Origin of the sequence: Shewanella sp. SM21 (assembly GCF_025654335.1) — a bacterium.
GTDB classification, from domain to species: Bacteria; Pseudomonadota; Gammaproteobacteria; order Enterobacterales; family Shewanellaceae; genus Shewanella; species Shewanella oncorhynchi.
The window spans coordinates 1-230,686 of record NZ_JAKKRL010000009.1; the positions used below are offsets into that span (position 1 = coordinate 1).

Below are 230,686 nucleotides of genomic sequence, written 5' to 3' on the forward strand. Positions count from 1 at the left end.
AAAAATCGAGTATTAAACTCACCCCAAAAACACGACTACAGATAATGAAGTAACAGGTAATACCGGCCTTTGCAGATGCTGAGAGAGTACAAGGAGCATATGACTCCGAAAGGACGATAAGCAGCAAAGGCGCGGTTCTCATTAAGGCCAGAGAACAAAGATTCTCACAAACAGGTCGGATATACGTACGCAGTATTACTTTCTGTTACTCAAAAAGTGGTTGATCTATTCGAGGTGTCCATATATGTATCTACGGCGTGTCACTGGTGTAACAGTGCGAAAGCCTGCGGCAGGCAATTGGGAAATACCTTTGCCAGAAGCAACCACAAAGCCCATTTCGCAACACTCAATTCTGCAGAGTTAAAACTCAGGCAATAAAAAAGCGAACCGCTAATAGTTCGCTTTTCATCAAACGTTAGACCTGAATAACGATTTAAAGTGGGGGCATGATTCCACACCACAATTGGGATTTATGATGGGTGGACAATTTAACTAAAGTAGAAAGTTGTGATTGGGGTGATAAAATACTGGATGATGCTCTTTCTATTCTAAGAGGTAAAAGATTGTGAAAATGAGATATCAAGAAGGTGATATTTTTATTATTCCTACAGAGGGTAAATTTGCCATCTGCCAAATTGTTTTTGCCCCAAAAGGGAAGTTTAAGCAAGTAATAGGTTTCTGCGTCCTATTTGTACAGGATAATAAAGTTTTTAAAAGTGATGACGTACTTCGCCCTCTTCCTATCATGGATATGGGGAAAGAGATGAAAGTTATATTTACTGGGAATCAAAATGTAAAAAATGGTTCTTGGGAGATAATTGGACATGCAGAGCTGACCGAAGATAAATACGAGTTAAGGATCTTTAATTACGCAGGAGGGCTATATAAGGGAGAGGAAGAAATTAAACGAATCCCTGTCTCTGAGTATAATAACTATATCTCAATGGAGGTGTATGGTTTCGAGCTTGTTAATAGCTTATTGGCAAACCTGTAACACCTCCGTTTTATCAGCCAGCGTCTCGTATTTGGGAAATGTCAGAACAAGCATAACTCTGTACTAAACCGTTACACCAGAACAGGCATTGTTGCACCAGTGACCTTCTAACACATGGGTCTTTTAGTAGAGCCTACAAGGACGCTAATATTTAAATCTTTGGCGGAGTGTCACTGATGTAGCGAATATAAGAGAATGCGGAAGCCTGCGGCAGGCAATAAAAAAGCGACCTTTCGGTCGCTTTTTGATGCTTCAAATTCGCTGAAGCCAACTACACCATAATTGCGTTGCTGGCGAAGCTAATGCAAGGCGGATTGAAAGCTTTCGCGCGGAGTTGACTCCTGTCAATGAGCACGAAAGCTGAGATTCAACGCCGCAGTAGCTAGCCTAAGCAGCAATTATTACTCGTAGTCTGATAATGGTGCACACGAACACATTAGGTTACGGTCGCCGTAAACGTCATCAATACGATTCACGGTTGGCCAGAACTTGTTAGTGCGCACTGATGCACTTGGAAACACGGCCACTTCGCGACTGTATGGACGCGTATCAAACTCTGGGTCCATGATATCGGCCATAGTGTGCGGTGCGTTGTGCAGCGGGTTGTTGTCCGCTGGCCATTCACCCGATTCCACTTTGGCGATTTCAGCGCGGATTGACACCATAGCGTCGATGAAACGATCGAGTTCCACCTTAGATTCAGATTCCGTCGGCTCAATCATCAGAGTTCCCGCAACAGGGAAGCTCATGGTTGGCGCGTGGAAACCGTAGTCATTCAAACGCTTAGCGATATCCATTTCGGTCACGCCTGAAGCTTCTTTCAGTGGACGTAGGTCAATAATACATTCATGCGCGACGCGATCGTTACGGCCACGGAACAATACTGGATAGTGTTCAGACAGCTTCTTCATCACGTAGTTAGCGTTTAGCAGCGCAGTTTGGGTCGACTTTTTCAGGCCCTTTGAACCAAGCAGCTTTATATACATCCAGCTGATCGGCAGAATGCCAGCGCTACCGTAAGGTGCAGCCGATACGGCGCCGTTGTTGTCGCTCACGCGGCCCGGTTTAACCACAACGTGACCCGCAACAAATGGGGCTAAGTGTGATTTCACGCCTATTGGGCCCATACCTGGACCACCACCGCCGTGTGGAATCGCGAAAGTTTTGTGCAGGTTTAGGTGTGATACGTCGGCACCGATAAAGCCAGGAGACGTTAAGCCGACCTGAGCGTTCATGTTGGCGCCATCTAAATACACTTGACCGCCGTGCTGATGCACTATGTTGCAGATTTCGCGGATAGATTCTTCATACACACCGTGGGTCGATGGGTAAGTGATCATGATGCAAGACAGGTTTTCAGCCACTTCGGCAGCTTTCGTCTTCAGATCTTCTAAATCGACGTTACCTTGCTTATCACACGCCGTCACCACCACTTGCATACCGGCTAATTGTGCCGATGCAGGGTTAGTACCGTGGGCAGATTGCGGGATCAAACAGATGTTTCTGTGCGCATCGCCGCGTGACTCATGGTATTTCTTGATGGCTAACAAGCCAGCGTATTCACCTTGAGCGCCAGAGTTAGGTTGGATACACACAGCGTCGTAGCCTGTAATGTTCACTAACCAAGTCGACAACTCTTCAATCAACTGAGTAAAGCCTTTGGCTTGATCCAGTGGGCTGAATGGGTGCATGTTGGCAAATTCAGGCCAGCTCACAGGGAGCATTTCAACCGCTGCGTTTAACTTCATGGTGCATGAGCCCAGTGAAATCATCGAGTAGTTAAGCGCTAAGTCTTTGCTTTCGAGACGTTTGATATAACGCATCATCTCGGTTTCGCTTTGATAGCGATTGAACGTTGGGTGGCTTAAAATCGCATCTTGGCGCACAAGTGCCGCCGGAATCGATTGGCTACCTTGGCTAACTATTTGCGCGTCTAACGCGGCAACATCTAAACCATGGCCAGCACCTAAGATCACATCGAACAGGGCTTCGATATCTGTGCGTAATGTGGTTTCGTCTAAGCTCACGCCCACAATACCATCGGCATCGAAACGTAGATTCATTTCAGCAGCCAGTGCGCGTGCATTGATGGCAGCAACATCTAAGCCTTTGATGCTAACAGTATCAAACCAAGTGCTGTTGACTAAGTTCACGCCCTTCGCTTTTAAGCCTGTAGCTAAAATATCGGCGAAACGGTGAATGCGTGATGCAATAGTTTTCAGGCCATCTGGGCCGTGGAATACGGCGTAGAAAGACGCCATATTCGCCAACAGAATTTGTGCAGTACAAATGTTTGAGTTGGCTTTTTCGCGGCGGATATGTTGCTCACGAGTTTGCATTGCCATACGCAGTGCGCGGTTACCACGGGCGTCTTTTGACACACCAATGATGCGGCCAGGCATAGAACGTTTGTGCTCATCACGGGCAACGAAGAAGGCCGCGTGTGGACCACCAAAGCCCATTGGCACGCCAAAACGCTGCGCACTACCAAATACCACATCGGCGCCCATAGCGCCCGGTGATTTCAGTAATACCAAGGACATAATGTCGGCGGCGACAGTCACAACCACATTCTTCGCACGCAGAGTTGCGAATAATTCGCTGAAGTCAGTGATTTGACCGAAACGGTTAGTATATTGGAACAAAGCACCAAACAGCTCATGGTTAACGGCCTCAGATGCTGGGCCAACCACCACTTCAAAACCAAAACACTCAGCGCGGGTTTTCACTACGTCTAAGGTTTGCGGGAACACATCATCGGCAACGAAGAAGATATTGGCTTTTTTCGCTTTAGAAACGCGCTTTGCCAGCGCCATCGCTTCGGCAGCAGCAGTTGCTTCATCTAACAAAGAAGCAGAAGCCAAATCTAAACCCGTTAAGTCCATCGACACTTGTTGGAAGTTTAGAATGGCTTCTAAACGGCCTTGGGCGATTTCTGGCTGATATGGCGTATAAGCCGTGTACCAACCTGGGTTTTCAAATACGTTACGCAGGATCACGTTTGGCACTTGAGTGCCGTAGTAACCCATGCCGATATAGCTCTTAAATACTTGGTTTTGTTTCGCTAAACCACGAATGTAAGCAATGCCTTCGGCTTCGCCGCAGGAATCACCAATGCTCAGATCTTGGCTTAAACGGATCGACTCAGGCACAATTTGCGCGGTCAGATCGTCCAGAGACTCAGCACCAACATAGTTCAGCATGGCTTGCTGTTGGCTGCTATCTGGGCCGATATGACGACGTAGGAATAAATCGTGCTGTTCTAACTGAGTGAGGGTTTGCTTGGTCATGATAAACCTTGTTCCAGATTTGCCGAAATTCAGAACTGTAGGGTACTGATTAACGGACTGTTGTTATGTCAATCTTGCGCTAAAACAAACGAAGCCCCTTAGGGCTTCGTTAGCGTCGACGATTATTCTTCGTCGATGACAGCTTGGTAGCCTTCAGCATCCAGCAGAGCGTCGACTTCTGATTCGTCAGAAGGCATTACGCGGAAGAACCAGCCTTCGCCGTAAGCACTGCTGTTAACGAGTTCTGGCGAATCTTCCAGCGCTTCATTCACGGCAATCACTTCGCCAGAAATTGGGGCATAAATGTCAGACGCCGCTTTTACTGATTCAGCTACAGCACAGTCTTCACCCGCAGTCACAGTGTCGCCAACTTCTGGGAGTTCAACGAAAACCATGTCACCTAACAGCTCTTGGGCGTGCTCAGTGATACCTACTGTGTAGCTACCGTCTTCTTCCTTGCGGATCCATTCGTGTGAAGAGGCGTATTTCAGTTCTGTCGGAATATTGCTCATTGTTCTTGTTCCTTGTTCCGTTTTTTTAAAATGCTTGTTTACCGTTGCGCACAAAGTTTGGCGCCACTACTCTAACAGCCACACGTTTTTTACGCATTTCGACTTCCGCAGTATCCCCAATCGAGCTAGGAACACGTGCCATCGCAATAGAATAGCCCAATGTTGGCGAGAAAGTCCCGCTGGTGATCACGCCTTGTTGCTCTACACCGGCTGCGTCAGTGAAAAATACTGGCATATCATGGCGTAACACGCCCTTTTCTTCCATCACTAGACCAACAAGTTTGCTGGTTCCGGCATCGCGAAGTGTTTCGAGGGCTTTACGGCCGATGAAGTCACGGTCGTTTGGCTCCCATGCAATAGTCCAGCCCATGTTGGCGGCCAATGGGTTGATGGTTTCGTCCATGTCTAAGCCGTAAAGATTCATACCAGCTTCGAGACGCAGCGTGTCACGGGCACCGAGACCACAAGGTTTAACCCCTTGATCTAACAATGCTTGCCACAAGGCTTGGGCTTCATCTTCTGGGACGATAATTTCGTAGCCCGCTTCGCCTGTGTAACCCGTAGTCGCAATAAACAGTGAGCCAGCTTGCTTACCGAAGAAAGGTTTCATGCCTTCGATGGCGGCGTTTTGCTCAGCACTGAACACGGCAGCGGCTTTCGCTTTTGCGTTAGGACCTTGAACGGCAATCATCGCCAGCTCAGGACGCTCAGTCACAGTGACATCAAAACCTTGGGATTGCTTGGCGATCCAAGCGAGATCTTTTTCGCGGGTCGCTGAGTTCACTACCACGCGGTAGTTAGTGTCAGTGAGGTAATAAGTGATGAGGTCGTCGATGATACCGGCATTGTCATCTAACATGCCGCTGTATAAGGCTTTACCTGGCACTTTAAGTCTAGCCACATCGTTCGCCAGCAACTTACGTAGAAATGCACCAGCGTCGCTACCTATCACATCAACCACAGTCATGTGGGATACGTCGAACATACCCGCGTCTTGACGCACAGCGTTGTGTTCTTCGATTTGTGAACCATAGTTGAGGGGCATATCCCAACCGTGGAAGTCGACCATCTTAGCGTTTGATTCTAAGTGCTTGTTAAACAGAATAGTTTTGTTAGCCATTGTTATCCCTTTTTGCGGCCTTTTTCAGGTCTCTGCCTAGTGTAGGGTGTAGATACTAGGGTCTAAAATGCGGCGAAATTATACCTTGCGTCACAAATTTGTATACAGGAGATTTTTCTAATCCGAAGCCATTGTCATTAGATTTTCTCATCTTCAACATGTAATTTTTTTACATGCGAAGGCCAGATTTGCGCACTATAGTACCAATGCGCTGATATTTTGAGCGATTAAGTTCACATTAGCGCAACCTAGGCTAACGGCACAACTTAGGCAGTGCCGACTTATTGCCCATGGCCTGTTGTATGAACACTGTTTTCAGCCCAGCGACATTATCAACCAGATTTAAGCCCAGATCGCGAATCGCCTTTTTGACTGGGTTTGAACCTTCGAATAGGCGTTTAAAGCCCTCCATCGCCGCGATCATCTCCATTGCATCGGCTTTGCGCCAACGTTCAAGTGCACGCAGCTGCGCATAATCGCCGATATCTTTACCCGCTTGCTGTAATTCGCTGATGACTTCGATGATGCTGGCCGCATCTAAAAAGCCGAGGTTCACCCCTTGGCCAGCCAGCGGATGAATAGTATGGGCAGCGTCGCCTGCCAACACTAAACGGTGGCGGGCAAAATGGCGGGCGTAGCGCATCCGTAATGGGAAAGCTTGGCGCTCGCTTTCAAGCTGACAGATCCCCAAACGACCGTCGAAAGCCGCGGTTAAGTTGCGCTCAAATTGCACTTTATCCATTGCCAATAACTCAGTGGCGCGCTCGGGCGGCACCGACCAGACGATAGAGCAGAGATTGTCTTCATACAGAGGTAAAAATGCTAGCGGGCCGTCCTGCAAAAACACTTGGCGGGCGGTGGCAAGGTGTGGCATTTCGGTACGAATAGTTGCGACGATTGCGTGGTGGCCGTAATCCCAGAATGTCAGCGGGATCTTGCATTGCTCGCGCACCCAAGAGTTGGCGCCATCAGCGGCTATCACAAGTGCGGCACTGACACTTTCTATTTCAGAATCGGCGCCATTGGCAAGGGTCAACCAAGCTTCGCGCTCACCAAAAGCAATGCGCTCTATGCGTTGGTTTTGAATATGGGTGATATTGTCAAACTCACTGGCGCGTTTCGCGAGGGCAAAGCTAATGGCATCGTTTTCGATAATCGCGCCGAGACTGGTTTCGCTGATGCTGTTGGCATCAAAGGCAATTTTACCGAAACCGTCTTTATCCCACACCGCCATTTTTTGATAAGGCGTAGCGCGGGAAGTATCTAAATAACTCCATGCCCCTAAGTTTTCTAACAAGCGCTGGCTCGCCTTATTGATGGCGCTCACCCGTAAACGCGGCTCGCCGCTCACGGCCTCAGTGTGGCCCGCATCGATAACGACGACATTCAGATCGGCCTGCGCCAATCCAATCGCGGTGGCGAGTCCCACCATGCCGCCACCCACAATGGCGATGTCATAGGCTTGTGAACTTAACATGGGTACATCCTTTTCGCGTTGCGATACCAGTAAATTGCGGAGTTATTTCCAGCCCATTGCCTTTTGAGCGACGGGGGTTTTCAGTGGCGGAAACCAAGACAAGAGCCGTAATCCTAAGTTACGCCCCAGCGCCATCGGCCAATATTGGTTTGAAAAGCCACGAACTAAAAATTCGATATTTCGGATAGTGCTGTTTCTGTCGTGCTCGCGGGCATTAAGGTACGCATGGGTCACAGCGGCGGAGCCAATATCTTCGCCCTGAGCTAGCGCAGTTTGGATCACCTCGAGCAAACTCACCACATCACGCAGTCCTAAGTTAAACCCTTGCCCCGCAATCGGATGCAGTGTCTGCGCCGCATTGCCGACAAACACACATCTGTGATGAATTGGCCTTAGCATATAGGACAAATTAAGCGGATACGCATGGCGCGCGCTGACATCGATAAACGTGCCCGCACGATAACCAAAGGCCTGTTGAAGCGCCGCTAAAAACTCGGCCTTAGGCGCGTCTTGCATCTGTTTAGCCCGCACATCATCGAGCGCCCACACGAGAGATAAGCGAGGTTGACCTTGGATATCGGCCATAGGCAACAACGCTAAGGGACCTGTTTGGGTAAAGCGCTCATAGGCCCAATGTTTGTGAGGCCTATTAGTTGGCAAATCGGCGGTTTGAATATTGGCAATAATGGCCGTTTGCTCAAAGGCCACTTGGGTCACGGGCAAATTAAAACTGCTGCGCACTTTGGATTGCAAACCATCAGCGGCAACCACAAGTTTGGCTTGAATTCGCTCGCCCGTATCGAGCACTAAGGTGTGACCTTCAACGGCGGGTTCTACTTGGGCAAGCTTGGCGGGGCAATAGAGTTTGACACTACTCTTATTCAACTCGTTAAACAGCACTTGGCCAACCCGTTCAAGCTCAACCACTTGGCCTAGGGCATCTAAATGAAACTGCGCCGCATTGAGTTCTGTCATGCCAAAGTGGCCGCGATCCGACACATGGATATTTTCAATCGCAGTGCCCAAATGGGCGAGCTTTTGCCATAAACCTAAACGGGATAATTCGAAAATAGAACCGTGGGCGATAGCAATAGAGCGGGCATCGAATCCGGGATGTTGCTTATCGGGAAGGTGCGCTTCGATTAAGGCAATAGAAAGTGGCCGAGCTGCGGATAAAGAAAGACGCGCGAGAGCTAACGCTAGGGTCGCCCCCGCCATCGCACCGCCTACAATTGCGATGTCGACGTGTTGAACTGAAGTATCCATGTGATTTGTGGCCGTCATGGGGATCTCATTCAAGCTTTGGCATAACACTAAGGCATGTAAACATAAAAGATGTAAACATCAATGCTATGCACTCAAAAACACCAGTGCTATGGACTCAAAGGCAGGTTTGCCCACCTTTGACATCTAATGAAGCCACTACTGTGTTAACTTATTGAACATTAAACAACTGCGGTAAATTAATGCACAACCGCAGTATCGTCAGCCTCGCCATGGGGAAGCTCAGGACCAAACTCCGAGTAACACATGATGGCTGCAATACGTACAAACTCGAGTAATTCAGTGTAAGCGGCTTCGGATTCTTCATCGTCGGCAACATCAAATTCCACTTGGGCAATTTCCGCCAAGTCTTTGATCACTTCACGTACTTCTGCCGAGGCTTGATTCAGTTTCGGCTGAATAATCGCCATGCCAGTCAAAAAACTCTGGGTCCACAGGGACAAGGCTTCAACACGTTGGCTGAGCGGCTCTTCTTCTTCGGGCAACAGCGGCATGAAACCAAATTCAAAATCCACTAAACGCGTCACTGAATCGTTAAACAAATCACACACTAATTGGTGCAACTGCGCTGGCAAAGGTTGACCATCGTTCATCAGGTCGAATAAAGGCTTGATCCAAGTGTCGCCAGTTTGCTCTACACCACCGCAGATTAAACCGACTAAAGCACCGTGAACTTCTACCGGATGCTGGCCGATTTCAGCCGCATCTAAGGCGAGTTTTAAGCTGTCGATACGTAACGAAGGAGGGGTTGCCATATCAGATCCCAATAAGATTTTTCCAGCAGCAATGCTAGCAGAGATAAAGACTTGAACCAATACTGAATCCCAATAATGGCGAAATCGGCCACGCCCTGATAAAAAACTATCCAACTGCTCACACAAACAGCAAACAAAACCGTCAAAGACCAATCCATTTGCGGCTTACCTTGCACTTTTAAGATCAGCCCTATATAGTCCGCCCTAAGAGGCTAACGAAAGGATCACCCGCGACATGAGTAACAGTGCTGTTGAAATTACCCTACTTGGGCGCACCTACTCTATCGCTTGCCCGAAAGGTCAAGAGGATGCCTTACGTACGGTAGCGTTAGGAGTTGAACAACAACTCAGTGCGTTAAAAACCCGAACCAATAGCCTAAGCCGTGAAGAAATTGCGATCATGGCGGCGCTGAATATTGGACACGAATTGTTCCAAGAAAAGCAAAAAAATAAGCACTACATGCAACAGATGGACGACAGGATCAGCTTGCTGCAGTCGACCCTCGAAAGTGCCTTAGTTGAGCGTTCAACTAAATAGATTTAAACTGTGCACCTTAGTGATTTAACACCAATTGAGTTAAACCAACTGACGCACAGTGAATGGCTAAACTGGCTTATTTAAATAAACCAATGCTTTAGCGATTCAATACCGTTTTGCTCCCTGGGATGCATGCCAACTGGTAATGTCCCTGTGCCGATAATTTTTATCTCAGGGTGAATGCTTTACTGACATTGTGCATGCTCGGCTTGTACCGAGAAGCCTTAGGAGGTAATCATTTACCCGCCTTGAACCTACGGTTCAAGGGCTACACCGGTAGCGGCATTCTGGGGAGCATCTTAATTCTATGTCTACATCTTCCAAACTTTCTCATTTGAATCCCCAAAGCGACACGGCGCAACTTGCCGTAGAAGTCGCTGATGCCGTAGATGTCACAAACTATGCGGCAAATATCGCACTCCATACAAAAGAAAGCCGCAATCTGTTACGCAAAGCCATTCGCACCGCCCGTAAATCCCTCTCCGAAATAGAACAAACCCAAGCAAGTTTAAACGCCTGCCAGCGAATGCTCGATGCATTGCAGGCCAACAAAGCGCAACATGTGGCATTATATCTCACCCACGATGGCGAACTCGCCACGCCGCCGCTGATCGCTGCGCTGTGGCAATTGGGCATTCACACCTATCTGCCAAGGTTGCATCCCTTCAATGCTGGGCAACTGTTATTCCTGCATTACACCGCAGACACGCCGATGCAGGCGAATCAATTCGGCATCTTAGAACCTAAGTTAGATGTGCGCGCCATTATCCCAGTAACTGAGCTAGATGTGGTTATCACGCCCTTAGTGGCTTTTGATTTAATGGGGAATCGCATGGGCATGGGCGGCGGCTATTACGATAGGACACTGGCGAACTGGCAGCTCAAAGGTAAACCTTTGCCTATGGGTTACGCCCACGACTGTCAGCAAGTGACGAGTTTACCTTGCGAACTTTGGGATGTGCCTTTACCGTTCATCATCACCCCAAGTCGGGTACTGACGTTTTAAAAGAAGGATCGAGAAACTAGAAACTAGAAGCTAGGGCGCTTCGCTGCTAGAAAAAGCAGAGCGTCGCTCCATAACTGCTCCTGCACTCTTTCTATTAAAGAATTCTACCTCCTACATCTGACCACTTTGGAGGGTGAAAATGTCATATTTGGTATGAAACAAAATAGATCATGCAGTCGTTCACTCCTTCTAGAATCTAGAGCCATGCAGTGGCGTTCTAGAGCCTTCTCTACCTTAAATGCCGGCCACCATCGACATTATGGCAACGACCAGTGACGTAGCGGCTATTCAGCAGATATTCCACTAAGTCGATAATTTCCTCATTCCCCGCCTCTTTCGGCAACAGCGCTTTGGCTAATGTTTTTTGCTGATAGGCAACATCATCTCCTGCATTAAATAGGATCATCGCAGGCGCAATCGAATTCACTTTGACCTCGGGCGCAAACTTGGCGGCAAAGGATAGCGTCATATTGTGCAGCGCAGCTTTACTGGCGGCATAGGCGATATGCTTCTGACTGCCCTTCTCTGCCACATAGTCAGTAATATGAATCACATCACTGCCGCCGATTTCATCGCCAGCACCCGCACGTAGCAGCGCCTCTAAGGCCAAGTTCAACTGATAGGGCACACTCACATGCACTTGCATCATCCGCTGCAGCACTTCGCTCGGCGCAAAAGTGGTACTCTTTAAAGACTCATTCTTTGTAAGCACAGGATCAGGCAGCCAGTCAGAGGCATTGTGAATAATGGCGCGAATTTGCGGCAATTTAGCTAACTCAGCAATTAAGGATCGCACTTGGGCATCGTCATAAAAATCGCAGGGATACAGAGTCGCACCTAAGGTGGTAAGCTCATCAATACTAGCGTAATGGCTGCGATAAGTACCAATCACGCGCTGACCTTGGGCGAGAAAATGTTTGGCTAAGGCGTAACCTATGCGTTTACCCACGCCTGTGATTATGATGGGAGATGTCATACCTATCCTTTTGAGTCGTTATTGGTCAGGTTTTACCTTGTTCGCTTAAAAATCAGCAATCAAGTTAAACTGATGAATAACCAAGATGTTACTGCACTCATTTGAATTTAACCTAACAAAAAGCCAAATGAGATGCTGATCCGTTCTACAATCGCTTCGATCTAAAACCCTTTCTTCTGCGTATAGGGTAGAAGAAAACCAAGCTTAAGTACTCAAGCCAAGAGCTTAGACCAAGTATTGTGATCAAGTCATCAGAGGTAATACCGATGGAACTGCGGATTTTTTACGATGGAAATTGTCCATTATGTAGCGCCGAGATGCGCCAACTGAAAGCGCGCGATCCGAAGAACTTGATTGCGCTTGAGGATTTAAATGCGCCAGACTTTAGTGAGCGTTTCAGCCATATCGATAGGGACTATGCCAATACCATTCTCCATGGCGAAACCGCAACGGGCGAAGTGTTACTCGGGTTAGATGTCACTTGTAAAGCGTGGGCACTGACAGGCACACGCGCTTGGATCCAACTGTTACGCCTGCCCGTGATTAAAACTGTGGCCGATTGGTGCTATCTCAGATTTGCAAAACACAGATATCGCATCTCCTATTTACTGACGGGCAAAGCCCGCTGCGACGATAATTGCCAACTGCCCACTAAGCGCCGCTGATCGACTGAATTAGCTTAGTAAAGTGTAAAACCTAGGCATAAAAAAACGGAGCTCAATGGCTCCGTTTTTAATTCGTCATAATCTAAAAAGATTATCCGAAAGATTATTTAACGAAATCAACGCCTAGTTTGATATCGCCTTTCAGCGTATCTAACATAGAATCACGAGCGTTAGCTTCGAATGCACTCACTTCACCGTAAGGCAGTACTTTTTCAATACCGTTTTTGCCTAACAGCACAGGTTGTGCGAAGAATTCAGCATGCTCGCTGCCGCCGTCAACATAGGCGCATTCAACGATGTTAGCTTCGCCTTGCAGACCACGAACCAGAGACAGACCGAAACGGCAAGCCGCTTGACCCATAGACAGAGTCGCGCTTCCGCCACCGGCTTTAGCTTCAACCACTTCGGTACCCGCGTTTTGGATGCGAGTCGTCAGACTTGCCACTTCTTCGTCAGTGAAAGTCGCGCCTTCAACTTGAGACAGTAATGGCAGAATGGTCACGCCGCTGTGGCCGCCGATCACATTCACTTTAACGTCAGCAACGTTCAGGCCTTTTAATTCGGCGATGAAAGTTTCAGAACGGATCACGTCTAGAGTCGTGATACCGAACAGACGGTTCTTATCATAAACACCCGCTTTTTTCATCACTTCTGCAGCGATAGCCACAGTCGTGTTGACTGGGTTAGTGATAATGCCAACCAAAGCCGTAGGGCAAGTTGCCGCTACTTTTTCGATCAGGTTGCGAACGATACCCGCATTGATATTGAACAGATCTGAACGATCCATACCAGGCTTACGTGCAACACCAGCAGAAATTAGAACAACGTCAGCACCCACGAGGGCAGGCGTTGGATCTTCACCAGCAAAACCTTTGATTTCAACAGCAGTTGGAATGTGGCTCAAGTCAACCGCAACACCCGGAGTTACCGGTGCGATATCATATAGAGACAATTGTGAACCCGCAGGCAATTGAGTTTTTAACAGTAGGGCAAGAGCCTGGCCGATACCACCAGCAGCACCAAGTACAGCAACTTTCATAGTTATCTCCGTTATTTCTCGGATATGTGTGACATGGATCTAATTTGCGTTGGCGTCACATTACTGGAATGTCACAACAATTTCAATTATCCCTTAGTCGTGGGACAAAAGAATTCCGGAATAACGTAAAAGCAATGTAGAACAATTACTCAAATTGGGATTTTTACGCCCCCTACAAACGCTTAACCACTGGGACTTAGTGAATTTTTATTCAACCAATCTGGTTATTTGTTGACAATTTTTCTAAAAATATTCAAAATGGGCCTGTTTTTTTGAATAACGAATAATAATATTATGCAAACGACCAAGAATCAGGATGACCTTGTTAGAATTTTTAAGTCGATTTTAAAAGAAGAGCGCTTTGGCTCTCAGAGTGAAATCGTCACCGCCTTGCAAGCTGAAGGCTTTGGTAATATTAACCAATCAAAAGTGTCACGCATGCTCAGCAAGTTCGGCGCAGTGCGGACTCGCAACGCTAAGCAAGAGATGGTGTATTGCTTACCAGCCGAATTAGGCGTACCCACCGCGGGTAGCCCACTGAAGAATTTGGTACTCGACGTCGATCACAACCAAGCTATGATCGTCGTGCGAACTAGCCCAGGTGCCGCGCAGCTGATTGCCCGTTTATTGGATTCTATCGGTAAACCAGAAGGCATTTTGGGTACGATTGCCGGTGACGACACTATCTTTATTTGCCCATCGAGCATCCAAGATATCGCCGATACCTTAGAAACCATCAAATCTTTATTCAATTACGCAGAATAAAAAAACAGGTCAGTGAGCTGACCTGTTCTATTTTATCTGTACATTTTGAAGTGCAATACCGCGCTGGTTATTTGGCCATTGTCCCGATTACGTTACACATTCCAGCACAATATCTAACTCACAATATCTAACTCAACTATAACGATATCAGTAAGCCACACTGATGCGCTGGTTTGGGTGAGCGCCCTTTTCGGCTTCATCTACCATGGCTTTTGCGTAATCAGTTACAGAGATACGGCTTTGACCATTAGCATCGGTAAAGAAGCTGTCGCCACCAAGACGGTACGGGCCTTCACTCTCACCGGGATAAATCTCAACGGCTGGGCTCACAAAGGTCCAATTGATTGCCGTTTGCGCCGCACGGAATACCTGCAAAGCTTCACCCTGAGCTAACGCCTCATCTTTATATGCTGCTGGGAAATCTGGACTAGAGACCAGCGTCACACCCGGCGCCACTTCTAAACTCCCAGCACCAACGACCCACAATAAACGTGGCACCTTAGCGTTAGGCAGCACATCCAGTAAATGCTGAACCGTACTCGCCACTAGACCATGATTTTGTTGGGCGCGGCCACCAACAGCGGCAATCACGACATCTACGCCAGCAAAGGTATCGGCGACCAATGGCTGCTCTAAATCCACGGCACGTACTACTACGTCAGCCACGGATAACTTGCTTGGGTCACGCACTAACGCTATCACTTTATGTCCACGACTCTGTGCTTCTTTTAAAATTGCACCACCAATCCAACCCGTTGCACCTAAAATTGCGATTTTCATTTCATTGTCCCACCCAGATGATTTACATTGGATCCAGTTTACTTGCAGTTTTTCACCTAATAAACATCAATAATTGAGCATGATTGTTTCAATATAGGATACTAATGTGGATAAAATTGCCGCAATACGCAGTTTCGTCGAAGTCGCAAACTGTGGCAGCTTTACCAAAGCTGCCGAACATTTAGACCTCAGCCGCCTGCAGGTTTCCCGTCATATTCAAGAAGTGGAGCAGTGGTTGAGTTTACGCTTATTACACCGCACCACGCGCAGCGCCAGCTTGACTTTGCAGGGTGAGGAAGCGCTACAATTTTGCCAGCGGATCTTAAGTGAAGTTGCTGCCATGGAGAGCCGTGCCCACAGCCATAACAGTGAACTGGTAGGCAGTATTCGTATCGCTACGCCTATTGGCTTAGGGCAGCACAGTCTGTTTGATGTCGTCGATCGCTTTATTAAAATTCATCCTAAGGTCAACATTCAACTGGTGATGTCGGACAGTTTTGCGCAATTGGTAGATGAGAGAGTCGACGTGGCGCTACGTTATACCGAGCAGCCCGATGAGAATCTCATAGCTCGGCGTTTGATGACCATAGATGCGGTACTTTGCGCGGCACCGAGCTATCTTGATAGCGCAACGCCACTCCTCGAACCCATTGATCTGCTGGCCCACAACTGCCTCATACACTCAGCGCAACAAAACTGGCCTTTTCTAAAAGAACTGCAAGCCGAGCACGTCAAAGTTACAGGGAATCTTAGGGCTAACGATATGGGAGTGTTGGTCAGTGCGGCGCTACGTGGACATGGCATAGTGCGGTTACCCTGTGACTTGGCTAACCAATACCTTGCCAGTGGTCAGCTCAAAGAAGTCTTACCCGAATTTACGACACCAGGCCAAACCCTGTGGGCGGTATATTTGTCCCGCAGTTATCAGCAAAATCTAGTGCGCGCCTTTATCGATTTCACCGCCCTGCAATGGCAGCTCGATATCAAAAAATGGGTTCCCGCGCATTAGCATAAAAAAACGCACTTAGGCGTTAGCTTAAGTGCGTCTCGATTGATACTAATTCGGCTTGATTATAGAAAGCTTATTCGTCGAACTGCAGCATAAAATCCAGTGCAGGGGCAAAGAAAGATGAACCTGTCATCGCCTTAGTAAAATGCATCAAGTGATCATGATTGCCTTCGCCATCACCAAACATCATGCTATGCAGCATCTTTTCAAAATGTTCTGGCGTGCGGCAGTTAGAGATAAACATTAATCCCTGCTCCTTCAGCGAACCATAGGGCATACTCTGACGCAGGATCTCCATTGACTTACCATCGGCATCTTTAAGATTAACGCGCTTGATATGGCTGGTCAGTGGCTTATCTTCAGATTCATACTCGATATTATCTTGCTTAGTACGGCCGATAATATCTTCTTGTTTTTTAACTGGTAACCTATGCCACTTACTTAAGTTATGGGCATATTTTTGCACATGAATATAGCTGCCACCCTTAAACTCAGGATCCTCATCACCCACAAGTGCCACTTCCTGGCGGTGGCGCCCCTTAGGGTTTTCGGTACCATCGACAAAGCCGGTTAAATCACGGCTATCCATAAATCTAAAGCCACGCTCTTCTTCAACTAACTCCACTAAGTCTTCAAACATTTGGCTGATTTCATTAGCCACTAAATGCAGAATGTCGTAACGATCACTGCGAATATGCACGAATAAATCATATTCAATTGCAGGCGCTTCACGACTGCCCACTTGCATCGCAGGGAAAGGTTTGAGCAGTTCTGGGCGAGCAGTAGGATAGAGGCTATCCCAATAATTAGCACCAATACCAACAAAACCATTGAATGCACTGTCGGAATATTGATCTGTCAGCTCATAAATATACTGCGCAACGTTGGCAAGACAGGGACGTAATTGCGACTCGACATTGTCATTGGCATTAAACATCAAATAGACACTGTGTAAGTTCCCCTCAGCACACACACCCAACTGTTCACGCGGCATATTTTGAATATCCATTTGGTTATCACCCTTTTTCTAAATTCATTTTCGGCAATATTATCCGCAACTTTACCTAAAAATGACATTAACTAACGCACAGTTTGCTCTGATCTGTTTATGATAATGCCAATAGCGGAGCATTATCCTACCCCAGACCCTTAAACATAAAAATTGACGAGACCATTAAAGTCTCGCCAATCTGTTAAATCGAATCAATGACGTCAGGTTCACTCAGTGTTGAGCTTACCTTAGCATTTATCTTAGTGTTAATAGCCTGCGGCGTGACCATCCTTGCGACTCTCAGAGGCCGCACGATATACGCCAGTTTCGGCATTAAATCCAATGGCTTGATAGCCACCAAACTCCCCAAGTCCATCACGCAGCACATGGCCTTTCTTAATCAACTCACGACGGGTTTCTACCGGAAAACCTGATTCCAGACTGACGTAGCCACCATCATTCATCACTTCGCCTGTGGGCTCGGTTGACCCCATATGCAAAATTCTGGGGGCATCGCCCGCTTCTTGCAAGTTCATTTTAAAATCAATCAGATTCATTACAATCTGCGCGTGCATTTGTGGTTGAGTCGCGCCGCCCATCACCCCAAAGCTCAGCCAAGGTTTACCGTCTTTGGTCACAAAAGCCGGAATGATGGTATGGAATGGACGCTTGCCCGGTGCGTAGGTATTAAAACGCCCTTCCGTTAAATCAAACATTTGCCCGCGGTCTTGCAGCACAAAGCCGAGATCCGGCGGTGTCATCCCTGACCCCATACCACGGTAATTACTCTGAATGAGTGACACCATGTTGCCATCTTTGTCAGCGGTAGTCAGGTACACAGTATCGCCATGTTGCAACGCTGGATTACCCGCATCGACACTCTTGGCGGCTTTTGTAGGGTCAATCAACTTAGCGCGATCATAGTTATATTTCTGTGAGATAAGCTCGGTAACGGGCACTTTATTAAAGGCCATGTCGGCATAAAACTTAGCTCTGTCGGCAAAGGCGAGTTTCTTTGCTTCGACAAATAAATGAACATATTCAGGACTATTAAAGCCCATGGCAGCCACATTAAAGGGCTCCATGGTTTTTAAGATTTGTAGCGCCGCAATGCCTTGACCATTAGGTGGCAGTTCCCACACATCGTAACCACGGTAGTTCACCGAAACGGGATCTATCCAGTCGCTAGTATGGCTCGCTAAGTCATCATAACTTAAATAACCACCTTGGGATTTCATGTACTTATCGATACTTTTGGCGATATCACCTTTATAGAAAGCATCGCGGCCGCCCTTGGCAATTTTCTCATAGGTGTTAGCAAGCGCGGGATTTTTAAAGATTTCCCCTACGGTAGGCATCTTACCATTAGGCATATAGGTTTCTTTAAAACCGGGGAATTTAGCCAGTTTTTTACCACTGCCATCAAGGTAATAGGCAATCAACTCTGACACAGGGAAACCATCACGGGCATAATGAATTGCAGGCGCGAGGTTATCAGCCATAGCTAATTTACCAAACTTATTATGCAGCTCGTACCAACCGTCAACAGTACCCGGTACAGAAACTGGCAAAGGTCCAAGCGGCGGTAAATAGTCTAATCCGAGGGATTTAAGCTTTTCTAAACTTAAGGATTTGGGACTGCGCCCCGATGCATTAAGACCATAGAGGCGTTTATCTTTTGCGCTCCAGACGATAGCAAATAAGTCCCCACCGACACCCGAGCCCGTTGGCTCGACTAACCCTAACATGGCGTTAGCGGCAATCGCTGCATCGACCGCACTGCCGCCCTGTTTGAGTATATCAATAGCGACTTGTGTAGCTAAAGGCTGACTGGTCGCCGCCATCCCTTGGGTTGCATACACTTCTGATCGCGTTGCGAAGGCTTTACCTGTGATCCTATCCATGGCCATCACTCCTGAAGACGATATTGCCGTTGCTACAATAACGAGGGTGCAAATTGAATTTATTGTTTTTATCATAATTCCTCCAAAACCGGAGGATAAAAGTAGCAAGGATGGTCTAAAATATCACCAACCAATACCACATAGACCCAAGTTAAACGTAAGCAAAAATGTCGTACTTTAGTTGGCTATGTCATATCTGCATTAAATAATTACTCATCGCTTAGATTGGGTCCCCACAGTTTGAATATGCTGAAGATTCAAACAACACAAGCGAATGCGGCTCAGTCGTTACCCCAACTTTTTGGCCGATAGTGAGCTGCATCATTTGGCTACGCACCTCCACATAATAAGCATGGGAAGCGGCTTCAATTTTGACCCAATAATGACAAAAGGCGCCTAAGAAACGTCGCTCAGTGATAGTACCAACGCCCTGTTCATCGGCACTGAGCGTCAATTGCTGTGGTCGCAAGAATACTGTTCCGCTGAACTCGCTCGGCAAATTTAATGGCGTGAGGCTGGTTAAATGACCGATGGGAGTGACAACACTGTGCCCATCAAACACTGCTGCAGGTAAGTAATTACCGCTACCTAAAAAGTCCGCCACATAGCGGCTGTTTGGGGCGGCATATAAGGCTTCGGCACTACCATGCTGCACTATGATGCCTTGATTAAAGATGGCTAAAGTATCTGCAAATACAAAGGCTTCATCCTTGCTATGAGTAACAAACACCGCGCTGACATTACGCTGTTTTAAGATGCTGCGAATTTCCGCCATCATCTCGTAGCGCACTTGGGCATCAATATTGGAAAAAGGCTCATCGAGCAGCAATAACTGTGGCTCATAGGCAAGTGCTCGCGCAATCGAAACTCGCTGCTGCTGACCGCCAGATAATTCATGGGGATAACGCTGTGCCAACCCTTCAAGTTTGACCAAGGCTAGCATTTCATCCAAACGTGCCTGACGTTCTGCGCCCGACAATCTAGCCACCCCAAAGAGGATATTTTCCGCCACAGTCAAATGAGGGAAAAGCGCATAGTCTTGAAAAATCATGCCGATGCCGCGCTGCTCGCTAGGTACAAACTGGCTATCGCCACTCACTATGCGACCATTAATCTGGATTTCACCTTGGCTTATGGCCTGTAATCCAGCAACCGCACGTAATAAGGTCGTCTTGCCACAACCGCTTGGGCCTAACAACGCCAAGATTTCCCCTTGGGCGAGCGTTAAACTCAAACCTTTAAGTACTTGCTGGCCCTGATAATCACTATGAATTTGCTTAAGCTTGAGCGTACTTGTCATCAGCTGTGATGCTCCAATGAACGGTTTAAATAAATAAGCGGCACTAAACCCACCAGTACAATCACAATAGCAGCTAATGCGCCGTGCTCGAGTTTTTCATCGGACGCAAACTGGAATACATAAGTTGCAAGATTCTCAAAACCGATAGGCCGCAGCAATAACGCAGCGGGCAGTTCCTTCATGCTTTCGATAAACACCAATAAAGCGCCCGCAAACAATCCCTTGGCAAGTAAAGGCAAATGCACCCGCCGCAAAAGTTGCCTAGGAGTTTGCCCCATGGTCAGGCTCACCATGTCTAGCGATGGCGAGATGCGTTTATAACTGCTTTCAACACTGCCAATCGCAATTGCCACGAAACGCACACAAAAAGCAAAAATCAATGCCATCACACTGCCTGTAAGGATAAGACCAGGACCTGCTATGCCGACAAGATCCGCCAGATCGTTAATCGCAAAATCTAGCATAGTTAAAGGCACTAATACCCCAATAGCCAGCACAGTGCCTGGTAAGGCATAGCCCGTCGAAGCTAACCGTGAGGGCAAAGCATCACTCTGTCTTGGGCTTATCCGGCGAACGAACATAAGCAGTAAGGCGATTAAGCAACAGAGTAAACTGGTGATCAGCGCAAGACTGAGGCTGTTAAGACTCAATTGCCAAAAACTCTTATCCCAGCTTTGTTCAAAGTAACCAATCGCATAGGATAATAAAATCCCGAAAGGTAACAGAAAGGCTAATAGCAATAGCATGCCGCAAAAGCTGAGTGCGACCAAGGTTTGAGTCATCGAGAGTCGATACAAGTCAGTGACTTGTATACGTGATTGTTTTTGGAATAACTGCTGTTTACGACGGGCAAAACGCTCAAATCCAATCAGACTAAATACCACCAGCAAGATAATCGCCGATAACTTAGCGGCGGCGGTCAAATTGCCATAACCCAACCAAGTGTCATACACGGCTGTCGTTAAGGTGGGCACGGCAAAATAGTTAACCGTTGCAAAATCAGCGGCCGTCTCCATCGCCACTAAAGCCACCCCAACGGCGAGCGCAGGCCTTGCCATAGGCAAAGATAAACGCCAAAAACTTTGCCACGGTGAACAGCCCATAATGCGCGAAGCATGCGCCAAACTTAAGGATTGCTCCATAAAAGCGGTACGCGCCAAGAGATAAATATAGGGAAACAATACCAGCGACAACATACACGCCGCGCCGCCTAAGGTACGAATATCGGGGAAGAAATAATCCTGCGGTGAGTCCCAGCCAAATATCGAACGAAGACCGCGCTGCACTGGCCCCGCATAATCGAGTAAATCGGTATAGACGTAGGCAACAATATACGCAGGCATAGCGAGGGGCAATAATAGCGCCCATTGCAAATATCGCCTGCCTACAAAGTCACAACGAGCCATCAACCAAGCGCAAGGTAACGCGAGTAATAACGCCCCCAGACTCACCCAGAAAATCAGCAATAAACTATTAATGATATATGTCGGCAGAACCGTTGCCATCAAGTGCCCAAACACGGCTTCGTCAGGCTGAAAAGCTTGAAATATCAACGCAAATAGTGGCAATACCAGCAAGGCGGCCACGGCATAACCAGCAAGCGACCAGCTTCTGGCTAATCCTAAAATCATGTCAATCCTTAAAACGTCACAGCGCCAATCACTGGCGCTGATAACCTAAATCTGCATTTTGTCGCTAGCACTGGAGCTAGAGATCAAACTGCACTTCATCTAATAGCTTAACCGCCGCTTGGTGATATTCTGCCAACTTAAAAATGGGCAATTGATCTGACTTAAACTTACCCCATGAAGCCACTAAAGATGAAGGTGCCACATCGGCTTTCACTGGATATTCCATATTCACATCGGCATAGGCCTTCTGAGCAACATCGGCGGATAAGAACTCCATCAATTTGATCGCATTGGCTTTATTAGGCGCATGGCGAGTTAATACCATGCCAGACACATTCACATGGGCACCGCGGTCAGCTTGGTTCGGGAAGTTGAGCGTCACAGCTTCGGCAATCGCCTTTTGCTCAGGATCCTGCAACATATTGCCGTAATAGTAGCTATTACCAATGGCGATCTCACACACACCTTCTTTTACTGCGGCAATTTGCCCCCTGTCGTTCCCCTGAGGTTTACGGGCTAAATTAGTTTTCACGCCTTGTAACCAAGTTTTTGCCTCAGCTTCACCGTGATGAGCAATCATAGATGCGACTAACGCTATGTTGTATGGATGTTTACCACTGCGAGTACAAATCTTTCCTTTGTATTTGGGATCGGCTAATTCTTCATAGGTCAATTGCTGCTGGCCTAAACGATCCTTGGCTGTATAGAGATTTCGCACCCGCATAGTCAGGGCATACCACTGGCCATCGGGATCGCGATACTGCGCAGGAATATTGCTCTCTAGCAGGGGATTTTTGACTGGAGAGGTTAGATCTTTATCCACTAATTCAACTAAACGTGAAAAATCAGACGTCAGCACAAGATCCGCTGGGGATAAACGGCCTTCACGGACGAGACGCTCGGCAATACCGTCTTTAGCAAATACCAAATTCACACCTATGCCAGTTTCTTCGGTGAAACGCGTCAGGATAGGCTCCACCAAGAAAGCTTGACGATAAGAATAAACGGTTAATTTATCATCTGCATTCGCTGAATGCCCAACCGACATTAACCCAACAATAGCCGCGCAAGTTACCCATTTCATTACCGAATTCTCCCCAAAGTGATGACGTGTTCAGTAAAATTTGAACACTAACGCATTAATGATAATGCTTATCAGTTTCGCAAGAGTAATAGATACAGAACTTGAGAGCAAGCAGCTAATTAACTTTATGTTTTTAATGGTATTAATCTGAAAATTTGAGATTATCTCAAATCAAACTAAACTGAACCTTAATTTGATAAAAATGCTTTCAGGAGGCGTTATGTTAACTGTTTTGCTGCTAGGCGTAGCCGCAATTGTGCTATTTGGCTTATTCAAACTCAATACTAGTCCCAAAAGACATAAACACTCTTCTCAAGCTGCAGATCCCAGTATTAATAAAACTCACAGTTTTCACAGTGTGAGCATAGTGAATAACGGCAGTTGCTGTGAGCAGATTGAAGCGCTTTCTGGAAAACGATTTTTATCGAAAGATGCGCCCGAAATTCCGATGGAAGAATGCACTATGGCAAACTGCCAATGCCGCTATCAACACCATGAAGACAGGCGCCAACTAGGCAATGATCGCAGAGTAGAATATGGGGTTACTCGTGAGTTATTCGGCGCTTTTGGTGAACAAAATCGCCGTGATAGGCCAAGAGGAAGACGCGCAACCGACGGTTGAGCATCCTCTGCGGATTATTGGGGACGAGTTTGAATAAATGCAGGTAAATCACGCATTTCACTGAACCAAAGTGCTGTCGCAGGTGCAACCTTACGCCAATCTAGCTCTGGATGTCTAAAATCCACATAATCGAGTAAGCAAATCAAGGCTAATTGCGGTGCTTGAATCGTGGTTTGGGTGATCACAGTTTGAAGCTCAATCTGCATAAGGCCGCGCAGCAGTGCTTGTTCAAAACGTGCAGTCCAAAATACTGATCTCACGCCTTCTTCTTCACGCATTTGCTCTTGGCGTAATTTCACCGCGCTATCGATTAAGCCTTTGACTAAAGAATACTGACACTCCAGCACCCAGTTATTATTTGAGATCCCAAACATCTTACGATCGCCAAGCTCTGCATCTAGGTAACGCATGATCACTTCACTATCGAATAGTGCTACACCATCGTTGGTAATAAGACATGGGATCTGTCCTAACGGGTTAGCATCGAGTAATTCTGCGCTGTTTTCAAAGGGATTAACTAACTGCTCTTCAATATTGTTAATCCCTAGATACTGGATTAAGGCTCTTACACAACGGGCATAGGGCGAAGCTTGAGAACTTAACAACTTCATCAAAAATTTCCTTTTGTTTGCATTAAACGCTATGGCTTTTTAGGGGCAAGAACGGCAACAAGTTTACTCTCGCCTTCTATGTAAAATTGAGATTACCAGTATTTTTCAACGGTAATTTGCCCAGGAGCACGGCGTAAATTCTTCACCAACCCTTTATCGAGTAAAGCGGCTTGCGCACCATTAATCATACCCGGATTGCCGCAGATCATAACTTGAGAGTCAGCTGCGTTTAAGGTTAGTCCTGCCTTTTTTTCGATTTCACCCGAGACTATTCCCTCGGGAATGCGGCACTGTAAAGCATCGGCAAAGGGTTTACGGGTCACACTCAAGACTAATGTAAATTGTTCAGGGTATTTGCGTTCTAAATTACGCAGCTTATCAAGATATGCCAAATCCTGTGCCTCGCGCACGCCATACACAAGCACGACTTTTTCAAAACGCTCCCAAGGTTCATCGGTGTCGAGCATAGACAAAAATGGCCCTACTGCTGTTCCTGTGGCTAAAAACCACAAATGCTTCCCTTGGAGTTCACCCTTAGGAATTTCAGCTAAGGTCATAAAACCAGTCGCGGTTGAGGTAATTTCAATTTCATCGCCTATTGCAAGGTTGTGTAATTGAGGCGATAACAGGCCATCCTCTACCGCAACGGCGAGCACCTCGGCATAGGGTTTATCGGGAGAATTAACTAAGGAGTAGGCTCTAGCCACACGCTTATCATCTTGCATTTGACTTAACTTGATAAACTGACCAGGAATAAATGGAGCTAACTCGGCAGCAATGCGCAATGAGAATAACTTATCACTCCAATCAATACGTTCTATCACTTGTCCCCTAATCCACATAACTTGCCCTCAAGCGAAACGTTAAATAGGCTTCCAGCATAGACTTTTTTCTGCACAACAAAAACCCCTTATATAAGGGGCTTATGACTATAACGCTGAATATAGAACTGAAAATACTGAGGTATTAACTCGGACTCTATGCTGTCTCATCAGTCTTCTTGTTAAAGCTATCTCTAAAGGCTTGCAGCCCCTCTTGCACTAAGCTGTAGGTTTTATCGACACCATCGGCAATATCACCCTGCAATACTTTAAGGCCGGACAGAATATCTTTAGCCTCTTTAAAGCCATTGTCGATGGCACCGCCAATAATCCCCATAAAGCTATCGAGTTGATCACTTAGACTCATACCCGAATTTTGTTGTTGGTGAATGCTAAAAAACTGCGTCGCAAAACTCACGATACGATCTGCAGTCGCTTCTGGAGAAGTATCTACGCCATTATCGTAAGCCGTCTGAATCGCGTTCTCGCCCATAGTGGGCGCTAATTCTTTATTAATCGACTCTATCGCTGCGCGATAAAGCAAGGCCATAGACTGATCGCCTGACTTGATATTCACATCTTGCTGTGCCGATAAAATCGCTTGATTCATCAGCTGCTTGCTCGTTTGCTGCGCAGTTTGCTTCGAGGTTACTTCTGTGGCTTTCGCGTCCTTCGAATCACTCACTTCGGTGCCCTTAGACGCCGTGTTTTCAGCATATTTTTTCTGTGGCAAAGGAGTACTTTGCACTTGAGGGGGTTTATTGATTTCCATGATGACTATCCATTCAATTCGGGTCGACTTAATTATCGACCAAAATTTAACCAGCTTTAGTAATTTTTAGAATTGAAGTACCATCTGACCACAAGGCCATGATAAGGCCCACATAAATTAAGTGGGTTCATTCTTTAATAAGGTGCATAAAGCGCCAACCCACCGCAATGCAGATCATTACTATCGCTGAGCTTAGACATAAGCCAATAGAAAAGGATGTTACACCATGGCAGCAGGCCGCAGTTTGAGTCATTTCCGCTTTCACGGGTTTACACTAATCCTTAAGCACTATTTTAAGCATAATCTGGGTATCAATATAAAACGCTTTAGCCTGCTAACAAGCCTCGTCATATTCACTTGCCTCGGCTTTACTCCCATTAGCCAAGCTCATGCGGAGAGCAGACTAATTATTTTAGTCAGACATGCGGAAAAAGCCGACACGCCAGCCAATAACCCGCAGTTATCACCCAAGGGAGAAATACGCGCAGCATCACTGATCACTGCCTTGAGCCGCACGCCGCTGTCGCAACTTATTGCGACTCAATACCTAAGAACCCAACAAACACTCGCGCCCATCGCCGAGGCTCGCCATTTACCTGTGACGATAGTAGAAGCAGCCAAACCTATCGAAGGACATATTCAACACATTGTCGAACAAGTGCATGCTGTAAAGGGCAATACACTCATCGTTGGGCATTCAAACACTGTCCCACTGATCATTAAAGCCCTTGGCGGACCAGAGATCCAAGCGACCAGCGAAGATGACTATAGCCAGCTGTTTTTACTCTCTCTTAATGATGACCAACCTGCGAGCTTGATCGCCACCCGTTACGGACAAGAATAAGGATAAATAACATGAGTGAACTCAATTGGTTTATGTGGGGACTCGATCTATTTTCAGGGCTGTTTTTGATTGTAATAGGACTCGCTGTACTCGCGGTTATTTACATGTATATCGCAGATAAAATGCAGACCAAACAAGCGGTAAGACATAACTACCCAGTAATTGGTCGCTTTCGGTATCTGTTCGAGAAACAAGGCGAGTTCTTTAGACAATACTTTTTCGCCCAAGACAGAGAAGAACTGCCCTTCAACCGTGCAGAACGCAGTTGGGTTTACCGCGCGGCTAAAAATGTCGATAGAACTATCGCCTTTGGTTCAACTCGCCCCTTAGATAATGCTGGTACCATTATGTTTATGAATACCGCCTTCCCAACCCAAGATGAAGAGATCACACCCATTCATCCACTGACAATTGGCACCAATTGCCGCCAACCCTATACGACTCAAGCTATTTGTCATATTTCAGCCATGAGCTTTGGAGCTCTATCGCGCCCAGCAATTACCGCCCTTTCCCACGGTGCAGCGCAGGCGGGTTGCTGGCTTAACACAGGTGAAGGCGGCTTGAGCCCTTATCATCTAAAAGGTGGCTGCGATATCGTCTTTCAAATTGGAACAGCCAAATACGGTGTACGTAATGAGCACGGACATTTAGACGATGAAAAGCTCAAGTCGATAGCCATTCATCCCGAAGTCAAAATGTTTGAAATTAAAATGAGTCAAGGGGCTAAACCGGGTAAAGGTGGCATTTTACCAGGGATCAAAGTCACAGCTGAAATTGCCCATATCCGCGGTATTCCTCAGGGTTATGACTCTATTAGCCCTAATGGTCATATTGAATTCAAATCCGTGAACGATATTTTGGATATGGTTGAACGAGTACGTGAAGTTACCGGTAAACCAACGGGCATTAAGGCCGTACTCGGTGACGTACAGTGGCTCGAAGATTTATGTGATGAAATCGAACGTCGTGGCGAAGACTCTGCCCCCGACTTCTTTACTTTAGACAGTGCCGATGGCGGCACAGGCGCTGCACCACAACCTTTAATGGATTATGTCGGATTACCACTGAAGGAAAGCTTACCAATCCTAGTTAATGTCTTGATCCAACGAGGCTTGCGTAAACGCATCAAAGTCATCGCTTCGGGTAAACTCATAGTGCCATCAAGAGTCGCTTGGGCTTTAGCATTAGGTGCAGACTTCATCGCATCGGCCCGCGGCAATATGTTCGCCCTAGGTTGTATTCAAGCCTTACAGTGCAATAGAGATACCTGCCCAACGGGCATCACAACGCACAATCCCAAGCTACAACAAGGACTCGATCCTAGGGATAAATCGGCTCGTGTTGCTAACTATAATCATAATTTACACCATGACTTAGCCTTAATTGCGCACTCTTGCGGAGTGACAGAACCAAGACAACTCAAACCCTCACATGTCCGAATTGTACTCGATAGCGGTTTATCCATTTCACTCGATAAATACTATGCACATATGGATAAGTAGCCGCGAACCCTCGCGGTTAATGGCGAATACAACTTTCGTTTATATAGGGTTTACATAAGGTATATTTGAATGCGTATCACAAAAGAGGTAAGATCCGTGACGTGAGACATTATTCAAATGTCTTACCCACAATTGAACTTAAGGAAACACTTTGAAATCTAGCTTCGTAAGCCAACTGCCCGCCAGTAAAACTGTAAGCACTAGCTGTAAGAGCTGTAATCGCCTGACCGAGATCGAAGGTGAACTGGTGTGTTTTCGCGAAGGGCAGATCATTCGACTCACTTTGATAGATGAGTCAGTACCTAAATTGAATCTTTTATGTGAAGGTTGGAAAGCGGGGAAGCTGAACGGCGTAGCTTAATTCAGTCATATTTTATCTCTGGAGTCTCTCTAGAGCATCAAGAATAGAGGCTCACCTCTATTCTCGTACGTTCTCACCTAAACTGTACTAAAGCACTAGCGAACACACCTAACGCATACCCATAAAGTCACTTGTCGGCGCGTTCATATCGCGGATCACACCTGCCAGCACCATTTCTGGATTGACTTTAGCCAAGGTAAGTCGCCGAGTTGTAACCAACAGGCCCGCATTCAATTCAGCATGAATACGTTGCAATGAATCATAATCAACACCACGTTTTTTCAATGTCGCCATGATGGCATACCAATCAGTGGCGACTTTTTCTTCTTTGCCTTCAATATTAGCTCTCAGTGTAATATTTTCCATGCCAGATCTCTTCCGATTGATGTGTTGGCATTGAGTATAGAGAGCCGAAGCTGAATAAAGACTGAACTGTATTACGCTATTAACTGCTCAGAGGAGTATGTTGTTGCTCATTTTGTATCCGCCATAATTTGGCATAGAGACCATTTGCCAACAGCAAAGTCTGATGATTACCTTGCTCAACTATTTCTCCTTGGCTTAATACGACTATTTGATCGGCATCGACTATGGTCGATAACCTATGAGCCACCACTAGGCTAGTGTGCCCCTTAGCGACTTCCCGCAGTGCCGACAAAATAGCTTGCTCGGAGCGACTATCGAGTGAAGATGTCGCCTCATCAAACACCAGCACTGGCGAGCCCTTCAAAATGGCCCTTGCTATCGCGACACGCTGTTTTTCTCCGCCAGAGAGTTTTAAGCCGCGCTCACCCACCTTTGTGTCCCAACCAAGGGCAAGTGATGCAATAAATTGCTCTAAGTGCGCTAATTTAATCGCGTTACGCACCTCTTCATCAGTCGCGTCTGGGCGACCATAACGTATGTTTTCGACTAATGAATCGTTAAACAGCACGGTATCCTGCGGCACTATGGCGATGGCACGCCGCAGCGCATCTTGGGTGAGATGGCGGATATCTTGTCCATCGATTTTAATCGCACCTTGGTCCACATCGTAAAATCGAAACAGCAGTTTAATCAGGGTCGATTTACCTGCACCACTATCACCTACAACAGCCACCTTTTTACCGGCTTCAACCTTAAAGCTCACGTCCCGCAGAATTTGCCGCTCATCGTAGCTAAAATTAACATTTTCAAATATCAACTCACCCTTAGTGGGTTGAAAATCGAGTGCTTGGGGTAAGTCGACTATCATAGGATGTTTATCGAGCAAGCTAAACATGCGCTCAATATTGGCTAACGCGCCGCGAATTTCGCGATACACAAAACCTAAGAAGTTAAGGGGTAAAAAGAGCTGCATCATAAACGCATTAATCAACACAAAATCACCTAAGGTCATATCGCCATAGGTGACTCTGTATGCCGCCAGCGCCATCATAGCCGTCATCGCCAAAGCGATAATCACAGCTTGTCCACCATTGAGCGCAAACAAAGATAAACGATTCTTACGCTTAGCGACTTCCCACTGTTCAAGCGCTTGGTCATAGCGCTGCGACTCATACTTTTCATTATTAAAATACTTCACCGTTTCATAGTTCAGCAAGCTGTCGATGGCGCGGGTATTCGATAACGAGTCAGCCTTGGCCGCATCACGTACATACTCAGTACGCCATTCGGTCGCGACCACAGAAAAAATAATATAAGCCAGCACAGCAACAAAAGTGATTGCCGCAAACGCAATGCCGTAGTTATAAAAGAAAATGCCGATCACCATGACAATTTCGAGCAAGGTTGGCACTATGTTGAACACCATAAAACGCATGAGGAAACTCACGCCGCTGGTGCCGCGTTCAATATCGCGGGATAGGCCGCCGGTTTTGCGCTCTAGATGAAAGTCGAGGTCCAGTCGGTGTAAATGGTCGAATACTGCTAAGCCTAAACGGCGGATCGCCCGCTCGGTTACGCGGCCAAACAAGGTATCGCGGATCTCCCCCGTAATCGCCGTTAGTAAACGTACCGCGCCATAGGCCAACACTAATCCTACGGGCACACTGAGGGCTTGCGCAGTTTTATCGGCATCTAAGGTGTCGACCAAATGCTTCAGAATAAAAGGCAGAGCCACGCTGGTCAGCTTAGCGATGATGAGGCATGACATCGCCAACGCAATACGGCCTTTGTATTCCAATAAGTAAGGCCAAAGCAGTTTCATGACGTGCCAGTTTAATTTATCGACTGGACCTTCAAAATATAACGTTGGGCGCATAGGACATAACCTTGAATGAGTTATGCCAATTGTAACAGTTCACACCGGACATAAGCTAAGCGAAACTAGCAAAGTCTGAATAAAATCAATCAGATTTTCCTGACAGACAAATAGACTTATTCACGACATACTCATCTGCTATTTTGATTGTATTTAAAGCCAAAACATCATACTTACGCATTACACTGGCGTATTCACAATAAATGAATTTATACTAATTTGTGTTCAGGCATGTACCGTTTTACTTAACCTCAGAGCCGTATGTAAGAGGATAAGAGTGCAATGGAAGAAGGCTTGGCACAAAGTTGCTGCTGTTGATTATTTTTGCCGTTTTGCCCAAAATGCCATGGAGGCGGTTATACAAATCAATAGAATTTGTTAACCTCTACGCGCTAGATTTTGCGATTCATACGCCCAAGTTCTAGCGAGAATATTAAGATAAACAAATTAAATTAAGATCAAAGGAAGCTTTATGTTGGATTCCGCTAAAGTTCAATACCCGCCATTACCACTGATCCAAACTTGGGTGTGGATGATGATCGAATCAGGCAATCCAGAGATACAAGATAAAGGTAGAAACAACCTTATTGCCGCCTTTGGTAGCTTAGCCAAAGCAAATGAATACATTGTTGAAATAAGCAATAAATAGATAAAACAAAGGCGCCAGGATAGCGCCTTTGTTTTTACTTAACCCGCAATCGTTAACGGCTAACTCAGGTATAGTTGCGGTTTATGTTCGCTCGAGCAGACAATTAAACCTGACGGCGTTCGATAATGCTTTGGTTCAAAATGGCTAATAGACGCTCGGTATCATCCCAACCAATACACGCATCGGTAATACTCTGCCCATAGCATAACTCTTGACCTTCAATAAGATCTTGACGACCTTCCACTAAATGGCTTTCTACCATAACACCAAAAATAGCAGTATTTCCCGCCGCCACTTGACCAGCTACATCTTCAGCAACCACTAACTGACGTTGATACTCTTTACTACTATTCGCATGGCTAAAGTCGATCATGATGTTGTCGGCAAGCTTTGCTTTTAACAATTGCTGGCTAATCTCAGTGACATGCGGCGTGCTATAATTGGGCTCGCGGCCACCCCGTAAAATAATGTGGCAATCAGGATTGCCCTTAGTCGAAACGATCGCCGAATGGCCCAACTTAGTCACAGATAAAAAATGGTGTGGTGCATTGGCAGCACCTATCGCATCAATAGCAACTTTGATCGTGCCATCAGTACCATTTTTAAAGCCGACCGGACAAGAAAGACCCGAGGCTAACTCTCTGTGTACTTGAGATTCTGTCGTACGGGCGCCAATGGCTCCCCAGCACATTAAATCAGCCATATATTGTGGGGTGATCATGTCAAGAAACTCACCCGCGGTTGGCATACCGCTGTCGTTCAAATCCACTAATAATTTACGGGCGGTGCGTAAACCATCATTGAGTTTAAAGCTGTTATCCATGTAAGGATCATTAATCAGCCCCTTCCAACCCACTGTGGTTCTTGGTTTTTCAAAATACACTCGCATCACAATTTCGAGTTGATCTTTATAACGTTCACGCAGTGAGACCAAACGCTGTCCATATTCCAACGCAGCTTTGGGATCGTGGATAGAACAAGGCCCAATCACCACTAATAGACGATCATCAGACTTAGCCAGAATATTATGGATACTATTACGCGCATTAAACACAGTCGCAGAGGCTTTTTCGGAAGCAGGAAATCGTTCAAGAATCGCGATAGGTGGAAGTAACTCTTTTACTTCTTTAATGCGAACGTCATCATTTTGGTAATACATAATTTTACTGCTCCAACGCTGGTGTTTTAGGCTATTTCTATCGCTGCGATAAGGGATCTCAACTGCAATACTGAGTTCAATTTATCGAGTCTCAAGCGCCAATGCAACCAAGTTGTCTCCATTTCAAAAAATCAAATATAACTTATTGTTTTAATATATTTTAAAAAAATAAAAATTCAAATATGCCAGCTAACTCACAGCCTTGATGAACAAAATCGAATATGGCGGATAAAAAGGAATAAACATATTTGCTGCAAGTGTATTTAGGTGCCCTATGTTAGCAAGCAAAGATGTTTACCCGTAATAAGCATAATTGATGGCCAGCTCTCTATAGAAAAGAGCGGGCAAATGCTAATGCTGTAACATGACTTGTAACTTGCTCTGATAGCGTTGACGCTCTGACTCATCTCGACTCAAAGCCAAGGCTTTATCCATATTCAGTTTGGCACGCTTTTCGTCCCCCAGCGCCCAGTAGGTTTTAGATAAACCGAAGAAGAACTCATGACGATAATCCGCTTTTGCCAACGCCCTTTGATACCAAGCCAAGGCCTCGTCGTATTGATGCTCATCATAGGCTTGCTGCCCCATGTCATAGTAATAATAGGGATTACGTATTCGCGCTAATTCAAGCACTTTATTAATTTCGGCCCATTCATCAAGCCGCCCCTGCTCCCCTAAAATCAAGGCTAAGTTATAAAGCGTTGTCAGATTCTTCGCATCAAACTTGAGTGCATAGCGATAAACCTGTTCGGCCCGCTTTTCATCACCTTTATGCCGGTAAATAATGGCGAGCGTGTTGAGTGAAGGAACAAACTGGCCGACTTTTAAACCCGCTTTGATCAAGGCATAGGCCCTGTCTAAATCACCGTTCACCAAAGACTCTGCCGCCATGTTGTTGTAAAACATACTGATTAAGGTCTGCCGATCCACTTGGGTTTTACCGTATCCCCGTAGAGCTCGCTCCGGCATAAAGTCCACTAAAACTGCGGCAGATGACACATAAACTGAATGTGCGTTTTCAGGTGGAAGTAAGCGTAAATTCACATGCCCATTGATTAAATAGAAATCACCTTGCTTATCCCATACGGGTTCTATCGCAATATCTTGATACTCAGCACTCACATTCAATATGTCCGCTAACGCAGAAGTCATGACCACTAAAGACATGCAATTACCCGCCTTTTGGGCGTAGGTTTCACGGGCAATTTGGGTCAGATTATCTTGATATCGAAAATCAATGTTAGCGCTATTGGTTTGACTCGCATTGATATAACTAGCTAACCATTCATTGGCTAACATGTTGTTATTGTGTGACAAAGTGTATATCCCATAGCGACGTTTTACGTCTGTCACAACCTCGGGTGGCAGATAAAAGATATCCGCAACAGAAGGTATATCGGCCACAGGGGTAAACAGTGAATCGGCAAGTAACGACTCAAGATCCGACGGATTAGGCTCAATGGTCGTCGAGCTACAAGCAAACAATTGACTGAATACAACGCTCAAGATCGTACTCAAGTATACGGCTCGGAATAGTTTCGACATACGCCCTCCCACACCATTAGCTCCTATTTGAGCTTATTACAAATGGTGAAAAAGACGACATAAAATGGTTACAAAAAATGATAATCGCGATCGATTGAAAATAATTGCAAATAATTTAACGAATTAACTATTGTGAAGGTCGGTCAACTTCTATGTATAACTCACGCTGCTGATAATCATACGGCCGATAGTTATGCTCTCCACAGGTAAAATGTCGATAGGGTTTCATGACCGTAACGCAACCTGAGGGTAAAGCCTGCAGAATTTGGATTTGCTGCTGGCGACGAAGCGACTCCTGCCATTCAAAATCCTTGAGCACTTGATCACGCACGGCAAAGGCATCGACAGGCTCACTTGAGCGATTAACGATCACTTCTCCTGCAAAGGCAGAAACCGATATCCAGCCAGAAATGACGATAAGACTTAGTCGCAAAAATTGACCTATTGTTTTTATATTCAAGCTCATAGAACACTCCTTAATTTATGCAAGAAAACAGAATTGCTCAGTAATTAAGCTTATGACCCTGTACTTAAACTTCAATCACAGTGATTACCCATAAAAAAGCAGAGCCTAAGCTCTGCTTCACTATCCCTCGATCCAAGCTAAGCATCAAGGTGAATCACGCGTTAATGTGCAAGTTTAATCAGCCCGCATTTTTGACCGTAACAAACTCAGGATAGGCATCAATACCGCAGTCAGAAGCATCCATACCGTTGTATTCTTCTTCCTCAGTAACACGGATCCCCATGGTTATCTTAATCACATACCAGACTGCAAATGATGAGCAGAATACCCAAGTGAAAATGATCGCTGCCCCCGTCAACTGTCCGGTAATACTTGCATTGGCATTGGATAATGGCACACACATTAAGCCAAGGAAACCAGCCACACCGTGTACTGAAATCGCACCGACGGGATCGTCGATCTTAATGCGATCTAAGCCCACAATCGAGAACACCACCACGCCGCCCGCCACTAAACCAATCACACCCGCCATTAACAATGAAGGCGAGAGAGGATCTGCCGTAATCGCCACTAATCCAGCCAAAATACCGTTAAGGATCATGGTCAAATCCGCTTTACCCCAAATCATCTTACACACGATAAGAGCAGAGATAGCACCAAAAGCCGCTGCAGTATTGGTATTCACAAACACTTTCGCCACTGAGCTTGCATTCGCCGCATCCGACACCATTAATTGCGATCCGCCGTTAAAGCCAAACCAGCCCATCCACAGAATAAACATACCTAAGGTTGCCATTGGCAAGTTAGAGCCTGGAATAGGATTCACTTGACCATTAGGCCCGTATTTCCCCTTACGCGCACCGAGCAATATTACGCCAGCAATCGCCGCGGTCGCCCCCGTCATATGCACAATACCGCTACCAGCAAAGTCTACAAAGCCCAGTTTAGCGATAAAACCTTGGCCCCAAGTCCAATAACCTTCTACTGGATAGATAACCGCTGTCATCACCACAGAGAAGAACAAGAAAGCCCACAACTTCATCCGTTCCGCCACAGCACCAGAGACAATTGACATCGCCGTTGCCACAAATACAACTTGGAAGAAGAAGTCAGATTCTAATGCATGGCTCGCATCTGCTGATTGCGAACCAATTAAGGTGCCAATTGACGGTAACCAGCCACCTTCAGTGTTATCCACATACATGATGTTATAGCCAACCAACAGATACATCACACAGGCAATCGCGTACAGCACAACGTTCTTAGTTAAAATTTCAGTGGTATTTTTAGAGCGAACTAAACCCGCTTCTAACATAGCGAATCCCGCCGCCATCCACATGACTAAAGCGCCAGAAATCAAAAAGTAAAAGGTATCGAGTGCAAAGCGTAGTTCAGTGACTGTACCGCCTAATTTCGTTAATTCTTCCATTGTCAGCCCCTTATAGCGCTTCAGTATCAAGTTCACCCGTACGGATACGGATAGCATGTTCTAAATCAACGACGAAGATCTTACCGTCACCAATTTTCCCCGTATGGGCCGCAGTGGTAATGGCCTCAATCAACATGTCGAGATTTTCAGCCTTAGTGGCAATTTCTAGTTTTACTTTTGGCAAAAAATCCACCTGATACTCGGCGCCGCGATACAACTCTGTATGCCCTTTCTGACGGCCAAAACCTTTCACTTCGGTCACCGTCATGCCCTCAATACCAATTCCGGCGATAGCTTCACGGACATCATCCAACTTAAACGGCTTGATGATAGCGCTGACTAGTTTCATCCTGACCTCCAAAAAAACGCGATTGTTATTAACTTGTATCAAAGGTAATTCAATCATTAGGCCAACAATTTAATCCATTGATTATTATTGATTTAAATTGTTTAACACTATTTTTTAAGGTTAAAAATGCACCATAATCGAGCACTAACTGGTGCGATGCACTCTTTTAGTGAGCAGTTTAAGTGCGACAGCTATTCGACCTTAGGCCTATTGGTAACAAGGTTAAATTAGGGTCTACTGGGGGAAGCGTAAATCGAGATGAAATCTGAGCATCACAACACAAGCTCTTAAACAAAAGCGAAGATCATCACTAAGACAATCATCAAGCGCAGAAGGAAGGCCCGATGTTAAAACCAGAAGAATGTGTTCTCGTTATCGTCGATGTGCAAGGAAAACTTGCACAAATCATGGATAACAGTGACAAGCTGCATCAACAACTACAGACCTTAATCCAAGGCGCACAATTATTTGAAATTCCAATACTGTGGTTAGAACAGCTACCCGATAAACTCGGAGCAACTAGCCCTGAGCTGCAAACTTTACTTGCGAAAACCAGCTCACCCATTGCCAAGCAGCATTTTAGCGGCTGGCACTGTGACGCGTTTGCAAAGGCATTAACTAAGACGAATCGCAAACACGTCATACTCGCGGGTATTGAAACCCATGTGTGTGTTTACCAAACCTGTTGTGACCTTATCGAACAGCAATATTCGGTGCATCTCGTCGCAGATGGCGTCTCGTCACGCAGTGCCGATAATAAAAAACTGGGTATTCAGATGATGACGGCCAGAGGCGCCTTATTAACTAACGTGGAATCGCTATTATTTGAATTACAACATCAAGCCCAAGGCGAGCGCTTTAGGGCATTATTAAAACTGATCAAATAGCGACTTAGCCCGTGGTATTTCTTCAGCCAGCATGACCAACGCCTGACATTACTCGATATTTTTTCCATAAAAAAGCCCCCACTGAGTCAGCGAGGGCTTTTGTTTGCATGAGGGGTTAGCTCATATCGAAAACTCAACCGCGATTGATTAAAACCTACTTATAAGTGGCTTCGCGTTTTTTCGCTTCTTCATCCCACTTAGGTAATATGTCTTTCTTAAATGCTTCTTTCTCAGCATTCATCTTTTTCATGTCCATACCTAAGGCTGCTTGTGCTTTAGCTTTAGTAGAGATATCAGGAATCGCAACAGGATCTGTGATGCCTTTTTTACCGAGTAATTGCGCTAACTTAACACGAGCATCAGCAGCTTTACTTACCGAAGTTCCCAGAATACGCAATGCTTCATCCGGTGCGTGAGCTGCAACACCATGGGAAGCAATCGCTAAATCCCAACGCCATTGTGAGTGGCGAATATCTGTCAGTATGGGTTTCATTTCTTCTTCAGTTGCGCCAGCTTTCCACGCAGCCTCTGCTTCAAAGTGTGCTTTGACTAATTGCTCTTCCGCTTTCAACTTCATTTCTTTGACTTTGGCTTTACGCTCATTAGTCACGCCAACCAAAAACTCTTTAGTCTGGCTATGGCAAGTTGCACAGGTTTCTTCAAAACGGTCGAATGGATTGCCCACTTTATGATCGGTAAACTTCTTACCTTCAGCACTGGTCACTTTTGGCATGTGACAGTCAACGCAACTCACATTATTCATGCCGTGAATACCCATTTTCCACGTTTCATACTCTGGATGCTGGGCTTTTAACATTGGTGTCTTAGAAAGGGCGTGTGTCCAATCAGAAAATTGGATTGAGTCATAGTAGACTTCCATTTTTTCAACTGTTGTACCCATATCCCAAGGGAATTTAACAAAATTCTTTTTGTCGTCAGTTTTCTCAAAATAATACTCAACGTGGCACTGAGCACATACCATTGATTCTTTATCTTGTTTAGACGCTTTGCTGAAAGGTGTACCTATAGCTTCAAAAGCACGGTCTGCATAAGGGCGTGAAATACGTAACTTTGGAGAGCTTTTTTCATGGCAATCACCACAACCAATGGTATTTGTCACTTCAGGGCCACCCTTTGACCACTTACCTTTGAAGTAACCATCTTCGCCTTGCTCTTCAATCAAGCGAGGTACGTCAGGGCTCTTACAGCTCCAACATGCCATCGGCATAGGACCATCTTCCGCATTAGCGGGTGCACCTGTACGTAGCGTGTTGCGTACGTCAGTTACCGCATACATGTGGCCGCGTGGTGCATTATAATCTTTAGCAAAACCATAACCCGCCCATAAGATCACCATATTAGGATCTTGTGCAAGTGCATCCACTAGTTCTTCACTCTTTGCGGTATCATGCCAGCTACTGTATTGATTCTTAAATTTATCTTTATAAACTTCGTTGCGAGGCTCTGTTTTATCACTCGCCATTGCGCCCGCTGCCATGAAGCTGGCGGCAACCAGTGCACTCAGTGCAAAGGACTTACCTGTCATCTTCTTCATCATCTCATCTCCGTGTTGCATTATTGTTGTAAATCACGACATCTCCATGGTCAAACTTAGTGATTTAACCCTGCTAAAAATATACCTCTTAGGGGGTATCTAGGTTGAAGTTTGCGCTAGATCAAAATGTAAAGGTGTTGTTGTTCACATTTCTATACTTTTGTTAATGTATTACATTATTTTCTAATGTAAAAACCACTGCAAAGTGCCATAACAGCGGCCATCAAAATGAACAGCGGATTAATGAAACGAGGTAGTCTCACCTCAAAAATCTTAGGATTAATGTTAGTACTTATTCTGCTCTCTAGTAGTTTATCGACTTTTGCTATCATCAATTTGTCCTACAGCTTAGGCGACGCCAAGGCGATTAATGCCTCAGGGTCGCTGAGGATGCAAAGCTATCGGTTAATGTTTTACGCCAACTCAGGCAGTGATGCTGCGCAGGATAAAATCACCGAATTCGAAAATACGCTCTATTCCGACACGTTAAAGCCCTCGGAAAGTTGGTTTAGTCCGCCAGAAATTGCCGCTCAATATCAGCTTGTCATCGATAAATGGCTGGTGATGAAACACTACATAGAACAAGAAAACTCCCGCGATTATGTCGCCTCACTGAAGGACTTTGTTGATACCATAGATTTACTGGTGCTTGAGATGGAGCACTACGCCGCCTTTAAACTCAGGCTCCTTGCCGCCAGCCAAATATTAGGCTTAGGCGTCATGCTCATTATCGCTTTTGTGGCCGTGCGTTTTACAAAGAAGAAAGTAGTGATCCCACTGCAAAAACTGATGGAATCGGCCAACACGATTTCTAAGGGTAATTTTGAAATTGAAATGCCCGAGACCGAATATATTGAACTTACAGCGCTGACCCATGCCCTACAAAAAACGGCTAAGGAACTCGCGACGCTTTATGGCAACTTAGAATCGCAGGTAGCAGAAAAAACCTTAGCGCTGACAAGGGCCAACAACGAACTGGCATTCTTATATGATAACCTACTGACATTAAACGCAAATAAACTCGATTACAAGGCTCTCAAGGCAGCGCTGAATCAGTTAAAAGGCTATGAATCACTCGACTACCTAAGACTCATCATTCAATACCCAGAGCAAGAGTTAGAAGTGATTGAGGCCGATGGCGGTTGGCCAGATATGACTCAAGAGAGCACCCGTTTCCCACTGCAATTTGAGCAGGCTAATTTAGGCTATTTAGAGTTAATTGCCGACCAAACACCCAATATCGCCTTGTTTAACAATTTCGCAATTATGTTGACGCGCTCAATCGTGATCCACAATGCCACAGAGCAAAGACAGCAACTGGCGCTAATGGAGGAACGTGGCGTGATTGCCCGGGAGCTGCACGACTCTTTGGGTCAAGTGCTATCTTTCCTAAAAATCCAAATTAGCTTATTACGCAAAAACTTAGATTGCAGTTGCCGCAGCCCGATCGTTGAGGCGCAGTTAACCGAAATCAACGAAGGTGTAAGCACTGCCTACGTGCAGCTCAGGGAGTTACTATCCACCTTTAGGCTCACAATTAAAGAGCCCGATCTAAAAAGTGCTTTAGAGGCTATGCTTGAGCAACTCAGGACAAAGACGAATATAAAGATAACCTTAGACTATAAACTTGCGCCACAATGGCTAGAGGCAAAGCAGCACATCCACATACTGCAGATCACGCGAGAAGCGACGTTAAATGCCATCAAACACGCCGAGGCCAGCCTCATTAACATCCATTGCTATAAGGATGACGAGGGTATGGTCAATATTGATGTTTGTGATAACGGCATAGGTATTGGACATTTAAAAGAACGAGATCAACATTTTGGCATAGGTATAATGCATGAACGAGCCAGTAAGCTTTCAGGTAAAGTCGTGTTCAGCGACAATGATTTAAAGAGATTTAAACCTGCTATGGCAACCACGACTGAGCAAGGATCCAATGCACAAGACGACGCACTCAAACCTAACAGTCCATTAAACCTTGTGCAGCACAGCAAGGAGTCAAGTGGCACTAGAGTGACGCTTATTTTCCCATCTCAACAGGAGCCTTCAAATGGGTAAACCTTATTCAGTACTGGTGGTCGATGACCATCCCCTCTTGCGCAAAGGCATCTGCCAGCTCATCGCTTCAGATCCTGACTTCAGCCTATTTGGCGAAGCCGGTAGTGGTTTAGACGCATTAACCGCAGTGGTCACCGATGAACCCGACATCATATTGCTCGATCTGAATATGAAAGGCATGACAGGCCTAGATACCCTCAACGCCATGCGCCAAGAAGGTGTTACCTCACGCATAGTAATTCTCACCGTTTCCGATGCAAAACAGGATGTTATCCGTTTACTTCGCGCTGGAGCCGACGGCTATTTGCTCAAAGATACTGAGCCAGATTTACTGCTCGAAAAACTCAAAAATGCCATGCTTGGCCACAGGGTGATCAGCGATGAAGTCGAGGAATATCTTTACGAACTTAAAGATGCGACCGATGAACAAGAATGGATTTCGAGCCTGACCCCGAGGGAGTTGCAAATTCTACAGCAACTGGCGGAAGGCTTAAGTAATCGCATGATTTCAGAGCATTTACACATTAGTGAAGGCACAGTTAAAGTGCACGTGAAAAACCTACTGCGTAAAGCCAATGCTAAATCGAGAACCGAAATGGCGGTGCGCTACCTAAATAATTAAAGATACGAAAATAATTAAAGATACAAAAATGAGCTTGGTATCGCGAAAACAATAAAGGCAATCCCATGATTGCCTTTATGTTTTTATCAAATAGAGATTAAATAAATGATTACAAACCTTTCTCAATAAATTGCTGCCAACTCAATAGCGCCTGTTCAAAATCCTCAAGGCCACAATAAGCTTCTGACTCAGCATCATAGAGTGACATAGCCTCTTCCAATTCATATTCTTGCTCAAAGCCTAAGGTATTGGCAAAGACTCGCGCCTGTTCACGCTCTAACTCTAAGGTAAAATCATTACCAACAAGACGCCATGAACCTCGTTTATCGGCTTGAATTTCTTTTATCACACCCAACACTTGCTGAATTTTAGCTAACTCAGTCCCTAATTCTTCCGTAAACCATTGCCCAAGCACTTCATGATCCATGCTAAAGCTAGCCAAAAAAGTGCCAGTTAAACTGTTACGCCGAAATTCGTATTCCATTTTATTGTCTCTTTGATCTAAGCCTACTAATGCTAATTTTAACCTATCCTTGGCTAAGTTGCTTGCATCACTCAGCACATCAAATTTATGTCAATTCACATTTGCCTCATGTCGTTAAGCATAAGTACTGACTTCATTTTCATGACAAAATCAGTTAGTTTGTTTGGATGATTTTGAAAGTTAAATGGAATGCGATATGCACGAAGGGTTTATCTACAGTTTAGTGCTCAGCGGCGCCCAAGCGGGTTCCACCTTGAGCCTAGAACAGATCGAAAAATGGGATCCTCAGGATGGCCTACTCTGGTTACACCTTCGCTATCGTAATAAAAAGGCACGCCACTGGATACTCAATAGCGGTCTGCCTAAGGTCGAAAGTGATGCCCTACTCGCCCAAGACACTCGTCCCCGTGCAGTGATAACAGGTGAAGGCATATTACTCGCATTACGCGGCGTTAACCTCAACCCCAATTCTGCTCCAGAAGACATGGTGGCAGTGCGTATCTATGCCGATAAACAGCGGATCATTTCCACCTGCGATCGCGAGTTACAGTCGGTCAAAGATGTCGCCGAGCTGATCCTTGAGGGAAATGGGCCTACAACTACGGGGGACTTTATCGTCGCAATCTGCGAGCGACTGACCAATCGTAAAGTCGAGTTTATTGATAAATTGGAAGAACAGCTCTCTGATTTAGAAGAGCTAGTCGTCTCAGGCAATGTGAAAGACTTACGTACCGATATCGCCGAACTGCGCCGTCAAACTGTGGCCATTCGCCGCTATTTAGCCCCACAGCGCGAAGCATTCTCGAAAATGATTTCCGAGCAATTCAGCCTATTTAAAGATACTGAGCGACTCAAGCTGAGGGAAACAAACGATAAACTTATCCGCACCATTGAAGATCTCGATGCCCTGCGCGATAGGGCTAATGTGACTCAAGAAGAATTACTCAGTCAGCAGTCGGAGCAACTCAACAAACGCTTATACTTCTTATCCTTAGTGTCAGCAATCTTCTTACCGTTGGGCTTTTTAACAGGCTTACTTGGGGTCAATATTGGCGGGATACCGGGCGCGGACAACACTTGGGCCTTCGCCACCTTCTGCGGCATATTAATCTCACTCGTCGCCCTGCAAATGGCGCTGTTTTATCGATTTAAGTGGTTATAGCCACCTTAAAACAACAAAGCCAATCGATTAGGATTGGCGTTGTTTTCTCTCAGTCCCATAAACTAATTGTTATGGGCTAATGCTTATGCTCTAAGCGGGCGATTATGTCGTTGGCAACTCAAACACATGAGTCATGACTTTATAAAGCTCTGTTCCTTGGTGCACTGACGCCGAAGCAAAGTGCAAAATCGGCACGCAGTCCTGCGGCAAACTAACCGTTTTTAGCTCATCCGCCGTACCGTATAAATCCATTCGCAGCAAATTCACTAAGGGCTGCCCCGCAGCTAATGGCTCACCCACAGGTGCGAGGTATTCCACTAACCCAGCACTTGGCGCGTGATATTTTTTATAGTCTTTTAGATAACAACCAAAACGCGTCATTTTAGCGGGTGCAACGGTTTCAGCGATCACGCCTCGGTGGCTTAAATATGCCAAAATCCCTTGTGCATCAACCCGTGCATCCTCAAGGCAGACGCGCTCTTGGCTCGCCAATTCCAAGGTTAACGCTGACACTGCAACTCCTAAATCACGCCCTTGAGATTTTGCAAAATCACTCAATTGCCACCAAGGACAAAACGCAGCCTCATCCATGGCGCCACCAAAGGCATTGGGGATAATGAGCGTATAAGGGATCGACAAAAACTGCGCAGCAGCTAAGTCATATTCAGGGCAATACAAGTGCTTACAAGACTTAGGACCGGTGTGCAGATCGAGCACTATATCCGCGCCATGGGCCATAATCTGCAGGTTAACCGCAAGTCTATGACCCGTTGTGATGCCCCATTCATGCCGCAATTTTTGCTGACAGGCTTCAACCAAAGTACTGCGATAGGCTTGGAGCAGCTCGCTATCACTCAGCTTGGTATGTTCCCCATACCAAGTCGGTAAATCGATAGCATGATTCAAATACTCACGATTCCAATTCGCGCCCGTAATAGGATCAAATCGGCCAAGGGTAAACTCACCACTTTTTTGGTTGATCCCGAGTGGATTGGCCAATGGCACTAAGGTGATTTCGCCGCGGATGTCACAGTGTTCAAGCTGCTTCATCAACTGATAAATCACCGCATTCCCTTGTACTTCAGCACCGTGGACATTGGCTTGAATATACACTTTGGGGCCAGTCGCCTTATCGTCACTCGGCTTGAAATGGTAGATAGGCAAAGTGAGTGCTTGCCCTGCGGCAAGCTCCCCGATTTGCAGAGACGATGTTGTCGGCAACATACTAAACGCCTTCGAACAGATTTTGATGCAGCGATTTAACCACTTGTGCCGCTTCCGCTTCGGCCACTAACACACACAGATTATGTGGGCTGGCACCTTGGCAAATCATCCGCACATTGTGTGGCTCTAACACTTCAAATACACGGCGACAGATACCCGGTGTCGTCGCAATACGATTACCGATAATCGCCACTAAGGCCAATCCATCTTCAACTCGCACACGACAATGCTGTGATAATTCTTGCAGCAATGCCTCACTCAACAGACCTTGTCCACTTGAATCTGAACCGGTTTTATCGAGGGTTAGAGACACATTCACTTCTGATGTGGTAATCAAATCCACACTGATCTTATGTCGCGCTAATGTCGCAAAGGTTTCCGCTAAAAAGCCCTGCGCATGCAACATTTGCAAGCTGTGAAGATTTAATAGGGTTTGATCGCGGCGCAAAGCCACAGCGCGGAATACGGGCGCATCTTCCACTTGATGACGGATCCAAGTTCCGCCCTTTTCAGGCTCTTTACTTGAACCCACAAACACTTGAATTTGCTGACGAACGGCAGGAAGAATAGTCGCTGGATGCAATACCTTGGCACCAAAGGTCGCCATCTCGGCAGCCTCATTGAAACTGATCTCGGCAATCGGAAAGGCATTGGGCGCCAAACGAGGATCCGTTGTATAAATCCCCGCGACATCGGTCCAAATCTCTACCGCTGAGGCGCGTAACGCTTCAGCTAACAGTGCAGCAGAATAATCACTACCGCCGCGACCTAACGTGGTCGTTTGACCCGATTCATCGGCACCGATAAAGCCTTGTGTCACAATCACTTGCTCCGCTAACAGTGGCTGTAGATAATCACGAGCTAAAGTCGCAATCTTTTCAACCTGAGGTTCAGCGCGGCCAAAGTGGCTGTCAGTACGTAATACTCGGCGCACATCGAAGGCACTTGAGTTGACACCTTTCTCGCGGATCACCGCCGAAAACAACGCCGAAGAACATTGCTCACCGAGGGACAACAACTCATCCATAGTCGCTTTGCTGCGTTGTGATGCGAGCGCTTCACTCAATACCGACATGCGACTCAATAATTTATCTAATGCGGCGGCCACATCGTTAGGACGACCGAGCTTATCTAAAATCGCATATTGAATTTGGGCAATTTGTTTTAATCGCTGTAATCGGCCATCGTCGTTGATCGATTCTTGGGTCAATTCCACTAACAGATTAGTCACGCCGCTCGAAGCGCTGACCACGACTAAACGACAATGAGGATTAGCTAACACTATGTCTGCACAGCGATTCATAGCGTTATAGTCGGCAACTGAGGTGCCACCAAATTTTGCGACAACGAGGGACATTAGCGCACCTCCGTGAAACACGTAGGGCAACAAATAAATGCAGATTGAATAAGATATTGATTAACTAACATGATCACACTCCGAACTGACTTCGTTCGAAGAGCCTGGTGCTCAATGATAACGCACCCCAAAAGAAGGGAAACAGCAATCGTCACCAGAAGCTCTCCACCAATTACAGGTGACAATCGTCAGGATTCAGCCTGAGCGACCGACATAAACATGCAGCAACCATATCTATGCCTCGGCGTTAATCTCCCTCATCAGTCATCGCTGGAGTTTGTGCTCCTCTGACCGACTACCTAGTTAACGCTCCTCTTCTGTTCCTTTCCTAGGAAAGGGACGAAAAAAGTAGCAATAAACCCCTAATGAAGTCAATGCTAATTTCATAACAAATGAACAATTTAAATAAAATCTTTTGAAAACAACTAAATGTTCAAATCGGGTAGCTCGTATACCAGCTGCACATAATCTCTAAATTTGCCTAAACACACTTCATCATGTCCATCCAAGGTGCAAGGCACTAAGCTCACATCCCCTTGTTCGACAACATAAATCGCATATTGATTAAATTTCTTACCCAATTGCAATGCCATCGTTCTATCGATAAACACGGCCCAACTTTTTTCCATGTGGGATAAATCCGGTGCAGCGCCCACTAAAGCACGATAAGGGCTACCGAGTAATTCAATTTCACGAAGAAGTTGGCGATCGAGTAAACGGTTTTGGCTAGGAGAGAGAAGCTTTGAAGCGGGATTATGAGCGGTAATAACAGCAAAGGAAAAATCACAGGATAATGCTTGAGTCAGCAAAAACAACGGCGCTTGGTAACATTGCCACAAATTTTGAGTCGTATTGTCCATTGGTAGTCTAGTCGAAAAATGAACCCAAGCTAGTGTAGCAGAGTGATTGTAAAATCCAAAGAGGCGTGAACTGGCTCACAGGAATAAGAAATACATTAGTTATACTAATCAATAGCTAAAGTAAATATCATGGTAAAAACCCCTGCTCACCTAAAATTTGTTAACATTTCATTTGTTAACAAATGACTAAAACGAGTACAATGTACGTACTGGTGAGTTGAAACAGATTGAGCAAGATGCTTATCGTTCAATACAGTTTGTTACATATATCGCTTAAAGTAACGTGAACTGACCGGGCATCTGTTTAAAATCTGTTCTACATTTGATTTGTCTTTTAAACATTTAAAAAAAACAATAGTTAAGGAACTTATTCTAACTATTGCTTATCGAAGTTGATACTGATTACGTTTTCTCGTATTACACTTAAACGTGCACTTAATCTACATCCAGATATAGATGTCACCGTAAAGATTTTCCTTTTGAGCACAAAGCAGTTCAAGGAAGTATCAACGCTTTTATGAATATAAGAGCCCGAAGTAAGTTGCTCTTATTGGTTAGTATAAACTGATTAAAATTTAGGTAAATAATATGCAAAATCCGCACATTCTGATCGTTGAAGATGAAGCCGTTACCCGTAACACGCTGAGAAGTATTTTCGAGGCAGAAGGGTATGTGGTAACTGAGGCCAATGATGGCGCAGAAATGCATAAGGCTATGCAGGAAAACAAAATTAACTTGGTCGTTATGGACATTAACTTGCCAGGTAAGAATGGTCTATTGTTGGCACGTGAACTACGTGAAATCAACAACATCGGTCTTATCTTCCTGACAGGTCGTGACAACGAAGTCGACAAAATTCTTGGACTTGAAATTGGCGCGGACGATTATATTACCAAGCCGTTCAACCCACGTGAATTAACGATTCGTGCTCGTAACCTTCTGACTCGTGTCAACAGCGCTGGCGCTGAAGTCGAAGAAAAGAGCTCAGTAGAATACTACCGCTTCAATGATTGGAGCTTAGAGATCAACAGCCGTTCATTAGTGAGCCCACAGGGTGAATCTTACAAACTGCCACGTAGCGAGTTCCGCGCTATGCTGCACTTTGTTGAAAACCCAGGCAAAATTTTGACTCGTGCCGATCTACTGATGAAAATGACTGGCCGTGAACTTAAGCCACACGATCGTACTGTAGACGTGACTATCCGTCGTATCCGTAAGCATTTCGAAAGCTTGCCAGATACGCCAGAAATCATCGCGACTATTCACGGTGAAGGCTATCGTTTTTGCGGTAACTTAGAAGGCTAATCGCCCGCTAAGCGACATCCGCATTAATTGGTTTGATAAGAATCTATTCACAAAAAACCAGATCCTAGGATCTGGTTTTTTTATGCCTACTATTTGGCGTTTTTCAACTGCCTATCTAGGAAATCTGCCAGTGAGCGATATAAGTGATTACGCACTTTCTCGCCACGCATCGAATGTTTAGATCCAGGATAATCGATCATCTGGAACAACTTGCCTTCATCCTGCAGTGCTTTATAAACCCGAGTGCTGTTTTCAAACAAAACGTTATCATCAGCCATACCGTGATACATCAACAGACCCGATTGATAGTTTTTCACATAGGGAAACACGCTGCTGGCTTCATAACCCTTTTCATTCCCCTCGGGATGAGCTAAATAACGCTCAGTATAATGGGTGTCATATAAGCGCCAGTCGGTGACAGGAGCCCCCGAAATCGCGGCTTTAAAGTAATCGGGTGCCTTAAATAGACTCATCAAGGCCATGTAACCGCCGTAGCTGTGGCCGTAAATCGCCACATTATCGGCATCGATAAATGGCAGACTGCGCAAATAGTCCACTCCCACTTTTTGATCCTTGACTTCAGCTTCGCCCAAATGACGGTAAATCACTTGCTCGAACTTTGTGCCCCTGTGGGCACTGCCGCGGTTATCCAACTGGAACACCACATAGCCTTGTTGCACCAGATACTGGGTAAAGTAGTCCTGCTCGCTCCAACTGTTGGTCACTAACTGTGCGTGCGGCCCACCGTAAACCCGCACTACGACAGGGTATTTCTTGCTCGCATCGAAGGGAACAGGTTTGAATAAACGGGTTTGTAACACTTGGCCATCTTCGGCTTTCAGTTCACCAAATTCAGGGATTTGCCACAGACCCGCATAGTCATATAAAGGATGGCCTTGCTTGACTTCATTTTGCTCAACCCAAGCCAGTTGCTGGCCCTTGTCACCGTGTAAACTGATCTGCGGTGGCTGAGATAAGCTATTGAAATAATCCAGATACACACTTTGATTGTCGGCAAACACAGGATCGTGCATGCCCGCTTGCTTGCTTACCCGCTCAACCTTGCCACCCGCTAAAGGCACGCGATAAAGTTGTTTCTCGATTGGCGTATCTTTGCGGCCAGTGAAATATACCCAACCAGCGGTTTCATCTATGTATTCCAACGCATCGACAGCCCACTCGCCCTGAGTCAATTGGGTTTTAAGTTTGCCTTTTAAGTCAAAAAGATACAGATGATTAAAGCCGTCACGCTCAGATGCCCAAATAAAAGCCGATTGCTGTTTTAAAAAGTGCAGATCGTTATTGAGGTTCACCCAAGCGTTACTGCGTTCTTTCACTAAGGTTTTTGGCTTAGTCAGCGAGTCTAACGCCACCAGTTTCAAATCTAACTGATGTTGATCGCGGCTCTGCCACTGGAATGATAAATGTTTGCTATCGGGCAACCAATCGACCCGCGGCAGGTAAATATCTTTGCTCTTGTCTTTGCTGTTCTCTTCGCGCAGCTTCACCCAATTGATGGCCTTATCTTTTAGCGTGACCACACCGAGGGCGATATCGACGTTGTTTTTGCCGGCATAGGGATAGCGCTGCTCAGTAAGTTTAATACCATCAGCATAGATTTCGTTACGGGTTACTTGCTCGACACCGGACTCATCAATACGGGTAAAGGCGATGGCCGATTCATCGGGCGCCCACCAATAACCTGTCATGCGATCCATTTCCTCCTGAGCGACAAACTCGGCCATGGCATTTTTAATCGCCCCGCCGCCATCGCTCGTCATAGCTTGGAGTTTTTTGGTCGCCAGCTCTAACACATACAGATTTTGATCCCGCACGAAAGACACAAAATGTCCCTTGGGCGATAGGCGCGCATCTGTGGCAAACCCTTCGCCAATGGGAAGTTGGCTGACACTGTTATCCACTAATGAAAAGTAATACAGATTACCAGCAGCCGGAATTAATAGCGCTTGGCTATCATCGGCCCAGAAGTACTCCATAATGCCTTCACCATAAATACGTTGGCGTTCGCGGCGGGCCTTTTCTTCATCGGATAATTCATTGCTTGCCAACTTATCGGCATTGAGCAATAGGCTAGATTTTCCCGTCTTTACATCCATCTGCCAGAGATCATAAAAGTTTTGATTGTCTTTACGGCCCGCAAGATAAGTGACACGCTGACCATCGGGTGACAATTTCAAACCTCGAGGACTGGTGCCTGCTAAGGCGGGCGAGGCGTTCATTCGCTCAATCGTCAGTGGCAGTTTGCCGCCTTCCATTGCATAAGCTGGGGTAATTGAAAACATAGCTGTCGAAATCATGGCCATTTGGCTCGCTATCAGTAGGGGAACGGCGCGCACCTTAAGTGAGCACGCAGGGAACCAAGTTAACCTATTTTTAATCATTATTATTCCTTGGAAACATAATCGCCTAAGATGTCAGCGATTAAAAACAAGCCGACATTGTGCCAGAGGCAAACCCTAAATAGAAATAGCATGCAATATGCCGATACAAATTAGGCCCTTGCGCCAAGCTCAATCCAAATAATCCCAAAAAGCCTTAATATTCGCTAAAAGCATCAGCAACATCGCTGAAATTGTCGACTAACTGAGTTATCATTCGCGGCAAATAACGAAATTGACCTCATTGTTGAACCTCTAAAGGACATAACATGCAGACTCTGGCCCAGCACCTGACCTCACAGGCAGTGAACGACTCCCTCTCCCACCTAATTTTAACCTTAGCCGACACCTCAAAAGCCATTAGCCATGCCGTTCGCCACGGTGCACTTGCGGGCGTGTTAGGCGCGACTGAGCAAGAAAACGTCCAAGGTGAAACCCAGAAAAAACTGGATATCATCACCAACGACATGCTCAAAGATGCTTTAAAAGCTGATGGTACAGTGCGCGGTTTAGCGTCGGAAGAAGAAGATCATGTGGTTGAAGTCAGCCAAAATGGCCAATATCTGGTGTGTTTCGATCCACTTGATGGCTCATCTAATATTGATATCAACTCGTTAGTCGGCACGATTTTCTCTATCCTGCCCGCCTCTGCTGGCGAGTTGACTGAAACCAGCTTTTTACAATCTGGCCGTGCGCAATTAGCCGCAGGTTATGTACTTTATGGTCCATCGACCATGCTGGCATTAACCACAGGCCAAGGCGTGCAACTGTTTACTTTGCACCCAGAAACCAATGAGTTTTTACTGACTAACGCCGCCATGAGCATTAGCGCAGACACCGCCGAATTTGCCATTAATATGTCGAACCAGCGTTTTTGGGAAGCGCCAATGCAAACCTATATTGCCGATTTACTGCTCGGTAAAATTGGCCCACGCGAAAAATCATTCAACATGCGCTGGATTGCGGCCATGGTCGGCGATGTACACCGCGTGCTATCACGTGGCGGTATTTTCACCTACCCAACCGACAATAAAGATCCTAAAAAACCGTACAAACTGCGCTTGATGTACGAAGCCAATCCAATGGCTTTCTTAGTCGAACAAGCTGGCGGTAAGGCTTCTACCGGTTATGAAACCATTTTGGATATTCAACCAACACAAATTCACCAACGTGTTGCCGTCATCCTAGGCAGCAGCAACGAAGTCGACGCTTGCCTGAGCTACCACGGTATTGATTACAGCGAAGAACCAAGTCTGGACTAAGCAGAATCGCTTAGATTCTGATTTTTAGGATAAAAGCCACTGACCACAGTGGCTTTTTTGTCGCAGAATGCGACATTTGGGTTTTATACGGCTTTACCGCCGGAGTAATTGCGGCCTTACGGCCGAGAAGTTTAACGTCATGGGGCTTCACCCTCAATCAATTGTGATGATTTGTTTGGTGTCTCGCGAACAAAGTTATCGCTGTGAATCGCGATTAATAATTACGGCCTAACGGCCGAGGTGAATCAAAGTCGTGGTTCTTCAACCCACACCCGACCAAGGAGGACTGCTCGTCCTATCCTCCTTGGATTCTCCAAGACGCCCCTAGCGAAGTTACATGCATTGAATACTGGCTTCGTGCTTATTCGAAAATCGCTAACGCTTCCGATGGGGCGTCCCTTCCCCCCGAAAGCTACGCAGACGTCCTGTCTGGGTCACGCGATTTTCTTCAACGCCCTTCAGCAACTTCGCAGGGGAAGGTGAACTTCTGTAACTTCTGTGTTGGCTGTAACTCCCCAAAGATTTGTACTTTCCCATCTTTGAGCTACGTTAACGTTTAGCGATTTTTGTCTTTATCTTTCAATGGCAAAGTGGGTATTATGAGGCTGATTATTATCAAGTTATGAATGGATGCTGTTGATAAATGATTCTAAAAACTAAAACACTTCAAAATTCCCAAACACCACAAACGATTGCGGGTCAAAAACAAGAACAGGATGTTGCCTTCTATTTACGCCGCGCCTTCAAAGATCATCCAGAAGTGTTGGTCATCAATGATTTTCGATTCACCTTTAATGACGAAACCGCGCAAGTTGATCATTTAATCATTTACCCCTATGGCTTTGTTTTAATTGAATCTAAAAGCATAAAAGGCCATGTGGATGTGAACCAACAGGGTGAATGGACGCGTAGTCACGGAAGTAAATGGTTTGGTATGCCATCTCCTATCAAGCAAGTTGAACTACAACAAGCACTGCTTAAAGAAATGCTAAAACAGCATAGAAGTGAAATTCTAGGAAAATTACTTGGTATAAGACAACAAAGTTTTGGTATGCGTTGCTGGAACCATGTGTGCGCGGTCTCAAGTGATGCGGTAATCAACAGAGATACTATGCCAACGACCATTTCTGAGTTGTTAGTTAAAACAGAGTTTTTAGTCGATAAACTTGAAAAAATCATGAATCTTAAAAGTAAGTTCATGCGCATTATAAATGTAAGCGACACCCGCCCCGACTTTAATCAACAAGAACTCAATTCCATTACCAATTTCTTAATCGATCGACATATAGAACCACATAAATCAACCAATGAAATAACGCTCCCGCAGACACAACAAGTCAGAGAGCCTATCGCACACTTTGAAGTTAACAAAGCAGTTGAAGCTCAAACCCAAGCAATAACGCAATCTACTACACACAGCATTCTTAGCTGTAAACATTGCGGAGAATCAACAAACTACACCCCAATGTACGGTAAGTTTGGTTACTACATCAAATGCAACCAATGCACTAAAAACACGCCAATGAAACAAGCCTGCCCACAGTGCCAAAGCAAAAATATCAAAATACAAAAACGCAGCCAGAGCTATACCCTCACCTGCCAAGATTGTAGTCATAGCTCACAAGTGATTTAAAACTTGGCGAAAATTTGTTCTAAGTTACATTTTAAAAATAAAGGTTAGAACCATGAAAAATAGAATAAACAAAAACTCATACCTGTCCCATCTTTCATGATGGTTGAACTATAAGGGATAATAATGAAAATTGTAGAATTACAAGAAAAAGAGTGGCTTTATTATTGCACAAAAGATGAGGACCATTTTTTTGATCGTAAAGCTTATGGTTTAAAAGGGGATAAAACTCAGAAAATAGCAGTTGCATTTGCTAATGCTGACGGAGGTGAAATATTAATCGGAATTGCAGATGATAAAGATGAATCTAATCCTGAAAAAAGATGGCAAGGTAGGGGGAAAACTGAAGAATATAACTCAGTGATACAAGCCTTAAGTGAGCTAATTCCATCAGTTGATTTTAGATTTGATTTTTTAACGCGAGCTAATGCATCTCGAGATTATGTACTTAGAGTGAAAATTAATAAAGGATTACAAGTACATGAAACAGCGGCTAAGAAAATTTTTATTAGACAAGGAGCACAGTCCCTCCCAGTTACAGCGCCTATTAAAATTTTGGAGTTAACTCATGCAAAGGGAATAGTTTCCGAAGAAGACTCGCTTGTTGATTCGGCATTAGTTGATGAGCTAGACTCTAGTGAAGAACTAAATAAATTTTTATCTGAGTTACCGATTAGCGCACCAGATCCAGTCAATTTCCTTTTAAAAGAACGGTTGATTAATTCAGATTGGACTCCAAGTGTTGCTTCTATTCTTTTATTTTCAGAAAATCCGTCTGCTACTTTACCGAAACAATGTGCAATCAGAATAGTTCGTTATGATACCGATGGAGAGGACATAGATCGAGATGCTTTAACCGAAGATAATATTGCGATAGAAGCACCACTATATCAACAAATAAAGATGGCATACTCAAAAATAGAAGAATATCTCTCTAAGAACAAAGTATGGAAAATAGAAGGATTAGTGGAAACAAAATACCCCAAAGAGACAATATGGGAAATTTTAGTAAATACAGTAATCCATAGAGATTATTCAATATCAGACAATGTATTGATTAGCATATTTAATAATAGAGTTGAGTTTAAAAGCCCAGGTCGTTTCGCCGGCTTCGTAACACCTGAAAATATACTTGACAATAGATTCTCTAGAAATTCCAAGATAGTCAGAATATTATCTAAATATAAAAACTCACCCAACAAAGATCTTGGCGAAGGAATTAACACTGCTTTTCAGCGTATGCGTTCTATGGGGCTTCGAGCCCCAGAAATAACCGAGGATGGTAATTATGTCAAAATAATTTTGAGACATAGCTCCAATGAAGAACCTGAAATATTAATTATGAAGTTTATAGAGAAAAATGGTGAAATCAACAATAGGCAGGCTCGTGATTTAATCGGACTAGAAAGCTCTGAAAAGGTTACATACCAATTTTCTAAGTTGCGCGATAAAGGTTTAATACAACGAAAAGAGGGGGCTACTGGTTCAAGAAGTTGCTGGATTACTGCATAAAACAGTACAAAGATGGGCCATGCATAACTCTTTTGGGATTAACGGCCAACACCGAGATCACAGAACTTCACCTCCCCTCGGAGTTGCCGCAGGGCATTTGCGTTCGTTGCGTGAGCGAGGCATGGTCGTGAAAGATGGGACAGGCACGAGTCTCTGGGGATTAACAGTTAACATCGAGGCTACAGAAGTTCACCCTCCCCTGCGAAGTTGCCGCGGGGCGTTGGAATAAATTGCGTGAGTCCGGTCAGGGATGACCGGCTAGCTTTCGTAGGTACAGGGACGTTGCCTTCGGAAGCGATAGCAATTTATCCATAAGACCAAGGCTAGTAACCAATGCATGTAACTTCGCTAGGGGCGGCAAGGGAGATCCAAGAGGGAATTGCTGTTGATCCCCTCTTGGTCGGGTGTGGGTTGAAGACCCACGACTTTGACTTACCTCGGCCGTAAGGCCGCAAAAATTAAACTAAACCACTAACTGGCAACACACAGATTTTGCTGAATCTTCCAACGACGTTCCATGAGTGGAATCGAAAACCCATAACATATCACCACAATCAAAGGTTGAAGCTGAAAACTCAACTCAGGCCACAACATAAAGGCAGCCGCGCAAGCCACAGTGCGCACAATCGCATGCACAATCGCCACCTTTTGCGCCGCTATCACGCCATAAACCAACCACATTAACCCTGTCTGCACCGCAAGGGCGAAAGGCAAAGCCAGATAATTTTCCATAAAAAAGGGAATACTGATGCTAAAGGTTAAAAAACTCATCCCCATCGCAGCGAGAAACACAGTCTCAAACCAATTACGCTCAGCGCTTTTCTTAAACGAGATATTCTCGCCTGTCAGCCGCGAAATACCCATGGCAAGGTAGATAATAGAACCAGTACCGATAAAGACCGCCATCACCAACTGCGAAGGAGATAATACAAAGCTCAATACAAACAATAAGCTCCACACAATCATGCCGGATAAGGGCATAGCTAAAGCACGTTGTTGACGGTATTCGATTAATTGTTGGTCCAGTGATTTATGTTGCATGATTAAGCCTCCTTGTTTAGATGACTTAAGTATCTGCGTAAAATGTCCATCACGGCAGTGTGAGTTGTCAGCAATCTAGGATGACAAATGTCACCTCCTTCATCAAAGCCCTAAATACCGAGAAAAATGATTATCCATGGCTGAATTTGCTTGGTATTAGGTTGAAAAAAGCGACGATCAGACATATCAAAGGCAGTGCAAATTAAACGATGTGGCGCCACTAACACCCAAATAGGGTTAAATAACTACAGAGGTTACAAAAAAAACACAATAACAGCATATAACTCACGCCCTTGTGATTGGGTAATAGCGCGCATAAAGTGCATTATGTTACTGTTTTAGTCATTAGTGACTCGATTTTTTACCGCATTTTAGATAAAGGGTTTAATGGATTATGGAACAAATATTTGAAAAATTAATGTATGCATCGCGCTGGATTATGGCGCCAATTTATTTGGGACTCAGCTTTGTTTTATTAGGCTTAGGCATTAAATTCTTCCAAGAGATCTTCCATATTCTGCCGATCATTTTTGAGATGACGGAAGTGGATTTAGTGCTGGTGACCCTGTCCTTGATTGATATCACCCTCGTGGGCGGCCTGATTGTGATGGTGATGTTTTCTGGCTACGAGAATTTTGTCTCGCAGCTGGATGTAGGCGAAGACAGTGAGAAGCTAAGTTGGCTGGGTAAATTAGATTCAGGCTCACTGAAAAACAAAGTGGCGGCGTCGATTGTGGCGATTTCGTCGATTCACCTACTGAAAATCTTTATGGATGTGAAAAATATCGATAACGACAAAATCATGTGGTATCTGTTAATACACATCACCTTTGTATTATCAGCGTTTGCCATGGGCTATCTGGATAAAATTACTCGCACTAAGTAATGGGCTAACATAGTTGATGCCAACCTATCAACGCATCAATACCAGCATAGTGAATATAAAAAAAGCCACTGTTTTCAGTGGCTTTTGTTTTTATAAAATACGACTTAATGGCACATTAACTCTTCGCTGACTCAAGCTGATGCACTTTCTCGGTTTGATCCACTATGGTCAACACCGCAGTATCACCAACCACGTTACAGGATGTCAGCACCATATCAATAATCCGATCTAAGGCCGCCACTATGGCAAAGGCTTCTATCGGTAAACCCATTTGATGGATTAACACACCTATCATCACCATGCCGCCACCGGGAACACCACCCGCACCGACAGATAATAGGAAAACACTAAATAACAGCGAAGGCAATTGCTCAGTGGTAATGGGCATGCCAAAGGCGTTGGCGACAAAGAAAATCGCAATAGTGATATAAATCGCCACACCGCCCATGTTCATGGTCGCACCCAGCGGTACGCCAAAACCAGCAACAGCACGGTTCACGCCTAACTTGTCCGTTAAAGTACGCATGGTCACGGGAATAGTCGCATTTGAACTTGCAGTCGAGAGTGAAAACAGCACTTGCTCTTGGGTCTTCTCGCGGAAGGTTTTGGCTGAGATTGGGGTAAATATCCCCACTGCCATAGGATAAACCACAAAAATCCACAGTAGCAGCAGCGCGAGGATCAGCACCATATACTCAACCACACTCATAAACACACCTGCATCTAAGGTCGCGCCGAGTTTAAACATCAAGGCAAATACACCATAGGGCGCAAGACTCATCACCACAGAAATCAGTTTCATCATGATTTTATTGGCGGTTTGAAAACCTTGGACAGCACCCGCAACATGCTCCCCAAGGGACTTAATCACACCGCCAAGCAACAAGGCCATAAAGATCACTTGTAGCATATTGCCCGACATAAAAGCCGTCACAGGATTACGTGGGACTATGTCGACAACTAATGCCATCAGGCTTGGCAATTCAGTAGCGGTAATGGCTACACCATCCGTGCTGCTCATATCTACACCTTTACCGGGTTCGAGTAGCAGTGCCACTAATAATGCGGTCGCAATTGCGACAAAGGTATTGATGATATAAAAACCGAAGGTCTTACCGCCCAAGCGGCCAAAACTTTTAAGATCTTGCAGCTCACAGACACCACAAACGATGCTCACAAACACGAGTGGCACAACCAACATCATGATCATATTGACGAACATAGTGCCAACGCCACCGGCAAGCTCCACTAAATTGCCCGAGAAAAAACCGATATCGTTTAAGAAGTATTGCACTATTGTGCCGAAAATAAGGCCGGCAAACAGACCAATAAAGATCCGCGTCGAAAGTGATTTCATCATGCTTGTGATTTCCCCAGAAAGGTCATTTATTTGTTATTCATCTTCCATGATGAGCACAATTGCCAATCCATTTTTGGCTCAGGCGGGGATAGTGAAACATGCTAGCCGTTAATTCAATGAATAAATTTCATTTTTTCATCTTGAATTAAGTTAACACCATCACAGAAAAATAGTAACAAACTGATTTTAAAGCATAAAAAATTTATAAGCACAATATTTGAGCACTAACAAAATATATTTAAACCAGTATAAATAAACAAAATAAACACCAAATAACATCAAATTAAACATATAAGAAACAATAGCCAGATAAAACTCAGACTTAATAACTGAATTTAAATTTATAACAGGATTTAAAACCAGTTGATTACAGTAAAGCAGAGAGATGAAAGGGATGACAGCTAAATATATGGCACTAACACTAGTTCAAGTCCGTGAGCCAGCAGGTGTTGCTGTTTGATACTAATCTGGTGTTGATTTAGCCAAACGGCTAATTTTTGCCAATGCTTTAACTCGGTATTTTGTAAATACTTAACCTGTTTCGCTTGCTTGTCGAAATCATCAGTAGAATTAATTTGTGCTATTGCCAATAACTCAGCAGGTGCTGTCAGCGCAAGTTGTGGCACAAGGCAATGGGTCACGCCCATTAAAGTATGGGCGATTTGTAACCCTGCGGGATCTAAGTCGGTAAAGGCAATGATCGGTAATTTATTTGCCATCGCTTGCAAAAAATGCCGCACGCCAATCGGGGAATGATGACCGCTACCTCGGTAGATAACCATCACATGAGTTAAATCCTGTGGTAAACGCGCTTGATAGATAACATCAAATACATCCAAATTTTCAACCACTAGGATGGCTGCGACATTGAGTTCATGGCAATGCTTTTGTGCTTCATCCAAAGGAATTCGCAGTGATGTGCGAGTTGAAATCCCAGTTGGTGAAGATTCGAAACCTAGATACTTCATCAAAACGTATTCGGCTTCGGGGCGGATCTTAGCGAGCTTTTCATCGTGACTTTTGGCGGACATCGCCATGCGATCGACATTAAAATCAAGCTGCCTTAAATCAAGCCCCATTAACGCCAACACGCTTTGCCTTAGCAGTTCAAAATCTTTGGGCGCAAAACACAGATACTTTTCGGATCCGTCTAACTCACCCACTTCTAACTCGCGGTAAATAGCGCGCCAGTTAGCCGTGAGCTTAACCTTGGGAGAACGCTTAATAAAAGCGTTCTCCAACAGTTGTAATTGTTGTTGGCCTAGGCGAGCCATAACTCAACATCGCGAATGATAAAGTTGCCGCTATAGATGGGATGCGGTTCGCCCAATGGCTCAAGCTCAAAATACGCTTTGTGCTCATCGGGCAGACCTTCGTAGCCACCAATCACTTGATAAATCCAGCTTTCAGCGTCCCAAGGCAGTGCTTTATCCGCCAGATATTCCAGCGCCGATTGGCGCAGGCCAGACTCAATCACATCGACGAAATACTCATCCACCGCTTGTTTGAGCGGATTATCCGGCACATCAAAGTCTTCACTTTGGGTGATAGAAACGGACACATCATGCTCACGAACCGCCGCAATCACGGGATGACGGCTGATAGCTTTAATGTGCGCGACTATGCCCATCAACTCCAGTTCTTGGCTGGCGTTATGCACATCTACCGCAGCAGGCGCGAGCAAGATTTCAGCGCGATTGAATAGACTCGGGATTTCCTTGTGGGACACATGGTCTGCAGGCCGATAATCCGGATGCAAATCAGTGTAGAGCAACCAGCCCTTGAGTAAACGGGTACGGCCACGGATTTGTCTGAAGCGGCCTAAGAGTTCGAGTAAACGCCCCTGCACTACGCTCAGTTCCTGGGCGCAGTCGCTCATAGTTTCCTGCAAAGTCGTCACTAAGAGCTTGCGCAGTTCACGGATATCGCCAGCAATTTCGCCTAGCTCACTAAACTGGAACATCTCTAAGCCATTAAGCAATTCAGACACTTGGCTTTGAGCTAATTCGTTTTCGCGGATCTTAGCGTTGATCGTACCAACGTAACCGAACTCGTTATTAATGCGGCCCCAGAGCACCCGGATTGAATAACGCAGACTGTCGGCGAAACTATAAACATGCTCGCTTAAATCTGATAAATAGGCCTCGGCCGCGCTGTAATCTGAGCTATGACGCGCCTCTTTGTAATGGTCGGCCAAGGTTTTAATGGTCGCTAAGGCGGAGCCGACATTAGAGTCGATTTGGCGATTGCGCTCGTCACTTAAGCCTTCTTCGAGCAAGGCTCGCACAGAACGCTTAAGCCGCAGCTCCTGATCTGGCTCTGGCCGCCATAAAATCCCCGCCTGTTTAAGCTTTTCGACCACGCTTGGATCGTGCGCATCCTCATTAAGAGAGCCCGCCAAATAGGTGTCCATAATGATGTCAGCATGGCGACCTAACTGCTTGAGCAGTTTCACACCCGCCTGATGTAAGTTACTGCTCATCATGGCCTCCTTGGTCACAGCTTTTACCTAGGTTTAACAGTGCCAACATTAGATTAAGTCCCGCTGGGTCGCTGTTTCCGCCTGCGCTTCTAGGCTTAAACCTTCAGTTTCGTCGATAAACCGAATGACTTCATACAAATAATCCAGCTTGCCCGTGGCGATATAGATTTGCTTCTCCGCATTGGGGCGCACTAAATAGCCGAGTTCGACTAAGCGTTTGAAGACTAATTTGATTTGCGCATCGCTGTTGGTACTAGTCGAGCCAAATAGACGATATTGGCTGAGTTTGGCTAACTGCTCACGGAACGCAGGCGTGTCTTCGATACGGCTTTGCAGCTCGGTTAAACGCACGGGCGCACCTTCGCTCAGCGGCGCATCTTGGCCACTGGCTTCTTGCACTAATACCAACCATTCCACCAGCGGGATCAATGCCTGACAGATATCTTTAAACTGCGATGAAATCACTTTACGTTCGCTATCGCCGAGCTGCAAATAACCGCAGAAGAACACATCACCTTCGGCGGCAGACGCCACAGTACGGTTGATTTGATTGAGATAAGCTTCGACCCGCTCGCGGGTGCTGCTATTTTTAAGGGCGCGCCAGCCTTCTTCATTAGTGGTGCGGCAAATAAACTCGCCCTTGAGTAACAGCTCAATCAAAGCGCCAGTGCCAACTAATACGGTTTGGGTTGCATCACTCATTAGATGGCCTCCTTCGACAAACGCTTATTCAACATGTCTGCAATTGGGTTGACCTTAGGTTTTACCACCTGCAACTTCTTAGTTTGTTTGTTGATAATGTAACGGTTGGCGAACAAGTTCAGCACCTCAGACTCAGGGTTCGGGAAGGCGCCCAGCACACAAATATTGTTATTTTCGCAGGCGTCAAAAATCTTCTTCACGTTGGTATGGTGCAAAGTGCCCAACTCATCAATTGGCCAGTGAATGGTCACATCGGCGCGTCCACGCAGCAAGCGCGTGAATGCCAACAGGAACTTACACAAAATCAGATACGCCATACCGTGGCTTGAGGATTCGTTAAGTTGTCTATCGGTGCGGATGATTAAGTCGCTGTTACCTTCTTTAAGGCGCAGCTCGATTTCCAGCAACTTAGAGATGCCCCCCGTTAACGCGGCGCGGCCGATAATGTCTAAGGCGCGGCGCATGCTGTTGGTGTAATCCTCATCGGGTAAACCATTAAAGCCATCGGCTTTCCAATGCTTAAAGGCTTTGACGAACTGCTCAAGCTCAGGCCAGAACTCTAACTCACTGATGCGCGAACGAATACGTACAGCCGATTCAGACACGCCATCGAGGAATAACTCTTCGCCCACTTCGCGGGTAATGCGCGCACTTTGGGAGGCAATGCGGCGGTCGATATCGGCTAACACATCGTAGAAGGCGGTTAAATCGACGCCGAAAATCCGTCCTTGCTCACGCAGCGCAGTAATCGATTGCGGCACGATCACGTTCAGCAATTGCTCAAGCTGTGGCACTAACTTACGGTAATCCAGCAGACGAATACCTTTATCGTTGATAAAGCTCGATTCTTCGCGGGCACGCTCCCAGGTTTCGGCAAGGCCCGAACCTGACTTGCTGGCGATCACTGAGTCAAAATGCTCCACATATTGCTTCACTGACCCCATCAGGTAATCGCGTTTTAGCAGCAAATCTTCACCTTGGCGCAGACGCTCGCCTAGGCTGCCTTGGGCTTCTTCGTTATTGGCAGGTAACTTAAGCTCGGCCAATTTGCGCATTACGGCGCGTAACTTCGTTAAGTTTTCAGAAGCTTCAACCTGCGCCGCATCGGACGCTTTACGCTCGGTTTCAAGTTGTTGACGACAGGCCTTAACATCCTGAGTTTTCGCCTTAAGCTGTTGATCGATTTCCGATACCGCGCGCTTCACATCGCTAAGCTGAGTTTGCAGTTTAGGTTTGCGCGCAAGCCAAGTGTGTTGATACCAATCGTCAAAGCGCAGTACGTCGCTACGACGCTGCTCGGCGCGGCTGATTTTGGTTTCTAACTCACGAATTTGTTGCTTGAGTTTGAGGATATTATCCTCATCCACACCGCGGGATTTAAGCTCGTTTTTGTACCAAGTCTCGCAGGCTTTCTGCTCGATTTTGGCGCTTTCGCGGCGTCCTTCAATAGTCGCTTTAATTTGGCCGAGTTGGTTGTCGAGCGCGCCGATGACTTCCTGCCAATAGGCATTCTTTTCCATGCGCGCTTCGAGCGCTTGCTCTTTTTGATCTTCGAGCCAGAGTTCGTGCTGATGTTTAAGTTGTTTTAGCTCACCATCGAGTTGAGTCAGTCTTTGTCCCGCATGGGCTTTGCGCTCGCTCAATGCTTTGTTGATTTTCTCTTGCTCGCTGCGCTTTTCATCAAATAGGCGACGCAGATCGTCACGGCTATTTTTGTACGCTGTGCGGGCAAAGGTCAGTTCACGGCTGAGATTATCTAACTCGCCATTAATGGCCACCAGCTGAGATTCGGCCTCGGCCTGCATTTCTTGGGCACTAGTGTGGGCTTCTTCGGCTTTACTTAACCGAATACGCAGCTCTTGTTCGGAGGCGGCATATTCAGGCACATCGATCGCTTTAAGATCTAAATGCACACCAAAGAAAGCTTCGCTCGATTCAGTCACTAAGCTTGGATGTAAATCAGTGCGATGCAGTAGTTCAGGCGCGATCACTTTACCTAAACTTTGCTCCCAGCCTTGGGATTCTTTACGCAGAAACTCCAATAGGGTGTGGGATTGCGGGAACAGCATATGGTGCAGTTCATCCAGCGCAGTTTGACGCTCGTTCACCCTTAAGGTGGCGATACGCAAGGCTTCGTTGGCTTGGTCACGTTTGGCTCTTAGCTTGCGTTCATCGCTACTTAAGCGTTCAACCTTGGCATTGCAGCTTTCTTGTTCTTCGTCGGCGCGGTGAATACGTTCGTCGAAAATCGCTAGACTTAGCTTTTCTTCTTCGGTGTAAGTCACACCATCGACACGCAATTTAAGCTCGGCGGCAGTGAGTTTGAATTGGTATTCCTGCTCGCTAAAGCTAGCCTTGCCCGCATCCATTTGGTTGCGCCATTGCAGCTCTAGGGCGTCAATATCGGTGCGCGCCACTTCACGTTGTTTATCGCGGGCTTCACGCTGCTTGTCTTGGTCGGCATGCAAACCTTCAAGCTCGCGGTTTAACTGCTCGCCAATCTTACTGCGACGAGCATTGTAGGCCGCCTCAATGTCTTGGTGCTTCTCGGTTTGCAGCTTATGGCGTTCACTTAGGTTTTCAACATCGGTGCGCCAGTTCGGCAGCATCTCAAGATCGGCCTTGGCTTGCTCTATGTTCGCATCTAAAAAGGCAGCATGCTGATCTTCAATGGCATCGAGCTCATACTCGCACTTTGCCACATCGCCCTTAGCTGCCGATAAATCGAGATTGAGCTCATCGCGCAGCTCTTTCCATTCATCATCGAGCAATCTTAGCTTTAAATTCAGTTCTTTAGATAAGGTTTGCTGAATATCTTGACGATCGGCTTCTAAGGTTTCATCGTTGCGATAACCACGGGATAAACTCGATAAACGCAGTTCGGCGCTAAGTAGTTGGTTAAATTCTTGTTCGAGTTTTTCAAACTCAGGACGAATAACTTCAAAGCCTTGGATAAGTTGGCTCTCACGGATCCACGCCTCAACGCGCTGCGGGTTTAAGCGTGAGCTGGGCGGATTAACCCCGTCCTCCTCTAAAATGGCGGCGATCATGGATTTGACCGTCTCCATCTTGCCTTCTTTGGAGTGCACCGCTTTGGCGAGTTTTTCTATGTGGCGCAGCGAATGCTCGCCCTCACACAGGGCAAATTGGCGTGCATAACCGCGTAGTTCACTGCGGTTGCTGCCCGTGCTTAATAGGGTGCGATCGTTTTGAATAATGGCGCGATATTCACGGGTATTAAGCAAATTAGTGGTGGCGATGCCGGCACGTTTTAAATCACGGCCTAATTCCGCCATGGTGTGGCACAGAATAGTGTCGCCATTTTGCGATTTAATATAATCGCTTAGCTCAAAACCTTTGGCAATAAAGCGATAGTTAACGCCCTTACCATCGCCCGCCGAGGCCAACACGGCTTGATACAGTAAGCCATCGGCCTTTTGATATTCGTAAATGATGTAGCTTGAATCGTGTGGCAAATACCAACGCTCGAAACTGTCGCGGGTCGAAGGCACCACTCGGCTTGGGTATTCGCCATAAAAAACAGGGACTAGACGTTGTAATGTCGTTTTACCCGAGGCGTTAGTACCACAAATGTTGGTATGACCATTGAGGGCGAGTTCCACCACGCCCGGAAGGTGCGTATCAATCAGCACAATACGAATCAAGCTTGCCATTTCATTCCTTATGCAAAAAGGAGAGTCTTATCTAAGCTGCAGAAGCTTCTACACAAATAAGAGAAAACAATCCAAGAGGGCCACTGACGTTAAAATCGTCACTGTAAATAAACACTTTAAAAAAGTGATGTTAAAAATCGTGGCCTAAAAATAGTGCCCCTAAAATAAGGCAATCACAGTGTATTGGCAATTAAGCGGCGATGCACTAATGCCTTGGCTCACATCTCAGCCCATTACTCAGCAAAAACATAACCCTATAGCTAGGCTCAAATCAAACGGCCAATGATACGACAACTTAGCCAAAATAGGCGGCTAACAAAGCGGCAATTAGCGCGATAAAAGGTAAATTCCAGCGGATTTATTCGAGACGCAGGCGTTCGGCGATCCGGCTGTAGATCAGCATCATTTCCGCCAGCGATCCCACTTGCATGCCTTTCATCAAATTGGCACGGTGGATCTCAACCGTGCGCATGGCAATACAGAGACTATCGGCGATCTCTTGGTTCTTCAGTCCTTGGGCAATCAGGTTGAGTATTTCCCGCTCCCTTGGCGTGAGCGCTTGATAAGTCTCAAGATACTGATTGTCTTGATGATGCGCCTTGGTATGTTCCAACGCTTTGACAACCGCTTCGGCTAACTTAGCGCCATCGGCGGGCTTTTGGAAAAAATCCACCGCACCTAATTTAAGCGCATCTACCGCCATTGGCACATCGCCATGGCCAGTGAGATAAATCACCGCTAGCGGACTATTTTTTGCCACTAATTCAAGGTGCAACTGTGGGCCACTCAAACCCGGCATTCGCACATCGACCAGCGCACAACCCGGTAGTGTTAAGTCTACGGCGGTAAAAAAGGCTTCGGCGCTATCAAAGTCGGTGATCTTAAGGCCATAACTTTCAAGCATAAAACGCAAAGAACGACGCACTGAGTCATCGTCATCGATTAAATACACAGGTAAGGCAAGACTCATTATTGGCTCCATTGGGTTCAGGTTTATGCGGTATAGCCACCTGCGCTTGGCAACCGCCACCCATAGCGCTTTCTAGGCTAAACGTCCCACCATGGCTCTCGGCAATATCACGGCAAATCACTAAGCCTAAACCTAACCCCTCTGATTTAGTGGAATAAAATGCTTGCATCAGCAGACTGGTCTCTTCGGTTAACCCTGTGCCATTATCTGTGACTGTCAGCAAGAGCGTGCATTCTTGATAGCGAAGATCGATATCGATCGTGGGTGTGTATGGCTTTTGCGTGATGCTCTGTTCGGTGCCACTGGATTCAAGCTCTAACCGCTGAACGCAGGCGTCAAAGGCGTTTTTCAGCAAGTTAAGCAACAACTGCTGCATGCCAACTTCATCGAGGGACTGTAAATAGGGTTCACCATTTACATTGACGGCAAGGTTTATCTGATGTTGTTCAAACTCATAGGCGAGCAGTGGCACAGTATCATTGACCAACTCATGCAGATACAAAGGTTGTTTCGACACAGGTCGCTTCTTCAGTAAATTACGTAAGCGACTGATAATATTGTCGGCGCGCGTGACTTCCTGCTGGATCAGCGCCAATACAGATTGCAACTCCTCAGGGCTCGTCCCCCGCTGTAATCGCACTTCGGCGCCATGACAATAATGGCCAATCGCCGCCAAAGGTTGATTGAGTTCATGGGAGAGACTCGCGCCAAGCTCACCCGCGATAGCAATACGTTGGGCATGTTCCAGTAACGCACGGTTTTCATTGAGCTGGCGCTGAGTGTTAATCAACTCACGGCCGCGGCGGCTAAAGCGGTATTCAAGCCAAAAATGATACACATTGAGTAAAACCAAAATCCCCAAAACAAGCCAAGCCCATTGTTGATGTAACTTGATCCACTGCCACGCCCTTTGCCACCATGGTGCCTGCAAAGGATGCATATCGAGATCTTTAAGCAGTTGATCGATCGCAAGCTGACTCACGGCCGTGGTCCAGCCCGCAGAATCAGCAGACTTAGCGGCGAGATGATCTTCAGGCAGCGCCAGCAAAGCTTGAGTCACACTTTTAGCCAGAGACTGGGAGGCGCGATTGGTCTTTGCCATAGACCAGTTGGGATAAAGGTGAGTCGAGACTTGGCAATTAAATCCCGCAGGCGCTTGATTATCGAGCACTCGATAATGGCCGATGTTAATAAGACCTTCCGTCTGCATCTGCTCAAGCTGACACACAGGCACCACAGCCGCATCCAGTCGATTATCTTTCGCCGCATCATCACCACTTTTTTGATCATCTAACTGATAAATCAAGTTATCTAGCGGGAACCCCAGCGGAATAATCTCACCCACAAAGCGAGGCAAATCTATGCCCTTTAGCTGCGCTTCGTACACTAAGGTCAAGTAACCACCAAAGGCATTTTTCGATACGATCCCGAGTCGACGTCCCTTAAGATCACTTAAGGTGTGATAGGGTGAATCGGCGCGCACCACCAGCGCCGAGCCCACTTGCATTGCCGCGCCATTATTTAACGGACTGCGCAGGGTCGCCAACCAAGTAAGGGAATATTGCCGCGCCAACAACACGGATTGCCCTGGGTTAGTGATCACAAAATCGAGCCCTTGGGTTTCAACACCCTTGGCTAACTCATCGAGGGTAAGAGGGTGTAACCTAAAGTAACTGTTGGGAATTTGGGTTTCGAGCCACCCCATCAAAGGTTGCCAGCGGTTGATGGTTGCCTTATAACCGCGGATGGCTAACACGCCAACATCGACCACTTGATAACTGGGCTCTTCGATAGCAACTTGAGCAACAACCTCAGGGTCAGTTAATCCCAAATGCGCACTTTGATTCAGTGGCTCCGCAGCAAACACCTTAACCGAAGCCTGCAAGCATAGGAATAACACTGCGTTCCTTGGCCTTTTCCTCGATATTGCCACGGAATGTGGAGTGCTTAGAATCGATAACGGCCACTTGAGCGATACAGCGAAGCGAAACACAGTTTTCATCATCCTCAATAACATGAAGTGCAATCCTTTATCCCCAGTCACTCACACTAAAATCAAGTCCAACTCAAGCTAAGAAAAGGCCAAACTCAAGTAACAAAAAATAAAACCCTAGCATTTTGAAGGCTATTCTAACGGATATTTGTTGCGCTAGATCAAGTCCACACCCGATATGTGGAAAACCACTATAGTTATGCCGCCTCCCCTTTTACAGAATGCCTGTAAACCTCGCCATAAACCTTAACTCTAGGTCTATGAGCCAGTTTATTCGCCATCTGCAAGTAGTGAAGGAAATCTGTATGGACAAGAGTAAACGTCAGTTTCTCGGCAAAATGGCCAGCGTCAGTGTTGGCGCCGCACTCATCCCTGTCGTGCAAGTGTATGCACAGGATGATAAGCGCAGCCCTCAAATGCACAGTGCCAGCGAAGGGCAAGTGGGTAAACGTTACGGTATGGTAATTGACTTGCGCCGCTGTGTGGGCTGCCAAGCCTGTACCGTCGCTTGCACTATCGAGAATCAACCGCCCCTCGGGCAATTTCGCACCACAGTGCAGCAGTATGAAGTCTCGCAGCAGGAAAATACCACTCCGCCTGCGTTTTTAATGCTGCCAAGACTTTGTAATCACTGCGAAAACCCGCCCTGCATCCCCGTTTGTCCTACGGGCGCGACCTTCCAGCGCAAGGACGGCATAGTGGTCGTCAACAATGAATGGTGTGTTGGTTGTGGCTATTGCGTGCAAGCCTGCCCCTATGATGCGCGCTTTATCAACCACGATACTAATACCGCCGACAAATGTACCTTCTGCGCCCACAGGTTAGATGCAGGATTACTGCCTGCCTGTGTCGAAACCTGCGTAGGAGAAGCCCGTGTGATTGGCGATCTGAATAATCCCAACAGCCAGATAAGCCAACTGCTTGCCGCCAACAAAACCGACATCAAGGTGCTCAAACCGACGGCCAACACTGCGCCACGGGTGTTCTACATCGGCATGAGCAGCGCTTTTCAGGACAAGATTAGCGGCCAAGCCCCCGTTAGAACCTTACTTACCGATACTGGCGAGGGGATCCACCATGGTCATTAAAGAAATCTTTACCCCTGATATCGCCATTACTTGGCTACCTTGGGCAGTACAATACTTTTTTATGATGGGGCTCGCCTACGCCAGCGTATGGGTAGCGACAATACATTTGTTTAGCCAACCCAAACCCGATGACAGATTGCTGAAGCTCTGCGCCTGTTTAATGTTAACCGCAGGCATAGTCGCCCCTATCGCCTTACTCGCCGATTTACACCAACCGCTGCGGGCTTGGCATTTTTATGCGCAAGTTCGCCCTGATTCTTGGATGTGGTATGGCGCCTTTTTACTGCCCGTATTCTCGGGCACCAGCGCAGTGTTTGCTTGGCTGCTACTGCGTCAATATCTGCCTAAGCACACCACGAATCAAGACTCAGATTGGGTGAATAAAATAGGCCAATTATTGAGATTCGGTGATTGGAACAGTGACAAATTCATCAAGCCGATCGCACTGATCACGGCCCTGAGTGCCTGCAGTATCGCCCTCTACACTGGCATGGAAACCATGGCCATTGAGGCGCGGCCACTATGGCATACCTATTGGCTGCCACCTTTGATGGCAATGAGCGCCCTGCTCGCCGCCTGCGGCACTTTGGTGATACTGAATCGACTATTAAAGGGCTACCAACAGCGCACCCAAGACAGCCTATTACTCTGGGTAAGAGCGAGTTTTGGTCTATTCGCCCTATGCCTTATCGGCTGGGCGTTATTCGATAAGGGCTCGGCCCCCGAAGCCGCATTATTGCTTGAAACCAGCCCAAGCTGGCAACTTGCTGCAATTTGGGTACTGGTCACACTCGCCGTGCTGGCACTGATGCTCGCCATTCGTCACTTACCCAATATGGCAATGCTAATCGTCAGCCTCACGGCCATTCACCTTGCGTGGGGATTTCGCTGGATAGTGCTAATTCAAGCGCAAACCGATCCTAAATACGGCGCGGGGACTTACCTCTATCAACTGCCTTGGGGACCTGAAGGGCTATTAGGCATAGCTGGGACTTTCGGCCTCTGGTTAGCATTAATGGCGCTGGTCTCCGAACTTATTCGCCACACGCCTGCGGCAAAACTTGCTCGCTGAGTACCCAATTAGTTTACAGAATTAAGGAGTCCATCATGGATAAGAGTAAACGTCGTTTTATCAAAGGGGCCGCTGTCACGGGTGGTGTGGGATTATTTGCTGCGGGTTATAGCCATACATTAGCGCAAATAGGCAAAGGTGTCGTCAATGGTACCTCAGGAAAACCAACCCAAGATCCGCTGCACGGCAATTCCTTAACACCTGAATACAAAGTCGATTTACAGTCAGGTCAGCTGATCAGCAATGACGATCAACGCATCGCCAATACTATGTGCTTAGGTTGCTGGACCAAATGCGGCGTGCGCGCTCGTATCGATCAAAAAACCGATAAGATCATCCGTATCAGCGGTAATCCTTATCATCCGTTGTCATCGCGGGAACATATCGATTTCGATACACCGATCAAAACCGCCTTTGTTGGGCTTAGCGCCTTTCAAGAACAGGGGCTGCAAGGACGTTCCACCGCCTGCGCCCGCGGTAATGCCATGCTAGAACAATTAGATAGCCCACATCGCGTCACCCAATGCCTTAAACGCGTGGGTAAGCGCGGCAGCGGCCAATGGCAGAGCATTAGCTTTGAGCAATTGCTGAATGAAGTCGTCGAAGGCGGTGATTTATTTGGTGAGGGCCAAGTCGAAGGGCTAAGAGCGATTCGTGATATCGCCACGCCACTCGATACCAATAATCCAGAATATGGCCCTAAGGCCAACCAGTTACTGGTCTCAAACGCCTCCGATGAAGGCCGCGATGCCATTATCAAACGCTTTACCTTCAACAGCTTTGGCACCCGAAACTTTGCCAACCACGGCGCTTACTGTGGCTTTACCTACCGCGCCGGAGCAGGCGCTTTATTGGATGATTTGAAAAAATACGCCCACTTGAAACCCGATTGGGATCATAGCGAATTTTTACTCTTTATCGGTACCTCGCCGCAACAATCGGGCAATCCCTTTAAACGCCAAGCAAGACAATTGGCTAACGCGCGGGTGAATAACAGCAATTTCAGTTATGTGGTGGTGTCACCCATGCTACCCAATACCTCGAATCAACCTTGCGCGGGTAACAATACTTGGCTGCCGATCCGCCCCGCCACCGACTCGGCCCTCGCCATGGGAATGTTGCGCTGGATTATTGATAACCAGCGCTACGCCGCCGATTTTTTGAGTGCACCCAATGTCGATGCCGCAAAAGCATCAGGTTACCGTGGTTTTAGTAACGCGGGCTTCTTGATCGTCAGCGAACCTACCCATCCAAGATATGGCCAATATCTCTTTGCCAGCGATCTTGGCTTACCTTTCGACGGCAAAGCCTATGGCGAGCAAGACTCGCAGTTGGTTGTCGATGCCGCGAGTGGCGAGATAGTGTTGGCGAGTCAAAGCCTGAAAGCCAAGCTCGACGTTGACCAAAGCGTCGACACACCTAAGGGAGTGATTGTGGTTAAATCCAGCTTCCAACTGTTGAGTGAAGCGGCGCACAGTTTCGAAATGGCACGCTATGCCAAGGAGTGCGATATCAGCGAGGCGCAAATTATCGCCCTCGCGGATAAATTTACCAGCCATGGCACTAAGGCTGCGGTGATCTCCCACGGCGGCACAATGAGCGCCAATGGTTTTTATAGCGCTTGGGCGATCATGATGCTCAACGCCATGATAGGTAATATCAATTTAAAAGGTGGCGCATTAGCTTCCGGTGGTTCCTTTCCCGCCTTTGGTAAAGGCCCAAGGTATAATCTGCAGGAGTTTGACGGCATGGTCGAGCCTAAGGGCGTATTCCTATCGCGCTCTAAATTCCCCTACGAGAAAACCTCAGAGTATCGCCGTAAAGTCGAAGCGGGCGAATCGCCTTATCCTGCAAAGGAGCCTTGGTTTCCGATTTCATCACCCTTGCTTGGCGAACATTTAACGGCGGCGGTACACGGTTATCCCTATCGACTCAAAGCATGGATTAACCACATGGGCAATCCGATTTATGGTCAAGCGGGCCTAGGTGAAGCCATTGGTGAACAACTGAAAGATCCCAAAGTGCTGCCACTGTTTATCAGTATCGACAGCTTTATTAACGAAACATCGGCGCTATCGGATTATATCGTGCCCGACACATTAACTTACGAGTCATGGGGTTGGAGCCCTTCTTGGCATGGGACTCTGACGAAGGAAACGACAGGTCGCTGGCCGATTGTCGAACCAAGGGTCACAAAGATGGCCAGTGGTGATGTGGTGTGCATGGAGTCTTTCTTGAGCCAAGTGGCGATAAAACTGCAACTACCTGGCTTTGGCGAAAATGCCGTTAAGGCAGCAGATGGCAGCTTACATCCGTTAACGCGCGCAGCGGATTACTCACTCTATGGCGCCGCCAATGTAGCCTATTTGGGTAAAGCCGTCGCCGATATTAACGCTGAGGACATGTATCTTAGCGGTGTGAGTCGTATTCAAAGTGAGCTCAACGCCAGACTCAAGCCAGATGAAGTCAAAAAAGTCAGCTACTTATTTGCCCGCGGCGGCCGCTTTGAAAATATGAGCGGTGCACGGGATGAAGTGGGGAATCCAACCAAGGTCTGGCCAAAACCTATGATGCTGTGGAATCCCGAAGTGGGCAGTCGCCGTAACAGTCTCACAGGGGAATTTATGAGTGGCTGTCCGCGCTTATATCAACCCGCCTTGGCCGATGGCACGCCGCTCGATAAGGCGTTTGATAAGTCACAGTGGCCGTTGCTGATCAGCAGCTACAAATCCCACACCATGAGCTCTATGAGTATTGGCTCGGATCGTTTGCGCCAAGTGCACCCTAATAATCCGGTGCGGCTGAACGAGAAGACCGCCGCTCGCCTTGGGATCAGCACTGGTGACACGGTCAAGATCAGCACGCCCAACGGCAGCGTGATTGCCTTAGTGGAATGTGTTGCCGGAGTGCACCCTGACTGCATCGCTATCGAACACGGTTATGGCCATAAGGAACTCGGCGCGCGGGACGTAGTGATCGACAACCTTAAAATCGCCGCCAATCCGCTGATCCGAGTCGGCATCAATATGAACGACTTGAATCTGTTTGATCCGAGTCGCCACGGCCGCTACCCGCTGGTGGATTGGGCAAGTGGCGCTTCGGCCAGACAAGGGCTACCAGCTAAGATTGAAAAACTAAGCTAATCGCCGAGCAAAGATGACACTTAAGAAGCTGCCCTTTGGCAGCTTTTTCTTTAGCGTTAATTCAATCTGATTAAGCCGAATTGCCTCATTAATGTTTTCTAGCTATGCCTATTCGCGAATAAACCGAGGAATTGTGATCTTTTTTACTCAATCTAGGTATATAGATCCCGATCACGCGTTTCATAGAAATAAACCACATATTAAAATCACAGCTATATTTATCAGTATATCTAGCTCGAAATATCGAGCTTTCAATAAAGAACTGCAGTTTTTGAGTCAGTTAGACTCATCAGGAGTATCTCAGTGTTCAACTCTTCATTACGTAAAAGCCTAGAAGTGAGCGAAAGTAAACGCCAAGAGGCGGAGTCGATCATCGACTCGATTAAACACAGTATTGCCACAGTAGAATTTACGCCTGATGGAATAATTCTCGATGCTAATGCGTTGTTTTTAAAAACGGTAGGTTATTCACTTAATGAAGTCGTAGGCCAACATCACAAGCTGTTTTGCTCGGCGGCTTATGGTAATTCTGCTACCTACCAGCAATTTTGGAGCAATCTAAAAGCAGGTCATCCACAGGAAGGCAATTTTGCACGAGTGAATAAAAATGGCCAAGAGATCTGGCTTAGAGCGACTTACTTCCCCATAAAACAGGCAGGTAAAGTCGTTAAAATAATGAAAACAGCCGCTGATATCACCCAAGATAAGCACCAACTTGACGACCAAGCGGCCATTTTTAATGCCTTGAATCGCTCGCAAGCCATTATTGAATTCACTACCGATGGCACGATTTTAAAAGCCAATACTAACTTCTTAAAGACAATGGGCTTTAGCAAAGAGCAGATTATTGGTAAACACCATCGTATTTTCTGTTTTGATGAGTTTTATCGACAAAATCCACACTTTTGGGACGATCTAAAGCAAGGTCGATATAGCAGCGGTCTCTTTGAACGTAAAAATGCTTATGGCGATTCGATTTGGTTAGAAGCAGCATACAATCCTATTATGGATGAGCAAGGTAAAGTGGTTAAAGTGATTAAATTTGCGAGCGATATCAGCAAACGGATCGAGCAAAGCCACGCTGTACGTGAAGCCGCCAATATTGCACTGACCACGTCACAACGTACCGTCGAGCAAGCAGAACAAGGCGTACATTTACTCAATGCGACCGTAAATACCTCTAATGCTATTGCCGAGCAAACCCATAAAGCGACCTTGGCGATAACTCAACTCAATGAACAATCTCAAAGTATTCAAGCGATAGTCGCAACCATTAGTTCGATTGCCGATCAAACTAATTTACTAGCATTAAATGCCGCAATTGAGGCCGCACGAGCGGGGGAACAAGGCCGAGGTTTTGCCGTTGTCGCCGATGAAGTAAGGCAGCTTGCTTCCAGAACCAGTAAATCAACCAGTGAGATTGCCGCCGTCGTCACTAAAAATACACAACTCACCACAAGTGCAACTAGCATGATGAACGAAGTTGAAGGTATTGCACTGGAAGGAAAACAACAGTTAGCGGAGGTAACATTGGTGATGGGAGAAATACGTAGCGGCGCGGAAAACGTCTCAGCAATCGTGTCGCAGCTATCAGTCAATAACAATTAATTGCTAGCATTTAATCGCGCTATCAAGGATTGCATGGCGCTTTATCTAAAAGACAAAACGCCAACCTATTGCTTTTACGTCAATCAATAATCAGTTTTACGACCTTCATAGGTGGCGCGCATTTGCTGTACAAGAACCTCATCGTAAGCACGTAATCCACTCATCACTAAGGTTTTGATACCTGTGCCAACTAAAGTGTCGCCACTGTGTAATTCAAAGTGCAATGTCACATCGCCACGTTTACCATCGATTTTTAAATCTTGGCCAACGAGTGATAAGGTCACTTGCACAAAATCGAGGGTGGTTAAGTCAAACGACATACTTTCGTAAATCACTAAAGGCCGTTCTGGGTTGATCATCACTTGATGTTGTTTCATCAAAGGGATCAGGATATCGATAAAATTATGCCCAGAGAAAGCAACATATTGACGAATAAAGGATTCGGTCTGCGCATCGCAGCAACTCACATCGCCATGACGGCTGACATTAAGATAGGTTTTTTCACGACTATCGCGAATCGAAAAACTCTCGCTCACTTGTTCAGGGAATTGCAGTTCGACGCTATCCCCCACCATACCCGCAAAGCTAAACTTCATGCTCTGGCTCAAACCATATTGAGTCAATACTAGGGCAAACAGTAAATCTCCCGGTACGCAAAAGCGTTTTGCCCCCACATCGTGGATAGGATTAAAGTCCTGCGCAATTTTCTTCGCGAAGTCACTGGCTTGTTGTGCTGAAACGGAAATAGCTTGATTTTGCTTAGAAAAATAAGGCGCTAGAAACATATAAACTCTATTTGTAATAACTCAATACAGGGATGGATAACAAAATTATCACGAGTTTACCTTAAATTAGGTATTTAACTCACCCGATGACTTGACCCACGTAAGGCGTACAAAGTAACACCCTGCCCACATTTGTAAAGCCAAACAAATGACAGGGGTATCAGGATCTGTTGACGTTTCAGGTTCATTCTGCAGATATTAGGCGGAATTTTATGCAAGATAGAGCCTTTATGGCGTGATGACGCGACATATAACAGCCGATAATGCCGCAGAAATGTTAGCTAAATAAGGCCGTTTTCATCACTCGTGACTCATTTAAAATAACTCAACATCATTTATCGTTTGGCGAGCAATACCTTGTCAGAACAAATAACATCTAAAACGTAAGTATTGCCTAGCCACCGATAAGCCAAGGAATAAATCGTTAGACCTTTTTAAATTCACGCTTTAACTGAAAACCATCGTCAGTGGCTAACTGCTCTAGCACTTCGATACGCTGACGAAGGATAGCTAACTCGGTCTGAAAAGCTTGGTTTTCGGCCACTTGCTCACGCGTCGACACACCTTGTTTGTTGCGGATTTTCATTATAGCGACCACATATCCACCAACAATTGCGAGTATTGGGATAAGTAAAGCGAGGGCACCAGTGTTCATAGTCATTTCCTTTATCTATTGGCGTTATCGTTATCAAGCTCAACATTTAGATCTGCTTATGACGCTTAATCAATGTCAAAGTCAGAACATGGAAATAAGTATGCGCAAGACAAACGCAATCAACCAGTGACAAAAGTCATGAGATTTAGCGAAAAAGTGTCATTCCTTATCAAAACTATCCACAACAATAGCGCCCATAGAGGCTGGCATAGTGATCACTATGATCCGTTTTATAGAGGTTAGTGGATCCTCAAAAAATGGCACTTTATCGAGGCAAAGCAGCACGAGGAAAACCACGAGGGCTGTGAGCAAATACGCCACCACGATACGAAAAATAAACACAGGAACGCGGGAAGCAATATTCTGTTGGAACACGCTGTGATAGGTGAATACCCCAAGAAAGAGCAGCGATAAACTAAAAAGCATACCGATATTCAATAAAGGTAAAGTCTCACCGAGATGCCACGCTTCCTCAGAAAATGCAACGGGGACCGCAAGGGCAAAAGCCCCTACGCAAACTTGACTCGCATCTTCGGTGTTAAAACTAAATTTCATGCTGATCGCTCCCTAATCTTCCAATCTATTTGATTAGTCGAAAATAACGTTCGGTGAAGATGCGCTTATTACTGGGGTATTAAGTGCGATACAGCACTTTAACCACATGCCAGCCAAACTTGGTTTTCACTATATGTGGCACCAGTAATTCACCTGAAAATGCAACCTTATCGAACTGTGGCACCATTTGGCCTTTTTTGAACTCGCCTAAATCGCCACCTTTTTTGGCCGAGGGGCAAGAGGAAAAACGCTTAGCGAGCACAGCAAAATTAGCACCATTATTCAGCTGCTTAACAATATCCTCAGCCTGTTCTTTGTGTTTAACTAAAATATGCACAGCGGCAGCGGTTTTAAACATGTCATTTCTCACTTTGGATTAACGTCCCGTGCAAAGGGAAGATTGGCGCCCCGAGTTTGTCCTCGATCACACCACTTCCATCGGCACAGGTTCTACTGACTAAAAGGTTTTAGATCCAACGCATAAGTGCGTTATTGGCCCATTATCGACCCTATTAACCTAGAAAATTTTCTGCCACCACTGCAAAGGGTCGCCGCAGTTATTCACAGGACGATAGGTCGCAGCTAATGCCGGAAGCGCATCAACATTGCTGCAAGTGGATTCCTTAGCCACACCTGTATCTCGGTCAAAAAAGCCCTTCACTACGCCGTTCACAGGGATTGAGCGCAGACTAATAGGTGGACGTTCCTTTAAGAAGGCAAGATACACGGCCATGGCGCCACTACTACCATACAAGCTGGTTTTACCGTTATCGTCACGACCAACCCAAATGGCGGCGACATTACGCTCATCAAAGCCCGCAAACCAAGAGTCGCGGCTGTCGTTACTGGTGCCAGTCTTACCCGCAAGTCCAACACCAGGGAAGGCATTACCTAAACGTGTCGCCGTTCCCGTATTCACCACTTGCTGCATAGCAAATTGAATTAAGAAATCTGTCTCAGGAGCTATAGCTTGCTCTTTAGGCAATCGCGTCACTGGCAATGGGTTCTTATCAGAATCTAGCACAGCGGTCACTGTGGTTAACTTACGGTAAACACCGCTATCAGCTAAGGTTTGGTACACTTGCGCTACCATTAATGGCGAGCCATTGACGGCGCCGAGTAACATGGAGGGATACTCGTTTAACGGCTCCTGCCAACCCGATTTAGCCAATGTTGTGGCGACCGCATCCACACCCACAGCAATTCCAAGATTTACCGTCGGTACGTTCATCGACTTTTTCAATGCCGTTAACAAAGGCACCTGACCACTGAACTTCTTATCAAAGTTTTGTGGTGACCATGTCTTACCTTGCTCACTTTTCAAGGTAATAGGTTGATCTTTAAGAGGTGTCGCTAAGGTAAATTGGCTATTAGGTGCCAGAGCCGTAGCATACACAAAAGGCTTAATTAACGAGCCAATAGGACGACGAATTTCAACCGCGCGGTTAAAGCCATCAAATCCTGGGGTTTTATCGCCGACCATAGCCGCAATACCGCCCGTGTATTTGTCGGTCACGACCATACCAATCTGCAATGATTTATTGCTCTTATCTAAGCTTTTGAGGGTTTGAGTCACCGCAATTTCGGCGGCTTCTTGGGCCATAGGATCGAGCGTGGTATAGATTTTCACCCCAGATTGCTTCAATAGCGCATCGCCATAACGCTCGTTCACTTCCTGTTTTACCAGAGCGAAGAAGGACGGCAATTTCTGGTGTGCTGGTTTATTGAGATTACGGATCCCTAAGGGGGACTCTACCGCCACCTTGTACTCAGCCGTGGTTAAATCCCCCGCATCCATGAGTAAACGCAATACTAGATCACGGCGTTCTTGAATACGATCCGGATATTTCCATGGATTGTAGTAAGACGGTCCCTTAATCGCAGCCACTAAGAATGCCTGCTGGGAAATAGTCAACTCACTGATAGGACGGCCGAAATAGAAACGTGAGGCCAACCCCATACCATGGACGGCGCGGGATTTATCCTGCCCCATATACACTTCGTTAAGATACGCTTCGAGGATTTCGTCTTTGCTGTAACGAAAATCAATAATGACCGCCATTAAGGCTTCGCGCACCTTACGCAGCAAGGAACGCTCACTCGAAAGGAAAAAGTTTTTCGCTAACTGCTGAGTTAACGTCGAGCCACCTTGCACAGTGCGACCGGCGCTGATGTTCACAAAAGCCGCGCGCGCAATCGCGAATGGATTCACACCATGGTGTTCATAAAAACTACGGTCTTCCACCAGCAGTAACGCCTGCACGATCGACTTTGGCATTTCTTCGGTCGGCACAAACAGCCTGTCTTCACCGTCGCCAGTAATAATGCGGTCGAGCAATACTGGCTCAAGGTGGAATATGGCGAGTTGACGCTTGTCTGAGACTCGAGTGACCGAACTGATGCCATTGCTGTCGAAGCTGATCATGACTCTTTGTTCGACTTGATCGCCTTCTGGATGCAAAAACGGTCGACGCCACAATTCAATACGAGTGCTCGAAGCCGAAAACTCTCCCACTTGGTGCGGGTTAGCGACTTTGCGATAGCCGAGCAACTTAAGCTCAGCCATCATTTGCGGATGGCTGACTGCCGCACCAGGGTACAGCGCCATAGAACGACTAAACACCTGTGCTGGCAAATGCCATTTTTGGCCTTCAAATTTTTGCGCAATAATTTGATCAAGATAAATGCTGTAAAAAGTCACTACAGCTAATCCAGCCAAGCCTAATTTCCAACTGATAGACCAAATTCGTCGAAATAAACCGCGGCCATGATTAGCCCGACGGGAAGCGGGTGATTTTTTTGTCGTCTTAGTTGTCATATCTACTTCATCATTCATGCATTTAAAGACATCAGCCATAGGCACAAAGCTAACGTGGTGCGAATCAAAGTGTTTCATAACAAAATGTTATAAAACCAGCGGCATGGTGCTAGGGCTGAGCTAAACCCAAGGTTTTCTTCTTGGTAAATTTTGTCGGCAGTGTATTCACAGGATCGTCTGGCCACAGATGTTTTGGATATCGACCGCGCATTTCCTTTTTCACTTCCACATAAGGTCCCTGCCAAAAGCTGGCTAAATCTGCCGTCAAGGCTAATGGACGCTGGGCTGGAGAGAGTAATTCCATCGTCACCTTTAGTTTGCCCTGCGCCAACATAGGACTCTGCGCCATGCCAAAGGTTTCTTGCAGACGCACACGCAGCAGCGCACGCCCAGACTCGTCGTATACTATTGGCGCAGAGGTACCGGTGACTAACGGCCAGGAAGTTGGCAATAACTCGTCAAGACGCTGTTTCTGCTGCCAGCTCAAACAGTTTGCCACAAAACCAAAGCAATCGAGCTTAACTAATTGCTGCAGATTATTCACATTTTCGAGGTAAGGCGCCAGCCAAGTTTCTAGGCTCGCTAATAATGCTTCATCATCAACCTTGGGCCAGTCACTGCCCACGTCGAACTCAGTTGCCAATTTGAGCCTGTGTTGAAACTGTTCTAAGTTAGCGTTCCAATTGAGGATTTGTAATCCTTGCTGGCGAATATAGCCCAGTAAGGCCGCGACAATCTGCTTACGTTCAGGCTTAGCAATCGTCTCGGTTTTTACTAAAATTTGTCCGACCTTGTATTGGCGCTGCGCAATTACTCGACCTTTAGCTTCATCCCAGCCACAGATCTCATGAATATCCAGTAAACCTTTTAGCTCGCGGTCGAACAAGCTTGGCTGAAGCTGACTCGCTAAGTAAATCCGCCCAGCGTTTCTGCCTTCAGTTTCTTGAAAATCCGCCACCACCATCCACGGCGTTTGCGCCAATGCATCATCGGCTGCGAGCACGACGCCAGTACCATTGGCTAATTGGTAGCCCTCAACACCGCGAGCTTTAGCAATACGATCCGGATACGCAAGTGCTAATAACAACCCCACATCGCTGTGGTGTGCATGGGTCGCTATCTTAGACAAATCCGCCGCTAATCCTAGCTTTTTCTGCCACTGTTTTGCCTGTTGCCCAGCTTGTCCATGACAGGCAAAGTGCAGGTAATTCATGATATCGGCGCCCTTTTTAGGCAAACCGCGCGCCTCTAAAACCCCCGACAACAAGCAGGCCAAACTGCCCAATTGCGTTGCTTGTTCGTTAGCATTATTGACTCCCCCATTGTTTGCGCCCAAACTTTTTGCGCCCAATAACATATGAGCAAGCCTTGGGTGACACCCTAGCTCGTAGGCCGCTTTACCATGGGGAGTGAGTTTATTTTGAGTATCGACCATGCCTAAATCTTGTAACAGTTTCCACGCCAGCGCCTCATGCACACTAGGTGGCGGCGTTAACAACATCAAGTCGCTAAAGGATTTTGCGCCCCAGTAAGCACAATCGTGGGCCATAGCCACCAGATCCGCTTGGCTGATCTCGGGTTCATCGGCCCTGAGCATGCGGCCATGTTCTTCTTGGCTCCACAGGCGAACGCACACACCCGCTGATAAACGCCCGGCGCGACCACTACGCTGAGTTGCGGAGGCTTGGCTTATACGTTTCAAGCCTAAGCGGGTGACACCGGTTTTAGGGTTAAAACTCGCTTGTCGTTTATAGCCACTGTCGATGACAAACCCTATTTCTTCAATAGTTAAACTCGATTCCGCCACGTTAGTGGCTAGCACAATTTTGCGCCTGCCATCTATAGTTGCAGCGATCGCGCTATCTTGCTCGGCACCTGAAAGTTCACCATAAAGAGGGCAAATCAAAAAGGCATCGTCCGCTAAGCGCTCACGCAAAAACTGCTGTAATCGTAAGATCTCCCCTTTACCGGGTAAAAACACGAGCACGGCATTATTGGCAGCAGTTTTATCAACACCGGCACTGCTGCTGGCCGAGACCAGTTCGAGCACGCAGCGGCCGAGGTGATCGATCCAATGCTGCTGAGTTGGCACAGGGCGATATTCGATGTCGACAGGAAAACTCCGGCCTTCGCTGTGCAAGGTCACCGCTTCTGGCATGAGTTCAGCGAAGGCAAGACCAGATAGAGTCGCTGACATAGCTAATATCTTTAAATCGTCCCGCAGTGAAGCTTGCACTTCGAGCGCTAGGGCAAGACCTAAATCTGTGGTGAGGTGACGTTCATGAATTTCATCGAAGATGATCATTCCAATCCCAGTTAACTCGGGATCTTGTTGGATCATTCGCGTCAGTATGCCTTCGGTGACAATTTCTAAACGGGTATTGGCGCTGATTTTAGCTTCACCGCGGACGCGATAGCCGACTTCTTGCCCCACCTTTTGCTGGCGACAGCTGGCAATATAGTGCGCCACACTACGCGCCGCGACACGCCGCGGTTCGAGCATTAAAATGCGTCCGCTGATTTCTGGCCAATCCAACATAGCCAAAGGTAACGCCGTTGATTTACCCGCACCTGTCGGTGCCTCGAGGATCACTTGAGCGTGACGAGAAAAAGCCGCGCGCAGCGGTGCTAATAAGCTATGAATAGGTAGAGAGTTCAAGAAAAAGACATCAGCGGCCAAGACAGGGCGTCAGTGTACTAACAATCGGCTTTGAGTACCATTTCGCAGCAAACATTATCAAGTCAGTGCTGACATAAGTAACAGCTCAAGGCTGCCATGCCCAAGATTACAGCTGTGGATAGGGAGCAAAAATCTCACGCTTTTCGAGCCAAGGTTGACTGAGCCCTGACTGTAGTTCAGCTAAGCGTATCGGTTTATTGATGGCGTAACCTTGAGCATAGTCGACGCCTAAGGCTTGCAATTTCCACCCTATTTCTTGGGATTCGACAAATTCAGCAACCACATCAAACCCCATATCTTGACCAAGTTGGCAGATGGATTTTACGATCGCCTGATCCGCAGAGTCTTCGCAAATATTGACGACAAATTGGCCATCAACCTTTACAAAATCCACATTGAGGCGCTTAAGGTAAGCAAAGCTAGAAAAGCCTGCACCAAAATCATCGAGGGCTAATTTACAATTGAGTGGACGAAGTATCTCGAGTAACTTTGTCGCTTGATCAAGCTGACTCACAGCCGCGGTTTCAGTGATCTCGATGCAAAGCTTATCCACCAGCTCAGGTTCGGCCATCAAACGCATTTCTAGCCAATTCATAAACTCATGATCGCCCAAAGAAGTTGCCGACAGATTCACAGACACTAGATCCAATTGCTGCCAAATATCTAAATGACTACCACCCCACTTGAGCAAATTATCGATCACCCAAAGATCAACCTTAGAAGCCAAGTTGTATCGCTCGGCGGCAGGTAAGAAGATAGCTGGAGACACTATAGTGCCGTTAGTCTGCACCATACGCAGTAGGATCTCTAAATGTAAGCCAGTTTCCTCGCGGTTTAACGGCACTATGCTTTGAAAATAAAGCTCGAATTGGTTTAATGCGAGTGCGCCGACGATATCTACAGAGGCCATCATCTCGGTGTAGAGACGGTTCATTTTAGGATCGCTCGCACTGTATAAATGCCAGCCATTTCGGCCTTGATCCTTCGCCAATCGACAAGCAGCGTCAGCTTGACTCATGACGGTATAAATATCGGCGGATTTTTTATCTAGCCTAGCAATCCCCATACTGACACTGACATTGTGACTACGACTTTCCCAAATAAACTCATGATTTGCTAACTGGGTACAAATCCGCTTAGCAATCTGTTTCGCAGAGTCCACATTGCAGTAATGCATCAGGATACCAAACTCATCGCCCCCTAAACGGGCAACAATATCGCCTTTACGTACGAGCTGTTTCAAACGTAATGCGACTTGGCAAAGCAGCTTATCCCCAGCCTGATGGCCACTGATATTGTTAATGACTTGGAATTGGTCTAAATCGAGAAACGCCACGCAAATAGGCATATCATCGTGGGCATGTAGTAGGTTTTCTAATAGGGCTTCGAAATGTAACCGATTGGGCAATCCTGTGAGCGCATCATAATTGGCATGGAACGACAGCTCATCGGCTAAGCGGTACTTTTCACTGACATCTTCGGCAATCATGACTAAAGTATCTTTATCGCCGCTAATCTGGCTAAAACTCAGTTTCAACCAAGTTAATTGATGAATTGATTTTAAAGGTAATTCACACCAAGCTTGACCGAGCACACCTTCTCGTACCACATGTAAGGTATCAGTTAGCATGGCGTGTTCTTCCTCACGCACCATGTCGAATAAATCATAGCCATGTTGAATTGGCAGGGTTTGCAGAGCGACTTTATTCAGCATAGTCAATTGATCATGCTTATCTAACAAGGCGCAAGCTAAGGGCAACTGGTTGAATACTTCACAGTATTTATGTTCACTGGCAAGCATGCTCAAAGCGATACGCGTCAATTCCATCGCAGAGCCAATCATCACAGCGGCGTGATTAAACTCACTTATAAACTCTTCGCTCCATTCACAGCATTCTGAGCAATTGACAGCCCCCAAGGCAATACGAGTTTCGCCAAACACGACTGGCGGCAATACTAATAGACTCTTGACGTCCCAATCCCTTAATAAAGCTCGCTCAGCCTGAGCATCGGCAGGCAAGGTATTCACATCAGCCAGATTTAATAGACGCGGAGTACGGACAAGAGAGCGAAAAAATGGCATACGTGCCAAGGGCCAGACTCGGGTTTGTTGGCCTTGGGCAAATTGGGGTTTTAGATACAAATTACGCGTGCGTAAACGATCCAGTGACTGGCTTCCGGTTAATACAAATACCCCGTCACAATGCAGTTGCAAAGTAATAGTCTCAAGCGCTCTGTCAACATTCTGCTCTAAGGTTTCTAGCGGGGATTCACTAAAAATACTGACCAAAGCCTGTTGGAGTGGATTAGCTAAACCTACTGACATGAAAAGTCTCTTCCTTACCTAAAAATCCATTTAAGGTATTATCGACGTGCATTAAGTATAGGCTCACAGTGAATTAAACGTCTGCTTGAGTCACAAATTAGCTGATAAATTCAACAGCTAGATTAACGCTCAAAGACGCTAAACGTCAAAGTGTTCCCAGAGATAATCCGTGTTGAACGCCACAAAGGACGATAAACCGATGCAACAAAGGCTATTTCTCGGCTTCGCGCCTACCGCTGCACAAATGACAAGGCTGAGTGATTTACAGCAGCAACTGATTTGCCACCTCAATCCGGAGGCGAAAGCGGTTAGCGTCAGTAATATGCATTTAACGCTCTGCTTTATGGGTCAAGCTAACAACGAGCAAAAAATCGCCCTCCTTGATGCGGTTGACCGCTTAGTGAAGCCAAGATTTAGCGTTCGGCTTAACCAGCTCGATGTATGGCCCAATGCGCAAGTATGTTGCTTGAAAGGCGATGATATTGAGCCTCCGTTAGCGCAATTCGCTAAACAGACGCAAGAAATTGCTGACCGACTGCAATTGCATCGGAATGAGCACAGCTTTTGCCCGCACATCAGTTTATTTAGAAAAGCAAAACAATGGACACTAGATGAGTCGGCTTTATTGCAACTCAAAGGTATGAATACGCTGACGTTAACGCCCGATAATTTGCATTTATACCATTCAAAAAGCACAAGCACGGGTGTCGAATATCACATCCTAGATTCTTGGGCGCTCGGTGAGCCTTAAATCAAAAACAAAAAGCCCGAGTATCCACTCAGGCTTTATTTTTAAACTTATGAATCAATCCATTAATCAATACTAGAATAAAAATAGCAGTTAACTAGAGAGCGATGATGAAGAAAGCCCTATTCGAGTAAACGTAAGGTTTCGCGATAGGCACGCTTTTGCTCGTAGGTTTGTAACCGCAGCATAAACTCATCAGTCTTAGTCATTTCAGCATTCATTTTCAACGCTTCGATCGCTTTCTGCTGCGTCGAAATAGCAGCACCAAAATCGCCTAACTCCGCATAAGCCGCGGCTAAATTATCAAGATTTGTAGGATCGTTTTCATTCACTTTGAGTAATTTTAAGGACAACTCGACCGCTTTATTGCCATCACGATATTCTGCTTCGGGACAAGTTGCTAAAATCCACGCCACATTGCCCAAAGCAACATCATCACCCACTTGGGAAAATTGCTCGACCGCTTTACCGCAGTTGCGCTGCACACCGTCACCGCCAGACGCATAAATAAAGCCTAAACGGAATTGAGCCCAACGACTGCCCTGCTCACTCAACCCTTTATACCAATGCTCAGCGACTGACAAGTCACGCTTGATCAATTGGCCTTCAAATGACAGATCCGCTAAGGTTTGCTGCGCTTTTTCATGTTGTTGTTCGGCGGCAAGTGAGATCCAGTGCAATCCAGTCGGCACTTCTTGCGACACAAAACGTCCAGAGAGATACATTAATCCCAGCAAAAATTGAGCATCGGCATCACCTTGCTCTGCCGTCACCTGAATATGCACAAACTTACTGGCCGCAAGTTCAGCTGCTGGCTGCGGGATAGAAAATGCGTGCGCCGCAGAGCTCAGCCCTATTGTTAAGCTTAAACCTGCACCTAAAACCCATAATCTGTATTTCACTTGCTTACCTCTCTTAAAAACAACCGCCCTCAAAGTTAGCCAGAATTAACCCCATAAGTCGAGCCTAAATACGCACAAACCTCAGGATAATGGGGGAAGCTAAGCCAAATGGAATGTCAAATTTAAAAAGTGAAACATGTTATTGTGTAATTTAGTGGCATATTTTATTCATAATCTATAATAAAACTGCTGAAATAGACTGGTAAGATGTGATTAACTCGACAGAGTTAAGTGAATCCAGCGAGTTTCATATCGATTTAGTTGACTTAAATCACTAAAGTAGCAAAATAGGCTCTAATTTTAGATGGTTAATTGCATTTATTCACTTATTCTAAACTAAGACTTCCATCAAGTTTTTGTGAGTTTAATTGACGTAAAATGCTTATTTAGAATACTCTTACTTTCGTTTTAATCAATCGAGGAACACCAACATGGCTCTGATTGGTAAGCCAAAACCTGATCCAACTTTGGAATGGTTTTTATCACACTGTCACATTCATAAGTACCCTGCAAAGAGCACTCTTATCCATGCTGGTGAAGACTCAGATACCCTTTATTACATAGTAAAAGGTTCTGTAGCGGTATTGATTAAAGATGAAGAAGGTAAGGAGATGATCCTTTCTTATCTGAATCAAGGTGACTTTATCGGTGAACTAGGTTTGTTTGAAGAACAAGCCGAACGTACCGCTTGGGTTCGTGCTAAGCAAGCTTGTGAAATCGCTGAGATTTCATATAAGAAATTCAGACAGTTAATTCAAGTTAACCCTGAAATTCTGATGAAGCTGTCTGCACAAATGGCCTATCGCCTACAAAGTACCAGCCAGAAAGTGGGTAACCTTGCATTCTTAGACGTTGCAGGCCGTATTGCTCAAACTCTATTACATCTGGCTAAACAACCTGATGCTATGACACACCCTGATGGCATGCAGATTAAGATCACTCGTCAAGAGATAGGTCAAATCGTTGGCTGTTCACGGGAAACTGTGGGTCGTATCTTGAAGATGTTAGAAGAACAGAATTTGATCCAAGCTCATGGTAAGACAATCGTGGTATACGGTACCCGTTAAGTTAGTCTTCAGCTTGATTTAAGCCTGCCTTATTAAAGTGGCCTAGAATAAATTCTAGGCCATTTTTTATTGGGGAGCTCAAATGAAACGGCTGTTTTTAATCTGTTTTTTCAGCCTATTCACGCTGGTGCATCCAATAATCTTGCATGCCGAACCTATTGAATTAGAACATTATCAAGCCAAGGCGTTAGTTAACTCTGGGCAAATATTGTCCTTAAACGGTACACTCGCCGTAGTAAACCAATTTTGCCAAGGTGAACTAATTGATGCTCATCTCTATCAAGAAGATCATAAATGGCGCTATGATTTGCAAATCAAAGTTCAGCGTGGCCAAATCGTTAATCTCAGTATTGATGCAACAAATGGTCAAGCCGATCAATCAATAGCACTACCGAGCGAATGTCGAAAACATGAAACTGTTACTCGTTGAAGATAACCCAATGCTAGTCACCGAGCTGGAGAAACAACTCAAACTCGCTGGCTATGTAACCGATATTACAGACAAAGCGCTTGAAGCCGATTATCTGATCAAAGAAACCCAATACGATTGCGTAATCTTAGACATAGGTTTGCCCGATGGCAACGGCCTCGAACTGCTCGAAGGCTGGCGAAATCAAGGGATCAGCACTCCAGTCATCATGCTGACGGCCCGCAGCCAATGGCATGAAAAAGTAGAAGGTTTTAATGCTGGCGCCGACGATTACTTAGGTAAACCTTTCCACGCCCAGGAATTATTGGCCCGAATCCAAGCTTTAATCCACCGTGCACATGGTCGTCTAAACACCTCAAGTAAACAATTGAGTTATGGTGGCGTGGTTTTAGATGAAGCAGAACAAACGGTAAAAGTGGCCGAGCAACTGTATGAACTCACAGCAATGGAATTCAGGCTGTTAAAAATCTTCCTCATGTCACCTAAGAAGCTGCTATCTAAGACGCAGCTAACTGATAAGCTCTATCAGTTTGACGATGAAAAAGAGAGCAATGTGGTCGAGGTTTATGTCACCCATCTACGCAAGAAACTGGGTAAAACCACGATCGAAACCCGTCGCGGCCAAGGTTACATCTTCCACGGCATTATTGAATGATCTCGATCCGCACTAAGCTCAGTTTATGGTTAACTGGCTTACTCGTGTTAGGTACTGTAATTGGACTGATACTGTTTGAGTCCATGCTACGTCAGGCCTTCCACGACTCTATTATCAATCGCTTAGAAGAAGATCTCGAACATATCATGCTGGCAACCCATATCCATGATGGGGAGATCAGCATAGATCAAAGCCAGCTTTCCAGTTTCTACAAGCCCGCCTATTCAGGCCGTTATTTTCAGCTTAACCTGCCAAATGAAGTGATTCGCTCACGCTCCCTGTGGGATATGCAGTTAGATATCGAGCCACTAGCACCGAATCAAACCCGCGTCTGGCAAGCTAAAGGGCCAAAAAATAACGATATGCAGTTGTTATCATTAGGGTTAAATTCCAGCAGTGCCAATGTCAGCGCTACCTTAACCGTTGCGCAAGATTTGAGTATCGGTAGACGCGTGTTTAGCGAGGTTTATGGCACTAAGCTTGGTGTCAATCTGGCGATGTTAGTTGCTATGATCGCGGGGATATTCTTGATCCTACGTCAATCATTTAAGCCAGTTAAGCACATACAGCACGCACTTTCTCGGCTAAGACAAGGGGAAATTAACGCGCTGGAGCTCAATAATATTCCTCCCGAAGTACAACCATTAGCAAAAACCTATAATGAACTACTTGAGTACACAGCCAAGCAAATTGAACGTAGCCGCAATAACTTAGGTAATTTGAGCCATGGGCTCAAAACGCCACTTGCCGTGATGCAGCAACAGGTTGAAGCTCTTGGCCTCAAAGATCCTGAAACTGCCATTGCCCTGCAGCAGCAACTTGATTCGATTCACAAGATGGTCGAGCGTAAACTGGCTGCGGCGAGGATCACTGGCGACATGCTCCCCGCTGCGCAATTGGTGATCCCTAGGGATTTACATAGCCTAGCCAACACGCTAAATAAGGTTCACCGCAACAAGTCCATTGAATGTGATTTCGAACTCGATCCCAATATTCTCAGACTGCCTATTCACAGGGAAGATGGCATGGAGCTCTTAGGCAACCTGCTAGACAACGCCTTTAAATGGGCCCAGAGCCGAGTCAGCATTCAGCTATCGCGTCAACAAGAGCGTCTCTGCCTTTGTATTGATGATGATGGTCCAGGGGTTGCTGATGATGAGCTAGATAAGCTCACACAAAGAGGAACAAGGCTTGATGAGTCTGTGATGGGTCACGGTTTAGGATTATCAATAGTGAAAGAAATTGCCGAGCAATACGAGATTGAGCTGCAGTTTAATCACAGCACTCGCTTAGGTGGATTGAGGATCGAGCTGACATTTAGCTAGCCCCAGGTTATACCAATCGTATTAAATACCTTGTTTGAAATATCCATAAAAAACGCCATCGAATTGATGGCGTTTTTTTTATGCAGAAAGCAATTTGAGGACGTTAGGCTTTATTCACATTGGTGCTTTCAAAAATCTTATCGGCAGATGCCGCCACAAAGCCTGTGTAGAGCTCGCCATTAGCCATAGGATAACGTAGCGCAAACTCATAAAAACAGCTTGGGATTTCCACTGTCGCGTCAGTAAATTCAACACCAATCTTATCAGCCATAGTCGAAGACTGTTCTAACAAGACTTCTGGCGAACCTTTGATCTCGCCACCTGAACTATTGAGCACAAAGCCCGCTTGCTTCAGAGCTTCATTCACTGACTCTAAAGTCTCAAAACCATCGAGGTGATTGATAGACACAGTGAAATGGTTAGCGCGATAACCAAAAGCCGCTACCCAAGCTGCATATTCACTCTCAGTTAATAAGTCCTGATAGGTTTTAGCATCTAAAGACCAATGACGGCCTGAGTAAATAAAGTTGTCCGCCGTTGTCGCTGCAGCATCCACTTGGGCGATTAAGCCTTGAATAGTTTTTTGCAACGCAGGGCTAAATTCTTCAACCAACAGCTCAGAGATAAACACTTTAGGCTGAGTCGAATCTGGATGTTCAAAATGCTTAGCGATCAGTTTTTTCTGTTCAAACTTATAATCACCGCAAGGTACATAACCTAACGAAGTGAAATGCTTAGCTAGCACGTCCAAATTCACCTTAGCGATATTGAAAGTACGCAGGGCAATATGGTCGTTGATGATCGGCTTACCATGACCCAACAACGCGTGCACTTTTGCCGCAGAAGGGGTCATTTGAATATAGTCTTGCCACAGGGCGGCAAATAACGCGTTGATGTCGGTATGCATAAAAACTCCTTTTATTGTGCTGCGGTTATTGCTGTTATTTTGCCGCGAACACTAAATGTAACGACCTAAATGCCACTGTTGCAGCGTCACACATACCCACAGTAGAAACTCAAGTAACGTTACTGCTTGTTATTAAAAAGGAAGAACATTAGTCCTTCCTCCTCTTGCCCACATATTCTTTACCACATAAAAGTCAAATCTCTACCCGCTTACAAGCTCAAACCTGGGCTTAATGTCGCGGGTAAACTCACGGCATCAGCCTCGACAGAAGCGACTGGATAAGCACAGTAATCGGCGGCATAGAAAGCACTCGCTCTGTGGTTACCCGAAGCCCCAACACCACCAAAAGGTGCCGCGCCCGATGCGCCAGTGATTTGTTTGTTCCAGTTAACAATCCCTGCACGAATACGCGCGAGGAAATAATCATAATCTTCACGGCTATCGGCAAGTAATCCCGCAGACAAGCCGTAACGCGTTTGGTTAGCCAATTTGATCGCTTGATCGAAATCACTATAACGCACCAGCTGTAGCAGAGGTCCGAAGTATTCTTCGTCCGGCAAGACATCGATCGCTGTCACATCGATAAGGCCAGGAGACACTATGCCTGTACCCGCTTCTAGATGGGTCAACTCGACCAAAGACACGCCGCCTAAGTTCAACAGATTCGCCTGCGCCGCAACCATACCCTTAGCGGCAGTTTCAGAAATCATTGAGCCCATAAAAGGTTGTGGCTGCGCGTTCCAAGGACCGACTTTAATCTGTTTAACCGCATCGACTAACATGGCAATCAGCGCATCGCCCTGCTCGCCTTGCTCGACATATAAACGGCGGGCACAAGTGCAACGTTGACCCGATGAGATATAAGCCGACTGCAAAATATCGTGCACTGCGGCCTTAATATCCTGCACACCTTTAATGATCAGTGGGTTATTACCCCCCATCTCAAGTGCTAAAATTTTGCCCGGATGACCCGCATATTGTTGATGTAAAAAATGACCTGTGCGTGAGCTACCAGTAAAGAACAGACCATCGAGCTGTGGGTGTGAAGCCAGCGCTTTACCCGTATCCACCTCACCTTGGACTAAGTTGAGCACGCCAGCAGGCAGACCTGCTTTATCCCATAGGCTGACCATCAACTCGGCGACTTTAGGCGTGAGCTCTGAAGGTTTGAAAATCACGGTATTCCCAGCCAACAGCGCAGGCACTATGTGGCCGTTCGGCAAATGACCAGGGAAGTTGTAAGGACCGAACACAGCCACAACACCGTGGGGCTTATGGCGGATAACCGCACGTCCTGCTGGCGTATCGTTGGCTTCTGTGCCCGTACGTTTATTGTAAGCCGCAGCCGATAAAGCAATTTTGCCTATCATGGCACCGACTTCAGTCGCGGTTTCCCACTGAGGTTTACCCGTTTCTTGGGCAATCGTTTCAGCCAGTTCCGCTTTATTGGCTTCGAGTTGGGTGCGATACGCTTCAACTATGGCTAAACGCGCATCGAAACCTAACATAAACCAATCAAACTGTGCGGCGCGCGCGGCATCAACGGCGGCATTAACTTGTTCTGCAGTGGCCGTTTTACCGGTCCAAATAGATTGTGCATTGGCAGGGTTAATTGAGGTCACGTCATGACCTTTGCCAGCATGCCACTGGCCTTGAATATAATGTGTCATTGGTTATTCCTACATTGCCAAAATACGGATTTGATCGCCTTTTGCGAGTAGCAAACCCGCTGCCAGCTCAGGGCTAATGATGATATGTTCGGATTTGTCGTCCACGGCCAGTGCAGCAGACGTCGCTCGGTAATTGGCTAATTGGGTATTTGAGATAATAAATTGAGTGTCGGCTTCGACCATGTCACCAATATCGACGGTCAATAAACGACTTTCACGCACGCCGCGAATGTCCGATAAACGACACTCAACTGTTGGACCACCATCAAAAATATCCACATAACCGCGGCATCGAAAGCCTTCGGCCTGCAGCAAACTTAATGCGGGACGGGTATTGGTATGCACTTCGCCAATCACTTTCTGCGCTTCTTCCGGCAACAGACAAACGTAGACAGGATTTCGTGGCATCATTTCGGCCATAAATGCCTTTTTACCTAAGCCAGAAAGATAATCCGCCTGAATAAAATCTATGCCCAAAAAGTGTTTTTGCAACCAACCATAAAAAGGTGAATACCCCTCGGCGTCGCTTACACCGCGCATTTCGGCAATCACAGTTTCGCCAAAACGCTTCGCATGTTGAGCTAAAAACAGAAAGCGACTGCGGGATAACATGCGGCCATTGTTGCCCTTGCGATATGCTTCACGCAAAAACAGCGTACACATCTCAGCAGCGCCAGTGTAGTCATGGCAAAGGGTGAGTGTTTCGACCTCGTTACGCACGTCAATTTGCTCAGAATGATAGACTTCGGTACCGAGTCGATAATGGTAGAACGCATCTTCCATTCCCACCGCCGCTTCGATGGCGCACGTTCCCACCACTTCACGGGTATCGGTATCTTCCAGCACCATTAGATAACCTTCATCGAAGGGAGTCTCTACGGCTTTGACGAATGAGGCTTCTGCTCGAGCAATTTTATGTCTGAGCAGATCCGCATTCACAGGTAATGACGTAAAACCATGACCAGACTCTTCGGCAATTTGATATAAGGCCTCAAAATCACCAGCCTGAATAGGACGTATGATTAACATCTTAGTGTCTCCTCACTTTGGCTTACCGTGCATCAGGGCACCTCTCTTCAAAAAGACAGGCAGTGATGCAGGTAAGTATTCCCTGACAAAAAAGGAGTGCGAATAAATTCAGCACTCCTTTGGTCATTTAGGCGGCAGCTATGCTCGCCACAGCACGTTCAAAACGAGCTAGACCTTCAGCAATATCTGCCTCAGGGATCACCAGAGAAGGAGCAAAACGCACCACGTTAGCACCCGCCATCAGGCTCATTAAGCCTTCAGCGACAGAGGCCACCAAAAAGTCGCGTGAACGACCTTGGTATTGTTCATTAAGAACGGCCCCTAAGAGTAAACCTTTACCGCGTACTTCTGAAAAAACATGATATTTTTCATTGATTTTGCTCAAACCATCACGCAATAACTGCTCGCGATGTTTTACGCCATCTAACACTTCAGGTGTGTTCACTACATCTAACACAGCATTACCGATAGCGCAGGCTAATGGGTTACCACCGTAGGTAGAACCATGAGTGCCCACTTTTAAATGCTCGGCAATCTCAGCCGTTGTCAGCATAGCTGCGATAGGGAAACCACCACCGAGCGCTTTAGCTGTGGTTAAGATGTCAGGCACGATTTCAGTACCCATGTAAGCGTAAAGTTCACCAGTACGGCCCACACCCGTTTGGACTTCATCAAAAATCACTAGTGCATTGTGCTTATTAGCCAATTCACGCACGGCTTTCAAGAATGCAGGATCGGCATCGATAATACCGCCCTCGCCTTGCAGCGGCTCAAGCATGATGGCGCAAGTCTTATCCGTTACTGCGGCTTCTAAGGCGGCAACATCGTTAAATGGCAGGTGAGTAATACTCTGCGGCTTAGGACCAAAACCATCGGAATAGGCAGCTTGTCCACCGACACTGACTGTGAAGAACGTACGGCCGTGGAAAGCTTTATCGAACGCTATGATTTCATCTTTCTCAACGCCATGTTTTTCTAAGGCATAACGACGGGCAAGTTTTAATGCGGCTTCGTTGGCTTCGGCGCCAGAGTTGGCAAAATACACTTTGTCGGCAAACGTGCTATTAACTAATTTAGTCGCTAATGCTAAGGCTGGCTCATTCGTCATTACGTTTGACAGATGCCATAATTTTTCACCTTGTGTCTTAAGGGCATTCACAAGGGCTGGATGACAGTGACCTAAGCAATTTACCGCAATACCGCCAGCAAAATCGATAAACTCGTTGCCCTCTTGGTCCCAAACTCGGCTTCCTTCGCCACGAACAGGGATCACGGCAGCAGGCGTATAATTAGGCACCATCACTGCGTCAAACTGGGCACGGTCCAACTTCATATCAACGCTCATTCTTCTTCGTCCTTTGTGTTTGTTTAACGGCGCCTTGCACCGTCAGAGTCCCATAGGTATCTTTATCTAGAGTTAGTGATACTGGGATTGCTTGTGTCTATTAATAACCATTATTAGCGAAAATGTGATCAAAATACCAGTTTTTCACAAACATCAATCCACGCACTTCCACCCAAAGTGCATAAAGATTGCAGTTTAAGAACTATACAAGCGGTTAAGCCCATGGCTTGCAGCATAATTAGTCAGAAAAAAAGTTATTTGCCCCTCATTTTGCTAGCTATTCACTGAATGTGAATAACTACACCATTTTAACGAATCAAGTGTGAAAGCACAAAATGGCCAATTTTCGACCTCACTTCAAGGGCTTCGGGCAATAAATTGAACAAGGGAAACACATGGGGCATGTTAGGGTAAAAACAGCCCGTTATCTCACCACCACAGGCTTTTATTTGGGCGACTAAACGTTCAGAATCCTGTAATAATAGCTCCCGCGTACCCGCAATCACTAAGATGGGCGGCAGGTCTGCCAAGTTCCACTGTAAGGGGGAAACTTTTGCCGACATAGGATCGGCCCCCGCAAGATAAGCGCCACGTAAGCGCAGCAATGCCTCTATGGTGAAGAAGGGATCGTCGGCTGCGAGTATCAACTCAGTATCCCCCGTAAGTGCTAAGTCTAACGCGGGCGATAGTAAGATACAGGCGGTCGGTAAAGGCAGGCCTAAACGCTTTAATTCCAGCAACAAACTCAGGGCTAAATTGCCGCCCGCCGAGTCACCCATGAGGATCAAATTCTCCGTGCCTTTCAGCTCAATTAACCGCCTATAGGCTTCAAGCACATCATCAAATGGTGCGGGGAAAGGATGCTCAGGAGAGAGACGATAATCAGGAATATAAGCATCTAATTGACAACGCTGGCAGATATCTGCGACTAATCTTGCATGGGCATGGGGCGTTTTAAAACAGAAGCCTCCGCCACGGATATAAAACAGACTTCCAAGGCGAGAAGGTTCGTTGAGAAGCACATAATGTAACAAGTTTGAGTGTTGTAAGGGGATGGTAGCGCTGACTAACTTATCCGGCCAAGGGAGCCAACGTCTATCAAGCTCAAGCAACTTTTCACGCACTTGCGCTAAGGGCATTTTGGCCTGTCCACGACTGATGGATGGCCTAGCGACATAGGATAAAATGGTATTTAGTACAGATGCTTGCCAGCTTGGCATATCCCTTCCTCTACTTAAACGCCGCAATCATGGCGCTACGTAGCAGACCGAGGATTACAGCAGATCTAACTTCCTATAGTTTTGTGCTTTTAGGCGCAGTACTTCTTGCTCAGTTAACTCATAATAATCAAACATTAAGCGCTTTTCTTGGGGATCGATTTGACGCATTTCTTCGAGTAATACCACCTTAGCATAACAGTTTGCCCGCGCGACTAATGCCGACTGAGGCGACAATTCTCGATAACTTAAGGTTTGGTCTAACTCCTTTAACAACCGAGTTAAGGGACTCGCTTCAAACTTAAGTAACTCTAATAATTGCCAATTAAGTTTGAGGCCATGGCTTAACACTTGTTCAAACACGGCCTTAGCAGGAAACTCAGTGGCAATCACCGCATCATACACTTCCTTATCACGGCTGCTACTGGCTTCTCTTATCCAAGATCCCCATGTTTGGTCGAATAAACGGGCACTTAAACTCAATACAACGGATGTGCCTAACTGATTAAGTAAGGCACTACTATAAACCAAGGCTGAGTCAGTATTATGAAGCTGAGCTAAAGCATTTGCCGCTATGCCACTGACTATGCTGTAGCGCCATAATTTACGGGTAGTCCATAACAACTTAGCATTGCCACTAGGAAGCCAATTTCGCAAACAAAAGTAAGGGATAATGGTGCGAAGGTTTTCGATACCGATGTAATTCATCACTAATTTGATATCAGTGACCCGCACATCTGAACTCTGAGACCGGCGAGCGCGAAAAGATGGGCTGTTGACCATGTTGGTTAAGTCGCGGCACAACCAATTTAAGCTACTGATCAATGGTCTTAATCGCGTTGCATCGAGATTTTTTGCCAGCAATAATTCCAACAAGAGGATTTGCGACTCATTGATATCTGACTTAGCAAGAACAGATTCAGGGGACGCGAGTTGATGCTCGATGGCGTTAATGACAGTTTCATGCAACTGGCTCGATACGGCTTCAAACACTTCTTTAGCTTTAATTTGTTTCATCAAACGCACCAAAATCGCTTCGCGTTCAACATCTAACTTATTTGCATCGGCCTCTAATTCAAGGTCGAGTTCATCCAAAAGAGTCGGGCTCGCTTTTTGCTTTCCGAGGATCAATTGTTGATAGAGCCTATGTTCTATCTCTATAATTTTGCCGGGTCTTACACCGCCCGCAACCGAAATCGCCACTATAAATCTTTCCTATATCGCTAATGCCCGAGTGACGTCAACACAATCAAACTCTCAAAATCATTACAATTTCAGCACATACACTTAATCTTAGCAATAATGCAAAGTCGCAGAACGCAAACAAAGAGTTATATCGGATATTTCCTAGTCAGTTACCCAATAAAAAGGCCTCGACTAGGAGACCTTTAAAAGAAATCGAACTGAATTATTTAAGTTCTTGTTCAAATAACTTATAGATGCGGCGGTATTCATCTAACCAGCTAGAAGGTTGACGGAAACCATGGGGCTCAACAGGATAAATCGCCATTTCAAAGGTTGGTTTTTCCAGTTCAATGAGGCGCTGTACCATACGCACACTGTCTTGGAAGAAAACGTTGTCGTCCATTACGCCACTCATGATAAGCAGTGGTTTAGTTAATCCTTGGGCATGCTCAATAGGAGAGCTGCGCTCATAGGCGATAGGATCGACATCAGGCGTATTTAAGATATTAGAGGTATAAGGCGCATTATAATGTGCCCAGTCCGCCACAGGACGCAATGCAGCTCCAGCTTGGAACAAGTCCGGCGCGGTAAACAAAGACATAAAGGTTAAGAATCCACCGTAAGAGCCACCATAAGTCCCGACACGCTTAGTATCGACATGGGTATGAGTCGCCATCCACGTTACGCCATCCTTTAAGTCTTCCACTTCTGGATGACCCATATTGCGATAAATAGCAGTGCGCCAATCTCGGCCGTAACCTTTAGAGCCACGGTAATCCATGTCCATCACAACATAACCTTGTTGAGTCAGCAGGTTGTGGAACATAAACTCGCGAAAATAACCGCTAAAACCATAATCGGCATTCTGCAGATAACCTGCGCCGTGATTGAAAATCACCGCAGGATATTTCTCAGCGCGGGACTTATCATAGCCTTGCGGCAGATAAACTCGAGCGTACACATTGCCAGCACCATGATTTGAATGTACAGCTACCACTTCTGGCGCTTGCCATGGGTAATTTTTGAAGGCATCACTGGTATAAGACGTCAGCTGCTTTAACTCGCCGCCAATGGGTTGAACATAGAGTTCATTAGGCTGTGTGCGGCGTGAGGCATTGAGTAATAGCTGAGTGCCATCGGGGCTTAAGCTGTAATCTAAGTTGCCATCCCACTGGGTTAGTTGCTCATTTTTACCTGTGGCAAGATTCACGCGGTGAACATTATAAATACCGGGGTGACTCTGGTTCGCTTTGTAATAGATGTAATTGGCATCCGGTGACAGCGTAATATCACTCACGACAAACTTGCCTTGGGTTAACGCACGCGGTTTTTCGCCTTGAGCTTTAATATAAAGCTGCGAATAACCGGACTCTTCTGACAAGTAATACAAGGTATCCGTATCCGGTAACCAACCGAATTGGTTGTAATCGTAATTCACCCATGCATCATCATGTAAACGATGTTCGGTAATGAATTTACCCTTAGCAAGATCGACACTGGCGATCCAGCGATCTTTATTATCAGTTGCTTCTAGCATCAGGGCTAATTTATTTTCCGACTCATGCCATTGAATCGCACTCTGAGTCCAGCCCCAATCCTGCATCAACTGAATTTTACGTGGCGATTTAGTGCTTTGATAAGTTTCGCCTTTCGCTTTAGCATTTTCAGCTTTCACTTTGGCTAGCACATCCTCATCAAAACCAGTAAGGCCCTCGATGGTGATATCGACATTTTTATGTTGGTTTAAATCAAGCACCACAAAACGTTGCCCTGGTGGCGTATCTTCAGCCACGCGCGCGCGCACTGGCACTGGGTCGATATAACCTTCACTACCTAAGTAATTAGGCATGATGTCGTGTTCGCTGCTACCTGTGTAATTTTTATCTGTAAGAGTGACTAAAATATAGCGGCCATCGGGTGATAAACTCAGCTCTGACACCACTTCGCTATCGCCTAAATACCAAGTGCTGGCGGCGAGCGTTGGATCGTTTTTTTGTAATTCATCTTGATACTGCGCTTTAGTTTTAGCATTTTCTTGCTGCAGCGCCACATACTGAATCAATCTGTGCTGTTGTTTCGTAATATAAGACGTCGGCTCTTTTACCGCTTCTGGTGCTTTCGCCATTTTAATTTCAGCAAGTTGCTCGACTAAGCCAGAATCTTGATGGATCTGGAAAACATTGTCGCCCTGCCAATAGGCGATATCGCCATTATTGAGATAACGCACACCATCGATGGCGCTACGCTGGCGAGTCAGTTGGCTGATTTTACCCGTGCTTAATTGCTTAACAAAAATGTTGCCTTGATATAGGTAAGCCTTGTGGGACTTAGTGCGATCAAACACGCCAAACTGCTGATCTGCGGCATGTAACTTATCGAGAGCTAGCTCGACGGCGCGGCTGTCATTGATGCCTTGCTGATAATAGCTACGCAGAGGTGAAGTACTCGCTTGGCGGGCAAACAGCACGCTTTGGCTATCGTCGCTCCAGTAAGCCTCTTTGGCAAAGATCCCCATCCAATCAGGATTTGCCATAATTTGATTAAGCGTAAGCGCCTGTGAAACTTGTGGCGGTTGGGCTAAGGGAACTTGGAATGCTGGCGGAGCTATTACGGGAGTTGCAGTTTCAGTCGATGTCGCTGCGCACCCAGCCAATACGGCAACCGCTAACGCACTAAAACCCAAATTTCGCATTACGCTTCTCATTTATCCTTCCTTTTATTGTTATCGCAATGGCTAAATGACCCAGTCTACTTATCTGCTGGTTTCGCCTATTCGCGTAGTTTTGCGGCAGTTATAGCATAGTTAATCGCTAAACTTGCTTAAAAGAAGGATAAATCTTGTAACAGAAATTGATAGTGTGGAGAGTTTTTAAGGCGAGGAAATTATACGGGAACAGCCGGTTGCGCTAAAAAATTGGCTAACAGTTCGAGACCTTGCTCGGTGAGAATTGATTCGGGATGAAATTGCACCCCATAAAGCGGTAAGTCTTGATGGCTCATGGCCATGATTTCTCGGCCGTGAATTGCATCGTCAAACCAAGCATCGAGTACAAAACCTTCAGGCACTGCATCAACCAGTAACGAGTGATAACGTGTCACGGTTAAAGGCTGATTTAATCCCTTAAATAACCGCTGTCCAGTGTGCGTAATTGCACTGACCTTGCCGTGCATCACCCGTTCGGCACGCACGACATTGGCACCAAAAACCTGCGCCATCGCCTGATGTCCCAAACAGACACCTAGGATCGGCATGCACGTGGCAAAATGCTCAATCGCCGCGAGGGAGATCCCCGCCTCATTAGGTGTGCAAGGTCCGGGCGAAATCACTAGATGAGTCGGCGCAAGCGCCTCGATGTCGGCTAGGCTAATTTCATCATTACGTTTAACCACTATCTCTTGCCCTAGCTGCTGAAAATACTGCACTAAGTTAAAGGTGAAAGAGTCGTAATTATCGATCATTAGCAACATACAAGATCCATTGGTCTAAATGGGTAAAGGTAACGCATATCTAACGGATGAATGCGGGCGCAAATGCTATCACACCTTGTACTTAAGGTTTAACCAATTACGGCGATAAAATACAGCGACAAAAAAGCCAGTCATTAGACTGGCTTAGTTTTTAAACGACTTGGGCATTTCACCACAGTTATTTAACCACAGTTAAATGACTGCGACGTTTAGGGGGCTCATCTGTCGGTTCAAACGCTTTATCTGTTGTTTCAACAACGGATAAAGATGAATCGACTTCATCGTCCATCAGGTAAGCATCTTCGATATCGAAGACAGTGCCAGCACCGTTTTCACGGGCATAAATAGCGACAATCGACGCCATTGGCAACATCACCTGCTGAGGAACACCACCAAAACGCGCATTGAACTCCACACACTCATTGCTAATTTGCAAATTGCCCACTGCGCCAGCAGCGATATTCAACACTATCTGGCCATCCTTCACGTATTGCTGCGGTACTTGAGTGCCTTCAACAAAGGCATCAACCACAACATGAGGAGTCAATTGGTTGTCCATCAACCAATCATAGTAAGCCCTTAGTAAATAAGGACGATTTGGAGTCAAAGGTTTCATTACATACCCATGCGCATTTCGCGTTCGGCTTCAGTTAAAGAAGCTTTAAACGATTCACGCTCAAAAATACGTGTCATATACGCTTTGATATCTTTAGCTACACGGCTATCTAGCTCAATACCTAATACAGGTAAGCGCCACAACAATGGGCCAAGGTAGCAATCCGCTAGACCAAATTCTTCGCTCATGAAGTAAGGCACTTCACCGAAGATAGGCGCAATTGCGATCAGGCTTTCAGTCAACTCTTTACGAGCCGCTTCAACACGATCACCTTTACGGATACGGTCAACGAGCGAATACCAGTCAGTATCGATGCGATGCATCATCAAACGGCTTTGGCCGCGAGACACTGGATAAACTGGCATCAAAGGCGGATGAGGAAAACGCTCATCCAAATATTCCATGATAATGCGTGATTCATATAAAACGAGTTCACGGTCTACCAAAGTTGGCACTGAGTTATATGGATTTACTTCGAGCAAATCCTCAGGCATTTCGTTAGGGTCGACCTGTAAAACATCAACAGTAACCCCTTTCTCAGCTAACACGATACGTACTTGATGGCTATACAGATCATCAGCACCTGAAAACAGTGTCATGATAGAGCGTTTGTTGGCAGCAACAGCCATTGATACCCTCCAGAATCGAAATAAAACAAAAGTAAACGAGGGGCAAAGCCCCCCGTTTACACTATGCGGATATTACATTTTACCCGTTATTGGTGCCTAGTGTACATCTTTCCAATACTCTTTCTTCAAGAGGTAGGCCACAATAAAGAATATAAATAGGAATCCGAGTACCCACCAGCCCATAGCTTGACGCTCTAGCTTAACAGGTTCAGCCGAATAAACTAAGAAGCCAGTGATATCACGTACTGCTTGGTCGTATTCTTCCGCATTCAATTTACCGCCAGTCACCACAATAGTGCCATCTTCTTGTTTAACTGGTGTGCCTTGTAACTCTTCGAGTACATGTGGCATACCAACAGATGGGAATACTGTGTTATTCACACCAAATGGGCGACTTGGATCTTTATAGAAGCCTTTCAGATAGGAATAAACCCAATCTTCACCACGCACGCGAGCAACTAAAGTTAAGTCTGGCGGTGTAGCACCAAACCATTTAGCAGCATCTTTAGGTGGAATAGCGTTTTGCATCAACTCACCAATTTTAGCATCGGTGAACATATACTTATTACGCATATCATCCGCAGAGATACCGATATCGGTCGCTACACGTTCATAACGTTGATACTGAGTGCTGTGGCAACCAGAACAGTAATGTTGGAACAGGTCCACACCACGCTCTAAAGAAGCTTTATCATGCAGATCAACATTGGCATCTTCTAAATGAATTTTATGTCCGCTCGCGGCCATAGCCAACGTCGGCAACAAGGTAACTAATGCAATCAATAATTTTTTCATTAGTGTGTCAACCTCGCTGGAACAGGTTTAGTTTTTTCATTCTTGCTGTATACCCACAGCGCCACAAAGAAACCAAAGTAAGTGAAAGTAAACACCTGTGCAACTATCGTCAGCGTCGGCGTGGCAGGCACTACCCCTAAATAACCCAATACTATGAAAGATATAGCAAATTGAGCAATGTTCAGCTTATGTAGCGTACTACGGTAGCGAACTGACTTCACTTTACAGCGATCTAACCAAGGCAATACGAACAGTACTGCAATCGACAGACCCATCATTATCACGCCACCCAATTTATCAGGCACTGCACGTAAAATGGCGTAAAAAGGAGTGAAGTACCAAACGGGTGCAATGTGTTCAGGTGTCTTCATCGAGTTAGCCGCTTCAAAGTTTGGCTTTTCAAGGAAGTAACCACCGCCTTCAGGAATAAAGAACAACACATAGCAGAACACTATCAGGAAGCCCGCGACGCCCATGATGTCTTTTACAGTGTAATATGGGTGGAATGGAATACCGTCAACTGGCCAGCCATTTTCGTCTTTGTTCTTCTTGATTTCGATACCGTCAGGGTTGTTAGAACCCACTTCATGCAGCGCAATTAAGTGTAAAAACACGAGTACGACTAATACTAGCGGCAGAGCAATAACGTGCAGCGCAAAGAAACGGTTCAGCGTTGCGCCAGAGATCACGTAGTCACCACGGATCCACAGGGTTAAGTCGTCACCAATAACTGGAATCGCACCGAACAGAGAGATAATTACCTGCGCGCCCCAATATGACATTTGACCCCATGGCAGCAAATAACCCATAAAGGCTTCGGCCATCAACACGAGGAAAATTAACATACCGAACAGCCACAGTAGTTCTCTAGGCTTCTGATATGAACCGTAAATTAAACCACGGAACATGTGCAGATAGATCACAACGAAGAAAGCTGATGCACCCGTTGAGTGCATATAACGCAGCAACCAACCGTATTCAACATCACGCATTATGTATTCAACAGAGGCAAATGCGCCTTCTGCTGTTGGTACATAGTTCATCGTCAACCAGATACCTGTCAGTAATTGGTTAACCAATACCAACATCGCTAGCGAACCGAAAAAATACCAAAAGTTAAAGTTAGTTGGCGTAGCGTATTGGCCCACGTGACGGTTATAAGTCGCCGTCATTGGGATACGCGCATCAATCCAATTAATTAAATTCTTAACCATTACGCCACTCCTTTATCTACACCGATAATCACGGTGCCATCATCAACGTATTGATGTGGAGGGATAACTAGGTTCAATGGAGCAGGTACGCCTTGGAAAACGCGACCAGCCATATCGAACTTAGAGCCATGACATGGACAGAAGAAACCAGAAGTGACACCTTCAACTTGCTCACCAAATGAATCTGGCAAATAAGTAGGTGAACATCCGAGGTGGGTACAAATACCGACAGCAATAAAATACTCTGGCTTGATTGAGCGCAAAGGATTTGTTGCATAATCAGGCTGCTGCATCTCAGCAGAAGCAGGATCTCTTAACTTATCATCATGTGTTGGCAGTTCATTGATCACAGCATCTGTGCGACGGACAACCCATACAGGTTTTCCACGCCACTCAACACGGATCAGCTGACCTGGCTCTACTTTACTGATATTTACTTCGACCGGTGCACCTGCAGCTTTCGCTTTGGCACTCGGATTCCATGACTTGATGAAAGGAACCGCTACAGCGACGGCACCAGCACCACCTACTACGGCGGTTGCGGCTGTCAGGAATCTGCGACGTCCGGTATCGACTGGCGCATTGCTCATCCACTTATCTCCCAGAGGGTGTTGGAATTTTTATATTTCAAAGACTTTCAGCCCTTAGTCATCACTAGGGTCAAAAATCGAAGTTTGAAGCGGGGCTCATTATAGCTAAAAATTAGAAGCAGATCATAGTGAAAACACGCAAGTAAGTTAGGGAGATTGCGTGTTTTTTAAAAAAAGCCTAAAAAAGACCCAACTATTAACCCATTTTAATTCATTTGGATCATATTTTAAGCTTCTTGTCTGTGACATCGGCATAAAGCATGCATCGCTAATATAAATTAGCCCAGACTTTTCAAACTAAGTTAACAATCGCCAGATAAAAAAATAGGCCCTGAGTAACAGGACCTATTAAATCAATACTTTTAATGCATTACTTCTTAGGTGCAGTGCTCTTCATATACTTGAAGAATTCGCTATCAGGCTCTAACACCATAATATCGGACTTGCCTGAGAAGCTGGCTCGATAAGCCTCTAAGCTACGAACAAAACCGAAGAACTCAGCATCTTTGTTGTAAGCATCAGAATATATCTTCGCTGCTAACGCATCTCCTTCACCTCGAATGGTTAAGGCTTTACGTTCAGCTTCGGCAATCTTCACCGTCACATTGGCATCTATCGTTGCACGAATAATTTCAGACTGTTCTTTACCTTGCGCTCTATGCTCTTTTGCCACAGCTTGACGCTCTGCACGCATACGCTGGTAAATACTGTTACTGACGTTAGCCGGTAGATTGATTTGCTTTACACGCACATCAACAACTTCAATACCTAAGTCTTTTGCACTTTCTGAGGCATTGGATAACGCATCATTTTGCAGTTCATCACGCTTACCAGAAACAATCTCTCTAATAGTGCGACGACCAAACTCTGTGCGTAAATCGTTGTTGATCTTACGTTGTAATAGCGATTCTGCATTCGACTTAATACCACCGTTTGTAGACAGGTAATATTTTTCGAAATCCATAATGCGCCACTTCACATAGGAATCGACCATAAGGTCTTTCTTCTCTGAAGTTACAAAACGATCAGCTGCACCATCAAGTGTTTGAATACGGGCATCGAGTAATTTTACTTTATCGATCACAGGCACTTTCATGTGCAGGCCTGGGCCGTAGACGCGGGTGACTTGCTTACCGTCAACGTCGTCTTTTAAAATTTCACCGAAACGCGCCACAATAGCGCGCTCGCCTTCATTCACCACCATTAAAGATGACAAACCAATACCTAAGAGCACGGCGATAAGAATAACGCTTAATCTACCCATGGATTACTCCCTCCCTTGGCGAGTACGATCATCGCGGGATGGACGTCCACTCAAAGGCTCATTCGCGCGAGTCGTTGATACAGATGAAGAATTAACATTTTGCTGTGGCTTAGCTTCCAGCTCATTTGTCGCAGGCTTCTGCTGAATTAACTTATCTAGCGGTAGGTACATTAAGTTGCCGTTGTTCTTAGCATCAATCAGCACTTTATTCGTATCTGTCATCACTTGCTGCATTGTATCAAGATACAAACGCTTACGAGTCACTTCAGGCGCAGCTTGATACTCTGGTAATAACAACTCAAAACGAGCCACTTTACCGCGAGCTTCTAAGACTTCACGCTCTTTGTAAGCATTCGCTTGTTGTGCCATACGTTCAACTTCACCACGAGCTTTTGGTTCAATTTCACGGGCATAAGCTTCAGCTTCACGAATAAAACGTTGTTCATCTTCTTGGGCAGAAATCGCATCATCGAAGGCGTCTTTCACTTCTTCTGGCGGACGTGCCGGTAAGAAGTTTACGTCAACAACAGCAAGACCCAATTTGTACGGTTCAAGAATGCGCTCTAACTCTTTCCACGTATCGCGACGAATAGCATCACGGCCCGTAGTCAGAATATCATCCATCTTGTTATGTCCAATGACATAACGCAGTGCACTGTCAGTCGCTTCACGCAAACTGGCGTTCGCATCGACGGCACTAAATAGATATGAGTAAGCATCTAAAATACGATACTGAACATCAAGCTCAACTTTCACGACGTTTTCATCGGATGTCAGCATGCTACCAGACGCAGGAATAGAGCGAACCGATTGAATGTCGACGGGATAAATTTGGTCGATAAATGTGGCTTTCCAATGAAGTCCAGGGCCAATTTCGCCAGCGTGTTTACCAAATCGCAGTGCCACACCACGCTCAGCTTCTTTAATTGTATAAAAACCCGAAAGTCCCCAAACAACTACAGCAACAGCAAGAATGATGATTAGGCTAAACGAACTAAAAGACTGGCCTGAGCCATTTCCTTTGCCGCCAAAGCGCTTTGAAAGATTACGAAAAACCTCGTCAAGGTCCGGTGGTCCTTTGTCGTTACCACCTTTATTTCCCCAAGGATCATTACCCTTGTTACCGGGCTCGTTCCAAGCCATTTAGCACTCCATAAGTGGATGAAATAAATTAGATTATTAACAAACAGCTTCATCTATCGAATCTTCGAAGATGAAGGTTTCTAACTCACCCTGACTCTGTTTTGTTAATCGGCGCCAATCGGCGTCCGATAAACGAACAGACAAAATACAGTTCCCCAGATCGTCGTACTCTTTCTGCTGTATCGCATCCAGTCGATAAAACTGGCCAAGATAATGTCCAGCAGTTGCCGGAATTCTAAGTGTTAGCTCTTTAATCACCTCACCAATAAGCTCAGTGATGGCTTTCAATAGCAAATCAAATCCTAAACGCTTCTGTGCTGAAACCCAAACTCGAACGGGTTTGCCTATGTCGTTATATTCAATTCTTGGCGTCACATCTTCGAGTAAATCGATTTTGTTACAGACCACGAGTTGCATGACTTCATCGGCTTGGATGTCTTTCAGTACAGATTGAACCTGATCAAAATTATCCGCCATGTTTTCATCTGCACAATCAACTATGTGTAGTAATAACTCAGCTTGCCTTGTCTCTTGTAAGGTTGCCTTAAATGCAGCAACGAGATCATGGGGCAAATGACGAATAAACCCGACAGTATCCGCTAATATCACGGCACCATCAGGTAAATCTAACTTTCTTAGCGTAGGATCGAGTGTGGCAAATAGCTGATCTGCAGCATAAACATCAGATGATGTTAGGGCATTAAACAGCGTTGATTTACCCGCGTTTGTGTAGCCGACTAATGAAACTGTCGACAAATCACTACGCTTACGTGCACGTCGACTCTGTTCACGTTGCTTATCAACTCGCTCTAAGCGTTTGTTGATATTTTTAATTCGTCCTCTGAGCAAACGTCTATCGGTTTCGAGCTGGGTTTCCCCTGGACCACGTAAACCAATACCGCCCTTTTGCCTTTCAAGATGCGTCCAACCACGGATCAGGCGAGTCGACATATGGCGCAATTGCGCTAGCTCCACCTGTAACTTACCTTCGTGAGTTCGCGCTCTTTGGGCAAAAATATCGAGAATAAGTGTCGTACGGTCGAGCACACGACACTGACACACTTGCTCAAGATTACGCTCTTGGGCTGGACTCAATGCATGATTAAAAATCACCACATTGGCTTCAGTCGCCGCCACTAATGCAGCTAACTCTTCGGCTTTACCAGAACCCACAAAAAATTTGCGATCCGGTGAACGTCGACTTCCAGTAATCACCCCGACTGATCTTGCCCCAGCTGATTCTACTAATAGCTGCAGCTCGACTAAATCTTCTCGGCGTTCCTCATCGGAAAAGTCGATATGGACAAGAACCGCAGTTTCTCCCGCCTCATAACGATCAAACAAGAAGCAAACTCCTCAGATAATACTTATTCGCCACTAGGCGCATCATCTTGAACACCATATCCGCCTTGGGCATTTTGGTGACCAGTAACGTTGAATGGGCGTGCTGGCACAACAGTAGAAATAGCGTGTTTATAAACCATTTGGCTCACTGTATTTTTCAACAGAATGACAAATTGATCAAACGACTCTACCTGTCCTTGGAGTTTAATGCCGTTAACCAAGTAAATTGATACAGGAACGCGCTCGCGACGCAATGCGTTCAAAAATGGGTCTTGTAAAGATTGCCCCTTAGCCATTTTATTATTTCCTTTTTAATTTATATAAAATAAATCGATATCAGTGATAGTTTTTTGTTTAGTTTTAGTATTATACAGCAAGGGCTAATAAGCTAGCGGCATTGACGCATAAGTATAACTAAATTCCCCTCAGCACCACTTTCAAGCCAATTCAACTCTGGCCAACTCCGCAACCATGTTAATTGACGCTTAGCCAATTGCCTAGTAGCAGCAACCGCTTTTTCGACCATAGTATCATAGTCAAACTCACCATCTAGGTATTGCCAGCACTGTCGATAACCGACACAACGCATTGAAGGCAAGTCTAAATGCAAGTCTCCACGGGCTTTTAGCTCTGTGACTTCCTCAATAAAGCCCTGTTTGAGCATAAGCGCAAAACGTTGCGCTATTAAGTCATGTAACACTTTGCGTTCGCGCGGTGCAATAGCAAACTGCACTACGTCATAGGGCAAGGGAGCTGACTTGGTCTGAGTCAACTCAGTCATGCTCTTGCCGCTTATTCTATAGACTTCCAGCGCTCTTGAAAGTCTTTGTGGATCATTAGGATGAATTCTTTCTGCCGACACGGGATCTATCTCCCTTAATTGGTCATGCAGTGCTTCCCATCCCTTTTCATCCGCCTCCGCTTGGATCTCGGCCCTAATGGCGTCGTCCGCACTCGGCAAAGGTGACAAACCTTCGAGTAACGCTTTGAAATACATCATGGTTCCGCCAACTAATACTGGCGTTTTCCCCATGCTGACAATCTCTTCTATCTGGGCTATTGCATCGGCTCTAAAGTCGGCTACCGAATAACTTTCACTGGGATCACGAATATCAATTAATCTGTGCGGCCCGCGAGCCAGTTCGTCTGCTGAAGGCTTAGCACTGCCAATGTCCATACCACGATAAATTAATGCCGAATCGACCGAAATGATTTCACAGTTATGCTTTTCGGCCAATTCTAATGCTAAAGCTGTCTTACCTGAGGCCGTTGGCCCCATCAAAAATAACACTTTAGGCTGTAATTCTTTATTCACTTGCTTGCTCTTCTAGCCACGATTGCCAAGGTAAGAATATCGCTTTGTTGGCAATAAGCTGTTTTTTCTCTTCAGCTAACTGCGAAAATGCTGCCCAGACTTCTGGTGCCGAAACGAATCCCGTTAAACTGTGTTTTGCCAACCAAAACGCCAATGCGCTCGGCGCAGGTGTTTCAAAACGTAGTGATTGTAGCCATTCAGGGATCACTTTGGCTAACTGGCTCTCTCTGATATATGGGGGCACTTTTTTAATAATCAACTGCTGGTAACGAATTGTTAGTTCTAAACCTAATTGGCGGATCAGCGTGTCGTGTTCAGTGAGCACAGCCTGCCAATCCGCATCAGCCGCGACAGACACTGGCATCAATAAAGGCTGACCAATTAACCCAGTCGCTAGCTTAGCTTCAATCTCTTGACATCGCGTCGCCAATGCTACTGATTTTATTGATAATAGACTGAGTTTATCTTCCGACGTCATCACCCAATATTGCCCATCTAATATCAATGGCATAGGTAACACAGACTGATAATCTTGATCTTTTACACTGTAAGAAGGGGTTTGCAGTAAAGCACCATAACTTGCTATTGCCGCCTTTGACGGTAATTCAGTACGTTGCCGAGATTCACCTGCAGAATAACTGCCACGGCTGCTGTCTCTTGGTGTTGTCATGCTGCCAAAAGCATTCGTTTGAGTGCCAAAACTGGCGCCTTCTCGTCCTGCACCTACATACTTTACTTGAACGGCAGGGGCAACTGAATCTTGAGCAGACTCAAGTGTATCAGCTTGCGTATTAACTTGAGCTGAATCAGCGCCAAATACAAAAGGGGCTGAGATTTCAGTGGCGCTTATCGGGGCATCCACAAACACATCTTCAACCTCACCCAAAGAGCTTGAGTGAACGAAGTTGAGCTCTCCTGCTTCTTCCAGCGCCGATTGCAATGCTTGCAGAATATAATCATGCACATAGCGACTCTGATGGAATCGCACCTCATGCTTAGCGGGATGCACGTTAACATCCACTTGATGGGGATCGATATCCAACATCAGCACGTAGCTGGGTTGTTCAAGTTCTGCTTTTTGGGCAAAGGCTTGACGCACTGCATGATTGACCAAGCGATCACGGATAAGGCGTCCATTGACATAAAAGTAATGGGTATCGCTGATAACCGGTGACCAAGGTGACTGCAAATAGCCACTGAGGCGCAAATCATCGTGTTGGCATTCAATCTTAAGCGCTTGCTCGGCAAATGGACGGCCACACACTTGCGTTAAACGCTGTAAATACTGGGCTTCATTCATGGCAGGACGATAATTACGTACTATCTTACCGTTATGCGTCAGCGTGAAATGGATATCCCCACGCACTAATGCAATGCGCTTTAACCATTCATCGATATGGGTAAATTCGGTTTTGTCACTCTTTAAAAAGCGTCTACGAGCCGGTGTATTAAAGAATAAATCCACCACTTCAATCGTCGAACCTACTGGATGCGCGGCGGGCATCACTTTAACTGCCATGTCGGCACCTTCAGCATTGGCTTGCCATGCTTCGGTTTGCTCAGCCGTGCGTGACGTTAAAGTTAAACGTGAGACTGAGCTGATACTGGCTAGCGCTTCACCACGGAAACCAAAACTAAGGATAGCTTCGAGATCGTCTAAAGTGTGCAGCTTTGAGGTCGCATGGCGCGATAAGGCCAGAGCGAGTTCATCTTTAGGTATACCAGAGCCGTTATCGCGAATTTTAATCAGCTTGCTGCCGCCTTTGTCGATTTCAATATCGACTCGGCTCGCTCCTGCGTCGAGGCTATTCTCGACCAATTCTTTGACTACGGAAGCGGGTCTCTCAACCACTTCCCCCGCCGCAATTTGGTTGGCTAATTGCGGAGGCAGGATCTGAATGCCCATCATGCTTTCCTATTTAACTCTGGGGTATGACTAGCGTTTGCCCTAACTGCACCACATCGGACTTCATTCCATTCGCTTGTTTGATGCTGGACATAGGCACACTATAACGTTGCGCGATTGCAGATAAAGATTCCCCGCGACGGACCTTATGTTTAACCTTTGTCGATACTGCATCACCAACATAGGCTGTAGGCGTTCTTTCAGTTGAGGTTCTTTCAGTTGAGGTTCTTTCAGTTGAGGTTCTTTCTGCTGATGCTTTTGCTGTGGTTTTGGCTGGCTTAGCACTGCTAGAGCTTCCTCCCCTTCTTTGGGCAAGCAAAGTATCCGCTGGCGGATTGTTGTGATAGTAACGGCTCACACCCTTATAAATAGCATTGGCAATGCTCTCTTGATGACGACTACTCGACAGTAAACGCTCTTCTTTAGGGTTTGAAATAAAGCCCGTTTCAACCAAGATGGAAGGAATATCCGGTGACTTCAGCACAGCTAAACTGGCGGACTCAGGGCGACTTTTATGCAATTGAGTCACGCCACCTAAATCTTTTAAAATATCCCCCGCAACAGAATGGCCAATTGCCATCGAACTGTTCATTGACATATCGAGCAGCGTCATAGCCAAATACTGTTCATTATCCGTGTTTTGGATAATTTCCCCCGCACCGCCCAGCAACTCAGAATGCTTCTCTTTTTGTTCTAACCAACGACCAATTTCACTATTAGCACGACGCATTGATAGCACCCATACGGAGGCGCCACGTGGATTGGGCGAGGTAAAGGCATCCGCATGGATAGAAATCAGCAGATCGGCCTTACTGTTGCGCGCCAGTTCAGAGCGTTTATTTAAATTCACAAAATAATCACCAGTACGGATCATCACAGCACGCATGCCTGGCGTGTCATTGATTTTGCTGGAAACACGTCTGGCGATTTCTAGGGCGACCTTTTTTTCATAAACACCAGAAGGACCAATGGAGCCAGGATCGTCGCCACCATGACCCGCATCAATAGCAATGACAATATCGCGGGATGATTGCGCCGCTTGGGTGACAGTTTTAACGGGTGTAGATGACACGATAGCCGTTGCAGTAGTTAACGTTTTATCTTCTAAATCAACCACTAGACGATTGCCATAGGGCGCAGTAACAGGCAAAGAAAACAAGCTTGCATTCAACGGTTTTACGAGATCGATCACTAAACGCAAATCACCTTTAGTCGGTGACTTACTGACCCGCACGCCCTTAACCAACTTACTGTTGTTTTCAAGATTTTTAAGCACAACTTTAGCAGTGGTCTTTTTTAAATCCACCACTAAACGATTAGGGCCATCTAAAGAGAAATAGGTGTAATCAGGCACTCCACTCAAGTCAAACACGATTCGAGTTGACTCAGGCGCGGCCCAAATACGTACGCTTTCTAACTGATTAGCAGCATGGGCCGCCACAGAGAAAAAAGAACATAAAGAAAGAATAATAATTTGAAAATACGGGTTATTTTTTATCATTTTAGTTTTTATTTTATCGCTTTTAATAACTTTTCACCTGGCTCAGACAAGGCCTCTATGCGTATTTCTCGCCCACTATTTTGATAACTTAAATGCATATGGACATCGGCAGCGGGCAGTAAACCCTCTCCCTTATCTGGCCATTCAACAATGCACAGACTCTTATCCGTAAAGTAATCGCGGATCCCCATAAACTCGAGTTCTTCTGGATCGTTTAAACGATACAAATCAAAATGATAAACTTCGACACCTTCTAATTCATAAGGTTCAACTAAAGTGTAAGTCGGGCTTTTAACGGCACCTTTATGGCCCAATCCCTGAATTAAGCCACGACTCAGCGTCGTTTTACCGGCTCCTAAATCACCCGTAAGATACAGAGTCAAAGGCGCTTGGACATGGCGGGCTAATTTTTGCCCAACCGCAATAGTGTCGTCTTCGTTGTCTAAGAAAAAAGTTAACTCTGTCATATCCGCTTATATCACTGCTGTTATTGATGGAGAAGCGACTCAATCCTAAAAAGGCACAGGGCACATAACAAAGTCCAGCCCCGCTTGAGTCTCACATTCCGTCTAGAGTAAATCACTATTCACTAATTGGCGAATAAAAGGCATTAAATCGCTCGCTAACATGCCACGTTCTCCCTGTATTGCTGCAAGATCAGCGGCGCAACCATGTACGACTACGCCAAGCACCGTTGCCTGCATATTATCCATTCCCTGAGCCATGAGCGCGCCTATAATACCAGATAACACATCGCCACACCCACCACTGGCAAGCCCAGGGTTGCCGACTGGTGCCACAACCATTTGCTGACCATCAAAAATGACCGTTCCTGCGCCCTTTAGTAATACAACACCGCCGTACTTTTGCTGTATAGCGCGAACAGCGGCAAATCTGTCCTGTTCAATATCGACCACGGTACAACCAAGTAAACGCGCCGCCTCACCCGGATGTGGTGTTAATACCCAATTCGTTTGGCGCCTTGGTTCGTTACTGAGCAGATTCAATGCATCGGCATCTAAAACACAAGGCTTATCGCTCAAGCCCACGGCTTTAAACAAATTATACCCCCAGTCATGCTTACCTAAACCAGGGCCAAGCACGATAACCTGCGCCCAACCAAGGCGCAGATACACTTCCATATCGACTAAATCACAACCCCAAAACATCAGTTCAGGACGGGAGACATTCACCGTCAGTTGATGCTCAGGTCGACTGATCACAGTGACTAATCCCGCGCCTGCACGTAGGCAAGCTTCACTTGCCAGTCTCACAGCCCCAGCCATGCCCATATCACCGCCGATGACAGTGACTTTCCCCGATTGGCCTTTATGGCTATCCCGTGCTCGGGCGGCAAAATAGTCCTTAAGAGTCTCTCTTCCTACTCTTTGTGCGCTCGCTTCAGCAAAGAAAGGCGTTAATCCTAAATCTGCAAATTCAAGCTCGCCACTGTAATGCCGCGCCTTACCCGTTAACACACCTTGCTTTACACCACCAAAACATAAGGTGATATCCGCCATCACAGCAACACCTGTTACAGCGCCTGTATCGGCAATGACTCCAGAGGGTAAATCAAGACTCAATACCCAAGCCGAATTGTCATTGATGGCACGGATATATTTAGCCATATCGTCGCGTACAGCATCACGTACCCCAGTACCTAACAGACCATCGACTATGATTTTCGCTGCGAGAATAGGTTCAACCTCTAACGGCAGTAATTTTCCTCCTTCAGCAAGATAATGGGTCAATGCTTGCTGACACTCAGGCGTGCCTGCCGCTGACGTCATCATCACAGAAACGTCCATACCACTGGCACGGGCTAGACGGGCGCACACTAAAGCATCGGCACCATTGTTACCGCTGCCAGCAAGGATTAACACAGGTAAGACTTTGGAGCTATGTTTCGCTAAACACTCAAAAGCCGCCGCGCCAGCACGCTCGACCAATTCATAGAGACTAGATACTCCCTGAGACACTGCACTCAGTTCCGCTTCGCGAACTTGTGTTTGGGTGTATAGAGCTTTGGGAAATTGCGATAGATCTTGTGCCATGAAGGATCTCCTTAGACACCAATGACTCCATTTCATAATGAGTAATCTCACCATAGAAGTCTTGGCAGAATTGAGCAAGGCCAATAAAAATCAGCCAATAGATCAAGAAAGTAGCAAAAAAAGCAGCGAGAAATTATGACGTAAATCAGTTCAGGCGCAGAAACCCGCCCAAATGGAGCAAAGTAGAGTAAAAGTGGCCGATACAAAGTCGACATAAAAACCAAAGCCAGCACTGGGCTGGCTTTGAGAATCAAGAAGAAATGACGGTTTAGATATCGTCCATCCGAATCGTACTATGGACTAGACGTTGCTGCTGAGTTTTCTCTACTCGGATCAAATTGGCTAACGCATTGCGCGCATCTTCCGCCGTGGTTGAGTTAACTGTTTTTTCTAACAAACCAATCAGACGATTCTCTAGGTCTAAATGTAAGTTGAGCACATCATCTTCATTCATGTTTGCGGGCAACATAGTATCTTGGCAACGCTTAGTAAAGTCTTCAAAAGTGAAGTCTTTATACCAAGTATCAAGAATACGATGTGGTGCTTCATCCATATAATCACGCAGTTTTTCTGCCATGGTTTTTTGGTGTGATTCAAAATACTCCAACATCATTTTCACACGAGCCGAGTCAGCTTGATTGTTGAGTCGGCCATAGAGTTGCGCCATATCTAAGCGGCAATTTGCCACATACTCGAGTAGATCACGTAATTGTTGAATACGCATATAATGCACTCCATTGTCAGGCCAACTACTTGGCGCTATTAATTTTGTCTAATTCCATTATGTGAGTAAAAGCGTTAAGAATATTTGAACAAGGTCATAATTTAACTTTCACGCAGCTATCTAATTTAGGAAAACTTGAAGAAACACGCTATAGATCACGCATCTAAATCCTATCACACTGTTTTATATAAAAGAGAAAAGCCAAAAGAGATCTCAACGCACTTTTCCCAAAGGGTATTCGTAAGTCTTTGGTTGTGCATGGTGAATCTGAGATAGAGTGCTTGAGGTAGATGGCAGTGAATCAAGACAAAATATAGACGAACTAATTGAGGGAATGATGTGAAAAAGTAGCTGTTGGGGAGTTTAACGGAAGTACAGCGAAATGATTTTGATAGGGAGAGGTTCGAGCAATGATCTATGCCTTAGTCAACGGCTAAGCATTGTAAGTAATAGCAATATGAGCTACACGATTGAAATGATCTTAGCTAAAGTAGTTTTTGGGGGATTTATTGAAATTGGAGCGACATGATTTTGATCAAGAGCGGTCCTAACCGATGACCTACACCTTGGCAAAAAAGAAGGTATCGCCATATCAAGTCCGCAACTGATCTAATGTCAATTGAGTAATGTGATAATGGAAGATTCAGGGAATTGGAGCCGCATGATTTTGCTCAAGAGCGGTTCGAACCGATGACCTATACCTTGGCAAAAAAGAAGGTATCACCATATCAAGTCCGCAACTGATCTAATGTCAATTGAGTAATGTGATAATGGAAGATTTAGGGAATTGGAGCCGCATGATTTTGATCAAGAGCGGTTCGAACCGATGACCTATACCTTGGTAAAAAAGAAGGTATCGCCATATCAAGTCCGCAACTGATCTAATGTCAATTGAGTAATCTGATAGTGGAATATTTAGTAAATTGGAGCGACATATCGGGTTCGAACCGATGACCTATACCTTGGCAAGGTATCGCTCTACCAACTGAGCTAATGTCGCATAATCTGTATTAATGATGTGGTAAATCACTAAGTTTTAATTTGGAGCGACATATCGGGTTCGAACCGATGACCTATACCTTGGCAAGGTATCGCTCTACCAACTGAGCTAATGTCGCATAATTATCGCTGTCACATCAGCCTTCAACATTCAAAAAGGTATCGTCTATCAACCTTTATCAACTGAGCTAATGTCGCATAATCTGTATTAATGATTTGGTAAATCACTAAGTTTTAATTTGGAGCGACATATCGGGTTCGAACCGATGACCTATACCTTGGCAAGGTATCGCTCTACCAACTGAGCTAATGTCGCATAATCTGTATTAATGATTTGGCAAATCACTAAATTTTAATTTGGAGCGACATATCGGGTTCGAACCGATGACCTATACCTTGGCAAGGTATCGCTCTACCAACTGAGCTAATGTCGCCTTTTGTATCGCTACTACATTTGCCTTCAACATCAACAAAGGTATCGTCTATCAACCTTTATCAACTGAGCTAATGTCGCATTCAATCTAAATGACCGCACATCTCTGTTCGCATCAAAAAGTTGAGGCCGCATTATATGAAAAATTCATGCGGCTGCAACCCCTTCTTGCATATTTATCTACTGATCGGTCAAATTTTAAATACTTTGCTGCGATAATACTGCAATTCAGCAATCGACTCTTGGATATCCTGCAAGGCTTGGTGAGTATTTTGCTTCTTAAAGCCCGCCATAGTTTCTGGACTCCAACGCTTCACTAGCTCCTTAATTGTACTGACATCCACGTTGCGGTAGTGGAAATAATCTTCCAGCTCGCGCATATAACGATTTAAAAAGCGTCTATCTTGACCAATGCTGTTACCACACATTGGAGAAGCCCCCTTAGGAACATACTGCTCTAAGAAGGCAATCGTCTTAGCCACGGCTTGCGCTTCGGTTTCTTGACTAGCACGAACTCGGTCAATCAACCCAGACTCACCATGGTGCTTTTGATTCCAATCGTCCATAGCGGCCAGCACATCATCTGACTGATGAATTGCGATAACCGGACCTTGACCGATAATATTGAGTTCTTGATCTGTCACTAAAGTGGCAATTTCAATGATCCTGTCGACGTCGGGCTCTAACCCTGTCATTTCCAAATCGATCCAAATGAGATTATTTACATCTGCCGTCATAAATCAGCCTTATCGTGTCAGTTAGCCTAAATTCAGGCTTTTTTATTCAAGAGCGTGTATCATACTGCTTTTTTCCAACACAAAAAATCACCTAATTGACGAAGACGAATCAGTGAGTAAAAAGAAACCCCTAAGCCAAGGTCAATTACGCCGTATGCGCGCTAATCACGAGAAGCGACTCAATCGTGATAGTGGCGATAAAAATACGCCAGAGTTACAGGATAGTTCATTGGGGCAAGAACAGCCCGGTACTGTGATTTCACGTTTTGGCCAACATGCCGACATAGAAACTGAAAGCGGCCAAATTGTGCGCTGTAATATTCGCCGTGCCGTCACAAGTTTAGTGACTGGCGATAAAGTGATCGTACGCTTAGCCATTGAGAGCCAAGCCAATAGCGGCATCGCAGGTATTGTTGAAGCCGTTCATCCACGTCGCTCATCACTTACACGCCCAGATTTATACGATGGCGTGAAAATCATCGCCTCGAATATCGACCAGATTTTGATTGTCTCCTCGGTATTACCCAGCTTTACCACCCAGATCATCGACCGTTATTTAGTGGCTGCCGAAGATACCGATATTCCGCCTATCATCATTTTGAATAAAATTGACTTGCTCAATCCCGATGAAGCGCAGGCAATCGATGAAGCGCTACAGCGCTACAAAGACATTGGCTATCCGGTTTATAAGGTCAGCAGCAAGCTCGGTGATGGTATCGATACCATCAAAGGTATACTCAAAGATAAAGTCAGCGTGTTTGCTGGCCAATCTGGTGTGGGTAAATCATCAATAATCAATGCATTACTACCCGATGCAGAGCTTATTATCGGTGATGTTTCCGATAACTCAGGTTTAGGTCAACACACCACCACCACAGCCAAACTGTTGCACTTGCCTAGTGGCGGCGATTTGATTGACTCCCCAGGCGTGCGCGAGTTTGCCCTATGGCATCTTCCTGCACAACGTGTCGGCTGGTGCTTTATCGAGTTTCGCGAGTATCTTGGCGCATGTAAATTCCGCGATTGTAAACACGGTGACGATCCCGGCTGTGCACTTCAAGAAGCCCTGAGCCAAGGTAAGATCAGCGCAGATCGCTTTAATAATTACCATAAAATTATCGCCAGCTTAGATGAACAACGTCATGCCCGCCATTTCCGCGCGGCCACTGACGAATAACGACTTATTGATAAATAACAACAGTCTCAGCAAAGATTGAGCAGTAAGAAAAGGAATTGAAATTGGATAAAGTCAAAATAGCGCTGCAGTACATGCTGCCGAAACACTTATTATCTCGTTTAGTGGGTAAACTCGCTGCAGCCGAAGCTGGCGCCTTGACCACTGCCGCCATCAAATGGTTTATCAAACAATATAAAATCGACATGAGCGAAGCGGCGCAGAGCGAACCAGAAGCTTATAAAAGCTTTAATGCTTTTTTTACCCGCACCCTTAAACCCGGTATTCGTCCGTTAGATATGGACGCCGATATCATGGTGCATCCCGTCGATGGTGCGGTAAGTCAGTTAGGCCCCATCAAAAACGGTCGCATCTTCCAAGCTAAGGGTCACCACTATTCATCGTTAACTTTGCTTGGCGATCAAGCCGAAGATGCTAAACGCTTCGAAGGCGGTGATTTTGCGACTATCTATCTGGCGCCTAAAGACTATCACCGTATCCACATGCCGATTAAAGGCACATTATCAAAAATGACCTATGTACCTGGCGAACTGTTTTCGGTGAATCCGTTAACGGCGAGACACGTACCCGGTCTGTTTGCCCGTAACGAACGCGTTGTGGCGATTTTTGAAACCGAATTAGGTCCACTGGCTATGGTATTGGTTGGCGCAACGATTGTTGCCAGTATTGAAACCGTATGGGCTGGCACAGTCACGCCGCCGACAGGTAAGCAAGTCTTCACTTGGGAATATCCAACCCAAGGCCCAGATGCCATCACCTTAGACAAAGGCGAAGAAATGGGTCGCTTCAAGTTAGGCAGTACTGTGGTGATGTTGTTTGCCAAAGACGCTATCGCGACCTTTGCTGAAGGTGTTGAAGCCGAAGCAGTAACACGTATGGGACAAGCCTTCGCTAACCTGAAAGACGTTAAGCAAGCGGATTAAGTTTTCTTGAGTTCTGCTAAACCTTCGGGATTAATTGAATTGCATCTGGCTGTGCTGCTATTTGGCGGCACAGCTTTGTTTTCTAAATTAATCCCGCTCAGCGCCCTCGACATCACCTTCCTACGCTGTATCGTCGCCGCCACTGTGTTAGGTTTGCTGGTCAAATTCAGCCGTAAACGGCTAACGCTGGCCAGCAAACAAGATTATCTGGTCGCCATCGGGCTTGGGGTTATCGTCAGCCTGCATTGGGTGACTTATTTTGCGGCCATGCAATTATCGTCGGTCGCCATTGGCATGATTGCATTTTTCACCTATCCGGTGATGACAGTGATTGCCGAGCCGTTGCTGACAGGTAATAAGATAAAATTACACGATATGATCAGCGGTGTATTAGTGCTGATTGGGGTGATATTACTGATCCCTGAGGCCAATTTAGGTAACGACACTACGCTGGGCATTGCCATCGGCATAGTGTCCGCCATCTTGTTCACCGCCCGTAACTTATTGCACAAACGCTACTTTTCCCAGTACAGCGGCCCCCATGCCATGTTCTATCAAACTTTGGTCGCTGTGGTGTTCCTGATGCCTTGGCACCAAACGGAACTGGACAGTATCTCATTAGAAGTGTGGGGATTAATTATTTTACTCGGCGTTGTCTTTACCGCTGCGCCACATGCGCTATTTACTTCTGCGCTGAGGCAACTCAGCGCCAAAACGGTTGGGCTAGTCTCTTGCTTACAACCCTTTTATGGCGCCATGTTAGCGCTGATCATTTTAGGTGAAGAGCTCAATCTCAACACTCTAATTGGTGGCACTATCATAGTCGCTACCGCCATCTTCGAAACCCATCAATCGCACCAATCACAGCGGCGAAAAAAGAACGCCTGAAACATACCAATCTCAACGCAATTTGGCTAATATGGAGCGTCTTTCGCCCCTAAATGTCTTTAGCCTATATGCCACGTATTTTATTGTTCATTATTGCTTTTTTCACATTTTCCGCACTTGCCAATTCGCCTTTGCAGTTGGACAAACGTCTTGGCATTAACAAGCAAGATCAGCAACAAAATCTCAGCATTGACGAACAAATTAACGAACTCAAAATTAACATAGAAAAACTCGCTGCCAACGCAGCCAGTTTCCAACAAGCGCAGATTGATTTTGAGCAACATAAGAAGCGCACTAACCAAGCGCTGAAAGACGCCTACAAGCCTTTATCACTGGAAAAAGGTACTGACCTCAGCCAGCAGGCTTCCATGGCCTATATTCGCTTGTCTGAACTTAAAGAAAGCGAATCCACCCTTGGCCGACAAGTTAACGATTTATTACTACGTCACAATGACTTACCTACCGTTATCGCCAGCGCGAGGCAAACTGTCGCCCAAAACAAAAAAGCAGAACTCGCCCCGCTAGATACCCCTACGGGAGAGTTACAGCAAACTCAACGACTCTTCTTTGAACAAAGCCTTGCCACCGATGAAGCAGAACTTGCCAGCAGCCAAAAACGCATTGAACTGACGCAATTGCAATTACAGCTAGTCCGCCAACAACTGGTGCAGCAAGAAGCCTTGATCGAAACCATCAACAAGGCAATCAATAAACAACGTCAGCAACAAACGGATGCCACCCTAGCCAAAAACTTAGTTAATACCGAAAAAGTTATCGATCCTATCACCCGTAATATTGCCGACACTAACCAGATTTACGGCCAAAAGCTGCAAACGTTAACTCTGCAGATCAATAATGTGGTCGAACAGCAGGAACAGGCAGAAACCCAATATCAATCCCAAGCCAAACAACTGGCAAACATCCAAGAGCAGATCACTTGGGTCAAAATGAACTCCGCCTTTGGTGAGCGCTTTTTACAGATGTTGCAATCACTGCCTAAACCACCGAATCACGAAAAACTGCAAACGCTGATCGCCGATGCGCGCTTAGACAGATACCATTTAGAGCAGCAACAAGCCCTCAATGAGCAAGAATTAGAACAACCCGGCTTATACAATGAGCAGCAGATTAAGCTCTTACACTCGCAACAGAGTTTGATCTCGCAGTTGATGCAAAGCTATGACCAATACTTAAGTGAATTAGGCAAGCTGAAGGTCAATTACCAACAACTGAGCCAACAGAATCTCACCCTCAAAAATACCCTTAACGAACATTTATTCTGGGTGCCTAACGCTGCAAGTATCAGTAAGTTATGGCTTACGGATCTTGAGCGCAGCACGGTTTGGCTTGTGCAACATGCACAGTGGGATGAACTGGGAAAAGCCTGGGATGAACAAAACGATTATTGGTCTTGGTGGATCATATTGCTGGTACTGTGTTTAGTCGTACAAGACTTGATCACTCCTAAATTCAATCGCTTGCTAAATCATTACACCACTTATGTGGGCAATGTGACCCAAGATAAATTCATTTATACTCTCAAAGCGCTCGCCTGCAGTATCAGCTATGCGTTGATAAAACCTTTCCCAGTGATCATGGCGGGATTGATTTTCTATCATTCCGATCGCAATTTTGTGCAAGCAGTGGGTATGGGCATACTGGCGATTGGTTTAGTGTATCTCTTATATCGCTTCATCTTTATTCTGACGCTCGACAAAGGCGTACTCGTCGGCCATTTCAAACGCCCCTCAAAACTCATCCAAGCGGGACAATCACGGCTCAGACACTTTGTGCTGATTGCTAGCCCATTATTGGGTCTGATGGGCTTTACCGAAGTACTCGACACATCACTGGTGCGTAATAGCATAGGCCGCGGCGCATTCATTATTTTCTGTATCGTTTTATTCTTGTTATACAAAGATATTTTAATCCTGAGCCGTAAAAACTCAGATGCCAAAAAAGACGGTAAAAACAAAAAACTCATTCAGAAAATGCTCTGGACCTTGCTGATTTCTGTGCCGCTTTTAAGCGCAGTGTTAGCCTTTAGGGGTTACTACTTCACCGCTTTCCAAATGCTGTTACAACTGCAATTATCGATCGTGCTTGGTCTGGGTTTCTTGCTCTTATACCAATTGATCAAACGGTGGATGTTAATCGAACGCCGCCGTATCGCCTTCGATCGCGCGAAAGCAAAACGTGCAGAGCGCTTAGCACAAAGGGAAAAAGGCGAAACGCATCACCCTTCCGTCGATGGACTCGATACCTACGAAGAACCCGTAGTCGATCTCGAAACCATTTCGAGCCAATCCCTTGGCCTAGTGCGTTCACTCTTGTTATTGGCCTTTTTAGCCAGTTTGATTGGTCTGTGGACTCAAACCCATACGGCGCTGTTTTCCTTCCTCGATGGCATTACGCTGTGGACGACCAATACCAGTGTGAATGGCTTAGAACAACAATTGCCCATTACCATGAAATCACTGATGTTTGGGCTGATAGTAGTAGGTTTCTCGTTAATGATTGCCACCAATTTACCCGGCCTACTTGAGCTAATGATCCTACAAAGGCTTGATCTCTCGCCCGGGACAGGTTTTGCGATCACAACCGTCAGTCGTTATCTGGTGGTTTTCCTCGGACTATTAATCGGCTTCTCTAATCTCGGGATGGAATGGTCTAAGTTGCAATGGCTGATTGCCGCACTGTCTCTCGGTTTAGGCTTTGGTCTGCAAGAAATTTTCGCCAACTTTATCTCAGGTTTGATCATTTTGTTTGAGAAACCCGTGCGGATTGGCGACACAGTGACAATTCGTGATTTAACAGGGACAGTCAGTAAAATCCAAATTCGGGCGACCACCATTATTGACTGGGATAGAAAGGAAATTATCATCCCAAACAAGGCCTTTATCACAGAGCAGCTGATCAACTGGTCCTTGTCAGATCCTATTACGCGGGTCATTGTTTATGTGTCGGTGGCGCGGGATTCTGATCCAGCCAAAGTCGAAGCGACGCTGTACCAAGCGGTGCAAGAATGTGAAGATGCACTTGCCAGCCCAGAACCTGAAGTCTGGTTTGCAGGCTTTGGTAAGCATACCCAAGATTATGAAGTGCGCGCCTATGCGAAAGATATGTCGGCACGTTGGCCACTGCGCCATGATTTACATAAACGAGTGACTAAAAAACTCAAAGAAAACAATCTCGAACTCGCCTATCCGCAGATGGAAATCCATATTAAGAATGGTCAAAGTCGAGAGCAACAAGGCATTATTAGAAGCTAATAGGATCGCAGAACATGCTTATTTTTGCTCACCGCGGCGCCAGCGGTTATCAGGCCGAAAATACCTTAGCCGCCATGGCTAAAGCGTTAGAATTGGGTGCGCAAGCCGTCGAACTCGATGTACATAATGTCGAAGGTGAGTTAGTCGTGTTTCACGACAGACGACTCGATAATAAAAGCTCGGGCACAGGCGTCATTCACTTAGCGAGCAAGGACTATCTAGCAAGCATCAATGTGAAAGGTGAATCCATTCCGACGCTATGGCAAGTACTTGAACTGATTGCGGGGCGCTGCATAGTCAATATAGAGTTAAAAGGCATTAATACCGTCACGCCGTTAATCGACTTATACCCAAAGGCTATGAGTCAGCTTGGGTTTACGAAGGAGCAGTTACTGATCTCTTCCTTTAATCACCCCTATCTGCATGAACTTAAACAGGTGTTGCCGGATGCGTTAGTCGCACCACTGCTTGCCAGTATTCCACTCGATGGGGCTGGCGTGGTAAGCGAACTGAATGCCTATTCATTGCATTTAGATGTGAGTTTTATCAACCAAGCACTAGTAGATGACGCCCATAACCGAGGTGCCAAGGTTTATGTTTATACTGTCGATCATATTGATGATATTCATGCGCTTAAGCAGATTGGCGTCGATGGCGTGTTCAGCAATTACCCCGATCGCGCCATGCAAGCCTTAACTCAAAAGGCAATGGCCGATTACTCTGGCTACTTTGAGTAACGGCAAAAATAATAACGATATTAAGCTTGGCTATTTCGCTGAGCCCAATAACCGATAAAAATAAACATGGCCACAATTAACAGAAACATCCAATGGGATGGCATAGCCACTATGTGTCTTGCCACCCAAGGCGTGGCTTTCACGATCAATAGGCCATAGCCAAAGGCATTCACAATAATAAAAACAAATGTTCGCAGCACAAAAGAATGCCCCAACAAATGACGCCTTAAGATACGATTTACATCCGCTGAAAAAACCAAAATAAGACACACCACCATAGCGGTAGCAATATCGAAGGCCCAAGGGCGAAGCATATTACCTAACTGGGCAATAATGGCGACTAATTGATCAAACATAGACTTAACCTAAAAATATGCAGCGCAATCCATCTGAGTGGCCGCGACAGCGTATTGAAAAATAACAATAACCAAGCATAAAGGGAGACGCCATGGGGCACAAGTTACTCTTGCTAACAAAGGCAAATCAACAGTACCGCGACTTGATTGAGGCGCAGAGTCTCCCAGATTTAACGTTACTCGACGATAATCCTACGAGCATAATTGATGCAGATATTTGGTTAGCCGAACCTAAACTCGCCGCGCCCCTATTACCCCATGCTAAAAATCTGCAATGGTTACAATCAAGCTTTGCTGGCATAGATGCCCTGATGAGTCCAAGGGGCAGAAAAGACTATCAACTCACCAATATTAAAGGCATTTTCGGCCCGCTGATGAGCGAGTATCTATTCGGCTATTTACTCGCGCATATCCGCGGCCATCGTTTTTATCGCCAGCAACAAGGACAAAAACAGTGGCTGATTCAACCCCAGCAGCGCCATTCAAGCCTACAGGGAATGCGATTACTCTTACTCGGTACTGGCTCAATTGCCCAGCATCTCGCGAAGACGGCAAAGCACTTTGGCATGCATGTCACAGGGATCAATCGAAGTGGTAATTCCGTAGAAGGTTTTGATGCCATAGAAGCGATGGCCAATTTAGGCCAAGCGTTAACACAGGCCGATGTGGTTGCAAATCTACTGCCAAGCACTCCTGCAACGCATAATCTTCTCAATGCTGACATGTTAGCTATGTTAAAAACGGATGCAGTGCTGTTTAATGTTGGCCGCGGTGATGCACTCGATCTCGATGCACTCAATATCCAACTTATCGCTAATCCTAGTCAGCAAGCGATCCTCGATGTATTTGCTCAGGAACCTTTGCCCAATAGCCATCCTATTTGGGAACGGGAAAATGCCGTGATCACGCCGCATATTTCGGCGCCAAGCCATCCTGCACAAATCGTCGATATCTTTAGCCAAAACTATCGCCGCTACATCATGGGTGAGCCACTGCAGAATCGAGTCGACTTTAGTAAAGGTTATTAGATCAGAGATAAGAAATTGAGTTAGAAATCAGTAAAAGAAAAGGCAATAGTCAGACTATTGCCTTTTTTATCTTAAATTTTAGTCAGTTAAATCCTAAAGCTGCGCTTTAAGAATTGCTCGACTAATACAGAGTGAGAATCCATCTCGCGAGTCACTTCGTCATTCAAGCCGACCATTTCACTGCCGAGTTGATGGCTAGAATGGGTAAATTGCGACACATTAACTACGCTGCGATTCATCTCATTTGCCACACTCGATTGCTCTTCAACCGCGCTGGCAATATGGTGCGTCATATCGGTAATGGTCGAAATGGCCTCACGAATCGTACGTAATGCCGTACCCGCTAAATCCGCCGTTGAAATACATTCGGAAGCGGCAACCACTCCTTGCTGCATACTGATAACAGCTTTATTCGTCCCCTGCTGCAACAGATTAATCATACTGTGGATTTCTTTGGTGGCATCGTGAGTACGTTGTGCCAGTGCCCGCACTTCGTCAGCAACGACAGCGAAGCCACGACCTTGCTCACCCGCTCGAGCCGCTTCAATTGCCGCATTCAATGCCAGTAAATTCGTCTGACCCGCAATACTCTGAATCACATCGAGCACTGTGCCAATATCTTTACTGTGGGCTTCTAACTCAGTAATAACTTTTGACGTTTGTTGCAGTTGCTCCGCCATAGCTTGAATCGAGCGAATAGTACTCGACACCGTTTTATCGCCATTGATAGTTTCAGCGGATGCCATTTGCGAGGCACTCGCCGCATCGGCACAATTGGAGGACATATCGCCTAATGTGGCGGTCATTTCCTGCATCGCTGTAGCAACTTGTTCTATTTCAGATAGTTGAGCCTGACTGGTACTCTGGATTTGTTTGCCCTTGGCGGCAGATATTTTGGCCTGTTCTGACACGTTATAACAGGAATCCGATGCACGCCCAAGAATCGACTTAAGCTCTGAATTCTGCATTTGCAGTGCTAAATCAATCGCGCCAAGATCATCACTGCTTCCACTATAAATATGCGCCATCAAGGGGTTATCGTAGATATGCTTCGCCTTAGTCACTAAAGCATAGTAACGACTCAGCACCAGATTACCGCCCACCAGCAATACTAGGACACTTATCGCTAGGGCAATAAAGCCCATTAAGCCAATTTACAGAGCAAGGTAAAGCATAGGTAGCATGGCAACCAATGCGAGTAACAGCAATTTGACTGGCATATCCAAGGTACGTTTTAACGCGCTGACGCTGCCCTTTTTGTTCAACTCTGCATAGGCTATTTCTGCACGCTTAACCTGATCGCGTGTGGGTTTAGTGCGTACAGATTGAAACTCGACGACTTTACCATTAACTGAAATCGGTGAGACATAGGCATCGACCCAATAGTGATCGCCATTGGCGCAGCGGTTTTTCACTATCCCTTTCCAAGGCTCGCCTTTTTTGATACATCGCCACAGATCTTCAAACGCTTGCGGAGGCATATCTGGATGACGCACCATGTTGTGGGGCTTGCCTAGCATGGCATCGAGGTCGTAACCGGCAACGGTACAGAAAGATTGATTGGCGTAAGTGATATGACTTTGAGTATCCGTAGTCGACAATAAAATCCAATCCGCTGGATAATCATATTCTCGCTGTGTAACTGGTAGATTTGTTCTCATGAAACCTTATGGATCTTTGATTAATTCTTCGTTATTCATCCATGAGTTATCCATCCGTGAGGCATCATCACCCTGACTCTGTATTCCTAAACCTACTTCTAAAACTGCCTAGCTTTTTAGTGCTAAAACACACCTAGCATAGACGATAAAACGTGCGCCATGTAACAAAAGCGTTAAAGTATGAAAATCACCCAAAAAACATGATTGCATTTGATAAGCGTTTTCATTTAGAATTAGCGCAATTCGATTGGAGACTAATATATGTACGTTTGTCTTTGCCATGCGATCACTGATACGCAAATTAAAAACGCAGTAAGCCAGGGCGATAGCTCGCTTGCTGACGTAAAAAAGCGCTTAGGTGTTGCCGATCAATGTGGTAAATGCGCCAGAATGGCAGTGCAGATCATTCAGAATCAACTAGAGCTTGAGCCTAATTATTACGAAGTCGCATAGAATTCATCACGAATAGCGTGGTAAAGGGTAACTCACTCACGAACAAAGTTCCGACAAGTTAAAACCACGCTGACTCAAGCAAACTTAGTCCAGCTCAAGCAAACTCAATCCAAAAAAGTCCCGCGACAACAAAGCCTTCTATCCGCCACTTCGTCTTAAATAATCTTGCCAGTTTAGACTTTAGATATGATGTTTTAATGACAAGCCCACTGAACTCCAAGCTCGAAAGCCGCGAATAATTCAATGGGGTTACAGATCCAACTTCCGAGTCAAGCCTACTTACGTTTCAACAAATAGGCCGCTTCATTAAGCCAAGGCACTGCTTTCTTAATAAAACGTGGATTGTCGGCCAACACATCTTGCGACGCTAATACTTCAATATCAAAATCCTCACTTAGATGCTGCTCTACCCAAGTAGAGGATACCGCAAAAGGCGGGCCGATAAGGGATTCTTGCGGATAATCTAAAGTCACTAATAAACCGACACTGCCGCTAGGTAATAAGCTCGCTAACTGCTTGGCATATTGTGCACGCATACTTTCTGGCCATGCGATCAAAGCCGCGCGATCATAAAATGCCGTCACGTCTTGAGTGATAGCCTTAGGTAGGGTGAAAATATCACCCTGATACAAGCTGATCTGTTCGGTTTGATAATGCTGGTGTTCACCCACGGCCGTTTGCGTCATCTCGAGTTGGTTATCGCTAAAAAATTGCTGTACAGCCGATTCATTCAACTCACACCCTATGACCTGATGCCCCTGTTCTGCGAGGAAACACATGTCTAGCGACTTACCACATAAGGGCACAAAAACCTTGGTATCTGCGGGTAATGCAAGCTGCTGCCAATACTTAACGAGGAAAGGATTGATGTCTTGCTGATGAAAACCTATCTGTTGCTGCTGCCACTTTTCATGCCAAAAACCGGGTTCCATGGGTTTATCTCTATTCGCTAATGTTGTCCTTACTCTAATGACATTTTAAAGTGGATGCAAAACCTCCTGCCATTCGGCAAACTCTGCAATGTAAAGACTAACTTACTGATCTAACGTGGCTTGCACTTTACGCAGCCAAACACAGTTATCGCATTGGCATTGACGGCGTGATAAATGATGTGGGCTTAAAGATGAGTCGATAAAGTCCACGGCGATCAACAACTGCTGTTTTAACTCGGCAATCGATTTTTCGTTCACGGCCACCAGCTCGTCATTCTGGTTCATCCAGATACATTCCATGCCCTGATGACACGTTAAACATTGCTCGTCTCTATCATTAAAAAATACCGCATGCGGGCAATGGGTCACTTCCATTGACTGTAAAATACGCTTACGCGGATATTCCAAAAGTTCGATCAACAAGGCTTTATATTGGGTGGGCATACGCCCTCCTTAGCTGCACTTTGTCTGTGGGTTAATTAACAAAAATTGATTCCATCTAATGCTCCAAAGATTACCTATAGTCGCGAGGATTTAATTTGATGTAAGTCAAAGTCAGTGACGAAATGATCGTATAGGTAAGCCGCGCCTGACGCTGATCATCAATGCCATTCAAAATACTAAAATAAAGCCACCCGCTATTTGATTATCTCCCCCGCTTACTGGTTAAATGAACAAAACAAGGAGCACAATTTGCAAACACCGCAGCTGCAGCATTTTTATATTTCTGAAGAGCAATCCATTTACTTGCTCAAAGCCAATGATGCCCGTAAACACAAGGCGTGGATCCGCCTCTGTAAACAACAGCTGAGCAAATTAGGTTATACCGATATCGAATTGGTCGGCAAAGGCGCCTACGGTTTCGTGTTTGCGGGTATCAATCAAGCTGGCGATGCCCATGTGTTTAAGTTTTCACGGATTAATCTGCCACAACACATTCAAGATCGGCTCGAAGAAGAAGCCTTTATGCTCTCCTTACTCAAGCACCCTAATGTGCCGGGGGCGATCAAATTTGAGCGAGTAGGTAAGCAGGGAATACTCGTGATGGAACGGGCAAAAGGGGAAGATCTCGACCAACTTTGCCGCCGCATGGGCGCCTTACCTACCGCTATGGTCATGAGCATCGCCCGCCAACTCGCCGATATCTTGTATTACCTGCGCACGGGCAAGCCTTTAGTGCACGGCGATATCAAACCTTCTAATCTGGTTTACGATATTGAACAACAACACTTATCGTTAATCGATTGGGGCTCAGCGGTATTTGCGCAGCGGGATGAACATAACAAACCCGTCGAAGACAATGTGATGGCGTTAATGTCTAGCGATCAACAACATACCAACGCCCGCATGGGTGATGTGTACTTTATCGGCGAAGAGCAACTCAATGGAGCACTCTCCAGCCCGCGCTTTGACGAGCAAGGAGTTGCCGCGACTCTGTATGCCCTCGCCTCTGGGCAAGCAAGCCGCTTCGGTGCACAGGTGATCTCGCCCACCAGCATTGGCTTACCGATAGAATTAGCCCGTACCTTAGAAGGCATGCTCAGCACTGATCCGCAGCAGCGCAACATTGCCGGCGATTACTTTTTAAAAAGTATGCGCCACAGCCACAGACTACATTTACCTGAACTGCCCAAAGCTGATTTACAGGGGGAAATTCCTGTATGGGTACAATCCCGCGACAAAGATGTTGAAACCGTCAGCTACAGTTCGCGTAAATCCTTTTTAAAGGAGCACAACGCCCAAGATCCCATCGCTAAGATGGATGATATTCAGCTCGAAAAATATTATCGTAACTTCCTCGCTGGCATGGGCGATACCGAAAAAGGCTTTATCGCCGCAGTGGGTCGTTTAGCGCAATATCCGATCGTGGGTGGTCTGGCTATTCATTGGCAGGAAACCGGCGTGTTTATCGACTCCAATCTTGCGATTTACGATGCAAAACAAAAAAGTGCGTTAATCATTGCAGTCAACAATATGGTGGATCTCGCGCGGGGAATTAAACGTATAGGGGTATTTAAAGCCTGTTTCTTTAACGCCAAAGACACACTGCATATCGAACGAGCTGACACCAGCGAGCCTTTTGTCGCCAGTGCCGCACTGCAGTTGCCCTTCGAAGTCGGTGACGTACCCACCTTAGAAGATAAGTCGCGGTTACATTCTTATTTTGAAGACGGTAAAGATCCCGATGAGAACCTCGAATTGCCGGTGGAGATCATGGAGGAATTAGCCCGCATCAACCAAATTCACCACACAGGCTGCATCATTTTTGAGGCGCTGCCGAATCACTTAAAAATTCACAGTTACTTGAAGCTGCTCAATCCGCGTAAGCAAGCGGCGTTTCGCGCAAGTCTCGATCGCATCTTGCATCATGTCGGAAAAATCCAAGGTCACGGCGTATCGGGCTTTATGAAACTGCCCTACAAAAACACCCGCCGCTTTACTCATCTAGAGCGTAAAGCTGATCACTTTTATCCGAAAAATCCAAAAGAAATAGGCGCCTAATGGCACCTATGTTCATCGGGTTAAATCGGTGATCCCGGCGGTAAGGTTAACGGCTTAGGAATAAGCTTAACCTTAGCATCGGTCAAACCCGCAGCAAGACCCTGTTGCAACCAAGTATAGTGCGCCGCAAGACTCACATTCGCTCGATTCGACTTCGCTTTCAATTGCTTAATCACAAACTGAGCGCGATCGTTGATCGCTGCCCTCACTTCTGGTGAGGTTTGAGGATCGTGCAGCGTTGCCAGCACTTCATCAATCACCACAGCGTTCACTCGCATCCATACGCCTTCGACCAGCGCGAGCTTATCCTCTTGATACAAGGTCGCCGCAAATAACTTATCCAGTAATGTCGTCACCGATAACTGCTCACTATCTGCCATGGATGCTTGGCTGATACGATTCAAGCGTTTAGGCATCAATAACAAGCTAACAGTATGACGGCTAAACACTTCAGCCATACCGAGAGGATCGTTAATTGCACCTAGACCTGAGTCGAAGGATTCCCGCGTAGCATGATAATTCCCCGCCTTTGGCACTAAACTGTCGAGCAAGGATTGCGGCACAGTTAAACTCGCCGCATCGAGCGTGTTAAGTAGCGCGTCTAAGCCCGTTAACTGCAACTGCGGCGCAATATAGCTCCAGCGGCTGCCTTCACCGATAGATTGATAGTTATAGTCAGTGCCACCAATAAACTTCGCGACCGCGTCGATTTGATAACGCGTCAGTAAATAAATTGGCGCAAAGGCATCGGCTAGCTCGCCCAATGGCTCATTGGGTAACAAGGCCGCACTGGAGAAATCCGCAATCGCCTTAGTGCGAATTTTATTTAACTTACCCAGCTGATCGATCGGATCGTCACCACTATCCCACAAACTGGCATAGGCCTGACTCCCATCCTTTTGGCGAGAATCGGCCTCACCAATATAGCGTAAGCCACGTTTCGCCACATCGGCCAGCAAGTCGACTTGCAGTGCTTGTTGGGTACGGGCATCACCTTGATCGCTATAACCATAGGCGATAGTAAAATCATCCCAAGGGCCAACACCTGTAGTGTAAGGTGCTGAAATATCAATATCATTGCCCTTTAGCTGGATTTTCGGATGGGGATAATCCATCACAGAGGAATCCTGATTAGTCGAAGCGGCAAAGTTATGATCGAGCCCTAACGTATGGCCAACTTCATGGGCAGCCAGTTGGCGAATACGTGCGAGCGACAAGGCAGTCGCCGCTTTCTCGGCCGCCACTCTATCCTGCCAGCCTGCGGTTAAGCCTTTAGCAATCAAGTAATCCTGACGCACACGCAAACTGCCGAGCGTGACTTGACCCTTGATGATTTCACCGGTGCGAGGATCGGTCAGTGCGGCGCCATAGGACCAACCCCGCGTCGCCCTGTGCACCCATTGGATCATGTTGTAGCGAATATCCTGCGGATCGGCATCTACAGGTAATAACTCAACTTTAAAGCCGTTGATAAATCCCGCCCGAGTAAAAGCCGTCTCCCACCAGCGCGCGCCATCGAGCAACGCCGACCGTATAGGTTCTGGCACGCCAGGATCGAGATAATAAGTAATAGGTTTAACGACTTCGCTTGGCGCTGGGCCTGGATGCACTTTCTGTAAACGGTGGCGCAGGATAAAACGCTGCACTAAAGGTTGGTTAAAGGGCGTGGCATAATCGCGATACTCATCGGACAAATAACCGCTCATAGGATGATAAGCCCGCGGCTGATAGTCGGTATCAGGCAGCTCAACAAAGGAATAACGCATCCGCACCGACATTAAGGTGCCATCGGGTGTTACCTGTGCGACCTGCGCGCCAGCAACATCGCCTTTGAACGTCAGTTGCACATCCACATCGGCGTTTTTCTCAAAGGATTTAATCCCTTTGGGTAAGATGACAGAACGGCTCAAATCGAGCTGATAATTGCCCTGCTCTGTTTGTTGCAATACGGAAGACACGCCGTGTAAATCATTGAGCACCAGATCGTTAATCGCTACCAAATCTGGCTTGCCCTCAATCACTTTGCCTTGCCATAACACAGAATCAGCAAAGGCTTCTTCAACCGCTCTTTGCTCGGCGGCATCAGAGGTATTCGCACGATATTGAGTATTGAGTTGCTTGAGTAAAACATAGGGACCTTGGCGCTCAAACTGCACCATACGGGTCTGACCCAGTTGGCCGCGATCGAGACCAATGTCGTTTGATCCTACGCCCTGTGGCAGGCTAGTAACTAAGATAAAAGGTTGATTTAAACGATTGACCTCAAGATATAACTCTCCCTCAGACTCCTCGTAATAGAGATTAAGAAACCCTTTCGCCTCTTGGCCCTGCTTAATGATCTTGGCGCTAGGCGCGGCTGCCGCGACCGTAACGGTGGGAAATCCTAACAGCGCTATAAATAAGGCTAAGGCTACACTTTGGGGTTTCATCTTTCCTCCTGATTCGGCTGGCTGCGTTATTTACCTTATAAGTCATTGGCATCTTTGATGACTGCTTATCTCAAGCGATTGATTTAAAGTAAATAACGCGAGGCCATCACTGGCCCCGAGCAAATAAATTAACGATTCTGATGCTGGTTCTTGTGTTTGATCCAGTGATTTAATGTTTCAAATAATTCGTTGAGCACTATGGGTTTAGTGATGTGGGCATTCATCCCCGCTGCTAAACTCTTTTCCCTGTCGCCCGACATGGCATGGGCTGTCATGGCAATGATAGGCAGTTCATCGGCACTAAAACGCTCACGCAATGCCCTTGCGGCCGTTAACCCGTCCATCACTGGCATTTGAATATCCATCAACACAGCATCAAACGGCCGCGAGTCGATGGTATCCAGCGCCACTTGACCATTGTCGGCCAGCACCACTTCGTAGCCAGCGCTCTTAAGGAGTTCAGTGGCCACTTGCTGGTTGATAAAGTTATCCTCCACCAGCAGCACTAAACCTGTGTGCTCCCCTTCCTCAACTTGAACTTCAACCATAGGCTGAACCACATTCAATCTCGGTTCATCGGCAAAGGCGGCAATGATCTCATCGAACAGACTCGATGCCTTGAAGGGTTTTTGCAGTACGGCAAACACATTGGCACTATCGACTTCATGCTGCAAGGGCTCTGCCGCATAGGCCGTCATCATGATAATCACAGGCCGTTTCGCTAAGCGGCCTTCGGCGACCATAGTATCTATGGCACTGACCACATCGCTACCGTCCATTTCTGGCATCATCCAGTCGAGCAATAACAGATCGATTGGTGCCCGCGACAGTTTGTAAAGCGCTTCGGCACCACTGGCGGCAGTGGCGACGTCGAAGTGGAAATCTCGCATCAAGGTCGAATAAATTTGCAGTGCCGTCGGGTTATCGTCAACGACTAAGGTGCGTAGACTATTAAGTTTTTCCGGCACGACCAAAGGCTCAATCTTAGCGGCTTCTGCAATTTCAAAACTGATGGTGAAGCTAAAGGTACTACCGACCCCAAGCTCACTCTGCACTTGCATCTTGCCGCCCATCATAGACACCAGATGCTTACTGATCGACAAACCTAAGCCAGTGCCACCGTATTTACGAGTGGTCGAACCGTCGGCTTGGGCGAAGGCATCAAACAGCTTATCCTGTTGATCTTTACCTATGCCGATCCCCGTATCGCGCACCCAGAACTTCAAGGTAATCCGATGATCCCGCTCGCCGACATCTTCACAGCCGAGCTCAATCTCGCCAGATTGGGTAAATTTCACCGCATTCGATAACAGGTTAATCAGCACTTGGCCTAAACGTAGCGGATCGCCCTTAAGAATGAGTCCCGCCGTCACAGGGGCATATAAGAGTAACTCGACGCCTTGTTCCTGTGCCTTAAGCGCATTGAGATCCAGAGCGTGATCGAGCACTTTATCCAGCGGGAATGGCACCCGCTCAAGCTCCAACTTACCCGCCTCAATTTTAGAGAAGTCGAGAATATCGTTGATGATCCTCAGCAGCGATTGTGCCGAGAAACCAGCTTTTTCGAGGTAATCTTTCTGCTGCGCCGTTAACGAGGTGCGCTGTGCCAACTGCAACATACCGATAATGGCGTTCATCGGCGTGCGGATCTCATGGCTCATGTTGGCCAAGAATTCACTCTTGTAGAGGTTAGCGAGTTCGGCGTCTTGCTTGGCTTCCAAAAGCGCCACTTCGTTACTCTTATGGCGGGTAATATCCTTATGGGTACCAAGCATACGTTTGGGCTGACCTTCGGCGGTGAACTCCACCACACGACCACGGGATAACACCCAGTGATAGCCGCCATTTTTACCTAACATACGGAATTCAATTTCGAAAGCACCGACGGGATCAGCAAGATACTGAGCACGGTATTCCTCGACGCGAATACGATCGTCGGGGTGGGATAATTCATCAATCGTCGATACTAAAGCTGGGAATTCATTGGTTTTATAACCCAGCATAGAATAATAGGCTGGGTTACAAATGATCTGTTCAGAGTCTAAATACCAGTCCCACAGGCCATCTTCCACCGCATCCATAGCTAAGTGATAACGCTCTTCGGACAGGCGTAATTGTTCGGCGGATTCGTATTCCCGCGTCACATCACGCCACACGGCAATCAATCCCTGCAGTTCGCCGCGGCGATTGTAGAAAGGCAGCTTAAGGGTATCGAGCAACACAGGTTTGCCCGCAAGCTCGACCTTTTCTTGGTAGCGCAGCGGCGTGCGATCTTTTAAGACTTGTTCGTCTTCGGCGCGGATACGTATGCCCATTTCAGGCGAGGTCAGATCCTCAGATGATAAACCTATCATCTCGCTCTCTGTGTAACCCAGCATGCGTTCAGCCGCCTTGTTACAACCTAAATAGTTGCCTTCTTTATCTTTAAAGACAATCGCTTCAGGAATCGAGTCAAGCAGGGATCGCAGTAGCGCATATTCGCGCTCACGCCGCTCTGTGGTGTCTTTTAAGCGTTCAGTACGCCGCGCCACTAGCTTATCGAGCCGCTTATTCTGCTCAGCCAGATGGTGGGTATATTGTTTGTTTTCCTCAAAAATCCGACTCACCAACAAGAACCAAGGCTCCCAGCCACGGGTGATTTTCTCCGGTGGTTTACGTGGCTCTTGGGAGCAACCTTCAAGGTGCGACAGTAATCGCGAGGCTGGACTCACAAAAGATCGACGCGTCTGCCAATGCACTATGGTCACCAACACCGACAGGGCGATAACCACTAAAATAAAGGTCAGCTGCAGTTTTTCCCACGAGTCTTGGAATAGGTCGTCTTCATCCTGCAAATACAGTAAACGCCAAGGCGCGTTATGCAGGGCAACCGAGTGGATGTAATAGCCGTTACGAATGATGCCGTCGTGGGCATCGAACAATTCCGACTCAGGTAAAGAATGCAGCTCAGAGGGAATACGTTGGCTGATGTGATAGACCCGATTGATATCTGAGCTATCAAAATCGCTGTGGGATAAAATATTGTTCTGTTGGTCGAGCAAAATCACTGTGCCCGGCATCTTAAAGTAAACCCGAATTTGCCGCGCTAACGAGGCAAGCGTCATGTCTAAGTTGATTGAGCCAATGAACTCATCATCCAAATAAATGGGCACACCTAAAGTGGTCAATAAGCCTTTGCCCGTGGAGTCAACATAGGCTTCACTCCAAAATACACTGCGCTGCGGATTCATTGCTGGGGTGGCGTATTGGAACTGTTTCTTGTTGAGTAATTCGTCCCTAAAACGTTGATCGTCATTCGACCAAGGGAAGTAGGACATGATCCTACGTTTCGACAGGTAATAAATCGCCGAGGCTTTCGGGGCGGCTTCTTTGGCGACGGGGAATGACAGTGACAGCTCAAACAACATCTCAAGCTCTTGATAGAACTTGTCGTCGCGGCCGTCGAGGGAACCCGCACCAGTAATCCTACCCATGTTGGTAAAGGGTTCACCGCTCTGGGCGTAGCTAGGTTCTAAGGTAAAATACTGGCCGCTTTCGTTGAATTTACCGTATTGGGGTAAGCGTTCTTTACGCACGAGTTCGCCCAAACGTAAATGATCCACAGCAACGTTGCGTAAGCTTTTTACCGCTCTAATGCTCGACTCAAGTAGCAAATCGATTTGCAATACATGGCGCTGAACCTGCTCTTCACGCTGTTCCATCTGCTGTGCTTTTTGGCGGTCGAAAAACATCCATGCGGTCAACAAAGACATGACGATAACGCCGATGTACGTATAAAAAACGGCACGGTTGTAGTTCTTCTGGATCGGCGATTTTAGTTGGAGATCCGGCTCACTCGATTTCATCCACTACCCTTGATTGCAGCGCTTAATTTCAGCCTACGGCGGCAAAAACTATGAGCTCCATATAGTAGCAGGAAGGAACTGCCAATCACATAAAATAATTGTCAGATAAAGCCTACTCATACCACTGATAAGTCGATTAAAAATCTACTACTCCATAAAATTAAGGCCTCCATATCTGAGGCCTTAGTCATTACCCTAAATTAAACCGACCTGCTTTACAGATGCTCTTCGGCGTATTCTGCTAAGCGTGAACGCACCACGCCATTCAGATACACGTTGGCACTGCCTTCAAAGTCTTTAAAACGTTCGACAATATAGGTTAAACCTGAGGTAACAGCAGTTAAGTAGTTAGAGTCGATTTGCGCTAAGTTACCACAACAAATCAGTTTTGTGCCTTCGCCCATACGGGTGATCATAGTTTTGATCTGCGAGGCAGTGAGGTTTTGGCATTCATCTAATAACACTATGGAGTTTTGGATCGACCGCCCGCGCATAAAGTTTATCGACTTAAACTGAATGTTAGCCTTCTCCATGATGTAGTTCATGCTGCCAGTGGGATTCACATCATTCTTATGCAGTACTTCGAGCGTATCAGTAATCGCGGCCAGCCACGGCATCATCTTCTCCTCTTCCGTGCCGGGCAAGAAGCCGATAGATTCGGCGATTTCAGGGGTGTTACGGGTGACGATCACTTTGTCGTAGCGATTACGCTCGACCACCAGTTCCAACGCCGCCGCCATGGCGAGCAAGGTTTTACCGCAACCCGCAGGGCCGGTTAAGATAACCAGATCGATATCGGGATCGAGCAGCGCCTGCAATGCCATGCCTTGATAGACGTTTTTAGGTTTAACACCCCATGCCTCGAGGTTTTTCACCCGCTCACGGCCTAAATCTAAAATATGTAAATGGGTGTCTGTGCGCTCGATAACACGACCGCAAAAATCAGACTCTGTGTCGATAAGATATTGGTTGATATAAAAATTATCATTTTCGAGGTCTTTGAGCGGTACTTCATACACTGTATGTCTACCGTGGCGCTCGGTGGAGACCTTGTTCAAGTGCTCCCAAAAATTACCTTCAAACTGGTAAAAGCCTTTACTGAGGAAGCGGATATCATCAATCAACTGGTCAGTTCGATAATCCTCAACCAATTGAATACCTGCACCTTTGGCTTTAAGGCGCATATTGATATCTTTGGTGACTAAGACAACGGTACGGGGATGATGTAGGTTTTGTAGATGTAGCGCGGTATTGATAATGCGATTGTCGTTTCCATCTCCAGGCAGTGCGCCTAAGGTAAAATCGACAAGGTGATCAGGGAAAATTGAGAGCGAACCGACGGCATCAGCATGACCCTCTCGGCTGGGTAAAGGGACGCCATTGATAATCTGCTCAGGGGTAGTTTCACCGCCTAGGGTATCTTCCAATGCCCTGATAGCAACCCGAGCATCACGACTCACATCACTCTTTCGATCTTTAATCTGGTCCAACTCTTCTAGCACTGTCATCGGAATGACCACATCGTGCTCTTTAAACGAATAGATCGCCAAAGGTTCATGTAGTAACACATTGGTATCCAGTACAAACAACTTTCTGTCGTCTTGTTCCATGGCGCCTCCAGAGTGCTTCATTAAAGTTTAAACACACTTTTGAGTCTCAATAAAAGTTACACGGCTCCTATTACTGGCTAAGCATATGGCAAAGAATGATCATAAGGTTCAAGTTGATAGCACTTTACTCGCACTTAAACCTTAAGTTGATATTGGCACCAAACTCACGAGATAACAATACAGCAACCATTGTTTACCTTACAGACTCGAAGCAGTGTATAACCGCGGATGTGACATTAGCGTGACAGTTTCATGTACTGACATGACAATTTTGTCGCTTGTACAATTTGTAATCTAGCACTCTGGGAATTAGGCTCTAACGGGTGAGAGGGCGATTTAAATATCACGAGTATTGGTATAACATACGCGCCCTTTGTTAGAGTCCGCCTAGAAATGAGAATTTAAGATGCCGTTCGCCTTAGGTCAACGTTGGATAAGTGATACCGAGTCAGAGCTTGGTTTAGGAACTGTGGTTCAAGTAGAAGGCCGTATGGTCACTGTATTATTCCCTGCCACGGGTGAGAACCGCATGTTCTCCCGAGCAGAAGCCCCTCTGACACGCGTTATATACAATCCCGGCGATTCGGTTGAAAGCCATGAAGGCTGGAGCCTTGCGGTCAGTGAATTGACCGAGAAAGACGGGATAGTGATCTATCACGGCATTCACAGTGAGACAGGCGAGCAAGCGACACTGCGTGAAACCCTGCTGAACCACAATATTCGTTTCAACAAACCCCAAGACCGTTTATTTGCTGGCCAAATCGATCGCCTCGACCGTTTTGGTGTGCGTTATCAATGCCAAATGTTGCGCCACAAACTGGCCTCATCGGATTTGCTGGGTCTGCAAGGTCCACGTGTTGGACTTATTCCGCATCAAATGTGGATTGCCCATGAAGTCGGCCGTCGCTATGCACCGCGTGTACTGTTAGCCGACGAAGTGGGTTTAGGTAAAACTATTGAAGCGGGTCTGATTATTCACCAACAACTGCTTACTGGCCGCGCCGAACGCATTCTGATTATCGTGCCCGATACTCTGCGCCATCAGTGGTTAGTGGAAATGCTGCGCCGCTTTAATCTGCGCTTTTCGGTATTCGATGAAGACCGTTGTGTAGAAGCCTATGCTGATCACGACAATCCTTTCTACACAGAACAATTAGTGATTTGTTCACTCGAATTACTGCGTAAGAAAAAACGTCTAGATCAAGCCCTAGATGCCGATTGGGATCTGTTAGTGGTTGACGAAGCGCACCACTTAGAATGGACCGAAGAAGCGCCAAGCCGCGCCTATCAAGTAGTTGAGGCATTAAGCGAAGTGATCCCAGGTGTTTTACTGTTAACCGCAACGCCGGATCAACTTGGCCATGAAAGTCACTTCGCCCGTTTGCGTCTGCTCGATCCGGATCGTTTCTACGATTACGATGCCTTCCTAGCCGAAGAAGACAGCTATAAAGACGTCGCCATTGCCGCCGAAGCGCTGGCTGGCAACGCTAAATTACCCGACGCCGCCATCAACAGCTTGACCGAATTACTGGGTGAAAAAGACATCAGCCCAAGTATTCGTTTAATCCAAGCCGACGGCATTAATGCCGAAGTACAGCAAGCCGCCCGCAGCGAATTACTGCAAGAATTACTCGACCGTCACGGTACTGGCCGCGTGTTATACCGCAACAGTCGCGCCTCGGTAAAAGGCTTCCCTAAGCGTTTCTTTAACGCTTATCCACACGCCATGCCAGATCAATATCAAACTGCCGCACGAGTCAGCGGCATGATGGGCGGACACAAGTCATTAGAGGCGAAAGCGGCGCAAGCCCTGAGTCCTGAAAAACTGTATCAAGAATTTGAAGATAACAGCGCCAGTTGGTGGAAGTTCGATCCCCGTGTGGATTGGTTAATTGAGTTCTTAAAATCACACCGCAGCAAAAAAGTGCTGATCATCGCCAGCCAAGCGGAAACCGCCCTGAGCTTAGAAGAGGCCCTGCGCACCCGCGAAGGTATTCAAGCAACAGTATTCCACGAAGGCATGTCGATTATCGAGCGCGATAAAGCCGGCGCTTACTTTGCCCAAGAGGAAGGCGGCGCACAGGCGTTGATCTGTTCTGAAATTGGTTCTGAAGGTCGTAACTTCCAGTTTGCCAGCCACTTAGTGCTGTTCGATCTGCCACTAAACCCCGATCTATTGGAACAGCGAATCGGTCGTTTAGACCGTATCGGCCAGAAAAATGATATCCAAATTCACTTGCCATACCTTGAAGATACCGCCCAAGAACGTTTGATGCAGTGGTATCACCAAGGGCTGAACGCCTTTGAACTCACTTGTCCGAGTGGTCATGTGCTTTACAGTGAATTTGCCGAAGATCTGCTAAACGTGCTTGTGGGTGATGACAGCGATGAGCTGACAAACCTGCTCAATCACACCCAGAGCCGTTATAAAGAACTCAAGCACGCCATGGAGCAAGGCCGCGACAAGCTGCTGGAAATCAACTCACACGGCGGCGAGAAGGCACTGGCAATCGTCAACCGCCTTGCCCAAAGTGACGGTGATACTCATTTAATCGGCTCAGTGATCCGTCTGTGGGATATTATCGGTGTTGATCAAGAAGATAAGGGTGAAAACTCGATTATTCTGCGCCCGAGTGAACACATGATGTTCCCAACTTACCCTGGCTTGCCAGAAGATGGCGTAACAGTGACCTTTGATCGTGACACAGCGTTATCACGCGATGATATTGCGCTGATCACCCAAGAGCATCCGCTGGTGCAAACGGGGCTCGATCTGATCACAGGTTCTGAAACTGGCACCACCAGCGTCGCAATTCTAAAGAATAAAGCCCTGCCAGCAGGTACCTTATTCTTAGAACTCATCTACATGGCCGATGCCTCAGCACCTAAGTCGAGCCAGTTGTACCGTTATTTACCGCCTACCCCCCTTCGCGTGTTGTTGGATAAAAACGGTAACGATCTATCGGCTAAAGTGGATTACGCCAGTTTCGATAAGCAATTAAGCGCAGTGAATCGTCACATTGGCGGCAAGTTAGTCACGGCATCTCAGCCTATTTTGCATCCGTTATTTGCTAAGGGTGAAGAATATGCTCAAGTGGTTGTCGATGAAATGGTCGCCCAAGCCAGAGAGAAAATGACTCAGCAACTGAGTGCAGAGCTTGATCGTTTAGAGTCACTTAAGGCTGTGAACCCCAATATCCGTGAGGATGAATTGGAATACCTGCGCAATCAGATGCAAGAGTTAAACACTTATCTAGATGCCAGCCAGTTACAACTCGATGCGATCCGTATGGTCCTCGTCAGCCACGTATAGACCCAAGCGGAACAGCAGGTTTCCATCAATTAGCCCAGCCTCAGCGTTGGGCTTTTTTGTGCCCTGTGGCTTTCGATTCCAAGTGGCCTCTTATTACAAGTGGCTTTTTATACTAAATGACAGGTGCAATTCTTTGGCGAGGAAAATTCACTTTTTGGTAATTGTTCAGGTTATACTCAAACACTGATGAATTTATGAGACTACACAGGTGGTTATCAATTCTATGCCGCGCATTCTTTCACTCCTCTTTTGCCTCATTCTCGGCATCACAACCATCGCTACCCACGCGGCAGACACGACAACAACTCCACCAACATCTGCGCCAGCCGAAATCAGTGCCAAAAAGTCGAATCACAGCTATCTACCCACAAATGAAATTAAACAAATCACGATTGATAATCAGCCCTACGATTTGTTAGTGCGACCATGGGAAGGTAAAAAGAAACTTGGTGCGGCGATAATCCTGCCCGCCACCAATGGTACCGCAGACGCGCCTGGATTGATGGCGTTTGTACGCCGCAATATCAATCCTGCCGGTTGGGCCAGCTTAAGTTTAACTCCGCCAACTGAAATGCCCGCAGCTAACTTTGCTACCGCCGCTACTGAAGTGACCTCGCCTGGCGCCGCGCAATTAAGCTCACCGTCCAACAAACCAAGCCCTAAAATCAAGCCCGAAGATAACAGCAAGCACCAGCAAGAGCAGGAAGATTTTCTCGTCAAAAGCATGTCGCAGTTAGATGCCGTCGGTGCAGATTATGCAGGAAAACGTATTTTGATCACCGCCGACCAAAGTGCAGGATTATTGATTAGCCTATTAAGCCAGAAGAAGATTGCCGATCCCGATGTGCTGATTGTCATCAATCCCTATCGAGAAGACGAACAGCGTAATCAAGCACTCGCAGAACAACTGGCAAAACTCACGCTGCCCATTTTAGATATTCAATCGCCAGACGGTCACCCAGCCTCATTAGAAACAGCCGACAATCGCAAAAAACTCGCGGTGACCTTAGAAAGCCCTAACTATCGCCAAACTACCCTAGCGCTCAATTTAGATAACGAGAGCGCATGGCAGAATTGCTTAAATGCGATTAAAGGCTTTTCTGCCCGAATGAGCGGCGCGCAGTAAAAACGGCGATTCAAGCTAATTCAGACAAAATAGCATTACCAACCCGATTGTCGATCCCGATAGGGTTTCTGCGGATCTTTCAGCTGACGCGTCGCCGCTATCTTGCTATTTTTGCCTAACAATAACCGAATCTGACTAATAGACTCGCGGCACAGCAGACTACGGATAGAAGCAGTCCAACTGCGATTAATGCTAAGTTTGATGGCCGCAGCAGCATCCGGTGAGGTTTGCATCAGTTGCCGCGCCAATTGCTCAGCGGCTTCCATGGGCGTCTCACTCACTTGTGTCACGAGTCCTAAGGCCAGCGCTTCATGACTCTCAAGCACTTTTGCCGTCAGGCTAAGTAACATGGCTTGATCCTTAGGCATAATTTGCCTTAATGCGACTAAACCCGCCATATCTGGCACGAGTCCCCATTTGGCTTCCATGATAGATAACTTACTGTCGTGGCTAGCAATACGCAGATCTGCGCCTAAAGCGATCTGCATACCGCCGCCATAGCAACAGCCCTCAAGCACAGCAATCACTGGCACAGGCAAGGTTTGCCAACCTAGTGACACCCGCTGTGCCAAATTCGCATTCCCCGGTAAACCCTTAAACAGTAACTTAACTGCATGCATCGGTGCCGACATCACGCTTTTGACATCAAGCCCTGAACTAAAATGCCCACCCGCTCCCGAGAGGATCACGGCTCGCACCGCACGATTGGATTTAATACTTTTAATCGCGCAGTCAAGCTCACTAAACATTAAATAGTTAATAGCATTCATTTTTTCAGGACGATTAAGCAACACGTAGGCGATGCCATCATCGATTTTAACTTGTACACTTTGGCCACTCATGAAATATTCCGTTACTGGTCAGTCCAGAATAAATGTTAACACGTTTGGCATAATTCACTAAAAGATATAACATGAGCCTGTTTTTTGACTTAAGTCAAAATATTGCCAATTCCATCATGGATTGAAGGCAACTTATGTTAGGCTGTCATCACTACGTGCAGTAATCCTAATGTATTTTTCGATTAGATAGCCTTAGCAAGCTCAATAATTAAGCGTATTTAACCGCTAGCTATTTAACTGCTAAAAATCGACACCAGTATCGCAATGCTACCTGCAGCGAAGGATGATTGGGCAGCCATATATGGATTCTATAGTCCTTTTTTAGTCACTATATCCTTGTTATTTACTAAACATTAGCCAGTTCGATTTAAGATTCAGCATGATTTGATTCAACAATGATTCAAATTTTAATGCCATCAGAAAATATAAATTTATCAATGATATCTATAAGTTACATATAAAAGATATTAATCAGACTTGCCCGAAGAACGCAATTCGTCAGTCAGACCTAAAAAATAAGTGTTATCTTCAATAAATGGGCAAATAAGGATCACTAGTCAGCATGTCAATATCTGTACTCATCTGTGACGATTCCGCCATGGCACGTAAGCAAATGGCCCGCACACTTCCCAAAGAGTGGGATGTGGAAATAACTTATGCGACCAATGGTGCCGAAGGCCTTGATGCCATCCGCGCTGGAAAAGGCGAAGTGGTGTTTCTTGATCTCAACATGCCTGTAATGGACGGTTATGAAGTACTGCAAACCGTCCAGCAACAGGACTTACCCGCGCTGATTATTGTGGTATCCGGCGATATTCAAATCAAAGCTCACGAGCGGGTTAAAGCCTTGGGTGCGTTAGATTTTATTCAAAAACCGGTGAGCGCCGATGCCATCAGCAACATTTTACAAGATTACGGCATCTTAACGCTGACGCAGAAAGATCTCACCGACGAAGTCCCGATGATCAAAGTCGACATGCGCGACGCTTGCCAAGAAATAGCCAACGTTGCCATGGGACGCGCCGCCGATCTGTTAGCTAAGTTACTCGATGTATTCGTGTTACTACCTATCCCTAATGTGAACGTGCTTGAAGTCAGTGAGTTAACCATGGCGCTCAAAGCCACGGAAGAAAGCTCAACTGTATCAGCACTCTGCCAAGGTTTTATCGGTGCGGGTATTGCGGGAGAAGCCCTGCTTTTGTTCCATGATTCCAGCTTTAAGGACATGGCCAAGCTGATGGGATTAGCTAATCCAGAAGACAAAAATACTGAGATAGAAGTCCTAATTGATACTGGAAACGTACTGATAGGCGCTTTCCTTAACGGCATTTCTGAACAGCTCGACATGAAATTTAGTCAGGCTCACCCTGTCGTGCTGGGACGGCACTGCACGGTTAACGATCTGATCCATGATAATTCAGAGAAATGGCACCGAACTTTGGCAATGGAGATCAACTATCGGATTGAAGATCATAATATTCAATGCGATTTGCTACTGCTCTTCACCGAGGATTCTATCCCCACACTTAGCTATAAACTCGGCTATTTACTCGATTAACCAGTTGGATTTTATCCTATGTCAAATGACCAAAGCGCAATGAACGAACTACACTGGCTCATCGATATGGTACAAACCATAGAGGTGGGATTAGTGGTATTAGATCGCCATTACAATATCCAGCTGTGGAACGGTTTTATGGAGAATCACAGCGGTGTTTCCCCTAATTCGATCAAAGGTCAAAACCTATTTACCCGCTTCCCCGATCTGCCTGCCACTTGGTTAAAGCAGAAAATGGAATCGGTTTTCATGCTTAAAAACCGTGCTTTTATTAGCTGGGAACAACGTCCGTACGTTTTCCAATTTAAAAACTATCGCCCGATTACAGGCCGTGCAGACTATATGTACCAGAACGTGACCCTGCTGCCGCTGGCATCGCTCACGGGACAAGTGACCCATATCAGTGTGATTATTTATGACGTGACAGATATCGCCATCAACAAATTGCAACTTAAAGCTGCCAACGAGCAACTCGAACGCCTTAGCCAAACCGATGGTCTAACTCAGTTGCATAATCGTCGTCATTGGCAAGAGTGTTTAGACCACGAGTACGACTTGTATGCCCGCTACTCAGGTATGGCAAGTTTAGTCATGATAGATATCGATAACTTTAAACATATCAACGACAGCTATGGTCATGTGGCGGGTGATAAAGTCATTCAGCATATTGCGCACTTACTCAGCCAATCCTTACGTGATACCGACTGTGCAGGGCGTTATGGCGGCGAAGAATTTGCGGTTGTATTGCCTAAAACCAGCGGCGCAGATGCGATGAACTTTACCGAGCGACTCAGGGAGAAAATCGCCGCATCCGTCATAGTGTATGAAAGCCTTAAGATTACTGTGACGGTAAGTTTAGGCGTATGTGAAATTGGCTCCCATATTACCAGCAGTTCTAGCTGGATCTCCTGCTCCGATAAAGCCCTGTACGAAGCGAAACAAAAAGGCCGTAACTGCAGTGTTTTACATACGAGTAAAACAAGTAAATCCTAAGTATACCCAATAAAAATGCCCATCAATGATGGGCATTTTTATTTAAAACGAGTGAAGATTAAACTCGAGATCCGCCAACGAATTAATGAGGAAAACCATCATCTTCTTCGTCTTCATCTTCTTCGTCATCCATTTCATCGCCGACGAAATAGGTACCCCAACCGTCATATTCCACTTTCTGCTTTACCGCTAATTGCAGCAATTGCTCGGCCGCTTTGTCCAGTAATTCAACATCCAGTTTGTGGTGTGCGACAGCATCGAAACAGAAGATAATTGAACCATCCTCCAGTTCCATTTCTTCGGCATCATTCACCTCAAAACCTAATTTGAAGGCGTCCACAGCCGCTTTTTCAAGACGGTCAAAATTGGTCGATGAAAAGTGATGCTCAATAACATATTCCGCATCAGGCTCTGAGCCATCGTCAAGCAGGGCTTGCACTATGTCACGATTCTCTGCAAGTTGGGCTTTTAACTGACTTTCAATAGACATGGATTTGTCTCCGTTAAGGTAAATCTGGCTCAAATTGGCATTATACCCAAACAACCTGAAGATGCAGGATTCAGCGGGAATTTAACGCACTTTAGGTAAGGCGGTTATTTGCAGACCTAGCGGGCTAAGTTAAAAATAACCAACTCAGCATAAAGTGCTTTAAAACCCGCCGGGACGGAGCGCCTAGGGCACTCCATTTCCGTGTTGCATCAATTCAAAAGGTGACCGACATTCTTTCATTGATGCGCCTTGAATTGAAACACCCTAGGCGCTCTGAAACTCGTATCTTCAGGTAGCTTGGGTATATTATACGTCATCACTCGCGAGAGTTTTACCCATAAGTGCTGCCGCTTCTTGATTTATCTCAGCAAATCTCGCCGACATACTGGCATGAATTTGCGCAGAGAAGTTTTTCACATCGGCTTTATCTAAACCTGCGGTCGGCACAGGTGCCATCATATCGATGATGACGACACCGTTATTCCAGCGATTTAACTTAATATGGCTCTGACACGAAGCAACCACTGGCACCACTGGTACTCCCGCCGCGATTGCAGTATGGAAAGCTCCCGCTTTAAAAGGTAACAGACCACGCCCACGCGAACGTGTACCTTCAGGAAAAATCCATACGGATAGATTCTTCTGCTTAATTTTTTCAACCGTTTTAGCCATAGTATCAAAGGCACTGTGACGGTTTTTACGGTCGATAAGAATATTTCCTGACAACCAATAGATTTGACCGAATAGCGGCATCCACGCCAAACTCTTCTTGCCTAAACTCACTGTACCTTTAGGAACTGCTGTCGTATGAGTAAAGAGATCAAAGTTATTCTGATGATTTGCTAAGAAAATATACGGGCCGTCCTGCACATCTTCGTGCCGGCGAACAATCACTTTAATCCCAAGGATTGGCGCAACCGATGAGAAGATCTTGGCGAACATATGTACATTGTCGCGATGGCGAGGCCTTAATAAACACACTAAGCCACCAAAAATAAAGGCAAGCAACAAGGATACCGCCAACAACATTGATCTGACGATTAAAAGCACGATTTACTCCGACTGTAAAAGTGGCGACAGTATAGCCACCATGGCTTTGGGACTCAATATATTGTTTACATCTGTAAGCTGACTTGCTAACAAGCAAGCAAAAAAAGCCCATCGATATACTGAACCTCCAGTGTATCGATGGGCTTTAAGATTAATATCGAACTAAGCGTGGTGCTTGGGTAAGATTTCAGGCTCAGTTGCCTGAGGTGAGACTTTACTTAACACAAAGCGGATAACTAAGGCACTCACGGCCAAAGTCGCGACAATTGCCGCACCACTAGGGAGATCTAAGGTCGTCGACAGAACTAAGCCCAAAACATAGCCCAGTAAACCGACGAGGTAAGCGTAAAATAGCCGACCTTTACCACGGTACTTGTTCAACGCTAAAGCTGGCAATATCAAGGTACTGAACACCAGATAAACGCCTACTAATTCAACCGATAAGGTAATCACTAGCGCAAATAGCAGATAAAATCCTGCCCCGTCCAACATCTGGGGGCGCAGGAATATCGCTAATAACACCAGTGAATACACTACGGCCGGCAAAATCAGTTGTGACCAACTCACCCACAGGATCTGACCTGACATCAATTGCTTTAACAACTCGGCGCCATGTGGGTCGTTTGCCAGCAACAGCATTGCGGCCACCGCAGACAAGACGTAAAAGCAGCCAATCATAGCCTCCAACTCACCCGCCATACGCTTAGCTAACCAAGCGATAAACCCTGCACCAGCAAGGGCAAACAGCGCTGGCATCCACACATTAGCAAACGGCATATCTTCTAATCTGTGGTCCATGTGAGCGACAATCGCGCCTAAAGCGGCAACTTGCGCTATCGCTAAATCAATAAAAATGATGCCACGCTTAAGCACTTGTCTCCCAAGTACAATATGCGTCGACAACACTAAGATCCCCGCTGCCAATGCAGGTAACAGAATCGACATCAGCTCAAGATCAAACATAGGTTTATTTCACTCCATTTAAGAGGGAAATCACGCTGTCATACAGGCTAAATAAATCTTGGCTCTTATCATTCCCCCCCACAGACATAGGCAGCATTACCACGGGCAAGTTCGCTTTTTCACCCAGCCATTTTGCACCGCGTTCATCCTGATAAGATGCCACAACTACGGCCAGAATATCCCCCTGCTCGGCGCGCGTCAGCAGACTCGCTAAGTGGCCGCTAGTGGGAGCTAAACCCGGTTTTGGCTCTAAATCTGCCACTTGCTCGATACCAATCCAGTTGAATAAGTATCTGAAGCTTGAGTGGTAAGCGATCACTTTTTTACCTTGTAATCCCTTAGCTTGCGCTTCCCAACGCGGGACTGCGGCTTGCCAGCGAGTGGTAAAATCTGCCAGTGACTGTTGATAATCGGCCGCACCAGCAGGATCTAACTGAGTCAGCTTAGCACTCAGTGCCGTGGCGACTTTTAACAGTCGCGTCGGGTCAAAATGAATATGTGGATTGCCTTGAGCATGCACATCCCCCATGCTGCGATCGACACTGGCCAGTTTATCTAAAGTTTCAATTTGATCGGCTGCGAAAAATAAGCCTTGCTCGGTCGAGCGCACTTTTGCGTTTGCCGACTTCATCTGCAGCATAGGTAACCAACCCACTTCAAGATCGGCACCTGCGCACACCACAAGATCCGCCTGACGCATTTTAGCGATCAAACTCGGACGCGCCTGCACTTGGTGAGGGTCTTGTAATGCCGTCGTTGCCGAATAGATGCTAGCCGTTGGAGCAAGCTCCTTGGTCAATGCCGCGTATTCAGGTTCACAGGCAAACACATTCAGCTCGGCATGGGCCAAACCAGTATAAGTGACAGATAAGGCCACTGCGGCCAATTTAGCTAAATTAGAATTGATGCGCACCGTGAGCCCCCAGAGACATAATGTATTGAATAGTGAAGATGTTATCGTCTTCTATTCCATCGAAGTTAGTACCCTTTTGATTGGTATACTGGAAACGAACCGTCGAGAAGTGGCTAGAATGCCAAGCCAAACTCACCTCAGATTCCTTCAACTTTTGCCCATGAAAATGATCGCCATGGAGCTCTTGGGTATCAGCTTCACCATAACGCACCCCCGCTGACCAGCTCGGCGTGAATTGGTACACACTGCTCAGATACCAACCTTGGTGGTAATCTTGGCTCGGTGCATCCTCAGGATGTAAATCGATAGGTGTAAAATCGCTCACGCGATAGTACTCACCGCTCACAGTGAGATTTTGATATTTGTAGTTACCGTTAGGCGCCCACTTATAAACAAAATCAGCACCATAGGTATTTTTACCTGTGTAAGATGCGGCATGGCTATGACCTTCGTGCTCATCACCATGGGCATGCTCATCTTCATGTTCCCCTTCTTCATGGGCAGTCACTTGGCCATTTTCGTTGCGCAAGTAACTCAACCCCGCTTGCCATGAGCTGTTATCGCCTATGTCGCCACCAATTTTTGAGTACAAGGTATAAACGCCGACCTTCTTAAACTCACGCTCACCATGCTCATCGGCAGCACGTAAACTATCGCCTTTAAAGGCTTCAACGCCCATGGTCCAATACAAGTCCGTCGGCGCTACGTAGTTAAAACGTATACCGTCATCAAAATAATGTCCCCCTAAGAATGCACGGTAAACCACAGGACGGTCGGTGAAGGAATCAGTATGTAAATGTTGGTTATTGAGGTAACCAATGTCCGATAAGAAACGGCCACCACGGATAGAAAACCCCGCTGGCATTGCCATGGTTTGAATAAAGGCTTCTTCCAGATTCAGTTCAGTCTCACCGTCATGCATTTCAACTACTGCGGTGATTTTACCGTAAAACATATCATCGATATTGGCACTCATCGCCAGTTCAGTTTCACCTAAACCAAAGCCATCTGGACTCTCGGCTAATGGGCGCTCTCCCGTCTGATAATATCCATTTAGCACACCACTGATATTAGGGTTGGTCAAGCTCGAGTCTTCTGCAAATAAGCTAGGCGAAACGAGCGCACACGCCAAAGCCACCAAAGAAATTCGGGTATTTAAAACATTCATGATATCTCCAAAATACAACTAGCACTCGACGACCGATATAAAGTCATCAAGAAATACAATAAGTTAAAATTTTAAGTTGATTTAGAGAGCGAAGGGAGGCGCACGACTGCGATAAACACTGACGTGTTCAAAAATAGAGGAAGGTAAAATAAATTCGACCACATCTAAATGCTGTATAGCTAAATTCAGCGTCAGCGGATGGGTCAATAAAATCTTGTTGAGTTGGTGCTGATGGAAGCACAGAGTACAGTGAGTCTTAGCGCCATCATCAAGATGGGTCACACTATGGGCTGAGGCAGCAAGAGACAGCAATATCAGTACGGCAGCAAGCCATATCGAAATTGTGCGTCTAATGTGACTTTTAAGTCTCACTCAGTCGTCCCCATAGTTAAAAAGTTGCATAAGTCTATGTCAGTGCCATAGCAAGTTGCAATAAGGTAATCGCTTTGCAAAAGGTTACAAGATATTTGAGGTACCCAGTCTTACCAATAACTTCTTGTTTCAATAGCGGTAGGATCTTGCCAGGACACAGGTAAAAAAACGCATTTAAGATTAGCTTAAGTGAGTGTAACTATAGTGTATTTAGTTTTTATGTCTGCGAGCACAATGACGAAATCAAGCTCGATATGGCTCCGTTTTATCCACCTAAAGGCAACTATTATGCTAGCATTTTTTCGTGAAAACTTAGGGCTTATCTTAGGGATAGTCATCTTCAGCGCGGTGATATTTGGTGGTATTTATTACGTTGAGCACTCTTTAACGAGTCAAGAACAAGTCGTGCAGTAAACAAAGACTCATTAACCGCGGCTGCAGTTCACCCCTTAAACCCTCTTCGTTGCATTTTGAGCGCCTGCTAAAGGCGCTCAAATGATGTTCGTCTCTGGAAAATTGTATCGCCGATTTTCCTATCCATGACGAATCCACTTATTAGCCTAACGATACTTCTGTCTTTGATCGCTATCATCGACCTGCTCTGGCGCTTCAATGGTGATGACTTGATCCATAAAATGGCTCACAAACAACAACATCAACGAAAAAATCATTACAGGGATCGCAAAATACCGCACAGAGGCATCAAAGTAACTGTATCCCGCCGTAAATACACTCAAATAAAATCCTAATAACTTGAGTTTAGCCAATGTTGGACTGCGGCCTAACCAAGCCGAACAATGGGGGCAACGCACTTGAGCGTCGAAACCTTTGCCTCTTTGCTGGCTAATGTCACTGACCTTGATGTACTGATTACAATGGGAACACAACATGAAAACACGATTCCTAAATAACGATGCGCAAGTTTACCAGATACCGACTAGAGTTCGGCCTGTAAATACCCAAAATGTCGGAAAAAGCAGATAAAGCACCGCACTCAAGGTTAAGCTCAAATCAACCCTTCCCAAAAAGTTTAATTCCAAGGGCTATTTCACTCGCAGATATTTTACAGTAAATCCGGCAACATCTATCATACTCAGACATATTTCTACTTAAGATCACTCCTATGCACCGCTACCTCGCTCTCGTGTTTGCCCTGCTAATACCACTACTGAGCCTTTCATCCCAAGCGCAAACTGAACCTGTCGCTGCAATCGAAAGCCCATTAAGCACTCCTGTAACGCTCAAGGCAGAACTGGCAATGCTGCAACAGGCTATCGATACGGATATACGTAAACTAAAAAATGCCAAAGGCGAATTGAAGACAATTGTTGAATATCGAATTTAAAACAAAACCTTACAGTTACGTAATAAGATTAAAGATCTGCTCGAAGCAACGCCAATCGACAAGGCTTTTCTGCAGCCATTAATCCAAGGACAACTTAACTACATCCAACAAATTGATGCTTATATCGATGACAACATTAGTAAATTGGAACAGCAATTAGGTTCGAGCACAGATGATGCGACTCTGCTGGAAATATCAAAGCGCGAATTAGAAAAAGACACCTATTACAAGCAACAACTCGAGACGCTCAGTTGGCTCGAACAAGTTGGCCAAGATATTAGCGAAGCACAAAAATCACTGATGCAAATTTTAGTTGCTCGTGCCGATACGCTAGAAAGTTTAGTGACTTATACCCAGCAACAACTACAAACAGCAATCGATACCGCAACTAATGCAGGTAAAGATGTCACTTCGGCACAAACCAGCCACGTAATGATGCTAAAGGAACGCTTAGCACAAAATAGTCAGAGCTTAAATATCGACATCAGCCTACTCGACGCCTTAGGCCATGATACCGCCGCGCTGAAAAAGACACTCTTTAGTGTTTCAGGTGATATAACTCAAGATGTGTTGAACTTTGATGTGGCATCAAGTCTCGTTGAGCAGTGGCTAAATACGGCACAAGAACAAGCGATTAATCACGGCCCAACCGTCGTGTTTAAGTTATTTGTTTTCTGTTTGATCTTGTTTATTGCGGGTCTCGCCGGCAAGTTAGCCAAACAGATAGTGAAAAATACCGTTAGCAATTCTAAGTTGAATTTAAGTAAGTTATTACAAGACTTCTTCACCTCGCTATCAGGTAAAGCCGTCTTTACTATCGGGCTGTTAATCGCCCTTTCACAGCTTGGGATCGAACTTGGTCCCTTGCTCGCAGGCTTTGGTATCGCGGGTGTTATTATTGGTTTTGCCCTGCAAGATACCCTGTCGAATTTCGCCTCAGGCATGATGATCTTAATTTACCGTCCCTATGATGTGGGCGATTTGATCAACGCCGCTGGCGTCACCGGACGCGTCAGTCACATGAGCCTTGTCTCCACCACGATTAAAACCATGGATAACCAACGTCTTATTATTCCTAATAATAAGATTTGGGGTGACACAATTAACAACATCACAGCTGAGCATCAACGTCGAGTCGATATGACCTTTGGGATCAGTTATAGCGACAGCATCGAACAGGCTGAAGCGATTCTCAAGTCCATCGTCGAAGCGCATCCTAAGGTACAACCATTGCCAGAACCGACGATTAAACTACATCTATTGAGCGAATCTTCGGTCGACTTTATCGTTCGCCCTTGGGCAAAACCGGAAGATTACTGGGAAGTGTATTGGGACATTACCCGCGAAGTGAAAATGCGCTTTGACGCCGAAGGGATCAGTATTCCCTTCCCACAGCGTGATGTGCATATCTATCAAACTACGAAATCACCGCTTTAAACCAGCGTTAAATGAGAGAAGAAGGGCGTTGCAATGAGCTCGCCCTTATTTTTTATCTCTGGCCTATAAATCTCTGCATCAAGTGTTAGCCTAAGCCGACTATCTCACCTTGCGCATCAATATCAATTTTTAAGTAACCCGGTTTCAGCCCAAGTCCTGGCATAGTCATCACATTCCCCACCAAGGCGGTAATAAACCCCGCACCAGCATGCAAGACTAAACCACGCACTGGGATCTCAAAGTCCTGAGGAACGCCCTTTAAGCTAGGATCGTGACTAATTGATAACGGCGTTTTGGCCATACACAGGGGCAAATGTCCATAACCTAATACGGCCAGCTGCTGCGCCTGTTGTTTGGCCTCGATAGAAAGGCTAACGCCCGCTGCGCCATACCCCACTTCGGCTAAGGTGGATAACTTAGCCTCCAATGAGGCTTCATCTGAATATAACAGCTTGAACTGACTCTCGGTTTCAGCGGCGCGAACCACAGTCTGCGCTAAGGCGACAGCGCCCGCCTCCCCTTGGCTAAAAGCATCGCTGACCTCACAGCCAAAGGCGCTGCTCGCGTTAACAGCCGCAGTTAGCCATTGCAACTCGGCATCAGTATCAATGGCGAAACGGTTAATGGCAACCACCACAGGAATACCATATCGAGCCACATTGTTGATATGCCAGTTTAAATTTTCAAAGCCCGCTTCGAGTCGAGCCTGATCTGGTAGATTGATATCTGACGCAGACACCAAACCACTATTGGCCTTCAGCGCTTTTAAAGTAGTGACCAGCACAGCGGCAGCGGGCACCTGACCCGATTGACGCACTTTGATATTACAGAACTTTTCAAAGCCCATATCTGATCCAAAACCAGCTTCAGTCACCACAAAATCCGCCAGTCTGAGGGCGATATCATCAGCAATAATGGATGAATTACCGTGGGCAATATTGGCAAAGGGTCCCGCATGGATCAGGCAAGGTGAACCATTTAAAGTCTGCATTAACGTCGGCTTTATCGCATCCGCCATGATGGCCGTCATCGCACCAGCGACACCTAAGTCTTCGGCTGTGATCACTTGCCCTTGAGTATTTAATGCCAGCACTAGACGACCTATTCGCGCCCGCATATCCGCCAAATTATGACTTAAGGCTAAAATCGCCATTAACTCAGAGGCGGCGGTGATATCAAAACTGGAGGCGTACTCTGGGCCATTATTATCGCCTAAGCCCACCTGGATTTGCCTAAGACAACGATCGTTGTGATCGACCACTCGGTGCCAACGGATCTCACTGGGATCTATATCCAAAAACGCTTGCCCAGATTGCGCCTCAAATTCCGCCTTACCTAAGCGCGCTTCATGAAATAGCCGCGCCGCAATCGCTGCAGCCCCTAAATTGTGGGCACTGCTCACGGCATGAATATCACCCGTGAGATGCAAATTCATCTCCTGCATGGGTACCACTTGCGCATAACCGCCACCCGCAGCACCACCTTTCACCCCAAATACAGGCCCCATGCTGGGCTGGCGAATACAGGCACAGGCCTTTTTACCTATGGCATTTAACGCTTGCGTTAAGCCAATGCTCGTCACTGTTTTACCTTCACCGTGAGGCGTAGGCGTGACTGCGGTGACGATAATCAATTTTCCTTTGCGTTGCCCAGCTAAACGCTGCAACACACTGAGCTCGACCTTGGTTTTAGTGTGACCAAATTGCATCATCTCTTCGGGTAATAGACCTAAGTCGGCGCCCAGTTCATTAATGTCTTTTAGGCTAGCGCGATTCGAAATATCCATATCTGTCAGCATGCGTCGATTTCTCCCTTTCAAATACGCTTTGGTTTAGTATGAGGGGTTGCTAAGCACAACACTCATTGAATAGGGCGGATATTAGGTGATTGGCTTTAAGATATATAGCCATCGAAAGGGTTAATGAGCGATTCCTTAATCTGCATCAAATAATCTGTCCTGCGTTCGAGCGGCTCAAGAGCGCCGTCGCCGCCAATGAGATCGAGCTCAGTCATTAGCAATGGTTCAGTATCTGGTAGGCATCTATGGGTCACAGCGTACCTTGATTTTTGTTTCTCAAAAGCAACAACCATAAACAACAACGGCGCCAGAAGGCGCCGTGGTTGTATGTATTATTGAGTGCGGCTTAAAACTGCACATCGCCACTTAAATGAGGTCGACGGCCTTTGCTGTCACGTAATTCAAATACCATATTATTAGCATTCTGCTCATAGCCAAATCCAACATCGGCAGGCATCAACAGTGGCAGTTTAAAGGTCACATCCACAGTAAATGGACGATCGCCAATGCTTGGCATCAACTCCGCCAAACAACGGGCCTTAGACCACATACCATGGGCGAGCACGCGATCAAAACCAAAACGCTTTGAGAGCACAGGATGCAAGTGGATCAAGTTATAGTCACCAGATGCCTTAGCATAACGACGACCTAAATCTTCACTCAAACTCCAGCTTTGTGGCGTTTCCCACGCCATATCAATGGCTTTAGGTGGACGAACCCGACGTCCAGCAACATCGATACGATATAAATAGGTGGAAAGCGATTCCCAAACGAGTTCTTCACCCACAAACGCCTTAGACACAAATTCAAACTCTAAGCCAGAATCCGTCTCACGGCTTGTGGTCAAGGCACACTCGAGGGAGAAAGTCTCGTCAACCGTTACAGGGCGATACACTTGAATGCGGTTCTTTAGGTGGATCATCCCAAGCAGTGGGAAAGTGATGCCATCGTGGGTAAAAATCACCGCATGCAGGCGAAATGCCATCACGTACAAATAGGTTGGCGGCAGCACTTTACCGTCAAATTGAAAACCACACACCTGCGCATATTGGCTTACTTTAGTTTCAGACACAGTCACATGCGGCGCAGTCACCTTTATATAGGGCAGCGGTTGCTGATCCCAACCCGGCTTACGGCCAAAGAAGATCTTGCGATAAAGAGAAAACAGCGACGGCATCGCGTTCAATTCAACACAATATGCATTATTCAAGTCTGAGTACCTTTTAATTAACTATCCCTTGGCACATAAATGCATTGCCATAAATTACCCCGCACAGACGAGTAACGTCTGCTCAATCAAGTTGATAACGAGTGTAAAACAGGCAGTGCTGCGTCTTAATAAGGGCTGATGCTGACTCTCCGAATGGACAACTATACCCAAACAACCTGAAAATGCAGGATTCAGCGGGAATTTAACGCACTTTAGGCAAGGCCCTTTATTGCTCCTGCATAAATGGCATTCACGCCATCCATGGCGATTGCGGTTATTTGCGGACCTAGCGGGCTAAGTTCAAAATAACCAACACAGCATAAAGTGCGTTAAAACCCGCCGGGACGGAGCGCCTAGGGCACTTCACTTCCGTGTTGCATCAATTCAAAAGGTGGCCGACATTCTGTCATTGATGCGCCTTGAATTGAAGCATCCTAGGCGCTCTGAAACTCGTATCTTCAGGTCGCTTGGGTATATAGAGTCAGGTTTGGCGAAAACGGCGTGATTATAACCCAGAGCACAGAGTTCTGTGTATCCCTAAGTTTAGTAGGAATAATTACTACAAATAAAATCAATAGATTAATAATTAACGATGCAAATTTATCCATCTCAACTCGGCAATAACATCTCCAGAGTGCGAAAAATTTACGACTGTGCCACACTATCGTTCCACTCTCCTTAACCTAGTTATCACGTGCAAGATAAGAATTTTGATAAGCTCGCGCAAAAATTTGCGAAAAACATCTATGGTACGCCCAAGGGCGAAATTCGTGCCGCAGTGCTATGGCGCGACCTCGTCCCCGCGCTGGCAAAACTGGGGGATAAAAAACTCAGAGTATTAGATGCAGGCGGTGGTTTTGGTTACTTTAGCCAAAGATTAGCGCGCCTCGGCCACGAAGTTGTACTCTGCGACATCTCTGCTGAGATGCTGGCTCAAGCCAAAGAACAAATTGATGCCTCACCTGAACCATTAGCTATCCAGCTTATCAATGCGCCTATCCAAGCATTATCGGTCGATAACCATGGCTATTTCGATATCATACTGTGTCATGCAGTCGTCGAATGGTTAACGGATGCTAAGCCCACTGTAGCGGGTTTACTTACTATGCTAAAACCCGGCGGATTATTCTCTTTGATGTTTTACAACAAAGAAGCCATGCGCTTTCATGCTTTAGTGTCGGGCAATTTCGATTACGTCGCCGCTGATTTAAAAGTGAAGAAGAAAGTGCGACTAACTCCCACTCATCCGCTTTATATTCAAGAAGTTAAAGATTGGTTTGGCGAGTGGCGAATGTCGCTCATCAGCCAGTCTGGCGTGCGTGTAATCCACGACTATTTGAAAAAGAGTCAGCCCGCGGATTTCGACTATCACAAGCTGCTACAAATGGAGCTGGAGTACTCGCAACGCGAACCCTATATTTCGCTGGGCCGATATGTGCACTTTTTAGGGCAAAGCTCTGCAGTGTGAGCGCGTGTAGTTACAAACGCGCTGCCTAAACGATTACTGACAAGTCTGTTTCCAGCAGGCGCTCACTTTGGCGCCTGCTTGCTCTAGCAATTGCACCACGCTTTTATCCCCCACCACATGGCCAGCACCAACCACCACAAACAAAGGTGAAGTCACGTCAGTCGAGCCCATTAATTTTATAATGCCATCGGCCATCACATGGTTTCGCTGCCAGAGGATTTTCTCTAGCATTTTAGTGTCGCCCTCGCCGCCCATTTGCTCCTGCATTATGGAATCAAGCTCAGTTTCATTACCTGAACGCCAAGCCGTTATTAACGATAAAAGCTCCGCATCCGATGCGCTAATCGCCTCACGCACCATAGACCACTGCTCTTGACTATTAAAAGACGCTAACAATTGAAATTGTGACTCTGCAGTTTCCAACGGATACACAGGCAAAGTCGCATATCGAGCCATCAACTGCATATCAACGCCATAATCCGTGCTGTAACCTAAGTCGTTATAACGCAATAAGTTAACTTGAGTAGCCTGCAGCCAAGGTGCGAAAGATTGTATCGACTGACAAACATTTGCCGTGGCCGCGCAATAGGGCGTCATGCTCTCGACCGTTTGCTTATCTCGGCTCTGCCAATCTAAACCCTTAGTTTTATCGGCGCGGCCGTATTGTTGCAGTAAGGCTGTGCTATCGACTTTATTGATATCGACTTCTACAACTAAGCCCTTAGCTTTACCCAACGCGGTTTCAATTTGGGTGGGTAAAGGATAAAAGTCGGCACGTCCAATATGAATCGAACCCAGCAAATACGCGCTCTTGCCTTGCCATTGCACTTGATAAAATGGTGGTTTATCGGTTTCTGCGCCCACCACTTTTGCGCTCAAACCCGCTAACGCCATAAAACAGATTGATGCAATTAGTCGCCATTGGCTTGTTGCCATATCCTTTGCCCCTTATAATTCCTGCAAATTTTGCAATGAGACGCTGTTATGCCACATACCAAGGTTATAGAGCAACTGAAAGAAAATCTTCAAATCGCCTATCGCCAAGCCATAGACGCCGACGCTAAGTTAGATGAGCTAAAGAAAGCTGGCCATGGAAACTTCACCAGCATATTCACGGCAGAACAAGGTTTTATCGCTTCGAGTAATCGCTTTCTGCCCTATGTGCAAGAGTTGGTCGATGACTTAACTCGCATGGAAGAACATCAAACGCTCGATCCTAAAGAACTCGAAACCTATGTGCGTCAGTTAGGCGCATTACTGCAAACATTGCAGGCCTTTAAGAAGCAAAGCTAAACCGAGATTAGGAGCTGAAACTCACCTTAGATTTCAGCTCTTTCCATGGCATATCTAATCAAGCCCACCAACACAGATAGATAGCACTAAGCTTCCCCAAAACTGTCATCATTTTGTCATTTCTAAGTCATAGACTCCGCTCACATAGACGAAGGGGCTGACGTAATGACAAGTTTAGATCTGGCTAAAGAGCTCGATAAAATAATCTCTAAAGCTGCAATCAGTCCCTTATTTCAGCCAATTTTCAATATATTAGAACATAAAATTCATGGTTTTGAGGCGTTAAGCCGTGGCCCTGAACACAGCCCGTTATACTCCCCAGTCCCGCTATTTCAGACCGCCGAACATCAAGGTAAATTAAGCGAGCTAGAAACCCTTTGTCGCCGTATTTCACTCGAGCAATTTAAGTTGCGTCAGTTTCAAGGCAAGCTGTTTATCAATATCTCGCCTAAGGCATTATTAGATCCCGCCCACCCCAAGGGCATGACCTTACAACTGCTGCAACAACTCGGCATAGCGCCATCACAGGTTGTGATTGAACTATCAGAGCAATACCCCGCCGATGATATCGATTTACTCAAATCCTGCTTGAATCACTATCGTAGCCAAGGTTTTTTAACGGCCATCGATGACTTAGGTGCAGGTTATTCGGGTCTGAGACTCTGGTCAGAATTGTCACCCGACTATGTCAAAATCGACCGTCACTTTATCCATCAGATTGATTCGACTCCCGTCAAACAGGAATTTGTCCGCTCGATTGTGGAGTTATGCCAAAGCTTAACCTGCAAAGTGATAGCCGAAGGAATTGAAACGCAAGAGGAATTAGCCGTACTCAAACAACTGGGTATCGTCTATTGCCAAGGCTACTTACTCGGTCGTCCAGAAGTACTCCCCTGCCGCGCGATGAAAGCGACCTTAGTGCCGAGCAATACTCAAATTCAACCTAGATACAGCGAATCGGCCGAGAGCCTGTGCACGAGCGCCATTACCGTAGCGCCCACGCTTAAACTCAAATTCTTAAGTGACACCTTTATCTCGCAACCTGCATTACAGGCGGTTGTAGTGGTCGATAACCTGTTGCCACTCGGTATTATCAGCCGCGCGACCTTACTTGAACTCTTCAGCACACCCTATGGTCGCGCCTTACATGAAAATCATGCTGTGAGTGAAGTAATGGACCCGCAAGTCATCCAGATTGAGGCCAACGAACCGTTATCCACCGTAAGTCAATTACTGACCTCAGAGAGTGCTAATACGGTAGCGCAACAGTTCATTATCCTTCGCCGTGGTAAACTACTCGGCATAGGCCATACCAAGGATTTGCTACAAAGGATCACAGAGCACAGAATTAAGATGGCGCGCCATGCGAATCCTCTTACAGACTTGCCGGGTAATGTGCCCATTCAAGAGGAATTAAAACGCCTTAAGATCCAAAAGAAACATTTTTATCTAGCCTATTTTGATCTGTGTAACTTTAAGCCCTATAACGATATTTATGGATTTTGCCGTGGCGATGAAGTGATTTGTGAAGTGGCGAATCTGTTACTGAAGTATAAAAGCGACAATTGCTTTGTTGGCCATGTCGGCGGCGATGACTTTGTCATTATCAGCACCTGTGAGCATATGATCAGCCGTTGCCAGCGAATTCTAGCGGATTTTGAAACCCATAAGCATTTGTTTTATAGCGCCGAGCATTGGCTGGCCCAAGAAATGCTCGCCGACGATAGAAAAGGTGAAGCCTGTTACCATCAATTGATCAGTCTGTGTGTAGGCATTTTACCACCCGCACTCACCTTTAACGCCCATGAACACAGTCTATCGACCTTAAGTGCTAGGGCCAAAAAACAGGCAAAATCCGCAAATAACGGATTTTACCTATTAGAAAATCATCTGATTATCGACACTCAGGCCCTAACGGCATAGCTAAACAGCTTAAATCCTCAGCATTAGCGACTGATATGAGATATTAAAGTTGTGGTGCAATCGTCTTCTTTAACCACTCGGTTAACATTTTGGTTTCATACATAAAAGGTTTATCATTTAAAGATTGGATCCCACCCATAAACCCCATATCCGACAGTTTTTCATCACCCGCGATAATCACTTTATCGTTTTCCATGACTTGATAAGAAAAAGTCATACGCGGCGGATAAATGTCTTTGATAATGCGTAAATCATTGGCGGTCGCACCAAATGTTGGATGCATATCACCCGCAAGATCAACATCGGTAATGGTCATTTCAAGCTTTTGATTTGGCTTTAAAATCTTCGTGGCTTCTTTATTGATGTTTTCAGTTAAGGTTTCAAATAAGCGCTTCTCATAACGGGATTGGAGCTCCCCTGATGATTTTATATCGCGATAATCTTTAGGACTTTGCCAAACAATTTTAACCACACCATCTTCGGTGACGGGATCCACAGGCGCTTCATCGGCCGCCCAAGCCGCACTGCAACTTAATACACCTGCGAGTAAAAGGGACTGAATTTTCATGTTTGCCTCCAAGGCCTAGATAACTTTCTGAGAACCACAGTACAAAATCTAACCTGAACTAGAGCTTAACGCAAAACGGATATAAGTACAGCAAATGTTCCGTAAGCTTTTGTATAATTAAGTAAATATTATTTAACCACCACAACCAATACGTATCTTTTTGTATCGGAATTGCACCAAGTAAGTGCATAGTTATCAATTTGTGAACATTTCACGCGCATAACGACAAAAAAAGCGTTATCCTTCCGCTATTGTTTACATTGCCCACTTAATAAAAAATGAAATTCCCTGTTGTACCTGTGTTCATTCTTATCCTGTTTACCTGCGTCGTAAGTGCGATTTGGTTTATCTCCCCGAGTGACAAAAATACTGGCCCTAAAACTTGGTCAGCCTTTATCTACAACCATGGCTATGATTCAGGAAAGTATAAAAAAACTGATAACTTTGACAGCTATAATACTTGCCGCGATTTTGCACGCGAACAATCTGCCTTCTACGACAATGTGCCTTGGGAATGTGGATCTATGTGCCAGTTCGATACTCGTAAGCAAGGATTTCAATGCGAAGAAATGAAGAATGAGCACTAACTAACCATTCAGTATAGGTTCAATATTTATACAATAAACTCAGCTCCTCACAGTAAAACTCGTTTTCTTTACCGTCTAAGGATGCACGATTTAGAACTAACGTGTTAAACGTAATTTTTAACTTGGAGCTTACCTATGAACCTAAAAACGGCTTATCTATTCAACCCATATTCACGAAAACTCGCTTTATTGGCACTGCTGACAATCGGAACGAGTATCAGCCTTCCAAGCCATGCTGCACCATTGACCATCAGCCAGCAACAAGCTGTTACTGTTCATTTGAGTAAATTGGCTCAGGCGCAAAATGCGGCTGAACATCAAATGACAGAGCAGCTTAAGCAAGATTTTAGTCAACAATTAACCGCGCAAGAACATGAGTTTATGAGCGACATCTGCCCTAAATACGGCATGACCTTCGATGTCACTACCAACGCTTGCTTACGCTCGTAAGGTATTGCCAAGATTAAAATGGAAAACGGGCACTCAGTTCAGGGTATTGCAGCTTTAAATCCTTGGGCTTAGTGCTAAATTTTTTACCCACGGGCGTCGCCTTGCCCGATGGCATAAAGGGCAGTTCCTCACCGGTTCTATCTTCGTATAATTGCCCTGCGATAAGGTCGTATTCATCTACAAAAGGGTAAGCATAGGCATCTCGCTCTGGCCAAGCGACTAAACGTGCTAGGGTGTCAGGCTGATTAACCACACCTTCGAAAATTTCTTTACCAAGTGAAATCAAAAAACACCTAAACTCGGCAAAAGCATATTCAGAATCACAACCCGTAATAATGTAAGCCGCCCCCCAAACAGACCACAGATAACTACGGCGCATCTGCTGACCAAACATTTTATCGAAAGCTTTTAACTCTTCATTACTCAATTCGGCAAGTTTCTGCTTCAGTGCTTGAGTCAAAGACTCCTGTGATTGCGCCGCTTCTGTTCGCGTGACTAAACCCCAAAACTCAACTTCTGTCATAAACGTCACCTATTAGAGCCTCTAGCAAAAAGGCATATTCTACACGATATTACGGTTATACTGGACTCGGATTAGGGCATTTCCTACACTTGCTCATCTTCTTTGCTACTGGTGTGCACTTCAATCTATGCCTAAACGTCTTATACTACTGATCACGTTATATTGCCTCTTCAGCATTGCTGCACTTTGGCGTACTGTGATGACTCAATCCCTTGATGTATTCACCCTAGGTGTCCTCCCCGTGCTCGTTGGCATACTCATACGGGCGCCGTGGTCTAGCTTAGTGTTGAAGATTTATATTGGCATGCAAACCTTAGGATTCTCGGCTCTGGGGATTACAGCAATTATTGCCTATCGCATTACCCCTGAGGATGTAAAAGTGGTTGTTTCTGGCCACAACATTCCTATGTTGCCACTTACAGTGAGCATTATTGTTATTTTACTCGTGCAGTATTGGATCGCATTTTCTAAGGTCACGAGACACTATTTGACCCGCCAAACTCAGTAATGGACTTTGTTGCTAAGCTGTTATCAATAGCGTAGCTTAGCGACCCAGTAAAATACTTACGACTCTTAACTTGAAGTAGACTATGAGCCATTTATCGCCCAGCGAACTTTCCATTCTTTTGGTAGAACCTTCAGAGACACAGCGTCGAATTATTATTCAGCGCTTACAACAAGAAGGTATTCTCAGCATTCAAACCGCAGAAAACATAGAAGCGGCTAAAGATATTATTGCTCGCCATAAACCTGACCTTATTGCGAGCGCCATGCATTTCGATGATGGCACTGCCATCGATCTCTTGCGCTACTTAAGGGCCAACGCTGACTGCAAAGATATCCAATTTATGCTGGTCTCGAGTGAGTGCCGCCGTGAGCAACTTGAAATATTCCGCCAATCGGGTGTAGTAGCGATTCTACCTAAACCCTTCAGTGCCGACCATTTAGGTACAGCATTGAATGCCACGATTGATTTACTCAGCCACGATGAACTCGACCTCAGTAATTTCGATGTACAAGATGTGCGTGTATTAGTGGTCGATGATAGCCGTATGGCAAGAAACGTCATTAAACGCACGATTGGTAACTTAGGGATGAAGCTGATTACCGAGGCCGAGGATGGTGCGCAAGCCATAGCGTTAATGAAACACAATATGTTCGACTTAGTGATCACTGATTACAATATGCCGAGTGTAGATGGGCTAGCTTTGACACAATTTATCCGCAATGAAAGCCAACAATCACACATTCCCATCTTGATGGTGTCTTCCGAAGCCAACGATACCCACCTCAGCAATGTGTCCCAAGCGGGTGTAAATGCCTTATGTGACAAACCCTTTGAACCCAAACTTGTTAAAAAATTACTCTATCAACTGTTAGAAGAATAAAACCAGAATAAAACTTAAATCACGAACTGAGTAAATATTCTGCGCTTTACTGAACATCCTGTTGCACGCTAGACGCAAAAGGCTTTCCAAGTGCTAAACCTTATGGCATGTTAGGCACGCTTATTTCAAATAAATCTACGGAAAGAAGAGACAATAAAAATGAACAAAACTGAACTAATCGCCAAAATTGCAGAAAATGCCGATCTAACGAAAGTAGAAGCAGCACGCGCATTGAAGTCTTTTGAAGCAGCTATTACCGAATCAATGAAAAATGGTGACAAAATCTCCATCGTAGGTTTCGGTTCTTTTGAAACAGCGACTCGTGCCGCTCGCACTGGCCGTAATCCACAAACGGGTAAAGAAATTCAAATTGCTGAAGCGACAGTGCCGAAGTTTAAAGCGGGTAAAACCCTACGTGACAGCGTAAACTAAGTTATAAAATTCAATACAACGCCTCCATTGTGAGGCGTTTTTTTTGCCCAATCCCAGTGAAGCACTGAATGTTTTTTGCACAACAAAAGTGCGCCTCTGCCCCACAAACTGGCAAATAAAAACATTTCATTAACATTTAGAGTTCTAATACCTTGTTTTACATGGCATTGTAATAGTGGCATGTGATTAGCAAATCCTTCCTTAGAAAAAAACCAAGATGCACTAATGACCACAGCTGACTTTGAGTGTGCCAATGGTGAATCGATAAATAAGTCAATCGAGGGGATGAGCATGAAGAAATCACTGTACAGCGTTTTGGCCTTATCGACGGGAATGTTACTGGCAGGCAACGCCTTTGCAGCCGTATCAGGCAACATTGGCGGTACCTCTAATTATCTATGGCGCGGTGCGACCCAAACTAAAGATGCGGTCGCAATCCAAGGTGGCCTTGACTACAGCCACGATTCTGGATTTTATGCGGGAACTTGGGCATCGAATGTGGATTTTGGTGATGATACTAGCTACGAGCTTGATCTATATGCAGGTTATGGCGGCAGTATTACCGAAGACATCAGCTACGACTTTGGCTATCTCTACTACGCCTATCCAGACGCGCCGGGCAGTATTGATTTTGGTGAGCTCCATGCTGCTGTCACGTGGAAATGGCTCGAACTAGCTTACTCCCAAGTCATCAATGCCGGTGACGATCTGGCCGCCGATCCTTTAGATAATAAAGATCTCAGTTATCTTGCCGCGACGGTATCCGTTCCTCTCACTGAAAAGCTGAGTTTATCAGTGCACTATGGTTACTCAAACGGTGATGTCGTCCAATCTTGGTTTGGCGAAGATAATTATGCCGACTATAACGTGACTCTCAGCGCAGATACCAGCATAGGCACAGTGTCATTTATGGTCTCAGATACCGATCTCACCGATGATGATGCCAAACTAGTACTCGGATATTCCTACAGTTTTGATCTATAGGCTCTAAGCATAACAAAACGCCACCTTAAAAAGTGGCGTCGTTTTATCACAATCACCTACTAGGCAATAATTGACCTGTTCGTTTTACGGGCCGCAACCATTTTCTCGATATACTCAACAATGGGCTCAGTCACTGAAATCCCTGTTGTTTGCTCAATCCCTTCAATGCCAGGCGCCGAATTAACCTCAAGGATCAGTGAACCACGGTTAGAACGTAAAATATCTACTCCCGCGACAACCAATCCCATCGCCTTCACAGCGGCAATAGCCATTTTACGCTCAACAGAGGTGATTTTTACCACCTCACCACAACCACCTAAATGCAGATTAGAGCGGAAATCGCCCTCGGGACCTTGACGCTTCATCGAAGCAACAACCTTGTCACCGACAACAAAACAACGAATATCACTACCATTGGATTCTTTAATGTATTCCTGCACTAAGATATTCGCTTTGAGTCCCAAGAATGCTTCAATCACGCTCTCAGCAGCCGTTTTAGTTTCAGCGAGAACCACACCAATCCCTTGAGTGCCTTCGAGTAATTTAATGACTAACGGAGCGCCGCCCACCATATTGATGAGATCAGGGATATCATTTGGCTTATTGGCAAAACCCGTCACTGGCATGCCAATCCCTTTGCGGGAAAGTAGTTGCAGTGCCCGCAATTTGTCCCGCGAACGCGCAATGGAGATTGAATCATTCGCGGCATATACACCCATCATTTCAAACTGACGTACAACGGCACAACCATAAAAAGTCACGCTAGCATGAATACGCGGAATGATGGCATCAAACCCAACTAATTCAGTACCTTCATAATGAATGCTAGGTTTAATAGAATTAATATTCATGTAGCAGTTCAGCGTATTGATCACGACCGCTTCATGTCCACGACTTTGGCAAGCCGCGACTAAGCGTTGTGTTGAATACAACTGGGGGAATTGGGATAAAATACCTATTTTCATTGCTGAGTGACCAACTTAAGCATGAGTGAATAAACCGTTCTGCGGCACCAAAAGCACAGCGACAGAAAAAGGGGCTGATATTTGTCTATTGCTCAGTGTAAAGCAAGAAAATATTCCTCACCAGACGAAATCATTATGCTAATGAAATACTTCAAGACCTATCACATTCGGAACTCGTTTAAATTAACAGCGGCAAAATATACTTAGCCTCAAACTCCGTTGCATCTAAGGGACGAGAAAATAAATAACCTTGTAATACAGTACAATGGCGAGAAGTACAAAACTCAGCCTGCTCAATTGTTTCAACGCCCTCAGCTACTGATATGACATTAAACCCATGGGCGAAGTTAAGTAATGCAGCGAGCAAACGAGTGTCTTTATCATCCTTATCATAGGAAGCGACAAAGCTTTTATCGATTTTCAGCACGCTAATGGGAAACAATTTGATATGTTCTAAGGACGAAAAACCCGTCCCAAAATCATCAAGGGCAAAACGTACCCCTAACTCGGCGATTCTATCGAGCATTTTGGCATGTTCATGGGGATCTTCAATAAGGCAATTTTCAGTAATTTCAAGCTCTAATGCTACAGCAGGAAGTCCTGTCTTAGTCAGCGTACTCGCTATTTTATCAAACAGGTTCTCATTTCCAATTTGCGATGCAGACAGGTTAACGGCAATGGTGAATTCTTTCCCTGTTGGCTGTAATTGGGTTAGCCAACTCAATGCCTGTGTACAGGCTTGCTCAAGTACCCAGTCATCAATGTCCTCCATTAATCCGATCTCTTCGGCTATGGGTAAAAACTGATCTGGGGCAATAATACCATCCACAGGATGCTGCCAACGGACGAGGGCTTCCATCCCCACCAGCTGATGGGTTTTCGCATTCACTTGCGCTTGATAATGAACCTTAAATTCATTTCTTTTTAAGGCAGTACGCAAACTCGACTCGATATGATTACGGTAACGCACCTCTTTATCTAAAGCTTCTGAGTAGAACTGAATCTGGTTTCGGCCCATTTTTTTAGCGCGATACATGGCAATATCGGCACATTTCATCAGCTCAGAACTGTTCGAAGCCGCTTCATTATAAAAAGCCACGCCGATGCTGGCACCAATAAGCACATCGTTATCACCGAGACAAAACACGTCCTCAAACACTTTTAACAATCGATTAGCCACAATCATAGGGAAATATTTATAATCATTATCAGTGACTAGCACGACAAATTCGTCCCCACCTAAACGGGCAATAATGTCGCCATCTCGTAATACTTCACTTAATCGAGCGGCTACTTTAACTAAAAGAATATCCCCCGTCTGATGGCCTAGAGTGTCATTGATCGCTTTAAAATCATCTAAATCGAGCAAGATAACGGCTAAATAGTCGTGACAACGTTTGGCCCTTGCTATCGCTCGATTAAGACAAAGTTCAAAACCATAGCGATTAACCAGCTTAGTCAACGAATCGTGTTCAGCTAGCTCTTTTAGTTTTTGGTGACTATTACGTAACGCCAACGCCATTGAAGATCTTTGTTTCGCATAACGAATTGCACGGGTTAGTATCCGCGAGTTGACCTCATCTTTAAGCAAGAAGTCCTGCGCGCCTAGTTCAATACAGCGCTGAGCCAGTTTCTCATCTTCATAGCGACTCAGCATAACGACTACGGTCTGATCTTGCGTCATGGCATTGAGCTTGATCAACACTTCTAAGCCATTAGCATCGGGTAATAAATAATCCAATAGAATACCGTCAAAATGACGTTCTAATGCGAGATTTAAACCATCAAATGCACAATTTGCTTCGACCACATTAAAAGTCAACTTTGACTGTCTGAGTGCTCGGATGATCGCAGTTCTATCAACTTCATCATCATCGATCAGTAGTAAATCCATATACTCACCTTATGCGGATGGGAGCTCCACTATTCGCCAGTAACCTTCAAGCATATTAAAAATATTATTAAAACCATCTTTCATATCAGTTTTAACCATGTAACCAGCCACATGATGGCTATAGGCTTTCATCCTATCTTCATCGGTACTCGACGTGGTGAGCATAAAAACGACAGACGAAGAAAGAGAAGGATCTGAACGTATTCGCTCAAGGAACTCAAACCCATTCATTCTTGGCATATTAAGATCCAGCAAAATAAGATACGGACCTTTGATCGTGTCTAAACTCGTTAGAATAGTTAATGCTTCGATCCCATCCCGAGCACGCACTAAGGGATTGAGTAACCTCAATTGTCTCATCGCCCGCTGCACGGCCATGTAATCCACGTCATCGTCATCAACCAATAAAATGGTGACCTGTTGATAGTGATTTACTGCGCTCATAGAAGCTCCTTTTTCACTATTTTCTTAGGCCAACTAAAGCAAAAACAACAACCTCGGCCCTGCGATTTAAGCTGAATCTCTCCACCTAAACTTTCAACCGTTTTCCTCACAAGTGATAAGCCTAAACCACTGCCTTCAACTTCATCCCTTGGTTTAAGTGTTTGAAACATCTCGAAGACTTTTTCATGATATGAGCTTGATATCCCCGGACCATCATCTATCACACTGAATCGATACTGCTGATCAACCGCCTCACATGAAACCGTAATCACACCTGTACCTAAGTCATGATGTTTTATGGCGTTACTGATTAAATTTCGTATAACTAATTCCAACAATGGCCTTACGGTATAAAAATTTGGAAATTCACCTTTTAGGACTAATTCAAATCCCTGTGGCGGCGCGACGAGCGCAAACATGTCTTCAACCAGTTGCCGACTTTTCACTTCAGTAGTTTCGGTATCGACACGACCAATCCGAGAAAACATCAATAGTCCATCGAGTAATAACACCATTCGATGAATACGACTTTGGATAAGCCCTAGGTATTTCTGTACATTTTCATTGGTGTTATCGACTAAATCCTCTGATAACCAAGAGGTTAGCTGCTCGATACCACGTAAGGGGGATTTCAAATCATGGGAAGCAATATAGGCGAACCTGTCTAATTCTTGATTGATACGCTCAAGCTCAAGCATATGTTCTGCACGCTGAACTTCAATGCGTTTACGTTCAGAGACATTGTTAATTGTCGCGAGAATAGAAATGCCATTACTAAAATGAATAGGCGTCAACCCCACTTCAATTGCGAGTCGACTGCCATCTTTGCAACAGCCAAACAGGTCATCCCGCATCGACATATTTTTCGCAATAGGCTGCACTAAATAGTTACTCATGTGCTGCTGATGAGCATCCCTTAGGGTTTCGGGCAATAACATATTGATGGAACGACCGAGTAACTCGTCTCTGGTATAGCCGAACAAACGTTCAGCATGGGTATTCACTAAAGTAATAAATCCAGATTTATCCACCATAAATAGCGCACTTGGAGAGGCTTCAATTACTAATCTAAAGCGTTTTTCGTTAGCAATTAACTCTGAAGTCAGTAAAGACTCCTTATATCGATTACGCGCCATAATTAACACTGAGTAAAACAATGCCAAAATAAAACCACAACCGATAAATTGGAGCCACATACCTTGGGTCTGTTCCGCTCTCGAGATAAAACGCGATTGTGATGAAATGTCTAAGCGCCACAACTGCCCTCCAACTAAGTAAGTCTGTGAGTGATAAAACACATCCTGCTCATTCGGGGTCACTTTGCTGCTGGTAAACATTAAACTGTCAGCGCTAGCCTGCGGACTTTCATAAATGGCAAGTTTCAAACCTGAGAATCGCTCCCCCATAATCCCTTGCATGAGGTCATCCATCCTAAACGCTGCATACACAAGTCCAAACACGTGCTGTTTACGCTCAGCCTCTGTTGTTGTGGTGCCTTGATAAAGCGGTAAATACATTAAAAAACCCGCTTTAGCATCATCAGAAGTATCTTGAACTAATACTACTTTGCCAGAAACTGTCGGCAGTCCAGTGGTAATAGCGCGAGTGATGGCTTTATATCGATTAGACTCGGAGCACATGTCATAACCCAAGGCTCTTTGATTACGCCAATCAAAGGGTTCTAAGTACACAATCACGCAATACTGATCACGCATTCCTTCTGGGTAAACTTTATAGTCTTTAAAACCTTCAGCTTGAACTTGTTGGATGTGCGCACTTAATGCTTCAGGTTGAAGTAACTGAGCATAGCCAAAACCTTGAAAACCTGGATAATACTCAGATAAATGAGCATTGATGACATAAGTTTGCCATTCCTGTCGTGTCACATTACTCGACGATAATAATAAGCCAACGCCACCACGTAAGACTTGCTCATAGGCAAGCATTCTGCGATTCACGGCTTCTGTTAATTCTTGAACGCTATTTTCGAAACGCTCTTCACCTCTATCCCTAAGATATTGCTCAAGCACATACCAAGAGATCCCCATGAAAAGTAAGGCAGCCACTATCATCAGCCAGCTAGAGCTCAGCACGCTAAAGTAGATATTATTAGATGGGGGGAGTGATTTAGAAAACTGATCCTTGTCCATGTAAGCCAATTCCCTAGCAAACGATTAACAACAAACACTGGTACAAGTGTTGTTGTAATTATGACTAAATTCAAGTTTATCCTACTATTTAACTCGGAATTAACCCGAATATATCTATGACTATACAGTGCTCTTAATCACAAAATAAGCAAAAACTAAATTAATCAAATATTCAATTGCTGTCTCGGGCCTACGCCAAACAGCAGTAAGCTGAATCATCCGACTCACGGGAAGAATTTTTCACCCTAACTCACAAAATTATTTGCTTTTCTACCATACTCTTTTTAGTTAGAAAGTCGTTAGGAACAACAAGAGGAATTCGTTATGGCTCATATTACTGAAGTCGTGCCCAACGATACTGAACTTGAGGCAATGACCACACCAAGAAACAGCAAAGCCGCCGAGGCAATGCAGCATAGACGCGAAGTCAAAAAGCGTTTAGAAGACTACCTCGAGCGGGCGGAGTTAAAACGTGCATTAGGAGATGACGATTTTTTCTAGCCAATTCTATCTCGCTATCTAGTGGTCAAAATGATGGGATGATGATCTCAGTCGGTGATCATTTGTTTCGAACTCGCTGAGTTTTGGCCCACTAAAATCGAATATCTCACCCAGCCAATAATGCTGGGTGTGACTCTGCTTTAGCTCACTAACCTCCAGATTTAATATCGCGTCATCACAGTCATTTTTACCACTCTTGTCGGCTTGAGTTTTGATTAACAAGCATTCAGCCTGAACACACTCAAATAACTCATCGCTGTCATGCTTTGCTCCAATCAATCTATTTCTATATCAAGAACAAAGCAGCTTTAATGTCATATCAATAAAATATTATTAAACAGATGGTTACTTATTTATGTCCCATAGACATAGCGCTAGAATTGTAACAAGTGCACCAAAATGATTCACAAAATCGATAACAGCTAATTTATTTAATCGGTATATTTTCTCAGCTAGCCTGCGAATCAATATGAATAAATGAGGTTTAAGGCTATGATTAGCCACATCTCTCTCGCTGAAATTACCTGCAGGATATACGGGAATGTCTGAGTCGTTAGCCCAATATCAACAAGATCTACGCCGTTTTTCCGATGAATTAATTCGCATTCAAACGCCAATAAAAATTTTAGATGCCATTAAATGGCCGCGGGAAATGGAGGAACGTTTTCTCTCCAATAAGGGCACGGTACTTCCGGCTATCAAGCAAGAGTTTTATCAAAACATTGCTTTACCTTTTGATCCTGTTAAAACCCAAGCTGAGCTAGCCTCCCTAAAACAGGACATCCATAGACGTTTGGGTAAACGAGACAAACTCGGCAAGATATTAGTGGCAAACGTCGATCAGTATCGCCTTGTCATTGATATGTTGGGGAGCAGAGGCACGCCAACCTTTGGTAAGCTCAGCCAAGAATTGTACGGCAGTGCTAGCCATAAACTGCATGGCGATCGCCATACCTTGCGCCAGTTAGGCGATAAACTCAGCTACATTTTCTCGCTGCCCGCGGCGAGGCACATGAATAAACACCACCCTAAAATTATTAGCGCGCCAGAAGCGGTTAACGTTCTCAGCCAACGTTTAGAAAAGTACTTCCATAGCGATGATATGCGTGTACGCCTTAGTGACGGTATCGTCTCTGACGCTGCAGTCGGTGGCGACACTGTTAAGCTCAATAGCAAAGCAATGTTCAGCGAATCGGATCTTAATGTATATGAAGTTCACGAAGGTTGGGTGCATGTTGGCACGACGCTAAACGGCCGAGCTCAACCCCACGCCACTTGGCTCAGTGTCGGTTCTCCGCGCGTAGCAGCAACCCAAGAAGGTCTAGCCGTTTTACTGGAAATGCTGACGCTAAGCTCAAATCCAGGACGGGCTCGGCGAATTAGTGACCGTGTTGCCGCGGTCGATATGGCTGAAAATGGTGCTGACTTTATAGAGGTATTCAATTATTTCAGAGGATTGAATCTAAGTGCGACAGACAGTTACCGTGTCACCCAAAGGGTTTTCCGTGGGGGTATGGTGGAAGGCGGTAGTTTCTTCACTAAGGATATTTCCTATGTACGTGGCTATGTGGAAAACATTAACTTTATCCGCAGCGCCATAACCTCAGGCCTTCCTGAACTCATCCCTATGCTATTCCTCGGTAAATTGGCGATCGAAGATATCCCCGTGTTATACCAAGCTTGCCAAGAGGGCATTCTGACTACGCCTAAATATCTACCGCCCATGTTTGATAACTTTAGTGGCCTTTATGCTTGGTTTGGTTTTGCATCAGGTTTAGCAGGAATCGATTTGAAAGGTGTACAGCGCCATTTCACTCGCTTATTTAAAGACGTACCGAATGTCGTCCCCGCCTTTGAGTTACTCGATGATACTGAATTTGACAACAACTCGGACTAATACAGTAACCTGATTGATTTAAAATAAAAAAGCTCACAACTATGTGAGCTTTTTATAAAACTAAACACTAATCTTCGATAGAAAAACCTTCACCATTACATTCAAAATACAACTCACAGGCAGGATAACTCGCTTTGCCACACGTGTAGAAAATAATGGCATTTCCACCCAACTTTTGAACTTGTACTTTCAACTCTTTTAAGGCTTCCACACTAACTGCGGCAGTGCATTTAAATCCAATCGATCACCCTGGGTCGCAATTGCTATAGCCTTTGGTTTAGTCTGAGGATCTTGGTTAATCACATCGACTAATCCATGCTGCGCCTCGGGTTCTCCATGGACTAAAATTAACGGCGGCTGGCCTTCAAAATGGTGATACCAACGTAATAACTCTGCTTGATCCGCATGGGCTGAAAGTCCACCCACTGTGTGTAACGTAGCCGCTACTTTAATGCTGTTACCATGAATAGACAGTTCCTCAGCGCCATCGACGAGGGCGCGCCCCGGTGTTCCAAGCGCTTGATAACCACAAATAATCACATCACATTCTGGGCGCCATAGATTATGCTCTAAGTGGCTACGAATACGTCCACCGTTACACATGCCGCTCCCTGCGATAATGATCAATCCCTTATGCACGTCGTTCAGCGCTATCGACTCTTCGGTCGTTTGGATAAATTCGACATTCGACAACAGCGGATGCTGCCCAGGATGTTGGCGGGTAAAGCGTTTAAAGTCCTCATCCATCAGCGGATAATTATTAACGTAAACGCGGGTCGCCTCAATTGCCATCGGACTATCTAGGCAGATTTTCCAACGGCCGAGATCCCATTCTTTAGCATATAAATGAAATAGATATAATAACTCCTGTGCTCGTCCAACCGAAAAAGCAGGGAGCAATATATTGCCTTGGCTCTCGTTGACTGTCTTAGCAAAAATGGCTTTCAATTCAGCTAAGGTATCCGTCCAACTGCGGTGAAAACGATTGCCATAGGTGCTTTCCATTAAGACTAAATCTGCCGTATCCACTAAGGTAGGATTACGTAAAATCGGCATACCTGCACGGCCAAGATCGCCACTGAAGACGATTTTCTTCTGGGATTTGCCCTCACCTAACCACAACTCGACTAAGGCGGAACCTAAAATATGCCCTGCATCTGAGAGGCAAATATCCACATGGGGAATAACCCGAGTCACTTGACCATATTCCAATGGTACAAATTGAGTTATCGCGAGTTCAGCATCTTCAACGGTGAATAGCGGTTCTAGGGGTTCAAGATCATGTTTAGCACGCTTTTTATTGACTCTTTCGGTATCGCGGGTCTGCAGCATAGCCGCATCTTTGAGCATGATAGCGCACAGCTCTGCCGTGGCTTTATGGGTGTAGATAGGCCCATCAAAACCCGCTTTGACTAAGAGTGGTAAACGCCCAGAATGATCGATATGGGCATGGCTAAGCACGACAGCAGAAATAGACTCAGGATCAAATGCGAAGGGATCATGATTACGCAACTCATCAGATTTACCACCTTGGATCAAACCACAGTCGAGCAATAAGTGTTCATGATCAACCGAGAGTAAATGACACGAACCTGTCACTTCCGCTGTCGCCCCTAAAAACTGCAATGTCATTCGCATGGTGTCCCTCCAAGGTGTTTATCTCATATAAAGATAGACTATGCCCTTATTCCTAAAACAAAAAGGATTAATTAGTCACGTGCGAGCAATGTCAACTTTAGCTGTAATGCTTAGTCATCAATAACCTAACAATGGGTACAACTGACCTTGACGTACCGTTTTGCCAGCGCTAGCAATAGTGCCATCGCGCAGCCATTGTTCGAGCAAGATCTGCAAAGGCTGTTTGACTTCTGCGGCCGTCATTCCAGCGCTAATACTTGGGCTATAGAGTAATTTAAGCAAAATAAAATCGAGCCCGGTGAGTAAGTCCTGCGGAGTTTTGTCGTTAAAGATGGAGGGAAATACTTTCTCTGAATCATTAGGTAAACCAAGCACTTGAGTAATCTCTTCCACTACGCAAGCCACTAACTTACCGTGCATTTTGGCTTGATCTACAGGAATAATAATCCAAGCACGTTCAATCTCTTGCCGTGAATTGAGAGCAAACTTTGCCATACACACAGAGCCATGGACATTTTTCGCCGAGCTCGGTCCCATTAAGCGCATCACCTCACTTGCCCATAGGGATTGACGGGTAAACACTAAGTGCAGATTCGCCTCAGAGAGCGTATCTACCCGTTGAATATCGAGGCCGGTGATCTTGCCTAAGTGTGTTAAGTGCATCAACACTAATTGAGTGTGCAGCGCCTTATCACCCACTTGATGCTCAATAAACACTCGTACCGGTATGCGCCACTTACGCACGCTATGTTTAGCAAGGTCATACTCATTTTGTAGGGCGACTTCACTAAATGCTTGGGTGATATAAGCGGAGTTTTTCCAATCCGTAGCGGGCGTTAATACTTGGGTTAATCCGGGAGATGTTTGAGCAGCAAATAAAGGTAAAGCTAATAAACTTAGCGTTAGAAAAAGCCCTAAACGAAACAGACGTGCAGTAAAAAATAACCAACTGTAGAAACGTGTTAATACCCTAAGCCACTTTTGCATTGGCACTCATCCCGCAACTTGACGAGGTCACTGAATCAAAATCATAGCAGTGATACTGATAAAAGAAGTCGAAATCTGCAAACAATCTCCTACGACATAGACTTAATAAACTCGCCCAGATAATGCAATGCCGACTAAACCGTAGCCAATAAAACCCCATAATAAAATTACTACACAAAGCATCAATACATTGTTTTTAAACAAATTATATTTAACGATCATTAATCGTATACTGATGATATTACACCACCATTGCCAAGGATTCAGGATGACAATGGTGTGCATTTTTAGCTTAAGCGCTTTCTAACGAGCATAATCCGTGCAACTATTCAGCGAGCTCTAGTCCCTTAACCACCCCTCAACTTCATCGCGCGTCGGTACTGAGCCGCTATGTACGAGCTCACCATCGATCACTACCGCTGGGGTTTTCATCACTTTAAATTTCAATAGGCTTTGAGGATCTGTGTCCTTTTTTACAATAACATCCACACCCATTTCTTCTGATATGTCCGCAATCATCTCAGCGGTTTTGCTACATTTAGCGCAACCACTGCCTAATACTTTGACTTGTTTCATGTTACTTCCTTAACGAACTGTGCTGCAAAATTAAAAATTTCAACCTACTGTCATACTCGCAGCCACATATAGCAAGGTAAATTTCCAGCCAAGCAAACTCATAGACAAGAGTATGGCAACATCTATAGCTCAATTCAGGCCACAATAAGATAACTGCATTATTAGTTGCATTGCATTGATTGCTATTAATTTCTATATATAAATATAAACAAATATTTATAAACCATCTGTTATAAACACTACCAAAAAACTAAAAAAGTACAGCCTAGTTTTTCATAAAATCACAATACTCTAGTTAATTTCACGACTCAAAAAAATAATCTTGATAACACAACAAATATTAATACAACCTAAATTAGATGTTTGGTGAATATAGCTAAAACAATCAATATTTTACTTGATTATTATTCAGGTATTTCCCCGTCATCATTTATCCACACATCTCGTGACCCATATCACTTATTGCAACATTTAAGATTGATCCTACATCACTAAACACTAGTATCTGCTATGTTGCGACTGCGACACGATTTATCAACATATTATAACAATACGGAAACCACCCTATGACCTGGACCCAAACATACACGCCACTCGGTAGCTTGTGGCTAACCGCAATGGTTGCTTTACTGCCTATTGTGTTTTTCTTCCTAGCCTTAACTGTGTTAAAACTTAAAGGCTATATCGCTGGGGCATTAACCTTATTAATTGCCTTAGCAGTCGCGATACTCGCCTACAAAATGCCTATTAGTATCGCGCTTGCTTCTGCTATATATGGTTTTAGTTATGGGCTATGGCCAATTGCTTGGATTATTATTACCGCAGTATTTTTATATAAAATCACCGTTAAAACAGGTCAATTTGAGGTTATTCGCTCGTCAGTCATCTCAGTCACGGAAGATCAACGATTACAAATGCTATTGGTTGGCTTTTCATTTGGAGCCTTCCTCGAAGGTGCTGCGGGTTTTGGTGCACCTGTTGCTATTACAGCTGCGTTACTTGTCGGGCTTGGATTCAATCCATTGTATGCAGCAGGACTTTGCTTAATCGCAAATACGGCACCCGTCGCCTTTGGAGCTATGGGTATCCCAATTATCGTAGCGGGTCAGGTTTCATCACTAGACCCATTCCATATTGGACAACTCGCTGGCCGTCAGTTGCCAATATTATCAATTATTGTCCCCTTCTGGCTCATCGCAATGATGGATGGCATCAGGGGAATACGTCAAACTTGGCCCGCAACATTAGTAGCAGGCGTTTCATTTGCGATCACCCAATTTTTAACCTCAAACTTTATCGGCCCCGAATTACCCGATATTACTTCGGCGTTAGTCAGTCTAATTTGTTTAACGTTATTTTTAAAAGTCTGGCAACCAAAAGAAATATTCACTTTCTCAGGCATGAAACAAAGAGTTACTACCCCTAAATCTACTTTTTCTAATAGCCAGATATTTAAAGCATGGTCTCCCTTTATTATTCTCACGGCAATTGTAACTCTGTGGAGTCTTAAAGATGTACAACTGGCATTAAGTTTTGCCACTATCAGTATTGAAGTACCTTATTTGCATAATCTCGTTATCAAAAGTGCGCCTATTGTCGCTAAGGAAACCCCTTATGCAGCAATATATAAACTTAATTTATTGGGCGCTGTTGGAACTGCAATTTTAATCGCAGCAATGATCTCAATTGTGGTCCTTAAAATGTCAGTAAGTAATGCACTGACATCCTTTAAAGACACTTTAATTGAATTAAAATTCCCGATATTGTCGATTGGATTAGTATTAGCATTTGCCTTTGTTGCAAACTATTCAGGTCTATCTTCAACCTTAGCACTCGTGCTCGCTGGCACTGGCGTAGCATTCCCCTTCTTCTCGCCATTCTTAGGTTGGTTAGGTGTGTTTTTAACAGGTTCAGACACCTCATCAAATGCCCTATTTGGCGCGCTGCAAGCCAATACAGCAAACCAAATAGGTGTAACACCGGAGTTATTAGTCGCCGCAAACACTACGGGAGGTGTAACGGGCAAAATGATTTCGCCACAATCTATTGCCGTTGCTTGCGCTGCAACGGGATTGGCAGGTAAAGAGTCAGATCTTTTCCGCTTTACGCTAAAGCACAGTCTATTTTTCTGTACTTTCATTGGCGTGATCACAGTACTCCAAGCATACGTAGTCCCTTGGACATTAGTGTTTTTCACTAAATAAAGCGATATCTAATATATATTAAAAGCCGAGTGATAAACCACTCGGCTTTTTAGATTGGAATGGATATAAAACTCACTCTGCGATGAAATTCGAATGGGTTCAATTAAGCAAAGTAGCAAGGCAGCTTTATTAATCCCAGTGAAGTCATACAATCAAAGTCTAGGTTGTCATTCTTGTCGTAGATAACTACTCGGTACATTGATGGCAAATGCAACTTAAGCCAGCAACTTCACCTTGTCCTTACTAATACACCCTTTAACACTAAAGAGTTAAAGTGCAATAGTTCCAGCTGCGGCCATTAGTCACTTGCAGTATCAATGAGATCCATTCGGATAGAGATCTAAATACTGGCTCGATAGCGTTAATCAACACTGCAAGCTCCTAATCGTTTATCTCATGGTTAAACAATCACTTGATGATAGGTTTCCACATGGTATGACTCGACTAATTCGGGCATAACTTGGTGGAAATAGTGTTGAATCGCATCTTTAGCGCAGTGCTCATCAAAGGCGGCAATATCGACAAACTTCTCTACAAACGTCACGCGGCGTGGTTCATCACGGCTCACATTGAGTTCGTAACGAATACAACCCGCTTCGCGGCGCGTATCAGGAATAAGGCTCGCGAGCGCAGCGATTAGTGCTTCGGTTTTGCCCTCTTTAGCCAGAAAACTCGCCACGCAGGCAATTTGCTGTTGATTGATTCTATAGTCCGTTGAAGTCGACATCTCGGTTCCTTATTGGCTTAATGTTGAATACTTATGTGCCTAGCTTTTGTTGATCGCTTATGTTGATAATTGATGTAGATAACTCATATTGATAGCCGCTTATGCTGATTGGTAGCGCATATCCAAATGGGGAATACCATCTTCTAAGTACATCTCAGAGCAGGCGACAAAGCCGAGTTTTTGATAGAAAGCTTTGAGGTAATCTTGGGCGCCAATTTGGATCCCCGCATCGGGCCATGTCGTCAGTGCAGATTCGATGGCGTGCTGCATTAAAGGCATGGCTAGCCCTTTGCCTCGACCCGCTGGCGATACCACCACACGGCCGATACTCGCCTCTAGATAACTCAACCCCGGCGGCAAAATACGCGCGTAGGCAAGCAGTTCCCCGTCTGGCGATAAACCGATCAAATGCTGGGTTTCTGGATGCCTATCCTTATCGTCAAGCTCAGGATAAGCGCAGGCCTGCTCTACCACAAACACATCGACTCTTAGCTTCAATATGTCATATAGCCTATTGGCATTTAATTGATTAAATGTAAGATTTTGCCACTGCAAACGATATCCCTCTGCAAATCATCGAAAAAGAACTTTGAGTCTACCACAGCATAAAGACCATAAAAAAGCGCCTTAATCCGCGAGGACTAAGGCGCAAAGCTGTTGCGCAAACCAATAGATCTGGGGAAATCTATGGCGACAACAGGATAACGAAAAACGTTATTACTCAACCATGGCATCGTGGGCCACAGGCCCTGTCGGTTTACGGATCAGCAGCACAGCGAATACAGCGATGAGTAGCAGAGCGCCCATGATGTAAAACACATCGTTATAGGCCTGAATATAAGCTTGCTGACTCATGGTTTTGCCCAGCAAGGCTTTCGCCTGCGCGGCGGCGGTATAGGGATCTGAACCTCCCGCCTGCAACATACTTGCGCTTTGGGTTAAATAATCCTGTGCTTGCGTGCTCACTGCGGGTAAAGATTCCTTAATATGAGCCAAATGCCCGCGCGACAAAGTATCAGTCAGGGTCGCCACCAGCGCGATACCAAAAGCACCACCTAAGTTACGCATCACGTTTAATACCGTCGATGCCGAGGCATTTTCATGGGGTTTTAAATGCATAGTCGCAAGCATACCAATAGGCACCAGAATAAAAGGCTGACCTAAGGCCCGCACGACTTGCGAAGCGATCATCTGCGGTCCGGCATAATCTGCGGTCATCTGGCTATTCATGTAATAGCTAATGGCGAACATTAAAAAGCCAAAAGCAGCGAGATAACGACTATCGAAGCGCTCCATCAATTTCGGCACTAAGGGCAAGACCAATAGCTGCGGAAATCCCATCCACATAATCACGCCACCAATCTCTAACGGTGTGTAATCATGGACTTGTGATAGATAAAGCGGGATCAAGTAAATAGCGCCGAATAGTGCCATCCCCAGTAAAAAATACGCCACGGTGGAGAGCACAAAATCACGCTTACCGAGCAGGCGCAAATTCACTAACGGCTCTTTACGCCTTAACTGGATCCAAACAAATAACACCAGATTCACGACGGCAATAATGGCCAGATTACGAATGAGTTCTGAACCAAACCAGTCCTTGCGGTTACCTTCTTCGAGCACCACTTCAAGGCAACCCATACCCAGCGCCATAGTGACTATGCCCGCCAGATCGACATTCTTCAGCTTATCCCAAACGACCGACTGCTTCTCTAAACCGTAGGCCAACATGGCCATCACCAACAAACCCGGTGGCACATTGATATAAAACAGATAATGCCAGCTAAATTGCTCGGTCAGCCAACCGCCTAAGGTCGGGCCGATTGAAGGCGCAAAAGTCGCCGTCACGCCAAATAACGCCATGCCGACGGCACGTTTGTTATCGGGTAAAAACTCAAGAATAAGCCTAAAGGCTAACGGAATAAGCGCACCACCAAAAAAGCCCTGTAGCGCCCGAAAGGCGATCATGGCCTCTAAGTTCCACGCGATTGAGCAAAGCACAGAAGCAAAGATAAAAGCAGCCGTGGTCCATAACAGATAACGCCTGACCGACAATCCTGTGCTGAGCCAGCCAGAGAGCGGGATCGCGATCATCTCAGCCACCAGATACGCGGTTGAAATCCAGCTACCTTCTTCGAGCGTTGCCCCAAGGCTGCCTTGAATCTCTTTCATCGATGCATTGGTGATTTGAATATCGAGGATCGCCATAAAGGCGCCGATCAAACCACCAAATACCGCAATCCATGAACGGCGACTGCCACGTTCATAATCGGTAGGCTTTCTAGGTACACTGATGCCCTGCGCCTCCATATCGGCAGACGCAGTGATAGAGCCAGTTGCGCTCATACTAACGACCTGTATTTGCAGCGATTGCCGATGTTGATGACTCAGATGCCGTATCCACTTTTACGACTGCACTTAAGCCCGGTAGCATGTGTGCTTCTTCCTCAGTTAAATCTAAGCGAATACGCACGGGAATACGCTGCACGATTTTAGTGAAGTTACCTGTGGCGTTTTCCGCAGGCAGTAGACTGAATTTGGCTCCGGACGCCGGTGACAGACTATCGATAACACCTATAAAGGTTTTGTCGGGAAACGCATCGAGACTGACCTGCACCGACTGTCCTGGTTGCATATGTTGGATCTGGGTCTCTTTAAAGTTCGCCGTGATCCACACTGCCCCATCCGGAACCAAACTGTAGAGTGCTTGGCCGGGTTGCACATACTGCCCCACCATAGCGCCACGTTTACCAATCACCCCAGAAAAAGGTGCGGTCACGCGGGTATCATTTAATTGAATTTTCGCCAGTTCTAAAGTCGCATCGGCCTGTTCAACCACTAAACCCGCCTGATCTAATTGGGCATTAAAAACCGCTAACTCCCGTTGCTTTGCCACTAACACGGCTTGAGCTTCATCGAGGCGGGCGGCGGCAGAATCAAATCCGGCCTGTAGTTGGTCGACATCATCTTGGGAGCTGTAATTACTGACTTTAAGCTTTTTTGAACGGCTCAATTGTTGTTGTGCACGTATTTTATCGGCCTTTGCCGCTACCACGCCTGCGCTGGCTTGAGTGATTAAAGCCCGTTGCAACTCCACCTTTGCGGCTAAGGTTTGCAAGTCCGCCTTCGCACTCGCCTGTGAGGCTTCGGCTTGACTTACTTTGGCACTAAATTGGTTATCTTCCAGCTGAGCTAATAACTCACCCTTTTGCACATGCTGGTTATCGGTTACATCGCTTAACACAACGTAGCCAGGCACTTTAACGCTGATATGGGAAATATCGGCCTCAACATAAGCGTTATCCGTAGTTTCGATAAAACGTACCTGTGTCCACCAGTAATAACCGCCTCCCGCAACTGCAGCGAGTAACAGTGGAACGGCGATAATGAGTTTACTTTTGGACATGAATGACTCCTTGATTAGTGATATCTAGTGTACTACTGTCTCACTAAGTTTATTAGTCAGTAAAAAATCAACCCACTGTTTCACAGGTGTAACAATGATGGATCTCAATCGCGTGCAAATTTTCGCTCAAGTGGTCGAGCAAGGTAGCTTTACGGGTGCCGCCAAAGCCCTTGGGCTCACTAAGGCAACCGTCAGTCGCAAGATAGCCGAGCTCGAAGCCGATACTGGCACACAACTGCTGTTTCGCACCACCAGAGCCCTAAAACTCACCGAAGCAGGATCGAGTTATTACAACAGGATCAATAAGATCCTCAGCGATCTGCAGAGCGCCGAAAATCAGCTCACCGCCCAACAGCAATTGATTAAAGGCAATCTAAAAATTGTCTGCCCAATTGAATTAGGCCAATTGTTTTTAGGGCCAATTTTCGCGCAGTTTTTAACGCTTTATCCCGAAATCACCATAGAGGCTGAACTCACCAATCGAAAGGTTGATGTGATAGAAGAAGGCATCGATCTGTTATTTCAAATTGCCGATTCTGGCGACACTCGCTTACAAAGCTATGCCTTAGTCAACGCCCATAAATCGCTCATGGCAAGCCCAGCTTATTTAGCTGCCCATGGAACACCCAAGGTGCCACAGGACTTAGCCAAACATAAAGCGATTCGCTTGCAGTCGGCGCATATCGAAGGTGCGTGGAAATTATTCGATGGTAAAACTTGGATTGTCGCCGAGCCCAAGACTCAACTGACGGTAAACAATGTCACCCTCGCTCGCGAGGCCGCCATAGCGGGGCTTGGGATCACAGCAGTGCCATCCATCATAGCCCAAGTCGCATTAGAAAAAGGCGATTTAATCCCGCTACTAGATGACTATCCAATGGTGCAAACTAAGGTAGTGCTTAGCTATCCACAGCGGGCGTATCTACCGCGAAAATACCGCGTCTTTATCGAATTCATCTATAGCTCCCTATTTAAACGTTGGGGATCGCAAGTCTTAGAAGTCCCTGATTTTATCGGCCATGCCGATCTAGATGAATAAATCGAACACCCAAAACAGTAACAATTGTTACTTTGTAAAGTGAAAATCATTGCCTTGAGGATAAATCCTCTATGTCAGAATTGCCTTAATCCATAAGCCCCTATAAGCTTGGCAAGGTAACAGGCTGCAAAAGACCTTAGGTTTTCCTGATACAGTTTGCACAATAAAATTTAACATTTAATCTCAATTTTGGAGGAAACCTAATGAGCTTAATTAAAGAGTTCAAGGCTTTTGCGTCCCGTGGCAATGTGATCGACATGGCCGTTGGTATCATCATAGGTGCCGCATTCGGCAAAATCGTCTCGTCCTTCGTGGCCGATGTCATCATGCCACCAATTGGCATCATCCTAGGTGGTGTGAATTTTAGTGATTTGAGCATAGTGCTACAGGCAGCTCAAGGCGATGCGCCTTCTGTGGTCATTGCCTATGGCAAATTCATTCAAACTATTATCGACTTTACGATTATCGCCTTCGCCATTTTTATGGGTTTAAAAGCCATTAACACCCTAAAACGCAAGGAAGAAGATGCGCCTAAAGCGCCACCAGCACCGACCAAAGAAGAAGAGTTGCTGTCTGAAATCCGCGATCTATTGAAAGCTCAACAAGAAAAATAATCTCAAACTTAAGTGTCACGCATAAAAAACCCATCTCTAGAGATGGGTTTTGTTTTTACATCAGCGAGATAAGTGATTACTCAGCTTCAACATGCACAGTTTCACTGTAATCTTGCACTACTTCTGCCACCCGAATGCGATAAGAGTTAAACAAACAAGGCACTATACCCGTTTGCTCGGCAATGCTGTGGGCCATCTGATTACGCCATTGGGTGATAGAAGCTTGGTCCTCCCAGAACGACAGGCTCAGTACTTTGCCATCGTCGGTTAAGCTCTGAAAACGTTCGATCGAAATCAATCCCTTGCGGCCAAGATACCCAAACAACCTCAAGATGCAGGATTCAGCGGGAATTTAACGCACTTTAGGCAAGGCGGCTATTTGCAGACCTAGTGGGTAAGTTAAAAATAGTCAACACAGCATAAAGTGCGTTAAAACCCGCCGGGACGGAGCGCCCAGGGCACTCCACTTCTGTGTTGCATCAATTCAAAAGGTAGCCGACATTCTGTCATTGATGCGCCTTGAATTGAAGCACCCTGGACGCTCTGAAACTCGTATCTAGAGATTATTTGGGTATCAATATTGGCGCATTTCAGCCGCCACGTGCAGATACTCTTCCTTCCCTTCCTTTGTAGGGATGACTTCAAAAATTACCGCAATCATAATGTTCTCCAGAAATGAATGTCCTTAATGTCGACTCTAAGACTAGCCCATCTATCACTCTTTAGCTCACTGATTTTAAGCCTTTTAGTCTATGTGATAACCCTGCCTACAACGAAAGGCAATAACCCGAAACATAACAAGTTATTGCCCACGATAACGGCTTACTTGTGATTAACCGAGCTCATCAATGCGCTTATCGCCGCGATATAGCCAGCGATACAAGGTCGGCAAGACGAGTAAGGTCAGCGCCGTCGAGCTAAACAAGCCACCGATAATCACCACTGCCAAGGGCTTTTGGATCTCACTGCCGACACCCGATGATAATAAAATCGGGATCAAGCCTAAGGCCGAGGTCAGTGCCGTCATCAATACCGGCCGTAAACGCCCCACAGTGCCCTCATAAACACAATCATAGAGTGCTTCGCCGCTTTGCCTGCGCTGATTAATCGAATCCACCAGCACCACACCGTTGAGCACCGCAACCCCAAATAGAGTGATAAAGCCAATAGAGCTAGGCACAGATAAATAAGTACCACTGACATACAGGGCCACTATGCCGCCAATTAAAGCTAAGGGCACGTTCGCCATGATGAGCAACACTTGCTTGAATGAACCAAAGGAGAAGTACAACAACAAGGCAATCAAAGCGATAGAAATCGGCACCACTAGCATCAACTTTTGCTGCGCCCGCTGCTGATTCTCATATTGGCCGCCAATGATCACTGTATATCCCGCAGGCAAATCCGCCTTTGGCACTAGGGCATAAATATCTTTTACAACCGAGCCCATATCGCGCCCCGCCACGTTGGCCTGCACTACAACACGGCGCTGCACATCGTCACGGCGAATATTCGGCGGCGCCATTTCCACTTCGACGCTGGCGACTTCCCCTAAGCGCACTGTGGCGCCATTTGTACCACTGAGTAATAAGTCTTTAATCGCATCAGGGCTTTGGCGAAACTCGGCCGCGAGTCGCACATTGATGTCGTATCTGGCATTGCCATCGATCACTTGCCCTGCACTCGCGCCGCCAATACCTTGGCTGACGAGGCTCATCACTTGATCGACACTGATGCCGTAACGCGCCAATAGCTCGCGTTTGGGGCGCACGACCAATTGCGCCTCGCCGCTCACTTGCTCAAGCGACACATCCACGGCGCCGGGGATTTTCGCGACGAGATCGGTAAGCGCTTGGCCTTTCTGTGACAATACCGCTAAATCTGGGCCGAAGATTTTGATCGCTAGCTGGGCTTTTACCCCCGAGAGCAATTCATCTACCCGAGTCGCAATCGGCTGCGAAAAGGTCAACAAGAGTCCAGGGAACACGCTGAGCTTTTCCTCCATCAAGCGTTGCAGTTCCAAGCGCGAGCTTGCCGACTGCCACTCTGCTATCGGTTTCAAGCCAATATAGACTTCAATATTACTCACAGGCTCAGGATCGCCGCCCAGTTCAGGCGCACCAATGCGGCTCAGGGCATATTCCACCTCGGGAAATGCTAGCAAAATAGCCTCAAGCTTAGGTGCGACTTGGAGCGAAGTGCCTAAACTCGCCGTTGGTGCCAGCGTCACCCTCAAGTTAATCGTGCCTTCCTCCAGTTCAGGCACAAATTCGGTACCCAGCCTTGGTAGCAATAATAGACTCAAGCCGAACATCACCAAGGCGCTGAACATCACCACCTTTGGCCTAGCAAGCGTTGCCGTCAGTAACTTGCGATAAGCGGTATCCAGTGGCGCTAAAATCACGCTTTGTTTAAGCAGCACACCGCGCTTAAACAGATACACAGCAAGGGCTGGCACGGCAATCAGCGCCACCAGCAACGCCGACATCATAGCCAAAATGATACTGACCGCCATCGGCTGAAACAATTTACCCTCAACCCCTTCAAGGGCAAATAATGGCGCAAATACGACGATAATAATGGCGGTGGCGAAGAAGATTGGACTACATACCTCTTTCGCCGCGAGCATTATCCGAATAACCATATTCGATTCGCTGACATCACCACAGGCTTTAGCACCATCCTCCTCACTGTGATAGGGGTCATCCTCACCATCGGCACGCGCCCTCGCCTCGGGTAAATGGCGGCGATCAGGTTGAGTTAAGTGTTTGAAAATATTCTCTACCATCACCACAGAGCCATCGACTAACATACCAATCGCCACAGCTAAACCGCCGAGCGACATCAGGTTTGCCGACAGACCATAATAGGACATCACCATAAGTGCGAGCCCAATAGACACTGGAATCGACAGCAACACCAACAAGGTCGCGCGGATATTGACGAGGAACAACGCCAAGATCACCACGATAAACACAAAGGCCATTAGCAGCGCATCGCGCACTGTGGTCACAGCCTTATCGACCAGATCCGCTTGGTCGTAAAACACCTCAAAGGACACACCATCGGGCAATGCCTGCTCAATAAGGCTCACCCGCGCACCAATATCGTCAATCGTCGCCTTAGTGTTTGCCCCCATGCGTTTGAGCACGACACCAGCCACCACTTCACCGAGATTTTGCACTTGGCCAGATTCATCGCGGCGCGTCATAGTCACAGCCCCGACACGGATCTCGCTGCCGAAATCCACCTGAGCGATATCGCCAATACGCACTGGCGTACCCCTGGCTTCGGTCAGAGGGACCTGCGCGATCGCCGCCAATCCCGCGTCTCCTGCGGGCAACATGCCATAGCCGCGCACCACAAGTTGCTCTTGGCCTTGGTCCATAAACCAACCGCCAGCGTTGCGGTTATTGCTCTCTAGCGCTTCGGTCACCTGCGCCATCGACAAGCCATAGGCACGCAGTTTATTCGGGTCGACCTGCACTTGGTATTGGCGCACATCGCCACCAAAAGACAAGACTTCAGTCACGCCGCCCACTGGCATCAATATCAACTTCACCAGATAATCATTTAAGCTACGCAGCTCGGCGGCATTAATGCCAGAGTTAGGTTCTGCACGCAGAATATACTGATAAATCTGCCCTAATCCCGAGGTATTGGGGCCGATTTCAGGCACTCCGACACCGCTTGGGATCATCTCCCGCGCCGCCTGCAACTGTTCAAACACTTGCTGACGGGCGAAGTAAATATCTGTCCCCTCGGCAAATACCACAGTCACAATCGACAAACCAGTACGCGATAACGAGCGCACCTCAGTCACGGCTGGCAAGGCGTACATGGCCGATTCCACCGGATAACTGATAAGTTTTTCCACCTCTTCAGCGGCTAAGCCTTCGGCCGCAGTATTGATGGTCACTTGCACGTTCGTCACATCAGGAAAGGCATCGAGATTCAACTTTGGTAGCATGGCCACACAGCCCACAATCACGGCGAGCAGAGCCAATACCACTAACAGCCGATTTTTAATCGCGGCTTCGATTAACTTTTGCAACATAGAAAATCTCCAAAATGAGGGCGCTCATATTAGTGGGCGTGAATATCAAAGCCCGCTTTCGCCTGCTCGGATGCCAAGAAGAACGCGCCAGCCACCACAACCTTGAGCTGTGCCTGTTGGGCTTTTTCAAGCTCAGGTCCACGCACTAGACTCAAGCCGCGTTGACGTTGCACCACTTCTACCTCAATGGACTCAAAGCCATCCTCATCTTGAATAAAAATCTGCCAATCGCCATCGCCGCCACGGGTCAACGCCGCATCGGGCAGCACTATGCCACTGCCGTTTGGATCGGTAGTAGAGCCAGCAAAGTACAATTCAGCAAATTGCCCCGCATGCAACACATGATCAGGATTGGGCATACTCACCAGCACTTGCTCGGTGCGCGTTACGCTGTCGAGTTCATGGGAGCGACCGATAATCTTACCCGCCAACGTCTTATCCCCTACTTGCACTAAAGCTGAACTCCCAACCTGGATATGCGTAGTTTGAGTTGGGGTTAACTGCGCCTCAACCCATAAATAGGATTCATCGGTCAGTTGCATTAAGGGTGTGCCCGCGCTAAAAACTTGACCTAGCATGGTGATATCCTGCTGCACTCGGCCGTCAATTGGTGCTAAGAGTTGATAACTGCCTATGGCTTCGGGCGTCGATTCCAGTGCACGAATTTGCGCGGGCGTCATCTTAATTGCCTCTAAAATCGCCCGTTTAAGTTCGGCATCCACCTGCGCCTGCATTCGCCTACTGACGCTAACCGCACCTTCACTCATGCGTTTGACTCGGCTCCATTCGGCAGCGGCATTAATGTAGTCCGCCTGTGCCTGCGCAACGGCTGCGCCACCCAAGGTAAGTAAAGGCTCACCTTTTTTCACTTCTTGTCCCGGCACTACATGGCGCGCCAACACACGCACATCGAGCTGCGGCGCAAGGGTCGCGGTTCGATCGCGATCCACCACTAAGGTCGCCGTCGCCCTAATATCGAGATTCAAATTGGCGAGGTTCAAGCTATCGCTCGACAAAGGTAATAAGCTAATCCCCGCCAAGGCTTGCTGCGTTTCGGTCAATTTCAGCGCTTGTTCGCCGTGTTCATCCGTCGACGCCGTTTGCGTTACCGAATCGCCGCTTTCCTTAGCGACGGGGGCGTGATCACCGCCAGCCAATACAGGCTGAGCGAGAAATGCCAGCGTGCTCAGCACGAATAATGCGAGCGCAATTTTTGATAGGTTAAACCGACGCTTTTCAGACGTCGTTACAGCATCCAGTTGAAGGATATTTTCGTGGTGAGTATTTGAATTCATTATTGTGACCTCATGGGTTTACTGTGCGTGCGGCGGCATTAGATGTTATCGAAGGTGCTGCATTTAGCTTTTCTATAATGAGCTTTTCGATAAAAGGCATAAGCTGGCCGCTTTCGCCCATCCAAGTTAACCAACTCTGATAGATAGCCGTTTCTAGGTTTAAGCCCACCAAATAACTGGCGGCTAACTGCCGACGACTCTGTAAGTACTCGCTGGTACTCACATCCCCCGCCTGCCATTGTTGGCTTAAGGATTTAGCCGCTTTAGCACCTGACACTTGCACTAATTCGCGCCAGTCTTGGTAACGCTCAAGTAAACGCGGTAACGCGTAGAGGACGTGTTTCTGCTTGGCGGTAAGTACTCGCTCACGGGCAAGATAGCCTTGCTCCGCGATAGCGATGCCCTTATCGGCCACTGCTTGTAACTCACTGTAGTTATTGCGAACTTGTAGAGGAATCGACACGCCGACACCGAGTTTATTGTCCGTGCCCTCCTTTTCAGCGCCTAGGCTAATGGTCGGGTCCGCTGACGTATCAGCCTTGACTTGCATGGCATTGACTCGCGCCAACAGCACTTGTTGGAAAGCGCTCGCCAGTGCTGGCAAAGTTGATTTGGAGGTGCTCAACTCGGCCGCTGGCGCTTGCTTAGCCTGAGTCACAAAGAAATGGATCTCTTTGATAAACTCACTAAAAGCGAAATTATTATCCCCCAGTAATTCAATTACTTTGCCATCGGCCACTAAGGCCACCTGCTCGGCTAAGGCGTAGTCGGCAGTATTAGAGGCGACTTCGAGTTGTATCAATTGCAGCTCGACATTGGATAAATCCCCCGCCGCCAATCGCTGCTCAGCAATATTGAGCTGCGCCTTGGTGAACCTTAATTGCTGCTCGGCAAAGGTCAGCGCCTTACGGCTTTGCGCCTGTTCTGCCAAGGCCAGCAAGCGTTCGGCTAACATTTGGCTACGCTCTAACCCTATGTCCGCTAAAAGGATTTGCGCTTCAAGCTCGGCACGCTGTGTCGCCACGCCGCGCTTGTCACCCCAATCGAGGGTTTGACTCAGCCCTAAGCTATAAGCATCTGTATCAGCATTTTGATAATTAAGCCCAAGTTCTGGGTTATACACAGCGCGATCTGCCGCCTGAATGGCCAGTTTGGCTTGTTGCTGCCTTACTAGTTGCACCTGAACTTCAGGTAACTGATTGAACTGTGTAAGTAACTCAGGCAACCATTGGCCAAAGTTGACATGTGCCGTGTCGGTTTCTTTGGCGGGTAAACCCAGTGATTGCGCCTTAAATGCCTCAACTTCAGAGGCATTGATTTCAGGGGCATTAGCCTCAGAGGCTTTGGTTTCAAGGACCTTGACTTCAAGGACGTTGACTTCAAGAGAATCATTTTCTGCCGCGAGGGCAAAGGCTACCAATCCGGCGGCCAATACTAATCCGCAGCTAAACAAGCCCGATCTAAACAGACAAACTAAAGTACGGGCGAGAATCGTTTTTTTCATCGCAAATCCTAACAATATCGAATGTGGATCGGCTGACTTTTGCGCCCAAAGCGAAACGGCTAGATGTGAGCTTCATTTACATAGCTCAATGCAAAGCAATCATATCGTTCTGGGCATGGCAAATAAGCGCCGATCGAATCATCCCGCCAAGCAATACAGTAACGGCTAAAAAGCCAATGACGGCTCCAACAGTTAACGCTGCGAGCATCAGTTCAAGCGTATCTTTTGGGGGATGAACATAACGGACTTATCACGCGGCAAAATAGAATGAGATCCAATCAGATGAATCAATCGTCCTAGGCCGAGAAATAAGCCGAATATTGGAGAATTAAGCGATAGGAGGGCGGTATTTAGGTAAATTTTCAGGCGGGAAATAGGATACATCGGTAGGCAGATAGACGCTTTCTAACGCCTGTACAGGCTGACTCACTGCCTGAGATAACAGCGCCACATGACCGCCATGGCATTGACAGTCGAGGCATAGGTCAAAATCTTGTATTTCAGTGGTTTTCACTAAGTGGGAATGAAATCCGTTGCTTTGGTTCTCACCCGCGTGATTACTGGTGACACCCGTGGAGTCCGCAAAGCCTAAGGCTTGCTCGCTTGGGCAAACGCAATCGACACATTGGGCCAAAGTGGTCACTTGGGCACTAAATTGCAGATGGGGATGATTCTCAGCTTCTTCCGCACCATTGCCCGCATGTAACTGATGCGCACCCAAATTCGCGCCGGCAAATTGCAGCACGATAATGGCTATCAGTAGGGTTACCATTCGAGTAAAAAATGGCTTAGCGGTAGAATTCAAATATCACCTATAGCAAATAACGGATAACGGATAACCGAACATCTGACCCGTATGATAAACATAAGTTCACAGCTCGCAAGCAAAGTCTTTCAAGCTGTGATCTCTAAAGGCTAACGCTGACTTAAACACTCAGTGCTTATTTAAACACACAGCACTTATTTAAATACACAGTGCTTATTTAAATACACAGTGCTTAGCGTAATCAGCGGCTTCGTTAGCAGTCCAATCGCCAGACGGCTTATTTTTCATCTGTTTACACCAAGCATCACTGCCCACTTCTGGCGCGCAGGCACTCAGTCCAGCGGTAAATGCCAAGACTAACGCAATCGCACTGACCTTAGAAACTGTCAGCGAAGAAACAGAGCCCGATTTCAATAATGACATACTTAATTCCTTGTAAATATGGCCTAAATTAGACCATTAAATATTCGAACGCTTAGTGATCCAAGCAATCGCTTTGGCTTTCTGTTCGAGTGGAAACCAAGCCACTTCGCCCTGCATAAAAGGCCCGAGTAAGCGCACCGCATTTCCTACCCAATCAGGGCCGCCCACAAATACTAAGGCTTCAAAATTCGGTAACTGGACTTCACCACTACCAGTCAGCGACTCAAATTCCCAGCCTTCGAGTAACACATCCGCCTCAATATACAGGCAAACTTGGCCCCAATCCTTACGATAACTCTTAATCGCTGGCTGTAAACGGGTCCGATAATCGGTGGAGGATAGTCGGCCACTGGCAAAAAGACTGATAACACCCTTAGCAATATCGGGGATTTGGCATAACATAGAGGCACTCCGAATCGAGAACACTTTTGCAGGCAATGGCTTTAGCCAATGCAGCGGCAAAGAATGCGCCCGATGATAACAAATCTATTGGAAAGCCATAAGTCATTATTGATGGCTTCTCAATCCATGCTGAAAAATGCCTAAGTTTGCCATGATAAAAATCTCAAACCGTGTGGAACTTCAGGAAAATGAAATCGAGTGGCAATTTATCCGTTCGAGTGGTGCAGGCGGCCAGCACTTAAATAAAGTGTCCACCGCTGCGCAGCTGATTTTCGATATTAAAAGCTCATCATTACCCGAGTTTTACCAAGAACGCTTGCTCAACAAGGCGGATCACCGCATCACTAAAAGCGGCAAAATCATCATCAAATGTCAAGCGAGTCGCAGCCAAGATGCCAACCGCCAAACAGCCTTGGAGCAATTTATCGCCTTGATTGCCAGTGTCGGTGAAGTGCAGAAAAAACGCATCCCCACCCGCGCCACTAAAGGCAGCCAAACTCGGCGATTAGAAACCAAGAAACAAAAAGGTGCCACTAAGGCCATGCGTCAACAGAAGAGTGACTATTAACTTAGGTGACAGTTAACTTAGATGACAATTAACTCAACTGACAGTCAACTTAGGCAATTGCTAACTCGGTACCAGAGAAATAACCGCAATTGAACCCAGCCAACAATGGCACAGGATTTCAAAGGTATAATCGGCTCGCACATGATCAGCTCGCACACAATTGACTAACGGATAATGCAAAATCGATTTGAACAGGTTAAGTTAATGGCCTATGTAGAAAACTGAAATAAATTTATTCCAACTTTAATCCCAGCATAAATCCCAAGGCATGCCGTAAAGGAAAGCGCAATGAGTCACAAAATTTTGCTCGTCAATGGCCCCAATCTCAACCTCTTAGGCCGCCGCGAGCCCAGCGTTTATGGTCATCAAACCTTAGCCGACATAGTGGCGGAGTTAAATCAGCAGGCAAAGTTGGCGGGAGTTGAGCTCGAACATATTCAGTCCAACGCCGAATTTGAGCTAATCAATGCGATTCATGCAACCGATGCCCAGATGATTATTATCAATCCCGCCGCCTTTACCCACACCAGCGTCGCCCTGCGTGATGCCTTGCTTGGGGTGGCAATTCCTTTTTTTGAAGTGCATTTATCCAATGTGCACGCCCGTGAAGCCTTTCGCCACCATTCCTATTTTTCCGATAAGGCGATAGGTGTGATTTGCGGTTTCGGTTCACAGGGTTATGAGTTTGCGCTGGCGGCGGCCATTAAGCGGCTCAACCAGCCACAGTAAATTCTATTCAATAGCGTGCTTTGCAAGGGCAGATAAATGGCAATGGATCTTCGTAAAATTAAAAAACTCATTGAGTTAGTACAAGAATCTGACATAGCAGAACTGGCGATCACCGAAGGTGAAGAATCAATTCGCATCACCCGCTACAGCCCTATGCCAGCCAATGTGCAATCACAGCAAGCGATCCCCAGAGCACCTGTGGCGCCTTTGAATGAACAGGCAAAGCAGACAGGCATTTCGCCAAGTACAGAAGGTTTTTTACAAGTCTCACCTATGGTCGGCACTTTTTACGCGGCGGCAGAACTCGATGATGTGCCGCTGGTTAAAGTCGGTCAACGTGTGAGCCAAGGTGAAGTGATCTGCATTATCGAAGCGATGAGAATGATGAATCCCATCCAAGCCGAGCGCGATGGCGTGGTCAGCACTATTTGGGCCAAAGACGGCGATGAAGTGGCATTCGATCAGCCACTATTTACCTTAATCTAACCGCTCGCCTTCCCATGAATTGAAGCGCACTTAGATTTAAGATGCGGTTTTCAAACCAAGACAGCATTAACCGAGGTCACTATGATATTAATTACCGGCGCCAGCAGTGGTTTAGGCGCGGCGCTCGCATCGCTCTACGCCAAAGAGAATGAAGCACTGACACTCACAGGTCGCCATGCCGAGCGCCTGCAAACCGTCGCCAATGCATTAACGCCTTTCTCCAACAAAACGATCGCTGCTATCACCGCCGATCTCGCCAGTGAATCGAGTCTCGAAGCCCTGTTCGATGGCCTAACGCAAGCCCCTAAGACCGTGATCCATTGCGCGGGCAGCGGCTACTTTGGTGCAATTGAAACCCAAGGGGCGAGCGATATCCAAAGCCTGCTCAATAACAATGTCACTTCGACGATTCTGTTAGTGCGGGAATTAGTGAAACGCTATAAAGATCAAGCAGTCACTGTGGTTGTGGTCATGTCCACCGCAGCACTGGCCGCCAAGGCGGGAGAATCCACTTACTGCGCGGCAAAATGGGCGGTGCGGGGATTTATCGAGTCGGTGCGATTAGAGCTTAAACAAAGCCCAATGAAGTTGATTGCCGTGTATCCCGGCGGCATGGACACAGGCTTTTGGCCCAGTAGCGGTAAGGCTTTAGATACCTCAAGCTTTATGTCCGCCGATGAAGCGGCAGGCATGCTCAAACAAGCCTTAGTTGCCACAGAGCATGGTTATATCGCCGATATCACCATACAAAGGGGCTAAATGTGCGGATTCGAGACGCAGAATATGACCACTGCGTCTCTTCCTTAGCACTCGCTAGTCGGCGCAGTTCGCTGTATTTAGGGTAACGACGCGACGGCTTTCTCTGTGGGTCAGCCACCACATCAACAGTCCTCCCAATGACAACAAAGACGCCGCATAACCTGTCGCGGCAATGCCTTGTCCAGACAGTATAACTAAACTGCCCACCCAAGGGCCAATTGCATTGGCAAGATTAAAGGCGCATTGCACTAAAGCGCCTGTCATGGCTTGCCCATCGGGTGCCACATCCATCAATCTGGCTTGCACAATAGTGGCGAGCCCTAACCCACAACCGACAAAAAATACCACGGGCATCAGCGCCCAGTAATGTCCGGTCAAACTCGGGTAAATCGCTAATACCACAGTGCTTAACACTAACGACCAAAACGCCGCCGCTAAGGCCGACTTATCCGCCGCCCAACCACACACTAAGGTCCCCAATGTTGCGCCAATACCAAATACTGCCATCATGATTGGGATCTTAAACGGCTCGACTTGTGTCACTTGGATTAAGGTTTCAGCCAGATAGGTATACACGCAGAAGATACCGCCAAAGCCAATGGCGGCGATGCCGAGCGTCAGCCAGACCTCACGATTTTTAAGGGTTTGTAGCTCTTTTTTGGGACTCGCATCAGCGGGCACGGCTTGATTAGGTGCTAAAAAATACACCATTATCGCGGTAATGGTCGCCAGAATCGCCACTATGCCAATGCCCGAGCGCCAGCCCACAGTTTGCCCCATCCAAGTCGCAAACGGCACACCGATAATCGTCGCCAGCGTAAGGCCAATAATCACCCGCGATACGGCGCGGGCCTTCATTTCTGGTGGCACTAAAGAGGCGGCGAGCAACATAGCCACGCCGAAATAAGCGCCGTGGGGCAAGCCGCTGAGAAAACGAAAAAAGATTAACCAATTCAATGATGGCGCTAACGCACTTAAGCCATTGGCCACCGCCATTAACGCGGCTAAGGCAATCAAGAGTGTTCGCCGTCTGACCCTAACGGCTAGCACCATGATAATTGGCGAACCGACCACAACCCCCAGCGCATAGGCACTAATGGCATAACTCACATGGGCAACCTCTACCCCTAAATCACTCGCGATATAAGGCACTAAGGTCATGGAAGCAAATTCTGTGGTGCCTAAAGCGAATGTTCCGAGTGCTAAGGCAAGTAACACCCATAATGTACTGGCGCCCTTATGCTGGTTTTGGGCAGCCTGATTTCTAACAGTATTCAAACCTCTTCTCCGCTATGCTATAAAACGACAACTAGCTGATAAATAACTAATAAAAGATAATAAAAGATGATAAATAAATTGGAGCCCACTAAGGGGCTCCAATTTCTCAGTCATTTACGTAATGTAAATCTATCTGACTAACTGTTCTTGATAGGTTTGACTGTTCCAGTCGTAGGCGTAAAGCGTGCCTTGCCACTCGTAAAGTGTACGACCATCCTGCTGCACAACCCTAGCATTGCTCGGCAAGCTAGACACACTGTGCGGTGCGCGTGGGCGCGGAGTCGCAACTGTTTTGCCTGTGCCGTTACTAGTTTGCGACACCAGTTGCCCAGTCGATTGTCCGGCCATATTTACAGGCATACTCGACACCATACGGCCTTCACTCGCAGAATACTGCATACTGGTTGTTACCCGTACAGGTGCAGAAATGGCCACAGGTTCATCGTCGTAGGCCATAGGAATCGACAAACCTATGCCCGAATAGGGCGAGTTCCAGTAATTTAGAGCGTAGGCGTCACGCGATGTATTCCAACCCCAATCATTGTTCCAATGGGTGTTCACACCATAACCGACATTCCAACCCGATCCCCACCCCGTAGCGAGCCCTAAACCCAGTCCTAAACCCCAAGGGTAATAAGGTCGATAATAGGGACGATAATGGCGATTATCTTTACGCACATGGCGGTTGTCGTAATAATTGTCATGACGATTGTTGTAATGACTATCGCCACGACTGTGGCTATCACGATGACCGTGACGTTCGTCTTGATCCGAATAGCCTCTATTTCCGGCCACCGCCACAGTCGGCACACTGAGCGCCCCCAAAAGTGAGATCCCCACGGCAAGCGATAAAACCAAGCACTTTAGCGACCGCTTATGCGCGCCATGTGATTGAGTTTGAACACACTTTTCTTGAGCAAACCATACAGGAATATTCATATAAACCTCGAAATAAAGGGCGTAAGCGAGATCTATCGCGACTTACTGGTAACCATTTTACGCTTCCTAAGCTTGAAGATCACTGAATTGGTTAACCCTAAAACAGAAAAATGCTATAGTGCGCGCCACACGGATTTTCACCGCAGAGGCTATTTCCACATGAGTTTTAAGGATTTACGCAGCTTTATTGATCACTTAGAAGCCAATGGCGAACTCAAACGCATTAGCTACCCAGTTGATCCTCATTTAGAAATGACAGAGATCGCCGATCGCGTATTACGCGCTCAAGGCCCTGCGTTATTATTTGAAAATCCCAAAAATCATCACATGCCCGTGTTGGTAAACCTGTTCGGTACGCCAAAACGTGTGGCCATGGCACTCGGCAAAGACGACCCATTAGCCCTGCGCGAAGTAGGCGAACTGTTAGCCTTTTTAAAAGAACCCGAGCCGCCACGCGGTTTTAAAGACGCGATCGCTAAGATCCCTATGTTCAAGCAAGCCTTGAATATGCCGCCAAAGACAGTGCGTAATCCGCCTTGCCAACAAATCATCAAAACCGGCGATGAGGTCGACTTAACCCAATTGCCTATTCAGCATTGCTGGCCGGGCGATGTCGCACCACTAGTGACCTGGGGCTTAACCATCACCAAAGGCCCGCGTAAGAGTCGTCAGAATTTAGGCATTTATCGCCAACAATTACTGGGTAAAAACAAGCTGATTATGCGCTGGTTATCCCACCGTGGCGGCGCGTTAGATTTTGCTGATTTTAAACAACAATTCCCCGGTGAGCGTTATCCGGTTGTGGTCGCACTCGGCGCCGATCCTGTGACCATTTTAGGTGCCGTCACCCCAGTCCCCGATTCCATGAGCGAATACGCTTTTGCCGGTTTACTGCGCGGTGAACGTACCGAAGTCTGTAAGGCATTAAGCTGTGACTTAGAAGTGCCCGCCACCAGTGAAATCATCCTCGAAGGCTATATCGATCCTGAGGAACTGGCGGAAGAAGGCCCCTACGGCGATCACACGGGTTACTACAACGAAACCGATAAGTTTCCAGTATTTACCGTTACTCACATCACTCAGCGTAAAGATGCCATCTACCACAGCACTTACACTGGCCGTCCACCGGATGAGCCTGCCATGCTGGGGGTCGCATTAAACGAAGTGTTTGTGCCGATTTTGCGTAAGCAATATCCTGAGATCGTTGATTTTTATCTGCCACCTGAGGGCTGTTCGTACCGCATGGCAGTGATCTCCATTCGCAAACAATATCCGGGACATGCCAAACGAGTGATGATGGGCGCTTGGTCTTTCCTGCGCCAATTTATGTACACTAAGTTTATTGTCATAGTGGATGAAGATGTGAACTGCCGTGACTGGCAGGATGTGATCTGGGCGATCACCACCCGTATGGACCCTAAACGCGATACCGTGATGATCGAAAACACCCCGATCGACTACCTCGATTTTGCTTCACCCGTTGCGGGCTTAGGCTCAAAAATGGGACTCGATGCCACCAATAAGTGGGAAGGTGAAACCAACCGCGAATGGGGCACGCCAATCGTGATGGATCCAAAAGTAAAACAAAAGATCGACTCAATCTGGGATGAGTTAGGCATAGACGACAGCCCAACCCTATAATTCAGCTTAAGCCATTACTCAAGTATCGGCTTTAGCCAAGAGAATAGGCCAATAACAGGCCTCTAAAGCGACACCTAGACACATACTGTTGAAGAAAGGTGCAAAGGAAGTTTGATGAAAACCATACGTTGTAAGATAGAGAAAGTTAACCCATTTAACGATGCCGTATATCAAGTATTGTTAAGGCCTGAAACCGCCTTCGATTTCCAAGCGGGGCAATACTTATGTGTTGTCATGGGTGAAAAAGATAAACGCCCCTTCTCTATCGCATCAGCGCCAAACGCCGAGCTGATCGAATTACACATTGGCGCCGCTGTAAGTGAAAGCTACCCAATGCAAGTGGTCGAGCGCCTGAAAGCCTGCGCTATTGACGGCAGCACTATCGACATCGAAGCCCCAGGCGGCGAAGCCCACCTGCGTCACGAAAGCATTCGTCCTCGCCTGTTAATCGCCGGCGGCACAGGTTTCTCTTACATTAAAAGTATCATTGAGCACCAAATCGCCCTCGGCCAACAAGTTGAAACTATGCTGTATTGGGGTTGTCGCACCCAAGATGCCATGTATTTTGAAACCATCGCCCGCGAGTGGCACGACGCTCACCCTTGGTTACACTTCGTGCCAGTTATCGAAGAAGCTCCCGCTAATTGGCAAGGCAAAACCGCTAATCTGTTAGCGCAAATCAAACAAGATTTTGTCAGCTTAAATGGCTACGACATCTATATCGCTGGCCGTTTCGACATGGTGGGTGCAGCACGGGAAATCTTCCGCGAGATTGGTGTAGAAGAAGCACATCTCTACGGTGATGCGTTCGCGTTTATCAAATAACGCGATAATTTGTATGCTTGGCTGGCTAACGTTTGCCAGCATAGGCTTAAATAATAAACCCCAGTTTTTACTGGGGTTTTGTTTTTACATTACGCCGTATTTCACTTATTGGTGTGTTCTAAAGATCTAGAAATTTTCAAGTCAGCGAATAATGTAATTATTAAGCACTGTCATTCCAGTGACTCGCCGTAAATATATCCCTATAGGCTCGACGGCGGCATCCATGCCGCCAACGGTCACTTACATGCCAGTGCTTAATCTCCCTAAACTCCTCAGAAACCTGAAAGTCTTTTTTACTGCCATGATTGCTGAAAGTTTAACAATGGGCGGGTCATCAAATTACTAACAGATAGTAAAGATATAAACTACATCTGCTGTGAATCTCTTCACAGCCCACATACCCTATAGTTTAGATTAATCTGGCTTTCAATCATCACGACTTCAACCTCAGGAGAAGAACACTCGTGACAGAAGAAGCTAAATGCCAGCTCACCACTTATCAGTCCGCTCTTATCGGTCTAGTGACTATAAGACTAAGATCATCTTGCCAATGTAATCCCGGTGCTTTCATAAACCCGGCATCCTCATCACGGAGAATCACATAGCCAGAAGTTGACTACGCGCCATTAAGATTAGGTGTATCTATTCTTTTATCTCTTTCAGTGTAAAAAGAACTAACGGAATATTTTTACAGAATACTTCGGAAATTTTCTAGTGATATTAATGATATATAAGATAAGAATGCCAACTCTTATAGTTCAACTTTTTAGGTCTGTATGCCAAAATCAATTTTATCACCCATTATTCCCATAGCTTCCACTCAATCAATATTTGGCACTGTAGGGAAAAGCGAAAATGATTTTTCCAAAAATGTAAAAAGTGTTCGGAATATCCCAAATGTAGCAGCACAAATATCACCAAGGGTCTTCAATCATAATGGCATAGCGATAAGCCAAACAGGTCATGCTAAACAATTAGTTATTTTGACTCACGGCGGATGGAAAGAGCTTGAGAATAAGTCAACCGCCTTTCGCCGCCAGGTCGGTGATGGATGGACACATGTACCCACTGGATTACGTATAGATTTCTATACTGAGGATAAAAACTTCACTAAAGGGCCGAGTGTACTTTCAGAAGTGAATAAACGACCAAATGATGCGCTTAAAGGATTAGAGCCCCATCTAGGGCTCAGTGAAAGCGATTTAGTTCTCTTAGCGAATAGTCGAAATAAGTCGGTTGAGAGTATTCGAGATGACATGCTGAACTTGGCGACTTATAAGAAAGATGGCGTCACTGAGGGCGGGAGAGTGAAAGATTATGCCTTATACCATCATGAAAATACTCATGCCTTAATACAGCAACATCAAAATGGAAAATATAGTCCAGATGTTGATATTGCATTGGTCACGGATAAAAAGCATAAACGACATCTCTCTGATATTTTTGAAGCGATCAAAAAATCTGGAGCAGAATATCAGGTTATTCACTTTGGAGCTTGTAGGGTTGAACGAAGTGGTTCTGCAGTGCCTGAGTTAGCATAATCTCAGCAGTCAGAATCGCAACGGATTTGACCAGTAGACTATTTGAGACCTAGCAACACCTTTAGACACCTTGCTAAGTGAGTTAAATCACTTAGCAAGGTGAATCATGGCGACATAGAAAATCGCTGAATTTAGAGTCGAAGCACTGAGGCGTGTGGATAAGATCGCTGTTGCCGCTCAGCTCACCGTTAGACAATTGTCACTCACCCCATACCCGACCAATGAGGACTGCTCGTCCTATCAAAAACGTCCATGTTAAATAGCCAGCTCGATATCCATATCTCGCGCTCAAAGCGGCCGTAGGCCTTCGCCCTTGGATTCTCCAAGACGAACAACTTCCATATCTAACTGCCAGTTCGTCATCCATGACTCTCGTTCATAACGCTGCTGCGCAGCATTCTCCCTAGCGAAGTTACATTCATTAGTGACTGGCTTCGTGCTTATTCGAAAATCGCTCACGCGATTTTCTTCAACCCCTTCAGCAACTTCGCAGGTGATAGGTATTATCTGTAGCTAACGAGTTAAAAATTTAATTTTAATCATACTGTTATCACTATTTATAGCTTTTTAATTCCATTAAAAGAAGCGGCTAATTGTTGAAGCTCGCCAGTTTCATGAAGCCACAAATAAACCGTGTCCAAAAACCTGCCTGACTCTTTTATAAAAACCATTTGGTCACCTAACCCATTGCCCGCAATTGTGATGGCATTCTCAGGGAAATGACCGAACCCTTTGCAGGAACTAGTTTCATAAAGGATGTGATGACAAGTGCGGGAAATTCGTTTTCTATCGGAAGTATCTTTAATCGGGTACAACTCCCAATCATCTTCTGCCGTAGCAGCCTCGCCACCATTATCTAATTTCATTGCTTCACGATATTCGCGTGGCAATGTTGAACCCAACTCTTGTTCAGTTAGGACTAATTGTTCTTCCGATAAATCAAAAGGCACTTATCTCTCCTTAGCTATTTAAAGTCCATTCGAAAGCTTTATAGCTTCACTAGTTACACCATCGACAAGGGCTTTAATCTGATCTTGAGAAAGTATGTACGCAAACTCGCCGATACGACTTTGAAGAATACTATTCTCAGCGCTGTTAGTAGCACTGATAAAATATTCGAGTGAACATTGTGCAATTACTGTAGGAAGAAACGATATATCTGAAAATGTATCATTCGCACTTCCAACTAAAATACAGCTAGAAGAAAGTGGTAAATAAACCGCTTGTACATGATCATCCTTCTCAGTGAACGGCTTGAAAGTTCTATCACCTTCTACTTGAAAAACAAGCATAGAGTCTCCCAATGGAACTACCATATCTTGGGTATGTATGATCCTATAAACTAAGCGTTCATAAATATCTGTTTTTAATGGTGGAGCTATCGTCTGTTGTAACCCTTTTAGATGACCAGATTTAGCCGATGATTTTATAATCTCCGGAACTGCTATTCGAAATTGTTCTACTATCACAGGTAAATAATCAAAAATATTAGGCAAAGACTGTTCAATAAGAGACTGAATAATATTGATAAACTCTTCTGGGACTGAGTCAGAAAGATACCGTAACTTCAATTCATTAGTAATTGCATTTTGTAGAGTATTTGGGTCATTAAATATCCTATTTTGTACATACCGCTCAAATGCATGCTTGTCCTCGACGAACCGAAGTGACTCCTCAATCAGAACATTGACAGAACAACAAAAACTTTGGCGTAGGTAGCGAGTTCTTACTTCAAAATGCGCGAGCAATTCAGCAATTGCCTTATTGTTAAGCACTGAATCATCTCTTGCATTGCGTAATTCTTCAACTAAAGCACTGTGGCGAACTTCAGCAACTGTTATATTGTCATCGACCTGCGTATCCCCATTTAGTGAATAAAACTGCCCTTCTATACCAATGTTGATCGTATTAGTATTGAAGATCTTTAAATCCTTACGATATACCCACGTAAAAGTCTCGCTACCGTTTGTATGACTAGCAAATCCAGCTTGGAGAAATCGAGGAACAAAGTGGTGACGCTTACCAGACATATATTTAATACCTAACAAAAAATCAGCGTTCCATTTTAAAACAATAACATAATCTGCTTTAACGTTGTCTTCAAGCAACAGTAAAAGATAGAACCGAGCGCTCTTTTGAGATTAATAGCTAACCCCGAAATAGCAGGAGTTCACCTCCCCCGGCGAAGTTGTCGAAATACGCAAATAAAAATGCCGTGGCGACATCATGGATGATGGCGCAGGCTCGGAGGCACATGGATGTGCCATCTGAGCCGTTAGGCGATTTTTATTGGAGTATGAGACAAGTAACTAATGCATGTAACTTCGCTAGGGGCGTCATGGAGCATCCAAGGAGGATAGGACGAGCAGTCCTCCTTGGTCGGGTGTGGGGTGAAGCCCCACGACTTTGACTTTGATTTTAAAAAAAGCTTTAGATTGCTCTGCCATGAGATACCAAAACTCATAAGTCAAAAACTTAAACGAAGTTTGAACACCCAAAGCCCTGCGGCACCTGAGCAACCCCTTACACTTGTGGTCTATGTAGATCGAAACGCAGATCTTCGGAGATCCCATAATAAGCCGATGGGCCACCGGCACGTAATACGGGCTCGGCAAGGGCAGTTTGATAAATCCCCTCGGCATTGAGTAAATGCTTAGCAATATGCACGGCCACCACTTCACCTAACACTAACCAAGTATCAATCTTGTCGCCATTGGCGGCGGTGAGTTGAATACATTGGGACAATTTGCATTCGAAGTTTACTGGGCTTTCAGCCACTAAATCGGCCTTAACAATGGTGCCAGCTTTAGCCGTGAGTCCTGCAAAACTAAACTCATCTTGACCGCGTGGCAGCATGGCGGAGGTTTGATTCATCTGCTCGGCTAAGCCGCGAGTGGTGAGGTTCCACACAAACTCCCCTGTTTCGACGATATTGGCGACACTGTCTTTCCAACCTGTGCTGGCAAAGCCGATGATGGGTGGTTTGTAGTTGAAACAATTGAAAAAGCTGTAAGGTGCGAGATTGCGTTGCCCCTCGGCATTCCGTGATGAAATCCAGCCAATTGGTCGAGGCCCCACAATCGCATTTAAAGGATCGTGTGCAAGGCCATGGCCTTTGCTCGGTTCGTAAAAATAGCGGTTATCAGCAGTCATACTTCATCCTTTTGTTATTGCCACAACAATACTGGAGCAATTAATACAGCCATCACAGGTACGCTTTTATAGCCGCTATCTTACCCAAGTTTCGAGCAGCGACCAAAAATCTGTAGGGCAACTTAAGTCAGCTCCTTGAACAACATCTGGCTGCAAATTTCAAATCCAACACACTCTTCTGCTAAAGTGATACTTATCAGTGGGCTAAAAAGCCTAACTCTGCTAAATAGCATGCGGCAAATGAAGGAGCGGTGAATGAACGCGATAAAAGGGGGATGGAAGAGGTTGTTGTTGGTCACAGTGCTGTTAGCGACGGGTTGTGCCAGCGTAGCGCAAATCGATTTCAATCGTCTGTTTGGCACTAGCTCACCGCAAAAACGCGTCGAAAATGCACAGCTGAACGACCAATTTATTCAACAGGCCGAGTTTGTGCACAAAGAAGTTGAGCCTATTCTCAATAGCCGCTGCGTGGTATGTCATGCCTGTTACGATGCCCCCTGTCAGTTAAAAATGACCTCAAGCGAAGGTATAGAGCGTGGGGCAAGTAAGGAAAAGGTTTACCAAGGCACACGCTTAGTCGCTGCCACACCTAATCGCTTACTTGTCGATGCCTTTACCCCAGAAGCTTGGCGTCAACGCGGGTTTTACCCCATGCTAAACGAGCGCGATCAAACCCCAGAAGCCAATACCCAAGCCTCGGTATTAGCCAGAATGCTCACGCTTAAGCAAATGCATCCCCTGCCCGAAGACAAGATTTTAGATAAGCGTTTTGATTTCAGCCTAGACAGAGTTCAGCAATGCGCCAGCCTAGAGGAAATGGACAAATACGAGCAAAGCCAGCCCCTTGCAGGTATGCCTTATGGCTTGCCAGCACTGAATGCGAATGAACATCAAGTGTTGATGCACTGGCTCGAGCAAGGTGCGCCACTGCCGTTTGCACAAGCGCTTACACCTGAATTTATTGCAGAAATAACCCTCTGGGAGACGTTTTTAAACGGCGACAGTTTAAAAAGCCAATTAAGTGCACGCTACATCTACGAGCATTTGTTTGCCTTCCATTTATATTTTGAGTCTTTGAATCAGCCGAACGCCCAGCCTTTATTCTTCGAGTTAGTGCGTTCTCGGACGCCGCCGGGGCAAGCGCTGGATATTATCGCCTCCCGTCGTCCCTTCGATGATCCTAAGGTGGAGCGAGTCTATTACCGCTTTCGGCCTTATCGGGCAACCATAGTCGATAAAACCCATATCCCCTACGCTTTGAATACCGGCTTGCTGGATAACTGGCAACAATGGTTTATCGATGCGGATTACTCAGTCACTCAACTGCCGAGCTACAAGCCGAGCGTTGCGGCCAATCCCTTTGAAGCTTTTATTCAAATTCCTGCCAGTGCGCGCTATCGATTTATGCTGACCCGCGCCCAAGATACCATTATGGGCTTTATCAAAGGCCCAGTGTGCCGTGGTCAGGTGGCGCTCAATGTCATTAACGATAGATTCTGGGTGTACTTTGTGACTCCAGATTATATGGACGACACTGACTTTAGCGCCTTTTACCATTCCCAACTTGAAAATCTACGTATGCCTGCAGAGGAAGAAAGCACTGCACTCGCAGTAACTTGGGTGAAATATGCCGCCAAGCAAGGCAAATATATGCGGGCGCGTAATCAGTTCTTGAACGAGAAATTCAAAAACGGCCAGCACCTCACCATAGACGGACTCTGGGATGGCGACGACAACAATGATAATGCCAGCCTGACAGTGCTGCGCCACTTCGACAATGCCACTGTGGTGAAAGGCTTAGTCGGCGAACCGCCCAAAACGGCTTGGATTATCGATTATGCCTTGCTGGAGCGTATCCACTATTTATTGGTCGCGGGTTTCGATGTTTATGGTAACTACGGCCACCAGCTATTAACTCGCTTATACATGGATTTTTTACGGATGGAGGGGGAATCGAATTTCCTGACCCTATTGCCGCAGGAGGAAAGACGCAAGCAGTTGAGTGATTGGTATCAAGGGGCAGGTACTCAGCTCACGGCCTTTATCGCAGGGGATATCAACACCTTTCATCAGCCTACGGGCGTACTCTACTTTAGCGCCGATCTAAAGGGCGAGCTGTATCAAAAACTCGGACAGAAGGTTGCTAAGGTTCAACCCAATCGATATCACATAGAAAACAGCAGCTTGCAAATACATAGCAAAGCACTTTTACACACATTAGATCGATTAAAAGGCACACAAGCGACCCTGTTACCTGAACTAACCATGATCATGGTCGAACCTGAAAAAGCGGGTAAAGCTGAGATATTTACCTTAGTTCGCAATAGCGCCCATCGGAATATTTCGAGCCTGTTTAATGAGGCAAGTAACCGCGAACCCGCTAAAGATGACGTCACTTTAGTGCATGGCTTATTGGGCAGTTATCCTGAGGCATTTTGGCAAGTGAAAGAACAGGACTTGCCTAACGTCGTAGCGACAGTAGAGAAAATGCAAACTGAAAAAGACTATGAGGCACTGTTAGATATGGTGGGTGTACGCCGTACTGATCCGAAGTTTTGGGCCTTTAGTGACGAACTCAATCAGATCTTTTTCGACAATCACCCGATAGAAAGTGGGTGGCTGGATTACAACCGACTGCAAAATCGTTAATAAAAAAGGGAACGCTAGCGTTCCCCTTCTTTTCAAATCAACCCAGTAAACTTACCAGATCTTAACGCGATCTTCTGGGGCCAAATACAGCTTGTCGCTAGGCTTAACATCGAATGCAGTATACCAAGCATCTAAGTTACGCACGGTCAGCGCGCGGTACATGCCGGGGGCATGTCCATCGGTTGCCACCCGAGCACGCAGGGCTTCGTCACGCATCTTAGTGGCCCAGGTTTGCGCAAAGCCGATAAAGAAGCGTTGATCACCAGTAAAGCCTCCAATCACTGGGGCATCTTTGCCTTTAAGCGAGGCGTGGTAAGCATCATAAGCGGCGGCTAAACCTGCTACGTCGGCAATGTTTTCACCTAAGGTCAACTTGCCATTCACGTGTAAATCAGGGAAAGGCGCATAAGCATCAAACTGCTGCGCTAACGCATCGCCTTGCTTATCAAATTGAGCAAAGTCGGCGGGCGTCCACCAGTTACGCATAGCGCCAGTCGAGTCAAAAGCCGCACCATTGTTATCAAAACTATGGCTGATTTCATGACCAATTACAGCGCCTATCGCGCCATAGTTGTAAGCGGCATCGGCTTTAGCATCGAAGAATGGCGGTTGCAAAATACCCGCGGGGAAGTTAAGCGCATTTTGCACCGGTAAATTCACCGCATTCACCACTTGCGGCGTCATCCACCACTCGCCTTTATCCATTGGTTTGCCAATCTTGGCTAACTGGTGGCTGTACTCCACTTTTTCGCCATTGATGGCATTGGCGTAGGCATTGGTCGCAGTCACAGCATAGCTGTCGTAATTGCGCCATTTGTCGGGATAACCCACGCCCACCGCCATAGTGGCCACTTTTGCAAGGGCTTCTTTCTTGGTTGAAGGGTCCATCCAATCGAGTTTTTCCACTCGCTGACCGAAGGCGGCCACTATGTTATCCACCATAGTGCTGACTTCTGCTTTGGCCGAAGCGGGGAAATATTGCTCGGCATAGGCATGGCCTACGGCATCACCTAAATATTGGTCGAGTGCCGCTAAGGCACGTTTATCGCGGCTGCGCTGCTCTGGCGTGCCAGAAAGCTTAGTGCCATTAAAAGCAAACGAAGCGTTGTCAATAGCCGATGGCAACACATCGGCATGGCCGTTGATATGGTGGAACACGAGCCAATCTTTCCATGCTTCTAAAGGCTCAGAGGCCACAAGCGCAGAAAGTCCCGTAATCGCCGTCGCATGGTAGGCCGCAAATTTAGGCTGATTGCCCAGTTGCGCCGCCGCTAGAAAGGCAGTCCAATCGATGCCCGGTGCTTTGGCATCAAAGTCAGCACGGCTCCATACACCCGAAGACTGGGTAAAATCTTCGCTTGCTTCACGGCTGGCGTGGGCCGCGGCAATCTTGTTTTCAAGGGCAAAAATACGATCGGCACGGACAGCGGCATCGCTCACACCCGCATCTTTAAGCAAGGTTTCAATGTAAGCGCGGTAAGCGGTGCGAATGTCGACCATTTTAGGATCGGCAGACAGGTAATATTCGCGCTCAGGTAAGCCTAAACCGCCCTGTAAAAAGTAAGGTAAGACTTCGCCCGGCGTCGCTAAACCTTGGGTTACGAAGATCCCAAATAGGTTTTCGGTATAAAAGTCAGTCGCGTTGAGAGGGTCGACATCGGCGCGCAGATTTCCGCCTAACGCCGCAGATAAATCCTGCTTGCTCGCAATGGCCTCATAACGGGCAATATCCGCCTCGGCAGGCTTCATTCCTGCGGCATCAATAGCAGCGGTATCTGTGTAAGCCTTGTAGAAATCGGCGATACGCGCTTCGTCGCTCCCCGCCGCATGTTGCGCTTTCACCAGATCGGCAATCAAACTGGTTTTATGCTTTTCGGTTGCTTCAAAGGCAACGAGGAAAGCGCCAGTGCTGGAGCGATCGGCGGGGATCATCGTCGTTTTCATCCATTCGCCATTGGCGTAGGTATAAAAATCATCCCCTGGTTTTACCGTTGGCGTCATAGCCGCGACATTAATGCCAATCGGCATTTGAGCCGCAACGTCTTGACTTTTTGGCGCGTTTTCGCTGGTTTTTACGGTGCTTTCTGTGGTGTTATCACTGCAAGCAGTGAGCCCAGCCAGTACTGAAGTTGACAGTAATAGCACGGGAATAAGACGGTCCGACATGAATGACTCCTCTCTCTTTTATTATTGTATTTATCTAGGTTTGGCAGTGTAACTGGCACTGAATGAAGAAGTAAAACAAAGCCAATTTTTATGATAGAAAGTTAATGCAAACAATTTGAGCCAGACGCTTAAACACGCAGCTTAGCATCATCACGACCGCGCTCAACTGCAGGCACAAAAAAGCCGACGCTATGTCGGCTTAATCAAGTTTGGCTAACGACTACTTTATAATTTGATCTGAGTGTACTGAGTCCACGCAAGTACTTGTCCCATCTGAGGAATGATCCATACTGCCGTGTGCTCATTTTGATAAACACGATAATAAAATAAATCTTCATCACGGATATCATGCTTACGAATTTCACGGTAGAACTGCATAGCAGAATGGCTGACTTCATCCGGTTTTGTCAGTTCTTTTTGTAACACTTTAACGTGAAAAACATCGACTTTAAGGTCATCAATTGTGGTCTGGTACTGCTCAAACTCACCGCGGATAGTGTATTTAATCGGTGTCGTTAAACAATCTTGATCTGTAATACAGGAGGTCGAATAAAACTTACCCTTATTTTGCCCTTCATAGACCAGAGACATACTGAGATCGTTACGAACTAAGAGTTCGCCCGCGACGGGAAAATAAATATCCGCATGGTAATTATGCTCAAGTAACTCACCCATTCCTTTATCATCCGCAGGGAGGACAATACGGTTATAGCGAATGCGCTGCTCCATTATTTGGCTCAGCGGAATAAACTCCGCCATATTTAATCCTGCGGGTTTTGCATCTATCGCCGTGATATTGATGATGCCGTGACCACTGCAGGCATCGGCGTCCAGCTCAGGGCAAATCGCCATCGAATAATTTTTGCCATCTGTTGAGGTAAACGCACTGAAGTAATTAAGGTTATTGATGTGATTTCCCTCTGGCGCTAAATGTTTTTGCCACCATGAAGGATGTAAACGATCCTCATCACCAATATAGAAGGTTCGCGCCGTCCCCAGCGTGCCACCAATATTGAGGCTGATATATTTATCGGCATGCCATTTAGCCACCTGTTTAACCACCGCATGATGGTCGCTCACATACCAAACGATTGCCAAGATAGCGCACAAGAGGGCAATACCAGCAACTTTAGTCCAAACCGACACCCCCACTAAGGCATCACGAATTGCATTCGCATCATTGATCGCCAGCATCTTTACATGGGATTGTTCAGAGATATGCAATTGATAACCGCGGCGTGCCACGGTTTTAAGCTGCACTTCGGTATAGGGTTCGAGCTTTTTACGTAAGGTACTGATGCATTGTGTTAAAGAGGTAGGAGCAACCACCCTTTCAGGCCAGCCGACCTGCAGCAATTCTTCCTTAGTAAAAATGGCATTCGTGGATGATAACAGCAGCACTAATAAGGCCGTTTCGGAAAAAGTCAGGCTGATGGTTGTCCCATTCACATGATCGACTAATTCCTTAGCCTGTTCATCTAACATTAAATAAGATGTGATTTTATGCATGTTAAACGCCTGAAAGATCAGCCAATACTGATAAAGTTTGATTACACTAACAACATGCAATCATCATGTGACATTGTTTCTTTCCAAGAAAACGATGATATGCAATCACCAAGTCAAGATGGTTAATTTTACCTTTTAACAACATATAAGAGTGTGACTCTATACTCAGTTTAGTCATTGTTTAATAAGTACAAAGTTAGACTAATACAGAGGTCGCTAAACTAGATTTCTTGGTATTTAAAGATCCAAGAACAACACAAAAGTAATGCACCAATCCAGCCACCCAGCAAACCATACATTAAGGGTAAGCCAAGCCCAGTTTGAGCAAGCAGAGTGAGACTACTTTTAGCCGCGAGTGTATCCGAGGGAGTCGCGAGTAAATTTAAAGCACGGAACAGATCAGTGGGGTTCAACAAAATCAGTAGATTGAATACAGTACGATTAAACATCTCACTCATTCCAACCACAGCACTGAGTAAAATCAGATCATAAACCAGCACAAGCACAAACCATAAAATGAGTAATATCCCCAGTGCCTTAGCTTTTTCTCGCACACACAAACTAATCCAATAACCCAAGAGCACGAACACTAATGACAGCAAAATACTGCTCATAATCAAATGGCTAAACCCGATCGCTATAGATAACTGGGCCTGAGTATCGCCCAGTGATATCAGTATTAATCCTGTTAAACCAAAGCCCAAAATGCAGGCAATGGTCATCACGCAGGCATGGCCTAAAAACTTGCCGCACACCAGATGCCAACGTGCTAATGGATAGGTCAGCAGTAACAACAGAGTGCCGGATTCTTTTTCACCAACAAAGCTGTCATAACTCAACAAAATCGCACCTAAAGGGAGCATAAATACCGATAAAGTGACTAACCCAGAAAGGATTTGGGCAGGCTCAAATACCACTAAGTTGCCGGACACTGCGCTGCCCATAAAACTCACACACAGAGATAGCAGCAACAAGATTCCCGCCATCATCCATAACCAACGATTACGTAAATTATCCTTAAACTCTTTGGCGGCTATGGTGCTCACTATGCTCAGAGCACTTAAACGATGGTGCAAAACCTCGGAACGGTTCATAGGACTGATTCCAAATTAATCGCCTGATTTATATCTGTTATGTTAATAGTCTTTGTGGGCATTTTTGACGACTGAAGGGGGCAAAGACTTTCCATGTAATGATGAAACACACTCTGCAAACTAGGAGGTTCAATAGAAAAATCCCCAGTGAGCACTTTTTGTAATAAGTGATTTAACACGGCTGACTTTTGCTCCTGTGGCACGGCTAGTGTGAGTCCCTGCCCCGTATTTGCCTTAACACATGCCGCTAAAATGGGATCTGCTAGCAATGCTTGCCTTTGAGTATTAGATAGAAAATGCAACAAGATATGATTTGGCAACTGAGTCGCCGCTCTCAGGGAGGTTAAGCTTCCCGAAGCCAACATTCGCCCTCGACCTAAGATCAAAGCGCGATCCATCTGATCTTGTACTAATCCCAACTCATGGGTACTGATAATAATGGCGCAGCCTTTCGCCTTAAGTTGGGCTATTTTTTGATACAGAAAAGCCGATGCTAAGGGATCTAAGCCAACTGTCGGTTCATCGAGTAACAGTACCTTAGGCTCAGCCAATATCGCCTGCGCGAGCCCAAGACGTTGTCGCATCCCCTTCGAAAAAGTACTCAAACGCTTATCTTTAGCGGCCTCTAAACCAAATTCAGCAAGTAATTCATGCACTTTAGGCAAGGAAACGCCCTTAAGCTTAGCGAAATATCGCAGCAGCTCATTGGCGGTCATATTGTCATAAAAACTCACATTTTCAGGTAAATAGCCTAAAGACAAACTCTGCCGCACTTGTTGGGAGCTCACACTATGACCTTGAACTTGGAGCAGGCCACTTGTGGGGGTAAGTAATCCCAAAATAAGCTTGAGTAACGTAGATTTACCCGCACCATTATGCCCAAGGAGTGCGATCACTTGACCCGCTAACACCTCAAAACTCACATCATCCAGTGCCTTAAACTTGCCATAGCATTTACTGATATTTGTCGCTTTAACAACCACATCAGCATTCACTACAGGCTTATTCGCTGAGCAGGTCAAAGTTTGATGATTCATCGCGAACCTCCATCAATCAGTACGTGCGCATCACTTTGCATTAGGGGAAAACTATCACTTATACCGCTCGTCACTTGGGGCTTAAATTGGCGTTCCACCCAGCGCAGTAACAACACAACGGGGCTTTCCATCAACAGTTTGGCTTCAGGATAAAGCCAAAACAGTTTATCTAAACTGTCATTCGGCCTATGGACAATATCCCCTAATCCATCGCCATTCAGATCCCAACCTTGATATTCCGACCAGTAATTCCCCTGCCCCTGATAACTCCATTCAAGTTGGCTTTCACCGACATATTTAACTTGGGTTTGATTGGCCATAATACGATTATGCCAAAGGCGATTTTCCTCTCCGCCCATGGCCATACTGATCCCAGTATCGCTGTAGCTAAACTCGTTATCTTGAATACGGTTATGTTGAGCAGCGTAAATAAAAATACCTTTCCCCTCATTGCCAAGCTCCACAGTGCCCTTAGGGTTATGGATTTGACTCGCAACATTGGCTTGCACATGGGATGCCTCAGTAATGTTGAGTAAAATGCCAAAGTCCCGCGCCTGAGTCACACGGTTGTGGTGCAGGTAAATATGGGTTGAATTCATTAGGGCATAACCGCCATCGACGGCAATCGCTTGGTTTTGCCACGCTTCGTCGGCTTGGGTATACATGTAGTGAATGCCATATTGCAGCTTAGTGAATTGATTTTCATAAATGCGGCTGTGGGTAACGGACTCTAAATACACACCATCACGAACAAAAATCAGCTGATTTCGGTCAATATGTGGCGAATTAACATGCTTAAGATAAATCCCATCACCCCGATCAAGCACATGAATGGCACCGTTACCACTAATACTATTGTCCGTGATGGTGGGCGAGTTTAGCTGTTCGCCATAAATACCAAAACCATCACCCACCAAGCGGTTTCCCTTAATCAGCACATTATCCGCACCTTTTTTGAGTAAAATGGCGGCATCACGGTAATACAGATCCCGTCCCCAGTGGCGGATATTGAGCTCCTCAATACTCACCTGAGGCGCCTCAATGACCAACGCACTGCCTTGGCGCAGTGCATCTAATGTCGCGCCTATTTCCCCCTTTAGCGAAATGGATTGCGTCACCTTAAAGGAGCCTTCATACACCCCAGTGGCTAGCACTAAGGTGTCACCTGCTTGGGCTTTGTTAAGGGCAAGAGTGAGTGAATCTGTATCTGTTACCCGAATGAGTGCTGCCCAAGTACCGAAAGAGGCAAAGCACAGCAGCCAAATAAGGACGAGACGCAGCTTCATCATCACAACCTTATTTATCACCCGCGAGCAGTTCTAGGGTGATGTCATCAAATCTCAGCACTCGGCCACCGTATTCCTTAGCAAAGGCTTCGGCGGCAGCTTTGGTACTAAAAGGGGCAACGGCAGGTCCCATCACAGCTTTCTTAGTCGTACCGTAAACATAGAAGGCACTTTGAGCATCAATAAAGGCGCCATCGTCTGGCTGATCCCAATCGGTCGTGCCCGCGTCATGCACCATCATGTAATCAATTTGTCTTTTATTTTCAGGCTGTAATGCAAAGTTAAACATATCGCGAGCCGAACAAAACTTAGGTACCGTTTTCTCAGCCTTGAGGTGCACTTGCCCTTTAGGTCCGGGATATTTAGTGATCACCATGCCGCATAAATGGCAACGGTCATGCTCGTGGATCATCTCGGCTTTATGAACATGGTCTGTGGCCTCGCTTTTATTACAGCCAAATAGCAAGGGCACTAACAGCAACAATGCATAGTATTTCTTCATCCTATTTATCCTTTTATTAAAAATATCAACGCCTCGCCAGATTCCTTGCAGGGACAGATCTTTACGGCGAGGGTTGATAGAACGGGTTTCATCTTTTATTCATTTTGCTTTGTGCTTTTGCAATCGCATTATCGATTGCTTCACGGTTGATACTGTCCCCATTGTGTTTGAGCAGGAGCTGCCAATGGTCAATGGCCTCTTGGTTACGAGCATGCAAGTAAGCATCTGCCGCGAGTAACATATGGGTTTGAGGCTCAAAGGGAGAGAGTGCTAATGCTTTGACAATCACCTCTTGGGTTTCAGGTGTCATTTGCCGAAGCTCGCGGTAATAAAGCGCGTTAGCTTTTGCCCCTAACACTTCAGCATCTTCTCCCCCTATTTCAAGTAATTTATCTAAGGTCAGCACCGCATCTGAGTACAAACCTCCCGCATTGTAAGCCTGAGCTAATGACATAAGTGCCAAGGTGTTTTGCGGCTCACTCTGAGCCCAACGACTGGCTTTGGTGATCTCGGCCGCGACTAAATAATCAATATTTTCATCAATCCGACCTTGATCCCAATCCCTAAAACGGCCTGTTTGACTGTAGATAGCAAGGGTAAGCAGCACTAGGACGATTCCCATCGCAAAGGGCACCTTGCTCGACATGTTTGGCAACTGTGCGATTCCCATGACTAGGTTTAGACGCATGTGCTGCCAGTAAATGTAAGCAACAAACAACAGTAAACTGATGCCAATGCCTAGTCCTAAGCTCACCATTCCAGTCTCCATTTCACTCTCCAAACAACTCGTTTTAGGAGCCTGATTAACCGTGTGCAGGCATCATCTTTTTATTTTTCATCTCTTTCATTTCGCTGGGTTTCTCAATATTTTTCAGTTCAATTTCAAAGATAAGTGCTGATTCAGGAGGGATAATACCTACGGCTTCAGTGCCATAGGCAAGGCTTGCAGGTACCACAAAACGGTATTTAGACCCCACAGGCATCAACTTTAATCCCTCTTCCCAAGCGGGGATTACCGACATTAATGCAAAGCGAGTGGGCTCTTTACGCCCAACCGTATTTTCAAACTCAGTCCCATCGATAAGAGTGCCAACATATTCCACTGTGACCACATCTTCTGGATTGGGTTTATGGCCTTTACCTTGGGTTAAGACTTCGTATTGAAGACCAGAGGCGGTAACTTTAACGCCAGACTTTTTTTGATTTTCAGCAAGATATGCCGCACTTGCCTTTTTAGTTTCTGCCATTTGTTTTTCAGCAACGACTGTTCTTGCGGCATTGAGTTGTTCTGCTCTTTGGTTCAGGTAGGTCAGCACCTCTTCGTCGGTTAATTGCTGTTTATCTTTAAGCGCATCCACAAAACCTTGCACGACTAAGTCGACATTCACCTCTGAACCCAATTCAACTTGGTTGTAGACTTGACCAGAAATGTAATTACCAATAGAAGCGCCAATGCTGTAAGAGGTTTTATCTGCATCGGTTTTCAAACTTGTGCCAGCAAAACTGGCTACCGAAACAAATAATGCGGCGCAGGTCGCCACTGTGATGCTTTTGGGGATAAAAGAAGTTGGCATACGTGTTTTCATTTTATGTTCTCTACAATGTTAACCCTGTGGGTTTCGCCTTTTGGCCCTGCAAACCAAACCGATAAAACATCGGTCCTGTGTGTTACTAAGGTTTTTCTGTTACTCGACCTGACATACGCCAGCCATAAATACCATCGGCCATATGACGCACACCTGTGTAACCTAGCTTCATGGTTTCTCTCGCCGCCATATTGCTGCTGGTGCAAAGGCGGTTAGCGCAGTAAAACACCATGACTGCATCTTTATTCTTTGGAAGTAACTCTCTCCAATTCTGAACATTGAAAAAAACTGCTCCGGGGATAAAACCTTCTGCCCATATCTCCAGTGTATTTACGTCGAAAAAATAAACGCCTTGTTTGCCGACTAAGGTTTCCGCTTCCATCATCGAAATGGGATTTAATTGGATTTCGTTATAGGGCACTTCAGACATTTCTGAACCACCACCGGCGATGACTGGCATCGCAGTCACGCCTAAGGCCAACACCATCAATATTCGGCTTACACTTTGACGAAGCATGTTATGCATAATTAGGCTCTCATATTCCCCGACACCCAAAGGTGTCGGGGATGACTAGGACTCAAGTTAAACTATATTTTCTTCGCACTCAGCGCATTACCATCAATAATGGCTTGGGCTTGGGTCACATAGGTCAAGGCGGCATCTAAGCGTTTTTGTGAGTAACGCGCACCATGAACACCCCATGAACCATCGGCTTTAATCAGCTTGAGGACATCTTGAGCTTTATCGGTCAACAACAGCACTTGCGTCTTATCTTCTACCGATAACTTCGCCATATTGGGCGACTTATCGATGCTAATAAGGGCTTTTTCTACTTTGGCATAGGTTTCTTTCACTGGTTTTTGCCACTTCTGAACTTTGCCGTAGATTTGCTGTTGATCTTTAAAGTGCAGACCCTCACCCAACTTAGATTGGAATTGGCTATGGCAACCTTTATTATCCACTACATCGTGATCAGAAGCGGAAGTACGAGCACAGGTCCACATGAGATCGAGGTAGTTATGGCCATTTTCGTCCTTCGCCACAGTCCAGCCCTTAGTGGATGAGTCGCGAGACTTACCTTCAGGTGGGTTAAGTGTCTTACGCAATGGATCAACATCGATTTTCCACATGTGCGACTTACGAACGTTGTCGAAACCGGCCATATCAGGGAACTGGATCGCGGTGAAGTTTTCACAACTACCCATGTTTGGCATATGACAGCTTTGACAAGTTTGTTTACTGTGGGTTTTGGTATTACTCGCAATTTCAGCCTGTGCCGTATGGCAATCGGTACATTCTTTGATGAGTTTTGGTTTAGTAATACCGGATTTCCAATCACCATCAGTCACTTCGTGTGGATCATGACAGGTAGAACAACGCATACCCTTATCGTAGTGAGACGAGGCAAACATTTGCGAACCTTCTGTACCACAAGATGGGCACGAAGATTTCATCTTCACGTTAAAGGCATATTCCAGTTTTTCTTTACCCTGTGGGGTTTGCGCAAGTTCTTCTACGAAGTTAAAACGCTGGTGACAACGCTCACAGTTAGAAGGCATACCACCACCGATACCGCCGTCTAAATGACCACCTGCGCCATGACACTCTTCACAGGTAATACCGAGTGACACTGTATGTTTTTGGAGCTCTTTAGGATTACCAAGGGCTGCAAAAAACTCATCTTTAGTTTTAAAATCAAACTTAAAGGTGTGGCACATTTCGCAATAGGAGCTCGCAGGTTGGAATAAGAATTCCTTCTCGTATTTAGCACCATAGGAGCTCATACCCCATTGGTGTGAACCACTCGCGCCAAAATCTTCCATTTTAGTTGGAAATTCAGGAATAACTTTCTGAATTTTCTTCGCCATTTCAGGGGTTAACCATTCAGCCCAACCACGGGAGAATTGGTTACCACCGGCGACCATAGTGCCAGTACCATCTTTGAGTAAACCGTCTTTCACATGGAAAGTACCGCGTACTAAGTAGCTATCGATAAAGCCGTATTTGGTTCTTGGTGTTCCCACCGTCGCATAAATTGCATCAGGGGTAATGCCGTCTGGCAGGATAGAAGTATCCTTAGTGCCATACATGGTTTTGTTTAAATCGTTATCGACTTCGGGATGACTCCCCGGAAAACGTAAGGTTTTTGAATGGCGTGAACGTTTCCACTTTTCATATTGTGGGCCGTGGCACTCACCACATTTTTCAGGACCAACAAACTTATTTGGGAAATCCAAAATCGACTTGGCACCGAGGCGATATTGCAATGCCATAGGGCGATTGCCCTCTTGATGTTGGCTATATTTTTGGCTATCACCACCGTGTAAGTATTCTTCACCACGGTCACTGACCTTATAGGTTCCTTTTAAACGACCTTGCTCGGCATATTTAAATACCGGATGATTTTCAAAAAGAAAATCAAACAACTCTTTTTCCTGAACAATATAATCCTGCAGTGTTCTTACACCACGGGATTCTAGTGTTAGATCGGGATTAGCCATAATTCCCTGAGCTTCCGCACTCTGTTGTTTATTACCATAGCCAGGCTTTACCTCGCCCGGTTTAGCATCGGATGCTATTCCGGCCACACTGACGATAGTACCTAAACAAAACAGCACGCTGAGTGCTATTTTGGATTTCCATCGTTTCATCATTCACTCCTAATTATCATTAGTTTTTTATTTTCTACTGAACCTAACTGCTCACTGAAAGACATAAACAATTGACCAGTTACAGCATGGTGGAGGCAAAAAACCATTAAAAATCAGAGCTAGAGCACACTAAATTCCCGCTGATAAATCAAGATGAATAAAATCAATTAAAACAATTTAAATACAATAACTTACAAAATTAATGTCATTTATTTTTTAGAAGTTAAAAAGCACATTTCAGTTATAAAAAAAACTAAAAATGCGTTTTACTTTTCAAAAAACATCAAGCGTAAAAAGGAATGATTTAATAACGGATAAGATCACATTATTAAATGCGAAACTCGACTAATCTTAAAATCAACAGTGATTAAACCTTGTGATTAAAGTGACTTTTCCCAATAAGGTCTTATATGTAAATTTAAAATCACAAGAAAATAACTCAAGTTTCTGAGCGAACTTAATAAAAATCAGCATGTAAAAATCACACGGGTAAAATAGCCAACTGTAAACACTATATTACCGCGACCACATTATTCTAAGGCATAATAAATGACAACTATGCTTCCAGAAATTGGACATATATTACTGATCATCAGTAGCGTATTGGCATTATTTTCTGCAGCACTGACCTTAATCGGTGTTAAGCAGAATAATGCCTATCTGGTGGGATTAAGCCCGATACTCTTTAGAGCCATATTTACCTCAGTATTTGTTTCACTTCTTTGCTTAATTTATTGCTTTATTACTGATGATTTTTCTGTTGCTTATGTCGCAAACCACTCGAATAGCCAATTAGCATTGGGTTATAAAGTGGCCGCAGTTTGGGGCAGCCACGAAGGGTCAATGCTGTTTTGGATATTTGCGATTGCCCTTTGGGGCGCGATCATCAGTTATCGCATAAAAATGGCGGATTGCACTCAAGATAAGGCCAGCGATAAATACCAAGACGCCCTATATTTTGCGAGGCTGTTGGCCATTTTGGCATTAGTGATCCTTGGTTTTAACTTATTTTTACTCTTTACCTCTAATCCCTTTGCCCGCTTATTACCTAACATTCCGATTGAAGGGCGAGATCTTAACCCCATTTTGCAAGACATAGGGCTAGTGCTGCATCCGCCCATGCTCTTTCTTGGTTATGTTGGCCTCACAGTTTGCTTTGCTGCAGCGTTAGCATCACTGCTCGGTGGTGGTTTTAATACTCGTCAAATTAACTATTTACGACCTTGGGTATTATTAGCGTGGGTGTTTCTAACGGGCGGCAATGCCTTTGGATCTTGGTGGGCCTATAACGAACTGGGTTGGGGTGGTTGGTGGTTTTGGGATCCGGTAGAAAACGCCTCCTTTATTCCTTGGCTTGTGGCAACAGCATTAGTGCATTCCCTCATTCTCACTCAACGTACTCATGGCTTTAAACTCACGACTTTACTGCTGTGCTTATTGGCATTCTCACTCAGTTTACTCGGTAGCTTTTTGGTGCGCTCCGGCATAGTGCAATCGGTACATGCCTTTGCCGCCGATCCGACCCGTGGCATGTCAATCCTCTGCTTATTAGTGATTTTTGTTGGTGCTGGGTTACTGATTTTTGCGCTCAAAGCGCATCATTTAAAACAGGATGTGACTTTCGCGCTTTTCAGTAAAGAAACGCTGTTACTGCTCGGGATCGTTATCTTAGTCGTAGCAGGGTTTTCCGTATTACTCGGTACATTTTACCCTTTGATCTATGAGCTGCTCGATTTAGGTACACTTTCAGTGGGGGCCCCTTATTTCAACGCTATATTTGTCCCCCTCACTTTCTTGCTTGTCCTGTTAATGGGCATTGCGCCCTTAGTGCAATGGCAAAATGCCTCAAGGACTCGTATTACTTCCCTGCTCATTCCTAGCCTAGTGATATTAGCCGTCGCAGGCTGGGTAAGCTTACAGGCCGCCTCGGGCAGTAGCTTATTTTTACTCCTTGGCACTGCCGCAGCACTTTGGTTGCTAGTGTGTTTATTGCTCACGATATTGGCAGCCTCGGGATTAGGTAGACGAATATATGCCCGGCAATTAACCCAAAACCACAATGAGCACGGCTTAAATCCTCCCGTTAAATCATCAAAACAAGGGTTTATAGCCATGCTATTCGCCCACTTTGGGGTGGCTATCACTATTATTGGTGCAACATCCGTCTCCTTTTTTGAACAGGAAGCCCTCCTCAGAATGGGCCCTGACCAAGGTAAACCGTTGGCGGGTTATATCTTAGTGTATGAAAGCACTGAGAATGTCGAAACCAATAGCTTTACGGCAATCCAAGCCAATATCAGTATCCGCGATGGTGCGAATGATGAAGTGATCCTCGGTTACGTTAGGCCGCAACGCCAAACCTTTAAAAGCAATGGGATGGAAATGTCCCACGCGGGTATCGATCATGGATTATGGCGGGATATTTATGTGTCTATGGGGCTGCAATTAAGTGACAGCGAATATCTTATCCGCATCAGCTATAAACCCCTTGCGAGTTGGATCTGGCTGGGCGCCATATTAATGATGCTAGGTGGGATGATTGCCGCTTGGCCTACTCGCCATTTTAGCTATCAAGCTGATTTAACAACCTTAGTTAACCTATCCCATCACAAACCACAGGAGACACTTGGCTAATGAATCCAATATTGCGCTTTTTAGTCTTACTGCTCCCTATCACCTTATGTGGGATAGGGATCCCATGCTTATCCGTCGCGCAAGCTCAGCCCATATCAAGCCTTTCCTACCAGCAACAGGCAATAGATATCAGTAAAGTGCTGCGTTGCCCTATGGCGACGAATCAGAGCCTATTTGAATCACAGGCGCCAATCGCCCACGAGCTCAAAGCACAAATATTCTCGATGCTGGAACAGGGGCAAAGCCAAGATGAGATTATCGATTTTATGGTGCAACGCTATGGTCAAAAAATCCGTTATCAACCTGAATTTAAAGCCTCCACCTTCGCACTTTGGTTTGGGCCACTGCTGTTATTAGTGCTTGGTGTTGGGTTGTGTCTCGCATTGGTAACCCGTAGAAAAACACAAACGACTATTTAAAAGTAAAGGATAACCAGATGAAATTACACTATTTTCCCTTTGTTCTACTCGTGTGTTTGGGTCTGTTTTCTAATAGCAGCTCAGCCCACTCACTAGACAATAAACTCTACAGTACAGGAGAGCCCCTTCCTAAGCCCCTTGTGATGACTGGTTTTATAGAAATGCAGCACGCACGCGGCGTACCAGAAGTTCCCTTTATTGATGAATCAGGACAAACCCAAACCCTAAAACAGCACCAAGGAAAATTGGTTTTAGTCAATCTTTGGGCAACCTGGTGCGCCCCCTGTTTAAGGGAAATTCCAGAACTCCACAAGCTTAAGCAGCAGTATCAAGGGAAGAATATCGCCATCATTCCAATCTCTATCGATGAAGAATCTAAAGATGTACGCCCTTTTCTTAACCAACATGGCTTTAGCGGCTATGCCACTTGGCTTGACCCGGAGCAAAACATAGAACAAATCATTCCCGCGAATGTCGTACCCGCCAGTTATATTTTTGATGCTAAAGGTAATCTTGTCGGTTTTGTGCGGGGATATCTCGATTGGGCTGATAAAGACGTTGGCCCTTATCTTGATCAACTGATTGCCAAATACGGCCAATAATCACCAAATAACACAGGCTCACAATATATTTCTCCATTCGGTCATCCGCCAAAATTTACCGAAACCCGCTGCCGCCTATTTGGCTGCGGGTATTTTTATCTCTACCCCATCTTTGTATTCTGCGACGCATTTCTTTAAAATTGCCGCCAAACTCTTTATTTCAAGGCAAATCAGATGAAACTCACCCGCTTAACTCAACCTATTTATGACCACTTATATCGTGATATCAGTGAGTTTCGTAGCACCTTCGACTTGCCAGTTAATGATGTTGATTCTTTAGATGACAAGGCCGATACCTTACATACTTCACTGATTATTGAGGAGTTAACTGAACTTGCCGAAGCCGATAGCCGTATCGAACAGGCCGATGCCATCGTCGATTCTGTGTATGTGTTAATGGGGCGTTTAGTGCATTTAGGCGCACAAGCCATGACCGACAGACTCGAAATCAGTTACCTGATTGACTTGTTGCTATGCGTGGCTAAAAACCGTGAAATCGACTTTATCGCCTGCTGGGATGAAGTGCATTCGAGCAATATGAGTAAAGTGTGCCGTAACGAGCAAGAACTAGCCGAGACCATTGCCTTCTATGCCAAGCAAGGTGTTGAAATTGTCGGTAGTCAGCAAGGTGATTTCATCATAGCCAAATGCGCTAAAGATGTGGAAATGGCAGGTAAAGTGGTTCGCCAAGGTAAGGTACTAAAATCGGTTTACTATCGCCCAGCGGATCTGACAACACTGGTTAAAGCCTAACCACGGCAAGCCTAGGATAGCACTTAACTAAGTGCGTCCTAGGATGTGTTGAACAAGGCTAAAACGGCAGAACTCAGTCCGATGTATCACTCTTACGATATTCTAAAATATCCCCAGGCTGGCACGACAGGTACTCACAAATACTCGCCAGTGTTTCAAAACGCACGCCTTTCACCTTGCCACGTTTTAGCAGGGATAAATTCGCTTCGGTAATGCCAACCGCTTTGGCAAGCTCCTTAGAACTCACCTTCCGTATCGCCATCATGACGTCTAAATTAACGATAATGTCCAAAATTACACAAACTCTTTGTTTTCTGCCTCAAAATCTCGGGCAGCTTTAAGCAAATAAACAATCAGCAACATCAATAAAATCGTGGTGATATTGCCAAAATCGAGCGCCAAGTCGATACGGGTATCCTCAAAAAGCGACTTGTGATAGTAACCTACGCCTAAGGTTTGCAGTATCTCTATCACTAAGGCGGCAACCTTAAGCCAAACCAACCACAGATAACAATGCATACTTTCGTCGCTAAAAAACAAGCCGTCTTGATAGTAGGCTAATAATTTTTGCAGCCAATAAACACCCAGTAAAAACGTGATAAACAATGGACTTAACATTAACAGCAACAGGGTTTGACTCGCATCAGGCGATACCCATAGCGCTTGGAACAATCCATTATTCGATCCAAAACGTATCTCATCATGGACTAAGTAGCTATAACCCAGATACACCACCACAATCGTAGCGGCCAACAAAATCACCCACCGGAAAAATGCACTGATTTTTATTAACTTTTCTATGTTTTTATTCATCACTCAATCCTAAATTTAATCCAATCCCAGTGCTCTTTAACCTTGGCTAGTATACTCGTTCGGTAAAATATATTGCAAAGAAATAAAATTTTATTGTTTTACGATAATTAATTTTCGTATTAACATGATGTCACTTCTAACAACCTCAAGGTTACAACAATGCGATTATCCTCCTTCACAAGCCAGTTATGCAGTGCTGCTATTGCCGCTATGCTACTCGCAAGCTGTTCAACCTCAACCACTGAGCAAAAAGCCAATACGGATAGGCTTAACAGCCAGCAAGCCCAAGTGCCGCTCATTCCCATCGAAGATTTTTTCAATGAGCAAAATATTCACCATTTAAAAATGTCCGCCGACGGTAAATGGTTAGCCTTCACAAAGGAATACCAAGGTGCGAGCAATATTTATGTAATAGCGGATAAAAGCGATCTTGCAAGTGCGACACTCTTAACGCAGTCCATTGAACCTATTAAAGAATTTGAATGGTCATCAAACAGTAACGAACTCTTTTTTATGAAAGATAAAGGGGGAAATGAAAACACCCAAATTTTTAAACTCAGCTTTGAAACTCCCCAAGGCAAAATAGAGCCAAAAGAGCAGCAACTGACGCACAATGACAAGGTGAAATACAGCGTCATGGAACAGCCTAAGGATAACCCTGAGCAGCTGGTTGTGATGGCGAACCACGATGAATCGAGTCGGATGGATATCTATTGGCTCAACACCCATGATGGCAAGCTAACGCCTATTTTTGAAAACCACTTAAACTTGGTGCAAATGAAGTTTAACAAACAAGGGCATCCCGTTATTGGCAGTAGCACCAATCTAGATAACAGCTATAGCCTCTACACACTCATTGATGGCACTTGGCGTAAAATAATCCACACAGCTAAGGGTGAAAGCATTGATATCTTAAAAGTAAACGATGCGAAAAAACTCGCCTATATCAGTGCCAACATCGGTGAGCGGGATAAACAACAACTGCTCAAAGTTGATCTTATGACGGGAAAATATGAAACCTTACATAAAGATCCTAAGGATGAAGCGGATGTTTATCAGGTATTGTTTAACGATGCTGGTGAACCTTTAGCCATTTCCTATTACGGCGGGCGCTTAAGAACCTATCCACTTGATACTGAGTTTGCTAAGCACTGGGATGTGATCAATAGGCATTTTAATCAAGATGTTGAAATAACCATTACCGAACGTAACGAGAAAAATAATCTCTGGCAGATCAACGTCGCGAGCGATAGGGCATCGAGCTTAGATTACCAATACAATGCCATTAATGGTGATATCCACTTACTCGCAGATATTCCTCCAAGCATACAACCAGAACTGTTATCACCCAGACAATCCCTAGTCTATACCGCAAGGGATGGTGTAAAAATTCAGGCTTATTTGACATTACCAAAGGGAAACCAGCACAATTTACCCACCATCATTCTGCCCCATGGCGGCCCTTGGGCTCGGGACTACTGGGCGCTAGACTCTGGTTACTTCCATGCGATTGCTCAGTTCTATGCCAACCGTGGTTATGCCGTATTACAGCCAAACTTTCGCGCATCGACAGGATTTGGCAAACACTTCCTCAACTTAGGCAATAACAATTGGGGCACTGGCAGTATGCAAGATGACCTGACTGATGGTGCAAATTACTTGGTCGAACAAGGGATTGCGGATAAAAATCGCTTGGGGATCTTTGGCGCATCTTACGGTGGTTATGCGGCTTTATCCGGCGCGACTTTTACCCCAGATCTTTACCAAGCAGTGATCGCCTATGTGGGGCCGTCAAGCTTAGTCACGCTAATGGCGTCGTTCCCCGATTACTGGCGCCCCTATTTAGGTCAATGGTTTGAATCAGTGGGAGACCCGTTAATTCCTGAACAAAAACAAGATATGGAGAACCGCTCCCCAATTAATTTTGTCGATAACATAAAAGCACCGCTGATGCTTATCCAAGGAGCGAATGATCCGCGAGTGACTCAAGTTGAATCAGATAATATTGCGAAAAAGATGTACCAAAAATCGTTACCCCTTGAATACTTACTCGCCAAAGATGAAGGTCATGGATTTATCAAACGTGCGAACAAGCTCGCCTCGATAATTGCGACTGAACGTTTCTTTGGTAAGTACTTAGGCGGAAAAGTGGATAATAATGTCAATCCAGCTTTGCTTGAACATCTTAATAGCTTAAATGTTGATATAGAAAAACTGTAACCTTAATAAAGCGTTAGAAGTGCAACACCGATTTTGCCAAGGAAGGCGAAATATCTTAACAGGTTAACGCGGTTAACTGTGGGCCAATAGACTAATCTATCAAGTATGACTACACCCCAAGAGATAAAAATGAATCCAGCAAAAGTCGTGCGTGCCGAGGTTAAGCAATTAACTGATTTACCGAATATTGGCAAAGCCTGTGCGGCGGATTTACGTTTGCTTGGCATAGATAAGCCTGAGCAGCTGTTAGATAGAAACCCCTACGAGCTGTATCAAACGCTGTGTGACAAAACGGGTCAGAGACACGACCCCTGTATGCTCGATGTGTTTATCTCCATCACCCGTTTTATGGCAGGTGAAGATCCTAAACCTTGGTGGTTTTACACCGATGAGCGCAAAAATACCTTAGAGAAATGAAGCTTTAGCGACTATTTATCCTCCTGTTTACCCATTATCGTTTCGGGCTCTTCCCTTAACCATTCCCGCCAAATGGCCACCAGCAGGGCCATCAATACTGGACCAACAAACAAACCGACAAAACCCATGGTTTTTACGCCGCCGATCAGACCGAAAAAAGTCGGTAAGAAAGGCAATTTAATCGGCCCACCGACAAGATTGGGCCGCAGGGTTTTATCGACAATAAACAGCTCTATGCTGCCCCAAAGAAACAAGCCGACCCCCGCCGTCATATCGCCTGTGCCGACAAGATAGAGTGAAATCAAGGTAAACATGGTTGGCGCCCCCCCGGGAACCAAGGCCATAAAGGCGGTTAACACCCCAAAAGCCACGGCCGAAGGTACTCCCGCAATCCAATAGGCAATCCCCAGCACTATACCCTCACCAATTGCGATAAGCGTCATACCTATCACGGTAGAACTGACTGTTGCAGGCACCACACGAGAAAAACTATGCCAGCGAGCAGGCAGCACTCGCTCACCCACGATATCCAACTGTTTAGCCACTTGCGGACCATCTTTATAGAGGAAAAACAAAGTGATCAGCATAAAAAGTAAGGTCAATAACAACCCTAAAGTATTCCAACCCAATTGCAGCACCCAACGGGAAATGCCACTCAAATTCTGGCCACTAATGGCACTGATAATTTGGCCTAATTCATGGGGTTCACCAATAAACTGCTGCCATTGCAGGGTTAACCATTCGCCCATCCAAGGCAAGTCTTTGATCCACAAGGGCACAGGCGAACCATGTTGGTTAGTAAACACCAACCAATCAACCCAAGTTCTAATCTCTTGTAACGCATAGGAAAATACAAACACCAGCGGAATAATCAGCCCGAGCACAATACAACACAGGGCAATAGTTGCCGCCAACGCCGAGCGACCACCGCATTTTGCCAATAGTTTTTGATAGAGAGGCCAACTTGAAAAACACACAATCAATGCAGCTAAGGCGGGCACTAAAAAATCGATAAAAAAGAATACGCCAGCACACAAGAGCAAAACCAA

Annotated in this window: 197 protein-coding genes, 4 tRNA genes, 1 other RNA gene, 3 pseudogenes and 1 riboswitch (1 of these 206 cut by a window edge); of the genes and pseudogenes, 73 read left to right on the top strand and 132 right to left on the bottom strand. The window is 46.0% G+C overall.

Going from position 1 to position 230,686, the window contains the following annotated elements:
* Nucleotides 1-571: 571 nt before the first annotated feature.
* On the top strand, nt 572-994 hold the full coding sequence (locus L5L94_RS13225; RefSeq protein WP_263163556.1) for an immunity 26/phosphotriesterase HocA family protein: 423 nt from the start codon (nt 572-574) through the stop codon (nt 992-994).
* 401 nt (nt 995-1,395) lie between these two features.
* On the opposite strand, the gene gcvP is transcribed toward L5L94_RS13225, so the two are convergent.
* The 6 genes from gcvP to L5L94_RS13255 form a co-directional block, all read right to left on the bottom strand.
* Nucleotides 1,396-4,284, bottom strand: coding sequence for an aminomethyl-transferring glycine dehydrogenase (gene gcvP, locus L5L94_RS13230; RefSeq protein ID WP_263163557.1), 2,889 nt, complete (start codon nt 4,282-4,284; stop codon nt 1,396-1,398).
* A gap of 122 nt (nt 4,285-4,406) precedes the next feature.
* Entirely contained in the window at nt 4,407-4,796 is a 390-nt protein-coding gene (gene gcvH, locus L5L94_RS13235) for a glycine cleavage system protein GcvH (protein WP_011845766.1), read from the bottom strand.
* 25 nt (nt 4,797-4,821) lie between these two features.
* On the bottom strand, nt 4,822-5,916 hold the full coding sequence (gene gcvT / locus L5L94_RS13240; RefSeq protein WP_263163559.1) for a glycine cleavage system aminomethyltransferase GcvT: 1,095 nt from the start codon (nt 5,914-5,916) through the stop codon (nt 4,822-4,824).
* Between the two features lie 253 nt (nt 5,917-6,169).
* Nucleotides 6,170-7,393 (bottom strand): FAD-dependent monooxygenase, encoded by a 1,224-nt coding sequence (locus L5L94_RS13245; RefSeq protein WP_263163560.1) that lies wholly within the window; start codon nt 7,391-7,393, stop codon nt 6,170-6,172.
* 42 nt (nt 7,394-7,435) lie between these two features.
* Complete coding sequence (gene ubiH / locus L5L94_RS13250; protein WP_263163563.1) at nt 7,436-8,677, bottom strand: 2-octaprenyl-6-methoxyphenyl hydroxylase; 1,242 nt, start codon at nt 8,675-8,677, stop codon at nt 7,436-7,438.
* A gap of 179 nt (nt 8,678-8,856) precedes the next feature.
* Nucleotides 8,857-9,432: a UPF0149 family protein gene (locus L5L94_RS13255; RefSeq protein ID WP_105252998.1), complete on the bottom strand. Its 576-nt coding sequence runs from the start codon at nt 9,430-9,432 to the stop codon at nt 8,857-8,859.
* A 235-nt stretch (nt 9,433-9,667) separates the two neighbouring features.
* On the opposite strand from L5L94_RS13255, the gene L5L94_RS13260 reads away from it, so the two are divergent.
* The 3 genes from L5L94_RS13260 to L5L94_RS13270 all read left to right on the top strand — a co-directional run bounded on the left by L5L94_RS13260 (nt 9,668) and on the right by L5L94_RS13270 (nt 10,976).
* Nucleotides 9,668-9,970, top strand: coding sequence for a cell division protein ZapA (locus tag L5L94_RS13260; protein ID WP_105250206.1), 303 nt, complete (start codon nt 9,668-9,670; stop codon nt 9,968-9,970).
* Between the two features lie 117 nt (nt 9,971-10,087).
* Nucleotides 10,088-10,268: non-coding RNA, 6S RNA (ssrS, locus tag L5L94_RS13265), on the top strand.
* A gap of 9 nt (nt 10,269-10,277) precedes the next feature.
* Entirely contained in the window at nt 10,278-10,976 is a 699-nt protein-coding gene (locus L5L94_RS13270) for a 5-formyltetrahydrofolate cyclo-ligase (protein WP_263163565.1), read from the top strand.
* A gap of 229 nt (nt 10,977-11,205) precedes the next feature.
* On the opposite strand, the gene folM is transcribed toward L5L94_RS13270, so the two are convergent.
* Nucleotides 11,206-11,952 carry a dihydromonapterin reductase gene (gene folM / locus L5L94_RS13275; protein ID WP_263163567.1) on the bottom strand — a complete coding sequence of 249 codons (747 nt, stop codon included), beginning with the start codon at nt 11,950-11,952 and terminating at the stop codon, nt 11,206-11,208.
* Between the two features lie 266 nt (nt 11,953-12,218).
* Between folM and L5L94_RS13280 the strand changes: the two genes are divergently transcribed.
* Nucleotides 12,219-12,617 (top strand): thiol-disulfide oxidoreductase DCC family protein, encoded by a 399-nt coding sequence (locus L5L94_RS13280; RefSeq protein WP_263163568.1) that lies wholly within the window; start codon nt 12,219-12,221, stop codon nt 12,615-12,617.
* 103 nt (nt 12,618-12,720) lie between these two features.
* Here L5L94_RS13280 and mdh read toward each other — a convergent pair whose 3' ends face one another.
* Nucleotides 12,721-13,656, bottom strand: a complete 936-nt coding sequence (mdh, locus tag L5L94_RS13285) for a malate dehydrogenase (RefSeq protein WP_105250210.1) — start codon at nt 13,654-13,656, stop codon at nt 12,721-12,723.
* A gap of 294 nt (nt 13,657-13,950) precedes the next feature.
* Here mdh and argR point away from each other — a divergent pair, with 294 nt between their 5' ends.
* The gene (gene argR, locus L5L94_RS13290) at nt 13,951-14,421 is read left to right on the top strand and encodes a transcriptional regulator ArgR (RefSeq protein WP_006080175.1); all 471 of its coding nucleotides are present in this window, start codon (nt 13,951-13,953) and stop codon (nt 14,419-14,421) included.
* A gap of 147 nt (nt 14,422-14,568) precedes the next feature.
* Here argR and L5L94_RS13295 read toward each other — a convergent pair whose 3' ends face one another.
* Nucleotides 14,569-15,201 (bottom strand): NAD(P)-dependent oxidoreductase, encoded by a 633-nt coding sequence (locus L5L94_RS13295; RefSeq protein ID WP_263163570.1) that lies wholly within the window; start codon nt 15,199-15,201, stop codon nt 14,569-14,571.
* A gap of 106 nt (nt 15,202-15,307) precedes the next feature.
* On the opposite strand from L5L94_RS13295, the gene L5L94_RS13300 reads away from it, so the two are divergent.
* Nucleotides 15,308-16,210 (top strand): LysR family transcriptional regulator, encoded by a 903-nt coding sequence (locus L5L94_RS13300; protein WP_113939097.1) that lies wholly within the window; start codon nt 15,308-15,310, stop codon nt 16,208-16,210.
* A gap of 73 nt (nt 16,211-16,283) precedes the next feature.
* On the opposite strand, the gene L5L94_RS13305 is transcribed toward L5L94_RS13300, so the two are convergent.
* The 5 genes from L5L94_RS13305 to L5L94_RS13325 all read right to left on the bottom strand — a co-directional run bounded on the left by L5L94_RS13305 (nt 16,284) and on the right by L5L94_RS13325 (nt 23,120).
* Entirely contained in the window at nt 16,284-17,219 is a 936-nt protein-coding gene (locus L5L94_RS13305; RefSeq protein WP_113939098.1) for a Dyp-type peroxidase, read from the bottom strand.
* Nucleotides 17,220-17,467: 248 nt separating this feature from the next.
* The gene (ggt, locus tag L5L94_RS13310; protein WP_263145619.1) at nt 17,468-19,180 is read right to left on the bottom strand and encodes a gamma-glutamyltransferase; all 1,713 of its coding nucleotides are present in this window, start codon (nt 19,178-19,180) and stop codon (nt 17,468-17,470) included.
* Nucleotides 19,181-19,325: 145 nt separating this feature from the next.
* Nucleotides 19,326-20,405, bottom strand: a complete 1,080-nt coding sequence (locus L5L94_RS13315) for an ABC transporter ATP-binding protein (RefSeq protein ID WP_105250215.1) — start codon at nt 20,403-20,405, stop codon at nt 19,326-19,328.
* Nucleotides 20,405-22,036, bottom strand: coding sequence for an ABC transporter permease (locus L5L94_RS13320; protein ID WP_131525199.1), 1,632 nt, complete (start codon nt 22,034-22,036; stop codon nt 20,405-20,407). The genes L5L94_RS13315 and L5L94_RS13320 overlap by 1 nt, the downstream gene beginning before the upstream one ends.
* 76 nt (nt 22,037-22,112) lie before the next feature.
* Entirely contained in the window at nt 22,113-23,120 is a 1,008-nt protein-coding gene (locus L5L94_RS13325) for a Fe(3+) ABC transporter substrate-binding protein (protein WP_263139687.1), read from the bottom strand.
* Nucleotides 23,121-23,340: 220 nt separating this feature from the next.
* Between L5L94_RS13325 and L5L94_RS13330 the strand changes: the two genes are divergently transcribed.
* The gene (locus tag L5L94_RS13330; protein WP_263163572.1) at nt 23,341-23,742 is read left to right on the top strand and encodes a hypothetical protein; all 402 of its coding nucleotides are present in this window, start codon (nt 23,341-23,343) and stop codon (nt 23,740-23,742) included.
* A gap of 14 nt (nt 23,743-23,756) precedes the next feature.
* Here the strand turns inward: L5L94_RS13330 and L5L94_RS13335 are convergent, their stop codons facing one another.
* The 3 genes from L5L94_RS13335 to L5L94_RS13345 form a co-directional block, all read right to left on the bottom strand.
* Nucleotides 23,757-24,353, bottom strand: a complete 597-nt coding sequence (locus tag L5L94_RS13335; protein ID WP_131525196.1) for a glutathione S-transferase N-terminal domain-containing protein — start codon at nt 24,351-24,353, stop codon at nt 23,757-23,759.
* 92 nt (nt 24,354-24,445) lie between these two features.
* Nucleotides 24,446-25,195: a ferredoxin--NADP reductase gene (locus L5L94_RS13340; protein ID WP_105250220.1), complete on the bottom strand. Its 750-nt coding sequence runs from the start codon at nt 25,193-25,195 to the stop codon at nt 24,446-24,448.
* Between the two features lie 136 nt (nt 25,196-25,331).
* Nucleotides 25,332-25,946, bottom strand: coding sequence for a DUF5610 domain-containing protein (locus L5L94_RS13345; RefSeq protein ID WP_263163574.1), 615 nt, complete (start codon nt 25,944-25,946; stop codon nt 25,332-25,334).
* A 226-nt stretch (nt 25,947-26,172) separates the two neighbouring features.
* Here L5L94_RS13345 and L5L94_RS13350 point away from each other — a divergent pair, with 226 nt between their 5' ends.
* From L5L94_RS13350 to L5L94_RS13360, 3 genes are all read left to right on the top strand, one after another.
* Nucleotides 26,173-26,790: a SixA phosphatase family protein gene (locus tag L5L94_RS13350; RefSeq protein WP_263163576.1), complete on the top strand. Its 618-nt coding sequence runs from the start codon at nt 26,173-26,175 to the stop codon at nt 26,788-26,790.
* Between the two features lie 11 nt (nt 26,791-26,801).
* Nucleotides 26,802-28,292, top strand: a complete 1,491-nt coding sequence (locus L5L94_RS13355; protein WP_105250223.1) for an FMN-binding glutamate synthase family protein — start codon at nt 26,802-26,804, stop codon at nt 28,290-28,292.
* A 151-nt stretch (nt 28,293-28,443) separates the two neighbouring features.
* The gene (locus L5L94_RS13360; RefSeq protein WP_105250224.1) at nt 28,444-28,653 is read left to right on the top strand and encodes a hypothetical protein; all 210 of its coding nucleotides are present in this window, start codon (nt 28,444-28,446) and stop codon (nt 28,651-28,653) included.
* 108 nt (nt 28,654-28,761) lie between these two features.
* Here L5L94_RS13360 and L5L94_RS13365 read toward each other — a convergent pair whose 3' ends face one another.
* Together L5L94_RS13365 and L5L94_RS13370 are read right to left on the bottom strand one after the other, a co-directional pair.
* Nucleotides 28,762-29,019, bottom strand: coding sequence for a hypothetical protein (locus L5L94_RS13365; RefSeq protein ID WP_105250225.1), 258 nt, complete (start codon nt 29,017-29,019; stop codon nt 28,762-28,764).
* 79 nt (nt 29,020-29,098) lie between these two features.
* Complete coding sequence (locus L5L94_RS13370) at nt 29,099-30,895, bottom strand: ABCB family ABC transporter ATP-binding protein/permease (protein ID WP_263163578.1); 1,797 nt, start codon at nt 30,893-30,895, stop codon at nt 29,099-29,101.
* Nucleotides 30,896-31,367: 472 nt separating this feature from the next.
* Here L5L94_RS13370 and L5L94_RS13375 point away from each other — a divergent pair, with 472 nt between their 5' ends.
* Nucleotides 31,368-31,544, top strand: coding sequence for a hypothetical protein (locus L5L94_RS13375; RefSeq protein WP_105250227.1), 177 nt, complete (start codon nt 31,368-31,370; stop codon nt 31,542-31,544).
* 103 nt (nt 31,545-31,647) lie between these two features.
* On the opposite strand, the gene aroG is transcribed toward L5L94_RS13375, so the two are convergent.
* The 5 genes from aroG to L5L94_RS13400 form a co-directional block, all read right to left on the bottom strand.
* A complete protein-coding gene (gene aroG / locus L5L94_RS13380) occupies nt 31,648-32,703 on the bottom strand; it encodes a 3-deoxy-7-phosphoheptulonate synthase AroG (RefSeq protein WP_263163580.1) in 1,056 nt (351 codons plus the stop codon).
* 351 nt (nt 32,704-33,054) lie between these two features.
* Complete coding sequence (locus tag L5L94_RS13385) at nt 33,055-34,248, bottom strand: tetratricopeptide repeat protein (protein WP_263163581.1); 1,194 nt, start codon at nt 34,246-34,248, stop codon at nt 33,055-33,057.
* A gap of 127 nt (nt 34,249-34,375) precedes the next feature.
* Entirely contained in the window at nt 34,376-34,714 is a 339-nt protein-coding gene (locus tag L5L94_RS13390) for a hypothetical protein (RefSeq protein ID WP_263163583.1), read from the bottom strand.
* Nucleotides 34,715-34,892: 178 nt separating this feature from the next.
* Nucleotides 34,893-36,143 (bottom strand): ammonium transporter, encoded by a 1,251-nt coding sequence (locus L5L94_RS13395; protein ID WP_263163584.1) that lies wholly within the window; start codon nt 36,141-36,143, stop codon nt 34,893-34,895.
* 10 nt (nt 36,144-36,153) lie between these two features.
* Nucleotides 36,154-36,492 (bottom strand): P-II family nitrogen regulator, encoded by a 339-nt coding sequence (locus tag L5L94_RS13400; RefSeq protein ID WP_028761800.1) that lies wholly within the window; start codon nt 36,490-36,492, stop codon nt 36,154-36,156.
* Nucleotides 36,493-36,836: 344 nt separating this feature from the next.
* On the opposite strand from L5L94_RS13400, the gene L5L94_RS13405 reads away from it, so the two are divergent.
* Nucleotides 36,837-37,379: a hydrolase gene (locus L5L94_RS13405; RefSeq protein WP_168824640.1), complete on the top strand. Its 543-nt coding sequence runs from the start codon at nt 36,837-36,839 to the stop codon at nt 37,377-37,379.
* A 154-nt stretch (nt 37,380-37,533) separates the two neighbouring features.
* On the opposite strand, the gene nrfA is transcribed toward L5L94_RS13405, so the two are convergent.
* The gene (nrfA, locus tag L5L94_RS13410; protein WP_263163585.1) at nt 37,534-38,937 is read right to left on the bottom strand and encodes an ammonia-forming nitrite reductase cytochrome c552 subunit; all 1,404 of its coding nucleotides are present in this window, start codon (nt 38,935-38,937) and stop codon (nt 37,534-37,536) included.
* A gap of 225 nt (nt 38,938-39,162) precedes the next feature.
* On the opposite strand from nrfA, the gene narQ reads away from it, so the two are divergent.
* Nucleotides 39,163-40,998, top strand: a complete 1,836-nt coding sequence (gene narQ / locus L5L94_RS13415) for a nitrate/nitrite two-component system sensor histidine kinase NarQ (protein WP_263163587.1) — start codon at nt 39,163-39,165, stop codon at nt 40,996-40,998.
* A complete protein-coding gene (locus tag L5L94_RS13420; RefSeq protein ID WP_105250232.1) occupies nt 40,991-41,620 on the top strand; it encodes a response regulator in 630 nt (209 codons plus the stop codon). Before narQ ends, L5L94_RS13420 begins: the two co-directional genes overlap by 8 nt.
* 109 nt (nt 41,621-41,729) lie before the next feature.
* On the opposite strand, the gene L5L94_RS13425 is transcribed toward L5L94_RS13420, so the two are convergent.
* Nucleotides 41,730-42,104 carry a YacL family protein gene (locus L5L94_RS13425; protein ID WP_105250233.1) on the bottom strand — a complete coding sequence of 125 codons (375 nt, stop codon included), beginning with the start codon at nt 42,102-42,104 and terminating at the stop codon, nt 41,730-41,732.
* A 196-nt stretch (nt 42,105-42,300) separates the two neighbouring features.
* Between L5L94_RS13425 and L5L94_RS13430 the strand changes: the two genes are divergently transcribed.
* Nucleotides 42,301-43,266: a zinc transporter ZntB gene (locus L5L94_RS13430; protein WP_131525184.1), complete on the top strand. Its 966-nt coding sequence runs from the start codon at nt 42,301-42,303 to the stop codon at nt 43,264-43,266.
* Nucleotides 43,267-43,368: 102 nt separating this feature from the next.
* Here L5L94_RS13430 and L5L94_RS13435 read toward each other — a convergent pair whose 3' ends face one another.
* The 3 genes from L5L94_RS13435 to L5L94_RS13445 form a co-directional block, all read right to left on the bottom strand.
* Entirely contained in the window at nt 43,369-44,490 is a 1,122-nt protein-coding gene (locus tag L5L94_RS13435; RefSeq protein WP_263163588.1) for a succinylglutamate desuccinylase/aspartoacylase family protein, read from the bottom strand.
* Between the two features lies 1 nt (nt 44,491).
* On the bottom strand, nt 44,492-45,847 hold the full coding sequence (lysC, locus tag L5L94_RS13440; RefSeq protein WP_263163590.1) for a lysine-sensitive aspartokinase 3: 1,356 nt from the start codon (nt 45,845-45,847) through the stop codon (nt 44,492-44,494).
* A 150-nt stretch (nt 45,848-45,997) separates the two neighbouring features.
* Nucleotides 45,998-46,172, bottom strand: a riboswitch (Lysine riboswitch).
* Between the two features lie 100 nt (nt 46,173-46,272).
* Nucleotides 46,273-46,707, bottom strand: a complete 435-nt coding sequence (locus tag L5L94_RS13445; protein WP_173247481.1) for a DUF3293 domain-containing protein — start codon at nt 46,705-46,707, stop codon at nt 46,273-46,275.
* A gap of 588 nt (nt 46,708-47,295) precedes the next feature.
* Between L5L94_RS13445 and arcA the strand changes: the two genes are divergently transcribed.
* Entirely contained in the window at nt 47,296-48,012 is a 717-nt protein-coding gene (gene arcA / locus L5L94_RS13450; RefSeq protein WP_006080127.1) for a two-component system response regulator ArcA, read from the top strand.
* Nucleotides 48,013-48,101: 89 nt separating this feature from the next.
* Here arcA and L5L94_RS13455 read toward each other — a convergent pair whose 3' ends face one another.
* Nucleotides 48,102-50,414, bottom strand: a complete 2,313-nt coding sequence (locus tag L5L94_RS13455; protein ID WP_263163592.1) for a S9 family peptidase — start codon at nt 50,412-50,414, stop codon at nt 48,102-48,104.
* A 266-nt stretch (nt 50,415-50,680) separates the two neighbouring features.
* Between L5L94_RS13455 and L5L94_RS13460 the strand changes: the two genes are divergently transcribed.
* From L5L94_RS13460 to L5L94_RS13475, 4 genes are all read left to right on the top strand, one after another.
* Complete coding sequence (locus tag L5L94_RS13460) at nt 50,681-51,673, top strand: class 1 fructose-bisphosphatase (protein ID WP_263163593.1); 993 nt, start codon at nt 50,681-50,683, stop codon at nt 51,671-51,673.
* A gap of 643 nt (nt 51,674-52,316) precedes the next feature.
* Nucleotides 52,317-53,306 carry a nuclease-related domain-containing protein gene (locus L5L94_RS13465; protein ID WP_263163595.1) on the top strand — a complete coding sequence of 330 codons (990 nt, stop codon included), beginning with the start codon at nt 52,317-52,319 and terminating at the stop codon, nt 53,304-53,306.
* Nucleotides 53,307-53,429: 123 nt separating this feature from the next.
* Nucleotides 53,430-54,815 (top strand): RNA-binding domain-containing protein, encoded by a 1,386-nt coding sequence (locus L5L94_RS13470; protein WP_263163597.1) that lies wholly within the window; start codon nt 53,430-53,432, stop codon nt 54,813-54,815.
* Between the two features lie 19 nt (nt 54,816-54,834).
* Nucleotides 54,835-55,044, top strand: a complete 210-nt coding sequence (locus tag L5L94_RS13475) for a hypothetical protein (RefSeq protein WP_263163598.1) — start codon at nt 54,835-54,837, stop codon at nt 55,042-55,044.
* A gap of 242 nt (nt 55,045-55,286) precedes the next feature.
* Here the strand turns inward: L5L94_RS13475 and L5L94_RS13480 are convergent, their stop codons facing one another.
* Nucleotides 55,287-55,856 (bottom strand): DUF7010 family protein, encoded by a 570-nt coding sequence (locus tag L5L94_RS13480; protein ID WP_263163599.1) that lies wholly within the window; start codon nt 55,854-55,856, stop codon nt 55,287-55,289.
* A gap of 394 nt (nt 55,857-56,250) precedes the next feature.
* On the opposite strand from L5L94_RS13480, the gene L5L94_RS13485 reads away from it, so the two are divergent.
* A complete protein-coding gene (locus tag L5L94_RS13485) occupies nt 56,251-56,742 on the top strand; it encodes a TIGR00645 family protein (protein WP_105250244.1) in 492 nt (163 codons plus the stop codon).
* Between the two features lie 115 nt (nt 56,743-56,857).
* Here the strand turns inward: L5L94_RS13485 and L5L94_RS13490 are convergent, their stop codons facing one another.
* The 7 genes from L5L94_RS13490 to L5L94_RS13520 form a co-directional block, all read right to left on the bottom strand.
* A complete protein-coding gene (locus L5L94_RS13490) occupies nt 56,858-58,102 on the bottom strand; it encodes a dicarboxylate/amino acid:cation symporter (protein WP_263163601.1) in 1,245 nt (414 codons plus the stop codon).
* Between the two features lie 401 nt (nt 58,103-58,503).
* Nucleotides 58,504-59,376, bottom strand: a complete 873-nt coding sequence (locus L5L94_RS13495) for a hypothetical protein (RefSeq protein ID WP_263163602.1) — start codon at nt 59,374-59,376, stop codon at nt 58,504-58,506.
* A complete protein-coding gene (locus L5L94_RS13500; protein WP_131525493.1) occupies nt 59,364-60,584 on the bottom strand; it encodes a phosphoenolpyruvate carboxylase in 1,221 nt (406 codons plus the stop codon). The genes L5L94_RS13495 and L5L94_RS13500 overlap by 13 nt, the downstream gene beginning before the upstream one ends.
* A 48-nt stretch (nt 60,585-60,632) precedes the next feature.
* Nucleotides 60,633-61,286, bottom strand: a complete 654-nt coding sequence (locus tag L5L94_RS13505; protein ID WP_006080105.1) for a hypothetical protein — start codon at nt 61,284-61,286, stop codon at nt 60,633-60,635.
* Nucleotides 61,286-64,960: an ATP-binding protein gene (locus tag L5L94_RS13510; protein ID WP_263163604.1), complete on the bottom strand. Its 3,675-nt coding sequence runs from the start codon at nt 64,958-64,960 to the stop codon at nt 61,286-61,288. The genes L5L94_RS13505 and L5L94_RS13510 overlap by 1 nt, the downstream gene beginning before the upstream one ends.
* Before the next feature lie 358 nt (nt 64,961-65,318).
* The gene (locus tag L5L94_RS13515) at nt 65,319-65,930 is read right to left on the bottom strand and encodes a response regulator transcription factor (protein ID WP_212599661.1); all 612 of its coding nucleotides are present in this window, start codon (nt 65,928-65,930) and stop codon (nt 65,319-65,321) included.
* Nucleotides 65,896-67,947: a sensor histidine kinase gene (locus tag L5L94_RS13520; RefSeq protein WP_263163606.1), complete on the bottom strand. Its 2,052-nt coding sequence runs from the start codon at nt 67,945-67,947 to the stop codon at nt 65,896-65,898. The genes L5L94_RS13515 and L5L94_RS13520 overlap by 35 nt, the downstream gene beginning before the upstream one ends.
* Nucleotides 67,948-68,228: 281 nt before the next feature.
* On the opposite strand from L5L94_RS13520, the gene dsrO reads away from it, so the two are divergent.
* From dsrO to L5L94_RS21820, 4 genes are all read left to right on the top strand, one after another.
* Complete coding sequence (dsrO, locus tag L5L94_RS13525) at nt 68,229-69,011, top strand: sulfate reduction electron transfer complex DsrMKJOP subunit DsrO (RefSeq protein WP_263163607.1); 783 nt, start codon at nt 68,229-68,231, stop codon at nt 69,009-69,011.
* Complete coding sequence (nrfD, locus tag L5L94_RS13530; RefSeq protein ID WP_263163609.1) at nt 69,001-70,083, top strand: NrfD/PsrC family molybdoenzyme membrane anchor subunit; 1,083 nt, start codon at nt 69,001-69,003, stop codon at nt 70,081-70,083. The genes dsrO and nrfD overlap by 11 nt, the downstream gene beginning before the upstream one ends.
* 35 nt (nt 70,084-70,118) lie before the next feature.
* Nucleotides 70,119-73,226, top strand: coding sequence for a tetrathionate reductase subunit A (locus L5L94_RS13535; RefSeq protein ID WP_263163610.1), 3,108 nt, complete (start codon nt 70,119-70,121; stop codon nt 73,224-73,226).
* Nucleotides 73,227-73,529: 303 nt separating this feature from the next.
* On the top strand, nt 73,530-74,834 hold the full coding sequence (locus L5L94_RS21820; RefSeq protein WP_113939130.1) for a methyl-accepting chemotaxis protein: 1,305 nt from the start codon (nt 73,530-73,532) through the stop codon (nt 74,832-74,834).
* Nucleotides 74,835-74,917: 83 nt separating this feature from the next.
* Here L5L94_RS21820 and L5L94_RS13550 read toward each other — a convergent pair whose 3' ends face one another.
* The 7 genes from L5L94_RS13550 to L5L94_RS13580 all read right to left on the bottom strand — a co-directional run bounded on the left by L5L94_RS13550 (nt 74,918) and on the right by L5L94_RS13580 (nt 84,653).
* Nucleotides 74,918-75,619: a DUF3581 domain-containing protein gene (locus L5L94_RS13550; RefSeq protein ID WP_131525486.1), complete on the bottom strand. Its 702-nt coding sequence runs from the start codon at nt 75,617-75,619 to the stop codon at nt 74,918-74,920.
* A 424-nt stretch (nt 75,620-76,043) separates the two neighbouring features.
* Entirely contained in the window at nt 76,044-76,274 is a 231-nt protein-coding gene (locus L5L94_RS13555; protein WP_113939132.1) for a hypothetical protein, read from the bottom strand.
* A gap of 159 nt (nt 76,275-76,433) precedes the next feature.
* On the bottom strand, nt 76,434-76,829 hold the full coding sequence (locus L5L94_RS13560) for a DUF2391 family protein (protein WP_105250257.1): 396 nt from the start codon (nt 76,827-76,829) through the stop codon (nt 76,434-76,436).
* A gap of 79 nt (nt 76,830-76,908) precedes the next feature.
* Nucleotides 76,909-77,187, bottom strand: a complete 279-nt coding sequence (locus L5L94_RS13565; protein ID WP_006084190.1) for a peptidylprolyl isomerase — start codon at nt 77,185-77,187, stop codon at nt 76,909-76,911.
* 159 nt (nt 77,188-77,346) lie between these two features.
* Nucleotides 77,347-79,665: a penicillin-binding protein 1B gene (mrcB, locus tag L5L94_RS13570; protein ID WP_219251092.1), complete on the bottom strand. Its 2,319-nt coding sequence runs from the start codon at nt 79,663-79,665 to the stop codon at nt 77,347-77,349.
* A 91-nt stretch (nt 79,666-79,756) separates the two neighbouring features.
* The gene (gene hrpB, locus L5L94_RS13575; RefSeq protein ID WP_263163612.1) at nt 79,757-82,306 is read right to left on the bottom strand and encodes an ATP-dependent helicase HrpB; all 2,550 of its coding nucleotides are present in this window, start codon (nt 82,304-82,306) and stop codon (nt 79,757-79,759) included.
* A 127-nt stretch (nt 82,307-82,433) separates the two neighbouring features.
* A complete protein-coding gene (locus L5L94_RS13580; protein WP_198571945.1) occupies nt 82,434-84,653 on the bottom strand; it encodes a putative bifunctional diguanylate cyclase/phosphodiesterase in 2,220 nt (739 codons plus the stop codon).
* Nucleotides 84,654-84,852: 199 nt separating this feature from the next.
* Between L5L94_RS13580 and thpR the strand changes: the two genes are divergently transcribed.
* Entirely contained in the window at nt 84,853-85,404 is a 552-nt protein-coding gene (gene thpR / locus L5L94_RS13585) for an RNA 2',3'-cyclic phosphodiesterase (RefSeq protein ID WP_317629646.1), read from the top strand.
* Between the two features lie 119 nt (nt 85,405-85,523).
* Here thpR and L5L94_RS13590 read toward each other — a convergent pair whose 3' ends face one another.
* Nucleotides 85,524-86,303 (bottom strand): tetratricopeptide repeat protein, encoded by a 780-nt coding sequence (locus tag L5L94_RS13590; RefSeq protein WP_131525482.1) that lies wholly within the window; start codon nt 86,301-86,303, stop codon nt 85,524-85,526.
* 431 nt (nt 86,304-86,734) lie between these two features.
* Between L5L94_RS13590 and crp the strand changes: the two genes are divergently transcribed.
* The 4 genes from crp to L5L94_RS13610 all read left to right on the top strand — a co-directional run bounded on the left by crp (nt 86,735) and on the right by L5L94_RS13610 (nt 89,780).
* Nucleotides 86,735-87,370: a cAMP-activated global transcriptional regulator CRP gene (gene crp, locus L5L94_RS13595; RefSeq protein WP_006080082.1), complete on the top strand. Its 636-nt coding sequence runs from the start codon at nt 86,735-86,737 to the stop codon at nt 87,368-87,370.
* An 82-nt stretch (nt 87,371-87,452) separates the two neighbouring features.
* On the top strand, nt 87,453-87,800 hold the full coding sequence (locus L5L94_RS13600; RefSeq protein WP_105250261.1) for a PepSY domain-containing protein: 348 nt from the start codon (nt 87,453-87,455) through the stop codon (nt 87,798-87,800).
* Nucleotides 87,781-88,455 (top strand): response regulator transcription factor, encoded by a 675-nt coding sequence (locus L5L94_RS13605; RefSeq protein ID WP_131523983.1) that lies wholly within the window; start codon nt 87,781-87,783, stop codon nt 88,453-88,455. Before L5L94_RS13600 ends, L5L94_RS13605 begins: the two co-directional genes overlap by 20 nt.
* On the top strand, nt 88,452-89,780 hold the full coding sequence (locus L5L94_RS13610) for an ATP-binding protein (RefSeq protein WP_131523982.1): 1,329 nt from the start codon (nt 88,452-88,454) through the stop codon (nt 89,778-89,780). The genes L5L94_RS13605 and L5L94_RS13610 overlap by 4 nt, the downstream gene beginning before the upstream one ends.
* A gap of 103 nt (nt 89,781-89,883) precedes the next feature.
* Here L5L94_RS13610 and L5L94_RS13615 read toward each other — a convergent pair whose 3' ends face one another.
* The 28 genes from L5L94_RS13615 to orn form a co-directional block, all read right to left on the bottom strand.
* Nucleotides 89,884-90,687 (bottom strand): DUF1338 domain-containing protein, encoded by an 804-nt coding sequence (locus L5L94_RS13615; RefSeq protein WP_212599655.1) that lies wholly within the window; start codon nt 90,685-90,687, stop codon nt 89,884-89,886.
* A gap of 209 nt (nt 90,688-90,896) precedes the next feature.
* The gene (gene astD / locus L5L94_RS13620) at nt 90,897-92,357 is read right to left on the bottom strand and encodes a succinylglutamate-semialdehyde dehydrogenase (RefSeq protein WP_263163616.1); all 1,461 of its coding nucleotides are present in this window, start codon (nt 92,355-92,357) and stop codon (nt 90,897-90,899) included.
* Between the two features lie 9 nt (nt 92,358-92,366).
* Entirely contained in the window at nt 92,367-93,386 is a 1,020-nt protein-coding gene (gene astA, locus L5L94_RS13625; protein WP_263163618.1) for an arginine N-succinyltransferase, read from the bottom strand.
* Between the two features lie 127 nt (nt 93,387-93,513).
* Nucleotides 93,514-94,731, bottom strand: a complete 1,218-nt coding sequence (locus L5L94_RS13630) for an aspartate aminotransferase family protein (RefSeq protein ID WP_263163619.1) — start codon at nt 94,729-94,731, stop codon at nt 93,514-93,516.
* Between the two features lie 308 nt (nt 94,732-95,039).
* A complete protein-coding gene (locus L5L94_RS13635; RefSeq protein WP_263163620.1) occupies nt 95,040-95,951 on the bottom strand; it encodes an alpha/beta hydrolase in 912 nt (303 codons plus the stop codon).
* Between the two features lie 54 nt (nt 95,952-96,005).
* Nucleotides 96,006-97,151, bottom strand: a complete 1,146-nt coding sequence (locus L5L94_RS13640; RefSeq protein ID WP_263163622.1) for an HDOD domain-containing protein — start codon at nt 97,149-97,151, stop codon at nt 96,006-96,008.
* A gap of 205 nt (nt 97,152-97,356) precedes the next feature.
* A complete protein-coding gene (locus L5L94_RS13645; RefSeq protein WP_263163623.1) occupies nt 97,357-99,837 on the bottom strand; it encodes a S9 family peptidase in 2,481 nt (826 codons plus the stop codon).
* A gap of 179 nt (nt 99,838-100,016) precedes the next feature.
* Nucleotides 100,017-100,601 carry an anthranilate synthase component II gene (locus tag L5L94_RS13650; protein WP_263163625.1) on the bottom strand — a complete coding sequence of 195 codons (585 nt, stop codon included), beginning with the start codon at nt 100,599-100,601 and terminating at the stop codon, nt 100,017-100,019.
* A gap of 178 nt (nt 100,602-100,779) precedes the next feature.
* A complete protein-coding gene (locus tag L5L94_RS13655) occupies nt 100,780-101,217 on the bottom strand; it encodes a ClpXP protease specificity-enhancing factor (RefSeq protein WP_105250272.1) in 438 nt (145 codons plus the stop codon).
* Nucleotides 101,217-101,846, bottom strand: a complete 630-nt coding sequence (gene sspA / locus L5L94_RS13660) for a stringent starvation protein SspA (protein ID WP_006080065.1) — start codon at nt 101,844-101,846, stop codon at nt 101,217-101,219. Before sspA ends, L5L94_RS13655 begins: the two co-directional genes overlap by 1 nt.
* A gap of 96 nt (nt 101,847-101,942) precedes the next feature.
* Nucleotides 101,943-102,641 (bottom strand): cytochrome c1, encoded by a 699-nt coding sequence (locus tag L5L94_RS13665; RefSeq protein WP_105250273.1) that lies wholly within the window; start codon nt 102,639-102,641, stop codon nt 101,943-101,945.
* Nucleotides 102,641-103,855 carry a cytochrome b gene (locus L5L94_RS13670; RefSeq protein ID WP_105250274.1) on the bottom strand — a complete coding sequence of 405 codons (1,215 nt, stop codon included), beginning with the start codon at nt 103,853-103,855 and terminating at the stop codon, nt 102,641-102,643. Before L5L94_RS13670 ends, L5L94_RS13665 begins: the two co-directional genes overlap by 1 nt.
* On the bottom strand, nt 103,855-104,445 hold the full coding sequence (petA, locus tag L5L94_RS13675; RefSeq protein WP_006080059.1) for a ubiquinol-cytochrome c reductase iron-sulfur subunit: 591 nt from the start codon (nt 104,443-104,445) through the stop codon (nt 103,855-103,857). The genes L5L94_RS13670 and petA overlap by 1 nt, the downstream gene beginning before the upstream one ends.
* Nucleotides 104,446-104,815: 370 nt before the next feature.
* A complete protein-coding gene (hflC, locus tag L5L94_RS13680; RefSeq protein ID WP_113939145.1) occupies nt 104,816-105,709 on the bottom strand; it encodes a protease modulator HflC in 894 nt (297 codons plus the stop codon).
* 3 nt (nt 105,710-105,712) lie between these two features.
* Nucleotides 105,713-106,852, bottom strand: coding sequence for an FtsH protease activity modulator HflK (gene hflK, locus L5L94_RS13685; protein WP_028761770.1), 1,140 nt, complete (start codon nt 106,850-106,852; stop codon nt 105,713-105,715).
* 36 nt (nt 106,853-106,888) lie between these two features.
* A complete protein-coding gene (gene hflX, locus L5L94_RS13690; RefSeq protein ID WP_028761769.1) occupies nt 106,889-108,196 on the bottom strand; it encodes a ribosome rescue GTPase HflX in 1,308 nt (435 codons plus the stop codon).
* 23 nt (nt 108,197-108,219) lie between these two features.
* Nucleotides 108,220-108,492, bottom strand: coding sequence for an RNA chaperone Hfq (hfq, locus tag L5L94_RS13695; RefSeq protein WP_263163627.1), 273 nt, complete (start codon nt 108,490-108,492; stop codon nt 108,220-108,222).
* A 92-nt stretch (nt 108,493-108,584) separates the two neighbouring features.
* Nucleotides 108,585-109,511 carry a tRNA (adenosine(37)-N6)-dimethylallyltransferase MiaA gene (gene miaA / locus L5L94_RS13700; RefSeq protein ID WP_263163629.1) on the bottom strand — a complete coding sequence of 309 codons (927 nt, stop codon included), beginning with the start codon at nt 109,509-109,511 and terminating at the stop codon, nt 108,585-108,587.
* Complete coding sequence (gene mutL, locus L5L94_RS13705; RefSeq protein WP_411569223.1) at nt 109,504-111,417, bottom strand: DNA mismatch repair endonuclease MutL; 1,914 nt, start codon at nt 111,415-111,417, stop codon at nt 109,504-109,506. Before mutL ends, miaA begins: the two co-directional genes overlap by 8 nt.
* A 13-nt stretch (nt 111,418-111,430) precedes the next feature.
* The gene (locus L5L94_RS13710; protein ID WP_263163631.1) at nt 111,431-112,918 is read right to left on the bottom strand and encodes an N-acetylmuramoyl-L-alanine amidase; all 1,488 of its coding nucleotides are present in this window, start codon (nt 112,916-112,918) and stop codon (nt 111,431-111,433) included.
* An 8-nt stretch (nt 112,919-112,926) separates the two neighbouring features.
* Nucleotides 112,927-113,385 (bottom strand): tRNA (adenosine(37)-N6)-threonylcarbamoyltransferase complex ATPase subunit type 1 TsaE, encoded by a 459-nt coding sequence (tsaE, locus tag L5L94_RS13715; RefSeq protein ID WP_028761764.1) that lies wholly within the window; start codon nt 113,383-113,385, stop codon nt 112,927-112,929.
* Between the two features lie 102 nt (nt 113,386-113,487).
* Nucleotides 113,488-114,972: an NAD(P)H-hydrate dehydratase gene (locus tag L5L94_RS13720; protein ID WP_263139781.1), complete on the bottom strand. Its 1,485-nt coding sequence runs from the start codon at nt 114,970-114,972 to the stop codon at nt 113,488-113,490.
* 268 nt (nt 114,973-115,240) lie between these two features.
* Nucleotides 115,241-115,696, bottom strand: a complete 456-nt coding sequence (locus L5L94_RS13725) for a hypothetical protein (RefSeq protein WP_028761762.1) — start codon at nt 115,694-115,696, stop codon at nt 115,241-115,243.
* A 924-nt stretch (nt 115,697-116,620) separates the two neighbouring features.
* A tRNA-Gly gene (locus tag L5L94_RS13730) sits at nt 116,621-116,696 on the bottom strand.
* 42 nt (nt 116,697-116,738) lie between these two features.
* Nucleotides 116,739-116,814 (bottom strand) — tRNA-Gly (locus L5L94_RS13735).
* A gap of 121 nt (nt 116,815-116,935) precedes the next feature.
* Nucleotides 116,936-117,011 (bottom strand) — tRNA-Gly (locus L5L94_RS13740).
* A gap of 42 nt (nt 117,012-117,053) precedes the next feature.
* Nucleotides 117,054-117,129: transfer RNA gene (locus L5L94_RS13745), tRNA-Gly, on the bottom strand.
* 190 nt (nt 117,130-117,319) lie between these two features.
* Nucleotides 117,320-117,865: an oligoribonuclease gene (orn, locus tag L5L94_RS13750; RefSeq protein ID WP_006080044.1), complete on the bottom strand. Its 546-nt coding sequence runs from the start codon at nt 117,863-117,865 to the stop codon at nt 117,320-117,322.
* Nucleotides 117,866-117,977: 112 nt separating this feature from the next.
* Here orn and rsgA point away from each other — a divergent pair, with 112 nt between their 5' ends.
* From rsgA to L5L94_RS13775, 5 genes are all read left to right on the top strand, one after another.
* Complete coding sequence (rsgA, locus tag L5L94_RS13755; RefSeq protein ID WP_105250279.1) at nt 117,978-119,042, top strand: small ribosomal subunit biogenesis GTPase RsgA; 1,065 nt, start codon at nt 117,978-117,980, stop codon at nt 119,040-119,042.
* A gap of 62 nt (nt 119,043-119,104) precedes the next feature.
* Nucleotides 119,105-119,983: an archaetidylserine decarboxylase gene (gene asd, locus L5L94_RS13760; RefSeq protein ID WP_263163634.1), complete on the top strand. Its 879-nt coding sequence runs from the start codon at nt 119,105-119,107 to the stop codon at nt 119,981-119,983.
* 6 nt (nt 119,984-119,989) lie between these two features.
* The gene (locus tag L5L94_RS13765; RefSeq protein WP_263163636.1) at nt 119,990-120,871 is read left to right on the top strand and encodes a DMT family transporter; all 882 of its coding nucleotides are present in this window, start codon (nt 119,990-119,992) and stop codon (nt 120,869-120,871) included.
* Between the two features lie 68 nt (nt 120,872-120,939).
* The gene (locus L5L94_RS13770) at nt 120,940-124,143 is read left to right on the top strand and encodes a mechanosensitive ion channel domain-containing protein (RefSeq protein ID WP_263163747.1); all 3,204 of its coding nucleotides are present in this window, start codon (nt 120,940-120,942) and stop codon (nt 124,141-124,143) included.
* Between the two features lie 14 nt (nt 124,144-124,157).
* Nucleotides 124,158-124,880, top strand: a complete 723-nt coding sequence (locus L5L94_RS13775; protein ID WP_263163638.1) for a glycerophosphodiester phosphodiesterase — start codon at nt 124,158-124,160, stop codon at nt 124,878-124,880.
* Between the two features lie 20 nt (nt 124,881-124,900).
* On the opposite strand, the gene L5L94_RS13780 is transcribed toward L5L94_RS13775, so the two are convergent.
* Nucleotides 124,901-125,236, bottom strand: coding sequence for a DUF3392 domain-containing protein (locus tag L5L94_RS13780; RefSeq protein ID WP_113939153.1), 336 nt, complete (start codon nt 125,234-125,236; stop codon nt 124,901-124,903).
* 92 nt (nt 125,237-125,328) lie between these two features.
* Between L5L94_RS13780 and L5L94_RS13785 the strand changes: the two genes are divergently transcribed.
* Nucleotides 125,329-126,264 carry a D-2-hydroxyacid dehydrogenase gene (locus tag L5L94_RS13785; RefSeq protein ID WP_263163640.1) on the top strand — a complete coding sequence of 312 codons (936 nt, stop codon included), beginning with the start codon at nt 125,329-125,331 and terminating at the stop codon, nt 126,262-126,264.
* A gap of 86 nt (nt 126,265-126,350) precedes the next feature.
* On the opposite strand, the pseudogene L5L94_RS13790 reads toward L5L94_RS13785, so the two are convergent.
* Nucleotides 126,351-127,925 (bottom strand): annotated as a pseudogene (locus tag L5L94_RS13790) (PAS domain-containing methyl-accepting chemotaxis protein).
* Nucleotides 127,926-128,186: 261 nt separating this feature from the next.
* Here L5L94_RS13790 and L5L94_RS13795 point away from each other — a divergent pair.
* The gene (locus L5L94_RS13795; protein WP_076498521.1) at nt 128,187-128,378 is read left to right on the top strand and encodes a bacterioferritin-associated ferredoxin; all 192 of its coding nucleotides are present in this window, start codon (nt 128,187-128,189) and stop codon (nt 128,376-128,378) included.
* A 275-nt stretch (nt 128,379-128,653) separates the two neighbouring features.
* Here L5L94_RS13795 and L5L94_RS13800 read toward each other — a convergent pair whose 3' ends face one another.
* A complete protein-coding gene (locus tag L5L94_RS13800) occupies nt 128,654-129,310 on the bottom strand; it encodes a thiopurine S-methyltransferase (protein ID WP_263139787.1) in 657 nt (218 codons plus the stop codon).
* 102 nt (nt 129,311-129,412) lie between these two features.
* On the bottom strand, nt 129,413-129,754 hold the full coding sequence (locus L5L94_RS13805) for a hypothetical protein (protein ID WP_105250285.1): 342 nt from the start codon (nt 129,752-129,754) through the stop codon (nt 129,413-129,415).
* 249 nt (nt 129,755-130,003) lie between these two features.
* Between L5L94_RS13805 and L5L94_RS13810 the strand changes: the two genes are divergently transcribed.
* Entirely contained in the window at nt 130,004-131,812 is a 1,809-nt protein-coding gene (locus L5L94_RS13810; protein WP_173247579.1) for a protein kinase domain-containing protein, read from the top strand.
* Between the two features lie 20 nt (nt 131,813-131,832).
* On the opposite strand, the gene L5L94_RS13815 is transcribed toward L5L94_RS13810, so the two are convergent.
* From L5L94_RS13815 to L5L94_RS13825, 3 genes are all read right to left on the bottom strand, one after another.
* Nucleotides 131,833-134,241, bottom strand: coding sequence for a zinc-dependent metalloprotease (locus L5L94_RS13815; RefSeq protein ID WP_263163642.1), 2,409 nt, complete (start codon nt 134,239-134,241; stop codon nt 131,833-131,835).
* A gap of 128 nt (nt 134,242-134,369) precedes the next feature.
* Nucleotides 134,370-138,086 (bottom strand): response regulator, encoded by a 3,717-nt coding sequence (locus L5L94_RS13820; protein ID WP_263163644.1) that lies wholly within the window; start codon nt 138,084-138,086, stop codon nt 134,370-134,372.
* Between the two features lie 215 nt (nt 138,087-138,301).
* Nucleotides 138,302-139,696 carry a PhoH family protein gene (locus L5L94_RS13825; RefSeq protein WP_263163646.1) on the bottom strand — a complete coding sequence of 465 codons (1,395 nt, stop codon included), beginning with the start codon at nt 139,694-139,696 and terminating at the stop codon, nt 138,302-138,304.
* A gap of 406 nt (nt 139,697-140,102) precedes the next feature.
* Here L5L94_RS13825 and rapA point away from each other — a divergent pair, with 406 nt between their 5' ends.
* Together rapA and L5L94_RS13835 are read left to right on the top strand one after the other, a co-directional pair.
* Complete coding sequence (rapA, locus tag L5L94_RS13830; RefSeq protein ID WP_263163647.1) at nt 140,103-143,009, top strand: RNA polymerase-associated protein RapA; 2,907 nt, start codon at nt 140,103-140,105, stop codon at nt 143,007-143,009.
* A gap of 223 nt (nt 143,010-143,232) precedes the next feature.
* Entirely contained in the window at nt 143,233-144,135 is a 903-nt protein-coding gene (locus tag L5L94_RS13835) for an alpha/beta hydrolase family protein (RefSeq protein ID WP_263163649.1), read from the top strand.
* Between the two features lie 35 nt (nt 144,136-144,170).
* Here the strand turns inward: L5L94_RS13835 and L5L94_RS13840 are convergent, their stop codons facing one another.
* Nucleotides 144,171-144,977 (bottom strand): crotonase/enoyl-CoA hydratase family protein, encoded by an 807-nt coding sequence (locus tag L5L94_RS13840; RefSeq protein WP_173247591.1) that lies wholly within the window; start codon nt 144,975-144,977, stop codon nt 144,171-144,173.
* 562 nt (nt 144,978-145,539) lie between these two features.
* On the opposite strand from L5L94_RS13840, the gene L5L94_RS13845 reads away from it, so the two are divergent.
* The gene (locus L5L94_RS13845) at nt 145,540-146,535 is read left to right on the top strand and encodes a response regulator (protein WP_028759518.1); all 996 of its coding nucleotides are present in this window, start codon (nt 145,540-145,542) and stop codon (nt 146,533-146,535) included.
* Between the two features lie 18 nt (nt 146,536-146,553).
* On the top strand, nt 146,554-147,528 hold the full coding sequence (locus tag L5L94_RS13850; protein ID WP_113939163.1) for a sensor domain-containing diguanylate cyclase: 975 nt from the start codon (nt 146,554-146,556) through the stop codon (nt 147,526-147,528).
* Nucleotides 147,529-147,610: 82 nt separating this feature from the next.
* Here the strand turns inward: L5L94_RS13850 and rraB are convergent, their stop codons facing one another.
* From rraB to L5L94_RS13880, 6 genes are all read right to left on the bottom strand, one after another.
* Nucleotides 147,611-148,018, bottom strand: a complete 408-nt coding sequence (rraB, locus tag L5L94_RS13855) for a ribonuclease E inhibitor RraB (RefSeq protein WP_113939164.1) — start codon at nt 148,016-148,018, stop codon at nt 147,611-147,613.
* Nucleotides 148,019-148,324: 306 nt separating this feature from the next.
* On the bottom strand, nt 148,325-149,068 hold the full coding sequence (locus L5L94_RS13860) for a 1-acylglycerol-3-phosphate O-acyltransferase (protein ID WP_105250295.1): 744 nt from the start codon (nt 149,066-149,068) through the stop codon (nt 148,325-148,327).
* Between the two features lie 162 nt (nt 149,069-149,230).
* Nucleotides 149,231-150,031: a metal ABC transporter permease gene (locus L5L94_RS13865; RefSeq protein WP_263163652.1), complete on the bottom strand. Its 801-nt coding sequence runs from the start codon at nt 150,029-150,031 to the stop codon at nt 149,231-149,233.
* Between the two features lie 4 nt (nt 150,032-150,035).
* Complete coding sequence (locus L5L94_RS13870; protein ID WP_173913152.1) at nt 150,036-150,944, bottom strand: metal ABC transporter solute-binding protein, Zn/Mn family; 909 nt, start codon at nt 150,942-150,944, stop codon at nt 150,036-150,038.
* A complete protein-coding gene (locus L5L94_RS13875) occupies nt 150,928-152,112 on the bottom strand; it encodes a hypothetical protein (protein WP_263163654.1) in 1,185 nt (394 codons plus the stop codon). The genes L5L94_RS13870 and L5L94_RS13875 overlap by 17 nt, the downstream gene beginning before the upstream one ends.
* An 81-nt stretch (nt 152,113-152,193) precedes the next feature.
* A complete protein-coding gene (locus tag L5L94_RS13880; RefSeq protein ID WP_263163656.1) occupies nt 152,194-152,484 on the bottom strand; it encodes an ABC-type zinc uptake system zinc chaperone in 291 nt (96 codons plus the stop codon).
* Nucleotides 152,485-152,772: 288 nt separating this feature from the next.
* On the opposite strand from L5L94_RS13880, the gene L5L94_RS13885 reads away from it, so the two are divergent.
* Complete coding sequence (locus L5L94_RS13885) at nt 152,773-152,898, top strand: hypothetical protein (protein WP_105250299.1); 126 nt, start codon at nt 152,773-152,775, stop codon at nt 152,896-152,898.
* A 146-nt stretch (nt 152,899-153,044) separates the two neighbouring features.
* Here the strand turns inward: L5L94_RS13885 and L5L94_RS13890 are convergent, their stop codons facing one another.
* Complete coding sequence (locus L5L94_RS13890) at nt 153,045-153,374, bottom strand: hypothetical protein (protein WP_105250300.1); 330 nt, start codon at nt 153,372-153,374, stop codon at nt 153,045-153,047.
* A 233-nt stretch (nt 153,375-153,607) separates the two neighbouring features.
* Between L5L94_RS13890 and L5L94_RS13895 the strand changes: the two are divergent.
* Nucleotides 153,608-155,266 (top strand): annotated as a pseudogene (locus L5L94_RS13895) (mechanosensitive ion channel family protein).
* A gap of 85 nt (nt 155,267-155,351) precedes the next feature.
* Here the strand turns inward: L5L94_RS13895 and L5L94_RS13900 are convergent.
* Nucleotides 155,352-157,064: a formate--tetrahydrofolate ligase gene (locus tag L5L94_RS13900; protein ID WP_263163658.1), complete on the bottom strand. Its 1,713-nt coding sequence runs from the start codon at nt 157,062-157,064 to the stop codon at nt 155,352-155,354.
* Between the two features lie 346 nt (nt 157,065-157,410).
* Nucleotides 157,411-158,241, bottom strand: a complete 831-nt coding sequence (locus L5L94_RS13905; RefSeq protein WP_106651707.1) for a MaoC/PaaZ C-terminal domain-containing protein — start codon at nt 158,239-158,241, stop codon at nt 157,411-157,413.
* 727 nt (nt 158,242-158,968) lie between these two features.
* Between L5L94_RS13905 and L5L94_RS13910 the strand changes: the two genes are divergently transcribed.
* Nucleotides 158,969-159,742, top strand: a complete 774-nt coding sequence (locus tag L5L94_RS13910) for a methyltransferase domain-containing protein (protein WP_263163660.1) — start codon at nt 158,969-158,971, stop codon at nt 159,740-159,742.
* 33 nt (nt 159,743-159,775) lie between these two features.
* Here the strand turns inward: L5L94_RS13910 and L5L94_RS13915 are convergent, their stop codons facing one another.
* The gene (locus L5L94_RS13915; protein WP_263163662.1) at nt 159,776-160,678 is read right to left on the bottom strand and encodes a TraB/GumN family protein; all 903 of its coding nucleotides are present in this window, start codon (nt 160,676-160,678) and stop codon (nt 159,776-159,778) included.
* 48 nt (nt 160,679-160,726) lie between these two features.
* On the opposite strand from L5L94_RS13915, the gene L5L94_RS13920 reads away from it, so the two are divergent.
* Together L5L94_RS13920 and L5L94_RS13925 are read left to right on the top strand one after the other, a co-directional pair.
* A complete protein-coding gene (locus L5L94_RS13920) occupies nt 160,727-161,035 on the top strand; it encodes a prephenate dehydrogenase (protein WP_105250305.1) in 309 nt (102 codons plus the stop codon).
* Between the two features lie 165 nt (nt 161,036-161,200).
* Entirely contained in the window at nt 161,201-162,958 is a 1,758-nt protein-coding gene (locus tag L5L94_RS13925; RefSeq protein ID WP_263139846.1) for a GGDEF domain-containing protein, read from the top strand.
* 43 nt (nt 162,959-163,001) lie between these two features.
* Here the strand turns inward: L5L94_RS13925 and L5L94_RS13930 are convergent, their stop codons facing one another.
* Entirely contained in the window at nt 163,002-163,526 is a 525-nt protein-coding gene (locus L5L94_RS13930) for a DUF3016 domain-containing protein (protein ID WP_263163664.1), read from the bottom strand.
* A 278-nt stretch (nt 163,527-163,804) separates the two neighbouring features.
* On the opposite strand from L5L94_RS13930, the gene L5L94_RS13935 reads away from it, so the two are divergent.
* Nucleotides 163,805-164,113, top strand: coding sequence for a hypothetical protein (locus L5L94_RS13935; protein WP_105250308.1), 309 nt, complete (start codon nt 163,805-163,807; stop codon nt 164,111-164,113).
* A 135-nt stretch (nt 164,114-164,248) separates the two neighbouring features.
* On the top strand, nt 164,249-164,563 hold the full coding sequence (locus L5L94_RS13940; RefSeq protein ID WP_263163666.1) for a hypothetical protein: 315 nt from the start codon (nt 164,249-164,251) through the stop codon (nt 164,561-164,563).
* Nucleotides 164,564-164,576: 13 nt separating this feature from the next.
* On the opposite strand, the gene L5L94_RS13945 is transcribed toward L5L94_RS13940, so the two are convergent.
* Nucleotides 164,577-165,086: a DUF4240 domain-containing protein gene (locus L5L94_RS13945; RefSeq protein WP_263163668.1), complete on the bottom strand. Its 510-nt coding sequence runs from the start codon at nt 165,084-165,086 to the stop codon at nt 164,577-164,579.
* Between the two features lie 127 nt (nt 165,087-165,213).
* Here L5L94_RS13945 and L5L94_RS13950 point away from each other — a divergent pair, with 127 nt between their 5' ends.
* The 4 genes from L5L94_RS13950 to L5L94_RS13965 all read left to right on the top strand — a co-directional run bounded on the left by L5L94_RS13950 (nt 165,214) and on the right by L5L94_RS13965 (nt 167,890).
* Nucleotides 165,214-165,594, top strand: coding sequence for a hypothetical protein (locus tag L5L94_RS13950; RefSeq protein WP_105250311.1), 381 nt, complete (start codon nt 165,214-165,216; stop codon nt 165,592-165,594).
* Nucleotides 165,595-165,676: 82 nt separating this feature from the next.
* On the top strand, nt 165,677-166,474 hold the full coding sequence (locus L5L94_RS13955) for a response regulator (RefSeq protein ID WP_263163669.1): 798 nt from the start codon (nt 165,677-165,679) through the stop codon (nt 166,472-166,474).
* 159 nt (nt 166,475-166,633) lie between these two features.
* Nucleotides 166,634-166,906, top strand: coding sequence for an HU family DNA-binding protein (locus L5L94_RS13960; protein ID WP_006079990.1), 273 nt, complete (start codon nt 166,634-166,636; stop codon nt 166,904-166,906).
* Nucleotides 166,907-167,197: 291 nt separating this feature from the next.
* Nucleotides 167,198-167,890: a TorF family putative porin gene (locus tag L5L94_RS13965; RefSeq protein ID WP_105250314.1), complete on the top strand. Its 693-nt coding sequence runs from the start codon at nt 167,198-167,200 to the stop codon at nt 167,888-167,890.
* Nucleotides 167,891-167,949: 59 nt separating this feature from the next.
* On the opposite strand, the gene rimK is transcribed toward L5L94_RS13965, so the two are convergent.
* The 4 genes from rimK to L5L94_RS13985 form a co-directional block, all read right to left on the bottom strand.
* Complete coding sequence (rimK, locus tag L5L94_RS13970; protein WP_263163671.1) at nt 167,950-168,855, bottom strand: 30S ribosomal protein S6--L-glutamate ligase; 906 nt, start codon at nt 168,853-168,855, stop codon at nt 167,950-167,952.
* 178 nt (nt 168,856-169,033) lie between these two features.
* Nucleotides 169,034-170,749, bottom strand: a complete 1,716-nt coding sequence (locus L5L94_RS13975) for a putative bifunctional diguanylate cyclase/phosphodiesterase (RefSeq protein ID WP_263163673.1) — start codon at nt 170,747-170,749, stop codon at nt 169,034-169,036.
* Nucleotides 170,750-170,758: 9 nt separating this feature from the next.
* Complete coding sequence (locus tag L5L94_RS13980; RefSeq protein ID WP_263163675.1) at nt 170,759-171,193, bottom strand: response regulator; 435 nt, start codon at nt 171,191-171,193, stop codon at nt 170,759-170,761.
* The gene (locus L5L94_RS13985) at nt 171,190-173,343 is read right to left on the bottom strand and encodes a CHASE domain-containing protein (protein ID WP_263163678.1); all 2,154 of its coding nucleotides are present in this window, start codon (nt 173,341-173,343) and stop codon (nt 171,190-171,192) included. The genes L5L94_RS13980 and L5L94_RS13985 overlap by 4 nt, the downstream gene beginning before the upstream one ends.
* Before the next feature lie 324 nt (nt 173,344-173,667).
* Between L5L94_RS13985 and L5L94_RS13990 the strand changes: the two genes are divergently transcribed.
* Nucleotides 173,668-173,844, top strand: coding sequence for a PA3496 family putative envelope integrity protein (locus L5L94_RS13990; RefSeq protein WP_006079984.1), 177 nt, complete (start codon nt 173,668-173,670; stop codon nt 173,842-173,844).
* A 541-nt stretch (nt 173,845-174,385) separates the two neighbouring features.
* On the top strand, nt 174,386-175,741 hold the full coding sequence (locus tag L5L94_RS13995; protein WP_263163680.1) for a flavohemoglobin expression-modulating QEGLA motif protein: 1,356 nt from the start codon (nt 174,386-174,388) through the stop codon (nt 175,739-175,741).
* Nucleotides 175,742-175,939: 198 nt separating this feature from the next.
* Here L5L94_RS13995 and L5L94_RS14000 read toward each other — a convergent pair whose 3' ends face one another.
* The 3 genes from L5L94_RS14000 to L5L94_RS14010 form a co-directional block, all read right to left on the bottom strand.
* Nucleotides 175,940-177,379, bottom strand: a complete 1,440-nt coding sequence (locus tag L5L94_RS14000) for an MBL fold metallo-hydrolase RNA specificity domain-containing protein (RefSeq protein WP_263163681.1) — start codon at nt 177,377-177,379, stop codon at nt 175,940-175,942.
* Between the two features lie 117 nt (nt 177,380-177,496).
* The gene (locus L5L94_RS14005; protein ID WP_263163682.1) at nt 177,497-178,366 is read right to left on the bottom strand and encodes a DUF2927 domain-containing protein; all 870 of its coding nucleotides are present in this window, start codon (nt 178,364-178,366) and stop codon (nt 177,497-177,499) included.
* Nucleotides 178,367-178,705: 339 nt separating this feature from the next.
* Nucleotides 178,706-178,942 carry a thioredoxin family protein gene (locus L5L94_RS14010; RefSeq protein WP_113939188.1) on the bottom strand — a complete coding sequence of 79 codons (237 nt, stop codon included), beginning with the start codon at nt 178,940-178,942 and terminating at the stop codon, nt 178,706-178,708.
* A gap of 566 nt (nt 178,943-179,508) precedes the next feature.
* Between L5L94_RS14010 and L5L94_RS14015 the strand changes: the two genes are divergently transcribed.
* On the top strand, nt 179,509-181,146 hold the full coding sequence (locus L5L94_RS14015) for a lactate permease LctP family transporter (protein ID WP_113939189.1): 1,638 nt from the start codon (nt 179,509-179,511) through the stop codon (nt 181,144-181,146).
* Between the two features lie 273 nt (nt 181,147-181,419).
* On the opposite strand, the pseudogene L5L94_RS14020 reads toward L5L94_RS14015, so the two are convergent.
* The 5 genes and pseudogenes from L5L94_RS14020 to L5L94_RS14040 form a co-directional block, all read right to left on the bottom strand.
* Nucleotides 181,420-181,518: pseudogene (locus L5L94_RS14020) on the bottom strand (radical SAM protein); the annotation flags it as partial.
* Between the two features lie 28 nt (nt 181,519-181,546).
* Nucleotides 181,547-181,873 (bottom strand): putative quinol monooxygenase, encoded by a 327-nt coding sequence (locus L5L94_RS14025; RefSeq protein ID WP_113939190.1) that lies wholly within the window; start codon nt 181,871-181,873, stop codon nt 181,547-181,549.
* A 99-nt stretch (nt 181,874-181,972) separates the two neighbouring features.
* The gene (locus L5L94_RS14030; RefSeq protein ID WP_263163685.1) at nt 181,973-182,428 is read right to left on the bottom strand and encodes a GNAT family N-acetyltransferase; all 456 of its coding nucleotides are present in this window, start codon (nt 182,426-182,428) and stop codon (nt 181,973-181,975) included.
* A gap of 162 nt (nt 182,429-182,590) precedes the next feature.
* The gene (locus L5L94_RS14035; RefSeq protein ID WP_131524254.1) at nt 182,591-184,219 is read right to left on the bottom strand and encodes a DHA2 family efflux MFS transporter permease subunit; all 1,629 of its coding nucleotides are present in this window, start codon (nt 184,217-184,219) and stop codon (nt 182,591-182,593) included.
* 1 nt (nt 184,220) lies between these two features.
* A complete protein-coding gene (locus tag L5L94_RS14040) occupies nt 184,221-185,279 on the bottom strand; it encodes an HlyD family secretion protein (RefSeq protein ID WP_263163688.1) in 1,059 nt (352 codons plus the stop codon).
* A 94-nt stretch (nt 185,280-185,373) separates the two neighbouring features.
* Here L5L94_RS14040 and L5L94_RS14045 point away from each other — a divergent pair, with 94 nt between their 5' ends.
* Nucleotides 185,374-186,318 carry a LysR family transcriptional regulator gene (locus tag L5L94_RS14045; RefSeq protein ID WP_263163689.1) on the top strand — a complete coding sequence of 315 codons (945 nt, stop codon included), beginning with the start codon at nt 185,374-185,376 and terminating at the stop codon, nt 186,316-186,318.
* Between the two features lie 203 nt (nt 186,319-186,521).
* Nucleotides 186,522-186,932, top strand: a complete 411-nt coding sequence (gene mscL / locus L5L94_RS14050) for a large-conductance mechanosensitive channel protein MscL (RefSeq protein ID WP_105250328.1) — start codon at nt 186,522-186,524, stop codon at nt 186,930-186,932.
* A 76-nt stretch (nt 186,933-187,008) separates the two neighbouring features.
* On the opposite strand, the gene L5L94_RS14055 is transcribed toward mscL, so the two are convergent.
* The 7 genes from L5L94_RS14055 to L5L94_RS14085 all read right to left on the bottom strand — a co-directional run bounded on the left by L5L94_RS14055 (nt 187,009) and on the right by L5L94_RS14085 (nt 195,379).
* Nucleotides 187,009-187,284, bottom strand: a complete 276-nt coding sequence (locus tag L5L94_RS14055) for an antibiotic biosynthesis monooxygenase (RefSeq protein WP_317629647.1) — start codon at nt 187,282-187,284, stop codon at nt 187,009-187,011.
* 480 nt (nt 187,285-187,764) lie between these two features.
* A complete protein-coding gene (locus L5L94_RS14060; protein ID WP_263163693.1) occupies nt 187,765-190,989 on the bottom strand; it encodes an efflux RND transporter permease subunit in 3,225 nt (1,074 codons plus the stop codon).
* A 29-nt stretch (nt 190,990-191,018) separates the two neighbouring features.
* Complete coding sequence (locus tag L5L94_RS14065) at nt 191,019-192,284, bottom strand: efflux RND transporter periplasmic adaptor subunit (protein ID WP_263163694.1); 1,266 nt, start codon at nt 192,282-192,284, stop codon at nt 191,019-191,021.
* A gap of 10 nt (nt 192,285-192,294) precedes the next feature.
* Nucleotides 192,295-193,788: a TolC family protein gene (locus L5L94_RS14070; protein ID WP_263163696.1), complete on the bottom strand. Its 1,494-nt coding sequence runs from the start codon at nt 193,786-193,788 to the stop codon at nt 192,295-192,297.
* Between the two features lie 328 nt (nt 193,789-194,116).
* Nucleotides 194,117-194,560 carry a hypothetical protein gene (locus L5L94_RS14075; RefSeq protein ID WP_198572034.1) on the bottom strand — a complete coding sequence of 148 codons (444 nt, stop codon included), beginning with the start codon at nt 194,558-194,560 and terminating at the stop codon, nt 194,117-194,119.
* Nucleotides 194,561-194,767: 207 nt separating this feature from the next.
* Nucleotides 194,768-194,977, bottom strand: coding sequence for a DUF3012 domain-containing protein (locus tag L5L94_RS14080; RefSeq protein ID WP_076498649.1), 210 nt, complete (start codon nt 194,975-194,977; stop codon nt 194,768-194,770).
* Nucleotides 194,978-195,013: 36 nt separating this feature from the next.
* Nucleotides 195,014-195,379 (bottom strand): STAS/SEC14 domain-containing protein, encoded by a 366-nt coding sequence (locus tag L5L94_RS14085; protein ID WP_105250333.1) that lies wholly within the window; start codon nt 195,377-195,379, stop codon nt 195,014-195,016.
* Nucleotides 195,380-195,515: 136 nt separating this feature from the next.
* Between L5L94_RS14085 and arfB the strand changes: the two genes are divergently transcribed.
* The 4 genes from arfB to L5L94_RS14105 all read left to right on the top strand — a co-directional run bounded on the left by arfB (nt 195,516) and on the right by L5L94_RS14105 (nt 197,921).
* Nucleotides 195,516-195,947 (top strand): alternative ribosome rescue aminoacyl-tRNA hydrolase ArfB, encoded by a 432-nt coding sequence (gene arfB / locus L5L94_RS14090; RefSeq protein ID WP_263143115.1) that lies wholly within the window; start codon nt 195,516-195,518, stop codon nt 195,945-195,947.
* Between the two features lie 288 nt (nt 195,948-196,235).
* On the top strand, nt 196,236-196,676 hold the full coding sequence (gene aroQ, locus L5L94_RS14095) for a type II 3-dehydroquinate dehydratase (RefSeq protein WP_028759381.1): 441 nt from the start codon (nt 196,236-196,238) through the stop codon (nt 196,674-196,676).
* Nucleotides 196,677-196,712: 36 nt separating this feature from the next.
* Entirely contained in the window at nt 196,713-197,162 is a 450-nt protein-coding gene (accB, locus tag L5L94_RS14100; RefSeq protein ID WP_105250334.1) for an acetyl-CoA carboxylase biotin carboxyl carrier protein, read from the top strand.
* Between the two features lie 81 nt (nt 197,163-197,243).
* Nucleotides 197,244-197,921: an SDR family NAD(P)-dependent oxidoreductase gene (locus L5L94_RS14105; RefSeq protein WP_263145418.1), complete on the top strand. Its 678-nt coding sequence runs from the start codon at nt 197,244-197,246 to the stop codon at nt 197,919-197,921.
* Between the two features lie 54 nt (nt 197,922-197,975).
* On the opposite strand, the gene L5L94_RS14110 is transcribed toward L5L94_RS14105, so the two are convergent.
* On the bottom strand, nt 197,976-199,199 hold the full coding sequence (locus L5L94_RS14110; RefSeq protein ID WP_219251012.1) for an MFS transporter: 1,224 nt from the start codon (nt 199,197-199,199) through the stop codon (nt 197,976-197,978).
* A gap of 129 nt (nt 199,200-199,328) precedes the next feature.
* Nucleotides 199,329-200,138, bottom strand: coding sequence for a hypothetical protein (locus L5L94_RS14115; protein ID WP_263163698.1), 810 nt, complete (start codon nt 200,136-200,138; stop codon nt 199,329-199,331).
* Nucleotides 200,139-200,297: 159 nt separating this feature from the next.
* Here L5L94_RS14115 and ubiD point away from each other — a divergent pair, with 159 nt between their 5' ends.
* The 3 genes from ubiD (at nt 200,298) to L5L94_RS14130 (ending at nt 204,145) form a co-directional block, all read left to right on the top strand.
* Nucleotides 200,298-201,779, top strand: a complete 1,482-nt coding sequence (gene ubiD, locus L5L94_RS14120; RefSeq protein ID WP_173247757.1) for a 4-hydroxy-3-polyprenylbenzoate decarboxylase — start codon at nt 200,298-200,300, stop codon at nt 201,777-201,779.
* Nucleotides 201,780-201,893: 114 nt separating this feature from the next.
* A complete protein-coding gene (fre, locus tag L5L94_RS14125) occupies nt 201,894-202,604 on the top strand; it encodes an NAD(P)H-flavin reductase (RefSeq protein ID WP_063883664.1) in 711 nt (236 codons plus the stop codon).
* A gap of 776 nt (nt 202,605-203,380) precedes the next feature.
* Nucleotides 203,381-204,145: a putative adhesin gene (locus tag L5L94_RS14130; protein WP_173247763.1), complete on the top strand. Its 765-nt coding sequence runs from the start codon at nt 203,381-203,383 to the stop codon at nt 204,143-204,145.
* A gap of 288 nt (nt 204,146-204,433) precedes the next feature.
* Here L5L94_RS14130 and L5L94_RS14135 read toward each other — a convergent pair whose 3' ends face one another.
* The 4 genes from L5L94_RS14135 to L5L94_RS14150 form a co-directional block, all read right to left on the bottom strand.
* Nucleotides 204,434-204,604, bottom strand: coding sequence for a hypothetical protein (locus L5L94_RS14135; RefSeq protein ID WP_263163700.1), 171 nt, complete (start codon nt 204,602-204,604; stop codon nt 204,434-204,436).
* Nucleotides 204,605-204,702: 98 nt separating this feature from the next.
* The gene (locus L5L94_RS14140) at nt 204,703-205,095 is read right to left on the bottom strand and encodes an SMI1/KNR4 family protein (RefSeq protein WP_263163702.1); all 393 of its coding nucleotides are present in this window, start codon (nt 205,093-205,095) and stop codon (nt 204,703-204,705) included.
* 18 nt (nt 205,096-205,113) lie between these two features.
* Nucleotides 205,114-206,175 carry a DUF4238 domain-containing protein gene (locus L5L94_RS14145; protein WP_263163703.1) on the bottom strand — a complete coding sequence of 354 codons (1,062 nt, stop codon included), beginning with the start codon at nt 206,173-206,175 and terminating at the stop codon, nt 205,114-205,116.
* Between the two features lie 493 nt (nt 206,176-206,668).
* The gene (locus L5L94_RS14150; RefSeq protein ID WP_011845657.1) at nt 206,669-207,298 is read right to left on the bottom strand and encodes a flavin reductase family protein; all 630 of its coding nucleotides are present in this window, start codon (nt 207,296-207,298) and stop codon (nt 206,669-206,671) included.
* Nucleotides 207,299-207,553: 255 nt separating this feature from the next.
* On the opposite strand from L5L94_RS14150, the gene L5L94_RS14155 reads away from it, so the two are divergent.
* The gene (locus tag L5L94_RS14155) at nt 207,554-209,947 is read left to right on the top strand and encodes a fatty acid cis/trans isomerase (RefSeq protein WP_263163704.1); all 2,394 of its coding nucleotides are present in this window, start codon (nt 207,554-207,556) and stop codon (nt 209,945-209,947) included.
* A 51-nt stretch (nt 209,948-209,998) separates the two neighbouring features.
* Here L5L94_RS14155 and L5L94_RS14160 read toward each other — a convergent pair whose 3' ends face one another.
* The 10 genes from L5L94_RS14160 to sirA all read right to left on the bottom strand — a co-directional run bounded on the left by L5L94_RS14160 (nt 209,999) and on the right by sirA (nt 221,779).
* Complete coding sequence (locus L5L94_RS14160) at nt 209,999-212,113, bottom strand: M13 family metallopeptidase (RefSeq protein ID WP_263163705.1); 2,115 nt, start codon at nt 212,111-212,113, stop codon at nt 209,999-210,001.
* 225 nt (nt 212,114-212,338) lie between these two features.
* Nucleotides 212,339-213,622 carry a transcriptional regulator gene (locus L5L94_RS14165; protein WP_173496241.1) on the bottom strand — a complete coding sequence of 428 codons (1,284 nt, stop codon included), beginning with the start codon at nt 213,620-213,622 and terminating at the stop codon, nt 212,339-212,341.
* Nucleotides 213,623-213,843: 221 nt separating this feature from the next.
* A complete protein-coding gene (locus tag L5L94_RS14170; RefSeq protein WP_263163707.1) occupies nt 213,844-214,716 on the bottom strand; it encodes an ABC transporter permease in 873 nt (290 codons plus the stop codon).
* Nucleotides 214,713-215,753 carry an ABC transporter ATP-binding protein gene (locus L5L94_RS14175; RefSeq protein ID WP_263163708.1) on the bottom strand — a complete coding sequence of 347 codons (1,041 nt, stop codon included), beginning with the start codon at nt 215,751-215,753 and terminating at the stop codon, nt 214,713-214,715. Before L5L94_RS14175 ends, L5L94_RS14170 begins: the two co-directional genes overlap by 4 nt.
* A complete protein-coding gene (gene nosD, locus L5L94_RS14180) occupies nt 215,750-217,039 on the bottom strand; it encodes a nitrous oxide reductase family maturation protein NosD (protein WP_263163710.1) in 1,290 nt (429 codons plus the stop codon). Before nosD ends, L5L94_RS14175 begins: the two co-directional genes overlap by 4 nt.
* Nucleotides 217,040-217,049: 10 nt before the next feature.
* Nucleotides 217,050-217,541: a nitrous oxide reductase accessory protein NosL gene (locus L5L94_RS14185; RefSeq protein ID WP_219251001.1), complete on the bottom strand. Its 492-nt coding sequence runs from the start codon at nt 217,539-217,541 to the stop codon at nt 217,050-217,052.
* Between the two features lie 88 nt (nt 217,542-217,629).
* Nucleotides 217,630-218,310 (bottom strand): tetratricopeptide repeat protein, encoded by a 681-nt coding sequence (locus L5L94_RS14190; RefSeq protein WP_263163712.1) that lies wholly within the window; start codon nt 218,308-218,310, stop codon nt 217,630-217,632.
* 34 nt (nt 218,311-218,344) lie between these two features.
* The gene (locus tag L5L94_RS14195) at nt 218,345-219,127 is read right to left on the bottom strand and encodes an FKBP-type peptidyl-prolyl cis-trans isomerase (protein WP_105250349.1); all 783 of its coding nucleotides are present in this window, start codon (nt 219,125-219,127) and stop codon (nt 218,345-218,347) included.
* Between the two features lie 85 nt (nt 219,128-219,212).
* Nucleotides 219,213-219,653 carry a rhodanese-like domain-containing protein gene (locus L5L94_RS14200; RefSeq protein WP_028761786.1) on the bottom strand — a complete coding sequence of 147 codons (441 nt, stop codon included), beginning with the start codon at nt 219,651-219,653 and terminating at the stop codon, nt 219,213-219,215.
* Nucleotides 219,654-219,715: 62 nt separating this feature from the next.
* Nucleotides 219,716-221,779 carry a dissimilatory sulfite reductase SirA gene (gene sirA, locus L5L94_RS14205; protein ID WP_105250351.1) on the bottom strand — a complete coding sequence of 688 codons (2,064 nt, stop codon included), beginning with the start codon at nt 221,777-221,779 and terminating at the stop codon, nt 219,716-219,718.
* Between the two features lie 549 nt (nt 221,780-222,328).
* Here sirA and L5L94_RS14210 point away from each other — a divergent pair.
* The 4 genes from L5L94_RS14210 (at nt 222,329) to L5L94_RS14225 (ending at nt 226,187) form a co-directional block, all read left to right on the top strand.
* Nucleotides 222,329-224,413 (top strand): heme lyase CcmF/NrfE family subunit, encoded by a 2,085-nt coding sequence (locus L5L94_RS14210; protein ID WP_263163713.1) that lies wholly within the window; start codon nt 222,329-222,331, stop codon nt 224,411-224,413.
* A complete protein-coding gene (locus L5L94_RS14215) occupies nt 224,413-224,832 on the top strand; it encodes a cytochrome c-type biogenesis protein CcmH (protein ID WP_105250353.1) in 420 nt (139 codons plus the stop codon). Before L5L94_RS14210 ends, L5L94_RS14215 begins: the two co-directional genes overlap by 1 nt.
* A gap of 17 nt (nt 224,833-224,849) precedes the next feature.
* Entirely contained in the window at nt 224,850-225,434 is a 585-nt protein-coding gene (locus L5L94_RS14220) for a TlpA family protein disulfide reductase (protein WP_263163715.1), read from the top strand.
* Nucleotides 225,435-225,608: 174 nt separating this feature from the next.
* Nucleotides 225,609-226,187 (top strand): nucleoside triphosphate pyrophosphohydrolase family protein, encoded by a 579-nt coding sequence (locus L5L94_RS14225; RefSeq protein WP_263163717.1) that lies wholly within the window; start codon nt 225,609-225,611, stop codon nt 226,185-226,187.
* Between the two features lie 73 nt (nt 226,188-226,260).
* On the opposite strand, the gene L5L94_RS14230 is transcribed toward L5L94_RS14225, so the two are convergent.
* Entirely contained in the window at nt 226,261-226,479 is a 219-nt protein-coding gene (locus L5L94_RS14230) for a helix-turn-helix domain-containing protein (RefSeq protein ID WP_063883682.1), read from the bottom strand.
* Nucleotides 226,480-226,481: 2 nt separating this feature from the next.
* A complete protein-coding gene (locus L5L94_RS14235; RefSeq protein WP_063883683.1) occupies nt 226,482-227,000 on the bottom strand; it encodes a DUF2975 domain-containing protein in 519 nt (172 codons plus the stop codon).
* A 159-nt stretch (nt 227,001-227,159) separates the two neighbouring features.
* Between L5L94_RS14235 and L5L94_RS14240 the strand changes: the two genes are divergently transcribed.
* Nucleotides 227,160-229,220: a prolyl oligopeptidase family serine peptidase gene (locus L5L94_RS14240; protein WP_263163719.1), complete on the top strand. Its 2,061-nt coding sequence runs from the start codon at nt 227,160-227,162 to the stop codon at nt 229,218-229,220.
* Nucleotides 229,221-229,349: 129 nt separating this feature from the next.
* A complete protein-coding gene (locus L5L94_RS14245; RefSeq protein ID WP_168827746.1) occupies nt 229,350-229,637 on the top strand; it encodes a helix-hairpin-helix domain-containing protein in 288 nt (95 codons plus the stop codon).
* An 11-nt stretch (nt 229,638-229,648) separates the two neighbouring features.
* Here the strand turns inward: L5L94_RS14245 and L5L94_RS14250 are convergent, their stop codons facing one another.
* A protein-coding gene (locus L5L94_RS14250; RefSeq protein WP_168827747.1) for an AI-2E family transporter crosses the window boundary here: on the bottom strand, nt 229,649-230,686 show its 3' portion. Its footprint extends 42 nt past the window's final position; the window shows 1,038 of its 1,080 coding nt (coding positions 43-1,080); the start codon falls outside the window, past its right edge; it ends in the stop codon at nt 229,649-229,651.

What these genes read in the sequence shown, in the direction of transcription:
- L5L94_RS14000 (WP_263163681.1), bottom strand. Translation starts at nt 177,379, where the DNA reads ATGCGAATGACATTGCAGTTTTTAGGGGCGACAGCGGAAGTGACAGGT.
- L5L94_RS14150 (WP_011845657.1), bottom strand. Translation starts at nt 207,298, where the DNA reads ATGACTGCTGATAACCGCTATTTTTACGAACCGAGCAAAGGCCATGGC.
- L5L94_RS14235 (WP_063883683.1), bottom strand. Translation starts at nt 227,000, where the DNA reads ATGAATAAAAACATAGAAAAGTTAATAAAAATCAGTGCATTTTTCCGG.
- L5L94_RS14220 (WP_263163715.1), top strand. Translation starts at nt 224,850, where the DNA reads ATGAAATTACACTATTTTCCCTTTGTTCTACTCGTGTGTTTGGGTCTG.
- L5L94_RS13245 (WP_263163560.1), bottom strand. Translation starts at nt 7,393, where the DNA reads ATGTTAAGTTCACAAGCCTATGACATCGCCATTGTGGGTGGCGGCATG.
- folM (WP_263163567.1), bottom strand. Translation starts at nt 11,952, where the DNA reads ATGACATCTCCCATCATAATCACAGGCGTGGGTAAACGCATAGGTTAC.
- L5L94_RS13890 (WP_105250300.1), bottom strand. Translation starts at nt 153,374, where the DNA reads ATGTTGTGTTCCCATTGTAATCAGTACATCAAGGTCAGTGACATTAGC.
- L5L94_RS13345 (WP_263163574.1), bottom strand. Translation starts at nt 25,946, where the DNA reads ATGGAAATCAATAAACCCCCTCAAGTGCAAAGTACTCCTTTGCCACAG.
- nrfA (WP_263163585.1), bottom strand. Translation starts at nt 38,937, where the DNA reads ATGATGAAGAAGATGACAGGTAAGTCCTTTGCACTGAGTGCACTGGTT.
- L5L94_RS13650 (WP_263163625.1), bottom strand. Translation starts at nt 100,601, where the DNA reads ATGTTGCTAATGATCGATAATTACGACTCTTTCACCTTTAACTTAGTG.
- L5L94_RS13975 (WP_263163673.1), bottom strand. Translation starts at nt 170,749, where the DNA reads ATGGATTTACTACTGATCGATGATGATGAAGTTGATAGAACTGCGATC.
- L5L94_RS13960 (WP_006079990.1), top strand. Translation starts at nt 166,634, where the DNA reads ATGAACAAAACTGAACTAATCGCCAAAATTGCAGAAAATGCCGATCTA.
- L5L94_RS14115 (WP_263163698.1), bottom strand. Translation starts at nt 200,138, where the DNA reads ATGAATATTCCTGTATGGTTTGCTCAAGAAAAGTGTGTTCAAACTCAA.
- L5L94_RS13495 (WP_263163602.1), bottom strand. Translation starts at nt 59,376, where the DNA reads ATGGCTCGCCTAGGCCAACAACAATTACAACTGTTGGAGAACGCTTTT.
- L5L94_RS13465 (WP_263163595.1), top strand. Translation starts at nt 52,317, where the DNA reads ATGATTCTAAAAACTAAAACACTTCAAAATTCCCAAACACCACAAACG.
- hflC (WP_113939145.1), bottom strand. Translation starts at nt 105,709, where the DNA reads ATGGGTAGATTAAGCGTTATTCTTATCGCCGTGCTCTTAGGTATTGGT.
- L5L94_RS13720 (WP_263139781.1), bottom strand. Translation starts at nt 114,972, where the DNA reads ATGGCACAAGATCTATCGCAATTTCCCAAAGCTCTATACACCCAAACA.
- L5L94_RS14070 (WP_263163696.1), bottom strand. Translation starts at nt 193,788, where the DNA reads ATGAAAAAAACGATTCTCGCCCGTACTTTAGTTTGTCTGTTTAGATCG.
- L5L94_RS14075 (WP_198572034.1), bottom strand. Translation starts at nt 194,560, where the DNA reads ATGGTAACCCTACTGATAGCCATTATCGTGCTGCAATTTGCCGGCGCG.
- L5L94_RS13295 (WP_263163570.1), bottom strand. Translation starts at nt 15,201, where the DNA reads ATGAAAATCGCAATTTTAGGTGCAACGGGTTGGATTGGTGGTGCAATT.
- L5L94_RS13535 (WP_263163610.1), top strand. Translation starts at nt 70,119, where the DNA reads ATGGATAAGAGTAAACGTCGTTTTATCAAAGGGGCCGCTGTCACGGGT.
- L5L94_RS14025 (WP_113939190.1), bottom strand. Translation starts at nt 181,873, where the DNA reads ATGTCGACTTCAACGGACTATAGAATCAATCAACAGCAAATTGCCTGC.
- L5L94_RS13615 (WP_212599655.1), bottom strand. Translation starts at nt 90,687, where the DNA reads ATGCATACCGACATCAACGCGTTATTTGCCGCCCTGTGGCAAGACTAT.
- L5L94_RS13520 (WP_263163606.1), bottom strand. Translation starts at nt 67,947, where the DNA reads ATGTTATTGAGGATGATGAAAACTGTGTTTCGCTTCGCTGTATCGCTC.
- L5L94_RS13670 (WP_105250274.1), bottom strand. Translation starts at nt 103,855, where the DNA reads ATGGTTAAGAATTTAATTAATTGGATTGATGCGCGTATCCCAATGACG.
- astA (WP_263163618.1), bottom strand. Translation starts at nt 93,386, where the DNA reads ATGTTAATCATACGTCCTATTCAGGCTGGTGATTTTGAGGCCTTATAT.
- L5L94_RS13845 (WP_028759518.1), top strand. Translation starts at nt 145,540, where the DNA reads ATGTCAATATCTGTACTCATCTGTGACGATTCCGCCATGGCACGTAAG.
- L5L94_RS13435 (WP_263163588.1), bottom strand. Translation starts at nt 44,490, where the DNA reads ATGTTGCCGACAACATCGTCTCTGCAAATCGGGGAGCTTGCCGCAGGG.
- L5L94_RS13270 (WP_263163565.1), top strand. Translation starts at nt 10,278, where the DNA reads ATGTCTACATCTTCCAAACTTTCTCATTTGAATCCCCAAAGCGACACG.
- L5L94_RS13515 (WP_212599661.1), bottom strand. Translation starts at nt 65,930, where the DNA reads ATGAGTCTTGCCTTACCTGTGTATTTAATCGATGACGATGACTCAGTG.
- L5L94_RS13905 (WP_106651707.1), bottom strand. Translation starts at nt 158,241, where the DNA reads ATGCCGTCGCTGTTTTCTCTTTATCGCAAGATCTTCTTTGGCCGTAAG.
- L5L94_RS13635 (WP_263163620.1), bottom strand. Translation starts at nt 95,951, where the DNA reads ATGCCAAGCTGGCAAGCATCTGTACTAAATACCATTTTATCCTATGTC.
- argR (WP_006080175.1), top strand. Translation starts at nt 13,951, where the DNA reads ATGCAAACGACCAAGAATCAGGATGACCTTGTTAGAATTTTTAAGTCG.
- L5L94_RS14045 (WP_263163689.1), top strand. Translation starts at nt 185,374, where the DNA reads ATGATGGATCTCAATCGCGTGCAAATTTTCGCTCAAGTGGTCGAGCAA.
- L5L94_RS13375 (WP_105250227.1), top strand. Translation starts at nt 31,368, where the DNA reads ATGTTGGATTCCGCTAAAGTTCAATACCCGCCATTACCACTGATCCAA.
- L5L94_RS13325 (WP_263139687.1), bottom strand. Translation starts at nt 23,120, where the DNA reads ATGAAATGGGTAACTTGCGCGGCTATTGTTGGGTTAATGTCGGTTGGG.
- L5L94_RS13430 (WP_131525184.1), top strand. Translation starts at nt 42,301, where the DNA reads ATGCACGAAGGGTTTATCTACAGTTTAGTGCTCAGCGGCGCCCAAGCG.
- rraB (WP_113939164.1), bottom strand. Translation starts at nt 148,018, where the DNA reads ATGTCTATTGAAAGTCAGTTAAAAGCCCAACTTGCAGAGAATCGTGAC.
- L5L94_RS13480 (WP_263163599.1), bottom strand. Translation starts at nt 55,856, where the DNA reads ATGCAACATAAATCACTGGACCAACAATTAATCGAATACCGTCAACAA.
- L5L94_RS14195 (WP_105250349.1), bottom strand. Translation starts at nt 219,127, where the DNA reads ATGAAAACACGTATGCCAACTTCTTTTATCCCCAAAAGCATCACAGTG.
- L5L94_RS13865 (WP_263163652.1), bottom strand. Translation starts at nt 150,031, where the DNA reads ATGTTTGATCTTGAGCTGATGTCGATTCTGTTACCTGCATTGGCAGCG.
- L5L94_RS13795 (WP_076498521.1), top strand. Translation starts at nt 128,187, where the DNA reads ATGTACGTTTGTCTTTGCCATGCGATCACTGATACGCAAATTAAAAAC.
- L5L94_RS13835 (WP_263163649.1), top strand. Translation starts at nt 143,233, where the DNA reads ATGCCGCGCATTCTTTCACTCCTCTTTTGCCTCATTCTCGGCATCACA.
- L5L94_RS14210 (WP_263163713.1), top strand. Translation starts at nt 222,329, where the DNA reads ATGACAACTATGCTTCCAGAAATTGGACATATATTACTGATCATCAGT.
- L5L94_RS14165 (WP_173496241.1), bottom strand. Translation starts at nt 213,622, where the DNA reads ATGCATAAAATCACATCTTATTTAATGTTAGATGAACAGGCTAAGGAA.
- L5L94_RS13920 (WP_105250305.1), top strand. Translation starts at nt 160,727, where the DNA reads ATGCCACATACCAAGGTTATAGAGCAACTGAAAGAAAATCTTCAAATC.
- L5L94_RS13820 (WP_263163644.1), bottom strand. Translation starts at nt 138,086, where the DNA reads ATGAAATCGAGTGAGCCGGATCTCCAACTAAAATCGCCGATCCAGAAG.
- L5L94_RS13655 (WP_105250272.1), bottom strand. Translation starts at nt 101,217, where the DNA reads ATGAAACCTTTGACTCCAAATCGTCCTTATTTACTAAGGGCTTACTAT.
- narQ (WP_263163587.1), top strand. Translation starts at nt 39,163, where the DNA reads ATGAACAGCGGATTAATGAAACGAGGTAGTCTCACCTCAAAAATCTTA.
- L5L94_RS14160 (WP_263163705.1), bottom strand. Translation starts at nt 212,113, where the DNA reads ATGTCGGACCGTCTTATTCCCGTGCTATTACTGTCAACTTCAGTACTG.
- L5L94_RS13395 (WP_263163584.1), bottom strand. Translation starts at nt 36,143, where the DNA reads ATGGAAGAATTAACGAAATTAGGCGGTACAGTCACTGAACTACGCTTT.
- L5L94_RS13915 (WP_263163662.1), bottom strand. Translation starts at nt 160,678, where the DNA reads ATGGCAACAAGCCAATGGCGACTAATTGCATCAATCTGTTTTATGGCG.
- L5L94_RS14145 (WP_263163703.1), bottom strand. Translation starts at nt 206,175, where the DNA reads ATGTCTGGTAAGCGTCACCACTTTGTTCCTCGATTTCTCCAAGCTGGA.
- lysC (WP_263163590.1), bottom strand. Translation starts at nt 45,847, where the DNA reads ATGTCCCTCGTTGTCGCAAAATTTGGTGGCACCTCAGTTGCCGACTAT.
- ubiH (WP_263163563.1), bottom strand. Translation starts at nt 8,677, where the DNA reads ATGACGGCCACAAATCACATGGATACTTCAGTTCAACACGTCGACATC.
- L5L94_RS13815 (WP_263163642.1), bottom strand. Translation starts at nt 134,241, where the DNA reads ATGAAACCCCAAAGTGTAGCCTTAGCCTTATTTATAGCGCTGTTAGGA.
- L5L94_RS13885 (WP_105250299.1), top strand. Translation starts at nt 152,773, where the DNA reads ATGCTAGCATTTTTTCGTGAAAACTTAGGGCTTATCTTAGGGATAGTC.
- L5L94_RS13400 (WP_028761800.1), bottom strand. Translation starts at nt 36,492, where the DNA reads ATGAAACTAGTCAGCGCTATCATCAAGCCGTTTAAGTTGGATGATGTC.
- L5L94_RS13560 (WP_105250257.1), bottom strand. Translation starts at nt 76,829, where the DNA reads ATGAAATTTAGTTTTAACACCGAAGATGCGAGTCAAGTTTGCGTAGGG.
- L5L94_RS14215 (WP_105250353.1), top strand. Translation starts at nt 224,413, where the DNA reads ATGAATCCAATATTGCGCTTTTTAGTCTTACTGCTCCCTATCACCTTA.
- L5L94_RS13280 (WP_263163568.1), top strand. Translation starts at nt 12,219, where the DNA reads ATGGAACTGCGGATTTTTTACGATGGAAATTGTCCATTATGTAGCGCC.
- L5L94_RS13255 (WP_105252998.1), bottom strand. Translation starts at nt 9,432, where the DNA reads ATGGCAACCCCTCCTTCGTTACGTATCGACAGCTTAAAACTCGCCTTA.
- L5L94_RS13350 (WP_263163576.1), top strand. Translation starts at nt 26,173, where the DNA reads ATGGCAGCAGGCCGCAGTTTGAGTCATTTCCGCTTTCACGGGTTTACA.
- L5L94_RS13980 (WP_263163675.1), bottom strand. Translation starts at nt 171,193, where the DNA reads ATGAGCGCAGTAAATCACTATCAACAGGTCACCATTTTATTGGTTGAT.
- hflK (WP_028761770.1), bottom strand. Translation starts at nt 106,852, where the DNA reads ATGGCTTGGAACGAGCCCGGTAACAAGGGTAATGATCCTTGGGGAAAT.
- L5L94_RS13445 (WP_173247481.1), bottom strand. Translation starts at nt 46,707, where the DNA reads ATGGACAATACGACTCAAAATTTGTGGCAATGTTACCAAGCGCCGTTG.
- L5L94_RS14240 (WP_263163719.1), top strand. Translation starts at nt 227,160, where the DNA reads ATGCGATTATCCTCCTTCACAAGCCAGTTATGCAGTGCTGCTATTGCC.
- L5L94_RS13510 (WP_263163604.1), bottom strand. Translation starts at nt 64,960, where the DNA reads ATGGCAAGCTTGATTCGTATTGTGCTGATTGATACGCACCTTCCGGGC.
- L5L94_RS13485 (WP_105250244.1), top strand. Translation starts at nt 56,251, where the DNA reads ATGGAACAAATATTTGAAAAATTAATGTATGCATCGCGCTGGATTATG.
- L5L94_RS13425 (WP_105250233.1), bottom strand. Translation starts at nt 42,104, where the DNA reads ATGGAATACGAATTTCGGCGTAACAGTTTAACTGGCACTTTTTTGGCT.
- ubiD (WP_173247757.1), top strand. Translation starts at nt 200,298, where the DNA reads ATGAGTTTTAAGGATTTACGCAGCTTTATTGATCACTTAGAAGCCAAT.
- L5L94_RS13965 (WP_105250314.1), top strand. Translation starts at nt 167,198, where the DNA reads ATGAAGAAATCACTGTACAGCGTTTTGGCCTTATCGACGGGAATGTTA.
- L5L94_RS14085 (WP_105250333.1), bottom strand. Translation starts at nt 195,379, where the DNA reads ATGTTATGCCAAATCCCCGATATTGCTAAGGGTGTTATCAGTCTTTTT.
- aroG (WP_263163580.1), bottom strand. Translation starts at nt 32,703, where the DNA reads ATGTATTACCAAAATGATGACGTTCGCATTAAAGAAGTAAAAGAGTTA.
- L5L94_RS13565 (WP_006084190.1), bottom strand. Translation starts at nt 77,187, where the DNA reads ATGTTTAAAACCGCTGCCGCTGTGCATATTTTAGTTAAACACAAAGAA.
- L5L94_RS13935 (WP_105250308.1), top strand. Translation starts at nt 163,805, where the DNA reads ATGAAATTCCCTGTTGTACCTGTGTTCATTCTTATCCTGTTTACCTGC.
- aroQ (WP_028759381.1), top strand. Translation starts at nt 196,236, where the DNA reads ATGAGTCACAAAATTTTGCTCGTCAATGGCCCCAATCTCAACCTCTTA.
- L5L94_RS13785 (WP_263163640.1), top strand. Translation starts at nt 125,329, where the DNA reads ATGGGGCACAAGTTACTCTTGCTAACAAAGGCAAATCAACAGTACCGC.
- hfq (WP_263163627.1), bottom strand. Translation starts at nt 108,492, where the DNA reads ATGGCTAAGGGGCAATCTTTACAAGACCCATTTTTGAACGCATTGCGT.
- L5L94_RS14175 (WP_263163708.1), bottom strand. Translation starts at nt 215,753, where the DNA reads ATGAATCATCAAACTTTGACCTGCTCAGCGAATAAGCCTGTAGTGAAT.
- L5L94_RS13955 (WP_263163669.1), top strand. Translation starts at nt 165,677, where the DNA reads ATGAGCCATTTATCGCCCAGCGAACTTTCCATTCTTTTGGTAGAACCT.
- L5L94_RS13580 (WP_198571945.1), bottom strand. Translation starts at nt 84,653, where the DNA reads ATGTCAGTAGGTTTAGCTAATCCACTCCAACAGGCTTTGGTCAGTATT.
- L5L94_RS13555 (WP_113939132.1), bottom strand. Translation starts at nt 76,274, where the DNA reads ATGAACACTGGTGCCCTCGCTTTACTTATCCCAATACTCGCAATTGTT.
- L5L94_RS13645 (WP_263163623.1), bottom strand. Translation starts at nt 99,837, where the DNA reads ATGAGAAGCGTAATGCGAAATTTGGGTTTTAGTGCGTTAGCGGTTGCC.
- L5L94_RS14245 (WP_168827746.1), top strand. Translation starts at nt 229,350, where the DNA reads ATGAATCCAGCAAAAGTCGTGCGTGCCGAGGTTAAGCAATTAACTGAT.
- L5L94_RS13385 (WP_263163581.1), bottom strand. Translation starts at nt 34,248, where the DNA reads ATGTCGAAACTATTCCGAGCCGTATACTTGAGTACGATCTTGAGCGTT.
- L5L94_RS13605 (WP_131523983.1), top strand. Translation starts at nt 87,781, where the DNA reads ATGAAACTGTTACTCGTTGAAGATAACCCAATGCTAGTCACCGAGCTG.
- L5L94_RS13805 (WP_105250285.1), bottom strand. Translation starts at nt 129,754, where the DNA reads ATGCCCACCCAATATAAAGCCTTGTTGATCGAACTTTTGGAATATCCG.
- mrcB (WP_219251092.1), bottom strand. Translation starts at nt 79,665, where the DNA reads ATGAATGATGAAGTAGATATGACAACTAAGACGACAAAAAAATCACCC.
- L5L94_RS13900 (WP_263163658.1), bottom strand. Translation starts at nt 157,064, where the DNA reads ATGCTGACAGATATGGATATTTCGAATCGCGCTAGCCTAAAAGACATT.
- L5L94_RS13985 (WP_263163678.1), bottom strand. Translation starts at nt 173,343, where the DNA reads ATGGACAAGGATCAGTTTTCTAAATCACTCCCCCCATCTAATAATATC.
- L5L94_RS13315 (WP_105250215.1), bottom strand. Translation starts at nt 20,405, where the DNA reads ATGACAAGTACGCTCAAGCTTAAGCAAATTCATAGTGATTATCAGGGC.
- crp (WP_006080082.1), top strand. Translation starts at nt 86,735, where the DNA reads ATGGCTCTGATTGGTAAGCCAAAACCTGATCCAACTTTGGAATGGTTT.
- L5L94_RS13610 (WP_131523982.1), top strand. Translation starts at nt 88,452, where the DNA reads ATGATCTCGATCCGCACTAAGCTCAGTTTATGGTTAACTGGCTTACTC.
- mutL (WP_411569223.1), bottom strand. Translation starts at nt 111,417, where the DNA reads ATGGGCATTCAGATCCTGCCTCCGCAATTAGCCAACCAAATTGCGGCG.
- L5L94_RS13665 (WP_105250273.1), bottom strand. Translation starts at nt 102,641, where the DNA reads ATGAAAAAATTATTGATTGCATTAGTTACCTTGTTGCCGACGTTGGCT.
- tsaE (WP_028761764.1), bottom strand. Translation starts at nt 113,385, where the DNA reads ATGACAGAGTTAACTTTTTTCTTAGACAACGAAGACGACACTATTGCG.
- L5L94_RS14035 (WP_131524254.1), bottom strand. Translation starts at nt 184,219, where the DNA reads ATGAGCGCAACTGGCTCTATCACTGCGTCTGCCGATATGGAGGCGCAG.
- gcvP (WP_263163557.1), bottom strand. Translation starts at nt 4,284, where the DNA reads ATGACCAAGCAAACCCTCACTCAGTTAGAACAGCACGATTTATTCCTA.
- orn (WP_006080044.1), bottom strand. Translation starts at nt 117,865, where the DNA reads ATGACGGCAGATGTAAATAATCTCATTTGGATCGATTTGGAAATGACA.
- rimK (WP_263163671.1), bottom strand. Translation starts at nt 168,855, where the DNA reads ATGAAAATAGGTATTTTATCCCAATTCCCCCAGTTGTATTCAACACAA.
- L5L94_RS13320 (WP_131525199.1), bottom strand. Translation starts at nt 22,036, where the DNA reads ATGATTTTAGGATTAGCCAGAAGCTGGTCGCTTGCTGGTTATGCCGTG.
- mscL (WP_105250328.1), top strand. Translation starts at nt 186,522, where the DNA reads ATGAGCTTAATTAAAGAGTTCAAGGCTTTTGCGTCCCGTGGCAATGTG.
- L5L94_RS13710 (WP_263163631.1), bottom strand. Translation starts at nt 112,918, where the DNA reads ATGATAAAAAATAACCCGTATTTTCAAATTATTATTCTTTCTTTATGT.
- fre (WP_063883664.1), top strand. Translation starts at nt 201,894, where the DNA reads ATGAAAACCATACGTTGTAAGATAGAGAAAGTTAACCCATTTAACGAT.
- L5L94_RS14010 (WP_113939188.1), bottom strand. Translation starts at nt 178,942, where the DNA reads ATGAAACAAGTCAAAGTATTAGGCAGTGGTTGCGCTAAATGTAGCAAA.
- L5L94_RS13490 (WP_263163601.1), bottom strand. Translation starts at nt 58,102, where the DNA reads ATGATGAAATCACTTTCGACGCGGATCTTTATTGGTCTGTTTGCCGGC.
- L5L94_RS13950 (WP_105250311.1), top strand. Translation starts at nt 165,214, where the DNA reads ATGCCTAAACGTCTTATACTACTGATCACGTTATATTGCCTCTTCAGC.
- L5L94_RS14155 (WP_263163704.1), top strand. Translation starts at nt 207,554, where the DNA reads ATGAACGCGATAAAAGGGGGATGGAAGAGGTTGTTGTTGGTCACAGTG.
- L5L94_RS13390 (WP_263163583.1), bottom strand. Translation starts at nt 34,714, where the DNA reads ATGAGCTTGAATATAAAAACAATAGGTCAATTTTTGCGACTAAGTCTT.
- gcvH (WP_011845766.1), bottom strand. Translation starts at nt 4,796, where the DNA reads ATGAGCAATATTCCGACAGAACTGAAATACGCCTCTTCACACGAATGG.
- L5L94_RS13330 (WP_263163572.1), top strand. Translation starts at nt 23,341, where the DNA reads ATGTTAACTGTTTTGCTGCTAGGCGTAGCCGCAATTGTGCTATTTGGC.
- L5L94_RS13340 (WP_105250220.1), bottom strand. Translation starts at nt 25,195, where the DNA reads ATGTGGATTAGGGGACAAGTGATAGAACGTATTGATTGGAGTGATAAG.
- L5L94_RS14080 (WP_076498649.1), bottom strand. Translation starts at nt 194,977, where the DNA reads ATGTCATTATTGAAATCGGGCTCTGTTTCTTCGCTGACAGTTTCTAAG.
- L5L94_RS13775 (WP_263163638.1), top strand. Translation starts at nt 124,158, where the DNA reads ATGCTTATTTTTGCTCACCGCGGCGCCAGCGGTTATCAGGCCGAAAAT.
- L5L94_RS14200 (WP_028761786.1), bottom strand. Translation starts at nt 219,653, where the DNA reads ATGCATAACATGCTTCGTCAAAGTGTAAGCCGAATATTGATGGTGTTG.
- thpR (WP_317629646.1), top strand. Translation starts at nt 84,853, where the DNA reads ATGCAACAAAGGCTATTTCTCGGCTTCGCGCCTACCGCTGCACAAATG.
- L5L94_RS14005 (WP_263163682.1), bottom strand. Translation starts at nt 178,366, where the DNA reads ATGCAAAAGTGGCTTAGGGTATTAACACGTTTCTACAGTTGGTTATTT.
- L5L94_RS13800 (WP_263139787.1), bottom strand. Translation starts at nt 129,310, where the DNA reads ATGGAACCCGGTTTTTGGCATGAAAAGTGGCAGCAGCAACAGATAGGT.
- nosD (WP_263163710.1), bottom strand. Translation starts at nt 217,039, where the DNA reads ATGAAGCTGCGTCTCGTCCTTATTTGGCTGCTGTGCTTTGCCTCTTTC.
- L5L94_RS13925 (WP_263139846.1), top strand. Translation starts at nt 161,201, where the DNA reads ATGACAAGTTTAGATCTGGCTAAAGAGCTCGATAAAATAATCTCTAAA.
- petA (WP_006080059.1), bottom strand. Translation starts at nt 104,445, where the DNA reads ATGAGCAATGCGCCAGTCGATACCGGACGTCGCAGATTCCTGACAGCC.
- sspA (WP_006080065.1), bottom strand. Translation starts at nt 101,846, where the DNA reads ATGGCTGTTGCTGCCAACAAACGCTCTATCATGACACTGTTTTCAGGT.
- L5L94_RS14185 (WP_219251001.1), bottom strand. Translation starts at nt 217,541, where the DNA reads ATGAAGAAATACTATGCATTGTTGCTGTTAGTGCCCTTGCTATTTGGC.
- L5L94_RS14060 (WP_263163693.1), bottom strand. Translation starts at nt 190,989, where the DNA reads ATGTTGCAAAAGTTAATCGAAGCCGCGATTAAAAATCGGCTGTTAGTG.
- L5L94_RS14105 (WP_263145418.1), top strand. Translation starts at nt 197,244, where the DNA reads ATGATATTAATTACCGGCGCCAGCAGTGGTTTAGGCGCGGCGCTCGCA.
- L5L94_RS13725 (WP_028761762.1), bottom strand. Translation starts at nt 115,696, where the DNA reads ATGCGTATTCAACAATTACGTGATCTACTCGAGTATGTGGCAAATTGC.
- L5L94_RS13995 (WP_263163680.1), top strand. Translation starts at nt 174,386, where the DNA reads ATGTCTGAGTCGTTAGCCCAATATCAACAAGATCTACGCCGTTTTTCC.
- L5L94_RS13365 (WP_105250225.1), bottom strand. Translation starts at nt 29,019, where the DNA reads ATGGAAAATATTACACTGAGAGCTAATATTGAAGGCAAAGAAGAAAAA.
- L5L94_RS13990 (WP_006079984.1), top strand. Translation starts at nt 173,668, where the DNA reads ATGGCTCATATTACTGAAGTCGTGCCCAACGATACTGAACTTGAGGCA.
- arfB (WP_263143115.1), top strand. Translation starts at nt 195,516, where the DNA reads ATGCCTAAGTTTGCCATGATAAAAATCTCAAACCGTGTGGAACTTCAG.
- L5L94_RS13470 (WP_263163597.1), top strand. Translation starts at nt 53,430, where the DNA reads ATGAAAATTGTAGAATTACAAGAAAAAGAGTGGCTTTATTATTGCACA.
- L5L94_RS13780 (WP_113939153.1), bottom strand. Translation starts at nt 125,236, where the DNA reads ATGTTTGATCAATTAGTCGCCATTATTGCCCAGTTAGGTAATATGCTT.
- L5L94_RS14190 (WP_263163712.1), bottom strand. Translation starts at nt 218,310, where the DNA reads ATGGAGACTGGAATGGTGAGCTTAGGACTAGGCATTGGCATCAGTTTA.
- accB (WP_105250334.1), top strand. Translation starts at nt 196,713, where the DNA reads ATGGCAATGGATCTTCGTAAAATTAAAAAACTCATTGAGTTAGTACAA.
- L5L94_RS13260 (WP_105250206.1), top strand. Translation starts at nt 9,668, where the DNA reads ATGAGTAACAGTGCTGTTGAAATTACCCTACTTGGGCGCACCTACTCT.
- gcvT (WP_263163559.1), bottom strand. Translation starts at nt 5,916, where the DNA reads ATGGCTAACAAAACTATTCTGTTTAACAAGCACTTAGAATCAAACGCT.
- L5L94_RS13460 (WP_263163593.1), top strand. Translation starts at nt 50,681, where the DNA reads ATGCAGACTCTGGCCCAGCACCTGACCTCACAGGCAGTGAACGACTCC.
- L5L94_RS13500 (WP_131525493.1), bottom strand. Translation starts at nt 60,584, where the DNA reads ATGAGCAGTAACTTACATCAGGCGGGTGTGAAACTGCTCAAGCAGTTA.
- L5L94_RS13405 (WP_168824640.1), top strand. Translation starts at nt 36,837, where the DNA reads ATGTTAAAACCAGAAGAATGTGTTCTCGTTATCGTCGATGTGCAAGGA.
- L5L94_RS14040 (WP_263163688.1), bottom strand. Translation starts at nt 185,279, where the DNA reads ATGTCCAAAAGTAAACTCATTATCGCCGTTCCACTGTTACTCGCTGCA.
- L5L94_RS13335 (WP_131525196.1), bottom strand. Translation starts at nt 24,353, where the DNA reads ATGAAGTTGTTAAGTTCTCAAGCTTCGCCCTATGCCCGTTGTGTAAGA.
- L5L94_RS13930 (WP_263163664.1), bottom strand. Translation starts at nt 163,526, where the DNA reads ATGAAAATTCAGTCCCTTTTACTCGCAGGTGTATTAAGTTGCAGTGCG.
- L5L94_RS13945 (WP_263163668.1), bottom strand. Translation starts at nt 165,086, where the DNA reads ATGACAGAAGTTGAGTTTTGGGGTTTAGTCACGCGAACAGAAGCGGCG.
- L5L94_RS14170 (WP_263163707.1), bottom strand. Translation starts at nt 214,716, where the DNA reads ATGAACCGTTCCGAGGTTTTGCACCATCGTTTAAGTGCTCTGAGCATA.
- L5L94_RS14065 (WP_263163694.1), bottom strand. Translation starts at nt 192,284, where the DNA reads ATGAATTCAAATACTCACCACGAAAATATCCTTCAACTGGATGCTGTA.
- L5L94_RS13840 (WP_173247591.1), bottom strand. Translation starts at nt 144,977, where the DNA reads ATGAGTGGCCAAAGTGTACAAGTTAAAATCGATGATGGCATCGCCTAC.
- L5L94_RS13305 (WP_113939098.1), bottom strand. Translation starts at nt 17,219, where the DNA reads ATGGATATTCAAAATATGCCGCGTGAACAGTTGGGTGTGTGTGCTGAG.
- L5L94_RS13505 (WP_006080105.1), bottom strand. Translation starts at nt 61,286, where the DNA reads ATGAGTGATGCAACCCAAACCGTATTAGTTGGCACTGGCGCTTTGATT.
- L5L94_RS13355 (WP_105250223.1), top strand. Translation starts at nt 26,802, where the DNA reads ATGAGTGAACTCAATTGGTTTATGTGGGGACTCGATCTATTTTCAGGG.
- arcA (WP_006080127.1), top strand. Translation starts at nt 47,296, where the DNA reads ATGCAAAATCCGCACATTCTGATCGTTGAAGATGAAGCCGTTACCCGT.
- L5L94_RS13420 (WP_105250232.1), top strand. Translation starts at nt 40,991, where the DNA reads ATGGGTAAACCTTATTCAGTACTGGTGGTCGATGACCATCCCCTCTTG.
- L5L94_RS13770 (WP_263163747.1), top strand. Translation starts at nt 120,940, where the DNA reads ATGCCACGTATTTTATTGTTCATTATTGCTTTTTTCACATTTTCCGCA.
- L5L94_RS13225 (WP_263163556.1), top strand. Translation starts at nt 572, where the DNA reads ATGAGATATCAAGAAGGTGATATTTTTATTATTCCTACAGAGGGTAAA.
- L5L94_RS13825 (WP_263163646.1), bottom strand. Translation starts at nt 139,696, where the DNA reads ATGGAACAAGACGACAGAAAGTTGTTTGTACTGGATACCAATGTGTTA.
- L5L94_RS13940 (WP_263163666.1), top strand. Translation starts at nt 164,249, where the DNA reads ATGAACCTAAAAACGGCTTATCTATTCAACCCATATTCACGAAAACTC.
- nrfD (WP_263163609.1), top strand. Translation starts at nt 69,001, where the DNA reads ATGGTCATTAAAGAAATCTTTACCCCTGATATCGCCATTACTTGGCTA.
- L5L94_RS14225 (WP_263163717.1), top strand. Translation starts at nt 225,609, where the DNA reads ATGAAACTCACCCGCTTAACTCAACCTATTTATGACCACTTATATCGT.
- astD (WP_263163616.1), bottom strand. Translation starts at nt 92,357, where the DNA reads ATGACACATTATATTCAAGGCCAGTGGCATGCTGGCAAAGGTCATGAC.
- L5L94_RS14130 (WP_173247763.1), top strand. Translation starts at nt 203,381, where the DNA reads ATGCCAAAATCAATTTTATCACCCATTATTCCCATAGCTTCCACTCAA.
- L5L94_RS14015 (WP_113939189.1), top strand. Translation starts at nt 179,509, where the DNA reads ATGACCTGGACCCAAACATACACGCCACTCGGTAGCTTGTGGCTAACC.
- L5L94_RS13875 (WP_263163654.1), bottom strand. Translation starts at nt 152,112, where the DNA reads ATGAATGTTTTAAATACCCGAATTTCTTTGGTGGCTTTGGCGTGTGCG.
- ggt (WP_263145619.1), bottom strand. Translation starts at nt 19,180, where the DNA reads ATGATAAAAACAATAAATTCAATTTGCACCCTCGTTATTGTAGCAACG.
- sirA (WP_105250351.1), bottom strand. Translation starts at nt 221,779, where the DNA reads ATGAAACGATGGAAATCCAAAATAGCACTCAGCGTGCTGTTTTGTTTA.
- L5L94_RS13850 (WP_113939163.1), top strand. Translation starts at nt 146,554, where the DNA reads ATGTCAAATGACCAAAGCGCAATGAACGAACTACACTGGCTCATCGAT.
- L5L94_RS13630 (WP_263163619.1), bottom strand. Translation starts at nt 94,731, where the DNA reads ATGAGCGTTGATATGAAGTTGGACCGTGCCCAGTTTGACGCAGTGATG.
- rapA (WP_263163647.1), top strand. Translation starts at nt 140,103, where the DNA reads ATGCCGTTCGCCTTAGGTCAACGTTGGATAAGTGATACCGAGTCAGAG.
- L5L94_RS13475 (WP_263163598.1), top strand. Translation starts at nt 54,835, where the DNA reads ATGCATAACTCTTTTGGGATTAACGGCCAACACCGAGATCACAGAACT.
- L5L94_RS13370 (WP_263163578.1), bottom strand. Translation starts at nt 30,895, where the DNA reads ATGCGCCCAACGTTATATTTTGAAGGTCCAGTCGATAAATTAAACTGG.
- L5L94_RS13600 (WP_105250261.1), top strand. Translation starts at nt 87,453, where the DNA reads ATGAAACGGCTGTTTTTAATCTGTTTTTTCAGCCTATTCACGCTGGTG.
- L5L94_RS13550 (WP_131525486.1), bottom strand. Translation starts at nt 75,619, where the DNA reads ATGTTTCTAGCGCCTTATTTTTCTAAGCAAAATCAAGCTATTTCCGTT.
- dsrO (WP_263163607.1), top strand. Translation starts at nt 68,229, where the DNA reads ATGGACAAGAGTAAACGTCAGTTTCTCGGCAAAATGGCCAGCGTCAGT.
- L5L94_RS13455 (WP_263163592.1), bottom strand. Translation starts at nt 50,414, where the DNA reads ATGATTAAAAATAGGTTAACTTGGTTCCCTGCGTGCTCACTTAAGGTG.
- mdh (WP_105250210.1), bottom strand. Translation starts at nt 13,656, where the DNA reads ATGAAAGTTGCTGTACTTGGTGCTGCTGGTGGTATCGGCCAGGCTCTT.